We start from the raw sequence: 223291 nt of genomic DNA on the forward strand, positions 1-223291 counted from the left end.
GGCATGCCGGCCAGCGAACGGGCGCCGGAGCCGCGGGCCAGGCCGAGCAGCACCGTCTCCGCCTGGTCGTCGCGGGTGTGGCCGAGCAGCACGGCGAGCGCGTCGTGGCGTTCGGCGGCCGAGTCCAGCGCGGCGTAGCGGGCCTCCCGGGCGGCGTTCTCCGGGCCGCCCCCGCGGCCGACGTGCACCGCGACCGCCTCCACCGGGTCCAGGCCGAGCTCGCGCAGCCGGACGGCGACCTGTTCGGCGCGCTCGGCGGAGCCGTCCTGCAGGCCGTGGTCGACGGTGACGGCGCCGACCCGCAGACCGAGCTTGGGGGCCTCGAAGGCGGTGGCGGTGGCCAGGGCCATCGAGTCCGCGCCGCCGGAGACCGCGACCAGCACCAGCGGGGAGCCGGGGGCGGCCGGGGTGCGGGGCAGGCCGGAGGGGTGGCGGCGGGCGTTGCCGATCAGCGTGCCGGGCACCGTCGCGGTGGTGGCCAGCGCGGGCAACGGCGCGGCCTGGGCCGGCGGGGCGGTGCGGGCGCGCACCGGCTCACTCGGGGTGACGCCCGCCTCGGCGGCGAGCTCGGCGAGGGTACGGCGGACGGCGAGGCGTATCGCCGCGACAGCGGGGTGTGGACCCATGGTTGGCACTCCTTGGCGGAGGGAGGTACGTCGGCCGCCTGTCAGCTCTCGGTCACCAGGCGCTCACAGATGGTCGCAGAATCCGGCCACCGCCCACGCCCCCCGCGCCAACGGCGGATCCACGGTCCCACGTACGGGTGAATGGAGAAACGTTACGGCTGCCGCCAGGTGAACGACTCGCCCGGTTGACCGTCCACCGCGGGCCGCACCCGCCGCCCGCCCGGGCGGCGGGCTCAGCCGACCACCCGGGCCACCCAGGACGCGGGGTCGTGGATCTCGTCCTTGGTGGGCAGCGTGTTCGGCGAGGTCCACACCCGGTTGAAGCCGTCCATCCCGACCCGCTCCACCACGCCGCGCACGAACACCGCGCCGTCCTGGTACTGGCGCAGCTTGGCGTCCATGCCGAGCAGCCGGCGCAGCACCAGGTCGAGCCGGCCGCTGCCGCGGTCGCGGCGGCGCTGGAACTTCTCCCGGATCTCCGCCACCGAGGGCACCACCGCCGGGCCGACGCCGTCCATCACCACGTCGGCGTGGCCCTCCAGCAGCGACATCACGGCGGTCAGCCGGGCCAGGATCTCCCGCTGCGCGGGCGTCTGCACCAGGTCGGCGAGGCCGGCCGCGGTGGAGCCGTTGCCGCGGCCGCCGAAGCCCGGCAGGCCGCCGAGCGCCTCGCGCAGCCGGTCCAGCAGCGCCGAGGGGTCGACGTCGGTCTGCGCCAGGAACTCCTGCACCTCGGACTGGATGTGGTCGCGCAGCCAGGGCACCGCGGTGAACTGGGTGCGGTGGGTCTCCTCGTGCAGGCACACCCAGAGCCGGAAGTCGTGCGGGGCGACGTCGAGTTCGCGCTCCACCTGGACGATGTTCGGTGCCACCAGCAGCAGCCGCCCGGGCGGCGTCGCCAGGCCCCGGCGCGGCTGGTCGAACAGGCCCTCGGGGCTGTCCGGGGCGGTGGGCAGCTGGGCCGGGGCGAAGGTCTCGTACTGGCCGAGCACCTTCCCCGACAGGAACGCCAGCACCGCGCCGACCTCCACACCGGTGGCCTTGGCGCCCACCGAGCCGGCCGCCGCCACGCCCGTGCCGTCCGGGCGGCGGGCCGCCAGCCGGTCGGTCAGCGGGCGGACCACGGTGCGGAAGCCCGCCACGTTGGCCCGCACCCAGCCGGGCCGGTCGACCACCAGGACGGGGGTCCCGGGTGTGTCCTCACCCGTCCCCATCCGGGTGAACTCGCGGACGTGCCGCTCGGCCTCGACGGCGTGCCGGCGCAGTTCGGAGACCACCGTGCGGGCCTCCTCCCGGCCGACCCGGGGCCCGGGCCGGGCCAGGCGCACCGCGGTCGCCACCGCGAGATCCCAGTCGACCATCTCCGCACCGCTGTTCGCGCTCGTCATGCCCTCACCGTACGTGCTCGCCCCCGCCCGGGGGAGACAACGGCGGCGGCCGGTCCGCTGACCCGGGGTCGGCGGACCGACGGGGCGTCAGCAGCCGCAGGCGGCGATCTTCGCGACGATCCGGTCGATCGCGGCGCGGGTCGGGAACGGGTCGGGACTGGTGGTCCGGGTCATCAGGGCGAACACCAGCACCCGCCCGTCGCTGTCGACGACGGTGCCGGCCAGCGTGTTGACGTTCGACAGCGAGCCGGTCTTGGCGCGCACGATGCCGGCCGCGTCACCGGCCCCGGACTTCGCGCCGAACCGGCTGACCAGGGTTCCGGTGAAGCCGGCGATCGGCAGGCCGGTGATCACCGGGCGCAGCTCCGGGTGCTGCGGGGAGGCCGCCTGGCCGAGCAGCTTCACCAGGGTGAGCGGCGGGATCAGGTTGGCCGACGCCAGGCCGCTGCCGTCGGTGAGCACCACGCCGTTCATCGGCACGCCGACCTTGGTCAGCTCGGCGGTGACGGCGGCCGCCCCGCCCTCGAAGCTCGCGGGCTGCTTGACGGCGAGCGCGACCTGCCGGGCGACCGCCTCGGCGAGCTGGTTGTCGGAGGTGGTGAGCATCCGCTCCACCAGCCGCCCGATCTCCGGCGACTCCACCCGGGCCAGCTCCTTCGCCCCGGCGGGGGCGGTGGCCTGGGCGGCCTTGTTCTGGACGGTGATGCCCTCGGCCTTCAGGAAGGCGGCGAAGGACTCGGCGGCCTGCCCGGGCGGGTCGAACACCCGGGCCGGGGCCTCGTCGGGCGAGCGCGGGTCGATCCGGCCCTCGTCGACCATCAGCGGGGTGACCGCGCCGATGTTCGTCCCGTCGTGCTCCTTGTGCAGCAGCGGGCCGCTGTACAGCGAGGTGTCGTAGGACAGCTTGACGCCCGTGGTGCCGGCGGCCTTCAGCGCGGCGGCGGTGCGGCGGGCCAGGTCGGCCATCGAGGCGGGCGCGCTGTCCACGTCCACGGGGGCGCCGCCGATCCGGATCTGGTCGACGGGCAGCGCGGTCACCGTGGGGTCGCCGCCGCCGACCAGGGTGATCTCGCCGGGGGCGGCGCCCTGCACCACGGTGGTGGCGATCCGGTGGCCGGCCGGCAGCAGGGACAGCGCGGCGACCGCGGTGGCCAGCTTGGTGGTGGAGGCGGGCGTCGCCGGGGTGTTCTCGTTCGCGCCGACCAGGAACTCGCCGGTGGCGGCGTCGGCGACCGCGTAGTTCAGCGTCCCGAGCGACTTGTCCTGCAGGGTGGCGCCGAGCGCGCTGCGCAGCCCGGTGCCGGTCGGCGCGTGGCTGTCCTTGGCGTCCCCCGCGGACAGCACCGGCCCCTTGACCGGCACCGCCCGGTGCCGGTTGCCGCGCCGCTCCTGCTGGCCGTTGCCGTTCCCGCCGCCGCCCTGGTGGTGCCCGTCGTCGGCGCGCTTGCTGCTGTGCCCGTCCGGGCGGCCCGCGCCCGGCGAGGGCTGGGCCAGCGCCGGGTCGGCGACGGTCAGCACCCCCGCGGCCAGCGCCGCCCCCAGAACCCCGACGAGCGCCGTTCTGCGCCCGCGTCCCGCCCCTGCCCCTGATCTCACCGACCGGCCCCTTTCCCGAGCACTCCCTGCCGTAGGAGACACTTGGATTCTGTCAGTCCCAACCCTTGGAGGAACCGTTGGAGTTCGACGTCCTGATCGAGATCCCGAAGGGCTCGCGCAACAAGTACGAGGTCGACCATGAGACCGGTCGCCTCCGCCTGGACCGCATGCTCTTCACCTCGACCCGCTACCCGGCCGACTACGGCTACGTCGAGGGCACCCTCGCGGACGACGGCGACCCGCTGGACGCGCTGGTCATCCTGGACGAGCCGACCTTCCCCGGCTGCCTGATCAAGTGCCGTGCCATCGGCATGTTCCAGATGACCGACGAGGCCGGCGGCGACGACAAGCTGCTGTGCGTCCCGGCGACCGACCCGCGCTGGTCGCACCTGCAGGACATCCAGGACGTGTCGGAGTTCGACCGCCTGGAGATCCAGCACTTCTTCGAGGTCTACAAGGACCTGGAGCCCGGCAAGTCCGTCCAGGGCGCCGACTGGGTCGGCCGGGCCGAGGCCGAGGCCGAGGTCGAGGCCTCGATCAAGCGCCTGCAGGAGCAGGGCGGCCACTGAGCCGTCCCGCCCTCCGGGGCGGCAGCACCCGTGCGAGGGGCGGGAGTCCGAACCGGACTCCCGCCCCTCGCACGTTCCGCGACGGCCGGTCAGTCGCCGTCGTCGAGCCGGAACCCGACCTTCAGGCCGACCTGGAAGTGCTTCACCGTCCCGTTCTCGATGTGTCCGCGGACCTGGACCACCTCGAACCAGTCGAGGTGGCGCAGGGTCCGGTCGGCGCGGGCGATGCCGTTGCGGATGGCGGCGTCCACGCCCTCGTGCGAGGAGCCGACGATCTCGGTGACCCGGTAGGTGTGGTCGGACATGGCTAGTACTCCCTGGTGCGGCGGTGGCGGACGCTCCCCCGCCGTCCACCGTGCACCAGGGCGCCGGGCCGGGCATCCCGGCTTCGCCCGACGGGGCGTCAGAACGCCGCGCGGACCTCGCCGACCACCTGGCCGCCGCCGTGCAGTGGGGAGGACGCGATCCGCTCCAGCACCGGGTCCTGGACGCCCAGCCGGCGCAGCGCGGCGGCCAGCACCGGGCCGCGGGCGCGCTCCGCGCCGTCCTCGATCTTGAACGCCAGGGCCCGGCCGTCGGCCAGCGCCACCACCTGGACGGCCTCCGCGCCCATCTTGGACAGCGCGCCGGGCACCGCCCGCATCAGCCAGGTGTCGGCCCGGCGGGTGCCGGCCACGTACTCGGGGTGGGCGCGCATGGCGTCGGCGACCCGGCGCTGCTCGGTGCCCGGCTCGGCCAGCACCAGGGCCCGGTAGGCGCGGGCCAGGCCGGTCAGCGGGACGGCCAGCAGCGGGGCGCCGCAGCCGTCGGTGCCGGTGTGCGCGGCCGACTCGCCGACGGCCTCCTCCAGGGCGGTGCGGGCCAGCCGCTGGATCGGGTGCTCGGGGTCGAGGTAGCTCTCCAGGTCCCAGCCGTTGGCGGCGCAGGCGGCCAGCCAGCCGGCGTGCTTGCCGGAGCAGTCCATCAGGATCGGCGCCGGCTCCCCGCCGGAGCGCAGCAGCTCCTCGGCCTCGACCTGGTCCAGCGGCAGCTCGGCGGGGGTGCGCAGGGCGGCCTCGGTGAGGCCTGCGTCGGCCAGCATCCGGCGGACCGCGGCCCGGTGGAAGGGCTCCGCGGAGTGGCTGGAGGCGGCCAGCGCGAGCTGTTCGCCGCGCAGCGCCAGGCCGGCCCGCAGGGTGGCGAGCGCCTGGAACGGCTTGGCGGCGGAGCGCGGGTAGACCGGCTGCTCGGGGGTTCCCAGCGCGTACGCGACGGTGCCGTCGGCGTCGAGCAGGACCAGCGAACCGCGGTGGCGGCCCTCGACGAAGCCGGAGCGTATGACCTCGGCGAGGGCGGGCAGGGCTGACTGCGACACGGGCGGGTCTCCAGGAATGCGGTGAGGGTGGATGCGGCCCGCGTCCGCCCGCTCAGCTCCCGCCGAGCAGGTCCTCGACCCGGGCCTCCCCTTCACGGTACCTGCGGGTGATCTCCGCGCCGCAGTCGTCCGCGGTGCGCTGGAGCGTCTGGCGGCGCCCGGACACCTCGCGCTCGTGCTCGGCCAGCCGTTCGACGGCGGCCAGCAGGTCGGCGGTGGCGTGCGCGCCGAGGTCGGCCAGTTGCACGTCGCCCATCAGGGCGTCCGCCTCCAGCCGGTAGCGCTCGCCGCGCGGCGGGCCGAGGGTCAGGTGCCGGGCCGGGCGTCGGGTGGCGGACGGGGCGTCCGCCAGGATGGCGGGCAGCCGGTCGAGCAGCGCGCACTGCGCCTCGCTGGCGCCGGCCAGCGGGACCTCCCGGCGCTCCAGTTCGGCCCGCAGGATGTCCATCCGGCCGTGCAGCAGGCGGCGCAGGTACGACAGGTCGGCCTCCTGCTCCAGGGCGTCCCGGCGGAGCACCCGCAGGTCTTCCAGGGCCAGGCCGGCCAGTTCGTCGACCGCGCTCACGTCCATCAATCCGACCACCTGCCGTAGTACCTGGGCCCGCCGATGGCACGGCCGCCCGTCTCCCGGGGTTCCCCCCGGCGGGCGATGCCACTCGTGCGGGTGACGCGGTTCGCCGGGACGGCGGGCGCCCCCTCGGGGCCCGGATGGCCCCGGGCCGTCGGACAGCGTGCCACCCCGGGCCCCGGCCCCGCACGCCCGAGTACCCGAACGGCCCCCTGGCGAACACCCCTGGCTAGTACGAAGAATCCCCGCCACGGGTTCACCTGCACCGATCGGGGCGCATCATGTGCGACCCCCGCGCGCAACCCGGAGGTGTGCGCCCCCGGCGCGGACGTGCGGGCACAATGGGCGGCATGCGAGCAGTGGTGCAACGGGTCGCCGAGGCGGCCGTGACGGTGGACGGCGAGACGGTCGGCGCGATCGAGGGGCCCGGCCTGTGCGTCCTGGTCGGCGCCACCCACGAGGACACCCCGGCCCAGGCCGCCCAACTGGCCCGCAAGCTGTGGACGCTGCGGCTGTTCCCCGGCAGCCCCGAGCAGTCCTGCTCGGAGCTCGGCGCCCCGCTGCTGGTGATCAGCCAGTTCACCCTCTACGGCGACGCCCGCAAGGGCCGCCGCCCCACCTGGAACGCCGCCGCCCCCGGCCCGGTCGCCGAACCGCTGGTGGACGCCGTGGTGGCCGAACTCCGCGCGCTGGGCGCGAAGGTGGAGACCGGGCGGTTCGGCGCCGACATGAAGGTGTCGCTGGTGAACGACGGGCCGTTCACCGTCCTGCTGGAGGTCTGAGAGCCGCTCAGGCGGGGACGATCACGTCCTGGCTGCCGGGCACGCCGTCGGCCAGCAGCACCGCGTCGACCGGGGTGTTGCGCTTGACCAGGGCCAGCGCGACCGGGCCGAGCTCGTGGTGGCGGGCGGCGGAGGTGACGAAGCCGACCGGCCGCTCCTGGCCGTCGACCCGGACCTCGGCGCCGTGCGCGGGCAGCTTCTCCTCGGTGCCGTCCAGGTGCAGGAAGACCAGCCGACGCGGCGGGCGCCCGAGGTTGTGCACCCGGGCGACGGTCTCCTGGCCGCGGTAGCAGCCCTTGTTCAGGTGCACCGCGCTGCCCAGCCAGTCCACCTCGTGCGGAATGGTGCGGTGGTCGGTCTCGAAGCCGAGCCGCGGCCGGTGCCCCTCGATCCGCAGCGCCTCGTACGCCCAGACGCCCGCGGCCGGGCCGAACTCGGCGGCGGCCTCGGCGAGTTCGGCGCGCGGCAGAAACAGGTCACGGCCCCACGGGAGCTCCCGCACCGCGGCGGCCCGGTCGGCGGGGGTGGTGGAGCCGGCCGGCAGGAACACCACGGCCCAGTCGGCGGTGGCGTCGGCGACCTCGGCCCGGTTCCAGAACTTCATCGACTCCAGGTACTTCACCAGCGCGGGCGCCGTACCGGGCTCGACGTGGATCCAGGTGGTGGCGCCGTCGTCGACCAGGTAGAGCGCGTGCTCGACGTGCCCGTGCGGGGAAAGCACCAGCGCCTCGGTGGCCTGCTGCGGCGGCAGGTCGCTGACGTGCTGGGTGAGCAGCAGGTGCAGCCAGCTCAGCCGGTCCGGGCCGGTCACGGTGATCACGCCACGGTGCGACAGATCGGTGAAACCGCGACCGGCGGCGAGTTCGCGCTGCTCGCGGAACAGGTCGCCGTAGTGGGCGGCGACCCCCTCGTCGGGACCTTCGGCGGCGACGGCGCCGGGCAGCGCAAGCAGCGGGCTCTTCATACCGGCCAGCTTACGACCGGCGGCACCGGTCCAGGGGCCGCGGTCTACGACCGGCCGTCCGCCGCCTTGGCGGTGCAGTCCGCGCAGCGGCCGAAGATGGCGAAGTGCTTCAGGTCGGTGTCGAAGCCGTGCTCGGTGCGCAGGCTGTCGATCAGCGGCGCGGCGATCGCGGTGTCGGTCTCGGTGACCTGGTCGCAGTCCCGGCAGACCAGGTGCAGGTGGGTGTGCCGGCCCGCCAGGTGGTAGGTCGGCGCACCGTGCCCGAGGTGGGCGTGCGAGACCAGGCCGAGCTCCTCCAGGAGCTCCAGCGTCCGGTACACGGTGGAGATGTTGACGCCGCTGGCGGTGCGGCGGACCTGTACCAGGATCTCGTCGGGGGTGGCGTGGTCGAGCACGTCGACGGCCTCCAGCACCAGCTGGCGCTGCGGGGTCAACCGGTAGCCGCGCTCGCGCAGGTCGGCCTTCCAGTCGGTGGTGTCGGTGTTCGCCACGATGTCCCTGCCCGTCGAGAGGTCGTGCCGACCAGTGTAGGGACCGACCGCCCGGTCGGTCCCCCACTCGGCAACGCTCGTCCGCTCAGCGGAAGAACGCGATCCCGTCGTCCGGGAGGTCGTTGACGTCCTTGATCAGCTGCGCCGGGTTGAGCACCTTCTTCAGCTGCGCCGACATGTACGGCCGCAGCGGCACCTCGGGGGCGGCCTTCTCGCCGACCCACAGCAGCTCGTCCTTCACCAGGCCGAACAGGCGCTTGCCGCCGCTGTACGGGGCCGCGCCCTCGATCCGGGCGACCGCGTCGGTGGCCAGGTCGATCTGCGGCTTGCCGTCGTGCAGCTTGCCGTACCAGATCTCCACAGTGCCGTCGTCGCGCACCGAGGAGACCTCGATCTCGCGCTCGCCGCTGGTGCCGTGCTGGTTGCTGGTCACCCGCCAGAAGGCGTGCTCCATCTCCAGCGGGCGAACCTTCTCGCCCTGCTCGTCCAGCACCCAGGTACGGGAGCGGAACTCCAGGAAGGGTCGTCCGTCGTGGCGGAAGACGATCTCCTGGCCGAAGTTGCACTTCTCGCTGCCGGGGAAGTCGTGCACGCCCGCGCCCTCCCAGGTACCGAGGAGGAAGGCGAGCGGGACGACGTCCCGGTGGAGGTCGGAAGGAATCTCGATCATGGTCCTGGCTGCTGTCGTCGGACGGTTACCGGCTCAACCGTACGGCAGTGCTCAGCGCTGGCCCTGGTAGAGCTTCATCACGGAGAAGATGGCGAACCAGGTGATCAGCACGGCCACCAGAACCAGCAGGCTTTCGAAGAAGATCTCAAGACCGGACACGGTGTGCTCCCAGGGGCGGGTTCGACGGAGGAACGGGGCTTTCCACTACGGCCGGGAGTCTATCTGGCGGCCCTTGCGGCCGTAGTCTCTGGGGCATGTCGAAGAAGCTGGTCATCAAGGTCACCGCCGGTGCGGACGCGCCGGAGCGCTGCTCGCAGGCCTTCACGGTCGCCTCCGTCGCGGTCGCCAGCGGCGTCCCGGTCTCGCTCTGGCTCACCGGCGAGTCCTCGTGGTTCGCGCTGCCGGGGAAGGCCGCCGAGTTCGAACTGCCGCACGCCGCGCCGCTGCCGGACCTGCTGGAGGCGATCCTCGCCGCCGGCACCGTCACGCTGTGCACCCAGTGCGCGGCGCGCCGGGGCATCGCCCAGGCGGACGTGATCGAGGGCGTGCGGATCGCCGGCGCGCAGGTGTTCCTGTCCGAGGTGATGGCGGACGGCGCGCAGGCGCTCGTCTACTGACGCACTACCGCTCCTCGGGGGGCTCCCGGTCCGGCCGGTCGCGGTCGTGGCCGGGCTGCTCCCAGTGCGGGTCGTCCCAGCGCGGGTCGTCGAAGCCCGGATCGCCGAAGCGCCGACCGCCCCACGGGTCCGTGGGCGGCTCGTGGTCCGGCCGGTCCGGGTCGTGGCCGCGCTGCTCCCAGCGGGGGTCGTCCCACCGCGGGTCGTTCCACCAGTCGTCGTCCTTGTCGCGCCGGTTGGCGAGGACGGCGGCCAGCGGCGGGATCACCATGGCGACCACGCACATGCCGATGGCGGCGCCGACCGAGAAGAACCGCACCACGCCCCAGGCGAGGACGAACAGCCCCAGACAGACGCCCATCATCACGAAGTAGCGCACGTGCCGCCGGTGTGCCTGCACGCTTCCAGGGTAGGCCGAGGGCCCCGGCCGTCAGAAGACGGCCGGGGCCCTCGGTTCGATCCTGTCCGCGGTCGTCAGACCGCGATCGCGACCTCGGTGAACTCACCCTGGGTGGCGACCACCTGGCGGTCCACGGTGGCGCCGGGCACCAGGGCCCGCAGGGTCCACTTGCCCGGGCGGGCGAAGAACCGGAACTGCCCGGTCGCCGAGGTCGGGACCTCGGCGGTGAACTCGCCGTTCTCGTCCAGCAGCCGCACGTAGCCGTTGACCGGCTCCTCGTTGCGGGTCACCGAACCCTGGATGATCGTCTCGTTCGCCACGTCAACTCCTGCCAGGTCCGGGCCGCCGGCCTTCGCACCGCACATGTCTGTGTCTCCCTCTTCTTTGCTTCGCGCGAGCCGGGGCTCAGTTGCCGAGCTCGATCGGCACGCCGACCAGGCTGCCGTACTCGGTCCACGAGCCGTCGTAGTTCTTGACGTTCTGCTGGTCGAGCAGCTCGTGCAGGACGAACCAGGTGAGCGCGGAGCGCTCGCCGATGCGGCAGTAGGCGATGGTGTCGGTGGCCAGGTCGACGCCCTCGGCCTCGTAGAGCGCCTTCAGCTCGTCGTCGCTCTTGAAGGTGCCGTCGTCGTTGGCGTTCTTCGCCCACGGGATGTTCTTGGCGCTCGGCACGTGGCCGGGGCGCTGCGACTGCTCCTGCGGGAGGTGGGCCGGGGCGAGCAGCTTGCCGGAGAACTCGTCGGGCGAGCGGACGTCGACCAGGTTCAGGGTGCCGATCGCGTCGATCACGTCGTCGCGGAAGGCGCGGATCGAGGAGTCGGCCGGCTGCGCGGTGTACTGGGTGGCGGCCCGCTCGGGCTGCTCGACGACCAGCTCGCGGGAGTCCAGCTCCCACTTCTTGCGGCCGCCGTCCAGCAGGCGGACGTCGCCGTGGCCGTACAGCTTGAAGTACCAGTAGGCGTAGGAGGCGAACCAGTTGTTGTTGCCGCCGTACAGCACCACGGTGTCGTCGTTGGCGATGCCCTTGGCGGACAGCAGCGCCTCGAAGCCCGCCTGGTCGATGAAGTCGCGGCGGACCGGGTCCTGGAGGTCCTTCTTCCAGTCGATCCGGACCGCGTTGCGGATGTGGTTCTTGTCGTAGGCGGCGGTGTCTTCGTCGACCTCGACGATGACGACCTTCGGGTCGTCCAGGCGTGCCTGGACCCAGTCGGCGTCGACCAGGACGTCGCTGCGGCTCATTGCTGTTCTCCATCCGAGGGCGGTTGGCGGAAGGCTGCTGGAAAAACACCCGGGCCGCGTTGTCCGTACAACTGTCCGCATATTGGGACGACGTAAGGTGCGGCAGAGCCGGGCGGGTGGATCGTGAGAGGTGCTCGTCGTTCCCGACGCACCGGTGCGCAACTGCTACCGGCTGGCGGCGCCTGAACGGGGCCGGGCGTGCCGTGACTGGGGCCAGGACCGCCCGGTCAGCGCATTCGACAGAGGCAGCTCGACACGCGGCAGTGGTCTACCGCCCGCCGCTTCGTGAGGTCCGCCTGTCGCTTCATGACGACGATGCTAGGGACTCCGAAGGGGCCCTGTCATCATCGTGTCGAATGGTGAGACCCGATCGACCGAATCCTGAGATTTACCGGCTTTCCACCGCGCGCCACCAGGCCCGGACCCCGCGCGGGGGCCGGGCGGACCCGTGCTGCCGAAAGATTTTCCCGGCGGTGCTGGACAGCGTGTCTCGCCCACCGGACAGGTGCTAATGCCCCAGCGTGGTGCCGGGGGCGACCGTGAAGCGCAGCCGCACTCCGCCCTGCTCAGGGGCGGCCTCGGCCAGCGACAGGCCCTTGGGCAGACCGGTCAGGTGGAACCGCTGGGGCTTCAGCAGGTCGCCCGCCAGACCCTTCAACGCCGAGGCGGTGCCGGTCAGTTGGAGGTTGTCGACGACCACGTCGTTGCCCTCGCTGTGCAGCTTTCCGGTGATCCCGCCGGCGGGCATCGCGGCCTTCACTTCGCCGGGGCCGGCGTACTCCAGGTTGAGCAGGCCGCCGCCGCGCATGAACTTGGCGAGGTCCTTGTAGTCGACCACGCCCTGGCCGTCGCCGCGGCCGACCGTCACGCCCCGGTAGGAGTCGGTGAACTTCACCTGGGACAGGCTGGCCCGGAACGAGCGCACCGTCACCTTCTCCTTGCCGTCGGTGACGGTCATCCCGTCCGAGGAGAGGTCGACCTGGTCGAGCTCGCCGGCCACCGCGCTGGTCAGGAAGGGGACGTCGCCGATCTCGACGGTCGGCTTGCTGGTCAGCCAGCCGGAGGAGACCGCCGCGTCCGCGGCCTGGTCCTCCGCCACCCCGACGGCCACCCGGTCGGCGGCGACCAGCAGGCCGCCCACCACTCCGAGGCCGATCAGCAGTTTCACCGCGCCATGCATTGCTTCCCCCTGAAACGGTCCGGCCGGGCCGTTTCGTCGACGGACCGGTCCCGAAGACAGGACGATCGCACGGACGCCCGGGTTCCGGCGCGGCACTCGGGCAAACCCGCGCTCAGCCTCCGGCGAACGGCGGCAGCACCTCCACCGTGCCGCCCTCGGTCAGCGGCACCTCGGCGTGCTCCCGGCCGCCCACCGGGTCGCCGTCCACCAGGAACGAGCAGATGGTCAGCACCCGCAGCAGCTCCGGCCGCCCGGCGTGCGCGGCGCGCACCGCGGCCAGCGCCTCGGCCAGCGTGGCGGCCAGGTACGGCTCCTCGGCCCGGCCCGCCGCGGACTTGGCGGCGGCCCAGTAGCGGACCGTTCCGCTCACCCGCACAGGTGAATCCGGCGTGCGACGGGCTTCGGCGGCAGCGGTCACGGCAACCCCTCTCGATGGTCCTCGCCCGGTACGGCGGCCGGACCGGTGCGGGCACATCATCGCCCGCGGCCCCCGCCGCCGGGCAAACCTCCCAGGTCATCACGGGGGCGCAAGGTGTCGTACCTCACCCCTCCCGGGGCCGGTCGCGGACCCGTGCGCCGCTCGCGCCTCTCCCGACTGCGCGGGCGGTCGGCTATTCTCGATTCCGTAAGGGATCCGGGCAGAGTCGCCCCCGGATCCTTTTGTGCTTTCAGGACGCCAGTAGGACGTTCTTGCGAACGGTGCCCCACCCGCACCGGCCGCCGGACCGGCCCCGCCGCCGACCGCACGACGACGTGCCGGCCGTCGGCGGACAGAGCGGAGGGTACGCCGATGGACGAGGCACCAGTGGGACGCCGGGGGTTGCGGGACCCCCGGACGGCCGCCGCCCCGTCCGCCGCCGTCCCCTCCGGACTGTCGGCGCTCCCCCACCCTGTACCGCGTCCGTCGTCCCCCCGGCGGCCGCGACCGCGACGACCCGGAAAGGGGACTGGCCGGGTATGAGTTCACTGCTCCTGCTGACCAACGCCCTGCAACCCTCCGCCGAGGTGCTGCCCGCCCTCGGCCTGCTGCTGCACAGCGTCCGGGTGGCCCCCGCCGAGGGGTCCGCCCTGGTCGACACCCCGAACGCCGACGTGATCCTGGTCGACGGGCGCCGCGACCTGCCGCAGATCCGCAGCCTGTGCCAGCTGCTGCGGTCCACCGGCATCGGCAGCCCGCTGATCCTGGTGGTCACCGAGGGCGGCCTGGCCGCCGTCACCGCCGAGTGGGGCATCGACGACGTGCTGCTGGACACCGCCGGGCCGGCCGAGGTCGAGGCCCGACTGCGGCTCGCCCTCGGCCGGCTCCAGGTCGCCGTCGACGACTCCCCGATGGAGATCCGCAACGGCGACCTGTCGGTCGACGAGGCCACCTACTCCGCCAAGATCAAGGGCCGGTCCCTCGATCTCACCTTCAAGGAGTTCGAGCTGCTGAAGTACCTGGCCCAGCACCCCGGCCGGGTGTTCACCCGGGCCCAGCTGCTCCAGGAGGTGTGGGGCTACGACTACTTCGGCGGCACCCGCACCGTGGACGTCCACGTGCGCCGGCTGCGGGCCAAACTCGGGGTCGAGAACGAGCAGTTGATCGGCACCGTGCGCAACGTCGGCTACCGCTTCGTGGTCCCGGACCGGGCCGAGCGCAGCGGCGAACGGGCCGAGCCGAACAGAGCCGCGGCACACCGCGAACGCTGACCGGCCGTCGGACGGGCCGGGCGGCGCCACCCCTCGCCCGGCTTGCCCGGATCGGTCCGGTTCGGTCCCGAAAGCACCCCGTCCCACCAGGTGCGACCCGGGCTCGAAGCGCCGAGCCACCCGCGTAGACTCCCCCCGTGGCCAAGGTGACGCGCGACGATGTAGCCCGACTGGCTGGGACCTCGACCGCGGTCGTCAGCTATGTGATCAACAACGGTCCCCGGCCGGTCGCCCCGGCCACCCGGGAAAAGGTGCTGGCCGCGATCGAGCAGCTCGGCTACCGCCCGAACTCCGTCGCCCAGGCGATGGCCTCCCGGCGCACCAACCTGATCGGCATGGTCGTCCCCGACGCCCGGCAGCCCTTCTTCGCGGAGATGGCGCACGCCGTGGAACGCGCCGCCTCCGAGCGCGGCAAGCTCGTGCTGATCGGCAACTCCGACTACGTCGACGACCGCGAGGTGCACTACGTCCGGGCCTTCCTCGGCATGCGGGTCTCCGGCCTGATCCTGGTCAGCCAGGGCCCCTCGCAGCGCGCCGCCGAGGAGTTCGCTGCCATGGAGGGCGCCAAGGTGGTGCTGCTGCACCGCCGCCCCGAGGCGATCGACGACGTCGCCGTGGTCACCGACGACGTCGGCGGCTCCGAACTGGTCGTCCGTCACCTTCTCGAAGTGCACGGTCACCCGTACGTGGCGTGCTTCGGCGGACCGGTCGAGTCGCCCGCCCCCGGCGACCCGGTCATCGACCACGTGGCCGGCTGGGAGCTCGCCATGGCCGCGCACGGCCTGCCCACCGAGCCGCACCTGATCGACGCCCCGTTCCACCGCTACGGCGCCTACCAGGTCGCGCTGGACCTGCTCTCCTCCGACCGGCGGCCGCCGGCCATCTTCTGCTCCACCGACGACCAGGCCATCGGCGTGCTGCGGGCCGCCCGCGAACTCGGCCTGCGGGTCGGCGAGGACCTCGCGGTGGCCGGCTTCGACGACATCCCGGAGGCCGGGTTCGCCGACCCGCCGCTCACCACCGTCGCCTCCGACCGGGACGCGATGGCCCGGGCCGCCGTCGACCTGGTCCTCGACGACTCGCTGATGGTGCCCGGCAGCGACACCGAACGGGTCCGCAAGTTCCCGTCCCGGCTGGTCGTGCGGCGTTCCTGCGGCTGCTCCGGCGACTCGGACCGATCTCCGGCCTGACCAGGCTTTATGAGAAGCTGACGCGCTTCTCGGGGAACTCGTACCGCCCTCTCATCGAACGTTCATGAAGCGGGCGGAACGTCATTCCCATGAGCGAGCACCGCAGCACCCACGAGCCCCACCCCCAGGACGGCGGCGCGGGCTGGCTCCCGCCCACGCCGCCCGCCGCGCCGCAGCAGCCGTACCCCGAGCACCCCGGGTACCCGGCCCTGCCGCCCACCGCCTTCGCCGCCGGCCCCGAGCTGCCGCCGCCCGGCGGCCGCGGCGGCCACCGCGCCCGCCGCGGACTGCTGAAGAGCCGCCTCGCCCTGGCCACCGCCGTCGCCGCGATGGCGGCCCTGCTCGGCGGCGTCACCGGCGGCGTCCTGGTGAAGGACCGGGACGGCTCCACCACCGCGAGCAGCACCCTGGTCCGCCCGGTCGCGGCCAACGCCAACGGCAGCGCCAACGTCTCGGCGATCGCCGCCGCGCTCTCCCCCGCCGTCGTGCAGATCACCGTGCAGACCGGCAACGGCACCGCGACCGGCACCGGCGTGATCCTCACCGCCGACGGACAGATCCTCACCAACTACCACGTCGTCTCCGGCGCGGTGAACGGCGGCCGGGCCACCGTCACCTTCCACGACGGCCGGACCGCCCCCGCGACCGTCACCGGCACCGACAAGTCCCTGGACACCGCCGTCATCACCGCCTCCGGCGTCAGCGGCCTGACCACCGCCGTGCTCGGCGACTCCGACGCGACGGCCGTCGGCGACCCGGTGGTCGCCATCGGCAACCCCGAGGGCCTCACCGGCACCGTCACCTCCGGCATCATCTCCGCCAAGAACCGCTCCGTCTCCGTCCAGGTCGACGAGGGCACCACCAGCGGCAACGGCGGCTTCGGCTTCCCCAACCTGCCCGGCCTGCGCGGCTCCACCAGCGCCTCCGGCTCCGACACCGCCACCTACCGGGCGCTGCAGACCGACGCCGCGCTCAACCCCGGCAACTCCGGCGGCCCGCTGATCAACGCCTCCGGCCAGGTCATCGGCCTCAACTCGGCGATGTACTCCGCGAGCGGCTCCGGCTCCACCGGCGGCACCGAGGCGGGCAGCGTCGGCCTCGGCTTCGCCATCCCGATCAACAGCGTCAAGCAGGTGCTGCCGCAGATGCAGGCCGGCAAGAACCTGTGACACCCGCCGGTTCCGTCCCCCGGCGACGGACAATGGCCACGACCGCACCGGAATCAGAAAGGGCCCAGCGCCGATGACTCCCCCCGCCGACGACCGCACCCCTGCCGAGGCCCCGGGCGGCGGCGCCCGCGTCCTCGTGGTCGACGACGAACCCGCCCTGCGCGACGCGCTGGAATCCAGCCTCGCCTTCGAGGGCTACCAGGTCACCACCGCCACCGACGGCTACGAGGCCCTCGCCTCCGTCGAACGCGACCGCCCCGACCTGGTGCTGCTCGACATCATGATGCCGCGGATGGACGGCCTCACCGCCGTCCGCCGGATGCGCTCGCGCGGCGACACCGTGCCCGTCCTGATGCTCACCGCGCGGGACGCCGTCGGCGACCGCGTCACCGGACTCGACGTCGGCGCCGACGACTACCTCGCCAAGCCCTTCGAGCTCGACGAACTCCTCGCCCGGGTCCGCGCCCTGCTCCGCCGCAACGCGCTCGCCGCGGAGGCCGCCGCCCGCACCGCCGCCGACGAGGACGGCGGCGAGGTTCTCGCCTTCGCCGACCTGCGGATGAACACCGCGACCCGGGAAGTCACCCGGGCCGGCACCACCATCGAACTCACCCGCACCGAGTTCATGCTGCTGGAGATGTTCCTCTCCCACCCGCGCCAGGTGCTGACCCGCGAACAGATCCTCAAGGCCGTCTGGGGCTTCGACTTCGAGCCCTCCTCCAACTCCCTCGACGTCTACGTCATGTACCTGCGCCGCAAGACCGAGCAGCACGGCATGCCCCGCATCATCCAGACCGTCCGCGGCGTCGGCTACGCGCTGCGCACCGTCGCCAACGGCGCCGCGGCGTGAAGTTCGCCGGCCGGCTCACGGGGTGGTTCCGCGGCAGATCGCTGCGGAGCCGGTTGGCCATGCTCACGGCCGCCGCGGTGGCGGTGGCGATCGCGGTGGTGAGCATGGCCAGTTGGCTGCTGGTCCGCGAACGCCTTTACCAGGACCTGCACGACAACCTCTCGGCCGCTCCCCGGAGCCCGGTGGCCCCACCCGACCGGGGCCAACTGCACTGCGGCGCCACCCCTGCCGAGGCGCTGGCCAACGTCCCCGCCGGGGGCAGCGATCGGTTCGGCCCGCAGAAGTACGACTTCCAGTACGTGCTGCCCGACGGCACCGTCTGCCTGACCGGCGACGCCGTCCGGGCCATCCAGGTGGCACCGGGCGACAGCACGCCGCTGCCCAGGAACAACCAGGCGGTCTACCGCACCGGCAGCTACGTCGACAGCGACGACCACGCGCAGGTACGGCGTACCAACAGCGCCGTCGTGCTGCCGGGCAACATCCGGCAGCCCGCCGTCCTGCTGACCGCGCTGCCCACCGACGGCGTGGAGAAATCGCTCAACTCGCTCGCCCTGCTGATCACCTCCGTCGCCGGCCTCGGCGTCATCGGCGCGGGCGTCGCCGGCCGGGTCGTCGCCCGGTCCGCGCTCAAGCCCGTCGACCAGCTCACCGACGCCGTCGAACACATCGCGCGCACCGAGGAGGTCGGCGCCACCATCCCCGTCAACGGCAGCGACGAGATCGCCCGGCTGTCCACCTCGTTCAACTCGATGTCCACCGCGCTCGCCAACTCCCGGGAACGGCAGACCCGGCTGATCGCCGACGCCGGGCACGAGCTCCGCACGCCGCTCACCTCGCTGCGGACCAACGTGGACCTGCTGATCCGGTCCGACGCGCAGGGGCGGGCGCTGCCGCCGGAGACCCGGGCGCGGATGCTGGGCAACATGAAGGCGCAGATGCAGGAGCTGACCGTGCTGATCGGCGACCTGCTGCAGCTGTCCCGCCCGGACACCCCGAACCCGGAGGCGGTGCGCACCGTGGTGCCGTTCCACGAGACGGTGGCGCGGGCGCTGGAGCGCGGGCGGCTGCGCGGCCCGGCGCTGACCTTCGTCACCGAGGTGAACCCCTGGTACGTGCACGGCGATCCGGCCGCGCTGGAGCGGGCGGTGATCAACCTGCTGGACAACGCGGTGAAGTACTCACCGCCGTCCGGGACGGTCGAGGTGCGGCTGCGGGCCGGCCGGTTGACGGTCCGCGACCACGGTCCTGGCATCCCGACCGACGAACTCCCGTTCGTCTTCGACCGGTTCTGGCGCTCCCCGTCCTCCCGTCAACTGCCCGGCTCCGGGCTGGGGCTGTCGATCGTGGCGCAGAGCGTGCGGGACGCCGGCGGACAGGTCTCGCTGGGGCCCGCGACGGACGGCGGCCCGGGGACGCAGGCGGTCATGGTGCTGCCCGGGCAGCCGGACGACCCGCGCTGAGCACGCCGGAGGGCGGGACACCGAAGTGTCCCGCCCCCTGCCGGCAGTGCTTCGTCAGCCGATGGACTGGCCGACGCCGATGACCTTGATCCGGTTCTGGGCCGGCGGGACGATCGGGGCGGTCGCGGTGCTGTGGCCCGTCAGGTACGCGTTGAAGAGGTCCAGGTCGGAGGCCCCGACGAGCTTGTCGGTGCCGGCCGCGAAGGCCGGGAAGCCGTCGCCGCCGCCGGCCAGGAACTCGTTGGCGGCGACCCGGTACTTGGCGTTCGGGTCGACGGGGGCGCCGTTCAGGCGGACCGAGTCGACGATCACGCGGTCCGCGCCGGCCTTGTTCAGGTCCAGCGTGTAGGCGAGGTTGCCGGAGATCTGCAGGATCTTCGGGGCGGCCGCGTTGGAGCCGGAGACCTGCTGCTGCAGGACCTGGACCAGCTGGGCGCCGGTGAGGGTCTTGACCTGCATCATGTTGGTGAACGGCTGGACGGTGAACGCCTCGCCGTAGGTCACCACGCCGTCGCCCTCACTGCCGGACGCCTTGTAGACCAGGTCCGAGCGGATGCCGCCGGGGTTCATGAAGGCCACCTGCGCGCCGCCCTTGTCGGCGGGCGCGAGACCGGCCAGCTGCGCGTCGGCGATCAGGTCGCCGAGCGGCTTCTCCAGGTCGCTGGAGCCGCGGCCGTTGATGTCGGCGCTGATGTAGCCGACGGCGCGGTTGGCGATCGGGGCGGCCAGCTTGCTGTACTTGCCGATCAGCGCGGTCATGTCCGGCGCCTTGGGCAGGTCACGGCGCACGATGTGGTTGGCCGCGGTGACCGACGGGCGGACGATCGAGCCGGTCCGCTTGTCCAGCTTGAGGTCGATCTCGGTGTACAGGCGGCCGAACGAGGCGGCGCTGGTGACCGAGCGGGGCACGCCGTTCGGGTCCGGGATCATGCAGGCGTACGAGTTGTGGGTGTGACCGGTGACGATCGCACCGACCGCCGGGTCGAGGCGCTTGGCGATGTCCACGATCGGGCCGGAGATGCCGGAGCCGCCCGCGCCGCAGTCGTAGTTGTAGACGTTGCTGGCCGGCAGGCCGCCCTCGTGGATCAGCGCGACCACCGAGTTGACGCCCTGGCGCTTCAGCTCCGCGGTGTACTTGTTGATCGTCTCGACCTCGTTGCCGAACTTGAGGCCCTGCACGCCGGCGGCGGTGACGATGTTCGGGGTGCCCTCCAGGGTCACGCCGATGAAGCCGACCTTGACGCCGCGGACGTTCTTCACCCAGTACGGCTTGAGCAGCTGCTTGCCGGTCTTCTCGTTGGTGACGTTGGCCGCCAGGTACGGGAACTCGGCGCCCTCGAAGGTGCGACCCTCCTCGTAGCAGCCGTCGGTCGGGTGGCAGCCGCCGTTCTGCATCCGCTTCAGCTCGGCCGAGCCCTCGTCGAACTCGTGGTTGCCCACCGAGGTGACGTCGAGGCCGATCTGGTTCATCGCCTCGACGGTCGGCTCGTCGTGGAACAGGCCGGAGATCAGCGGGCTGGCGCCGATGATGTCGCCGGCCGCGACGGTCACGCTGTTCGGGTGGCCCGCGCGGGCGTTGCGCAGCGCGGTGGCCAGGTACTCGACACCGCCCGCGGGGGTGGCGACGGTCTTGCCGGTGGTCGCGTCGATCTCGTTGACGGTGCCGGACGAACCCGCCGGGGGCTCCAGGTTGCCGTGCAGGTCGTTGATGGCGAGGAGCTGCAGGTCCTCGTACTTGGGCTTGTCGTGGCCGTGCCCGTGGGCCTCGGCGGTGGCCGGCAGGGCCATCGAGCCGATGAGGGCGGCGGCTGCAGCGACCGCGAGCGCGGTCCTGCGGCGGCCGGTCGAACCGGAAATGGGCATGAAGGTCCCCTGCACCGTCGGGGCCGCGACGGACGGCGGCCTGGCGTTGTATCGGGGAGCAGCCTAGAGTCCACGCGCGTAGCTGTCAGGAACCCTGGGGTAACGAGCTGGTATCCGAGGACCGACGACTTCTCTGCTGACCCTCGGTCAGCCCGTCGTCCGGCCCACCGGCCGGCCCGCCGCGGCGGTCAGATCCTGGGCTGGGCGGCCAGCTGCTGCTCGGCGCGCTCGCGCTCGGCCACCGCGTCCTCGGTCATCGCCCGGTCGGTGTACACCAGCGGGCGCTCGGCCTCGGTGATGATGTGCTTGACCACTTGCACGTTGCCGTTGACGTCCCACACCGCGATGCCCGGCGACAGCGTCGGAATGATCTCCACGGCCCAGCGCGGCAGACCCAGCACCCGGCCGGTGGCCCTCGCCTCCTCCGCCTTCTGCATGTAGATGGTGCGGGTGGAGGCCATCTTCAGGATCGCCGACGCCTCCTTCGCCGCCGCCCCGTCCACCACGTCCGACAGGTGGTGCACCACGGCCACGAAGGACAGGCCCAGCCGGCGTCCGAACTTCAGCAGCCGCTGGAACAGCTGTGCCACGAACGGGCTGTTGATGATGTGCCAGGCCTCCTCGACCAGGAAGATCCGCTTCACCCGGTCCGGCCGCAGCCAGGTGTGCTCCAGCCACACCCCGACGATCGCCATCAGGATCGGCATCGCGATCGAGTTCCGGTCGATGTGCGACAGGTCGAAGACGATCAGCGGCGCGTCCAGGTCGATGCCCGCCGAGGTCGGGCCGTCGAACATGCCGCGCAGGTCGCCGTCGACCAGCCGGTCCAGCACCAGTGCCACGTCCAGGCCCCAGGACTGCACCTCGCCGACCTCCACGCCCAGCGACTCCACCGCCGACAGGTCGGGGTTGCGCAGCGTGTCGATGATGTCGTTCAGCACCGGCTGACGGTCCTTCACCGTGGCGTGCACGTACGCGTGCGCCGCCTTCAGCGCGAAGCCGGCCCGTTCCTCCAGCGGGCGGGCCATCGCCACCTCGATGATGGTGCGCAGCAGCGACAGCTGGCCGGTGGTGGTGATCGCCGGGTCCAGCGGGTTCAGCTTCACCCCGCCGTCCCGGGCCGCCAGCGGGTCCAGCCGGATGGACTTTATCCCCAGTGCGTTGGCGATCAGGTTCCACTCGCCGACGCCGTCCTCGCCCTGCGCGTCCAGCACCACCACCTGGCGGTCGCGGAACCTCAACTGCCGCAGCACGTACGTCTTCTCCAGCGCCGACTTGCCGTTGCCGGACTCCCCCAGCACCAGCCAGTGCGGGGCCGGCAGCTGCTGGCCGTACAGCTGGAACGGGTCGTAGACGTAGCCCTTGCCGCTGTACACCTCGCGGCCGATGATCACCCCGGAGTCGCCCAGGCCGGGCGCCGCCGTCGGCAGGTACACCGCCTGCGCCTGGCCGCTGGAGGTGCGCACCGGCAGCCGGGTGGTCTCCACCCGGCCGAACAGGGCGCTGGCGAAGCCGTCGGTGAGGTTTCCGAGCATCTGAGGGGCCTCCGATGGTTCAGCGGCGGATGCCGGTGGCGAACGGCAGGGTGTTGGCGAACGCCCGGTGGTGCTCGCGGTCGCACCACTCCAGCTTCAGGTAGCTCTTGCCCGCCGAGGCGCGGATGGTCCGCTTGTCCCGGGCCAGCGCCTCCGGGCTGCGCGAGGACACCGTCAGGTAGCCCACCAGGTTCACCCCGGCCGCGCCGGACGCCAGGTCGTCGCCGCGCTGGTCCACCCGGCCGGTGTGCGCCAGGTCGCGCGGGTCCACCGTGCGGTTCATCTTCGCCGCCCGGCTGGCCTCCGCCTCGTCGTTGGTCTTCTCGGTGAGCATCCGCTCGATCGCCACGTCGGTCGGCTCCAGGTCCATGGTGACCGCGACCGTCCGGATCACGTCCGGGGTGTGCACCAGCAGCGGCGCCAGGAAGTTCACCCCGACCGGGGTCAGCGGCCACTCCTTGATCCACGCGGTGGCGTGGCACCACGGCTCCCGGGTCGCCGACTCCCGGGTCTTCGCCATAAGGTACTGCGGGTGCGTGGCGTCCAGCTCGGCCGGCCAGGCGTTGCGCCGGCTCATCGCCTGGATGTGGTCGATCGGGTGGTCCGGGTCGTACATCGAGTGGATCAGCGACGCCAACCGGGCCTGCCCCAGCGGCTGCCGCACCCGGATGTCCGCCTCCGCCAACCGGGCGCAGATGTCCGTCAGTTCACGCGCCATCACGGTCGCCAGACCGTCGTCCCCGCGGTCCCGCTCGGCCTCGTCCCGGCCGTACGCGGTCCGCCCCATCGCATGCGCCTCGGACGCCAGCTCCCGGGTGTACTGCATGCACGCCACCAGGTACGCCCGGTGCTGCTCCGAGGAGGTCGACACCATCGACTGCAGCTGGTCGTAGCTCTCCTGCAGCCAGCGCGGCGCCGAGTGGTCGCCGCGCCGCTCCACGTCCTTGGCGTGCGCGTCCGGGTCGGCCGGCAGCGTCCGGGCCAGGATCTGCAGCCGCGTCACGAACCCGTCGCCGTTGGCCACGTGCTTCAGCAGCGTGCCGAACCGGTCGACCAGCGCCTCCTGGTCCTCCGAGTCGCGCAGGCCCACGCCCGGGCCCTCGATCTCGATCGCCGCAGTCACCGTGCGCCGCTCCAGGTGCATCAGCACCGCGACCTCGTCCGGCCCGAACGGCGCGGTCAGCCAGCGCAGCCGCCCCACCCCCGGCGGCGGACCGACCTCCACCTCGCGCCCGTCCAACCGCGTCCCGGCCTCGTGCACGTCCGGCTTCCACACCGCCCGGCCGCTGCGCACCGTCCGCCGGTACGTCCGGTTGATCTCCACCCACTTGTAGAACGTCCGCCGCCGGTACGGCACGTACACCGCCATGATCGCCAGCAGCGGGAAACCCACCAGGCCGGCCAGCCGCAGCGGCAGGATCGGCACCCCCAGACCCCACAGCATGCCCAGGCCCGCGCCGGCGATGATCAGCACGATCTCACCGGTCTCCCGGTTGCGCCCGATCGGCGCGTTCGGGCGCGCCTTGCCGATCAGGTAGCTGCGGCGCGGCTGGGCGTACGGCTGGGCGTACTGGGCGCCGTACTGGCCGAACTGGTCGCTGCTCATCTACCCGTCACCCTCCCTTCGGGTTGTTGACCGGGGCCTGGGACTGCGCGGGCGGACCCGCCTGCCGACCCGGGCCGGCGGGCCGGGACGCGTGCGCGGCGATGCCCGGGGCCACCCCGCCACCGCCACCGGCGCCCGGGGAGCCGCCCCCGGCCTGCGGGCCGCCACGCGAGCCGTGGGTCGAAATGCCCTGCTTCACAAAGTTCGCCGGGCCGTTGATCATCGCACTGCCCGCCTGCACCGCACTCGCCCGGGCCCGCCGCATCGACAGCATCTCGTCACCGAAGCCCGGCACGAACCGGTACACCGCGGCGCTCGCGAAAATCGACAGGAACAGGATCGCCAGCCCGCTCAGCACCCGCGCGAAGTCGTCGTCCGCGCCCGTGCCGGTCGCCACCGCACCCGCCAGCCCCAGAATGATCACGATGATCGGCTTCGCCAGATCGATCGCCAGCATCATCGCGGCCCACCGGCGCACGTGCTTCCACAGCTGCTTGTCCACCAGCCCCGCGTACACCGCCGTCCCCAGCAGCGCGCCCACGTACAGCATCGCCGCCCGGATCACCAGCTCGATCCACAGCACCGCCGCGGCCAGCACCGCCACCAACGACACGATGATCAGGATCAGCGGGCCACCGCCCATGCTGCCCTTGTCCAAGGTGTCCGCGAACCCGCCCAGGTACGTCCCCGTGTCGGACTTCGTCCCCGCCGCGATCGCATCCGTCATCCCGTCGGTGACGGTCACCACCGTGAACAGGATCAACGGCGTGAACGCCGAGGCGATCACCGTCAACCACAGGAACCCGACCGCCTCGCCGAACGCCTGCCCCAACGGAGCCCCGCGCACCGCCCGCTTCGTCACCGCCAGCAGCCACAGCACCAGCGTGACCACCGTCGACACCGCGAACACCACCGCGTACTGCTGCAGGAACGCCGCGTTGGTGAAATCGACCTTCGTCGTCCCGTCGATCGCCCCCGCCAACTGCCGCACCACCCAGGCCGCCGCCTGCGCACACCCCTTCGCCAACGAGCCCAGCGGGTCCGTCACCGAGGAAACCGAATCCCCACCGGGGATCACGGTCGTCCCGGGAGGAGCACAGAGCTTGTCGGCACCGAGGACGGTGGCGTCCTGTCCGGCGCACTTGGACACACTCGGACTCGCACCGGGCGACGGATCGGCAGCGACCCGCTGCGCGACCACCAGCGCCGTGAGTTGAAGACTGCTCAGGGCGGCGCCGAGCACCCCGGCCCGGCCCAGGAAACGCAGTCTGGACGCGTCAGCGGGCATAGCGGAACCCTCCGAACTGCTGGACGGCATCGGCGATCTCTTTCGCGGTGGCCGCCTGGTTGTCGCCCGGCAGGGGGGCGGGGCCCGCGGCGCGGGAGTAGTCGGTGAGCTTCCAGTCGCTGCCGGTCCAGCGCATGGTGATGGTCAGGGTGTACCAGTCCTGGCTGACCGGGAGGGTGGAGTCCTCGCCGGCCAGGCCGTAGAGGCCGGTGCACCAGACGTCGACCTTGGTGGCGGTGTCGGCGCTGTTGGTGGTGCGGGTGCCGACCGGGACGATCCGGCTGACGAAGAGCTGCCCCTTCGGGGCGCGGCCCTGCGCGTCCAGGCCGAACCGGGTCACCGTCTCCGGCGAGAACGCCTGGTCCAGTCGGGACTGGAGGGTGGGGAGGACGGTGGGGTCGGCGAGGGTGGCGAGGACGGTGTGGCGGGTGTCGGGGCGGAACATGTCGGTGGAGCCGAGCGCGACCGCGTAGTTGGCGGCGGCGGACTGCGCCCCCTGATCGGTGTGGGGGTAGCCGGTGGCGATGCCGTTGGCGGTGGTGGTGACGGGCTGTTGACCGGTGGCGGCGGTGCGGTCGGCGGCGGGGGCGGTCCCGTTGCGGGCGCGGTCGCCGGAGCTCGCGGCGGGGTTGCGGTCGGGGACGGCCTTGTCGCGGTTGGCGATGGCGACGGCGACGACCAGTAGGGTGACGACGCCGAGGACGGCCAGGAGGGTGCGCAGGGGACGGGCCTGACGGCCGGTCACGGGGGCGGTCTGTTCGGCGACCGGTAGCCGCGTACGGGTGTGCGGCTGGTCGTCGGACAACGGCACGGGGGCCCTCCTGGTGCGGCGCCTCCGCGTGGGGGGTGCGGCGGCGTGACGGGTGTTCTCGGTGTCGGCGCGCGGACCGTGGACCAGCGCGAATGGGACGGAAGTTGTCCGATCGTCAGATGGCCATGCCGTAGACAATGGTGAACAGCGTGCCGAGCGAACCGATGATGAACACGCCGGTCAGGCCGGCGATGATCAGCCCCTTGCCCTGTTCGGCGCTGAACGTGTCACGCATCGCGGTGGCGCCGATCCGCTGCTTGGCAGCGCCCCAGATGGCGATGCCCAGGCAGAGCAGGATGGCGACGGCCATGACGACCTGGACCATCACGCGGGCCGAGGAGCCGAGCGAGGCGAACGGGCCCCAGTCGGGGGCGATGCCGCCGATAATGGTGTCGATGTTGGCCTTCTTCGGCGGGTCCTCCGCCAGGTACCGGATCGCACTGCTGTCCACGTTCAGGTTCATCCCATCTCACCGCCCGATCAGGAAAATTCAAGGCCCCGGACCACGGTCGAGCGAAGGGGCAGGTCCTATTCTTGGCCAGATCTGACGTCGACTTGGCTGCTTCTCGCGGATTGCTCGTGGCGGCCGGACGCCTCCGCCAGGATGTCCGGTAGTTCGAGGATACTGCCCGCCCCTGGTATCTGTGATGATTGCACCGGGCAATAACGCAACAGGGCAGGGCAGCTGACGATCCGTCGGGATGGTGCGGGATGGCACTCGGGAAGGCTCGACTCGCTGGTGCCGCCGTCGCGGTGGTGGCCATCGGGTTCGTCGGAGTGGTGACGCTGGGGACGTACGCGGCCAGTGGGGCACCGGAGCGTTCCGGCCAACTGTCGCTGTCCAGTGGAACGGTGCCGGCGCAGTACCGACCGCAGATCCAGAAGTGGGGCGCGCTCTGCCCGGAGATCTCCGCGCCGCTGCTGGCCGCGCAGCTGTACCAGGAGAGCGGCTTCGACCCGAACGCGAAGAGCCCGGTCGGGGCGAACGGGCTGGCGCAGTTCATGCCGGGCACCTGGAGCACGTCCGGCGTCGACGGTGACGGCGACGGCAAGCGGGACATCTGGAACCCGAGCGACGCGATCGCCTCCGCCGCCAGCTACGACTGCGAGCTGGCCAAGGACGTCGCGAAGGTCCCGGGCGACCCGCAGGCCAACATGCTGGCCGCGTACAACGCCGGGCCGTACGCGGTGATCAAGTACCAGGGCATCCCGCCGTACAAGGAGACCCAGGGGTACGTGAAGAGCATCCAGTCGCTGGCCAAGTCGTTCACCGCGCCGCCCGACCCGGGCGTGCAGCTCGCGCTGTCCAAGGAGGCCGCGGGCGCGATCTACTTCGCGCAGAGCAAGCTCGGCATCGACTACATGTGGGGCGGCACCGGGCAGACCTGGGAGGACGGGCGGTTCGACTGCTCGGGCCTGACCCAGGTGGCGTTCAAGAGCGTGGGCATCGACCTGCCCCGGGTGGCCAACGACCAGTGGTACAGCGGGCCGCACCCGTCCCGGGACCAACTCCGGCCCGGCGACCTGGTGTTCTTCGCCAACGACCTGGAGGACCCGCGCACCATCCACCACGTCGGCATCTACGTCGGCGGCGGCTACATGATCGACGCCCCGCACACCGGCGCCAAGGTCCGCTACGACACCATCAACCAGCGGGACTACATCGGGGCGACCCGGGTCACCCCGGACGGCGCGGCCGCGCTGCCCACCCGGAACAAGAACGACGGCACCATCACGGCGAGTCAAGGACCGGCAAAGAGCTGACGAACCGTCCGCTAGGCATGTGCATGCGGGGTGGACGCTGAGTCAAGTTTGCATAACAGCACGTTTCGACGGAACCCCCGACCGCCCCGATCGCGTTGACTCAGGAGGCTGCCGGACGTCCGCACCCGGCCGCACGGACCGGTAACACTGCGGAGATGCGGACAGGGAGGTGCGGCGTGCCCACGCTGCTCGCCGATGCGGGAGCCGGTTCGGGCGACCCCGACCTCGGCCTGCTCAAGGCCGTCAACAGTCTGGCCGCCGACGCGCCCGGCTGGCTGGACTCACTGGTCGCCTGGACCGCCGAGTACGGCATCCTGATCGGCCTGGCCGCGATCGGCCTGACCGCCTGGCTGAGCGCCCGCCGTCGGCCCGACGCACCGGTCGCCGTCGCCGGCGTGCTGTGGGCGCCGATCGCAGTGGCCATCTCCGAGCTCGCCAACCTGCCGATCTCGGCCATCGTGAACCGGCCCCGCCCGTTCGTCGACCACCCCGAGATCGACGTGCTGGTCCCCGGCAAGGAGGACACCCTCTCCTTCGTCAGCGACCACTCCGCGATGTCGATGGGCATCGCCGTCGCCCTGTTCCTGGTCAACCGCAAGCTCGGCGCGGCCGCCGGCGCGCTCGCCCTGCTGCAGGGCTTCTGCCGGATGTACGTGGGCGTGCACTACCCGACCGACGTGATCGGCGGCTACGCGCTGGCCACCGCCGTGGTGCTGCTGCTCGCCCCGATCGCGATGGCCGTACTGGTGCCGCTCTGCCATGCGCTGTCCCGCACGGCGCTGCGCCCGCTGGTGGTGGCCAAGGCCCCGGCGGCGGCCGGCGGCCGACGCCGGTCGGCCGCCCCGACCGGCGGCCGTGCGGCCCGCCTGCGCCGACGCGGGGACCGCGACCGGGACTCCGACCTGGCCGCCTGACAGCCCGCCGGAACAGGCCCGCGGGAGCATCCCTCAGTCGCCCGGCTCCGGATCGGCCTGGTGCGCGGCCGCGTCCCGCCGGGCCTTGTCGCGGGAGCGCCGCCCGGGGGCGAACCAGCCGCAGTCGCACTGCGCGAAGCAGAAGGAGCCGCGCTCCACCACCTCGGTCCGATGGTCGTTCCGCGCTGCCACGCCGGTCGTCTCCGGCTGCCGGTCTGCCACAGCAGTCACGGTAGTCCTCCCGGGCCACACGGCGGAACGCGTCTCCCGGAGTTCGCCGTACGTAACCTTCCGCGCCCCAACTCGTTTGCCTGGCAGGCGCGCTGTCCATCCGGGGCGGCTGCTGGCCGGGCCGTCCGGGGCCAGGGGGTTGTCGAAGACGTGAAGAAGCTCAACCGGGCCGCCACCGCGGCCGTGCTCGCCGGCCTGCTGACCGCCTGCACCGGCGGCGGGCAGAACCAGGACAGCTCGGCCGACCAGCTGTCCGCCGACCCGCTGACCGCGGTGCGCTCCGCCGCCGACATCACCGGCCGCACCGGTTCGGCGCACGTCGCCACCGAGCTGACCACCGAGTCTGCGGAGAAGAAGGCGGTGTTCCACGGCACCGGCGGCTACGACTACGTGAAGCGGCTGGGCCGGCTGGAGATCGACGTCCCGCCGGGGGCCGCCACCAACGGGAGGATCACCGAGGTGGTGCTGCCCGGCACGGTCTACCTGCAGAACACCGGCGCCAAGATCCCCGAGGGCAAGTGGGTCAAGCTGGACGTCCGCCAGCTCCCGGACGGCAACCTGGTGAGCTCCGGCGCCACCGACCCGGCGACCGCGGCGGGCGCGCTGCGCGGCGCGCAGACCGCCGATCTGGTCGGCAGCGAGACGGTCGACGGCGTGGAGCTGAAGCACTTCAAGGGCACCCTGGACCTGGTGAAGGCCGCCGACGCGACCGGCGGCCGCGGCGCGGACGGCCTGCGGATGGCCGGGCAGACCTTCACCGTGAAGGAGGTCCCGTACGAGGTCTGGCTGGACGGCCAGGGGCGGCTGCACAAGGTGGTGGAGAACTTCACCTTCGCCGGGGTGGCCGGCTCCACCGCCGCGAAGGACCAGGTGAAGGTGGTCTCCACGCTGTCGCTGACCGACTTCGGCAGGCCGGTGGACGCCGCCGAGCCGTCCGCCGCGGACCTCTGGTCGATGAAGCCCTCGCCCTCCCCGAAGTGACCGCCCCACCCGTTTCGGACACCAGAGATGGCCCGTCCGTGCCATGTGGGCCGGCCTCCCGCTGCCTACGCTGGTACGGGGTCGGGTCGACACGGACGGGGCGTGGAAGGGGTGGAGGCCAATGGCAACCGGGGAGAGCGGCACCGGCGGCCACGACAGCACGGCGCTGGACGAGATCGACCTGGCCGGTGAGCTGATGATCGCCGCCTCGGCCAGCCGCGCGGAACGGCTGGCCGCCGAGCAGATCGACGAGGTGCTGCTGCGCAGGGACGACGAACGGCCGTCCGGCACGGACGGCTGATCGGGCGTCAGCGGGCGCTGCGGCTCAGGTGCGCAGCAGCCGCGCGATGGCCGCGCTGGCCTCGGCGACCTTGGCGTTCAGCTCCTCGCCGCCGTCCTGCGCGGCGGCTGCGGCCGCCACGCAGTGCGCCAGGTGCTCCTCCAGCAGGACCAGCGCGAAGGACTGGAGGGCCTTGGTGGAGGCGGAGACCTGGGTGAGGATGTCGATGCAGTAGACGTCCTCGTCGACCATCCGCTGCAGGCCGCGGATCTGACCTTCGATCCGGCGCAGTCGCTTGAGGTGTGCTTCCTTGTCGCCGCTGTAGCCGTGGGGCCCGGCGCCCTGCCCCGCTCCGTGGCACGCCGGTGGGGTGTCGGTGCTGGGGGTGTCGATGGTGGTCATCCCGGTCCGCCCTCTTGGTTTCGGTACTCGGCCCTCCCCCGGCCTTCGGCCGGGAGGTGCCCCCAGTCTCCAACATCCGGCACCGGCCTGGTGTTCCGCCGTCCGGGCGTCAGCTCAGAGATCCCCGTGCAGAGCGGGAGCAAACCGGCGTGTCCTGGGACACACTTAGGGCGCGCGTCGGCAGCCCCGTACCCGGACACGGCATTCGTGCGCCTAGCATCGTCAAGTACCGACCCCGCACATCGGAGATTTCCGTGCGTTTTAGCCTGACCCCGAAGGAGACGAGCTTCTACGACATGTTCGCCGCCGCGGCGGAGAACCTTGTCGTCGGATCGAAGCTCCTGCTGGAACTACTGGGCTCGGACGTGTCCGCCCGCGCGGAGATCGTCGAGCGCATGCGCGCCGCCGAGCACGCCGGGGACGACACCACCCATGCGATCTTCCACCAGCTGAACTCGTCCTTCATCACGCCGTTCGACCGGGAGGACATCTACACGCTGGCGTCCTCGCTGGACGACATCATGGACTTCATGGAGGAGGCCGTCGACCTGGTCGTGCTGTACGACATCGAGACCCTCCCGAAGGGCATCGAGCAGCAGATCGAGGTGCTGGCCCGGGCCGCCGAGCTGACCGCCGAGGCGATGCCCAACCTGCGGTCGATGTCGAACCTCACCGAGTACTGGATCGAGGTCAACCGGCTGGAGAACCAGGCGGACCAGATCCACCGCAAGCTGCTGGCCCACCTGTTCTCCGGCCAGTACGAGGCGATCGAGGTGCTGAAGCTCAAGCAGGTCGTGGACGTTCTCGAAGAGGCCGCCGACGCGTTCGAGCACGTGGCCAACACGGTGGAGACCATCGCCGTCAAGGAGTCCTGAGCTCCGTGGACATGGCAGCACTCATCGTCGTTGTCGGCGTGGCGTTCTTCTTCACGTACACCAACGGCTTCCACGACTCCGCGAACGCCATCGCCACCTCGGTCTCCACCCGGGCGCTGACCCCTCGGGCGGCGCTGGCGATGGCCGCGGTGATGAACCTGGCGGGCGCCTTCCTCGGCAGCGGGGTGGCGAAGACCGTCTCCGAGGGGATCATCGAGACCCCCACCGGTTCCAAGGGCATGGCGATCCTGTTCGCCGCCCTGGTCGGCGCCATCGCCTGGAACCTGGTGACCTGGTACTTCGGCCTGCCGTCCTCCTCCTCGCACGCGCTGTTCGGCGGCATGGTGGGCGCGGCGCTGGCCGGCGGTACCGAAGTGATCTGGCACGGGGTGGTCGATAAGATCATCCTTCCGATGATCATCTCGCCGATCGTCGGCCTGATCGGCGGCTTCCTGGTGATGCTGGCGATCCTGTGGATCTTCAAGAAGGCCAACCCGCACAAGGCCAAGCGCAACTTCCGGGTGGCGCAGACCGCCTCGGCGGCCGCGATGGCACTGGCACACGGCCTGCAGGACGCCCAGAAGACCATGGGCATCGTGGTGATGGCGCTGACCATCTCCGGCCATCACTCCGGCACCGGCATCCCGATCTGGGTGAAGATCTCCTGCGCCATGATGCTCTCGCTGGGCACCTACGCGGGCGGCTGGCGGATCATGCGCACCCTGGGCCGGAAGATCATCGAGCTGGACCCGCCGCAGGGCTTCGCCGCCGAGGCCACCGCCTCCGCGGTCATGTACACCACCTCGTTCGTCTACGCGGCGCCGATCTCCACCACCCACGTGATCACCTCGGCGATCATGGGCGTGGGCGCCACCAAGCGGGTCCGGGCGGTCCGCTGGGGTGTCGCGAAGAACATCGTGATGGGCTGGTTCATCACCATGCCGGCGGCAGCGATCGTGGCCGCAGCGATGTTCGGCATCACCAACCTGCTGGTCCTCTAGACCGGGCCCCGGCACGGCAGTACGGCGGAAGGGCCCGCCCCCACAGCACGGGGGCGGGCCCTTCGTCGGCTCCGCGGCGGCACCGCCATGCAGCACCGCGGAGCAGCTGGTGCGCTCCGCCGCCGGGAGGCGGCGGAGCCGGTCAGCCGAAGCGGCCGGAGATGTAGTCCTCGGTGGCCTGGACCGACGGGTTGGAGAAGATCCGCTGGGTGTCGTCCAGCTCGATCAGCTTGCCGGGCTGGCCGACGCCCGCCAGGTTGAAGAACGCGGTGCGGTCGGAGACGCGCGCCGCCTGCTGCATGTTGTGGGTCACGATCACGATGGTGAACTGCGACTTCAGCTCGCCGATCAGGTCCTCGATGGCGAGGGTGGAGATCGGGTCGAGGGCCGAGCAGGGCTCGTCCATCAGCAGCACCTCGGGCTCGACCGCGATCGCCCGGGCGATGCACAGGCGCTGCTGCTGGCCGCCGGACAGGCCCGCGCCGGGCTTGTTCAGGCGGTCCTTGACCTCGTTCCAGAGGTTGGCGCCCTGCAGGGACCGCTCCACCACGCCGTCCAGGACGGACTTCTTCTTCACGCCGGCCAGCCGCAGGCCGGCCACCACGTTGTCGTAGATCGACATGGTCGGGAACGGGTTGGGCCGCTGGAACACCATGCCGACCGAGCGGCGGACGGCGACCGGGTCGACGTTCGCGCCGTACAGGTTCTCGTCGTCGAGCATCACCTTGCCCTCGACCCGGGCGCCGGGGATCACCTCGTGCATCCGGTTGAGGGTGCGCAGGAAGGTGGACTTGCCGCAGCCGGAGGGGCCGATGAACGCGGTCACCGAGCGGGGCTCGATGGTCATCGAGATGTCCTCGATGGCGCGGGTGGAGCCGTAGTAGGCGGACAGTCCGCTGACGTCGATGCGCTTGGCCATGATCTTTCGTCTTCTCTCGTCTGTTCGTACGTCAGTCGGTGTCAGCGTCCGCCCTTGGGCGAGCGCCAGCGTGCGATGCCCCGGGCGATGAGGTTGAGCCCCATCACGAAGGCGATCAGCACCAGCGCCGCGCCCCAGGCGCGCGAGTAGCCGAACTCGTTGTTGACCTGCGAGTACTGCTGCCAGATGTAGAGCGGCAGCGACTGCTGAGGCCCGTTGAACGGGTCGCTGTTGATGAAGTCGGCGCCGAACACCAGCATCATCACGGGGGCGGTCTCACCGGTGATGCGGGCGACCGCCAGCATCACACCGGTGGTGATTCCGCCGATGGCCGTGGGGAGGACGATCCGCAGGATGGTCTTCCAGCGCGGCACGCCGAGCGCGTACGAGGCTTCCCGGAGCTCGTTCGGGACGAGCTTGAGCATCTCCTCGGTCGAGCGGACCACGACCGGCATCATCAGGATCGCCAGCGCGAGGCTGCCGGAGAAACCGGAGTACTCGAAGCCGAGGAGGATGTTCCAGAGCGAGAGGATGAACAGACCGGCGACGACCGACGGGATGCCCGTCATCACGTCGACGAAGAAGGTGACCGCCTTGGCGAGCCGGCCGCGGCCGTACTCCACCAGGTAGACGGCGGTGAGCAGACCGATCGGCGCGGCGATCAGGGTGGCCAGCAGGACCTGCTCGACGGTGCCGATGATGGCGTGGTAGATGCCGCCGTCCGGGCTGAGGGTGGCGACGACGCCCTTCATCGAGTGGCTGAGGAACTCGGGGGTGATCGCCCCGATGCCCTGCTGCACGGTGTAGAAGGTCAGCGAGACCAGCGGCACCACGGCGCAGATGAAGGCGACCCACACCAGCGAGGTGGCGAAACGGTCCTTGGCCTGCCGGCGGCCCTCGACCGAGGCCGAGACGGCGTAACTGGCGGCCAGGAAGAGCAGGGCGGAGATCAGGCCCCACTGCAGGTGGCTCTTGAGGTCGGCGACGGCGCCGATGGCGCAGCCGAGGACGATCGAGCCCCCGGCGATGCCGGCGGGCGCCCAGCGGGGCAGCCGGGCCGCGGTCAGCCGGTGGCTGAGCTGCGGAGGAGTGGCGTCGGTGACGGTGACGGTGGTGCTCATGCGCCCACCTCGCCGGCGCTCGGCGAGCGCTTCGCACACGCGCACCTCTTGATGATGAACTCACTTCGCTCGCTCATGCGGCGGCCCCCGAGTACTCCTTGCGGCGGGCGATGATGACGCGGGCGGCGCCGTTCACCAGCAGCGTGATCACGAACAGGACGAGGCCGGAGGCCATCAGCGCGTCCCGGCCGAGCGGCTGGGCCTCGTTGAACTTCAGCGCGATGTTCTCGGCGAAGGTGCCGCCGCCCGGGTCGAGCAGGTGCAGCGAGAGCTTGCTGTTGGTGGACAGCACGGTGGCGACCGCGATGGTCTCGCCGAGCGCGCGGCCCAGGCCTAGCATCGACGCGGAGATGATGCCGGGGCGGCCGAACGGCAGCACCGCGGTGCGGACCATCTCCCAGCGGGTCGCGCCGAGCGCGAGCGCCGCCTCTTCGTGCATCCGCGGGACCTGGCGGAACACCTCGCGGGTGACCGCGGTGATGATCGGCAGCACCATGATCGCCAGCAGGATGCCGACGGTGAACAGGTTGCGCGCCGGGACACCGGAGTTGGTCTGGCCGAAGATGTACGTCCAGCCGAGGTACTGGTCCATCCAGCTGGTCAGGCCGTCCATGTGCGGCACCAGGAACAGCACGCCCCACAGGCCGTAGACGATCGACGGGACGGCGGCCAGCAGGTCCACCAGGTAGGCGAACGGCTGGGCGATCCGGCGCGGCGCGTAGTGCGAGATGAACAGCGCGATGCCGACCGCGACCGGGACCGCGATGGCCATCGCGATGAGCGCGCTGACCAGGGTGCCGAAGGTGAGCACGGCGATGCCGAACACCGGCTTGGCGGCGTCCGGCGTCCACTCGAAGGTGGTGAGGAAGTTGCCCTCGTTCTTGCCCAGGGCGAGGGCCGAACGGTAGGTCAGGAAGCCTGCGATGGCGGCCATGACGACCAGCAGCAGGACACCCGCACCGCGGGAGAGGTTGAAGAACACGGCGTCACCGCGGCGGCTGTCGCCACGGCGGCGTGGGGTCCGTCCCCGCGCGTCGGCGGGGGAGGAAGAAGTCATGATCGTTTACTCCGGTCTGGCGGCGCTGCCCCGCGGAGGGCGGCACCTTGGCGGCGGTGCCCCGGACGTTCTGGTGGTGGGTGGTGCGGGTGGTGCGATCGGTGCGCTGCCCGGCCGGGCGGCCCCTCCCCCTCCTTCGGGGGCCGCCCGGCCGGTCGCCGCTCAGCCTCAGGCGAGGGCGTCGATCTGGGTCTTCACCTTGCCGGCGAGCTCCTTCGGCAGCGGCACGTAGCCGACCGCACCGATGGCCTGCTGGCCCGCGTCGCTGACGGTGTAGTTCAGGAAGGACTTCAGAGCCGGCAGGGTCTCGGCCTTGTTGCCCTTGTCGCAGACGATCTCGTAGGTGACCAGGGTCAGCGGGTAGGCGCCCTCGGCCTTGGTCGCGTAGTCGATGTCCAGCGCCAGGTCCGCGCCGGTGCCGACGACCTTGGCGTTGGCCAGCGAGGTGGCGGCGTTGGCGGCGGTGGCCTCGACCGGCTTGGCGGCACCGGTGGCGATGGCGGCGCTGTTCAGCTTGTTGGTCTGGGCGTAGGACAGCTCGACGTAGGAGATCGAGTTCTTGACCTGCTTGACCTGGGCCGCGACACCGGCGGAGCCGTTCGCGGACTGGCCGCCCTGGCCCGCCCACGCCTTGGCGGCCGGGTACTTCCAGTTGCCGCCGCCGGCCTTGGCCAGGTAGGCGGTCAGGTTCTGGGTGGTGCCGGAGTCCTCGGAGCGGTGGATCGCCTGGATGTCGGCGGCCGGCAGGTTGACGCCCGGGTTCAGGGCGGCGATCGCCGGGTCGTTCCACTTGGTGATCTGCGAGTCGAAGATCTTCGCCAGGGTCGGGCCGTCCACGACCAGCTTGTCGACACCCTCGACGTTGAAGACGATCGAGATCAGGCCGCCGACCATCGGCAGGTCGATGCCCTGGCCACCGGTGCAGACGGCCTTCGAGGCGTCGATCTCGGACTGCTTCAGGGCGCCGTCGGAGCCGGCGAAGGCGACCTTGCCCTGGTTGAACTGGGTGACGCCCGCGCCGGAGCCGCCGCCGCCGTAGGTGAGGGTGGTGGTGGAGCAGGCGGCGCCGTAGGCGGCCTTCCAGACGTCGATCGCCGGGGTCTGCGCGGTCGAGCCGGCCGCGAGCAGCGCACCGCCCTTGTCGGCGCAGGCGATCTTGGCGGCCGCGGGGGCCCCGGAGGACGAGCCACCCGTGGTGGTCTTGGTGTTGTCGTCCGTGCCGCACGCGGACAGCGACAGCGTGGAGACGAGCGCGACGGCACCGATGGCGAGGGCCTTGGAGCGGCCGTTCCGCAGGTTCACAGGGTGTCCCTTTCTGAGGCAATACCGGTCTCCGAACGACCGGATTTGCTGTGGTCCGGGGCCCTTCCGGCCCTCCGGTAAACCCGAAGTTAGGTAGAACAGGTGACGCGTCAGCCCGTCGCAAATGAACGGGGAGTGAACCTCGGACGGATGTCAGGAAACCTTGGCCGGTAGTAACGGTTGCGTCACAGGTCGGGCGCGGGCAGATCACCCGGCCGCGGGACCGCGCCTCACCCGTGCGCGACGGGGCCCGGCTCCCGGTCGAGCAGCAGCTCCAGCAGCGCGTCGATCAGCACCCGGTCGCGGGCGTGCGTCAGCCGCTCCTTGGCCCGCCGCGGCGGCAGCCACTCCAACAGGTCCACCTCACGGTTCGGCCGGAACGCCCCGCCGGTCGGCACCGCCGCCCAGTACCGGACCTCCTTCGGCCGGCCCTGCACGAGGTAGTGCTGGGTCGGCAGCTCCGGGCCCAGCACGCAGCGCATCCCGGTCTCCTCCCGCACCTCGCGCAGCGCCGCGGTCCGCCAGCCCTCGCCCGGGTCGAGCTTCCCCTTCGGCAGGCTCCAGTCGTCGTACTTGGGCCGGTGCACCAGCGCCACCCGCGGCTTCTTGCGGCTGCCGTCCTTGCGCAGCGGCCCCGGCACCCACAGCACCGCGCCCGCCGCCAGCACCGTCGACCGGGCGCCGGCCGCCGGACGGCGGTCGGTGCGGGCACCGCCCGCCCGGGCTCGGGCGGACGGGGCGGGGCGATCGGGCAACTGCGGCACGCGGTCCGTCCGGAGAGGGGATCGAGGGTTCAGTCCGACACCACCGCGGCCGGGCCGGCCAGCCCGGGGGCCACCGCCGGCCACTGGCGCCCGAAAGCGTACCGGGCGGCCTCCACGTCCAGCCGCTGATCGGCGTGCACCACGCCCAGCACGTACGCCGTCGCCGGGGTGATCCGCGGCGTGCGGGCGGCCGTGGCGACCGTGACCGCCGCGTCCGACGCCTCCTGATGGTGGCCCAGCACCCGGTCCAGCTCCAGCAGTTCGCCGTCCGGCGCGCTGCACACCTCCAGCGCGTACCGGGCCCGCTTCACCAGGATCCGGGCCCGCAGCCACGGCGCGTCGTCCGCCGCCAGCGCCACGTCGGCGTCCGCCGCGCCGCGCGGCGCCGGCACCAGGTCCGGTTCCGTCCCGGCCGCGCCCAGCCGGTGCAGCCCGGCCCCGGCGTACGCCTGCGCGGAGCGCTGCCACGGCAGCCGCTCGGCCGCCGCGACCAGCGCGCCCAGCGCCGCCGCGGTCCGCGGGAGCAGCGTCACCGCCGGCTCGGCGGCGGCCTCCGGCACCAGCGGCACCTCGCCGGCCAGCAGCGTCATCCGGTCGGCCAGCGCGTGCAGCCGGGCCGAGCGCAGCTCCTGCAGCAGCGCGGTGTGCGCGCGGGTGCGGGCCAGCGTCAGCTGGCGTTCGAGCAGCGCCCGGGCCTTCGGCGCGCCCGGGTGGCCGGCCAGCATGCCGGCCCCGTCGGGGGCGGTGTCGGCCAGCGAGTCGAGGGCGCCGAGCAGCCGGTCGGCCCGGCGCCGGTAGCCGGGTTCCTGCGCGAGCAGGTCGATCAGCCAGCGCAGTTCGGTGCGCGACTCCTGCGCCCACGCCGGGTCGAAGACCGGCGCGAAGGTGTGCAGGGCCCCGCCGATCCGGCGCACCGCGCGCAGCAGGTCGTCCGCGGCCTGTGCCGACGCCGGGAGCGCCCCCGGTCTCGACCCGGCCTCGCCGACCGCCTGCGGCAGGGCGCGCAGGAACACGCCCGCCTGGGCGGTCAGGTAGCCGGCAAGGACCTCCCCGGCGGTCGCGGCGCGCGCCACCGGGGCCGTCGTCGGCGCATCGGTCATGGCTGTGGCTCTCCCCGATTCCGTCCCCGGGCCTGCCCCGGGGCTGCATGCCGCCCGCGCCGGGAGGCTCCCGGCGCGGGCGGGGTGCCGCTCAGCGTGCGGCGGCGGAGCCGCGGTTGCGGCGGCGTGAGTCGATCAGCAGGTCCTGGACGTGCCGCAGCGGGCGGCCTTCGGCGTCCTGCGCGTGGCGGATCCAGGCGCCGTCCGGGCCGAGGTGCCAGGAGTCGGTCTCGTCGGAGACGCCGAGGTCCAGCAGCCCGTTCAGTTCGGCCCGGTGCGCCGGGTCGGTGACCCGGACCAGCGCCTCGATCCGGCGGTCCAGGTTGCGGTGCATCATGTCGGCGCTGCCGATCCACACCTCCGGGTCGCCGCCGTTGCCGAACACGAACACCCGGGAGTGCTCCAGGAACCGGCCGAGGATCGACCGCACCCGGACGTTCTCGCTCAGGCTCGGCACGCCCGGCCGGATCGCGCAGATGCCGCGCACCCACACGTCCACCGGCACTCCGGCCTGCGAGGCCCGGTACAGGGCGTCGATGACCACCTCGTCGACGATCGAGTTGACCTTGATCTTGACGAAGGCGGGCCGCCCGGCCCGGTGGTGCGCGATCTCCCCGTTGATCCGGGCGACCAGGCCGTCGCGCAGCCCGCGCGGCGCGGTCAGCAGCCGCCGGTACGACTCGCGGCGCGAGTAGCCGGACAGCCGGTTGAACAGGTCGGAGAGGTCCGCGCCGACCTGCGGGTCGGAGGTCAGCAGCCCCAGGTCCTCGTACAGCCGGGCGGTCTTCGGGTGGTAGTTGCCGGTGCCGACGTGCGAGTAGCGGCGCAGTGTGTCGCCCTCCTGGCGGACCACCAGCGACAGCTTGCAGTGCGTCTTCAGCCCGATCAGGCCGTACACCACGTGGCAGCCGGCCTCCTCCAGCTTGCGGGCCCACTTGATGTTGGCCTGCTCGTCGAAGCGCGCCTTGATCTCCACCAGCACCAGCACCTGCTTGCCGGACTCCGCGGCGTCTATCAGCGCGTCCACGATCGGCGAGTCGCCGGAGGTGCGGTACAGCGTCTGCTTGATCGCCAGCACGTGCGGGTCGGCGGCGGCCTGCTCCAGGAACGCCTGCACTGAGGTGGAGAACGAGTCGTACGGGTGGTGCAGCAGCACGTCGCGCTCGCGCATCGCGGCGAAGATGTCCGGCTGGGAGGCCGACTCCACGTCGATCAGGCCGCGCGCGGTGCCCGCCACGAACTTCGGGTACCGCAGCTCGGGCCGGTCCAGGTCGGCGATGCCGAACAGGCCGGTCAGGTCGAGCGGGCCGGGCAGCGGGAAGACCTCCGCCTCGGTGATGTTCAGCTCCCGCACCAGCAGGTCCAGGATGTACGGGTCGATGGACTCCTCGACCTCCAGGCGCACCGGCGGCCCGAAGCGGCGCCGCATCAGCTCCTTCTCCAACGCCTTCAGGATGTTCTCGGTGTCGTCCTCCTCCACCTCCAGGTCCTCGTTGCGGGTGACCCGGAACGCGTGGTGGGCGAGCACCTCCATCCCCGGGAACAGCTCCTCCAGGTGCGCGCCCATCACGTCCTCCAGCGGCACGTACCGCTGCGGCGAGGCCTCCAGGAAGCGCGACAGCAGCTGCGGCACCTTCACCCGGGCGAAGTGCTTGTGCCCCGAGACGGGGTTGCGCACCACCACCGCCAGGTTCAGCGACAGCCCCGATATGTACGGGAACGGGTGCGCCGGGTCGACGGCCAGCGGCGTCAGGACGGGGAAGATCTGCTGCCGGAACAGCGTGTGCAGGCGGGCCTGCTCGGTCTCCGCCAGGTCCGGCCAGCGCACCAGCTCGATGCCCTCGGCCGCCAGGTCCGGCAGCACCTCCTGCTGGAAGGTGGCCGCGTGGCGGGCCATCAGCTCGCGCGAGCGGCGCCAGATCAGGTCCAGCACCTCGCGCGGCTGCAGCCCCGACGCCGACCGCTGGGCGACCCCGGTGGCGATCCGGCGCTTCAGCCCCGCCACCCGCACCATGAAGAACTCGTCCAGGTTGGACGCGAAGATCGCCAGGAACTTGGCCCGTTCCAGCAGCGGGATGTTCGGGTCCTCGGCGAGCTCCAGCACCCGCTCGTTGAACGCCAGCCAGCTGCGCTCACGGTCCAGGAACCGGCCCTGCGGCAGCTCCGTCCCTTCCGCGCCGTGCCCGTCCGCGCCACCCGCCAGGAACGCCGACGCCACCGCGGCCGGCAGTGCGGAGGCCGCCCGCGCCTGCTCGGCCGGCGCAGCCGGCTCGGCCTTGGCACGCGCCGCGGACCGCGGCTTCGTCTCCTTCGCCGGATCCTTCGCCGGATCCTTGGCCGCGGCCCTGCCGCCGGCCCGGGACCCGGCCTTCCCACCGGACCGGACGGCCGGCTTCTGCTCGGTGCTGGACTCGGCGACGGCCGAATCGGGGACGGGGCGCGGGATGCTCATCAGTTCCAGCTCCTCCTGCAGGACGCGGTCCCGGCGGGACGAAGGACACGCCTCCGCATGCTGATCGTCCTCGTCGACCCACGACCACCCACCCGGCGCAGCCGGAACCGGCCCGGCCGGGCGGCGGGTGGAGCGGTGACGCGGACGGGGCAATACGGACGACATTCTGTGATCTTCGCGGCGCCAATTGAATCCACGGTAAACACCGCATGGCCGGGAGGAAAGCTGAGTCCGTCACCCCTGTGGCGGTTACCGGACGGCCCCGTCCGCCCGGCGACCGCCCGGCTCAGCGGCCTGCCGAGGGCTCCCAGCGGTACATCAGGTCCACCTCGTGGACGGCGAAGCCCAGGCGCTCGTACACCCGGACGGCCGCCGCGTTGTCCGCGTCCACGTACAGCATCACGGTGGGCAGCCCGCGCTCCAGGATCAGGTGCCGCAGGCCCGCTGCGGTCAGCGCCTTGCCCAGGCCGCCGCCCTGTTCCGCCGGATCCACGCCGACCACGTAGACCTCGCCCAGGCCGTCCGGCTGGATCTTCGTCCAGTGGTAGCCGACCAGCCTGCCGTCCCGTTCGGCCAGGAAGAAGCCCTTCGGGTCGAACCACGGCTCGGCCATCCGCTCCGCCAGGTCCTGCTCGGTCCACGAGCCCTGCTCCGGGTGGTGCGCGAACGCCAGCGCGTTGAGCGCCAGCCAGGCCTGCTCGTCCCGGCCCGGCTCGAAGGTCCGCAGCTCGACGCCGGCCGGCATCGCCACCGGCTCCGGCGCCTCGGCGGTGCGCCGCATCTGCCGCAACTCCCGCACCAGCACCGCACCGTGGACTTCGGCGAGGTGCCGGGCGGCCGGCAGGCCACCGTGCGCCCAGAAGTTCAGCTCGCCGTCCGCACCGTCCAGCACCGCGTGCACCAGGGACCCGCCCAGGCCCCGGCCGCGCTCGGGCGGGGCCACCGTCAGCTCGACCGTTCCCGGGTGCTCGCCCTCGACCTGGGCGTATCCCGTGACCCGGCCGTCCGCCAGCTGCACCAGGTGCCGCACGCCCGGACGGGGGCGGTCCGGGCGGATGCGCAGTCGGCCCGCCTCCGAGACCGCCTCCCGGCCGTCCGTCCGGGCCGCCTCCGCCAGCAACTCCCGCACCGCCTCGGCCTGCTCCGCCGTCAGCACCTCGACGCGTTCGACCCGGCTCCCACCTGACGTGTTCTCAGCAGTCTGCATACTGCCGAGCGTACGTCCTCCGACCTGCTTTCAGGAGGCCGTAGTGCCGGTGCCCGCCACGGGCCAGGCCGCCATCGCCAGTTCGGCCGTCGCCGTCAGCTCCGCCGTGTCCGCGCCGTCCCGGGAGCGCTGCGACATGCCTTGCAGGACGGCACCGAAGTAGCGCGCCAACGCGGTCGGATCCGCGTCGGCCGTCAGCTCCCCGAGCCGCTTCGCGGTGGACAGCCGCTCCTCGAAGCCGGCCAGGTTCGCCGCCCGCAGGTCCCGCAGGAACACCGCCACCTCGTCGTCCTGGGCGGCGACGTTGGCGGCCGCGCTGATCACCAGGCAGCCCGCCGGGTGCGCCGGATCCGAGTAGACCCGCGCCGCTTCCCGCAGGATCCGGACGAACGCCGCCCGGATGGTCGGCTCCTCCGCGAACGCCACCCCCACGAACTCGCCCGCCGGGGACTGCTGGTACGCCCGCACCACCTCGCGGAACAGCGACTCCTTGTCGCCGAACGCCGCGTAGAGGCTGCCCGGCTTGATCCCCATCGCCCCGGTCAGCTCGCCCACCGAGGTCGCCTGGTAGCCCCGCTCCCAGAACAGCCTGGTCGCCGCCGTCAGCACCGCCGCCCGGTCGAAGGCCGGCGGACGGCCCCGCCTCGCACCTGCAGTCGTCGTCATGGCACCCATTTTAGAGCGATCACTCAAGAAAGTGCGTCGACCCGTGCTACGTTCTTTCTTGAACGGTCACTCAATAACTGAGAGATGGGTCAACCACCATGTCTGCACGCGCACTTGACGGCAAGATCGCCCTGGTCACCGGCGCCTCCCGCGGCATCGGCCGCGGCATCGCCGAACGCCTCGCCCAGGACGGCGCCACCGTCGCCCTCGGCTACGCCCGCGACCACGACGCCGCCACCAGCGTGCTGAAGAAGATCCACGCCGACGGCGGCCGCGCCTTCCTGGTCCACGCCCCCCTCGGCAGCCACGGCGACGCCGCCCGTCTCTGGGACGCCTTCGACCGGGCCGGCCGCGAGTACACCCCCGACGGCAAGCTCGACATCCTGGTCAACAACGCCGGCATCGGCCGCAGCTCCGCCCTCGCCGAGCTCACCGAGGCCGAGTTCGACGAGGTCTTCGCGGTCAACGTCCGCGCCCCGTTCTTCCTCACCCAGCAGGCCCTGCCCCGGCTCCGCGACGGCGGGCGCATCATCAACATCTCCAGCGGCGTCGCCCGGATCGCCATGCCCGAGATCATCGCCTACAACGCCACCAAGGGCGCCCTCGACAACTTCACCCTCAACCTCGCCGCTCAGCTCGGCCCCCGCGGCATCACCGCCAACTCCGTCCGCCCCGGCATCGTCGACACCGACGTCAACGCCTCCTGGCTCCGCGACAACCCGGCCGCCCAGGCCCACGCCGCCGGCCTCTCCGCCCTCGGCCGAGTCGGCCGACCGGACGACATCGCCGACATCGTCGCCTTCCTCGCCACCCCCGACTCCCGCTGGATCACCGGCCAGACCATCGACGCCACCGGCGGCTCCCACCTCTGACCTCCGGGCACCCTGATCCGCTCCGGCCCGATTCCCCGAAAGCCCGGGAACGCGAAAAAGCCCCCCGCCGTAAAGGCGGGGGGCTTTCCCTGAATAATTGTTCGGCGGCGTCCTACTCTCCCACAGGGTCCCCCCTGCAGTACCATCGGCGCTGTGAGGCTTAGCTTCCGGGTTCGGAATGTAACCGGGCGTTTCCCTCACGCTATGACCACCGAAACACTATGAAACTGTCGAACCGGAACCCGCACACCCCACAAGAGCGGGGCGGGATTCTGTTCGTGGTTTCAGAACCAACACAGTGGACGCGAGCAACTGAGGACAAGCCCTCGGCCTATTAGTACCGGTCAACTCCACCCCTCACAGGGCTTCCATATCCGGCCTATCAACCCAGTCGTCTACTGGGAGCCTTACCCTCTCAAGGAGGTGGGAGTGCTCATCTCGAAGCAGGCTTCCCGCTTAGATGCTTTCAGCGGTTATCCCTCCCGAACGTAGCCAACCAGCCATGCCCTTGGCAGGACAACTGGCACACCAGAGGTTCGTCCGTCCCGGTCCTCTCGTACTAGGGACAGCCCTTCTCAACACTCCTACGCGCACAGCGGATAGGGACCGAACTGTCTCACGACGTTCTAAACCCAGCTCGCGTACCGCTTTAATGGGCGAACAGCCCAACCCTTGGGACCTACTCCAGCCCCAGGATGCGACGAGCCGACATCGAGGTGCCAAACCATCCCGTCGATATGGACTCTTGGGGAAGATCAGCCTGTTATCCCCGGGGTACCTTTTATCCGTTGAGCGACGGCGCTTCCACAAGCCACCGCCGGATCACTAGTCCCTACTTTCGTACCTGCTCGACCCGTCAGTCTCACAGTCAAGCTCCCTTGTGCACTTACACTCAACACCTGATTGCCAACCAGGCTGAGGGAACCTTTGGGCGCCTCCGTTACTCTTTAGGAGGCAACCGCCCCAGTTAAACTACCCACCAGACACTGTCCCTGATCCGGATCACGGACCCAGGTTAGACATCCAGCACGACCAGAGTGGTATTTCAACGGCGACTCCACCATGACTGGCGTCACGGCTTCAAAGTCTCCCACCTATCCTACACAAGCCGAACCGAACACCAATATCAAGCTATAGTAAAGGTCCCGGGGTCTTTCCGTCCTGCTGCGCGAAACGAGCATCTTTACTCGTAATGCAATTTCACCGGGCCTGTGGTTGAGACAGTCGAGAAGTCGTTACGCCATTCGTGCAGGTCGGAACTTACCCGACAAGGAATTTCGCTACCTTAGGATGGTTATAGTTACCACCGCCGTTTACTGGCGCTTAAGTTCTCAGCTTCGCCCGACCGAAATCGGACTAACCGGTCCCCTTAACGTTCCAGCACCGGGCAGGCGTCAGTCCGTATACATCGCCTTACGGCTTCGCACGGACCTGTGTTTTTAGTAAACAGTCGCTTCTCGCTGGTCTCTGCGGCCACCACCAGCTCAGGGAGCAAGTCCCATCACCAGCAATGGCCCCCCTTCTCCCGAAGTTACGGGGGCATTTTGCCGAGTTCCTTAACCACAGTTCACCCGAACGCCTCGGTATTCTCTACCTGACCACCTGAGTCGGTTTGGGGTACGGGCCGCCATGAAACTCGCTAGAGGCTTTTCTCGACAGCATAGGATCATCCACTTCACCACAATCGGCTCGGCATCAGGTCTCAGACTATGTGTTGCGCGGATTTGCCTACGCAACGTCCTACACCCTTACCCCGGGACTACCACCGCCCGGGCTGGACTACCTTCCTGCGTCACCCCATCGCTCACCTACTACCCCGTTGGGTCACCGGCTCCACCACGTCCCATTGTCCGAAGACTCCGGGCCGGCTTCACGGGCTTAGCATCAAGAGGTTCAGCGTTGGCGCTTCAAAGCGGGTACGGGAATATCAACCCGTTGTCCATCGACTACGCCTGTCGGCCTCGCCTTAGGTCCCGACTTACCCTGGGCAGATCAGCTTGACCCAGGAACCCTTGGTCAATCGGCGCAAGAGTTTCCCACTCTTGTATCGCTACTCATGCCTGCATTCTCACTCGTGAACCGTCCACAACTCGATTCCTCGGCTGCTTCACCCGGCACACGACGCTCCCCTACCCATCACAGCCTCCGTTGGGAGTATTGCTGCAATGACACGACTTCGGTGATGTGCTTGAGCCCCGCTACATTGTCGGCGCGGAATCACTTGACCAGTGAGCTATTACGCACTCTTTCAAGGGTGGCTGCTTCTAAGCCAACCTCCTGGTTGTCTCTGCGACTCCACATCCTTTCCCACTTAGCACACGCTTAGGGACCTTAGTCGGTGTTCTGGGCTGTTTCCCTCTCGACCATGGAGCTTATCCCCCACAGTCTCACTGCCGTGCTCTCACTTACCGGCATTCGGAGTTTGGCTAAGGTCAGTAACCCGGTGAGGCCCATCGCCTATCCAGTGCTCTACCTCCGGCAAGAAACACACGACGCTGCACCTAAATGCATTTCGGGGAGAACCAGCTATCACGGAGTTTGATTGGCCTTTCACCCCTAACCACAGGTCATCCCCCAGGTTTTCAACCCTGGTGGGTTCGGTCCTCCACACGGTCTTACCCGCGCTTCAACCTGCCCATGGCTAGATCACTCCGCTTCGGGTCTTGGGCATGCAACTCTGGCGCCCTGTTCGGACTCGCTTTCGCTACGGCTACCCCACACGGGTTAACCTCGCTACACACCGCAAACTCGCAGGCTCATTCTTCAAAAGGCACGCAGTCACAGCCCGAAGGCTGCCCCCACGGCTTGTAGGCACACGGTTTCAGGTACTATTTCACTCCGCTCCCGCGGTACTTTTCACCATTCCCTCACGGTACTATCCGCTATCGGTCACCAGGGAATATTTAGGCTTAGCGGGTGGTCCCGCCAGATTCACACGGGATTTCTCGGGCCCCGTGCTACTTGGGAGAAGCTCAAGCGAGCCGTACAGATTTCGTCTACGGGGGTCTTACCCTCTACGCCGGACCTTTCGCATGTCCTTCGACTACCCATACGGTTTCTGACTCGCCCAGCCGCCGGCAGACGACTGAAGAACTTTCCCACAACCCCAACATGGCAACCCCTGCCGGGTCTCACACCATGCCGGTTTGGCCTCATCCGGTTTCGCTCGCCACTACTCCCGGAATCACGGTTGTTTTCTCTTCCTGCGGGTACTGAGATGTTTCACTTCCCCGCGTTCCCTCCACACTGCCTATGTGTTCAGCAGCGGGTGACAGCCCATGACGACTGCCGGGTTTCCCCATTCGGACACCCCCGGATCAAAGCTCGGTTGACAGCTCCCCGGGGCCTATCGCGGCCTCCCACGTCCTTCATCGGTTCCTGGTGCCAAGGCATCCACCGTGCGCCCTTAAAAACTTGGCCACAGATGCTCGCGTCCACTGTGCAGTTCTCAAACAACGACCAGACACCCAAACTCGGCAACCCTTGCGGGCGCCTCGCATGAGGCCGGCATCCCAGAAGAAACGATCACTCGTTCCCTCAGGACCCAACAACGTGCCCGACACACCCGACTCCGAACCCGCGTTCCACACCCCGAGGGGCAGTACTTGCGGTCATCACCGTGTGTGCCGAATAGTCAACGTTCCACCCATGAGCAACCAATCCGAGACGTTCGCTCGGATCTGGCTATGTGCTCCTTAGAAAGGAGGTGATCCAGCCGCACCTTCCGGTACGGCTACCTTGTTACGACTTCGTCCCAATCGCTGGTCCCACCTTCGACGGCTCCTCCCCTTACGGGTTAGGCCACCGGCTTCGGGTGTTACCGACTTTCGTGACGTGACGGGCGGTGTGTACAAGGCCCGGGAACGTATTCACCGCAGCATGCTGATCTGCGATTACTAGCAACTCCAACTTCATGGGGTCGAGTTGCAGACCCCAATCCGAACTGAGACCGGCTTTTTGGGATTCGCTCCGCCTCACGGCATCGCAGCCCTTTGTACCGGCCATTGTAGCACGTGTGCAGCCCAAGACATAAGGGGCATGATGATTTGACGTCGTCCCCACCTTCCTCCGAGTTGACCCCGGCAGTCTCCTGTGAGTCCCCGACATTACTCGCTGGCAACACAGAACAAGGGTTGCGCTCGTTGCGGGACTTAACCCAACATCTCACGACACGAGCTGACGACAACCATGCACCACCTGTACACCGACCACAAGGGGGCTGATATCTCTACCAGTTTCCGGTGTATGTCAAGCCTTGGTAAGGTTCTTCGCGTTGCGTCGAATTAAGCCACATGCTCCGCTGCTTGTGCGGGCCCCCGTCAATTCCTTTGAGTTTTAGCCTTGCGGCCGTACTCCCCAGGCGGGGAACTTAATGCGTTAGCTGCGGCACCGACGACGTGGAATGTCGCCAACACCTAGTTCCCAACGTTTACGGCGTGGACTACCAGGGTATCTAATCCTGTTCGCTCCCCACGCTTTCGCTCCTCAGCGTCAGTAATGGCCCAGAGATCCGCCTTCGCCACCGGTGTTCCTCCTGATATCTGCGCATTTCACCGCTACACCAGGAATTCCGATCTCCCCTACCACACTCTAGCCTGCCCGTATCGAATGCAGACCCGGGGTTAAGCCCCGGGCTTTCACATCCGACGCGACAGGCCGCCTACGAGCTCTTTACGCCCAATAATTCCGGACAACGCTCGCACCCTACGTATTACCGCGGCTGCTGGCACGTAGTTAGCCGGTGCTTCTTCTGCAGGTACCGTCACTTGCGCTTCTTCCCTGCTGAAAGAGGTTTACAACCCGAAGGCCGTCATCCCTCACGCGGCGTCGCTGCATCAGGCTTTCGCCCATTGTGCAATATTCCCCACTGCTGCCTCCCGTAGGAGTCTGGGCCGTGTCTCAGTCCCAGTGTGGCCGGTCGCCCTCTCAGGCCGGCTACCCGTCGTCGCCTTGGTAGGCCATTACCCCACCAACAAGCTGATAGGCCGCGGGATCATCCTGCACCGCCGGAGCTTTCCACCCACTCCCATGCAGGAGCAGGTCATATCCGGTATTAGACCTCGTTTCCAAGGCTTGTCCCAGAGTGCAGGGCAGATTTCCCACGTGTTACTCACCCGTTCGCCACTGATCCACCCCGAAGGGCTTCACCGTTCGACTTGCATGTGTTAAGCACGCCGCCAGCGTTCGTCCTGAGCCAGGATCAAACTCTCCGTGAATGCTTCCACGAAAGAGCGGCACAGCAACCACCGGAATAAGGCGGCCCTGCGCACTGCGTCCTCGCTAGTGATACTTCATAAAGGAATCTCCAACCGATCCATAAGGATCGGCCGGGGATGTCAACATATCTGGCGTTGACTTTTGGCACGCTGTTGAGTTCTCAAGGAACGGACACTTCCTTCAGGCGGCCTTCCGACCGGCCCTCCGGGCGCTTCGTTCTTTCGTGTTTCCAGCTTATCAGATGTTTTCCGCTCCGTTTTCCGGAGTTTCGATCCGACTTGCTGTTCGTCTTCCCGACCTGACGGCCCGTCCGACGTTTCAAACTCTAGCCGATCCCCGCTCCGAAAAGCGAATCCGCCGCAATCTCCGAAAACGCGCACAGCAAATACGAACGGAGACGCGAAAAGGACGCGACCCGGCACGGATCAACTGGGTGGTTCTTGGGGATTGGCCGCCCCGGGACCGTCCACGCAGACACGTGCTCGGTGCTCCCTGTCAGGCAACTCGAAGAACTCTACACACTTGCGGGCTCGGGTTCAAGGGCCACCTGGAAGACCAGCACGGCGACGTCGTCGTCGTGTTCCGCGGTGACGCCGAGGGCGCGGAGCAGGCGGGCGCAGACGATGTCGGGGGCGGCGACGGGGCCGGTGAGGGTGCGGGCGAGGTGGTCGATGCCCTGGTCGATGTCCTGGTCGCGGCGTTCGACCAGGCCGTCGGTGTAGAGGACGCCGGTGGTGCCGGGGAGCAGGCGGAGGGTGTGGGAGAGGTGGCCGGCGCCGCCGGTGCCGAGGGGTGGGCCGTTCTGTTCCTCGCCGTGCAGGACGGTGCCGTCGGGGGCGCGGAGCAGGAGGGGGAGGTGGCCGGCGGAGGCGTAGACGAGGGTGGTGGTGGCGGGGTCCCAGACGGCGTAGGTGCAGGTGGCGATCTGGTTGGCGTCGATCTCCATGGCGAGGCCGTCGAGCAGGGTCATCACTTCGTGCGGCGGGAGATCGAGGCGGGCGTAGGCGCGGACGGCGGTGCGGAGCTGGCCCATGACGGCAGCGGCGCGAAGTCCGCGGCCCATGACGTCGCCGATGACGAGGGCGGTGCGTCCGCCGCCGAGGGCGATGACGTCGTACCAGTCGCCGCCCACGGCAGCGTCGGCTCCGCCGGGCAGGTAGGTGGCGGCGACGTGGAGGTCGGCGGGCTGTTCGAGTTTCTGCGGGAGCAGGCTGTGCTGGAGGGTGACGGCGGCTTCGCGTTGACGGCGTTCGGCGTCCCGGAGACGGCCGGCGGCCTGGACCTGGTCGGTGACTTCGGTGGCGAAGATCAGGACGCCGGTGGGGGTGGTGTGTTCGTCGGGGCCGAGCGGGACGCAGGCGATGTTGTAGTAGCGGTTGCCGCCGAGGCCGAGGATGCAGCGGGATTTGACGCTGCGAGGGCGGCCGCTGCGCAGGACCTGGTCGAGCAGGGGGAGTACGCCGAGCGCGGTGAGTTCGGGGAGGGCTTCGGCGGCGGGGCGGCCGGGGGTGCGGGTGCCGAACAGGTCGCGGTAGGCGCGGTTGGCGTAGCCGAGCAAGTGGTGGGGGCCGTGGGTGAGGGCGACGGGGGCGGGGAGGCGGCGCAGGACGTCGCGGAGGTCGTAGAGCTGTTCGGGGTCGCGGGCGTCGGGGCCGGAGGTGGCGGGGTCGCGCTGGCCGGGGACGGTGACGGGTTCGTCCGCGACGGCGGGGGCGGTCCGCCGAGCGGCTCCGGTGAGCCGGGCGCTCCAGCGCATGAGGTTCAACGTCGGCCGCTTCCTCGGGGAAGTGATGTGGGGGTGCTGCCTGCTTACGGGTCGATTCCGATGCGATCATCACATTGCGTACACATGACGGCACGTGGCGTGATGGGTCGATCCTGTCAGGCTCCGGGGTGATTCCGGAAGTCGGGCCCCCGGTACGGCGCGTTCCGACAGGTGTGCGCCGGGGGTGCGCTTCGGTACGGCCGGCGTGGGGTGCCGGAGCCGGTCGGCGGTCGGGGCCGGTCAGTTGCCGGAGCCGTTGGTGAACCCGGACTCGAACCCCGACTCGAACTCGGCGCGGGGGTGCTCGATGGTGCCGAGCGAGACCACCTCGCGCGGGAACAGTCCGCCGAACAGCCAGTCCATCAGGACCCGGACCCGGCGCTCCCGGCTGGGCAGGCGGCGCAGCTGGCGGGCCCGGTGCAGCCACCAGGCGCGCCGGCCGGTGAGGCGGGCGCCGCGCCTGGTGTGGGCGACGGCCCGGCGCAGGCCGAGCGAGGTGGAGCAGGCGGGGTCGCCCGGCCGGTAGGCGGTGAGGGGCTGGCCGGCCAGTTCGGCGGCCAGGTTCTCGGCGAGCAGCTTGGCCTGGGCGAGGGCGTGCTGGGCGTTGGGGGCGCAGGGTTGGCCGCCCTGGTCGGGGACGGCGGTGCAGTCGCCGGCGGCCCAGGCGTCGGCGAGGGGGGTGCCGTCGGGGTTGGCGATCCGGAGGGTGGGCAGGCAGGTGATCCGGCCGGCGTGGTCCAGCGGGAGGTCGGTGAGGGCGAGGACGGGGGCGGGGCGGATTCCGGCCGTCCAGACCAGGGTGCGTGCGGCGAACCGGCCGCCGTCGGAGAGCACCATGACCTGGTCCACGGCGGATTCCAGGGTGGTGGAGAGCCGGACGTCGATGTTGCGTTCGCGCAGTTCGGCGAGGGTGTGGGTGGCGAGTTCGGGGATCTCCTCGCTGAGGATGCGGTCGGTGGCCTCGACCAGGACCCAGCGCAGGTCGTCGGGGGTGAGGTTGTGGAAGCCCTTGGTGGCGGTGCGGGCCATGTCCTCGAGTTCGGCGAGGGCGCCGACGCCCGCGTAGCCGGCGCCGACGAAGACGAAGGTGAGGGCGGCCTGGCGGAGTGCGGGGTCGCGGGTGGAGGAGGCGAGGTCGAGCTGTTCCAGGACGTGGTTGCGCAGGGCGACGGCCTCGCCGACGGTGGCGAAGCCCATGCCGTGCTCGGCGAGGCCGGGAACGGGGGCGGTGCGGGAGATCGCGCCGGGGGCCATCACCAGGACGTCGTAGGGGACTTCGGTGGGCAGCCGGAGTTCGCCGCGCGGGGCGGCGTCCACCCAGGCGGTGCGGGCGGCGTGGTCGATCCTGGTGACGCGGGCGGTGAGCACCCGGCAGTCGGGGAGCGCGGTGCGCAGCGGGACGACCACGTGCCGGGGGTCGATGGAGCCGGCGGCGACCTCGGCCAGCAGTGGCTGGAAGGTGAGGTACGGCTGGGGTTCGACGATCGTGAGGTCGATCCGACGGTCCCTCAACCGGGGTCGCAGCAGCTGCTGGAGGCGCAGCGCGGCGCTCAGTCCGGCGCAGCCGCCGCCGATGATCAGGATCCGAATGGGGCACCTCCGGCCGACCCTCGGGCTGTGACCCGTTTCACGTTCCCCCTATGACGCACCGGGTGGAGGGGTCTTGTCCACAGTCCGGGCCGGATCGGTCCGAATCCGCTCGGCGGAAGGGCGGTTGACGGGTGGGCGGGCGGGTCCGGCGGTCCGGGTGGGTGTGGTTTTGTCCGGACTCGGGGCGGGATCGGCCCGTTCGGGTCGACGGGTGGTCCACTTCTGCGGCGAACTTCCTTGAACTATGGTCGGATTGTGGTTCGGACCGCCGATGGTGCCGGTCCATGTACCTGCGAGCCCGGTGGCATCGGTGCGACTGCCCGGGAGCCATCCGGGGAAGGTAGTGCGCGGACGTCGGACCGACCGGTGTCGACAGCGCACACCAGGGGGCGCAGTGACCGTTCGGGTGCCCGGGACGGGGTGCCTCGGGGGAGGTTGGCATGTCGGAGCAGGAGCAGTTGGCCGAGCGGTCGCCGGGTGCGGCGTTCGGAAGGTCCCCCGTGGACGTGGTGCCGGAGCAGCGCGGCCCGGGCGACCGGGAGCGTTTCGCGTTCCCGCAGGGTGAGCGCCCGGGCGAGGCCGGCCGGGGCGCGGGTTCGCGGCTGCGGGTGGACGCGCGCCGGAATCTGGAGAGCGTGCTGCGGGCCGCGCGCGAGGTGTTCGGCGAACTCGGTTACGGGGCGCCGATGGAGGAGGTCGCCCGGCGGGCCGGGGTGGGTGTCGGCACGGTGTACCGGCGCTTCCCCAGCAAGGAGGTGCTGGTCCAGCGGATCGCCGCCGAGGAGGTGTCCTGGCTGACGGCGCAGGCCCGGGATTCGCTGTACGGCGGGCTGAACGGGCCGTGGGACGCGTTGGCCGGGTTCCTGCAGCGGGCCGCCGCCTCGGGCGCGGGCCGGCTGCTGCCGCCGGAGGCGTTCCGGTACGCGGAGGAGATCGGCCGGGTGCCGGAGCAGCGTGGCGCCGAGCTGCGGGCGTTCGCCGGGGCGCCGGTGGCCGAGGGCGAGCAGAGCGCGGATCCGCGGCTGCTGCTGCAGCTGGTGGCGGCGCTGGTGGCCCGGGCGGGTGCGGCGGGCGAGTTGCGGCCGGGGGTGACGGTGTCCGACGTGGTGCTGGTGCTGACGGCGGCGGTGCCGGTGCACGCGTCGGCGGCGTTCGCGGCCGAGGACGGCGGTGAGGGCAGTGCCGGGAGCCGGCTGCTGCAGATCCTGTTGCAGGGGCTGCGCTCGGTCTGAACCGGTCGTGCGGGGAGGGCCGTTGGCGGACGGTCGGGCGGGGCGGCCCGGCCGGTGGCCGGTGGCGCACCGTTCGGGTGACGGGAGCCGCCGGGCGCGCAGTGTCGGGCGGACGGCGCACGGAACTGTCCGGGTACGCGCGGCACTTGCGCCGTCGTGTCCCCGAACACCTCGGCGAGCGGCGGCACGGAAGAGTGGGTCCCGGTCCGGGCGGCTACCGGTGGTCGCTGCGCTATGCCATTCTTTGCCCGTGGTTGGAGCCATTGTCCCGTTGCGTACCGTGATCGCCGTCGACTTCGAGGAGCGGCCCGTGTCGCGTGCCGTGCGACAGGGCGGTGCCAGGTGAGTCCGGAGGAGCAGGGCGAGGCCGGGGAGTTCGGTTCCGGGCTGGGTGCACAGGTCCCGGACCAGAGCGGAAGCCCCGCCCGGGAGTCGCTGACCGGCCGGGTGCCGGGCCAGGCGCCCGCCGGGCAGGGCGGGGTGCTGCCGGAGGCGTTCCTTCCCGAGGAGCTCGCGGTGCGCGCCACGGTGCCTCCGCCGGCCGATCCGGTGGACGGTGAACGCCCGGCCTCGGACGCCGAGTTGACCGCTCTGGTGCGGGCCGGCGACGACACCGCGTACGAGGAGATCTACCGTCGGCACGCGGACGCGGTGCGCCGCTACGCCCGGACGTGCTGCCAGGACAGCTTCACCGCCGAGGACCTCGCGGGCGAGGTGTTCGCCCGCACCCTGCAGGCGTTGAAGGCGGGCAAGGGGCCGGAGTTCGCGGTCCGCGCCTACCTTCTGACGGCGGTGCGCAATGTCGCGGCGACCTGGACGCGGTCGGACCGTCGCGAGCAGCTGGTGGACGACTTCTCCACCTTCGCCGAGGGGTCCGCCGCCACGATCGAGTTCGACCTGGCCGACCCGGGTGCGGACGCCTGGGCGCTGGCGCTGGCCGATCAGCGCATGGTGATGCGGGCGTACGCGGAACTCCCGGAGGACGACCGGGTGGTGCTCTGGCACACCGAGGTCGAGCGGGAGTCGCCGAAGACGGTGGCGGTGATGCTGGGCAAGACCGCCAACGCGACGGCCGTGCAGGCCCACCGGGCCCGGGACCGGCTGGCCGCGGCGTTCCTGCAGGCGCACGTGTCGGGCAGTCAGGAGTCGGGCTGCGCCGGGTACGCGAACCGGCTGGGTGCGTACGCCCGGGGGTCGCTGCGCAAGCGGGCCTCGGCGGAGGTCGGCAAGCACGTCCAGGACTGCACCCGGTGTACGGCCGCGTACCTGGAGCTGGCCGACATCAACCACAGTCTGCGGGCGGTGCTGCCCGGCGGTGCGCTGCTGTGGGTCGGCGCGGGCTGGTTCACGGCCGCGGCGGCCGCGGTCGGCACCGGGGTCGCCGTCACGGGTGCAGTGGCCGGTGGGACGGCCGTGGCGGGCGGCTCGTCCGGTGGCGGCGGGGCGGCCGCGGCTGCCGGGAAGGGCGTCGGCACGGCCGGGAAGGCCGGGATCGCCGCGGGCATCGCGGTGGCCGCGGCGGCCGTCGCCGCGTTCGCGCTCACCGGTTCGCCCGAGCCGAAGCCGCCGGTGGCCGCGCCGCCGGCGCCGATCAGCGCGGTGCCGGACGCCCCGACGCCGGTGCCGCCGCCGGCCGGCCCGGTGCCGGCGCCCTCGTCGGCCCCGTCGCAGGTGCCGTCGCCGTCGCGGACCCCGGGTCCGACGCCGAAGGCCGGCTCGTCGCCGTCGCAGTCGCAGTCGCCGAGCCCGGCCCCGCCCGCGGCGCCGGTCGCCACGACGCCCCGGGCGCCCGACCCGGAGCCGCCGGCCTCGACGCCGCCGCCGAGCCCGACGCCCTCGCCGAGCCCGACCGTCACCGCGGTCAGCCGGTTCTGGTTGGAGAAGCTGCCGACGGACCGCGGGCACGCTCCGGCGGACACGCCGACCATCCGCGGCGCCGGGTTCGCGCTGCAGCGGCCCGGCGCGTGGATGCGGGGCGACTACTACCGGCACGTACTGGCGGTGCAGGTGCCGTCGCGGGTGACCATCGACCTGAACCGCACCTGTCAGTCGTTCGACGCCGTCGCCGGACTGGACGACTTCGGGCCGACCTTCGGCCGGGCGGTCTTCTCGGTGCAGGGCGACAACGGTGAAGTGCTGTGGAGTTCCGGCGAGTTGTCCGCGGACGACAAGCCCGTCCCGGTGCACGCGTCGCTGGACGGCCAGCACTCGATCCGGCTGGTGGTCACGGCGGCCCACGGCTCCGGCCCGGTGCTCGACCTGGCGGACTGGGCCCAGGCCGGCCTCACCTGCTGACGGCCGGGCCGGCGCAGCAGGTGGGGCCGGCGCGGATCAGATCTGGCAGCTGCCGTCCGCGCAGGCGTCTCCGGCCGGGGCGATCGGGGTGAGCTGCCGGGCGGTCTCGGCCTCGACCTGGCGCAGGACCTGGAGGAAGGTGTCGGCCTCCTGGCCGCCCTGGACGGCCCACTGGCCCTCGAAGACGAAGGTGGGGACGGCGGTGACGCCGATCGCGCGGGCCTCGGCGAGCTGGTCGAGCGTCTCGGCCTCGCCCTCGTCGCCGGCCAGGTAGGCGGCGGCGCGCTCGCGGTCGATGCCGGTCTCGGCGGCGAGGTCGGCCAGCGCCTCGACGTCTCCGACGTTCACGCCCTCGGAGAAGTGGGCCTTCAGCAGGCGCTCCTTGAGGGCGGCCTGCACGGCGGGGCCGTACTCGGTCTCGGCGAGGTGCAGCAGGCGGTGGGCGCGGAGGGTGTTGACCTCCAGCGCGGCGTCGAAGTCGTAGTCGATGCCGAGGGTCTTGCCGACCTCGGTGATCCGGGCGTCCATGGCGAGGGACTGCGGCCCGTAGCGCTCGGCGAGCCACTCGCGGTGCGGGCGGGCCTGCTCGGGCGCGTCCGGCACCAGCTGGTAGGGGCGGAAGACCACCTCGACGCCGTCCTTGCCCTCGAAGCGCTCCAGGGCCTGCTCGAAGCGCCGCTTGCCGACGTAGCACCAGGGGCAGGCGATGTCCGAGTAGATTTCGACCTTCATGGCGGGCGGGCTCCTGTCGGGGTGGTTCACGGCGGCCGGGCGGCCCGGGTCGACAGGACGAACGCTCAATTGTTCGCCGTCATTCCTGCTCAGGCGTCCTCCACGGGGGCCGGGACCACCAGCACCGGGCACCCGGCGTGGTGGACGGCGGCGGTGCTGACCGAGCCGAGCAGCAGCCGGGCGAAGCCGCCGTTGCCGCGGGTGCCGAGCACCAGGGTGTGCCGCCCGTTCGCGGCCTGTAGCAGCACGTCCACCACGTTGCCGAGCACCACGTGCAGGGTGAGCTGCCCGGCGTACGGGCGGGGGCGGGCGGCCTGGACGGTGTCGACGGCCCGGCGCAGGCCGTCCGACATGCTGGCGGTGAGGCGCTGGACGCTCTCCTGGACCAGGTCGGCCATGCCCGGCGGGTAGCCGGTGGGCGAGGGGTTGACCACGGCGAGCACGTGCAGCGGGAGGCGGTGCGCCTCCGCCTCGGTCATCGCCCGGTCGAGCGCCCAGAGCGAGGCGTCGGAGCCGTCGCACGCGTTGAGGATCGCGGTGCCGGGCGGCGGGGCGTCGGTGCTGACGGGGAGGGTCATGGCGCGACGCTATCCGGCCCCCCGGCGCGGGCCGGGCAGGCACGCTCAGGTCTCCAGGGCGGTGCGGCGCGGGGCGGGCAGGCCGGTCCAGGCGGAGCCGGGGCGGCGGGCGGCCAGGCGGCGCAGCCAGAGTTCGACGGCGATCAGCTCGGCGAGCGCGGCGAGGGTGGCCGGCGGGGCGTCCTGCGCGGGGTCGGTGGCGGCGGCGAGGGTCTTGCGGACGGCGGGGACGTCGATCAGTCCGGCCTCACCGAGCAGCGGGCGGTCGAGCAGCTCGGCGAGTGCGGGGGCGGCGGCGCGCAGGCCGTCCCGGGCGGGGCCGTGCGGGTCGGATCCGGCGGCGCGGCCCCAGTCGGCGGGCAGGTCGGTGCGGCCGGCGCCGGCCAGGACGGCGGCCAGCAGGGCGGGCCGGGCACCGGGTTGCAGGCGGACGTCGTCGGGGAGCAGGCGGGCGGCGCGGACCACCTGGTTGTCGAGGAACGGCGCGTGCAGGCGCTGGCCGTGCTGCTCGGTGGCGTGCACCAGGGTGCGGTAGTGGGCGGCGTGCCGGTGCAGGGCGAGGCGGGCGCGGCGGGCGCCGGGCGGTTCGGTGGGGGTGCCGTCGCGGGCGGCGGTGCGCAGGTGCTGGGCGAGCGCGGCGAGGGGCTCGTCGGCGAGCAGGTGGGCGGCCGGGCCGGCCCGGTGCCAGGTGAGTTCGGCGGCGGTCGCCCGGCCCATGGTGCCGGGCCCGCCCGGCTCCTGCCGGAGCATCAGGCGCAGGGCGAGGTCGTCGAGCGCGTCGGTCTGGCGGGTGCGGGCCAGGCGACGGGCGGCACGCAGCACGGTGACGGGGGTGTGCAGGGCGCCGGTGAGGGTGCCGGAGGTGGAGCGGTCGGCGCCGGCCAGGGCGGCGATCGGGGCGAGCAGGTGGAGCGGGCGGCCGGAGCGGAGCAGGTCGGCGAGCCGGGCGGGGTGGCCGTCGAGCACCTGCCGGGCGCCGTGGCCGGTGAGGTGGTCGGCGCCGCCGGCCCGGTGCAGGGCGGTGTACCGGGCGGCGCACAGCAGCGCCGGGCCGGGTTCGTCGGTGAGCGGGCCGGCTTGGGGGTACCACCCGGCCCCCCGGGCCGGGGGAGGGTCGGCGAGTCCGGCGTACGGGAGGACGGGCGGGACGACGACGTGGCGCAGCCGCGGTGCGTGCACGGCGAGCGCCAGTCCGTCGGCCTCGCCGAGGGTGACGGCGGGCAGGGTCTCGGGCTCGGGGCGCCCGTCGGCGCCGCGGGCCCAGGAGCCGCGGACGGCGCCGGTGCGGGCGGCGGGCCGTTCGAGCGCGGCCCCGGGCTGGGCGCCGGCGGGCAGCGGGACGGCGGCGGCCAGCAGGGCGACGGTGGCGGACCCGGTGCCGTAGGAGAGGTCGACCCCGAGCCGGGAGCGGTCGCCGGGCGTGGTGGCGCGGACCCGGCAGCGGACGGCTTCCAGCAGGGCCCGGGTGAGTTCGCGGACGGCGGGGGCCTCGGCCGGGGCCTCGACGGGTTCGTCGGGGTGGGCGGTGTGGTGGGCGCGGCCGCCGCGGATGCCGAGCGCGTGGCCGGGCGGGACCCGGCGCACGCCCCGGAACGGGGTGCGGTCGCCGAGCGCCTCGGGTGTCTCGGGGGTGGCGAGGCGGGCCGCCAGGTGGCCGGCGTCCAGGGGTGCGCCGACCAGGTCGGCCAGCGGCAGGGCGGCGGTGGCGTAGGCGGTGCCGCCGGCGAACGGGGTGTGGAAGACCGGTTGGACCCCGGCCAGGTCGGTGAGCAGCACGGTGGAGCGGGTGCCGGTCCGCAGGACGACGGTGTAGCTGCCGGGCCAGTGGGTGAGGTGGCGCAGTGCGCCGCCGCGGGCGGCGGCCAGGCCGTCGGCGAGTTCGCGGTCGGTGGCGCCGCAGCGGCCGGCGACGGCGAGCCGCAGGGTGGCGGGGGTGTCCCGGTCGGTGCGGTCGGCTGGGTCGCGCGGGTCGAGTCCGCCGCGGACGGCGGCGGGGGCGCCGGGGCGGAGCACGGCGAGGCGCAGTTCGTCGGGGCGCCAGTCGCCGACCGCCCAGAGCGGGTCGGGGCCGCCCCAGAGCAGGGTCCCGGCGATCGGCCGGACCGCGGCGAGCGCCGGGTCGGCGGCCGGGCCGCTCCAGCCGGTGAGCCACCGCATCGCGCCTCCGTGGTGCTTCGGGTGCGCGGCGAACATCCGGTGATGTGAGGGAAATTGGCGCACCGTCAGGAGACATCGTGCCACCGGTGGGGCGGAAACGGGCCGGGCGTTCCCGGCGGGGCGCACGGACCGGGCCACCCCCTCCGGGGCCCGGGCCGTGCGGGTCCTCGAACTCCCGTCCGGGGTACGGCCGGTGGCCGGACAGAGCGGCGCGGGAATGGTCCGTGGACGCCGCGATGCGGCCGAGATTGGCCGAAAGCCGTCGCACGACCCGGGAGGGCATCCGCATGCCCTCCCGGACGCGCCGCTGCCCGCGGGGATTGAGGCAGCGTTTCCCCCGGCCCGCCGGGTCCTCGACGGCGGGCCGATCCACAGGCACCAGCGAATCGCCCACCTGCCGATGCGGCCAGGGAGCACGGATGGCGCACACGGGCACGGGACCGGAGCACGGGCGTCCGGCAGGTGCCCGCGGGACACTCGGCGGGCGCCCGGCCGCCCGCCGCGGACGCAGCGCGTTCCCGCCAACCGGAATGCGGCCTCTTAACCGTGGGAACGCGGGCGACTACGCTAGGTGCAAGCAGTCCGGTGGCGTGCTGCTGCCGTCGCGACTCGCCGCCATCCGCGCACGACGTCGCCAGGGGGTGCCACCGCCACCATGACCGTCAGCTCACGAGGGCCGAACGACCGGCTCGGCGCCCTCCTCGCGCTCGCCCAGATCAGCAACGCCGGGCTCGCCCGCCGGGTCAACGACCTCGGCGCGCAGCGCGGCCTGACCCTCCGCTACGACAAGACCTCGGTGGCCCGCTGGGTGACCAAGGGGATGGTCCCGCAGCGCCCGGTGCCGCACCTGATCGCCACCGCGCTCGGCAACAAGCTCGGCCGCCCGGTGCCGCTGGAGGAGATCGGCCTCGCCGACTCGCACCCCACCCCGGAACTCGGCCTGGAGTTCCCGCGCGAAGTCCCGGAGGCGGTCCGCTCCGCCACCGAACTCTGGCGGGTCGACCTGGACCTGCGGCGCGGCCCCGGCGGCGGCCGGTGGAGCGACAGCCTGGCCGGCACCTTCTCGGTCGCCGCGTACGCCACCCCCGTCTCCCGCTGGCTGATCACTCCCGCCGACGGGTCGGTGGCCCGGGAGACCCCCCCCGACCTGTCCGGCTACCGGGTCGGCCACGCGGACGCCGCCAAACTCCGCGAGGCCGCCCAGGAGGCCCGCCGCTGGGACTCCAAGTACGGCGGCGGCGACTGGCGTTCCTCGATGGTCCCGGAATGCCTGCGGGTGGAGGCCGCCCCGCTGCTGCTCGCCTCGTACAGCGACGCGGTCGGCCGGGCGCTGTTCGGCGCCACCGCCGAACTGACCAGGCTGGCCGGGTGGATGGCCTTCGACACCGGCCAGCACGAGGCCGCCCAGCGCTACTACATCCAGGCGCTGCGCCTGGCCCGGGCCGCCGGCGACGTCCCGCTCGGCGGGTACGTCCTGGCCTCGATGAGCCTGCAGGCCTCCTACCGCTCCTTCCCGGACGAGGCCGTCGACCTCGCCCAGGCCGCCCTGGAGCGCAACCGCGGCCTGGCGACGGCCCGGACCATGAGCTTCTTCCACCTGGTCGAGGCCCGCGCGCACGCCAAGGCCGGCAACGCCCCCGCCTGCGGCAGCGCACTGTCCGCCGCCGAAGCCGCGCTGGACCGGGCCCGCCCGGGCGACCCCGACCCGACCTGGATCGACTTCTACGCCTACGACCGCCTCGCCGCCGACGCCGCCGAATGCTTCCGCGACCTCGGAGTGCCGTCCAAGGTCCGGCAGTTCACCCGCGAGGCACTGGCCCGCCCCACCGAGGGCTTCGTCCGCTCGCACGGCCTGCGGCTGATCGTCTCCGCGATGGCCGAGGCCGAGGCCGGCGACCTGGACGCGGCCGTCGCCGCCGGCGAGCGCGCCGTCGAGGTCGCCGGGCGGATCTCCTCGCACCGCAGCCGCGAGTACGTGGTCGAGTTGCTGCGCCGCCTGGAGCCCTACCAGAACGAGCAGCGGGTCAAGGAGCTCACCGAACGAGCCCGCCTGGTCCTCACCACCGGCTGAGGGGTACGGGCTTGAAGCACGACGTCCAGGTCCTGGTGGTCGGCGGCGGCATCGTCGGACTGTCCACCGCGTACGCGCTCACCCAGGCCCACCCCGGCACCACCGTCACGGTGCTGGAGAAGGAGAGCGCCCTCGCCCTCCACCAGACCGGACGCAACAGCGGAGTCGTCCACAGTGGCGTCTACTACCGGCCCGGCTCCCTCAAGGCCCGCTACGCCACCGAGGGCGCCCGCGAAATGGTCGAGTTCTGCCGCGACCAGGGCATCGCCCACGAAGTCACCGGCAAACTCGTCGTCGCCACCGAGGAGGCCGAACTCCCCCGCCTCGCCGCGCTCGCCGAACGCGGCCGGGCCAACGGCATCCCCCTGCTCGAACTCGACCCCGCCGGCATCCGCGAGCACGAACCCGAGATCACCGGCCTCGCCGGCCTGCACCTCGCCACCACCGGCATCTGCGACTACACCGCGGTCGCCCACCGCTACGCCGCCCTCGCGGGCGAACGCGGCGCCGAACTCCGGCTCGCCACCCCGGTCCTGGACATCGCCCGACGTGCCGACGGGGTCACCGTCACCACGCCCACCGGCGAGATCCGCTGCGCGGCGCTGGTCAACTGTGCCGGGCTCCACAGCGACCGGATCGCCCGGCTGGCCGGCGACGACCCCGGCGTCCGGATCGTCCCCTTCCGCGGCGAGTACTACGAACTCGCGCCCGCCCGCCGCGCACTGGTCCGCGGCCTGGTCTACCCCGTCCCCGACCCGGCGTTCCCGTTCCTCGGCGTCCACCTCACCCGCGGCGTCCACGGCGACGTCCACGTCGGCCCGAACGCCGTTCCGGCCCTGGCCCGCGAGGGCTACGACTGGCGCACCCTCAACCTCCGCGACCTCGCCGAGACGGTCCGCTTCCCCGGCACCTGGACGATCGCCCGCCGGCACTGGCGCTACGAACTCGGCGAACTCCACCGCTCCCTCTCCAAGCGCGCCTTCACCACCGCCGTCCGCCGCCTCCTGCCCGCCGTCACCGAAACCGACCTCCTCCCCACCGCCGCCGGCGTCCGCGCCCAGGCCGTCACCCGCGACGGCGCCCTCCTCGACGACTTCGCCTTCGCCGGCACCGGCCGCATCGTCCACGTCCTCAACGCACCCTCACCGGCGGCGACAGCCTCCCTGGCCATCGGCCGGGAGGTGGCCCGCCGGGCCGTGGCTGCAGCAGGGTGAGGGGAGCACCACCAGGGGCGCGGGCAGGTGGCACTCGCACTGGCTTCGCACCCGCCCGTGCCGAATTTTCGCCTCCCGTAGACTGGTGCGATTGTGACCTCCTCCGCCCCCAGCCCCCAGTTGCCCGCCTCGGCCCGGCTGTCCGCCGCTCCGGCGGCGTACCCCGCGCCGATGTACCCGCACAAGGCCACCGAGGCCCAGCACCGTGAGCAGCGGATCCGCAGTTTCCAGCCGCGTCGTGGTCGGATGACCAAGGCGCAGGCGGGTGCGCTGGACCGCGGCTGGGAGCGTTTCGGCCATGCCATCGACGGCACCCCGCTGGATCTGCCGGCGATGTTCGGCGGCCGACCGGTGACGCTGGAGATCGGCTTCGGGATGGGCGACACCACGGCCGCGATGGCCGCCGCCGACCCCTCGGCGGGGATCCTCGCGGCGGACGTCCACACCCCGGGCCACGGCAACCTGCTGCAGTTCCTGGAGCGGGACGGTTCGGAGAACGTCCGGCTCGCGGCGGGCGACGCGGTGATCCTGCTGCGCGACATGCTGCCGGACGCGTCGCTGGCGGGTCTGCGGGTGTACTTCCCGGACCCGTGGCCGAAGCCGAAGCACCACAAGCGCCGGCTGATCCAGGAGTCGTTCCTGGAGCTGGTGCTGCCGCGACTGGCCCCCGGCGCGCTGGTGCACTGCGCGACCGACTGGGAGCCGTACGCGGAGCAGATGCTCGCCGTCCTGGAGGCGTCGCCGGAGCTGGAGAACCTGCACCCGGAGGGCGACGGTTCGCCGTGGCTGGAGCCGGAGGACCACCCGGCGGCCAGCGTGCCGGGCTACGCGCCGCGCCCCGAGTGGCGCCCGGTGACCAAGTTCGAGCGGGCCGGCCTGGCCAAGGGCCACGTGGTGCACGACATCCTGTTCCGCCGCCGCTGAGACGCGTCACGGCCTGCCGAATCGTCCCTGCGGCGAATGAGGCTTCGCCGGGTGGCGGGCACGTTCCCGGTGAGGGTGGGCAGGGTAGGAACAACGGGGAGGCGGCGTCCGCCGTTTCGCCTTGCTGACGGACCGTCACCCCGGTCGTACGGATTGTTCTCGCCACTCCCCTGCGAGCGGAGCATTCCCCTACGCTTCTGCGGGTGAGCAGTCCGCCCGGCGGCAAGGCCTCCCCCAGCCTGCCTGTAGGGGCCGCCGCCATGGCCGCCGATCCGCCGCCGTCCCCCACCGGTGCCCGATCGTTCCCGGATCCGGGGGCGCACCGGTCCGGTGGGCTGTCCCGGATGCGGTTGTCGGCGGTCGGGCGGATTCCGGGCCAGCGCGGCGCCCGCGCGGTGCGGGCCGTTCCGTCGTTGGCGCGCCGGTTGTGGCCGTTGCGGCGGCCGGCGGTGTCCTCGGCGGTGGTGGCGCTGGCGTTGGCCGGGTCGGGGGTGCTGATCCTGCACCTGGTGCAGCGTCAGACCGGGACGGCCGGGTTGCTGGTGGGTCTGGGGCTGGCGCTGCTGCCGTTGCCGTTCGTGCTGGGGTCGCTGGCGTGGCTGAACCAGACCGCACGGGTGCCGATCCGGCACACGCTGTTCTGTCTGGCGTGGGGGGCCTGTGCGGCGACCACGGTGGCGATCCTGGCGAACGGCTGGGCGAGCGATTTCCTGATCGCCCACCGGGGCGCGCGCGGGGAGACCTGGGGCTCGGAGTTCGCGACGCCGCTGATCGAGGAGGTGGCGAAGGGCTCGGCGCTGCTGATGCTGCTGCTGCCGTTGCGGCGGCAGCACGGCGAGCCCGCCCGGCCCCCCGGCCGCCTGCGGCGGTTGCGGCGGCGGCTGCGACGCCGACGGGGCGCCCCGGAGCGTCCGGCGGCACTGTTCCGGCCGGCGCCGGCCGGGCGGCAGCGGGCCCGTTCACGGCCGCGCACGCTGGCGGCGGGGGCGGTGCTGGGCGGGGTGACGGCGTCCGGGTTCGCGTTCACCGAGAACGCGCTCTACCTGGGTCGGGCGTTCACCGCGGACCGGCAGGCCCGGCTGGACGCGATCGGGCTGGGACGGATGCCGAGCCTGCGGGACTTCGACGGGACGGTGCACACCTTCGTGCTGCGGGCGCTGCTGTCGCCGTTCGCGCATCCGCTGTTCACCGCGCTGGCCGGCATCGGTCTCGCGGTGACGCTGACCACCGGCCGCCGTTGGGCGGCCCGGCTGGGCGCTCCGGCGGGTCTGCTGCTGGCGATGGGCCTGCACGGGGTGTGGAACGCGGCGGCCGGGCTGGGCACCGACGGTTTCCTGCTGGTGTACGGCCTGGTGATGGTGCCGTGCTTCGCGGCGCTGGTCTGTTTCGCGGTGTGGGCTCAGACGCGTCGCACCCGCCAACCCACCGGCCCCGGCTGACCCGCGCACCGACCCGCGCACCGGCCCCGGCTGACCTGCACGGGTCTCCAGGGAAACGGATTTCCCTTTCCGGTGGGACTCACGTAGAGTCGTGTTCACCGACGCGGGGTGGAGCAGCTCGGTAGCTCGCTGGGCTCATAACCCAGAGGTCGCAGGTTCAAATCCTGTCCCCGCTACTCAGTAGCAACGAAGGGCCCGGAGGCATCGCCTCCGGGCCCTTCGTCGTACCGGCGGAGATTCTTGGCGAATAAATCCGTTGCCCGCTTCGGCGGGGGTGCCTACGCTGGCGGCACACTGAAAGGAGGTGATCCTGAGTTGAGTTCTTTCAGGATGCGTGAGGTGGCTGCTCGCTAGAGCCGCCCCTGCCTGTGCAGTGGTGAGGCCGTTCGGCCTCCGGCTCAGGCTAATTCCCAGCAGTCACCCGGCCCGTGGGCTCACCGGTACATCCCCGGTGCCTCGATCGCCGTCCCCGTTCCAGCGGGGCCCGGCCCGAGGAAGCAGCCCACGGGCCGTCTGCGTTCTCCGGGGGCTTTTCAGGGGCGCTTCGGCGGGAAGCCGTGACGGCGGGCCAGGGCCGCGACGGCGAGGACGGGCAGCAGCAGGGCGAGCGCGAACCAGGGGAAGGCGCCGGGGCCGGCCAGGTCGAGCAGGAGTCCGCCGACGGCGCCGCCGAGGCCCATCGCGGTGTTCCAGGTGGCGACCAGCAGGGTCTGGGCGCGGTCGCCGCCCGCGTCGGCGGCGGCGGTCTGGAACAGCGGGGGAACGGCGCCCCAGCCGAGGCCCCAGAGTGCGGCGGCGAGCAGCACCAGGGGTGCGGCGGGTGCGGGCAGCAGCAGGAGCCCAAGGGCGGCGAGGACGGCGGCGGTGGCGGCGAGCGTGAGGTGGCGCAGCCGCCGGTCGACCAGGGCGCCGGTGACGGCGAGTCCGACGACCGAGGCGATGCCGAGGACCAGCAGCACCAGGTCGCGGCGGTCGGTCAGGCCGTAGTCGTCGAGCAGCGCGGCGATGTAGGTGTAGAGCACGTTGTGGGCGAGGACGAACGCGGCGACCACGAACAGCACGGGTCGGACGCCGGGCAGCCGCAGCACGCCGAGGAGGGGTTCGGCGCGGCCGGAGCGCCGGCCGGGGGCGCCGGGGACGGCGGCGGCGATCCACACCAGCAGGGCGGCGGCCAGGACGGCGACCAGTCCGAAGGTGGGCCGCCAGCCGATCAGCCGGCCGGACCAGGTGCCGAGCGGGATGCCGAGGGAGAGTGCGAGCGGGACGCCGATGCCGGTGACGGCGATCGCCCGGCCGTGCAGTTGCGGTGGCGTCAACCGGCGGGCGTAGCCGACGAGTTCGGCCCAGATCGCGGCGACGGCGACGCCGCCGGCGATCCGGGCGGCCATGGTGAGCGGGTAGGACGGGGAGAGTGCGGTGACGGCGTTGGCGACCAGCAGGACGGCGACGGCGGCGAGCACCAGGCGCTTGCGGTTCCAGCGGGCGGTGGCCCGGGCGAGCGGGATCGCGGAGAGCCCGGTGGCGAGGGCATAGCCGGTGAGCGACTGGCCCATCGCGGATTCGCCGACCCGCAGGTCGTGGGCCATCTCGGGGAGGACGCCGGCGGGCAGTGCCTCGGTGACGATGCCCAGGAAGGCGGCGGTGGCGAGGGCCAGCAGAGGGGACCAGCGCAGGCCATGACTGCTGGTCACGGGCGTGGCAGGGGAAGGAAGTCGGGTGCGGGTCGCGGTCATGCCGCTATCCTCGAACCCTCACATCGATGTGAAGGTCAAGTCCTTCCGACGGGCGGGAGAAGCGGATGCGGATCGGTGAACTGGCGGACCGGGCGGGAGCCTCGCCCCGGCTGCTGCGCTACTACGAGGAGCAGGGCCTGCTGAAGCCGGAGCGTTCGGCGAACGGCTACCGGGAGTACGACGACGCGCTGGTGGAGCGCGTCCGGCAGATCCGTTCGCTGCTGGACTCGGGCCTGTCCACCCGCACCATCCGGGAGGTGCTGCCCTGCCTGACGAGCGGCCAGTACCACGTCCGCGGCGCCACCCCGGAGACGCTGGCCGCGCTGGAGCACGAGCACCGGCAGCTGACCGACCGGGTGGAGTGCCTGTCCCGCAGCCGGGACGCGGTGGGCGCCTACCTGCGCGCGGTGCGCTCGTTGCGGGACGCTCCCGGGCCGGCCGAGGCCTGCTGACGGGCCCTCATCGGGGCGGGTGCAGCAGCAGGATGCGGTGGTCGGGGGTGGTGGTCAGCACCCGGTTGGCGATCCCGTGGTGGCGGAGCGCCGCGCGGAGTTCGGTGAGGTGCGGGCAGCGGCTGCCGGTGTGGTCGTGGAGCGGGAAGATCCGGACCTCGCCGTCGGGTGCGGTGACCCGGGCGAGTTCGCGCAGGGCCCGGAACTGGTCGGCGGGGGTGAACAGCGCCGGGTAGGCGAAGACCAGGTAGGAGCTGAGGGTGAGGGCGAAGCTGCCGTCGGCGAACGGGAGTCGGGGCAGCGCGGCGGCCGGGTAGTGCCCGGGGTGGGCGGCGGCGTCGGCCACGAACAGGCGGCGGGCGCGGTCCCAGCTGCGCAGGTACTTGTCGGGGCGGCGCCGGCCGTGCCGGCCGCGGGGAAGGTGGTGGGCGGGGTCGCGGCGGATGGCGCCGGCCATGGTGTCGCGGCCGGCGGCGGCGAGTTCGGCGAGGCGGCGCGGGCCGAGCGCGTAGCCGGGGTCGGCGGCGACCACCTCGCAGCCGAGCGCGCGGGCCTCGGCGGCGAACGCGGCGGCCCCGCCGGGGCAGTCCAGCAGCGGGCCGGGCAGGCGGCTCAGGTCGGCGCGGGTGAGGCCGAAGTAGCCGCAGTATTCGTCGAGCGGCCGGGAGCTGATCAGCACGGGCGGGGCGGCCGGCCCGCGCCGGTGTGCGGGGCGGGTGCTGCTGACCGGGCACATCGGCGGTCCTCCGGACGTCCGACGGGCCCGGGGTGCGGCCCGGGCCCGTGGTCATCCGACCACGGGCCCGGCGGTGTCGCATGTTCAGCGGCCGGCCAGCAGGGCGCGGGCGGCGAGGCGGTTGGCGCCGTTGAGGGCGTGGACCAGCTGCGGGGTGAGCAGGACGAGGAGCAGGCCGATCAGGCTGACGCCGGCGATCTGGAACGGCGAGGTGAGGTCGTAGACGTGGTGGACGCCGTGCGAGTCCGTCCAGTTGGCGACCCGGTAGCCGTCCCAGTCGGTGTAGCGGCCGAACACCCACTGGTAGGCGGGGAACAGCAGGAGCGCCCAGCCGACGGTGAAGAAGACGGTGGAGAGCGCGAAGCTGAGGATCGCCCAGGGGAACATGACGAACTGGTAGAGCGCGCCCTTCCAGCCGACCGGGTCGGCGAGCCGGGCGGTGATCGCGCCCCAGACGCCCTCCCGGCGGGCCGTCACCTCGCGCGGGTCGGGCAGGTCGAGGTCGAGCATGGTGCGGAGCCGGAAGCGTTCGGCGGCGCCGAAGCCGCGGCCGGCGATCGTCAGCAGGGCGAGCACGGGCAGGCCGAGCATGGTGACGGCGAGGCCGAGGCCGGTGCTGAACAGTGTGACGACGACGGAGAAGCCGAGTATGGCGACGGGCAGGCCGCTGAGCGCGAAGCCGAGCTCCCGGAAGCCTGCCCGGGAGATCGGGGCGCGCCAGAACCCGGGCCGGATGGAGTGGTCGCCGGTGGTGGCACGGTACGCAGCGGTGGACATCCGCGGTCCTTCGGTGGTCGGGGTCGGCACCGCCGGTCGGCGGCGCCGGGCACCCTTCAAAGGTGCCGCACCGGGCCCGGTCGCCGGTATGAGGCCTGCTGCCGAGTTCGGGGTGGGGTTATCCCCCGGCTCCGGGGGTGGCCAGGGCCCGCCATTCGGGGGCGAGCAGCGAGTACTGGAGGGCGTCGTGCCAGCTGCCGCCCCAGTGGGACTCGGCGCGGATCCGGCCCTCGTACCGGAAGCCCGCCCTGACCAGCACCCGGGCGGCGGCCGGGTTGGCCGGGTCGGTGCGGGCGAACAGCCGGTGCAGGCCGAGGGTGTCGAAGCCGAGCGCGCACAGCAGCGCGGTGACCTCCCCGGCGTGGCCGCGGCCCCAGGTGTCGGGGCGCAGCGCGCAGCCGAGTTGGGCGGCGTGCTCGCCCTCGCGGGTGAGGGCGGCCTGGCCGATCGACTCGCCGGCGGCGTCGTCGACGGCCAGCCGGTAGTGCTGCCGGGGTTCCGCTTCGGCCTCGTCGAGGTAGAGCTCGATCTGGTCGGCGCACTCCTCGAAGTCGGCGGCGTCGAACGGGAGATGGCGGACGGTCCGGGGGTCGCCGTGGACGGCGTGCAGCGCGGCGACCTCCTCGGGGGTGTGGCGGTACTCCCGCAGGGTGAGCCGGGGGCCGGTCAGCCGGACGGTTTCCATGGCGCCCGACCCTACCGGGCGGCCCCGCGCGGACCGGCTACCGTACCTGGGTGGACGACGAAGACCTGCACCTGCTCCCCCGTACCCGAGCCGCCGACCTGCTGGAGTGGGCCGCCGAGGAGGGTTTGGAGGCGGTACCCGAGCCCGCGGTGCGAACCGTCCTGACGCTGCTGGAGCTGGGCGGCGCCCGGATGCACGACGGTTTCCCGGAGCTGACCTCGCCGGTGCTGGAGCACCTGCTGTACGAGCAGCTGCACCTGTACGTCCAGCCGGACGGCGACGCCCGGGCGTACCCGGCGGCGGTGCAGCTGCTGATCGAGTGGCAGCGGGCGGCGCGGCGGCTGAACGCCAAGCGGCTGGAGAAGCTGCGCGAGGAGACCGACTGGCAGGGCGAGGTGCTGGTGGGCTCGCTGCTGCTCCGGTCCGACCTGCTGACCTGGCCCCGGCTGTACACCCTGCTGCTGCGCGCGGACGGCGTGCCGGTGGAGGACCTCGACCGGGTGCGGGGCTGGCTGGAGGAGTTCCGGGCGCTGGACGTCGAGGAGCGCTTCGCCGCGTACGAGCGGGTGCCGGGCGTGGAGCCGGACGGCGGCTGGGGCCCGGAGCGGGCGCTGCTGGTCGGGGTGTCCACGGACGGCGCGCGCCGGCTGCTGGAGCAGGGCCTGATGCGGCGCAGCTACCGCAACCTGGCGGAGCTGACCGCCCGGGGTCTGCCGATGCCGGACGAACTCGCCGGGGAGTTCGAGGAGTTCGAGGAGGCGGTGGCACAGGCCGCGATCGACCTGTGCGGCGAGTGGACGGTACCGGGGCTGGCCCGGCTGCTGCTGGAGGAGTTCCCGGAGCTGGCCCCCGAGGTGTACTGAGGGCTCCGGCCCGTCGGGTCCGCCGTTCGGAGGACCCGGGGATCGTCCTGATGATCCATCGGCCGTGGCCGTCCGGACGATCCGCGGGGCGGGGCCGCCGGGCCAGGGTGGAGCCATGGACATCGTGACTCCCGCCGGCGCCGCCGCGGCCGGCCTGTGCCCGTCGTTCCGGCGGGTCGCCGCCCTGGCCGCCGCGTTCTGGTCGGCGGGCTTCGCCCTGGTGCACCTGTACTGGCTGCTGGGCGGCCGGGCCGGGCGGCCTGTCGGTGCTGGACAACACGCCGCTGCTGGTGATCGACGTCGTCGCGACACCGCTGTGCGCGGCGGCCGCTGCCCTGGCGCTGGTGCGGCCGTGGGGCGGGCGGCTGCCGGCCCGCAGCTGCTGTGGGCCGCGCGGGGCACGGCGGTGGTGCTGATCGTGCACGCCGCGCCGTCCGTGCCGGACCGGGCGGCGCTGGCGGCCGGTCACCGCTCGGTGGCGGAGCCGGCCGCGACGGCCCGCTTCGCGACACTGCTGTACGAGCCGTTCTTCCTGGCCGGCGGGGTGCTGTTCGGGTGCGCGGTGTTCGGCCGCCGACTCCTGCCGGGAGACGACGGCCGTCGGTGAGCGCGGGAGTTACGGCTGCAGGCCGAGCTGCTGGAGCCAGGGCAGCGGGTCGACCGGGGCGCCGCCGCCGGGGCGGACCTCCAGGTGCAGGTGCGGGCCGGTGACGTTGCCGGTGGCGCCGACCGCGCCGAGCACGGCGCCGGGGGCGACCGGGCCGGAGGCGGTGACGATCCGGGAGAGGTGGCAGTACCAGAGTTCGGTGCCGTCGGGGAGGGTCTGGATGACCCGGTAGCCGTAGGGGCCGGACCAGCCCGCCGAGGTGACGGTGCCTCCGGCGACGGCGGCGACGGGGGTGCCGGTGCGGGCGGCGAAGTCCAGGCCGGTGTGCAGGTGCGCCCAGTGCGAGCCGGCCTGGGCGAAGTGCGCGGTCAGCTGGTAGCCGGCCACCGGCAGGGTGTGCGCGTCCCGTTCGGCCTCGGCCTGCTGGGCGGCGCGCTTGGCCTCGGCGTCCTGGGCGGCGGCGAGCCGGGCGGATTCGTCGGCGGAGGTGCGCTGGCCGTCGGCCTGCTGCTGGATGCGGGCGGCGAGGGCGAGGCCGGGGTCGGCGGCGAGCAGTCCGTCGGAGACCTCGTCGGCGGCGGTGACGGGCACCGGGGCGGCGGCCTGCGCGGGGGCGGCGGCGAGTCCGGTGGCGCTGAGCGCGGCGGTCATCGCGGTGACGCCCAGCAGGGGCGCGCCGGCGCGGGACTGACGGGGCAGCCGGTGCCGGGCGGCTTCCGGCTCGACCGGGTGGTCGAGCAGCTGGGTGCCGGTGCTCTCGGTGTAGGTCGACGCCACGGGGGCGTGCTCCTTCCTTCCCTGCCGCCGACCGGGTTAGCTGACGGGTTCGGAGGTGGAAGGTCTCCTACGGTCGGGCCCAGGGCCGTCCCGATTCACCCCGGTGGAACGTGGTTCCCCGGCTCCTGGGACGCCCCGAAGGGTGTGCCCAAGTGGATTAGGCGTGGCGCACGGTGCCGCATGGTTACGGCGTTGCCGACCGCGCTGCGTTATCAAACGTTAATCCTATGGACCCCATGATTCCAAGCTCCTCCCGGGAGACGGTGAAGATTTCCTGACGCCCTATGGGCGATTTATGACGATTCACCAGGCCGTACCTGACGGATGGTGACCGCACGGTTGAGTATCCGTACTCACGCCCCGCTCCCGGGCCGGCGCGACCCTGATGCCATGACCGCAACCGTGCCGCACCGGACCACCGCCGCCTACTTCCTGCAGGCCGCCGCCTCCTTCGCGCTGGCCGCCATCGCCCTCACCATCGGGATCGCCTACCTGCCGGTGAGCGCCTGGATGCGCGCCTTCCTCGCCGTCGGCGTGCTGTACGTGATCACTTCCGCGTTCACGCTGGCCAAGGTGGTCCGGGACCGCCAGGAGGAGGGCGCGATCACCAGCCGGGTGGACCAGGCCCGGCTGGAGAAGCTGCTCGCCGAGCACGACCCGTTCAAGATGGAGAACATCTGACGACCCGGCCGGCCGCCCCGCTTGACGGCTAAGGCTATTAGCCTTAGCTTTATGGCTATCGGCAGTCGGTCGGGCCTCCAGCGCCCGGCGCACCGCACCCGCCCGCCCAGGAGGCCCACCATGAGCAGCACCCTCGGCACCACCCGGTACCTCGACGTCACCGGCGGCCGGATCGCCTACGACGACACCCCCGGCGACGGCGTCCCGGTGGTCCTGCTGCCCGGCATGCTCGACAAGCGCGCCGCCTACCGGCACCTCGTCCCGCTGCTGACCGCCGCCGGACACCGGGTGATCACCATGGACCTGCGCGGCCTCGGCGAGTCCTCCACCGGCTTCACCGACCACTCCCCCGCCGCGATCGCCGAGGACCTGGTCGCCCTGCTCGACCACCTCGACCTGCGCGGCGCCGTCCTGGCCGGCAGCTCGTACACCGGCGCCACGGTGGTCCGCACGGCCGGACTCGCCCCCGGGCGCACCGCCGGGGTGGTGCTGATCGACGCCTTCATCGAGAACCTCCCGCTGAACGGCTTCCAGAAGGCGATGTTCGGGCTGGCCGCCCCGCTGGTGTCCGCCTTCCCGGGCCTGTGGAGCGCGCTGCAGAAGTTCTACTACCCGACCGAGCGACCCGCCGACTTCGACGCCTACCGGGCCGGCCTCGCCGAGATGCTGCGCGAGCCCGCCCGCAAGGCCGCGCTGCGCGGCTACCTCAAGGGCGACTCCGCGCCGGTCGGCTGGTGCGAGGCCGTCGAGGTCCCCGCGCTGGTGCTGATGGGCAGCAAGGACCCCGACTTCCCGGACCCCGGGCTGATCGCCGACCGGCAGGCCGCCGCGCTGCGCGGCCGTAGGGTGATGATCGAGAACGCCGGCCACTACCCGATGGCCAGCCACCCGCAGGCGGTCGCCGACGCCCTGCTCCCCTTCCTGAACGAGGTCGCCCGCTGATGGCCCGCGCCGGACTCTCCCCCACCGCGGTGGTGGACCACGCCCTCGACCTGATCGACGCCCAGGGCGCCGAGACGCTCACCCTGGCCGCCGTCGCCGCCAGGGCCGGGGTCGCCACCCCCTCGCTGTACAAGCACGTCGCCGGGGGCCTGCCCGAACTGCGCCGCCTGGTCGCCGTCCGCACCCTCGACGACCTCACCGACCACCTGGCCGCCGCCGTCCTCGGCCACTCCCGCGACGAGGCGGTCGCCGCCCTGCTCACCGCGTACGCCGGGTACGCCACCGGGTTCCCGCGGCGCTACGCCGCACTGCCGCAGGCCCCCGACCCCGATCCGGAGCTCACCGCGGCCGGCGAGCGGCTGGTGAACGTGCTGTTCGCCGTCCTGCGCGGGTACGGCCTGGAGGGGTCCGAGGCGGTGCACGCCGCGCGCACGCTGCGTGCCGTGGCCCACGGGTACGCCTCGTTGACCACGGCGGGGGCGTTCCAGCTCGCCGAGGGCCGGGACGTGACGCTGGAGCGGCTGATCGGGGTCGTGGTCGACGGCCTCGCCGACTGGCCGGGCGGGCGGACGGCGTGACCTGAGGGGGGTCGGGCGCGTTCTACCCGGTATGAAGAAGCGCAGCCTGCTCGCCTTTGCCTCGCTCGCCGTCGGCGTGGTCGCCTCGCTCACCGCGCCCAGCGCGGCGCACGCCACCCACGAGCACGCGGGCGGCACCACCCCGCACACCGACACCCTCTCCGCCCCGGACCGGCCGCTCGCCGAGAACGTCCAGGAGGACGGCACGCCCGCCTGACAGCAGCCCCACCTGCGCACACGCCCCCCGTGCGCGCCCCTCCACACCTTTTCGCAACCGGTCCACCACCGTTCTGTCACCACCGGTGCGTAACACTGTCCTTCGGTCGGGAAGTCATACCGCGTAGAGAACTTCCACGGTGTGACCGACAAGCACGGAGGACAGCGCAATGTCGCAGGCGACTCAGCACACCCGCACGGGACTGATCCCCGCTCCGCGGACCGCCCCGGACGGGTCGGCGCCCGTTGCGCGGGCCGTCGAGCCCCGGCCGGAGCGGTGGGGGGCGGTGCTGGCCCGCTGCTCCGCGGTGGCCCGGGGGCTGCGCTCGCTGCGGCCGGTGGCGGCGAAGGAGCAGCCGTCGTACGGCGAGGTCGACGGCCAGTAGTCATCGCCCGTCGAATGTGACGGAGGGTGAACTTCGGTCGGTCAATGGCATGTTGCCTTCCGGCCATCGGCCGGTCGATTTTCGGACATCCGGCCCTGCTGGTTCTGTCCGATATTGGCGCGCTCTGAACAGCAATGCTTCGATCAGTTCATACGGAAGTAGGAAGTCCACCCTAGAATTCGCGCGTGACGACCACTCAATGGTGCTTGGCAGCAGCCGCATTGCTCGCTCTTCTCGCTCTCGCGGCCACCGCTCGGTCCCGCGCCGTCACCCGAACCCTGCGCGGCCGGCTGGCCGACGCCGAGGACGAACTCGCCGCCGCCCGTGACCGGCTGGCCGCCGAGCTGGCGGACCGTCAGGCCGGTGCCGAATCGGTTCTGCGCGAGCAGGAGATGAACGCGGCCACCCACCGCGCCTTTCTCAGCGTGGCCCGCCGCATCCTGGTGATGGCGCACGACCAGCAGGCCGGTCTGGACGAGATGGAGCGCACCCACGACGACCCGGTGCTGCTCGAAGGCCTGCTGCGCGCCGACCACGCGGCCGCCCAGCAGGCCCGGCTCGCCCAGACCCTGGCGGTGCTCTGCGGCTCCCGCGCGGGCCGGCACTGGCCGGAGCCGGTCTCGCTGGAGGACGTGGTGCGCGGCGCCCAGTCGCGCATCCTGCCGTTCCAGCGGGTGGTCGTGCACAGCCGGGTCGACACCGCCGTCCTCGGTGCCGCCGCGGAGGCGCTGATCCACGCGGTGGCCGAACTGCTCGACAACGCCACCCGCTACTCGCCGCCCAGCTCGCAGGTCTACGTCACGCTGATGCCGGTCCACAACGGCGCGGTGATCGAGATCGACGACTGCGGCGTCGGCATGACCGAGGTGACGGTCGCCAAGGCGGGCGCGGCGCTGTCCGGCGGCGGTTCGCTGGAGGTGTCCCGGATCGGCGAGGTCCCGCAGCTGGGCCTGGCCGCGGTGGGCCGGCTCGCCGAGCAGTACGGCTTCCGGGTCACCATCAACTCCGCGCCCTCGCCGTACGGCGGTGTGCGGGTGGTCGTGCTGCTGCCGTCCGCCCTGCTCACCGATCCGCTGTCGGTGCCCGTGAGCCTCCCGCGCACCGAGCCGACGCCGGCCGCGGCCGCCGCGGCCGCCGCGGTCTCCCGTCCGGCCGTCGTCGCCGCGGACCCCGGCCGGCCGTCCGTTCCCACGCAGGGCGGCACCCTGCCGCGGCGGGTCAACCGCCGCAGCAGCGCCCCGCAGCAGACCGAGTCCCGGGCCGAGGAGCAGCCCGCGCCACCGCCGCGCTGTGCGCGCGAGGCGCAGACGTTCATGTCGCTGTTCCAGGCCGGGACCGCCAGCGGCCGTTCGGCCGCCCAGCAGGACCGGCGGTCCGACCAGGACCGCCACGACGAATTCCCCGCTTCCCCCCAACTTCCCCGGCGCGCAGGAGAATCCCATGACCGCAACCCCTGATCTCGGCTGGCTGCTGACCGACATCGTCGCCGTTCCAGAGGTCCAGCACGCCGTCGTGGTGTCCAACGACGGCCTGGAGATGGGCCGCAGCCCGAAGATCGGCCGGGACGACGCCGAGCGGCTGGCCGCCGCCTGCTCCGGACTGCAGTCGCTGTCCCGGGGCGTGGCGCAGGGCTTCGGCGACGGCCCGACCCGGCAGATCATCATCGAGTTCGGCGGCGGATACCTGTTCGTGGTCGCCGCCGGCGCCGGGACCCACCTGGCGGTGCTGGCCACCGAGGCCGTGGACGCGGGCCTGGTGGCCTACCAGATGCAGACGCTGGTCGAGCGGATCGGCAGCCACCTGACCGCGGCACCGCGGCAGGAGCACGCCACCGCCGGGGACGTGCGGTGAGGCGGGGGCCGGTTCGGCCTTACGTGATCACCGGCGGCCGCAGTCGGGCCAGCCGGAACGTGCTGGAGTTCGAGAGCCTGGTGCGGACCGTGCCGGGGGCCGCGGTCGACCGTACGGCCTTGAACCGCGAACAGCAGGCGATCCTCGGGCTCTGCCGGGAACTGCTGTCGATAGCCGAGGTGGCCGCCCACCTCGGCCTGCCGATCAGTGTGCTGAAGGTGCTGGTCGGCGATCTCTTGGACCTCGGGGCCGTGCAGGTCCTGCCGCCGGTGCGGCAGGCCGAGCAGGTCCCGCTCGCACTGCTCGAGGAGGTGCTGGTTGGCCTCCGTCAGCTCCGTTGAGCCGACCTATCTGCCGTCCACCGTCCAGGGGGCGGTCAAGATCCTGGTCACCGGCCCGTTCGGGGTCGGCAAGACCACGCTGGTCGGTGCGCTGAGCGAGATCGCTCCGCTGCGCACCGAGGAGACCATGACCGCGGCCGGCGCCGGGGTGGACGACCTGACGGGCCGTCCGCAGAAGACCACCACCACGGTGGCGCTGGACTTCGGGCGGATCACCCTCAACCAGCACCTGGCGCTGTACCTGTTCGGCACGCCCGGCCAGCAGCGGTTCTGGCCGCTGTGGGAGGACCTGTCGCGCGGCGCGCTGGGCGCGATCGCGCTGGTGGACTCCCGGCGGATCGAGGAGTCCTTCGACATCCTCGGCCTGCTGGAGGAGCACCGCATCCCGTTCGCGGTGGCGGTCAACGTCTTCCCCGACACCCCCGCCTACCCGGACGAGGAACTGCGGGCCGCCCTCGACCTGCTGCCCGACGTCCCGATCCTGGCCTGCGACGTCCGCGACCAGGACGCCGCGCACCAGCTGCTGGTCGACTTCGTCGACCACCTGCGGGCCGCCGCCGAGGAGCTCTCATGACCGTCCCCGACCACCGGGCGGCCACCGGCTGCCCGTACACCGGCTCCCAGGGCTCCGCGCTCTACGGGGCGGCGGTCGCCGAGAACCCGCACAGCCTGTACGCCCGGCTGCGCGCGCAGCACGGCCCGGTCGCGCCGATCGAGCTGGAGCCCGGCGTCGAGGCCTGGCTGGTCCTCGGCTACCAGGAGCTGCTCGAACTGACCCGCAACGAGCAGCTGTTCTCCAAGGACTCGCGGCGCTGGCGGGTGCAGCGCGAGGGCCGGCTGCGGGTCGACTCGCACCTGATCCCGATGACCATGTGGCGCCCCACCCTGCAGAGCATGGACGGCGCCGCCCACCACCGGCTGTCCACCGCGATCGCCGACACGCTGGCGAAGATCGACCACCAGCAGCTGCGCGAGACCACCGAGGAGGCCGCGCTCGCGCTGATCGAGAGCTGGGGCCCCGACGGCACCGCCGACCTGGTCACCCAGTTCACCCGGCGGCTCCCGCTGCTGGTGTTCACCCGGCTGCTCGGCCTGCCCCCGGAGGACGGTCCGCGCCTGGTCGGGCTGATCACCGCCCTGGTCGACAGCAGCAAGGACTCGCAGCGCGCCGCCGCCGAGTTCTTCGGCCTGCTGATGGACCTGGTGATCAGCCGTCGCACGCAGCCCGGCGCCGACCTGGTGTCCTGGCTGCTGGCCCACCCGGCCGGGCTCAGCGACGAGGAGATGGTGCACAACCTGATGGTGATGCTGGTGGCCGGCAACGAGTCGTCCATCAACTGGATCGGCAACGCCGTCCGGCTGCTGCTCACCGACCGCCGCTTCCGCACCACCCTGACCGGCGGCCGGGCGACCGTCGCGGACGCCCTCGACGAGGTGCTGTGGCGCGACCCGCCGGTGCAGAACTTCCCCGGCCGGTGGGCGGTCTCCGACACCATCCTGGGCGGCCAGTACATCAGCGCCGGCGACATGCTGGTGCTCGGCCTGGCCGGCGCCAACGACGACCCGTCCGCGCACGGGCCGGACGGCATCGCCGGCAACCGGGCGCACCTGGCCTGGGGCGCGGGGCGGCACGTCTGCCCCGCGCAGGACCCGGCCCGGCTGATCGTCGAGACCGCGATCGAGACCCTGCTGCACTGTCTGCCGGACCTCCAGCTCGCCATCCCCGCGCACGAGTTGACGTGGCGCCCGTCGCCCTGGTCGCGCGCCCTGGTCAGCCTGCCGGTGCTGTACAGCGCCTTCGTCCCGCCCCGCACCGCCACGCCCGAGAGGACCGCATGGACACCGCAGACCAGCTCCAGCCCGTCAGACTCGACCCCGTCGGGGCCGACCAGCACGCCGAGAACGAGCGGCTCCGCGCCAACGGACCGGCCACGCTGGTGGAGCTACCTGGTGGAGTGGTGGTCTGGGCGATAACCCACCACGACACCCTCCAGGAGCTGCTCGCGGACCCACGGGTCGGCAAGGACGCCAAGCACTGGAACCTGTACCGGGAAGGCCGGCTGCCCGAGGGCTGGCCGCTGATGACCTTCATCACCGTCCCCGGCATGACCACCTCCGACGGCGCCGACCACCGCCGCCTGCGCGGCCTGGTCTCGCAGGCGCTCACCCCGCGCCGGATCGCCGAACTGGCCCCCGCCATCGAGCAGCGGGTGGCCCGCCTGCTGGACGGCGTCGCCGACCTCGAAGGCGACTTCGACCTGCGCACCCACTTCGCCTACCCGCTGCCCATGCAGGTGATCGGCGAACTCCTCGGCCTGGCCGAGGAGCAGCAGGGCCTGCTGCACGAACTCTCCAACACCCTGGTCAGCTCCTCCGCCATCCCCGGCGCCGGCGCGGCCGCCGCCCGCAACCTGGCCGGACTGCTCGCCCAGGTCGCCGCCGCGAAGCGGGCCGAGCCCGCGAACGACCTGACCACCGCGCTGATCGCCGCCCGCGAGGAGCAGGACCGCCTCAGCGAGGCCGAACTCATCGGCATCCTCATGCAGTTGGTGGTGGCCGGCCACGAGACCACCCTCAACCTGATCTGCAACGCGGTGCGCGCCCTGCTCGCCAACCCCGACCAGCTGGCGCTCGTCCTCGACGGCACCGTCTCCTGGTCCGCGGTGGTCGAGGAGACGCTCCGCTACGACGGCCCGGTCGGCCAGTTCCCGATGCGCTACGCGCTGGAGGACATCCAGGTCGGCGACGTGCTGATCCGCCGCGGCGAGGCGATGCTCGCCTCGTACGCCGCCGCGGGCCGCGACGACCGCCACTACGAGGACCCGAACCGCTTCGACCTGACCCGGGAGAACAACCGGCACCTGGCGCTCGGGCACGGGCCGCACTTCTGCATCGGCTCCTCGCTGGCCCGGCTGGAGGCCGAGACGGCGCTGCGCGAGCTGTTCGCCCGTCACCCCGGCCTGCGGCTGGCCGACGGCGCGGACCCGCGGCCGATCGCCTCCTTCGTCAGCAACAGCGTCAGCACCCTGCTGGTGCGCACCTCCTGACGTTCCCCCGGGGCCGTCCTCGCCGGGTCACCGCACGTGACCGGGCGGGGGCGGCCCTCGTTCTACCAGCCATGAACAAGCTCACCGCGCTCGCCGCCCTCTCCCTCTCCGGCCTCGCCCTCGGCGCGACCCCGGCCTACGCCGACGCTCCGATCATTCAGGTCAGCGGCCTCGACGAGGTCCACGGCATGGACAACGGCTACCTCGACGGCATGCCCCCCGCCACCGAGCTCTGCCACCGCGACCTCGCGAACTACCCGATCGTGGGCGAGACGGTCGACCGCACGACGGGGGTGTGCGAGGCGCTCGGCAAGACACTGGACCGGCGGTAGGCGCAGGCGGGTGCGGGAGCAGGGGCCCCACGCGCCCCTGTTTTCGCGCCTGTCTGCGTTCCACGCCCGTTTTCACCCGATATGTTCGGCTCGTCCGAAACGTCTCGTGGCATGAGGTGATCCCGTGGGCAGCGTGGCCGACCAGATGGTGGAAGTGCTTCAGCAGGCGGGGGTCGAGCGGGTCTACGGGGTGGTGGGGGACAGCCTGAATCCGGTGGTGGACGCGATTCGGCGGGCCGAGGGGATTTCCTGGGTGCACGTCAGGAACGAGGAGGCGGGGGCGTTCGCGGCGGCGGCCGAGGCCGAGCTGACGGGGCGACTGGCGGTCTGTGCGGGGAGTTGCGGGCCGGGCAACACCCATCTGATCCAGGGCCTGTACGACGCGCACCGCAGTGGCGTTCCGGTGCTGGCGCTGGCGTCGCACATTCCGTCCGCGCAGATCGGGACGGGGTTCTTCCAGGAGACGCATCCGGAGCGGGTGTTCACCGACTGCAGCGGCTGGTGCGAGTTGCTGTCGAGCCCGGCGCAGTTGCCGCGGCTGTTGCGGGTGGGCATCCAGCACGCGCTGGGGGCGCGCGGTGTCGCGGTGCTGGCGTTCCCGGGCGATGTCGCGGCGCTGGCGGCTCCGGCGCCGACCGGGCGCAGCACGTTCCTGACCGAGCAGGCGGTGGCGGCGCCGCCGTGGTCGCAGGTGCAGGCGCTCGCCGAGGCGCTGAACGCGGCGCGGACGGTGGCGGTGTTCGCGGGCGCGGGGGTGCGGGGCGCGCACGAGGAGCTGATGAAGCTCGCCGGGACGCTGCAGGCGCCGATCGGGCACTCGTTGCGGGGCAAGGAGTGGGTGCAGTTCGACAACCCGTACGACGTCGGGATGAGCGGGCTGCTCGGCTACGGGGCGTGCCACGAGGCTTTGCACGAGGCCGAGTCGGTGCTGCTGCTGGGCACCGATTTCCCGTACGACTCGTTCCTGCCGCAGGCCCGCACCGTGCAGGTGGACCACGACGCGACCCGGCTGGGCCGGCGCACCGCGCTGGAGCTGGCGGTGCACGGGGACGTGGCGGCGACCTTGCGGGCGGTGCTGCCGCTGTTGGAGCAGAAGACCGACCGGTCGTTCCTGGACGGTCTGCTGACCCGGCACTGCCGGGCGCTGGAGACGGTGGTCGGGGCGTACACGTCGGGGATCGAGAAGCACCGGCCGATCCACCCGGAGTACGTGGCGTCGGTGCTGGACGAGGTGGCCGCCGACGACGCGGTGTTCACCGTGGACACCGGCATGTGCAACGTCTGGGCGGCCCGCTACCTGACCCCGAACGGGCGACGGCGGGTGATCGGTTCGTTCCTGCACGGCTCGATGGCGAACGCGCTGCCGCATGCGATCGGCGCCCAACTGGCGTTCCCCGGACGGCAGGTGGTGTCGATGTCGGGCGACGGCGGGCTGGGCATGCTGCTGGGTGAGCTTTTGACGGTGGCCAAGCACCGGCTGCCGGTGAAGACCGTGGTGTTCAACAACGGGGCGCTCGGCATGATCAAGCTGGAGATGCTGGTCTCCGGCTACCCGGAGTTCGAGATCGACAACGGCGACGTGGACTACGCGGCGATCGCCCGGGCCTGCGGCATCCCCGCGAAGCGGGTGACCGACCCGGCGAAGGTCCGCGAGGTGCTGGCGGACGCGCTGGAGCGCCCCGGTCCGGCCCTGGTGGACGTGGTCACCGATCCGAACGCGCTGTCCATTCCGCCGCGCATCACCGCCGCCCAGCTCAAGGGCTTCGCGCTGGCCGCCGGGCGGACGGTGCTGGCCGGCGGCGTCGGCCGGATGATCGACCTGGCCCGTTCCAATCTGCGCAACGTGCCCCGCCCCTGACCTGTCCTTGACGGTCGGATAAGGGCGAGGAGACTGGAAACCGAAGGGGGATCCACCCGGTTTGCCTGTGGGGCAAAGATGTTGCCTATGAGGCACGGAGGGTGTGGACTGGAGTCATGACAGACAGTCCACTCGGCGACGACCAGGAAGTCGCGGGCCTCGGCGCGCGGCTCCGGGAACAGCGGGTCTCCAGTCGGCTCACGCTGGAGACGGCGGCGGCCCGGGTCGGCCTGTCGCCAGCCTACTTGTCGCGCCTGGAGACCGGGCGGCGCCAGCCTTCGCTGCCGGTGCTGCTCGGCCTCGCCCGGGCGTACGGGACCAGCGTGTCCGGGCTGCTCGGCGAGCAGGTGGCCGAGCCCGATCCGGTGATCCGCGGCGGTGTGGTCGAACCCGGCCGGGCCGGCGGCTGGGGGTACCGGCGCGCCGGTGCTCCGGGCCGGGCCATGCAGGCCCTGCGGGTGCACGTCCCGCCGGGCACCCAGGACTCGGTGGTGCGGGTGCACCCCGGCGAGGAGTGGCTGTACGTCACCAAGGGCCGGATGAAGCTCACCCTGGGCGACCGGGTGCACCTGCTCGCCGAGGGCGACTCGGCGCACTTCGACTCGCTGACCCCGCACGTCATCGCGGCGGACTCCGAGGCCGGAGTCGACCTGATCTTCGTCCACACCCTGCTGCAGAGCCCCGCCGGCGACCTGTGCCTCGGCGACGCCCCGCGCCTGTAGCCCCCGAACCCGTCCGCCACCACCGTCAGGAGACCGCCATGGCCGACACCAAGCCCGCCGTTCCGCAGTACAAGGAGACCGTCGACGCGGGCTACCGCGCCTCCAACCGGGTGTGGATCCGGGTCTGGATCTACATCGTGTCGGGCCACGGCTTCGTGGGCTTCCTGTTCCTGCTGTTCTACGTCGGCCGCCACGGCAAGTGACCGGCCGTCAGGGGCCGAGCACGGCGCACAGCGCGTCCAGGGCGGCCTCGAAGGCTTGGTCGGGCGGCGTGCCGTAGCCGATCACCAGCGCCGGGGGCCGCTCCGGCGGCCGGTCCGCCGCGTCCACCCGGCTCCACCCCAGGGTGTGCACCCGCAGGCCCGCCCGCAGCGCCCGGGCCTGGAACTCCTCCTCGCCCGGCGATCCCTCGGGCAGTTCCAGGACGGCGTGCAGGCCCGCGCTGATCCCCGTCACCCGCACCCGCGGGGCACGCTCGGCGAGCACCTCGACCAGCCGGTCGCGGCGGCGCCGCAGCAGGTGGCGGCTACGGCGGATGTGCCGGTCGTAGCCGCCGGACTCGATCAGCTCCGCCAGCGTCAACTGCTCCAGGGCGCCGCTCTGCCCGTCCGCCAGCTGCTTGTGCCGCGCCACCGGCTCCACCAGCGCGGCCGGCAGCGCCAGCCAGGCCAGTCGCACGCCCGGCGCCAGCGACTTGGACGCGGTGCCCGCGTACACCACCCGCTCCGGGTCCAGCGCCTGCATCGCCCCGATCGCGTGCCGGTCGTAGCGGAACTCGCCGTCGTAGTCGTCCTCCAGCAGGTACCCGCCGACCTGCCGCGCCCAGTGCACCGCCTCCGTCCGCCGACGCGCCTGCAGCACCGCCCCGGTCGGGAACTGGTGCGCCGGCGTCAGCAGCGCCAACCCGGCGTCCGTGCCGCCCAGTCGACTCGTCACCGCGCCGCCCTCGTCCAACCGCAGCGGGCGCAGCGCCAGCCCCTGCGCGGCCAGCACCGCGTGCTGCGGGGGCAGCCCGTACGCCTCCACCGCGACCGCCCCGAGGCCCTGCTCGCGCAGCGCCGCGCACACCAGGCCGAGTCCCTGCTGCACGCCCGAGCAGATCAGCAGCCGCTCCGGGTCGGTGCGCACCCCCCGCGCCCGGGCCAGGTACCCGGCGAGCGCCCGGCGCAGCTCGATCCGGCCGCGCGGGTCGCCGTACCCGAACGCGTCGTGCGGGGCGGTCGCCAGGGCCCGGCGGGCCGCCGCGAGCCACGCGCCGCGCGGGAACCCGCTCAGGTCGGGCGAGCCCGGCTTCAGGTCGTACCGCACCGCGACGGGCTGCCGCAGGCCCGGCGGCGGAGCGGACGGCGTCGGCTGCGGGCCGCGCTCGGCGACCACCGTGCCCGACCCCTGACGGGACATCAGCCAGCCCTCGGCGACCAGCTGGGTGTACGCCTCGGCGACGGTGTTGCGGGCGATCCCGAGATCGGTCGCCAGCGCCCGGGAGGAGGGCAGCCGGGTGCCCGGCGCGAGCCGTCCGTCGCGCACGGCCGTCCGTAGCGCGTCCTCCAGCGCGGCGCGCAGGCCGAGACCGCGGGCGCGGCCGGCGGTCAGGTCGAGGTGCAGGTCACCACCGAAAGTGGCCCAGGAACTCATCCCTCAAATGAACCACACCGGTAGGACAACTCCCGCCTAGCGTGGGGGCCATGACCGACCACGAGACCGTTCCCGCACCTGCCCCGCGCCTCGCCTTCGCCCGCGTCGTCCCCGAGTTCTACCGCAACCTGATCGCCCTCGACCGCCTCGCCCGGACCGGCCTCGGCGACCCGGTCGTCGCCGAACTGGTCAACCTGCGCGCCTCCCAGCTCAACGGCTGCGCGTTCTGCCTCGACATCCACTCCCGCGACGCCATCGAGCAGGGCGAGGGCGAGCACCGCCTCCACACGCTGTCCGCGTGGCGGGAGACGCCGTTCTTCACCGCCCGCGAGCGCGCCGCGCTGGCCCTCACCGAGGCCGTCACCCTGGTCGCCTCCACGCACGTCCCGGACGAGGTCTTCGACGAGGCCGCGAAGCACTTCTCCGAGACGGAACTGGCGAACCTGCTCGGCCTGATCATCAGCATCAACGCCCTCAACCGCGTGGGCGTCTCGACCCGGATGTCGCCTGCGGCAAGGTGAACACCCCGTCGGTGCGCCCGCCTGCGTTTCGCACGCGAGTGCGTTTCGCGCGATGGTGGGTGGTGAGGTGAGTGCGATGGCCGAGATCGCCTTGCAGGTCGATGTCGCGGCGTCCCGGGAGCGGTTGCTGGCGGCGTTGGACACCCAGGTGGGGTTGACGTCGTGGTGGAGCACCGGGATCGACCGGGACGGGGAGGATCTGCTGGTCACGGTGCCGGGTGCGCCGGAGCCGCTCCGGCTCCGGCGTGAGCGGGCGGACCTGGACCGGGTGGGGTGGCGCAGTGTCGGGATGTATCCGCCGACCTGGCAGGGCACCACGGTGACGTGGGACCTGTTCGACCATCCGGACGGGTCGCGGCGCACGCTGTTGCTGCTGCGCCATCTCGGGTGGGGCCCGGACACGGTGGCGTCGGTTCCGGCGGCGGCGGGCGGCTGGGCGGAGGCGATCGTCCGGTTGAAGGACTACGCGCAGAGCGGGCGTCCGCAGCCGCTGTTCGTGCCGGACGGCCACTCGCACCCGGGGGTGCACGCGGCGGCGGACTGATCGCGACGCGCCGTTTCGGGCGATGACCGGCATGGAGCGGCGGCGGCGGGTGAGACTGGCTGCATGTTGGGACTTCCGGACCGCATCAACGCCTTCCTGTTCGACCTGGACGGGGTGCTGACCCAGACCGCGAAGGTGCACGCGACCGCGTGGAAGGACATGTTCGACGCTTTCCTGCGGTCGGAGGCGGAGCGCACCGGCGCTCCGTTCGTCGCGTTCGACCCGGTCGAGGACTACGACCGGTACGTGGACGGCCGGCCGCGGTTGGACGGCACCCGGCAGTTCCTGGCCTCGCGCGGCATCGAGCTGCCGGAGGGCGCCTCGCAGGACCCGCCGGGGTCGCGGACGGTGAACGGGCTGTCGGCGGCGAAGAACGACACCGTGCTGCGGATGATCCGCGAGCAGGGTGTGCAGCCGTACCGGGGATCGGTGGCGTACCTGCAGCGGCTGCGGGAGCTGGGGCTGCCGCGTGCGGTGGTCTCGTCCAGTGCGAACTGTCGGGACGTGCTGAGGGCCGCCGGGATCGACGGGATGTTCGATGTGGTGGTGGACGGGATCACCGCGGCCCGTGACCACCTGGCGGGCAAGCCCGCGCCGGACACCTTCCTGGCCGCGGCGGAGCAGCTGGGGGTCGCCCCGGAGCACGCGGCGGTGTTCGAGGACGCGCTGGCGGGCGTCGCGGCGGGCCGGGCCGGCGGGTTCGGCACGGTGGTCGGGGTGAACCGCACCGGGCAGGCCGCGGCGTTGCGGGAGCACGGCGCGGACGTGGTGGTCGACGACCTGTCGGAGCTGCTCGGGGAGCGCGGATGAGCCCGTCCGAGGCGTTCACGGTCGATCCGTGGGGGATCAGCGAGCACGCGCTGGACCTGCCCGGGCAGGCCCGCGCGGAGTCGGTGTTCGCGCTGTCCAACGGCCACATCGGGCTGCGCGGAAACCTGGACGAGGGCGAGCCGCACGGCCTGCCCGGCACCTACCTGAACGGCGTGTTCGAGCTGCGTCCGCTGCCGTACGCGGAGAGCGGCTACGGCTTCCCGGAGTCCGGGCAGAGCGTCATCAACGTCACCAACGGCAAGCTGATCCGGCTGCTGGTCGACGACGAGCCGTTCGACCTGCGGTACGGCGAGCTGCGCAGCCACCGGCGCAGCCTGGACTTCCGGGACGGCATCCTGCGCCGGGAGGCCGAGTGGACCTCGCCGGCCGGGCGGACGGTGCGGGTCAGCTCCCGGCGGATGGTGTCGCTGACCCAGCGGGCGGTGTGCGCGATCGACTACACCGTGGAGGCCGTGGACGGCCCGGTGCGGATCGTGCTGCAGTCGGAGCTGGTCGCCAACGAGCAGCTGCCGGGCGGCGGGGACGGCGATCCGCGGGCCGCGGCCGTGCTGGAGGCACCGCTGGCGTCGGAGCTGCGGCACGCGGAGGGCACGAAGGGCGTGCTGGTGCACCGCACCCGGTTCTCGGGGCTGCGGGTCGCCGCGGGGATCGACCACGTGATCGACGGTCCGGAGCGGATCGACACCGCCGCCGAGGCCTCGGACGACCAGGCCCGGCTCACCGTCACCACGGTGCTGAAGTCCGGCCAGAAGCTCCGCCTGGTGAAGTTCGTGGCGTACGGCTGGTCGGCGACCCGGTCGCTGCCCGCCGTCCGCGACCAGGTGGAGGCGGCGCTGACCGCCGCCCGCTACACCGGCTGGGACGGGCTGGTGGCCGAGCAGAAGGAGTTCCTCGGCAGGTTCTGGGGCGACAACGACGTCGAGATCGAGGGCGACGTCGAACTCCAGCAGGCCGTCCGGTTCGCGCTGTTCCACGTCCTGCAGGCGGGCGCCCGCAGTGAGGAACGGGCCATCCCTGCAAAGGGGTTGACCGGGCCGGGCTACGACGGGCACTCGTTCTGGGACACCGAGACCTTCGTGCTGCCGGTGCTGACCTACTGCCTGCCGGAGGCGGTCAAGCAGGCGCTGCGCTGGCGGCACACCACGCTGCCGATGGCCCGCGAGCGAGCGGCCCAACTCGGCCTGGCGGGCGCGGTGTTCCCGTGGCGGACGATCCGCGGCGAGGAGTGCTCCGGGTACTGGCCGGCCGGCACTGCCGCGTTCCACATCGGCGCGGACATCGCGGCCGCGGTGGTCCGCTACGTGCGGGCCACCGGCGACACCGAGTTCGAGCGCACGCACGGCCTGGAGCTGCTGGTGGAGACCGCCCGGATGTGGCGTTCGCTGGGCCACCACGACGCCAAGGGCAACTTCCGGATCGAGGGCGTCACCGGCCCCGACGAGTACAGCGCGGTCGCCGACAACAACGTCTTCACCAACGTGATGGCGCAGTCCAACCTGTGGAACGCCGCCGACACCGCGTTGAAGTACCTGAACGAGGCGTCGGTGCTCGGGGTGGACACCGAGGAGGCCGCCGCCTGGCGCGACGCCGCCGACAAGATGTTCGTCCCGTACGACGAGCAGCTCGGCGTGCACCCGCAGGCGGACGGCTTCACCGACCACCAGATGTGGGACTTCGACGCCACCCCGCCCGAGAAGTACCCGCTGCTGCTGCACTACCCGTACTTCGACCTGTACCGGAAGCAGGTCGTCAAGCAGGCCGACCTGGTGCTCGCCATGCAGGTCCGCGGCGACCTCTTCACCCCCGAGCAGAAGGCCCGCAACTTCGCCTACTACGAGCGCCTGACGGTCCGCGACTCCTCGCTGTCCGCCTGCACCCAGGCCGTGATCGCCGCCGAGGTCGGCCAGCTCGACCTGGCCTACGACTACACCGCCGAAGCCGCCCTGATGGACCTGCACGACCTCGGCGGCAACACCCGCGACGGCCTGCACATGGCCTCGCTGGCCGGCGCTTGCATCGCCCTGGTGACCGGCTTCGGCGGCCTGCGCGACGCGGGCGAACAGCTCGCGTTCCGGCCCCGGCTGCCCGCCGGACTGCAACGGCTGTGCTTCTCGATGTCCGTGCACGAGCACCTGCTGCGGGTCGACATCACCCACGCCGCCACCACCTACACGCTGCGCCGCGGCAGCGTGCTGACGATCCTGCACGACGGGGTGCCGCTGCGCGTCGAGGTCGGCAAGTCCGTCAGCCGGCCCACCGCGAAGATCAGCGCCCCCGCGGATCGGCCCGGCCAGCCGCCCGGCCGCGAACCGGCCCGCCGGCACAGCCAGGCCGGCGTCCAGGTCGGCGGCGTCGACCATCTACCGGCCGAGTGACCGGACGCATAAATCGCTGACTCCGCGTCAACACTCCCTGTACGAACCGTGACCGGTCGTGCAGGGAGCTCCACGCGCGCCACCGGTCCGCCGTCCCGACCGGAGGCCCGTCCGTGCGCACCTTCGCCCTCACCACCGCCGCAGCCCTGCTCACCACCCTCACCGCCGCCGCCCCCACGCACGCCGACACCCACCACCACGCCGCCCACTGGGTGCGCAGCTGCGCCCGCCCCACCACCGCCGACACCGCCGCCTGCAACGCCCTGCGGGTCGTCAGGCCGGCCTCCGCCCAGGGCGGCTACGGCCCCGCCGACCTGCTCGACGCGTACGGGCTGCCCGCCGACGGCGGCGCGGGCGCCACCATCGCCGTCGTCGACGCCTACGACGACCCGAACGCCGAGGCCGACCTCGGCGTCTACCGCAGCCACTACGGCCTGCCGTCCTGCACCACCGACAGCGGCTGCTTCCGCAAGACCGACCAGCGCGGCGGCAGCCGCCTCCCGCGCACGGACAGCGCGTGGGCCGGCGAGACGGCGCTCGACCTCGCCATGGTGTCCGCGATCGCCCCGCGCGCCCACCTGATCCTCGTCGAGGCCGACAGCGCCGGCATGTCCGACCTCGGCACCGCCGTCAACACCGCCGTCGGGCTGGGCGCCAAGTACGTCTCGATCAGCTGGGGCGGGCCCGAGAGCGTCAACTCCGCCACGTACGACAGCCGTTACTTCGACCACCCCGGGGTGGCCATCGCCGTCGCCTCCGGGGACGGCGGCTACGGCGTGGTCTTCCCGGCCTCCTCGCCGCGCGTCACGGCCGTCGGCGGGACCTCCCTCCGCACCGACGCCTCGCTGCGCGGGTGGACCGAGAACGTCTGGTCGACCACCTCCTCCGAAGGCGCCGGCAGCGGCTGCTCCGCCAGGCTCGCCAAGCCCACCTGGCAGAAGGACACCGGCTGCACCCGCCGCACCGTCGCCGACGTGGCCGCCGTCGCCGACCCCGAGACCGGCGTCGCCGTCTACCAGAGCTTCGGCGGCTCCGGCTGGTACACCTACGGCGGCACCTCCGCGGCCGCCCCCATCATCACCGCCACCTACGCCCTCGCGGGCGCCCCGCCCGCCGGCAGCAACCCCGCGAGCTTCCCGTACGCCCACCCGGCCGCGCTCAACGACGTGGTCACCGGATCCACCTCCACCTGCCGCCCGGCCTACCTCTGCACGGCGGGCCCGGGCTACGACGGGCCCACCGGGCTGGGCACCCCGAACGGGGTGGGGGCGTTCCAGCGCTAGCCGGGCGACCGGTGGCGAAGTCAGGGAGAGCACCCTCAGGGGCGCGTGGGGGCGCCCGGGTGTGCTCTCCCTGTTCTCGTGCCCCTCAGTCGGCTACCCGTCTTCGCGCCACTCCGTGCTGAGCACGCCCATCTGGACCTGGTCGTGCCAGCTGCCCGCGCGGAAGACGGCCTCGCGGCGGCGGCCCTCCTCGGTGAAGCCGGCGCGGCGGTAGGCGGCGAGGGCGCGGGTGTTGTAGCCGTTGACGGTGAGTTCGATGCGGTGGAGGCCGAGCTCCTCGAAGCCGTAGCGGATGGTGGTGCGCAGGACGTCGGTGCCGAGGCCGCGGTCCTGGTGGGGCGGGCCGATGATGATGGCGAGGGTGGCGCAGCGGTCCTTGGGGGTGGCGCCGTAGAGGGTGACGTGGCCGGCCAGGTCCTCGGAGTCGAGGGTTTCGACGGAGAGGCCGAGGTCGGTGCCGGTGTTCTGGCTCCAGGCGCGGAACATGTCGGCGAGGCGGCCGTCCGGCTGGGGGTGGACGGGGCCGGTTACCTGCTGGATGGCGAGGCCGGGCTCGCGCCACCAGGCGGTGAGTCGGGGGAGGTCGCTCTCGCGGAGTTCTCTGAGCCGGACGAGTCTGCCGGTGAGTGGATCGTGGGTGATGGCCATGGCGAACTCCAGTGCGGGGGACGAACGGTGGGGCTGTTCCATCCTTCCAGCGGGCGGGGCCCCGGGAGCTGTCCGCTACCGGACAGGAATCTTTTCGGGGGCTGGATGAAACATCCTGGCCGTGCCGGGTCGTCATAGGGCGGACTCGGCGGAGGGAGAGGAAACGTGGCCACAGCTCGACGGCGGGCGGCCCTGGAGGAGGAGTTCGTCGCGTTCGCGACGGCCCGGTCCGGGCAGCTCTACCGCTCGGCGTACTTCCTCACCGGCGGTGACTCGCACCTGTCCGAGGATCTGGTGCAGGAGACGCTCGGTCAGATGTACACCCAGTGGCACCGGCTGCACCGGCCGGGCTGGGCGGGGCGGATCGACAATCCGGCCGGGTACGCGCAGACCGTGCTGGTGCGGGCGTACCTGACGCACCAGCGGCGGCGCAGCAGCAGTGAGCGGCCGAGCGAGGTGCTGCCGGAGGTGGCCGCGCAGTCGCCGGACTCGGCCCTGCGGCTGGCGCTGGTCGACGCGCTGGGTCAACTGCCGCCGCGGGACCGGGCGGTGGTGGTGCTGCGGTACTGGGAGGACCGCAGCGTGGAGGAGACCGCGGCCATGGTGAAGGACAGTTCGGCGGCGGTGCGCACCCGGTCTTCGAGGGCGCTGGCCAAGCTGCGGACCTTGCTGGGCGGGGAACTGGCGGAGCTGGTGGCGCGGTGAGCGCGGAGTACGGGGAGTACGGGGAGTACGGGGAGTACGGCGAGCTCGGTCGAGGGAGTGGTGAAGTGAACGGCGGGGACGGGGAGTTCGAGGTGCAGTTGGAGGCGGCCTTCGGGCAGGCGGGGGGCGGTCCGGGGCCGGAGGTGACGGCGCGGCTGGTGGACGGCGGGTTGGCGATCGGTCGGCGGCGCAGGCGGGCCCGGCGGCGGGCGGTGCTGGCGGCGAGTGCGCTGACCGCCGCCGTGGTGGTCGGGGCGGGGATGCTGACGGTGCCGCACGGGGTGCCGGGGACGCGGTCGAACGCGATCGACCTGGCCGATTCGACATCGCCGCCGCACGCACAGCCGGCGGCGAAGGGCGTGACGATCCTGCTGATGGGGCTGGGACCCGGCATCGACTCGCTGGGCGGGCCGGTGCCCACCGATCCGTTGCTGCGCCACCAGGACATCCCCGACACGCTGATCCTGGTGCACATCCCGCCGGACGGCGGTGAGGTCCGGCAGCTGTCGATCCCCCGGGATCTGTGGGCGCCGGACGGGCGCAGCTGGGACGGCCCGGTCAACGGGGTGTACCCGAAGGCGGAGGCTGCCGAGCTGGACCGGCTGCGCGGGCAGAACCTGCCCGAGGACGAGCTGCGCCGGCGCGCCCGGGAGGCCGGGCGGGCCGCGCTGATCACGGCCGTGGAGCGGCTCGCGGAGCTGCCGGTGGACCACTTCGCCGAGATCTCGATGACCGGCTTCGTCCGGGCGGTGGAGGCCCTCGGCGGAGTGCCGGTCTGCCTGAACGAGGCGGTGAAGGACGCCTGGAGCGGGATCCGGCTGCCCGCCGGGAAGCAGGAGGTGGGCCCGGCGCAGGCGCTGGCGTTCGTCCGGCAGCGGCACGGCATCGGCGACGGCTCGGACGTGCAGCGGACCACCCGGGCCCAGGCGCTCCTGGCTGGGGTGCTGACGAAGCTGCGCACCGGCGGGGTGCTGACGGATCCGGCGAAGCTGTCGGCGCTCTACGGTGCGTTCTCCGACCAGTTGGTGACCGACAAGGGGTGGAGCCCGGTGGACTTCGTCCGCCAGGTGCCGGCGCTGGCGGCCGGCCGGGGCACCGCGTCGACGCTGCCGATCGCGTTCGAGGGGAATCGCGTGCGCACCGTGGACGGGGCGGCCAAGCAGATCCTGCTGGGCAACGGGCCGGTGGCGCCGGTCCCGTCGAGCACCTCCGCGGAGACCGGGGAGGTGTACTCCGGGAACGCCGGGCAGGCGCCGGTGAAGCTGGACGGGGTGCCCTGCGTGGACTGACGCCGCATCAGGCGATGGCCGTCCACCGCCAGGGCCGGGGCCCGTGTTCGCCGCGCAGACAGGCCACCCGGCAGTGGGCCTGGGCGGTGTGCCGGGCCGCGACCGGCCGGGTGCGGCGCGTCGGGGCGCCGGGTGGGCGCCCAGGTCAGCGTCCACCCTGACCACGTGGGGCGGGACTTCGGGGCCGCGCGGCCCGGCCGACCGGCCGTCCCTCGCCGATGGTCCAGACCACCCTTGCCTTTGGTCCAGACCTATTGACGGGCTCTGCCAGCGCTTTTACGATCCGGTCGGCACAGCCCCACATGTCCCCCACCTCACCCAGAGCCGGGCGTCACGCCCCCACGCAGCATGGCCACACCCATGCCCATGGCGCTCGGCGGGAAGGGAGCACCACATGTTCCGTCGGAGCCCGCGCACGTCACGCCCGCAACAGGCGGGCGTGGAACGCGCAGTGCAGGTGATGCGGCCCGAACCCGGCCCGAGCGTTCTCAAGCGCTCCCTCGCCGGGGTGTGCGCGGCCGCCGTGGTCGGCGCCGGCCTCGCCGTGGCCGGCTCGGTCACGGCCGCCGCCGACACCACCAACCTGGTGGCCAACTCCGGCTTCGAGAACGGCCTTTCCGGCTGGACCTGTTCCGGCGCCACGGTCGTCGGCAGCCCCGTCCACTCCGGCAGCTCCGCGCTCCAGGCCACCCCGAGCGGCCAGGACACCGCCCAGTGCAGCCAGACCATCAGCGTGCAGCCCAACTCCCAGTACACACTGAGCGCGTACGTCCAGGGCAGCTACGTCTACCTGGGCGCCACCGGCACCGGGCTGACCACCTCCCCGTCCACCTGGACGGCCGGCAACGCCTCGTACGGTCAGCTCAGCGTCGGCTTCACCACCGGCGCGAGCACCACCTCCGTCACCGTCTGGGTGCACGGCTGGTACGGGCAGCCCGCCTACTACGCGGACGACTTCACGCTCTCCGGCCCCGGCGGCAGCAGCCCGTCGCCGAGCACCAGCCCGTCCGGCAGCCCGTCGGGCAGCGCCTCGGCCAGCCCGTCGAGCAGCCCGTCCGGCAGCGCCTCGTCGAGCCCCTCGGGCAGCGCCTCGGCCAGCCCGTCGTCCAGCTCGACCTCGGGTGACGCGACCTGCCCGACCAAGCCCAAGCCGGCCGGCAAGGTGCTGCAGGGCTACTGGGAGAACTGGGACGGCGCGTCCAACGGCGTGCACCCGGGCATGGGGTGGACCCCGATCACGGACAGCCGGATGGCGCAGCACGGCTACAACGTCATCAACGCCGCGTTCCCGGTGATCCTGTCGGACGGCACCGTGCTGTGGCAGGACGGCATGGACAGCGGCGTCAAGGTCTCCACCCCGGCCGAGATGTGCCAGGCCAAGGCGGCCGGCGCGACCATCCTGATGTCGATCGGCGGCGCCGCCGCGGGCATCGACCTGAGCTCCAGCGCGGTGGCCGACCGGTTCGTGGCGACCGTCGTACCGATCCTGAAGAAGTACAACTTCGACGGCATCGACATCGACATCGAGACCGGCCTGTCCGGCAGCGGCAGCATCGGCACGCTGTCCCCCTCGCAGTCCAACCTGATCCGCATCATCGACGGCGTGCTGGCCCAGATGCCGGCCGGCTTCGGCCTGACGATGGCCCCGGAGACCGCGTACGTGACCGGCGGCAGCGTCACCTACGGCTCGATCTGGGGCTCCTACCTGCCGATCATCAAGAAGTACGTCGACAACGGCCGGCTGTGGTGGCTGAACATGCAGTACTACAACGGCTCGATGTACGGCTGCTCCGGCGACTCCTACTCGGCCGGCACCGTCCAGGGCTTCACCGCCCAGACCACCTGCCTGAACAACGGTCTGAACATCCAGGGCACCACCATCAAGGTCCCGTACGACAAGCAGGTCCCGGGCCTGCCGGCCCAGCCCGGCGCGGGCGGCGGCTACATGGCGCCCAGCCTGGTCAGCCAGTCCTGGAGCGCCTTCAACGGCCAGCTGAAGGGCCTGATGGACTGGTCGATCAACTGGGACGGCTCGAAGGGCTGGAGCTTCGGCGACAACGTCAAGGCGCTGCAGGGCCGCTGACGCACCACCGTGACGCCTGTCCACAGGGCTGTGGACAGTGAACCGGGCAGGGCCCCGGGGGCGCAGGTCGCTCCCGGGGCCCTGCCGTCGTTGTGCCCGAATTCGCCCGATGCCGGGCCTGGTCGGTTTATGACATGGCATGAATCGACCAGCACGGAATTGTTCGAGCACCTAGTGGCGGGGCCGAAGATAGGAGTATGTATCTGGTGCATGCGCGACTACGCTCGCCGGTCGGTCGAAGCTCTCCTCCCGACCTGGCGGAATTGATCCGTTCCCACGCGGAGGACCTGGACGCGCTGGAGCACGTGAGCGTCCACCCGGCCGGATCCGGCGAGGTCACGGTGGGGGTGTTCAGCCTGGCGGCCACCCTGCTGGAGGCGGAGGAGCGGGCGGCCCGACTGGTGCGGCGGGCCGTGGACAGGGAGCCCGCACTGGCCGGCTGGGGCGTGCTGGCGGTAGGCGCCGCACTGGTTCCCGGGCCCTGGTGGGGCTTCGAGTAGCCGCCGCGTGGACGGCTTAGGACAGTGCATGTTCCGTCCAGCCGCCCGCTGTTCCCACGGTGGCGCAGGTGGAGCACAGTAGTGGTGTCGGCAGCGGCGAGGACGCCGACCGAAACCCCGGGAAAGCGATCCCGGGGAAATTCCACCACTTTCGAGGAGAATTTCCGTGCTGGTCACCCGCGTCTCCAAGTTGGTCGCCCTCTCGGTCGCCGCAATTGCCGCACTGGCCTTTTCCGCAGCGTCGGTGGAATACTCCGGAAATGTCGCCGACGGCACCGGCGCCGGCCAGGTCGTGCCGGTCGCGACGGCCACTCCGAGCCCGGTCGTCTCCCCGAACGGCGACGTCACCTGGGGCGGCTGAGCCCCACGCACGACGACCGCACATCCGACCGATCGCACTCACGGGGGTGAAGACGATGGAATACCTGGTCCTGGGCGCGCTGGAGACGCGTCAGGGCGGCGTCCTGGTGGACGTCCGGGGCATGCGGCAGCAGAGACTCCTGGCGCTGCTGCTCCTGAACGCCGGCCGGGTGGTGCCGATGGACTTCCTGGTGGACGAGCTGTGGGAGGACCCGCCGCCGTCGGCCAGACCGCAGGTGCACAACGCGATCCGCGACCTGAGACGGGTGCTGGCCGCGGGCGAGCACCGACTGGTGACGGTGGACGTCGGGTACCGGCTCGCGGTGCCGGAGGACGCGGTGGACGCGCACCGGTTCACCCGCAAGGTCCGGGAGGCCCGGGCCGCCGAACGGGACGGGCGGTTCCCGGAGGCGATCCGGCTGCTGCAGGCCGCGGTGGACCTGTGGCGCGGCGACGCCTTCGCGGGCATCCACTGCCCGGCGGTGACCAGCGCGGCGGTGAAGCTGAACGAACAGCGGCTGACCGCGCTGGAGGACCTGATGGCGCTGCGCCTGAAGGTCGGTGAGACTTCCTCGCTGGTGGGCGAGTTGACCGCGCTGCTGGCCGAGTACCCGCTGCGCGACTCGCTGCGGCGGAGCCTGATGACGGCGCTGTGCCGCAGCGGCCGGCAGGCGCACGCGCTGGCGGTGTACGACGAGGGCCGCCGGTTCCTGGCGGACGAACTCGGCCTGGAGCCGAGCCCCCAACTGCGGGCCCTGCACTCGGAGATCCTCGCGGACGCGCCCGGCGTGCACGACGCACCGGAGCGGCCACCGGCCCGCCCGGCGGCCGCGGAGGACCCCGCGCCCGGGCAGCGGCCCAACTGCCTGCCGCACGACCTGACCGACTTCACCGGCCGCAGCGCCGAACTGGCGCTGCTCCAGGAGGCGGTGGCCCGCCGGGCGGCGGGAGCCCCGCTGATGCTGGCGATCGACGGCATGGGCGGCGTCGGCAAGACCACGCTCGCGGTGCGGGTGGCGCACCGGGTGACCGCCGACTTCCCGGACGGCCAGTTCTTCGCCGCCCTGGACGGCTTCGACGAGTCCCGGCCGCCGGTGCCGCCGAGCCAGGCGCTGGCCGCGCTGCTGCGCGCCGACGGCCTGGGCCCGGAGCGGATCCCGGCCTCGCTGGAGGAGCGCTCCGCGCTGTGGCGCTCCCGGCTGGCGGGCCGGCGCTGCCTGCTGGTGCTGGACGACGCGGCGACCAGCGCCCAGGTGCGCCCGCTGCTGCCCGGCGCCGGGGAGACCCTGGTGCTGGTGACCAGCCGGCGCAAGCTGAGCGCGCTGGACGGATCGGTGGCGCTGCCGCTGGACGTTCTGCCGCCGGGCGACGCGGTGGAGCTGCTCGCCCGGGTGGCCGGGGAGCGCCGGGTGGCGCGGGAGCCGGTCCGGGCGGCGGAGGCGGCGGCGCTGTGCGGCTATCTGCCGCTGGCGATCCGGATCGCCGCGACCCGGCTGCGGGACCGGCCGGCGTGGTCGGTGGCGGACCTGGTGGACCGGCTGGCCGACCCGGAGCGGCGGGCCCGCTGCCTGCGCACCGCGGACCGCGACCTGATGGCGCTGCTGCGGGCGTCCTACCAGTACCTGGACCGGGCGCAGCAGCGCTTCAGCCTGTTGATGAGCCGTCAGCCCGCCGGGTCGTTCGACGTGGACCGGGCGGCGGCGGTGACGGGGCTGAGCGCGGACGAGGTGGAGGGCTGCCTCGACGTGCTGTACGAGAACAACCTGATCCGGCAGGAGGCGGCGGCGCTGTTCTCGTTCCACAGCCTGGTGCGGGACTGCTCGCGGCTGCTGCCGGAGCCGTCGGACGGGAGCGGACCGCCAGCCGATCTGACTGTCGGTCAACTGGCGGTGACAGCCTGAGAGCGGGCCCGGTCGGGACGCTCCGCGGGTCGTGTCCGGACCGCCGTTGTCCTGACATGTTTGTGGAATCTTGGGGTCAAGGTGTGGTTGCCCTGTGTCAGTAAGCTCAGGAAAAGATGTAGACCTTACTGGCGCTGATCGAAACGGGGACCGATCCATGCTGGACGTTCTGGGGCTCGATGCGGAGGCCGAGTCCATCTACCGGAGGATGCTCGCCGACCCGCAGGCCGGGGTGGTGGCGCTGGGCAGAGCCTTGTGTCTCACCGAGGACAGAGTCCGCACCGGACTCGACAGACTCAGTGAACTGGCCCTGATCCAGCCGTCGGCCCGGGAGGGCATCGGCTTCCGGGCGGTCGGACCGGAGACCGCGATGGAGGTGCTGCTGGCCCGCCAGCAGGCCGAACTGGCCGCCCAGCAGTTGCGGGTGGAGGCGTCGCGGGCCGCGGCGGCCCAACTGATCGCGGAGTGCTCGGCGTTCCGGCCGACCGCCACCGACGCGGCGTCCGAGCAGCTGAACGGCCCGGAGATGATCCGCGAGCGGCTGGCCGAGCTGGCCGGGTCGGTGCGCCAGGAGGTGGCGACGTTCGCCCCCGGCGGCGCCCACACCGAGGAGGACCTGCGGGCCAGCCGGCAGCCGAACGCGGCGCTGCTGGAGCGCGGCGTGCAGATGCGCACCGTCTACCTGGACAGCGTCCGCAACCACCGGCCCACCCTGGACCACGTGACCTGGCTGAACCTGCAGGGCGGCCAGGTCCGCACGGTGCCCGAACTCCCCATCCGCATGATCATCTTCGACCGTCAGCAGGCGGTCCTGCCGATCGACACCGAGGACGCCCGGGCCGGTGCGGTGGTGCTGCGCGGCGCCGGCACGGTGGCCGCGCTGTGCGCGCTGTTCGAGGGCGTGTGGTCGGGCGCGATCCCGGTCGGGGACGCCCCCAAGTGCGACGAGAACGAGATGCCCCCGCACGAGCTCGCGGTGCTGAAGATGCTCGCCCAGGGCCACACCGACGAGGCGATCGCCAAGCGGATGGGCGTCTCCCCGCGCACCGCCCGGCGGTTCGCCGCCAACCTGATGGAACGCCTGGACGCCCGCAGCCGGTTCGAGGCCGGGGTGCACGCCGTCCAGGACGGCTGGCTCCCCGCCACGCGCTGACCGCGGGCGTCCTGCTCCGATGCTCCGTCAGGCCGCCTGCGCGGCCTGTTGGCGCTTCTCCCGGCGGTCCGCGAGGAGGAGCGCCAGCGCGGGCAGCAGCGTCACCCCGTACACCCCGAGCAGCCAGCCGAAGGAGTGCGCGAACGCGGCCGGCACCATGCCGTGGTGGCTGCGGGCGGAGTCGGTGAGCACCACCGTGACCACCGCGATGGCCAGCGCGCCGCCGATCCGCTGGGTCAGGTTGAGCTGCGAGGAGGCGTCCGGGATGGACTCCTGACGGATCGACTGGAACGCCCGGGTCATGGTCGGCACGATGGTCAGGCCGGTGCCCAGACCGCGGATCACCAGGCTGCCGCAGATCAGCCAGTACGGGGTGGCGCCGGTCAGGCCGGTCATCGGGACGGTCGCGATCATCGTCAGGCTGATGCCGATCAGCACCGTCGCACCGCCGCCGATCTTCCGCAGCAGCACCCGGGACAGCCAGGCGGCGGTCACCACGCCCAGGCCGCCGGTGGACATCAGCAGGCCGGTGGTCACCGCGGACTCGCCGCGGGCGTCCTCGAAGTACAGCGGGATCAGCATCATCGGCGAGTACAGGACGAAGCCCAGGCAGAAGATGTTCACCACCGCGGTCGCGTACACCGGGATGCGGAACAGCCGCAGGTCGAGCAGCGGGTGCTTCGCCTTCAGCTCGCGCACCACGAACACCGTCGTGCCGACCACCGCCAGGCCGAGCGGCACCAGCAGCGCCGCGCTCGCCTCGGCGCCGCGCTCGGCGTACGCGTGGATGGCCAGCACCAGGGAGACGGTGGCGGTCGCCGAGGAGACCAGGCCCAGCAGGTCCAGCGGCTTGGCGCTGCCGGCCGGCGGGGCGTCCTTGCGGACCCAGCGCACGGCGGCGAACAGCAGCACCGCGCAGAACGGGATGTTCACCACGTACACCGCCGACCAGCCGCCCCAGGCGACCAAGAGACCGCCGATGGTCGGGCCGAGCAGCGGGCTGATCAGCATCACCGAGCCGTTCAGGCCCTGCACCTTGGCCAGGTGCTCGCGCGGCACGCCGCGGGTCAGCAGGATCGTCGAGGCCGGGGTCAGGATGCCGGCCGCCGCGCCGGACAGGCCGCGGGCTGCGATCAGCTGGTCCAGCGACTGGGCGGCGGCGCAGCCCAGCGAGCCCAGCGCGAACAGCGCGGCCGCCGCGGCGAACACCCGCTTGGTGCCGAACCGGGTGGACAGCCAGCCGGTCGCGGGCATCGTCGCCGCCAGCGCCAGCAGGTAGGCCGTCACCACCCACTGCACCTGGTTGATGCCGCCGAACCGGGCGGTGGTCTCCTGCATGGAGACGTTGACGATGGTGGTGTCCAGCAGTGCGATGAACCCGCCGGCGATGGCGACGGCCATGGTGATCAACGCGGCCTTGGACGGACCGCCGTCCTGGGCCGGCGGCGCGTCGGCCGGCCTGTCGGCAGCGGACGTCGACGGGGGTTCGGGCTCCGCCACGGCGACCGCGACGGTCTCCTCGACCACCGCGGTCGGCTCGACGGTCTTCACGACGGCGGCGGGGGCGGCCTTGGCGGGCTTGGGGGCGGTGGGCTTCGCGGCGGCGGGCTTGGCGGCGGCTGCGGGCTTGGCGGCGGGCTTGCGTGCCGGGCCCGGCGTGCGGCGGGCCTTGCCCTTGGCCGCGTTCACCGTGGTGCGGGCGGGCTGCTTGGTGGGCATCTTCGCGGGTCCTTCATCAGCGGGAGGAGGGGTGGCCGGGTCAGTCGACGGCGAGCAGGGCGCGTTCGACCTCGTCCAGGACGGCCTCGGCGGCCGGGCGGGCGTCGGGCCGGTTGCGGCAGGACAGGGTGACTTCGGTACGGCCGCCCAGCTGGCAGGTGCTGAGGAACATCTCGGCGTACGGGACGAGCATCGGCAGCGTGCAGTAGTCGGTGGGACGGAAGTGCGCGGTGCGGAACAGCTCGGTGTCGATCCGGCCGTGGTCGGTGAGGATCGCGGTGCACGGGAAGCGGGTGCCGTCCAGCTCCTGGGCCTCCCGCAGCGAGTTCGCGAACGGGTTGTTGCGCAGGAAGTCCCGGTCCAGGGCGGCGACTTCGCGCTTGCGGAGCATGGCGGCGAGCAGCTGGCTGTGCAGCCGGTTCCAGCGGTCCTCGCGGTGCAGGTCGAGCACCAGCTGGGAAGTCAGGTTGGCGGTGGAGCGGACCTCGCGGTCGTGCCGGCGCAGGTCCACCGGGATGATCAGGCGGCCGGCGTCGGCGGTCAGCAGCCGGGACACCGCCGCGCCGATCCGGGCGGTGGCGGCGGACGGCGTGGCCGCGATCGAGCGGCGCAGCCAGAGCGCCGTTCCGTCGGCGGTCCCCTGTCCGAGGATCGCGGGGCCTCCCTCCACCCGGGCCGGGACGGGGGCGGCCGGGACGGGGGCGGCGGCGGTCCGGAAGTGGGTGTCGTCGACGGTGGAGTCCGCGCCGATCGTGGGCTCGTCGCGCAGTGCGCGGAACAGGTCCTCGATCCAGTACCGCAGGCCGCGGCCGTCGGTGACGATGTGGCTGGCCCGGACCACCAGTCGGGTGGTCACCGGCCCGTTGGCGAGGCCGACCTCGCAGACCGGCCCGGCCACCACGTCCAGGTCGCGGTGGAAGAACGGGTGGTCGAACCCGGCGTCGGCGGGCAGTTCGGTGATCGGCGGGAGCGCGTCCCCGGCCCGCCAGTTGGGGCCCTTGCGGCGGACCGCGAGGCCCGGGTTGGCGGTGGTGGCCTGCCGTACCGCGTCGGCGAGGCGCTCCGGGTCGATCCGGCCCTCGCCCTCGACGACCATCTGGATCAGCTGCGGGGTGCCGGTGGCGTTGGCGTTCAGGTAGCCGCGCTCGATCTGGGAGATCCGCCGGGTGTAGGCCCGGGCCGGCGTGGCAACGGCGGTGGCGGTCATACGACGAGCTCCAGGGTCGGGGCGGCGAAGTCCTCGGGCCGGGTGGCCACGTCCTCGGGCAGGGTGCCGAGTTCGAACTGCGAGGCGGGTCGGCGGACGGCGGCGGTAGTGGCTGCGGTGGCGGTCGCGGTGGTCGCGATGGCGGTCATGCGACGAGTTCCAGAGTCGGAGCGGCGGGTTCGGGCAGGCAGTCCCACCGGGAGCAGCTGCTCGCCACCACCTCGCGCCGCGCGCGGCCGGGTTCGGCCGACGGCGTCGGGGCGGCACCGGAGTCCGCCTGCGGGCCGACGGGTTCGGCCGAGCAGTCCCACCGCGAGCAGGCGCGGGCGGAGGCGCGCTGCGCGCAGCCCGGACCGGTCTGCGACGCCACGCCGAACTCCTCGACCGGAGAACCGAGTTCGGCGGAGCCGTCCAGCACCGGGTGGGCGGTGAGCAGTGCGGCCGCACCGGAGTTCTGCGGCCGGCGGGGTTCGGGCCCGACGGCGGGCCGCTGCTCCGTCCCGGCCTGCCCCGCGCAGCGGGCGGCGGTCATGCGGCGGCCTCCAGGCCGAGTGCCTCGGTGCGGACGGCGGGTGCGGACGGCTGCGGCTGCCACCACCAGCGGACGGCGGCGGGGGCGTCGGTGGCCAGGGCCAGGTGCAGGCCGTGGCCGAGGTCTGCGGAGCGGACCAGGTGGCCGACGTTGGTGGGGCGCCAGCCCGGCCGCCAGTCCGGCAGCCGGACGCCCGCGAAGGTCTCCTTGCGCAGGTGCGAGGCCTTGATCAGCGCCTCGCACTCGGCGAAGTCCCGCATGGTGGCGGGCTCGCCGTCCGGGCGGCCGAGCAGCGCGCCCAGCCACTGCATCGCGAACGGCCGGTCCCGGTGGTCCTGGAGGTCCACGCCGACGGTCTGGCCGGACACCAGCGCCACCGTCGAGTACGCGGCGCAGTGCGCCACCGAGGCGGTCAGGCCGAGCTCCGGCACGCTCCACCGCCGGTGCTCGTCGCGGGCCAGCTCACGGGGGCTCAGCCGGACCCCGTACAGGGTCGCCACCGCTTCGGTGATCAGCCACCGGCCGGCGTCGTTCAGCCGGTGGCCCATCCGGTCGCGCGGCAGGTGCGGGTGCCGGGTGACGAGGCAGTCGATGGCGGCCTCGTCCGCCGGGCCGCCCTGCGGCGCGTCCGCGGCGGGCGCCGGTCGGTTCGGCTGCGCGGGGGCGGACAGGGCCTCCGCCGTCGCCCGCCGGACCGTCGGCCCGGGTGCCGCCCGGTCGGGCCGGCCGTCCGCCGGGGCCTGGGTGGGTGCCGGGCCGCCGCCCGGCACCCGGCCGAAGTCCGGTGCCCCGCCGGGCACCGACTCCGGCGTCCGGAGCCGCTCGGCCGTCGCGGTCGCGGAGGCCGCGGCGAGCACCGGGCCCAACCGGCCGGCCCAGCCGAGCATCACCAGGTCCGTCCCGACCAGGTCGGTCTCCGGGCGCTGCTCCTCCAGCCAGTCCCCGGCGGCCCGCAGCACGCTTCGCACGGCGCCCATCACGGCCTCGCGTCGAACACCGCGGCAGCGTAGGAGCCGCCGTAGGCGAAGCTGGACAGCAGCAGGCGTCCGGCGGGGGCGTCGCCGGCCAGGGCGGCGACCAGGCCGAGGGCGCCGGCCGAGCCGTACGTCTCGCCGAGCAGCGCCTTGGGGGTGACCGTGGGGCGGTCGGAGAGGCCGGCCAGGGTCAGGGCGCGCGACTGGGCGACGTCGACCAGGCGGTAGCCGGAGGCGGCGGAGACCACCGTGTCGATCTGCTCGGGCGTGGAGTCGGCCTCGGCGAGGGCGCCGCGCAGGGCGCGGGCCCAGGCTTCGCCGTCGCGGCCGATCCGGCCGATGCCGGCCGCCTCGCCGGAGGCTCCGAAGCCCCGGACGTCCGCCAGGACGCTCGCGCCGCGGGCGGCGGCGGAGGCCTCGGACTCCAGCAGGATCGCGGCCGCGCCCTCGGAGAGCACGGTGCCGGTGCCGCCGCCGGGGACCACCCGCGTCGTCGTCGCGTATCCGGGCAGCCGGGCCTGGGTGGCCAGGGCCTGCTCGGGGAACTCGTCGGCGACCACGACCATGATCCGGTCGGCCATGCCGCGGGCGATCACCCGGGCGGCCAGTTGGAGCGCGAGCACCGAGGAGGTGCCGCCGTTGGCGATGGTGGCGGTGTAACCGCGGTAGCGGTGCAGCATTCCGACGTGTCCGGCGGCGGCGTTGACCACGGTGTTGGCGAACATCGCCGGGTTGGCGCCGGTGATGCCCTGCTCCAGCACGCCCTGGTGGAAGCTCAGGACGGAGGTGACCGGGCCGTAGCCGGTGGCGAACACGATGCCGGTGCCCTCGGCCTCGGCGCGGGACGGCTTGCCGTGCCGCTCGTACAGGTCGCCGACGGCGCCGGCGGCGAGCACGCCCAGCGGGTCCATCCGGCGGGCCTTGCTGGGGTTGAGGCGCTTGGCGACGGCCTTGACGTCGATCCGGCCGATCGGGCACTCGCCGACGCCGGCGACCTGCTCCAGGTTGTCGAAGCCGACCCGGCCCTCGGCGAGCGCGGCGGTCAGTTCGGCGGTGGAGCCGGCCGAACCGGCCAGGCCCGCGACGCCGGTGACCACGACGTGGTGCACGGGCTGCGTGCGCCGGGCCGAACGGGCGGGCCGGCCGGGCTTGTTGAGCACCACGGTGGCGTTGTTGCCGCCGAACGCGAAGGAGTTGGAGGCGACCACTTCGAGGGGTGCGGGCCGCCCGGTGTTGGGGACGATGTCCAGCCCGAACGGGGAGTCCACGCCGCGGGTGCTGACGGTCGGCGGGATGACGCCCCGGTCGATCGCCATGGTGGAGACGATCGCCTCCACCGCGCCGGCCGCGCCCAGGGTGTGGCCGAGCATCGACTTGGTGGAGCTGGCGGGCGGCACCTCGGCGCCGAACAGCAGCTTCACGGCCTTGGGCTCGGACACGTCGTTGGCGGGGGTGCCGGTGCCGTGCAGGTTGACGTAGTCGACGTCCTCGGGGGCCAGGCCCGCGGTCTGCAGGGCCTGGGCCATCGCGGCGGCCGCGCCCTTGCCGCTCGGGTCGGGGGCGGTCTGGTGGTAGCCGTCGCAGGAGAGGCCGTAGCCGCCGAGTTCGGCGAGCGGGGCGGCGCCGCGTTCGGCGGCCCGCTCGGCGGACTCCAGCACCATGAAGCCGGCGCCCTCGCCGAGGGTGAGCCCGGTGGAGGCGGTCATCGGCGCGCACGGCTCGGGATCGAGCGCGCCGAGGGCGGAGAAGCCGTACGCGGAGAGCTGGGCCAGCGGGTCGACGCCGCCGCAGATGACGTAGTCGACGTCGCCCTTCCAGAGCAGTTCGGCCGCGTAGCCGAGGGCCACGGCGCTGGCCGCGCAGGCGTTGGAGAGCACCACGCGGGGGCCGCGCAGGTCGAACTCGGCGGCGATGAAGTCGCCCACGCACGGGAGTTGGGAGGCGGCGGCCTGGACGGCGTCCAGCACGCCGTCCTTCACCAGGCCGCGGTGCACGCTCTCCAGGGTGGGCATCGCGCCGAGGCTGGAGCCGACCACCACGGCGACCCGGTCGCGGTCCACGGTGTCCAGGTCGAGGCCGGAGTTGCGCAGCGCCTCGCGGATCGCGGTGGCCGCCAGCGCGTAGCAGCGGTCCAGGTCGGCGGGCTGCTCGGCGGTGACCATGCCGGCCCAGTCGGTGAGCAGCTCGGCGGTGTCGAACAGGGTGTTGGTGCGGATGCCGGAGACGCCCTGGGAGATCGAGGCCCAGCTCTTCTCCACGTCATCGCCGGCGCCGGTGATCAGCCCGAGGCCCGTGAGGGCGATGCGTTCGGTGGTCTTGGTCATCAGTGGATCCGGGTGGTGAGCGAGCGGGCGATGACGCGGGGCTGGGTGACCGTGCGGACCGGGGTGTCGGCGCCGTCCCGGTCGGCCGCGGAGAGCTCCAGGCCGGGGACCCAGAACGGGGCGTCCAGCTTGGCGACGACCAGTTCCTCGTCGGCGTTCGCGGACGGGGCCTGCCAGATGACGGTGCCGATCTGCTGCCCGCCGGCGGTGACGGGGGTGCCGACGGCGAAGGCGGCGCCGGCCGGGGCGGCCAGGGCGGTGATCTTCGCGTTCTCGGCGGTGGGCTTGACCAGCTCCTCGGAGCCGAGGAACTCGCCGACCCGGTTCCAGTCGACCATCCAGGCCAGGTCGGCCTCGTGCACCGGCAGGCCGGCGAAGCCCGCGGCGTAGACCGCCATGCCGGCCTCGGCCTGGACCCGGGCCAGGCCCTCGGCGCCGACCTCGGCGCCGCCCTGGGCGAGCACCGCCTCGACGGCGGCGGCGTGGCCGGCCTCGGGGGCGTTGGACAGCAGCAGGTAGCCGTACTCGCCGGTGGTGCCGACCCGGGCCAGGTGGGCGAGCGCGGCCGGCTCGCCGGGGACGGCGGACTCGGTGACGCCGTGCAGGGTCAGGCCGGAGATGTCGAACTCGACGAACGCGGCGGCCGCGGCCCAGGCGTTCGGGCCCTCGAACGCGGTGGCGCCCCAGCCCTCGGGGGCGACCTCGACGGTGACGTCGGCGGGGGCGTCCAGCGCCTCCAGGTAGCCGGTCAGGGCGTCGACGGAGACGGGGGTGCGGGGCAGCAGCCAGGAGTCGTCGCCGATCTCGAAGTGCAGCAGGATCGCGAACGGCGAGCCGTCCTGGTTCAGCGCCAGCGCCTCGCGGACGGTGTCCGGCTCGACGTACTCGCTGGACTTGGCGAGGAACAGGTCGAGGAACTCGTAGCGGTCGCCGCCGGAGATCCGGACCAGCGGGGCGGTGATCGGGTAGACGCCGATGGCGGTGCGGACGGTGGTGTAGTCGTCCTGCGCGGTGCGCACGGCAACGGTGGTGGTCATGGCTCTGGTGGTCCTTTCGAGGATGTTTCGACGGGGTGTCAGATCGCGGGTGCGGGGTGGACGGACAGCTGCCAGGCGGCCTCGGCGCCGGCCGTCGCGCAGCCGATCAGCAGTCCGGAGGAGGTGGTGCGCAGGACGATTTCCGGTGCGCCGCTCCCGCTGTCGGCGGGGGCGAGGTGCAGCCAGTGGCCGCTGGTGAGGCGGATCGCCGCGGCGGACGCCCAGACCTGGCGGAAGGCGGTGGCGTCAAGCTCGTGGCGCTTTCCGGCGGAGTGCAGCACCACGGCGGTGTCGGCCGGGGTGTCCGGGGTGAGCCAGAGCACCGTCTCCTCGTCCGCGCCGGGGGCGTGGACGTCGATCCGGACCGGCTCGGCGGCCTGCTCGGGGGCGGTGACCTCCCAGCTGATCCGCTCCTGCGGGGCGGCCAGTCCGAGCGGGTGCTTCTGCTCCCACTCGCGGGTGGTCGGCACGCCCCAGCCGAGGCCGGTGGCGAGACTGTGCCGGTGGTGCTCCAGGGTGACCCAGGCGCCGGCGCTCCACCGCGGGTTGTTGCCGAAGGCGCGGGTGCGGGGGGCGGGGCTGCGCAGCACCTTCTTGCCGCCCTCGGTCCAGGAGGTGATCCCGCCGGCGTTCGCCTTGACGATCAGCTTCCGTTCGCCGGTGGCGAGTTGCGGTGCAGCGGTGGTGCGGGGGGTGTCCTGGTCGGCGCCGGTGCGGAGTTCGGTGCGCAGCCGGGCGGTGCCGTCGGCGTCGGGCTCCAGGTGGCGTTCGACCAGGGTGGTGTGGATCAGCCGGACCGGCCGGCCGGCCGGGAGGGTGATCCGGGTGGCGCCGTCGGTCCAGGCGAGGGTGGAGCCGGCCGGGGCGGTCTGCGCGGCGGCGACCACCTCGGAGGTGTCCCGGACGCCGATGCCGGTGCCGATCAGGTGCTGGACGGCGGTGGTGTCGGGGCCGGTCAGGGTGAAGTCGCCCTGGCGGAGTCCGACGGTCTGGAAGATCCGGCCGGGCCGGGTGGTGTACGTGAACTGCTGCTCCAGCACGCCCCGGTGGAGCGTGAGGGTGCCGGTGACCTGGTTGCCGCCGGTGGTCTCGCGGACCTGGACGCCGTGTTCGACGGGGTGGATCTCCAGCTCGCGGGCCTGGCCTTCGCGCCAGCCGGCCGAGCGGTCGGCCTCGGCGCTGGGCCAGGTGGAGACGAACACCGGCCCGTGGTGGCCCTCGGCGTGCACGGTGAGGGTGCCTTCGGCGGTGTCCAGCTCGGCGGTGAGGCCGCTGTCGCCGAAGCGGTGCGGCTCGGCCGGCGCCTGGATCCGGACCTCGTACGGCGGTTCGGCGATCTTCAGCGGCCGGGTGGCGCCGTCGGGGGTGGTGAGCGCCGCGTCCAGCATCAGGCCGCGGTCCACGTCGATGGTGGCGGTGAGCTTGAACTCGCCGAGGGCCAGAGCGTAGGCGACGGTGCGGATTTCGTCCACCACCCGTACGTCGGACCGGAGTTCGTCGTCCCGGCCGCCGGCGACGTTGCCGAAGCTGCTGAGCTGGCCGAGCGCCGCCAGCGCCTCGGGGTCGAGGTCGTGGAAGACGCTGCGCAGGATCAGCGGGATGTAGTTGTGCAGCTCGACGTTGCCGTCCTCGCCGGGGACGGTCTCGCCGACCGACACGCAGCCGACCCGCCGGTACAGCTTGAAGGCGACGGTGTTGGCCGGGTTGACGGTCAGTCGGAGCACCAGGCAGCCGCAGCGCATCATCCATTCGACGGCTTCGGTGAAGAGTCGTCCGGTGATGACGCCGTTGCGGTAGGCCGGGGCGACGAAGAACATGTCGGCGATGAGCTCGCCGGCCCGGGCGGAGCGGCGTCCGGTGCTGTGGAACAGCCCGAAGGTGCCCACCACCCGGTCGTCGTCGACGGCGATCAGGAATGTCGCGGTGTCGCGTTCGGCGAGTTCGCGCTCCAGTTCCTCGCCGGTGATTCCGCCCGCCACCGGGTTGGGGTTGTCGCGGTGACGGTTGTAGAGCTCGGCGATGTCATGCGCGTCGCCCTCCTGGTACGGGCGGATCGTGATGGACATTCCACACCTCCTTGTCTGCTCTGGTCCGAGGGGCGACGGGGGTCAGCCCTTGCGTCCGGTGGTGACGATCAGCGAGCCGGCGGCGGCGAGTTCGGTGCCGACGGAGGCCCGGACGGAGACGGAGCGCAGGCCGCCGAGCTTCTGGCCGAGCTTGGCCTCCAGGGTGAGCTGGTCGCCGGGGACGACCAGCCGGGAGAACTTCATCGAGCTGATCGAGCCGAGGTAGCCGACGCTCGACGACGGGTCGCCCTCGGCCGGAGCGGGAGCCTCCAGCAGCTCGGCGACGTAGACCACGGCGACCAGCTGGGCCATCGCCTCGACGATCATCACGCCGGGCATGATCGAGTGGTCGGGGTAGTGGCCGGCGAAGAACGGCTCGTTCACCGAGACGCTCTTGATGCCGCGTCCGGAGACGCCGGGGACCACGTCGTACGCGCGGTCGATCATCAGCATCGGCCAGCGGTGCGGGAGCATCCGCTTGATGTCGTCGGAGGAGTAGGCGAAGGTCTTCGGCTTCTCCTTGACGGCCACCTTGGTGGGTGCGACGGCAGTGGCCACGGTCAGACCTCGCGGGCTTCGATGAAGTCGACCAGGGCGTTGATGGAGCCGAAGGCCTCGAAGTCGTCGTCGCTGATCAGCACGTCGTACTCGTTGTTGATCATGACGACGATCTCCAGGGTGTCCAGCGAGTCCATCTCCAGGCCCCGGCCGAACAGCGGCTGGTTGTCGGAGACGACCTCGGCCTCGGCGTCCAGGCCCAGGCGGTCGATGATCATCGACTTGATCTTGAGGTTCTTCTCCAGGCGCTGCTCGGCCTGGGTCCGGACGTCCTCGAAGGTGGCGGTGGACATGATGTGCCTTTCCGTTGTCGGTGATTGATGGAACGTCAGTTCGATGTGAGGGGGGTCAGCTGTAGAGCATCCCGCCGTCGACGGTGAGCACCTTGGCGGTGATGTACGAGGCCGCCGGGCTGGCCAGGAAGACCGCCGCCTGCGCGACCTCCTCCGGGGTGCCCATCCGGCCCAGCGGGATCGCCGCCGCGGCCTCCTTCAGCTGGGCGCGGGGCACCTTCTTCACCATGTCGGTGTCGATGAAGCCCGGGGCCACCACGTTGACCCGGATGCCCTTGGCGGCCCCCTCGTAGGCCAGGGTCTTCGCCATCGCGATCACCCCGCCCTTGGAGGCGGCGTAGTTGGCCTGGCCGACCCGGCCGGCGATGCCCGAGGTGGAGGCGATGAAGACGATCGACCCGCCGCTCGCGTACATCTGCTTGGTGGCCTCACGGGCCGTCAGGAAGGCGCCCGTCAGGTTGGTGGAGATCACCTCCTGCCACTTGGCGGCGCTCATCGCCGCGAAGTGGCCGTCGGCGGTGATGCCGGAGTTGAGGACCGCGACGTCCACGCCGCCCCAGGCGGTGCGGATCTCCTTGTACATCGCGGCGACCTGCGCCTCGTCGGACACGTCGGCCTGCACCAGCAGCGCCTTGCGGCCGAGGCCCTCGATCTTCTCCGCCAGCTGCTCGGCCTTGCCGGCGCTGGAGCGGTAGTTGAGCGCGACGTCGCAGCCGTGCTCGGCCAGGTGCAGCGCGATCGCCGCGCCGATGCCCCGGGAGGCCCCGGTGACGACGGCCCTGGTGCCTTCGGTGAACAGCTGACTCATGCCGCGCTCCCGGCGAGGTTGGAGGTGACCTTGTGGCTGCCCGGGTCGAAGCCCTCGACCTCGGTGCCGAGCCCGTGCTTCTCGGCGTGGTTCAGCACCGCCTCGGCGACCGCCAGGTCCAGCACGCCCAGTCCGAACGGGGCGAACACCACGGTGCGGGCGGCGGGCAGCTCGGCGGTGCCGTCGAGCAGCGCGCCGATCTCGGCGGTGACGAAGCGGCGGTGGCCGGCCTGCTGCTCGGCCTTGTGCAGCGAGGTCTGCTCGCGGATCGCGTGGTCCGCGTCGTCGGTGACGTTGACCGCGCCCAGCACCGAGGCCACCGACAGGTCGCGCAGCGACAGGTGCAGGATCACCTGCCCGTGCGGGCGGTTCGGGTGGTCCGCCAGGTCCAGCCAGTACGAGGAGTCGGTGGTGGCGATCGAGACCGTGTCGGCGGACAGCGCCTGACCGAGCGTCGCCGCCTTGAACTCGACGCCCGGGTACTCGGCGGCCAGCTCCGCGGCGAACACCTTGGCCCGCTCCGGGAAGGCGTCCTGCAGCAGCACGGTCCGCAGGTCCTCGTGCACCTGGGTGAGGAAGTGCACCACCTGGCTGTTGATGGTGCCGCAACCGACCAGGCCGATCGTGCGGACCTCGCGTCCGGCGTTCAGCAGCCCCGAGGCGAGCGCCGCGCCGGCCGCGGTGCGGACCGCGGAGATCTGGCTGCCCTCCATCAGGGCGAGCGGGTAGCCGGACTCCAGGTCGTTCAGGATGCACAGCGAACTGGCGCGCTGCATGCCCCGGTTGACGTTCTCCGGGAAGGACGAGATCCACTTCAGGCCCATCACCGGGGCCGGTCCGCCGAGGTAGGCGGGCAGCGCGATGATCCGCGAGTCGGAGCGGTGCAGCGGGCGCAGGAAGGTCGAGAACGGGAGGTCGGACTTGCCCTGGCTGTGCAGCACGTAGGCGTTGCGGACCAGGTCGATCACGGTGGAGTCGAGGTCCGCGAGCGCGGTCCGGACATCCTCCCGGCCGAGGATCCTCATGGCTGGGTCCCTTCTTGGTCGGTCTGCGGCAGGTACTGCCGGAGGTAGGACTCCACCCACTGGTCGTCGTAGATGGTGTCGAGGTAGCGGTCGCCGCCGTCCGGGAGCACGGCGACGCAGGTGGCGCCCGGCTCGATCCAGTCGGCGGACTGCTGCAGGGCGGCGATCACCGCGCCGGACGAGCCGCCGGCCAGGACGGACTCCTCGGCCAGCAGGCGGCGGCAGCCCCGGATGCACTCCGAGTCGGTCACCTTGACCACCCGGTCGGCGAAGCCCGGCCGCAGCAGGGCGGGGACGACCGCGGCGCCGTGGCCGGGGATGGTCCGCCTGTGCGTGGACTCCCAGGGCTCCGGCGGGCCGAAGATCACACTGCCCACGGCGTCCACCGCGACCACCCGGGTGGGCAGCCCCTGGTCCTGGATGAACTCGGCGCAGCCGCGCAGGGTGCCGGTGGTGCCGGCCGCCAGGAACAGGTAGTCGGGGGCCTCGGGGAGGGCCTCCACGATCTCCCGCATGGTGGTGTGGTGAGCGCGCGAATTGTCCTCGTTGGCGTACTGGTTGGGCCACCAGGCGTCGGGGACGGTGGCCAGCAGGTGCTTGACCCGGCCGATCCGGGCCGGCAGGAACTCGCCGGTGGCGGGGTCGCGGTGCTCAACCACCTCCACCCGGGCGCCGTAGGCCCGCATGATGGCGAGGTTCTGCGGGGTGGTGCGCGGGTCGACCACGATGATCAGGCCGAGCCGGTAGAAGTTGCAGAGCTGGGCGAGCGCGATGCCCAGGTTGCCGGAGGAGGACTCCACCACGGTGGACACCCCGGGCACGATCCGGCCGGTGGCGATGGCCTGTTCGACCATCGACTTGGCGGCCCGGTCCTTGATGGAGCCGCCGGGGTTGAACCGCTCGCACTTGGCGTACACCTGGAAGCGGTTCGGCGGGAAGAGTCGGTCCAGCGCCACCAGCGGCGTGCCGCCGATCGTGGCGACGATGTCGGGGTCCGACGGACGGTGCGGGCGGACCCGCAGCCCGGCGCCGTCGGGGACGAGCACGGTCATTCCGGCACCTTTCGGCTGATCTGGAGCCGAAGCTCACTGACGTACTGCTCGCCGTCCGCGTCGGGCAGCCAGGACTCCTCGGGGGCCGGCAGCGGTTCGCTGACGGTCACCCTGGCGTCGGGGTCCGACTGCACCGCCCGGCGGACGAGGTTGGCGAAGGAGAGCACCAGCGTCGGGCTGGTGAAGTCGACCAGGGACGGCTTCGTCTCCTCGGGGAACTTGACGAAGGCCCGGTCGGGCAGCGCGTTGTCGGTGACCCAGCGGCGCACCGCCAGGTAGTCGCGGCTCCGGTCGGCCTTCGGCGCGAGGGCCACGCCGGTGGCGGGCAGCCGCCAGGTCTCCCGGAACAGCACCAGGTCGTCGAGGGTGACCCGGGGGGCGTGCGGCCGGTCCAGGCCGATCTTGAACGCGTCGCAGGCGATGATCGAGATCAGCACCGCGAGCAGTTCGGAGAGCGTCCGGGTACGGCCGTCGGAGGTGGTCGCGGTGATCGTGCCGTCGTGCTCGGCGAGGGTGATCGCGACGGCGGGTTCGATCCGCTCCCGCTGGTCGAACGGGGCACGGGTGAAGCCGATCAGCCGGTCGCCCGCACCGATCGGGGCGGGCACCATGCGGCCGCTGTTGCGCTTCCAGCCGACCGGCAGCAGCGGCACCAGCCGCTCGCCGCCGATCGCCCGGTTGACCTTGTCGCGCAGCGAGCCGGCGTCGGCCGTCCAGTCCAGGAACGGCAGGTCGAGGGTGGCCAGGCAGGCGTGCAACTCGCCGAGCACGACCAGGTGTTGGCCGTTGTTGACGGCGTCCGCCGAGCGGGCCACGATCTGCAGGTCGGGGCTGTGCACCGCGAGGTGCGGGGAGCGCACCGGGCCGGTGGCGAACACCTCCCGGGTCTTCGCGGCGATCTTCTCGACGCTCAGGTCGATCCGGGTGGCGCCCTCGGGCACCTCGCCGATGACCTCGCGCCACTTCAGCGCCAGCTCCCGGACGGCCTGCTGCACGGGGTGGTTGTGCTCGCCCCAGAACAGCGCCAGGGTCTGCGGCCAGACGTCGGCGAGGGTGACGGCGACGCCGGGGCGCTGCCGCTCGGCGGCCTTGCGGACCAGCGCGACCACCTCGGCCTCGACCAGTTCGGCGAGCCGGTTGCCGAACCAGTCGGCGGCGTCGGCGACCAGGGCGAGCGGGCGGGCGATGCCGTCCAGGAAGTCCCGGCCGAGCTCCATCCGGCAGTCCCGCAGGGTGTCCTGGTAGACCAGGGTGCGGCCGGCGTACGCCTTGCCCTCCTCGCGGGAGGCGGCCTGGCCGGTGGTCTCCACGAAGTACGCGTCCAGCGCGTCCAGCGCCTCGACCAGCTGCTCGGCGCTCCCGGCCCGGTCGATCCCGCCCTTGTGGCGGGCGAGTTCGGCGAGCACCGCGTCGTAGCGGACGAACAGTTCGGGGTCGCCGATCGCCGAGACGCGGCGGCGCAGCACCTCCTCGGCGCGCACGTCGACCGGGATGTTGGCGTCCCAGCCGAGCACCCGCTGCCGCAGCAGCCGGTTCAGCACCTTGTCGACGGTCGTGCGGGCGGTGGCGGCGTCCCAGCCGTGGTCGGCGACCAGCAGGTCGGTTATCTGCTCGGCGTTGCGGTCGCCGTCGGCGAGCCGCAGCACCTGGCCGTCCTCGGGGCGCAGCCGGACGGTCTTGCGGTTGGCCAGCACCAGCTGCTCGCCGTCCAGGTGGACGTCCGGGCGCAGCATCGGCGGGAACCACCAGCGGGCGCCGGGCTGTTCGGCCATCCAGTCGGCGATCGCGGCGACCGTCCAGCGTTCCAGCGAGGTGCGGGCGGCGGCGACCAGGGCGGGGCCGTGGTCGATGGCGATGGCCTGCTGGGTGCGACCGACGCCGATCCAGGCGCCGGGGCCGAAGAAGCCGATGGTCTCGGCCTTGGCGCAGTAGCGCAGCCAGTACATGGCGAGGGTGCGTTCGCGCTGGCGGCGCTTGGTCTCCTTGCCGCCGGGGGCGGCGAGCGAGTCGAGGATGCGGAAGACGGTGCGGTTCTGCCAGGCGATGGCCAGGCGGAGCTCGGGGTCGGTGGCGAGGGCGGCGAGCCGGGCGGCCTCGGTGTCGACGTCGGCCCGGTAGGCGGTGTCGAAGTCCTCGGCGGTGCCGTCGCCGGCGGCGAGCCGGGCGGCGGCGGCCGGGGCGAGGGTGCCGCCGATCAGGTCGAGGCCGGAGACCGGGAAGCCGGCGTTGCGGAGCAGTCCGACGCCCCAGACCTGCCAGTTGGAGCCGGCCAGCGGGTGGAGCGGGGCGAAGTCCGCCCAGTCCACGGCGCGGGCGGCTTCGACGGCGGGCGCGGTCATCCCGACACCTCCGCCAACTCGGGTGCCCCGATGGGGGTTTCGGTCAGCGCGGCGGAGAGCCGGGCGATGCCTTCGGTGATCTTCTTGCGCGGCACGTTGCTGAAGCACAGCCGGATGCCGTCGTTGTGCTCGCCGTCGACGGAGAAGTGGCCGCCGGGGACGAAGGAGACGCCGTGCGCGGCGGCGGCCTGCGCGTAGCGGGTGGCGTCGGCGCCGTCGCGGTGGCGCAGCCAGAGGTAGAAGCCGCCGTCGGGGCGCTGCCAGGTCCACGGGCTGTCGGCGCCGAGCTCGGCGTCCAGCGCGTCGGCCATCAGGGTGCAGCGTTCGCGGTAGCTGTCCCGGTAGCGGTCGATCAGCTCGGTCCAGCCGTTGCGGGAGTAGTAGGCGGCCAGCGTGCCCTGGGCGAGCGCGGACGGCGAGAGCGAGATGATCTCGGCGACCCGGGCGAGGTCGAAGCGCAGGTGCTCGGGGGCGGCGATCCAGCCGGAGCGCAGGCCGGGGGCGAAGATCTTGGAGAAGGTGCCGAGGTAGACCACCTGCTGCGGGTCGAGGGCCTGGAACAGCGTGGTGGTGGCGCCGTCGAAGCCGAGCAGGCCGTACGGGTTGTCCTCGATCAGCAGCAGGTCGAGTTCGCGGCAGGCGGTGAGGATCTCGGCACGGCGCGGGACGGAGAGGGTGGCGCCGGTCGGGTTCTGGAAGGTCGGGTTGACGTACAGCAGTCGGACGGTGCGGCCTGCTTCTCTCAACTCGCGGACAGCGGTGCGCAGTTGCTGCGGGTCGAGGCCCTGGGCGTCCTCGGGGGCCGCGTGCAGTTCGAGGCCGGCGGTGCGGAAGGCGGCGGTGGCGCCGGGGTAGGCGGGGGTCTGCACCAGGATGGTGTCGCCGGGGGTGCCGAGGGCGAGGGCGACGGCGGTGAGGCCCATCTGGGAGCCGCTGGTCGGGATCAGGTTGTCGGCGCTCGCGTGGCCGTCCTCACGGGCCATCAGGTCGGCGACGGCGGGCACGAGGGCCTTGGCGACGTGCGGGGTGGTGTACTGCAGGGCGAGCTTGCCGCCGAGGCGGACGAGTCGGGCGAGCTGCTGGGAGATGTCCCCCAGCGGGAGCACGTCCAGGTCGGGCAGTCCGCCCGCCAGGGATATGACGTCCCCGCCCCGCTCGAACAGCCGGGGCATTTCGGCCGCGGGTCTGGTGTCGGTCCACATGGCTGGCGGTCCCTCAGACTCGGGCCGGGGCGGCGTCGGCGGCCCAGGCCTGCACGTAGCGGAACAGTCCGGCCGGGGAGGCCAGCGCCGGGTCGGCGAGGGCGTCGGGGTCGACCTCGATGCCGAACTCCTCCTCGACGGCCATCACCAGGGCGATGGTGTGCAGCGAGTCCACGCCCAGGTCGACGAGCGGGGTCTCGGAGTCGGTGACCTGCACGGAGCAGATCCGCTCGACGAGCTGATCAAACTGCGACTGGTTCATGGCTGCCCCTCGGGGATGCGGTGACGGTCTGGTGGATTCGGTGGTGCTCGGCCGCGACGACGGCGGCTGCGGCGGCGGCCGCTTCCGCGGCTTCGGCCGCTGCGGCGGTGGCGGCGTCGACCAGGCGCTTGGCGGCGGCCCGGTCCGGCTTGCCGTTGGCGGTCAGCGGGACGGTGTCCAGCGGGACGACCCGGTCGGGCATCCGGCTGGGGTCGAGCCGGCCGACCAGCGCGGCACGGACCTGCTCCGGCGGGAGGGTGCCGTGCACGGCCAGCAGCAGCGGTCCGCCCTCCTCCTCGGGGCGCAGCGCGACGGCGGCGGTGACGCCGGGGAGGCGCTCGGCGGCGTCCTCGATCTCGGTGAGGGCGATCCGCATGCCGCGGCGCTTGATCACGTCGTCGTCGCGGCCGACGAAGTAGAGCCGTCCGTCCTCGTCGAGCCGGCCGCGGTCGCCGGTGTGCAGTTCCAGCGAGCCGTCCGGGCGGCGGATGAAACGGTTCTGCTCTTCCAGCGGGATCCGCCAGTAGCCGGCCATCACGGTCGGTCCCCACACCACGATCTCGCCGGTCTCGCCGGGGCCGAGCTCGGCGCCGTCGGCCGCGACGATCCGGACCCGGTCCCCGGGGATCGGCGGGCCGACCGAATCGGGGTGCCCGGCGTACTCGGCCGGGTCGAGGATGGAGATCCGCTTGCACTCGGTCATGCCGTACATCGAGGCGAACTCGGAGCCGGGGAAGACCTCCAGCAGCTCCGCCATCACGGCCCGGCCGGGGCGGGCGCCGGTGTTGGTGAACAGCCGCACCCGGGTGGGCCGGTGCAACTTGCTCTGCAGCAGGTGGAGCATCTGGGCCAGCGAGGGCACCAGCGGGACGACGGTGACGCCGGTGCGCTCGATCAGCCGGAGCAGTCCGACGTCCTCGCTGCGGCGGGCCAGCACCAGGGTGCCGCCGACCAGGGCGGACAGCAGGGCCTGGTAGAGGCCGTAGTCGAAGGAGAGCGGCAGCCGGCACAGCACCACGTCGTCCTGCCGGTAGCCCAGGCAGGCGTTGATCGCGTCCATGGCGGCGAGCATCTGGCGGTGCGGGCAGACCACGCCCTTGGGGCGGCCGGTGGTGCCGGAGGTGTAGATCAGCATCGCCACCGCGTCCTCGTCGACGTCGGCGCGGTGGCCGTCCTCGGCGGAGGCGAGCACCTGCTGCCAGGCCTGCTCGACGTCGACGGTGCGGGCGGCGCGGGCACCGGCCGCCGGGCGGCAGACGGCCAGCGCGGCCCCGGAGTCGGCCACGATGTGGTCGATCTGCTGGTCCGTCAGGTCGGGGTGGACCGGGACGAAGATCGCCCCGATCCGCAGGGTGGCCCAGAACAGGGCCAGGAAGGAGCGGTCGTTGCCGCCGGCGTACACCACCCGCTCGCCGGCGGTGAGGCCCTGGCCGCGCAGCCAGCCGACCGCGCGGTCCACGGCGGTGCCCAGCTCGCGGTAGTTCAGGGTGCCTTCGCCGTCGGTCACGGCGGGGTGGTCGGCCCGCTCCAGGAGCGGGTGGTCGAGCAGGTCAGACACCGGCATGGACGGCCACTCCCTCGCTGATCGCGGCGACGGCGAGCCGCTCCTGGGCCCGGGCGACGTCCCGGGCGGTGTTCACGGACAGCACGTCCAGCCCGGGGTGCCGGCGCTTGAGCAGGTTGGCGAGGGTCTTGGCGGGCGGCAGCGAGATCGTCGTCTCCGGCGCCAGTTCGCCCAGTCGGTCCAGGCAGAGGTCCCAGCGGACCGGGCTGACCACCTGCTGGACCAGTCGGCGGCGGATCTCCGCCGGGTCCTCGACGAGCGCGCCGTCCGCGTTGGACAGCAGCGGCTGCGTCGGCGGGGCGAACGGCACCGCCTCGGCGGCGGCCGCGAAGGTCTGCCGGGCCGACTCCATGAACGGGGTGTGGAAGGCGCCGGCCACGGTGAGCGGCTTGACGGTGGCCCCGGCGGGCGGGGCGGCGGCCAGCTGCTCCAGGGCCGTTCCGAGACCGGCCGCGACGATCTGGCCGGGGCCGTTGAAGGTCGCCGGGGTCAGGCCCAACTCGGCTATTCGTGCCAGGACTTCGCTCTGCTCGCCGCCGACCACGGCGGCCATCGAGGTGGGCGCCTCGGCGCAGGCCGCGGCCATCGCCCGGCCGCGGATCGCGGCGAGCCGCACCGCGTCCGCGGGCTCCAGCACCCCGGCGTACACCGCGGCGGTGAGTTCGCCGACCGAGTGGCCGGCCGCCACCGCCCCGCCCGGCCGGGCGGCGCCGGCCAGGGCGTGGTGGGCGAGCAGTCCGGCGGCGACCAGCAGCGGCTGGGTGTGCTCGGTGCGGGCGATCTCGGCGGCCGGGGCCTTGGTGCCGAGGTGGACCAGGTCCAGGTCGGCGGCCTCCGACCAGGCCCGCACCCGCTCGGCGGTGGCCGGGTCGCGCAGCCAGGCGGCCAGCATGCCCGGGGTCTGGGAGCCCTGACCCGGCGCAATGAATGCGAACATTTGTTCGAACCTCCTTTCGAGTGGGGCCTGCGCCCGGCGCAGGAGCGCGGGCTTCGGTGGGGGACCGCTACGGGCGGCCGGTGGACTTGCGGAAGCGGCGGATCGCCAGGAACGAGAAGCCGGCGAACCAGGCCAGCAGGTTGAACACCGCGCCGGCCACGCTGGAGTGCTCCCCGTGGAACGAGAAGCCGTCGTTCAGCGGGTACCGGGCCAGCGTCGCCACCCCGTACATCGGGGTGTAGCGGGAGATCTCCAGCATCACGCCGCTGAGCGGGATGAACAGGTTGCCCAGGAAGGCGAGGGCGGTCATGGTCAGGCCCGGCATGTGCATCACCACGTCGGGCTTCAGCGCCAGGCCCATGCCGATGCCGAGCGCGGCGAACACCGCGGCCCCGACCCAGGCCACCAGCAGCGACGTCACCCAGACGTTGGCGTCGGCGTGAGCGCCCGTCAGCGCACCCAGCGCTCCCACGATGGCGACCGGGACACCGGCCATCAGCACCGAGCAGAGCACCTTGACCAGCAAGTAGCCGGGCGGGGTGAGCGGACTCATGGCGATCGTCCGCATCCAGCCGACGGACTTCTCCACCGAGATGGTGGCGGCCGAGCTGACGGCCGCGGTGGCCGCGCCGTACACCGCCTGGCCGATCATCATCCAGGCGGCGAAGTTGCCGTGCGGCAGGTCGGCCCCGCCGGACGGGGCGGTGCGGAACAGGGCCAGGTACAGCACCGCGGGAAGCAGCACCGTGAAGATCGTGGTCTGCCGGTTGAACCGGCGGCGCAGCTCGTAGCGGACGAAGGTCGGGTTCACCCCGTTGAAGACCGAGGTGCGGGCGGCGGCGGGCGCCGTGGCGGCGGCCATCAGACGTTCTCCTTCTGGGCGTTGGCGGCGCTCTCGACGCGGCCGGCGTTCTCGGTGATGGCCATGAAGGCCTCCTCCAGGCTGCGCGGCGCCACCTCGATGTCCCGCGCCTGCGTCTCGCCGACCAGCACCCGCAGCAGCGCGTCCGAGTCGGTGCAGGTGAAGTAGGTGCGCTCGCCCCGGACGGCGCTGGAGCGCACGCCCGGCGTCCGGGAGACCAGACCGGCCTCGTACGGGCTGAGCACCGCCGAGACGGTGCGACCGCTGGTCGCGGCGCGGATCGAGGAGGCCGAACCGTCGGCCACCACCGCACCCTTGTTGATCATGACCACCCGGTCGGCGAACTGGTCCGCCTCCTCCATGTAGTGGGTGGCGAACATGACCGTCATGCCGCGCGCCGCGTCCTCCCGGACGGCCGCCCAGAAGTCCCGCCGCGCCACCACGTCCATGCCGGCCGTCGGCTCGTCCAGCACCAGGAAGTCCGGCCGGGACAGCAGCGCCAGCGCGAACCGCAGCCGCTGCTGCTCACCGCCCGAGCAGGCCGCCACCCGACGGGCCCGCAGCTCGGTGATGTTCGCCCGCGCCATGCACCGCTCCGGGTCCGCGCCCGGGTGCAGCGAGGCCAGCATGTGCACGGTCGCCTCGACCGTCAGATCCGGCAGCAGACCGCCGGACTGCAGCACCGCCGCCACCCGCCCGGCCCGCACCGCCTGCTCGGGGCTCACCCCGAACAGCCGCACCTCGCCCTCGTCCGGCCGGGTCAGCCCCAGCAGCATGTCGATCGAGGTGGTCTTGCCCGCGCCGTTCGGCCCGAGGAACGCCACCACCTCGCCCCGCCGAATCCGCAGATCCAGCCCGTTGACGGCGGTGAACACCTCGCCCTTGGCATTGGTGAACCGCTTGACGACACTGGACAGTTCAGCCGCCAGGGGGGACGCCGTCCCCCTCGACGCCGTACGGTTCTGGTAATCGATCATCATCCGAGTCCTCACGATTCGGCGGAGGTTCGCCTCTTGTGAGCACTACTCTCCCGGCCCCCCCTATCGCCCCGAACCGGCCCGGCTATCGGCCCCCTATCCCGCTCCCGCTCGCCGCCCTCCCCGCACGACGCCCGTGATGGGAACGCCTTCCGCCACCCCGGTGGCGCCCGCCCGTCCGCGCCGCCGGGTGCGGTCTCGACACCGCGTCAGGGCGCGGAGACCGGCACGTCCTTGCTGCGGGCGAACGCCTGCACCGGCGTCATGCTGCCGAAGCCGGGCAGGCTCACGGTCTTCTCGTGGCTGACCTGGGTGCAGTTGCCGTCGTTGTCGGCGGTGACGGCGTCGGCGCCCTTGAGCGCGGCGGCCGGGGCGGCCGGGGCGCCGTTCGCACCGGCGGGGTAGCTGGTGCCCTGCGTCCAGTCGGCGCCGATCACCAGCTCGATCGAACTGCCGGTGCCGGCCTCGACGGCGGTCTCGGGCACGCCGAGCGCGGCGGCCACCTGCTTGGCCTCGGCCGCCTTCCCGGCCGGGTAGCGGACCGCGGTGCGGTCGGCGGCGGTGTCCTTGCCCGTGGAGGTCTCGCGGGAGAAGCCGGCCGACTTGAGCGCGTCCGCCAGCGCGGTGGCGCGGTGCGCCGCGCCGCTTCCGTTGCGCACCAGGACGGCGATGTTCTTGCGCGGCGTCGCGTCCGCGGGCGGCGCGGCCGGCGCGCTGGAGGAGGGCGCGGCGGGCGGCGGCGAGGAGGGCGCGGTGGCCGCGCCGTTCGGGTCGGCGCTGAGCGACTGGTCGTTCTTGACCGTCGTGAACAGCTTCTTCGCGTCCGGGCCGGCCACCAGCCGGTTCTCGTCCTTCGGGTCGGCCTCGGTCTGCATGGTGGTGAAGGTGACCCGGGACGGCGGCACCTTGTTCAGGTCGTCGGCCAGGCCGACCAGCTTGGTGATCCCGTCCAGGCCGGGGTCGACGGTGAGCGCCTTGGTGGCGGCGTCGGCCAGCGACAGCACCTTGCCCGGATCGGTGAGCGTCCCGGCACTCTTCAGCTGGCGGATCATCGACCCGAGGAAGGCGTGCTGGGCGCTCGCCCGCCCGAGGTCGCCGCCGTCCCCGAAACCGTGCCGGGTACGGACGAACTGCAGCGCCGCCATGCCCTTCAGGGTGTGCGAGCCCTTGGCCAGCTTGAGGTGCGAGTACGGGTCGTACACGTCGTCGCTGACGCACACCGGGACGCCGCCCACCGCGTCCGACATCTTGATCACGCCGACGAAGTCGACCTTGATGAAGTGGTCGATCGGTATGTCGGTGAGCTGGTGCACGGCGGCCACCGTGCAGCCGGGGCCGTACTGCAGCGTGGAGTTGATCTGCCCGCGGCCCGCCTTGGACGAGGTCTTGTGCTCCTTGTCCACGCAGCCCGGAAGGTTGGTCATCAGGTCGCGGGGGATGCTCATCACGGTGGCGTTGGAGCGGTCCGCCGAGACGTGCAGCAGCAGTTGGACGTCGGCGTTGGCGCCGGCCCCGCACTCGCTGCCGCCGATCTCGCAGTCCTCCGGGTTGTCGCGGCCGTCGGAGCCGATCACCAGCACGTTGATCGGGGTGCGCCCGAACTCGTCCGGCACCTCGTGCCCGGCGTCCCCGCTCTCACCGGCGAACAGCGGCGCGGACTTGATGTTGCCGTTGTACCGCATGTACAGGTAGCCGCCCGTCCCGACGGTCACCACCACCAGCCCGGCCACGCTCCAGGCGACGATCTTCAGCCCGCGCCGCCGCCCCTTGCGCCCACGCTTCGCCGCCCGCCGGGCCCCGGCCCGCCCCTCGTCCCCCGAACGCTGCCGGGGCACCTTCCCCCCGCCCCCGTCCGCCACCGGCTCGACGGTCTCGGCCTGTCCGCCCATCACATCGCACCCCCGTCGCCCGGCCCCTCCGAGCTTGTCTCCTCCTATTAGATGCACGGCCACCTCCCGATGTTTCACCCGGGGTTGCGATCAGCCCTGCAGAGCCGCCCAGTTGGCCATCCGCCCTACCCTGCACCGACGCCGACCGCCACCCGGGGCAGGCCGCGGGACACCTGCCGCGCATGCCACTCCCGGTGCTGCCGCGCGGGAGGGTTGCCCGTCTGCGGCCCGAGGACCGGCCGGCCGACCAGGGCGAGCGCATGCTGTCAGTCGGCCTCGCTGCGGCCGACGAAGCGCTGGGAGACCAGGATGCGGTGATCTCCCCCAGGCCGAGAACGCCCTTGCCGAAGAGCTTGTGGTGCAGCGAGCACAGACACAGGCCGTTCGCGACCTCGTCCGGCCCGTCGTGCGACCACCAGCGCACGTGCGCAGCCTCCAGCCCGACCGAGATGGGGCCGAGCATCCCGTCGTAACCGCAGAACGCGCACTGGAACTCGCAGGCCGTGAGTATCGGTTCACGCATCCGCCGGGCCGCGGCATCGAGGCCGGTCACCGCGCCCGTCTCGGCGAGCTCCGGATCGAGCCCGACCGCCTCGCACAGCTCCAGGTGCAGCGACGGCGGGAAGCGGGTGTCCAGCAGCACCCGCCCCAACCGCCCGAGCAGCGACGGCTCCCGGCGGAGCGCGGCCCGGAGCCCCGACGCGAGCCGCCCGGCCGCCCCACTGGAGCGGAGCACCCCGACGCCACTGCCCGGACTCCCCGCCCCCGGTCGGTCCGCACCTCCCACACCTCGTCACCGACCAGGTGGTGGAAGGGGTGGTGAGGTACGGGATCTGGATTGCTCGGGCAAGGGCTGACAGGTCGTCCACCGTGGGTGGCGTGACGGCCCGCTCCCACAGGCCAACTGTCTGTCGGTCCCGGCCGATCGCCTCGGCCGGCCACTCCTGGCTGAGCCCACGCTGGTGCCGGAAGTGGCGGATCCGGACCGAAGCCGCTGCGCCGACGCCTCCCGTTCCCCACCCGCTCCGACGCCCCGGTCGGGTCCGCCCTGGACTTCACCCGCCGGGCCCTGTCCGGATGGCACCTGTCGGGGCTGCACCCGGTCGGCCCCACCTCGCCGACGACGCCCTCCTCGCGGTCGGCGAACTGCTGTCCAACGCCTGCGACCACGGTGGCCGGCCGCGCTGCCTCGCACTCAAACGCCTCCCCGACGCCGTCCGCGTCACGGTCGGCGACCGAAGTTCCGTCCTGCCCCGCCGCCGGCTCACCGAGCCCGGGGCGCCAGGGGGCCGCGGCACCGCCGTCCTCAACCGGCTCACCACGGGGTGGGGAGCGATGGCGAGGAGCGGCAGAAGGCCATGTGGGCGGGGTTGCGGTCGGGGCGGCGCAGCCGTCCCGCGCCGGGGGCGGGCCGGGCCGATGTCGGGCGTAATGGAGAGGACCGGTCCGTCGGGCCGGGCGCGAGGCCCGGGGTGGTTCGGGAGGCAGGTATGGCGGTGAGCGGCGACGGCGGGCGGCGGTCCGCGGCGGGCCCGGGCCGGACCGCGAGGTCCGGGGAGCACCTGCTGGATGTGCTGCTCGACCGGGCGCGGGAGTTCGCGCCGCCGCTGATCGCCCCGCTGGTCGCCGAGGCGGTGGCCGAGCTGGGCGGCCGGGAGCCGGCGCTGCTGTTGCAGGACTACGGCCAGTCGGTCCTGGTCCCGCTGCCGGGCGGCGGTCTGGCCGAGGGCCCGCCGCTGCCGATCGCGGATTCCGCCGCGGGCGAGGCGTTCCTGCGGGGTGCCACGGTGGAGGTGCCCCAGGAAGACGGGATGCGGGTGTACCTGCCCCTGCTGGACGGCGGGGACGAGGCGGGGGTGCTGGCCTTCACCCTGGACGCGGTCGGGGACGGCGACCGCTTGCCGCTGCGACGGCTGTCGGCCCTGGTCGCGGACCTGCTGATCACCAGGAGCGGCTACACCGACCTGGTCTTCCAGGCCCGGCGACTGGAGCCGATGAGCGTGGCCGCCGAGATCCAGTGGTCGCTGCTGCCGCCGCTGTCGATGTCCGTGCCCCGGGTCGCGGTGGCCGGCATCCTGGAGCCCGCTTACCAGGTGGCCGGCGACAGCTTCGACTACGCGCTCAACGGCGACGTGCTGCACGTCGCCACCCTCGACGCCATGGGCCACGGCCTGGACGCCGCCACCATGGCGACGGTGGCCGTCGGCGCGTACCGGCACGCCCGCCGCGCGGACGTCGGACTCGCCGAGATCTACGCCTTCATGGACCGGGCCATCGCCGAGCAGTTCGGCCCCGACCACTTCGTCACCGCGCAGATGATGCGGCTCGACACCGTCACCGGCCACCTCCAGTGGGTCAACGCCGGTCACCCGAAACCGCTGCTGATCCGCGACCACGCGGTCGTCGAGCGGCTGGAGAGCGCCACCACCCTGCCGGTCGGGTTCGGCGGCGAACAGCCGGTGATCAGCGAGCGGGAACTCCGGCACGGGGACCGCGTACTGTGCTTCACCGACGGCCTGGTCGAGGAACGGGGCGCGAGCGGCGAGCAGTTCGGCGAGGAGCAGCTGATCGACTCGGTCGACCGCATCGAGCGCTCCCGCTCCGGCGTGCGGGCCACCGTACGTGCCCTCTCGCACGCGCTGAAGGCCCGCCGGGGCGGGCACACCAGCGACGACGCCACGCTGTTCCTGATCGAGTGGCGCTGAGCGGCCCGGGAGCCGCCGGCGGCGGAACCGCCCGTCCGGCGTCGACCCGCTTCAGCCGGGCAGGAGTTCCGCCGCCGGCGTGTGGTTGCCGGTCGCGGAGGCCTCGGCCATCGCGGCCGCAGCGGTCGCGGGCGGGGTGTCCGGGGGCACCACCAGGAGCAGGAAGTGGTCCTGGAAACCCCGGGTGACGCTGATCGTGGCGTCACTGCCGTCGAACCAGCTGATCCTGACCATGAGGCCGTCGACCACGACGGACCTCGGCACGCCGTCCCAGGCCGGGGTGTCCAGGCCCACTCGGACGATCCGGCCCAGATGGGCGCCCAACGCGGTTACCAGATCCGGGAGTTCGGCGAGAACGTGGGTGGTGCGGGGCCACCAGGCGCCATCGAAGAGGCCTTCCCGGGACATGGTCGGCTCCATCGTCAGACGCGGGAGCGAAGGGTCCCCGGGCACCGACCACGGGCCGGGGGAGGAAGGAACAGGGAGGGGGATCGACATCATGGCCGGCCGCCCGTCCGGTCCGCTGCGGGACCACTCATCACCCAGGGCGACGTCGGCGCGGATGCCGGTGTGCGAGATGTCCTCGGCTGCACTCCCACGGTACTCCGCGCACACTCGGTCACGGCCGCACTCGATTCCTGCTCGGCAGACGGATGGAGCGGTCCATGCGGAGGCCTTCCTCGTGGCGGGCCCCGGAACAGTCAGGGGACGGGCGCTGACATGCCGAGGGGCCCGCACCGGGCGTGATGCACGCGGTGCGGGCCCCTCGCCGCCGGGGCGGGTGCCGCGGCGGTGGAAAGAACTACAGCGGGCGGATGTTCTCGGCCTGCGGGCCCTTCTGGCCCTGCGTGACGTCGAACTCGACCTTCTGGCCCTCGAGCAGCTCACGGAAGCCGCCGGCGTTGATGTTCGAGAAGTGGGCGAACACGTCCGGGCCGCCACCCTCCTGCTCGATGAAGCCGAAGCCCTTTTCCGAGTTGAACCACTTCACGGTGCCATTAGCCATGTAAAAAATCTCCTTCAGGGGCTTTCCGGCGACCCGCACGATGCGGATGCCGAGTCACCGTGATGGGAGCCCGCCCGGAGAAGATCCGGAAAACAAAAAATGCGCCTGCGATATATGAGCAGGCGCACACAAAGTTCATGGGAACCATTACTGCAACTACCTCGACTGTAGCAGTCCCGGACCCGTAACGGGCGGAAACTTTCACCCCGGTTTTTCGCCGGAGGCACCCTCGATGCCGCCGCCCCGAACCGCATACGCCCTCAACCCAGCCTCAGTGAAAGCACGTTGGCCACTCCTCGGAGCACCTTCCGGGGCGCTCTCGCCCTCGACTCCGATGCCCGAGCCACGGGAGGTGCCGTTCGACACACCCGGCATTTCGGACCGCCCGGAATTCGGCCGGCCCGGGAAGAGCCAACTCCGTTCCCCGCGGCGCATACTGGCCTGGATGAAAAAATCTGAAGCAGTCCGCCGGCACCTGCCCACCAGCCCCTTCAAAGCCAGGACCGCAACACCGCGCAAGCACTTCGCCGTCGGCGACCGTGTGACTCACGACGCCTACGGCCTCGGCCGGGTCATCGGTGCCGAGGGCGACACCGCGGTGCTGGTCGACTTCGGATCGCGACAGGAGCGCATCGCCGAGCCCTACACCGCCATGTACCACCTCTGACTCGCACCGCCACGACCGCCGAGTCGGTAACCGCGATCGAGGGCCCGGACCGCGGCTGCGGTCCGGGCCCTCGGGGTGCCGAGCCCTCGGGGTTCCGGGCGCTCTGCGCGACCGGGCGGGCCGTTGCGGCGGTGGCGGTGGCGGCGGAACGTCACGGCGAGGGTTCCTCCCAGGATCAGGGTGGTGACGGCCGCTGCGGCAAGCGCCGGTACGAGGCCGGCGTCGGTGGCCGGCAGGAGGTGGGGGTGAGTGCGGTGGCGGGCGCGAGGAGTTTCACGGTGATCCGGAAGACCGCCGCCTCTCCCACAGCCAGCCGGGAGAGCGGCCCGCAGCTGACGACCCGGCCGTTCGGGGTGCATCCGTCGGTGACGGTCGCGACGTTCACCGCGTCCGAGCCGTCGCCCAGGGGTCGCTTGACCTGCAGTACGAGGACGGCGCGGACGGCGTCACTTTCGAGTACGACCTGCACCCCAGCGGGGCGCTTCGTGTCCTGCGGGTCTTCGAGGACACCCCGCACCGGATCGAGGCGTGCTCCAGCCCCGGAGCGTGGCTCCGGGTCGTGGGTACCTGCCTGCGAAGCGGCTCCGAGTACTGACGGCGGTCCGCCGGGAGCAGAAGAGCGAAGGATCGGGCGGCGGCGTCACCGCTGGTCGGCGTCACCGCTGGTCGGCCGGGGGCCCGGGTCGGAGCGCCGGGGCGAGGACGACGGCCCGCCCCACCGGGCGGAGCCCCAGGCAGAGACCGAGGGGTCGCGTACCGGCCAGACGATCCCTCGCCGGTCGGGGACCTTCGCAGACGGCTCGTCGGCGAGCAGTTCGCTCGCGGTCCTGGTGTTCGCGGGATCAGCGGCCTCGGCCATCAACCGGGCGGCAGCGACGGCTCCCGTCCGAGGCGGGACGACCAGCAGGGTCAGCCGGCGGGGAAGGTGCGAACGGACCGAGATCGTGTGCCGACCCTGCACAGCGGTGAGCCAGCCCGTGTGGACGGTGTGGCCCGCGACCGGGATCCGTCGGGGGACGGTCAACCACTGGGCGGGATTCACGGTAATTCCGGCGACCCGGCCCCACTGCGCGTCCAGTTCGGCGGCCAGGGCGGGGAGTTCGAAAGAAAGGTCGTGCGACCGGGGCCACCAGGCCCCGTCCAGTCGTCCGGCTCGCGAGCCGTCCGGTGCCAGGCACAACCGCAGGGCGGGTTCGGGAGTGGCAAGCATCGCGCCATCGATCACAGTCATGATCAAGGACCTGTCTCCGAACCTGACCGGTGCCACGTCCGGAATTGCCGTTCGCCGGAGACGACGCCAGTGTCCGGTGCCGGCATGCGAGGTGCCTTCGGTGATGTCCAGGCTACTCCCGGCCCGGCCCGGCGTTCAGCTTCACGGACCGGCCTCCGCTGCCTCGAACATCGGCCGCCTCCCTCCGTCTCCTCCGCTCCTGGTTCCATCGTGGCCCCGGAGCCGCCGGCCGACGTCCCCGGTCGCCCCCCGGCCGACCGCCTCGTACGGTCGTGGTCGGGGCAGGAGCGTTGTCACAGGAGGCCACGATGCGGCGCTACCGGTGGATTCTGGAGACCCAGGACGACGACGGCCGCTGGTCCCGGCAGGACGACACGACGATGCCGAATCCGCTGGAGTACGACGGTCCGCCGCAGCGGGCGGCCAACCACCTCCGGGACGTGTTCGTTCGCACCCTCTCCCGACCGGCGCCGGGCCCCCGGGCAGTCAGGATCCGACTCTGGGAAGGGACCGGTGCCGACGGCGAACCCCAGGCCGAGACCGAGTGGTCACGCGAGTGACGCAGGCCCGGCCCCGGCCCGGGCGCCTCCCGTCCGCCGCCTACACGGCTGCCGGCCAGGAGGCGGCCCGGCTCCGGGCGAGATCGGATCGCCGCTCCGCCTCGCCGAGCCCGGTGGAGGGGGTGACGGCCGACGGCAGGAAGTCGGAACGGGCGTTCGTCCCGGTCGCACGGGCGCTCGGCTCCGCGGCGAGCAGCTCGCTCGCGGTCCTGGTGTTCGCGGGATCAGCGGCCTCGGCCATCAGCCGGGCGGCCTGGACGGCGTCCGCCTGGGGCGGGACCACCAGCAGGTTCAGCCGGCGGGGGGCGTAGGAACAGACCACGATCACGTGCTGGTCCTGTTCGGTGGTGAACCAGCCCGCGTGGACGGTGTGCCCGGTGACCGGTATCCGCCGGGGGATGACGGGCCACTGCTCGGGGTTCACGGTGATCCGGGTGATCCGGCCCCACCGCTCGTCGATCTCGGCGGCCAGGACGGGGAGTTCGAGAAGAAGATCGCGCGAGCGCGGCCACCAGGCTCCGTCCAGCCGGCCGGGCCGCACGCTACTGGGCGCGAGGGAGAGCCGTGGCGTGGAATCCATGGCGGCGGGCGTCGTCACACGATCGAGGGTCGTGGTCATGATCAAAGACCTGTCCCCGGGCCCGGCCGAGAGACCTGGTCCGGCATTGCCGTTCGCCGGAGACGCCGCCAATATCCGGTACCGGCATGCGAAATGCCTTCGGTGATATCCAGGTTACTCCTGGTTCGACCGAGCCCGGACGATGAGGTGCATCTCGCCAACGTACGCACATTGACGTGCGGTCAGCTCCAGCAGGACGTCCTGCAACGTCCTTGCACTGCCGCGCCCGGCTCGGCTGGTACAGCCTCCGCGAACGAGCGACTTCACTCCGTACTCGCCCAGCGGGGGCGTAGTGCCCGAGGCGCTCGCCGAAGCATGCGAAGTGGATCCGAAGACCGTAGGCCGCTGGCTCGGCGGGCGCGTACCCCCACCCGAGACACCGATTCCGCGCCGCCCAACTACTGCGCGTCGAGGAGACCTTCCTCTGGCCGACGCCTCAGCCCCGTACGGCTCGGCGGGCAGACGCGCTGGACACCGAACTCGTCGGCACCTTCCAGAACCGGGCCAGCGTGCCCCGCGACACCTGGCTGACCCTGTTGAGGGAGGCCCAGCAGCGGATCGACGTGCTCGTCTTCTCCGGGACGTTCTTCGCCCAGTCCAACCCACATGTCGCCAAGATGCTCACCGAGCGCGCGGCTCACGGGGTCCAAGTCCGGCTGTGTTTCGGCGACCCGAACGGGCACGCCGCCGCACTCAGAGGCCGGGAGGAAGGCATCGGCGACACCCTCGCAGCCAAGATCCGCGCCTCGCTCACCTACTACCGCTCTCTGCTCCCGAAGGCCGGCTGCGAGGTGAGACTCCACGACACGACGCTGTACAGCTCTCTCTTCCGCTACGACGACGACCTGCTGGTCAACCCGCATGTCTTCGGCCAACCCGCCAGCGCCAACCCCCTGTTCCACCTCAAGCGAGTGGACTCCACCGGCTGGTTCGACAACTACGCACAGAGCTTCGACACCGTCTGGGCCGACGCCCGGCCCTGGACACCCGACCATGAGGGGACCGCCGCCCGTGGGCAGGACTGAGTACTACAACGACCCCAACGCCCCCAAGGCCAACACCCTCATCCCCGCCAGCAACCTGCTCGTCGTCGACGACCAAGGCGCGATCCTCCTCCAGCGTCGCCGCGACACCGGCCAGTGGGCCCTGCCCGGCGGCGCCCAGGACATCGGCGAGACCGCCGCCCAGTGCGCGGTGCGCGAGTGCCTGGAGGAGACCGGCATCGTCGCCGAGATCACCGGCTTCCTCGGCGTCTACACCAACCCGCAGCACATCGTCGCCTACACCGACGGCGAGATCCGCCAGCAGTACGAGAACACCTACATCGGCCGCCCCGTCGATGGCGAGCCCACCGTCAACGACGAGGCCGGCGGCGTCCGCTTCGTCCAGCCCGCCGACCTTGACCGGTACGACATCCACCCCAGCATGCGCCAGCAGATCGGCGACTACCTCGCCGGCACCTACCCCTACCTCGGCTGAGCCACCAACGCCGCCTCCACCCGCGCCACCGCGCTCTCCGCCCCGTAACGGCCCAGGATTTCCGCCACACGCGCCTCCGCCGTGGTCGGGGTGCCGTCGGGCGTCGTCGTCATGTCGCACCAGACCAAGGCATCCACCAGGAACTGATCCTCCAGCAGCGGGAACTCGGCTTCCAGCATCTCCCGGAGGCCACGCTCCTCGGCTTCGAGCAGCGCGAACGAGTGGTTCGCCACCAAGCGCGCCAGCCGGCATCGGCCCCATGCACACCCCGGAGGAACCGCGCACCGTCGAGCGGGTGAAACCCCGTCGCCGCCAGTCTCGACGCGTAACCGACATCGTTCAGCAGCGCTGCGCTGACGAGAAGCCGCGCCTGCTCGCCGAGAACCCCTTCGAGACGGCCGCCACGATCAGCCACGCCTTGAGTGTGCGCCCAGCGACGGGGCAGCGGCTCGGCAAGCTCGCTGCTCGCCACCGTCCTGGCCCATGAAGTCAGTTCTTCGCCCATACGCAGATGGCTTCCCAGGTCAGCGATCACCACGCAGCCGACGTCCCCGTCTCACCCTCCGCGCCCCGTAACACTCCCAGGTCCCCCACCCGGAAACGAAGAGGGCCAGGTCGGACGATGTCCGACCTGGCCTCAACTCCGTTGGGCTGCCAGGGGTTCGAACCCTGAACCTACGGATTAAAAGATCAACGCCGTTCGTGGTCCGGCGGGTTGGGGTGCACTGGTCACTGCCATCTCTGCAGCGTGTCGGTGCGCGCGGTGACGGCCCATCCGGCACCGCACAAACACTGCCGTGCGGTCCGCTCACGCATCGCTCACGCAGGAGCACCCCGCCCGGCGCCGCGACGGTCGAGTCCCGGAACCTCAGCCGACGACGTTCCGGTTGCCGAGAGCCTGGGCGTAGATGTCGTTGACGATCTTCTGCGCCAGCTCCTTCTTCTCCGTTGAGGTCTCCACCCGAAGCCACACCAGCATCACGTGAAGTTCGCCGTCCTGCCGCCATGCGACCGTCCGATACAACAGCATCCCGTAACGTCCCAGCCCAGGTGAGGCCTCCTCGTCGCTCCACTCCGCGTAAAGTGCCCATGAGTTGACGCGCTTCCAGTCGAGCTTCTCCGGGCGTTTCGCGCGGTCGCGGTTCGCCAGAGTCTCCGCTGCGGTGTCGTCGCACGAACTGCCGCAGTAGAACGCCGCGAGTTCGATGTTGGCCTCCGGCCCGGCAACCCCCAGGGCTTGCGCCGCCTTCGCCGGCCCGCACGTGTACACCACCAGCTGCTGCAGTTTCCGCTCCTCCTCGCTGGCGGTGTCTTTGCAGTCGAGCTCTCTCGGCCCGCGGAAGGCGAACGGCAGGCGCCTCAGGTGCCACACACGGGAACGCTCCTCGTCGCCCCAGGACGCGCCGTACACCTTGTCGCGCCAGTCGCGGTGGTAGTAGGCAAAGCGGTTTCCCTTGTCTGGTACAGGGCTCCTCGGCATGCTGTCCAAGCTCGCCGGAGTGTCGCCACCCTGCCTCCAGCCGGACCCGGCATGTTCCGCGGCGTGGTCCGCCAGGACTCGGAGCACGTCCGCCATCCGTGCTTCGGAGGCGAACTCTTCGGCGTAGGAGACGAAGAGCACAGCGTTCTCACGGCGGATCACGGCCGAACCCCGCAGGGCCTGTGGCCCTTGGTCCGTCCAGTAGACGTGCGGCCCCCAGTCCGTCTCGGTCCTCATCGTGAGGAAGGCCTCGTTGCCCAGCCCGTCGAGATCCCGGACGGACAACTCGCGGTTCGCGGTCTTTCTCCGCAACTCTTCGACGTACTGGGACGCCTGACTCGTCGCATCGGCCAATCGGAACGGTCGGAACAGCAAAGTAGTGATCGTGATGCGCGTATCGGGGGCGAACGGTGACTGCTCGGCGGCCGTGCAGGTCCGGATAGCCGCACGACCTTCGTCCACGGGCGGGTGGGCGTACTGTATGCGGTCGACCGTCAGCCGGGCGAGATCCCGCTGCTCCAGCAGGGAGCACGGTTCGGGAAACGCCCTCACCGGCCATGGGCCCGGATGCGCGCTCAGAGCGCTGAAGAACACCGCGAGCTGAGCGGCGGTCACAGCCATCACCATGGCACCACGCGTCGCCCGGTACAGCATGCCGCCCGCCCGGGCAGCGGGGCCCTCACGCCCTTCCGGGACGTCCACGTCGGCCGCGAGCCGATCGCGCAGCTCGACATGGCGGAACTGGTACACACCACCGGACTGACGCAGTACACCACGCCGGTGCGCGTCCTCCAGGAAGTCCAGGAGCCGCAGTGGAAGCCGTCCGGACAGCGCGAGCCAGAGCCTGGCCACGGCGAACCGTCCCCACGCGGACACGGCGACGGCGTGCAGCTGCCAGCAGAGCAGGCTGCCGACGCCGACGACACCCCAGTCGACAGCAGAGACCCGGCCCCTGCCGAGCATCAGCTCCCAGGCCCCCACCATGAGCGGCGGCAGCGTCAGCAGCACCAAGTTCTCGTTGTCCAACGTCTTTCTGGTTCCCAGTGGCCCCAGCCAGCCGAATGCGAGGGCGGCGCGCCGGTCACGGGCGAGCAGGCGGGCCGGGGACGCGGCCAGCGCCGTGTCAGCGGGTCGCCACGCCTGGTGGACCAGCCATCTGATGCAGGCTGTCAGCGCGACGGCAGTGGCCAGGCTCGCGATCCGGAGTCCGTTGGTCGACCCCCAGGCCAGGGCTGTCGCCCAACCCGCAACCAACCCGAGGGCCATCGAGCCGGCCTTCCACCGAACCTCCCGGAGCGCCTCCCGCAGGATGTCCCCGTTCGGCATCTCGAAGCTCTGGGGCACACGCTGCCAGTCGGGTTTCTCCCGCACCACGGACATCACCGCAAAGCACAGGACGACCACCACAGCGATCGCGAAGCCGCCCGGGACCGACACCGGCACGGTCTCGCCCCACCACGGCTTCCCGAAATCAAACAGACTGACGATCAGCCAGGCGAGGAGGAGAGCGGGCAGCAGCCCCAGCACCCGGACCGGCGCGGGGACGTCACGGTCGAGAGTCCACCAGGGCAGGTCGGTACGGCCCGCCGCCTTCATCCGTACCGCGAGGAACCCGGCCCACCTGCGTGCCTCCTCCGGCGAGCGCCCGCCGCGCAGTGCCCGCTCGGAACGCGAGGAGCTGTAGACCGCGTTCAGGTACGCGGTGTGCAGGTGCCCCTGGATCTCCTGGACGGTGCGGAACCGGCCCGGCTGAACCAGTTCGTCCGGGTGGGTGTCGTCGTGCCCGTACGCGACCCGGGCGAGGCCTGCCATCAGAGGCACGTCCAGGGCCTGCCGCAACAGGACGACCTCTCGGGTCCGATCCATGGGGTCGACGAGCCGGTCCACCAGGTTGCGCCACCGCGTCCGGCGGCCACCCGCGCTCAGATACTGTCCGACGGCGGCCGAGGACAGCGGCAGCAGGACGACCTCGGCACGCAGGAAGTCGCTGTCGACGGGGACCTGTTGACGGTACTGGGCCGGGCGGCTGGTCAGCACGAACGGCCGGGTGCTGTGCAGGGCCGCCAGTTCTTCGAAGGCGGCCGCACGGTTCGCCGCGGGCAGTTCGTCGAAGCCGTCGAGGACCGGCAGCACCCGCCCGGCACCGATGAGGCGGCCTGCAACCACCTCCGGGGAGGCACCGGGCACCGGCGTACACACCTCGGGGTACTCGGCGGCGAGCCTGCCGGCCGCCCAGATGTCGAGACCTTGTCCCGGGTCCCAGGAGGCGAGGTGCAGTACCAGGGGCACCGGTTCGGATTCACCACGCGCATCCTTGGCGGCCGCCGGCCGTACTGTGAGGAGGTCGCGGGCGAGCCGCACGGCGAGGACCGATTTCCCGGCACCGGCCGGCCCGAGGAGAACGAGCCGCCGACCGGGCGTACTGCGGAAGTACGCGGCAAGGGAGCCGGGCGGTGCGACCGCACCGGCCTCGGCGGGGCGGCTGCCCCTGTCGTCGCTGACCTCCCGCCACAGCACGTCGATCGACTCGGGGTTGTCGGCCTGCCGCAGCCGTTCGTCGTCCCGGTACCGGTTCAGCAGCACCGCGGCGAGCTCGTCGGCCACCCGATCGAGGACGGCTGGCGAACTCCAGGAGGCTTCCCTGCGTCGCCGCCGCACCGCGTGCGCGCGCCCCACCAGCTCCCAGAACAGCGCGACCGCGAGCAGAACCCAACCCGCACGAACAGGGCTGACGACCAGCTGCGGCGGCAGCGGCAAGACAGGTTGCGCCCACAGCAGGGCTACTCCGAGGAGCGCCAGCAACCCACGAAACCCGATACCCACGTGCACGGTGAGCCGCTCAAGGTATCCGACCTGGACGACCGTCTCCTGCCGCCCGCCGCGCACCTCGTTGTACACCGTCAAGCGCCGCGGAACCCCTCGCCTGAACACCCCCGGTCTCCTACCCGGCGGCCCCCCGGCCACCGGGATCGCCGATGTGGATGGTGCCGATGTACTGGGCCTGAACCACGGTGCCCTGCTCCCCGCCAGAGATCGTGTTGGAGCCATCGACATGCACGCTGGCGGGCGCGGGCAGACAACCCACGAGGCGACGCGCGAACTCCGGGTCCCGCTCGGCCCGGACCGTCAACGCCTCCGCGAGCCGCTGCGCCCGGGCAGGATTCCCAGGATCCGCCTCGAACGCCTCCAGTTCAGGCAGGCCGGTCGCCTCCTGCCCGGCAGCATCCTCGGCAGGCCGGCGGCGGACCAGTGCGACAAGCGACTGCCAGGCACTCCGGCCCGCGGCCCCCGCGGCTCCGCCCGCCAGCATCATGAGAAGTTCAGCAGTGAGCTGCTCCATCGACCCCTCCCCCGAGTAGCCCCGTGGACATCGAGAGTAGGACAAGACACGGGCGGGCGGAATGTGGCGGCCGGTCCCCGCTCACACCCACTGATCGCGGTGATCGGCCCCGCCGACACCAACCGGCGACCATGCCACCCCGCCCAGCCCCTCTCGCGATGCTTCGCATCCGGGTCGCCATGTGGCGGTTGCCTACCGTGACTCGGTGAGAGCCTGACTCGACTCCTTCACCCTCAGATCATCCCGAGCTGCAAATACTTGTCCAGGTATGCCTGCGCCGGCTCGAACAGGCCGTACGGCACGAACTCGGCGATCTGCTCGTGCGTGATCCACGCCAGTTCGGCCAGCTCCTCGGTATCGACCACCGTCACCGTACCGCTCACCACTTTGCAGGCGGTGTACGACATCTGCCGACCGGTCTTCGGATGCACGCGCTCGCCGAGCAGTCGCGCGGCCTTCACCGTCAGGCCAACCTCTTCCGCGGTCTCGCGGACGGCGGCTTCCTCCGGTGTCTCGCCGGTCTCGATCTCCCCGGCGGGGAATTGTCAGGACAGCTTGCCTTCGGCGATGCGGCGTTGGACCATCAGGACGCGGCCGTCCTGGACCACGATGGCGGCTGCGATACCCGGCTTGGTGCTGGTCGGCTCAGTCAGCGAGCCAACCGTCAGTGACGAAGCCGACGGCATCCGCTTCGTCCAGCCCGCCGACCTCGGCCGGTGCGACATTCACGCCAGCATGCGCCAGCAGATCGGCGACTACCTCGCCGGCACCTACCCCTGCCTCGGCTGAACCATCAGCGCCACCCGCGCTCCTCAGCACCGCGAGATCCGCACCACAAAACAAAAAAGGCCAGGTCAGACGGTGTCTGACCTGGCGAACCCGACTCCTGCGATCGTCCCAGGAGTCGGGTTCGCCACAATCACGCCCACTGCGAGCAGCCACTCCCGTACCGCTGCGGCCCACTCACGGGCCTCAGCAGACGTGAGCGAGATCTCCACCAGCGGCACCTCGTGATCACTCATGCCGCCGGAGCGCACCCGCGACCTCCGACAAGCCCCTCACAGCGCTGAGCTTCGGTGTGGCTTTGGGGTGTGGATGCGCTGGCCCAGCCGCGGTCCTCGCAGCCCTGATGCACTCATTCGGGTGGGTTTCACGAACCCACCCCGTCGCGAAACCGTTGCCCACGACAGCATTGCGAATACTTCGATTGCTGCAGATACTTCGATTAGGGGGAAGAGGAGGTACCGCCATGGCACCTGCCATCGAAAGCCGGAAGATCGCCCCGGGCGACGTCGACGCCGAACAGGCCGAGCGAGCACTGCATCGCATCCGCAGCTACCTCACACAGACGGCCCACCAGGACGACGACGTCACCATCCTCGGAGAGACCGGCTCCGACGATCCACTCGTCCTGCCTCGGCCGACCGTGGAGATGTTCGCGGCGATCCTGGCCGCCCTCGCCAACGGGCAGGGCGTCCAGCTCCTGCCCGTCAACGCCGAGGTCTCGACTCAGACTGCCGCCGAGATGCTCAACGTGTCCCGGCCGTTCCTCATCGGGCTCCTCGAGCAGGGTGAGATCCCGTACCGGCTCGTCGGCCGTCATCGCCGCATCCTGTTCAACGACGTCATCGAGTACAAGCGCACGGACGACCGGCGCCGCAAGGACGCGGCAGACGCCCTCACCGAACTGGACGAGGAACTGGGGCTCCTCTGAACCATGGCCTTCATCGTCGTCTACGACTCATGTGCCCTTTACCCGAACACTCTGCGCGACCTTCTGGTACGCCTCGCGTTAACCGGCATCATCCAAGCCAAGTGGACCGAGCAAATCCTGGACGAAGTCGACCGAGCGTTGATCGAGCGGGGCATCTCACCGGAGAAGAACGCCGAACGGCGACGCCGCATGAACAATGCCGTCCGCGACTGCCTCGTCACCAACTACGAGCCGCTCATCGAGGGGCTCAAACTGCCCGACCCCGACGACCGGCACGTCCTCGCCGCCGCCATCAAGGCCGGCGCTCAGGTCGTCGTCACAAACAACCTCAAAGACTTCCCACCTCACTACCTCGCCGAATGGGACATCGAACGAAAGTCCCCCGACGACTTCGTCATGGACTTGATCGACATGGACGGGCGTGTCGTGTACTCGTGTGCCCGCGAGATTGCGGACAGCCGCCGCAACCCGCCCGTCACGTTCGACGAAGTCCTGCTGCAATTGGAGCGCTCAGGACTGATCGAGTCTTCGACCGCTCTTCGCGCCGACCCACTGCCGCACGCCTGATCAGGTGCTGCGCACCGCCCTCTCGGCGACGGATAAGCAGGGCACATTCTGACGGCATGTCAACCATCCCGCTCACGCACGCGCCCTTCCGAAGCGCAGCAGCACCCCGCCAAAAACACCAGCCGGGGTGCTGCGCTGCAGGTCAGAGGGGGTGTGGTCCCCTCGTCGTACGTGGGCCGCCAGGGGTTCGAACCCTGAACCTACGGATTAAAAGTCCGCAGCTCTGCCAATTGAGCTAGCGGCCCGTGGCAGGCGTGGGCCTGGTGGGACAGCGCCTGCCGGGGTGATCCTACCTGGTGCCCGGTGGGAGATGGCCAGCGGATGACCGGGCGGGTCGACGGGTCAGGTGGCGGGGAGGTGGGCGGCGCGGACTCGGCGGAGCCAGCTTTCGACGGGGCGTTCGTCGGGGGCGGGGGGCAGGACGCCGGGGCGGGCGAGGCGGGTCTCGGCGTCGGCGAGCAGGGCGGTGGCGTCCTCGGGGCGTTCGGCGAGCTGTTCGCCGAGGGCGCGGATCCGGTCCGGGTCGGGGAGGCGGATCTCCAGGCGGCCGGTCTCGTGCAGGGTGACGCCCTGGCGGACCAGGCGGACCAGGTGCCGGGCGTGCTTGGCCGCCCGGGCGGCGCCCGCCGGGTCGGTGCGGTCGCGGGAGGAGAGCTTGCGGAACTGCTGCCGGGCGTAGCCGAGGTACGCGCTGCGCACCGCCGGGCCGCTCAGGAAGGCCTCCCGCAGGCCGATCAGCTCCTCGCCGAGCGGCGTCCGCACCTCGTACAACTCCTCGGGCAGCCAGGCGAGTTCGGTGGCGGTGGGATTGCCGGAGAGGGCCAGTCGGCACCACTTGGCGGCCTCGTGCAGGGTGCGGTCCGGGGCGGTGGTGACGTGCGACTCGGCGGGCCGGTGCAGACCGTGGAAGGCGACGGTGGGCGCGGCGAACAGACCGAGCCGGTCCAGGTCGGAGCCGGCGTGTGCCAGGCCGTACGCGGTGGAGCCGACGATGCCGGAGAGCAGGACGTGCATGGAGTCACCTCGTCGGGAGCGGTTCCCCGCAGTCTCGCCCCGATCGGCCCGTACACGCGAGCGATTTCCTGCCTGGACGGCGGGGCCCGACACGGCCGCCGCCGATGCTCGGTGCGGCCGCGCCGCGCGCCGATACTGGGCCCATGGCGAACGGCGAGATCCCGGCGGCGAAGCTCCGGGCCTGGTGGGCGCACCGGCAGTGGCTGGACGGCGGCGTGCACCGGGGGGCGTCCCCGGCCGAGGTGCTGGCGGCGACCGGGTGGGCCCGTTCGGTGGGCGGCACGGCGCCGTACCTGGGGCTGTTCGCCAGGGCGGGACTGGGCCGGGCGGCGGTGGACGCGGCGCTCGCCGCGGTGGAGGTGCAGGAGCTGCCCGCGGCCCGCGGCTGCACGTACGTGCTGCCGGCGGAGGACTTCGCGCTGGGCCTGGCGGCGGGCGCGGGCGTCGCGGAGACGGAGATCGCGACGGCGGTGCGGCACCTCGGGGTGACTCGCGACGAGGTCGAGCAGCTCTGCCTGACGGTGTCCGAACTGCTGTCCGACACCGAGCCGTTGGGCCCGCAGCAGATCCGCGCGGCGGCCGGCCCGGCGGCCCGCCCGCTGGGCGAGGCGGGGCGCAGACGCGGGGTGTCGACCACGCTGCCGCTGGCGCTGGGGCTGCTGCAGGCACGCGGGCTGATCCGCCGGGTGCCGGTCGACGGGCGGCTGGACCAGCAGCGGTACGGCTACCTGCGCTGGGACCAAGCGGTGCACGGCGAGGCCGCCGACCTGGCCCGGCGGTACCTCGCCTGGGCGGCGCCCGCCTCGGTGCGGCACTTCCGCTGGTTCTCCGGCTTCAACGCGGCCACCGCGAAGGCCGCCCTGGCCCCGCTGGAGCTGACCCGCCTGCCCGGCGGCGAGCTGCTGATGCCGACCGAACTCCTCGACGAGTGGGCCGCGTTCACCGTGCCGGAGCAGCCCGCGTACGCCCTGGTGGCGGGCATCGACGGCCTGCACCTGCTGCACCGCGACCTGGCCCGGCTGGTCGACGAGCGGGACGCCGGGCGCCTCGCCCCGGCGTCCCGGACGGGGCGGAGCTTCGGCAGCGAGTCCGACCCGTCGACCCACCTGGTGGTGGACCGCGGCCGGATCGTCGGCTTCTGGGAGTACGACCCCGAACAGCGGGAGCTGGTGCACCAGTTGTTCGTGCCGATGGACGCCGCGCTGCGCGCCGGGATCGACGCCGTCGAGACCTTCGTCCGCGAGGAACTGGGCGACGCCCGGAGTTTCGGCCTGGACTCGCCGAAGAGCCGCGCCCCGAAGCTCGCCGCCCTGCGCACCGCCAACCGCTATGCCTCGCCCGGGAGTTCGAGCGGCAGGTAGTCGAAGCCGGTGGCGCCCGGCCGGGCCCGGCGCAGGCCGTCCAGCAGCACCGGGGGCGTCGCGGCGTACACCGTGGCGTAGTGGTGCCGGTCGAGCGCCGGCTCGCCGGTCCAGGCGGGCCGCTCGGCGGCGGGGGTGGCGGCGAACCGCCCGTCCGCGCCGTTCCGGTTGCCCCGGCCGTCCAGCCGCACCCACCACGAACTCCCGGGCAGCAGCACGCCGTTGAGGCCGTGCAGCACCTCCAGCCGTTGGTAGCAGAGGCCGGCCGGGATGCCGTTGGCGCGCAGCAGCGCGGCCAGCAGGTGGGCCTTGCCGTGGCAGATCGCGTCACCGGCGGCCAGCACGTCCGACGCCCGGTAGGCCGCCGACCAGCGGCCGACGTCCGCCGAGTGGTCGATCCGGTCGCGGACGAAGTCGAACACCGCCTCGGCGGTCGCCACCGGATCGGCCCGCCGCAGCGCGGCGGCGCGCTCCACCACGGCGGGGTGCCGGTGGTCGACCACCTCGTCGGCGGCCAGGTACGCCTCGAGATCGGGATGATCGGCCCGGAGCGGGCCGTACGGGGAGACGGAAGGGTCCATGCCAGTGATGCTGCGCCGCCGACTCGCCGTCGGGCAAAGGCATTTCACCCCATGGACTACCGTCGGTCGCATCGGTTCCGGGAACGAAGGGACAGGCGGCATGGCGCAGGACGAGGTACTGGTGGTCACCGGCGGCGGGCGCGGCATCGGGGCGGCCACCGCCCTGCTGGCGGGCCGACGCGGCTACCGGGTGTGCGTGAACTACCGGGCCGACGCGGCCTCGGCCGACGGCGTGGTGGAGCGGATCCGGGCCGCGGGCGGCACCGCCGTCGCGGTGCGGGCGGACGTCAGCAGCACCCCCGAGGTGGAGCGGCTGTTCGACACCGCGGAGCGTGAACTCGGGCCGCTGACCGCGCTGGTGAACAACGCGGGCACGCTGGAGAAGCAGTGCCGGCTGGACGAACTCGACGAGGACCGGCTGAACCGGATCTGGACGGCCAACATCACCGGCCCGTTCCTGTGCGCGGCCGCGGCGGTGCGCCGGATGTCCACCCGGTACGGCGGCCGGGGCGGGGCGATCGTCAACGTCGGCTCGGCGGCGTCCCGGCTCGGCTCGCCGGGCGAGTACGTGGACTACGCGGCGTCCAAAGGCGCACTGGACTCGATGACCCGGGGCCTGTCGCTGGAGGTGGCGGCCGAGGGCATCCGGGTGAACGCCGTCCGCCCGGGCCTCATCCACACCGGCATCCACGCGCTCGGCGGCGAGCCCGGCCGGGTCGACCGGGTCGGCCCCAACTTGCCGATGGGGCGCGGCGGGCAGCCCGAGGAGGTCGCCGAGGCGATCCTGTACCTGCTCTCCCCCGCCGCCTCGTACGTCACCGGTTCCTTCCTGGACGTGGCCGGCGGACGCTGACTCGCCGTCAGTCGCCGGGCCCTGCGGCGGACGCCCCGCCGCCCCCGTATGAACATCACGCGTTGCCGCGATACCGGTTCGGTCAACGCCCCGGCGCGTCGCCGCCCACCGCCCCTACGGTGGGCGGCATGACCGAGACCGAAATCGCCGCCGCGCCGTTCCTCGACATCCCCGACGTGCTCAACCTCCGCGACGCCGGAGCGGGGGTGTACCGCCCCGGGCTGCTCTACCGTTCGGCGAGCCTCAACCGGCTCACCGACGAAGGCGCCGCCCGCCTCGCGGAACTCGGCATCCGAACGGTCCTCGATCTGCGCAGCAGCCCCGAGCTCGACATCTGGCCGGACCGTCCGATCGGCGAGGACGTCCAGTACCTGCACGTGCCGATGCTGCCCGACCCGGCCACCACCGACCGCGTCTGGCCCGAGGACCAGGCCGCGCTCTACCCGTTCATGGCCGAGACCGGCGGCGTCGCCGTCGCCGCCGCCGTGCACGCGCTGGCCACCGGCGCGCCGATCCTCGTCCACTGCGCCGTCGGCAAGGACCGCACCGGCCTGACCATCGCCGTCCTGCAGACCCTGGCCGGCCTCCCCGCGGCCGCCGTCACCGCGGACTTCCTGCGCTCCAACGTCGGCCTCGGCCTCGACAACGGCCCCGTGCCCTACCTCGACACCGCCGGCGCGGAACGCCTCTCCCGCCCGATCGAGGCCACCCACCTCGCCTCCGCCCTCGCCCGCATCGAGGAGCTCCACGGCACCCTCGACAACTACCTCCTCGACCACGGGGCCACGGCCTCCGACCTCGCCACCCTCCGCGCCCTGCGCCCGGAGTGACCTGACCTCGGGCCCCGACCGCGAGGCGCTCCGCGACGGTGGCGGCGAGTCCGGTCCCGAGCAGGACGGCGGCCGGGCCCGGGCGAGAGGGTGTGGCGGACGGCGGTATCGGCGTCGCGGCCGCGCGGCCGTTCCGGCCCCCGGCGGCCCGGTACGTCAGCCGGGTTACCGTGGGCGGTGCGCCCGACGGCCACCGGCCGCCTCGCGCGTCAGGCACGTCCACCGGCTGTCCGAAGGAGTCCGTCCCATGGCCCGTTTCCCCGCCACCGCCGCTGTCGCCGCCGCCGGTCTGATCGGCGGTTACGCCACCGCCCGGTTCAGCGGTCGGCGCGAACTGGGCGGCGCCGTGCTGGCCGTCGCCGGGACGACGGCCGCCGTGCGCTGGCAGCGCCGCGCGGGGACGCCCGTCGCGGCCGGTCTGACCACCCTCTACCTGGCGGCGTTCGGCGGCTCGCACCCGCTGGCGAAGAAGATCGGCGCCTGGCCGGCCGTCCTCACCGTCACCGGTGTGGTCGCCGCCGCCTCGGCCCTGGCCACCGGCGAGTAACCGCAGGGCAGGACGGTCTCAGGCGGCGCCGAACCGCGCCTCGAAGGCCGCCCGGTTCGCGGAGGGGACGGTGCGGTCCCAGACCCCGAACACCACCCGGTCGAAGGCCGCGCCCCACTCGTCCAGGGCCTCGCCGAACGCGTCCGCGACCTCCGCCGGGTCGTTGCGGAAGACTCCGCACCCCCAGGCGCCGAGCACCAGTTCGCGCACGCCGTGCCGGGCGGCGACGGCCAGCACCCGGCGGGCCCGTTCGGCCAGCACCGGCCCGAGGTCGAGCGCCTTGCCGGGCGAACGCAGCGCCAGCTGGCCCGCGTTGGGCGCCGGCGAGGTGAGGAAGCCGACCCGGTGCGGGCTGGACAGCAGGTCCCCGCGTTCGTCCCGGATCACCGGGACGTCCGGCGACCAGATCACCCGGTGGCTGTAGTGCAGGTCGGTGGAGGCGCGGTGCGCCTCGTAGTAGTCGGGGGCCTCCAGCAGGCAGCGGTACAGCAGCGCGGTGCGGCAGACGTCCTCCTCCTGGGCCTTCGCCCCGCGCAGGTACCCGCCGCCGGGGTTGCGCGCGGACGCGAAGTTCAGCACCGCGACGCTCCGCCCGCCGTCCGCGACCAGGCGCTGGGCGGCCTTCATGCTGCCCTCGCCCGTCACCTCGGCGGGCCCGCGCAACGGCCCCGGGCCGGCGCCGAATTCGGCCCCCGGCGGGTAGGACACCGTCCCCGCGCGGGCTGCGGCCAGCTCCTCGGCGATCCGCACCGCCGTCCCGTCGGGGCTCCGGTACTCGCCCCGGTCGGCGATCTCCTCGTTCTGCGTGGCGAGTGCCCGCTGCCTACTGCTCATGTCGCGCACGCTAGCCGCCGACATCCGCCGCCACCACCGCATTTACCGCCGGCACGCGGACGGGCCCGCCCCACCGGAGTGGAGCGGGCCCGTCAGTGCGTCAGTGTCAGTTCTTCCAACGCGGCTTGCGGTCGTCGCGGTTGAAGCCGCCACGGTCGTCACGGTTGAAGCCACCGCGCTCACGGTCACCGAACGAACGGCCACCGCGGTCGTCACGGTTGAAGCCACCCTGCGGACGGCCGCCACGGTCACGGTCACCGAACGAACGGCCACCGCGGTCGTCACGGTTGAAGCCACCCTGCGGACGGTCGCCGAACGAACGGCCGCCAAGGTCGTCACGGTTGAAGCCACCCTGCGGACGGCCGCCACGGTCACGGTCACCGAACGAACGGCCACCGCGGTCGTCACGGTTGAAGCCACCCTGCGGACGGTCGCCGAACGAACGGCCGCCACGGTCATCGCGGTTGAAGCCACCGCGCTCACGGTCACCGAACGAACGGCCACCGCGGTCGTCGCGGTTGAAGCCGCCACGCTCACGGTCACCGAAGGAACGGCCACCACGGTCGTCACGGTTGAAGCCACCGCGCTCACGGCCGCCGCGGTCGTCGCGGTTGAAGCCACCGCGGTCACGGTCACCGAAGGAACGGCCACCACGGTCGTCACGGTTGAAACCGCCACGCTCACGGCCGCCGCGGTCGTCGCGGTCCCGGTTGTAGGCGGGGCGCTCGGTGCGGGCCTCGCGGTAGGAGGGGGTGCGCTCCTCGGCCACCGGCTGGGCCTCGACGGCCGGCTGCTCGGCGGTCTCGGCGCCGGCCTCGGCGGTCGCCTCGTCCGTCTCGACCTCGTCCTCGATGCCCAGCTCGGCGCGCTCGCGGGCGGCGCGGGACGCCAGGCGGTCGGCCTCCTCGCGCAGCTCGGTGGCGCGGCGCTGGGCGCGCTCCAGCTCACGGGTGAGCTCGGCGACCTCGCGCTCGGCGGCGCCGGCGATGCCGGACGCGCTCTCGGCCTGCACCTCGACCAGCGAGCGGGCGCCGGTGATCTTGGCGACCTCGGCGTCGAAGGCGTGGTCGAGGATGTGGCGCGAGGCGTCCACGCCCGCGTCCTCCATCAGGCGGAACACGCCGCGACGCTGGTGCGGCAGCACCAGGGTGACGACGGTGCCGGAGCGGCCGGCGCGCGCGGTGCGGCCGGAGCGGTGCAGGTAGTCCTTGTGGTCGCCCGCCGGGTCGACGTTCAGCACCAGGTCGATGCCGTCGACGTGGATGCCACGGGCGGCGACGTCGGTGGCGACGACCACGTTGAGGTAGCCGTCCTTGAAGTCGCCGAGGACGCGGGTACGGGCGCCCTGGGTCATGCCGCCGTGCAGCGCGTCGGCCTTCACCCCGGCCTCCAGCAGCTGCTGGGCGACCCGGTCCGCGCCCATCTGGGTGCGGACGAAGATGATGGTGCGACCCTTGCGGGCGGCGATCGCGTTGGTGATCGGCGCCTTGTCCTTGGGCTTCACGACCAGGATGTGGTGGGTCATGGTGGTCACCGCGCCGGCCGACGGGTCGACCTCGTGGGTGACCGGGCTCTTCAGGTAGCGCTTGACCAGGGTGTCGATCTCGTTCTCCAGGGTGGCGGAGAACAGCAGGCGCTGGCCGCCGGCCGGCACCAGGTCGAGGATCTCGGTGACCTCGGGCAGGAAGCCCATGTCGGCCATCTGGTCGGCCTCGTCGAGGACGGCGATCTCGACCTCGTCCATCTTCGCGGAGCCGCGGTTGATCAGGTCGCGCAGGCGGCCGGGGGTGGCGACCAGCACGTCCACGCCGCGCTCCAGCGCGTAGATCTGGTTCGACATCGAGGTGCCGCCGCAGACCACCTTCAGGCGCAGGCCGAGCACCGAGCCGAACGGCTCCAGGGCGTCGGCGACCTGCATGGCCAGCTCGCGGGTCGGGACCAGGATCAGGCCGCGCGGCTGCTTGGCCTTGGTGCGCTCGCCGCCCGCGAGGCGGGTCAGCAGCGGCAGGCCGAAGCTCAGGGTCTTGCCGGAGCCGGTGCGGCCGCGGCCGAGGACGTCCTTGCCGGCCAGCGCGTCCGGGATGGTCGCGGCCTGGATCGGGAACGGGGTGGTGACGCCGCGCTTGGCGAGCGCCCGGACGACGTCGTCGTGCAGACCGAGGTCACCGAAGGTGATGGTCGGCTCGGCGTCGGCGGTGTCGGCCGCGTCGGAGTCGGTGGCGCCGTCGGTGAGCTCGGCGAGCTCCGCGTCCAGCGTGTCGGTGTCGAGAGAATCGGTGTCGGCGGCGTCGGAGCCGTTCGCGGGCATGGCGAAGCGGGCGTCGTCAACGAGAGACATGCAAAACCTTCCGGAAGTGGCACGCGCCAAAGTCCGGGGGTCTGTTGGAAATACCGCCTCTATGCGGTCAGCCACGGATCGCCGGAACGCGCCAAGGGCGCTCAAAGGTGTGAGGAGCGCCAGCCAAATAGGATCAAACGAACGATCTACCACCATAGGGGAACCTGCGGATCAGAGGCAAATCCCCTGGCCAGCGCCCCCGAATCAAGGCCCGGCGTCGCTTCCGGGCCGCGCTCCGGGCTCAGTGCGCGGACGACCCCTCGCTGGGCTCCGCCGACGTCGCACTCGGCGTCGGCGAGGGCTTCGCCGAGCGGGAGGGCTCCGGACTGCTGGGCTGCGGGATCGGCGAGGACGCGCCGCCACCGGTCGGGGTCGGCACGGGAGTGCCCGGCGCAGCGGGCGTGCCGGTCGGCGCCGGAGTGCCGGCGTTCGTCCCGGGCACCGGCACCGGGGCGCCCTGCACCCCGACGACCGGCGGCGTCGGCCCGGGGGCGTGCCCACCGGGGGACGGAGCCGCGCCGGGTGACGCACCGTCACCACCCGGCGCGCCGCCGTGCTCCCCGCGCGCCCCGCCCTGGTGCCCGCCGGCGCCGACCCCGGCCTTGAGCGTGGTCGCCGTTCCCGCACCGGTCGGCTTCACCCCGCTGGGCCCGGCCGGCGGCTGCGCACCCACCGACATGCACCCGCTCAGTCCGAGCACGGCGATCGCCGCCGTCGCCGCCCCCGTCGCCACCCTTCGCCGCGCCGACCCAACCGCCATCACCGAGCCACCTCCCGCACGACCCGCCCGGGCCGCCAATCGTTCTCGGTGCCCAACGCGCGTCCGCCCCGCCGGGACACGGGCAACCGCCAACCATCAGCCGCGCGCCCCCAGCGGCGCACGCACCGGCGCGAACCATCTGGCGTCCCGTCAGCGGACCTCCGACAATGGGCGGGTGGAAATGACCAGGGACGAGTTCGAGGCGCTGGTGTCCGACGCGTTGGACCGCATCCCGCCGCAGCTGGCCGCGATGATGGACAACGTGGCGGTCTTCGTCGAGGACGAACCCGACCCCGCCACGCCCGACCTGCTCGGCCTGTACGAGGGCATCCCGCTCACCGAACGCGGCGAGTGGTACGCCGGAGTCCTGCCCGACCGGATCCTGATCTACCTGGGCCCGACCCTCCGGCACTGCGACTCCCGCGAGCAGGCCGTCGAGGAGGTCCGCATCACCGTCATCCACGAAGTCGCCCACCACTTCGGCTTCGACGACGACGAACTCCACGAGCTCGGCTGGTCCTGAAAGCCCCCGCCGCGCCCACCTCCGGAAACGGTTTTGGCGTTCCCGCCCGGCATCCCATATGCTTCTCGACGTCCCCGAACGCCGGATAACCGGCCGGAAGGGCCGCAAGCCCTCATCGTCTAGTGGCCCAGGACGCCGCCCTTTCAAGGCGGTAGCACGGGTTCGAATCCCGTTGGGGGTACGCAGTACCGTAGTAAGGTCCTGTGCGGAGCAATCCGCATGAGGTCCCGTGGAGCAGTTGGTTAGCTCGCCACCCTGTCAAGGTGGAGGTCGCGGGTTCAAGTCCCGTCGGGATCGCTCGTCTCGCAAGAGACGGTGCAGTATGGCCAGGTAGCTCAGTTGGTACGAGCGTCCGCCTGAAAAGCGGAAGGTCGCCGGTTCGACCCCGGCCCTGGCCACATAGTGTGACCAGCAGAAAGCCCCCGAGCGCATCGCGCTCGGGGGCTTTTTCATGTGCAGCGGGACGCCCCGGTCCGGCAGCAGCCACGCAGGTGTGGCGCAGATCATGGAACCGGAGCCTGAGCCCGAGCCGGTCCCCGAATCGAGCGCGCCGTCGCCCGCTCGGCGGCTTCCGCCGGCTCAGCCGCCGCTACGAGCGCAGGGCCGACCATTTCGCCGCCCTCGCCGACATCGCGGCAGCGCTCACCCACCCCGAAGGCTCTACGGGTGAGGGGACCCTCTCGTGTCTCAGGCGTCGGCCGCGGGGATCGGGAGCGAGCCGGCCAGGGCCTGGCGGGCGAACGCGACGACGTGGGTGCGGAGGTCGGGCTGGGTGGTGCCGAGGACGACCCGGGTCATCTGGGGGACGGCGGTGGGCCAGGCGGCGAGGCCGATCAGGCTCAGCAGGCAGGCCGCGACCTGGGGGGACGCCTCGGCGCCGAAGGTCTCGGCGAGCGCGGCGACCTTCTGTTCGTAGTGGGTGGCGCGCTGGGCCTCGTTGGGGAGGGCGGCGTCGCGGTAGTGCAGGCCCTCCCAGAGGAAGAGCCGGACCAGGACGGGGTTGGCCCGGTGGAAGTCGTAGACCCGTCCCACGTACTCGGCCGGGTCGTCGCCGGCCTGCAGGGGGACGGCTTCGGTGAGTTCGTCCAACGCTGCGGCGACGACCTGGTCGAAGAGCTTCTGCTTGCTGCCGAAGCAGCCGTAGATGCGCTCCTTGTTGACGCCGGCGAGCTCCGCGATCCGGTCCACGCGGCCGCCCGCGATGCCGTGTGCGGCGAACTCTTCCTTGGCGGCGACGAGCAGCCGTTGCTTGGTGGACGTCGGGTCCTGAGTCATGGGCTCAGCGTAGGGCGGGAGGGGGCACCCTGCCAACCAACTGGATGGTTGACTACCAACCAGTTGGTTGGCTACCGTCTCAGTTCGCCCCCGCACACCGAGGAGACCGTCATGGCCGACACCACCACCACTGCCGCCACCGCCCACCCCGCCCCGTCGGTGCACATCCGGGCCCTGATCACCTGGCTCGCCGTCTACCCGGCGATCACCGTCGTCCAGCTGCTGCTCGGCCCCTCGCTGGGCGGCCTGCCGGTGCCGCTGCGGGTGCTGGCCATCACCGTCCTGGTGGTTCCGACCGTGGTCTACCTGCTCGTCCCGGGGCTGCTGAAGGCCCGGGTGGCGCTGCTGCGGCGGCGCCGGGGCTGATTCAGCGGCGCAGCGCCCTGCGGGTATTGCGGACCCTCAGGTGGGCGCGTTGGACGGTGGCCAGGGTGTGCAGCCGGCCCGCCACGGTGAGGCGGTACTTGAGGCGCAGGAACGGCGGGAGCTCGGCCAGCAGGTCGGGTCCGATGGCGCTGAGCAGCCGGGTGACGTGCCGGTGGTAGGCGTGCCGGTAGTCGCGGTCGCCGTCGGGGACGGTCCAGAAGAACATCGGGACCTCCTCGACCAGGGTGTTGCGGTCGTAGGCCCGCAGGTGTTCCCGGAACACGGGTTCGGGGCGGTCCAGCAGCCAGCCGCGGACGAGTTCGATGGAGCGCACCCGGTCGGCCAGGCCGCGCGGGTCGGTGCGGCGCTGGGTGATGGAGCGGTCGCCGTCCTCGCGGACCCGCCAGTGGTAGACCGGTTCGGACAGCACGTCGACGCTCTTCGCCAGGAAGTGGTGCGGGATGCTCACGGGGGCGTCCTCGTACAGCATGCCCTCGGGGTACTCCAGGCCGGCCGAGGCGTGGAACGAGCGCCGGTAGACCTTGTTCCAGGCGGTGCGGTCGGTGACCAGCGCGGGCAGTTCGCCGATGTGGGTGCGCAGCCGGGTCTCGACGAACGGGCGGCGGTGCACGTGCGAGGGTTCGAGCCCGGTGCTGCGCAGCCGCAGTGCGTTGCCGGCGGCGAAGTCGGAGCCGGTCTCGTCCAGGGTGCTGATCATCAGCCGGTAGGCGTGCGCGGGCAGCGTGTCGTCGCTGTCGACGAACGCCACGTACTCGGTGCCGTCGGCGAGATGGCGCACGCCGGTGTTGCGGGCCGCGCCGAGGCCCCGGTTGGGTTGGCGAACCAGTCGGAAGCGCGGGTCGCGGGCGGTGTACTGCACGGCGACGGCGGCGCTGGAGTCGGTGGAGCCGTCGTCCACCAGGACGCATTCGAAGTCGGTGAAGCTCTGGGCGGAGATCGAGTCCAGGCATTCGGCGAGGTACCGCTCGACGTTGTACACCGGGACGACGACGGAGAGTCGTGGGGCCATCGGCTGCGCGGCCTTTCGGGCGGGGCGCGCCCGAGTGGTGCTGGCGGACGGGCGCCGGGCGAGGTCGCGGAGACCGTATCGGCGCGGAACAGCCGTGCTGGAAACGGGAAGTGACGCCCAGGAGGCGGAACGGGAACGTCCGGTTCGTGGGCCGTGCGCACGGAGGCGCACGGCAGCCCGCCGAACGGGCACCGCTGCCCACCCCCGTGGGGCAACGGCGCCCGAGCATCAGGGTGCCGATCCTGCCGACCGGGACCACGCTGTGTCAACTATCGTGGATTCCTGAGTGACGATCGAACGCCCGGAACCGCGTGTCCGCACGATTTGGGCACCGAACCCCCAACGATCGTGCAGAACAGGGCAGTCGAGGGGATACGCCCGGGGGTACGAACCCTCTATGATCCGGCACATGCCCACGGACTCCTCCCGCGCCGAAGCACCGGACTTCGCCAGTCGCTTCCGGCGCCTGATAGCGGTGATCTACCCCAAGGACCTCGGCCGGCCCTGGCGGGACTCCGAGATCGCCGAAGGCACCGGGCTGAGCGGCACGTACATCGGCAACCTGCGCAAGGGCACCCAGAAGCCGAGCCTGGAGAACGCCGTCCGGATCGCCAAGTTCTTCGGCGTCCCGCTGGACTACTTCTCCGACTCGGAGACCGCCGGTGCGGTCGAACGCGACCTGCGCAGGATCGAGGCGCTGCGCGATGCCCGGGTGGAGCGGATCGCCATGCGGGCGGCCGGCCTGCCGCCGGAGATGCAGGACGCCGCACTCACTATTGTGGAGCAGTTGCGGCGGGCCGTCGGCCTGCCCACCGGTCAGTCGGACGAGGCCGGACCGGTGACGTGACGGAGCGTCAGCAGGTGCCGCTGGGACACTGGCGGCTCCCGAAGGGGGTCGAAGTGCGAGGTGTGGGGAGCGGGCTCGGGCGGACCCGCCGCCGGATGCGGGCGGTCGCGCGCGACCTGCGCCTGCCGCCGCTGAGCACCGTCGAGGAGCTGTGCGGCGCGGTCTCCGCGCACCTGGACCGGCCGATCCGGATCGCCCCGCGCCGGATGCGGGTCGGCGAGCCGTCCGGCTTCGTGGAGCGGCTGCCCGCCGAGGACGTGATCCACGTCGAGCAGGAGACCTCCGGGCTGCACCGCTCGCACATCGTCTGCCACGAGCTGGCGCACCTGCTGTGCGGGCACCTGAGCGTGCCGCCGCTGCCGGACGAGGACCCGGACCTGGTCGAACTGACCACCATCGACCCGGAGATGCTCCGCCTGGTGCTCGGCCGCTCGCACTACGACGACGCCGCCGAGGAGGAGGCGGAGGTGCTGGGCGCCGAGCTGATGCGCCTGCTGGTGCTCGCCCCGGGCGCCGGCACCACCTCGCAGCTCGCCCCCGCGCTGGAGCACCGCAAGGGACAGCATGTCTGAACTGCCCTACAACCTGGTCTACTTGGGCATTGGCGGGATCGCCTGGACGGTGGCCGGGCTGAAGCTGCGGGCCTGGCGGCGCGAACCGTCCTTCGGCCTGCTGGTGGTGGCCCTGGCGGTCGCCTCGCCGTCCACCTCCTTCCTGCTGGCCTCCCCGCTGCTGTACCGGGCGATCGGGCGCCTCACCGGCGTCGGCAACCTGGCCACCCTCCTGGTCTACCTGGGCATCGTCGGCTTCTCCGCCGCCACCGTGGTCCTCGCGCTGGTCTGGGCGCCGCCGGAGGAACGGGCCGGCGACCAGGTGTGGGCGCCGCTCGACGACCGGCTGCGGCAGCGGGTGCGCCGCCGCACCGCCGTGTTCGCCGCGATGGTGCCGGTGCTGGTGGCGCTGTTCCTGATCGGCGGCCCGTACCGGCCCGAGACGCCGCTCACCTTCGACACCACCTTCGCCCCGCACACCGCCACCGCCCTGTTCCTGGCGCTCTACCAGGGCCTGTACGCCTATTCGCTGATCGACATCGGCCGGGTCTGCCTCGGCCACGCCGCCCGGCTGCCCGCGGGCTGGCTGCGCCGCGGCATCCGGTTCATCGCCGCCGGCGCGCTCACCGCCTGCGGCTACGTGGTGTGCAAGATCGCCGCGATCGCCCTCGCGTACGCCGGCATCGACGGGGCCGAGTGGCTGAGCACCGCGCTCGGCCCGCTCTTCGCCACCCTCGGCGCGATCGGCATCACCCTCGGCTTCGCCGGACCGGCCGGCGCCGCCTGGACCAGCCGCCGCCGCGACTTCCGCGCACTGCGCCCGCTGTGGGACCTGGTCTACCGGGCCGACCGCCGACTCGCCCTGGAGGGCCCGCCGTCGCCCGCCTGGCGCGAACGCGTCGCGCTCCGCGACCTGGAGTGGCGCACCACCCGGCGCGGCCTGGAGATCCGCGACGGCCAGCTGACGCTCCGCCCGTGGATCGACCCGGCGGCGGTCCGCGGCGCCGAGCGGTTCGCCGAACGGTCCGCGCTCGACCCCGACGAGCGGGACGCGCTGGTGGTCGCCGCCGCGCTGCGCTCCGCGGTCGGCGCACTGGCCGCCCGGGCGGTGCCGCGCCCGCGCGAGGAGCAGCCGGTGCTGCCCGGCCTGGACGCCGACCCGGCCGAGGAGCGCGCCCACCTGGTGCTGGTCTCCTCGTTCCTCCAGTCCCCGCTGCTGGAGCGGGCGTTGGCCGAGCAGTCGTGACGTCCGCACCGCCCCGGGACGCGTTCGCCGCCCTGGTGCTGCACCGGGCCCCGCAGCGCGCCCGGGTCGGGCTGACGCTCGGCTTCGTCCGCACCTTCGCCGTCCCGGAGATCGCCGAAGTGCTGGCCGGCACCGGCCGGTTGACCTCCGCGCCGAAGGCCCGGGCGAAGGCCACCGGCGCGATGATGTTCGCGCTGATCGGCCACGGGGTGGACAGCGAACCCGGCCGGGCGATCGTCGCCGAGCTGGCCGCTATGCACCGACTGCCGGGCGTGGAAGCCGAGTTGATGCGCTACGTGCTGGCCTGTTTCACCGTCTGCCCGGTCGGGTTCACCGCCCGCAACGGCGGCGTGACGCCCGCCGAGCGGGAGGCCGCGTACGCCTTCCAGGCCGAACTGGCGGCCGCCCTGGGACTGCCCGCCCTGCCCGGCCCCGACCTGGCCGGGATCGCCGCCTGGATGCGCGAGTTCGAGACCGCCCGCTTCGCCCCCAGCCCGGCCGGCCAGGCGCTCTGGCAGGCCGTCTCCGGCCTGTTCGCCGCCCGCCTCCCCGGCCCCCTGGCGCGCCACGCCCCGGCCTTCGCCACCGCCCTCCTGGACGCCCCTCTGCGGGCCGCCTTCGACGTCCCCCGCCCCGCCTGGCCCCTCCGGGCGGCGGCCGCCGCCGTCTTCCGGCTGTCCCGCTGACCGGGCCCTGCCCTCAGCCCCTGGTGCCGTGCACCCGGCGGTGGCTCCAGATCAGCAGGCCGAGCAGGATCAGGCCGGACAGGATCAGGCTCAGGCCGGTCGGCCAGCCCGCGAGCGGCAGGCTGGGCACCAGGATCGCGACGACGCCCGCGCCGATCAGTCCGAGGCCGGCCAGGACGGAGCCGGCGATCCGCCAGCGGGAGGCGACGCTCGCCTCGACGCCCTCCATGGCCTTGAGCCGGACCGGCTCGACGTAACGGGAGAACGCCGGGACGGCCCGGGCCAGCAGCACCAGCCCGGCCAGCAGGAGCAGCATGCCGGGCCCGGGCAGCACCAGCAGCACCACGCCGACGGTGACCAGGACGACTCCGGCGGCCCCGAGCGCCACCCTGGCCACCGGGTGGACGTTGCTCGGGTCCGCTTCGAATGCCGGCCGCTGCTGTGCGTTCATCACTCAACCGTAACCGGATGGCCGAGGAACCGGCCGGGCGGCGCTCAGGGCCTGGTCAGCGCCTCGATGCTGTGCCCGTCGGGGTCCTTCACGTACACGCCGCGGCCGCCGTTCCAGTGGTTGATCCGGCCCGGCTCCCGGGAGAGCGGGTCGGCCCAGTAGGTCAGCCCCCGGGCCTCGATCCGGCCGAAGATCGCGTCGAACTCGTCCTCGGAGACCAGGAAGGCGTAGTGCTGCGGGGTGATCGGGCCGTGCGCGGTCATCACGTCGAGCGTGACGCGGTTGCCCAACTGGACGGCGAGGAACGGCTCGTGGAGTTCGGCCTCGGGCAGGCCGAGCAGGTCGGTCAGGAAGTCGGCGGTGGCCCGGCGGTCCCGGGCGGCGACGATGGTGTGGTTGAGCTCGACGGGCATGGGGCACGGCCTCTCGTTCCGGAGCGGGGTGGTCTCACGCACCTCGACCGTAAAACCTCAACTGCGCTTCAAGTCAAGAGCCCCCGACCTGCGGCGCTCCCCGGCGCAGCGGGCCCGGGGAGCGCCGGGGGAGCTCACATCCCGTTCTTGCGGATCGCGGTGTAGCCGGACAGCTTCGACATCGCCACCTCGTGCGAGATGCAGCCGTTGCTGCCGGAGTCCTCCAGGATGATCGCCTTGGTGTGCGCGGCGTCCGCCCAGCCGCCGAACAGCACCACGTGCTGGTTCTTGTCCCCGCTCTCGTGGTGGATCACCAGCGCGTCGCCGGGCATCAGGTCGCTCTTGTCGATGTGGTGCGCGATGCCCGCGCTCTCGCTGATCAGCGGACCGGTCGAGGTGCCGCCGCCCGCGGTGGACAGGCCCCAGGCCGCCGAGACGAAGCCGGAGCAGTCGACCCGGTAGCCGTTGGTGACGGCGCCCTGGCTGTAGCCGAGCTTGCGCTCGACCCGCTCCATCGCCCGCTCGACCATCGCCTTGCGCTCGTCGGAGACCCCGTCCAGGTGCGGCTGGTCCACCACGCCGCCGCCCTGGCCGTTGCGCGGGTGCCACTTGTGGGTGGGCGACCAGTCGTCCCAGCCCTTGCCGTTGATCATCGTGGTCTTCCAGTCGCCGCTGGACCGGTCCTTGATCTTCGGGCCGTCGTGCAGGCCGCCCGGGCGGGTGGAGATCCCGGAGCCGTCGCTGCCGCTGGTGTCGCCGCCGCTGTTCGGCGACTTGGGCTGCGGCGCGTGGCCGCCGCCGCCCGTACCGCCGCCACCGCCGCCGCCGTGGCCACCGGTGCTGTCGCCGCCGGTGCTCGGCGACTTCGGCTGCTCGGGGTGGCTCCCACCGCCGCCGGTGCTGCCTCCGCCGCCGTTGCCGACGCCGGCGATGCCGGTGCTCGGCGACTTGGGCTGCGGCTTGCCCTCGCCGCCCGGCTTGCCGACGATGTCGGCGACGCCCTGCTCGACGGCGTGGTACCGCTCGATCATCTTCTTGATCTTCGCGGCGTCCTGGCCGAGCTCGTGGGTGAGCTTCTCCTTGGTCTTCAGCAGCGCGTCGGCCTTGTGGCTGATGTCGTCGACGTCCCGCTTCACCTCGGCGAGCACCGCGCCCGCCCCGACGATGCCCAGGATGGCGCCGGAGAACACGTCGGTGGCCGCCGCCTTGGCGACCGTCGCCTTGATGTGCCCGACCTGCTTGGTCATGGCCGCCATGCGCTGGTTCAACTGCTCGAAGTCCCGCATGATCTTCAGCAGTTCTTCCGGCCGGAATCCGAACTGAGTCCCCGTCATCGCACTCGTCCCCCCTCGTCGTGCCACGGCCCCCCTGGCCGGTCGTTCCAAGATTATTTCAAGCCGGTCACAGGAAAGGGGCCGGGCCCGGCCGGAGGCGGTCAACCCCCGGTCTGGCCCGGCCCCGTGAGCGTGCGTCAGTCGACGCCGTTGCGGCGGTACGGCTGGTACGCGGAACCGCCGTGGAAGTACGGGTAGGGGATCTCCCGGGAGACCATGCCCGCGTCGCCGCTGTCCTCGATGCCGATGTAGCGGGTGTGCGCGGCGTCCACCCAGCCTCCGAACAGCACCGTGTGGTCGTTGGAGATCATCGCGTCGCCGGGCTGCAGGTCGTTCTTGCCGATGTGGTGCGACACGCTGCTCTGCATCAGGCCGATGGTGTTCAGACCCGGGCCGGACAGGCCCCAGGCGCAGGACACCAGACCCGAACAGTCCACCCGGTAGCCGTTGGTGACGGCGCCCTGGCTGTAGCCGAGCTTGTGCTCGGCACGCTCCAGCGCGCGCTCCACCATGGCCCGGCGCTCCGGCGACAACCCCTCCAGGTTGGGCCTGGCCTTCACGCCGAGGCCTTCGCCGTTCTTCCGGTGCTTGCGGCCGGACCAGGAGTCCCAGCCGCTGCCGTTGATGATCTTGGTGCTCCAGTCACCGGTCGAGCGGTCCTTGAGCTTCGGCCCGTCGTGCTTCCCACCCGGCCCGCCGGACGGCGTGCCGGTCCCGCCGCCACCGCCGTCGTTGTGGGTGCCGGGCGACTTCGGCTGCGACGAGTGGCCGCCGCCCCCGCCTCCGCCGCCACCACCGCCACCGTGGCCGGTGCTGTCGGTGCCGGTGCTCGGCGACTTCGGCTGCTCGTGGCCTCCGCCGCCACCGCCGCCACTGCCCGAGCCGCCGCCGTTGCCCACACTGTCGATACCGGTGCTCGGCGACTTCGGCTGCGGCTTGTCCTCGCCCTTGGGCTTGTTCATCTCCCCGGCGATCTGCTTCTCGATCGCCGCGTACTTGGCGATGAGCTGCTTGATCTTCGCCGCGTCCTGGGCCAGCTCCTGGGTGAGCTTCTCCTTGGTCCTCATCAACGCATCGGCCTTGCTGCTGATGTCGTCGACGTCCCGCTTCACCTCCGCCAGCACCACGCCGGCGCCCACGATCCCCAGGATCCCGCCGGAGAACACATCAGTGGCCGCCGCCTTGGCGACCGTCTCCCTGATGTGCCCGACCTGCTTGGTCATGGCCGCCATGCGTTCCTTGAGCTGCTCGAAGTCGCGCTGGATCTTCAGCAGCTCCTCCGGCCGGAAGCCGAACATGCTCCCCGTCATCGAAGGACGCTCCCTCGTTCTCCGCCCGCGGCCCGGCCCGGGACGATCTCCACCGCCCGGCCCCGGTTCACAGCACGCTGGCGAGGCGCTTCACCGAGTCGCCGAGCTGGTTGAGCTCGTCCGCGACCCCGTTCAGCTCCCGCACCCGACCCTGGGCGTGCGTGGTGAACGCCTCCGCCGCCTTGCCGTGCCAGGACATGCCCGACAGCAGCGAGTTGACGTCCCCGCCGAGCTGCTCGACCTGCTTGGCCATCTCGGCCAGCTCCTGCGCGATCTTGTTGAGCTCCGCGTCGGCGTCGCCGAACATCTTCCCCAGCGCCCAGTGCGCTATCTCGGCGGGCGCCATGACGAGGTCCTTGCCGACCTTCGCCACGTCGCCGACGAAGTGCCCGACGTCGCTGATCGCGTCCCCGATGTCACCGAAAAGGCCCATCAGAACTCCCCCTGTTCCCCGTGAAAAGCGTTCCCCCCAGGCTAGTCAGTACCGCCAACGAGCGAAACGGGTGGGTCCCTGCCAAAGCCCGCGATCGGCCGCCGGGCGGGTGTTCGCGGTCCGCCGCCCGCGCCTGTGACACTGGAAGCGCTCGAAAAACCGAGGTGCGCCCCGGCCCCGACTTTTTGCAACCTAGAGGGATGCCCGTAGTGAGTTCTCCCGTAGCCCCGCAGCCCGCCCCCACGCTCGCGGAGCTGGCCGCCCGGCTGCCCGGTCTGATGCTGCGCGACGTGCAGCGCCTCGGCCGCCGCCTGGAGGGCACCCGCAAGGTCCGTTCGGCCGAGGCCCGGCAGAAGATCCTGGCCGAGCTGGCCGCCGACTTCGACCGCTCCGAACTGCGGGTGACCGACCGTCGGTCCGCGGTTCCCGAGATCCGCTACCCGCAGGAACTGCCGGTCGCGCAGAAGAAGGACGAGATCCTGGCCGCCGTCCGCGACCACCAGGTGGTGATCGTGGCGGGCGAGACCGGCTCCGGAAAGACCACCCAGATCCCGAAGATCTGCCTGGAGCTGGGCCGCGGCGTGCAGGGCCTGATCGGCCACACCCAGCCCCGCCGGATCGCCGCCCGCACGGTCGCCGAGCGCGTCGCCGAGGAGCTGGACACCCCGCTCGGCGAGGCCGTCGGCTGGAAGGTCCGGTTCACCGACCAGGCCGGCCAGAACACCCTGGTGAAGCTGATGACGGACGGCATCCTGCTGGCCGAGATCCAGACCGACCGGGACCTGCACCAGTACGACACCCTGATCATCGACGAGGCGCACGAGCGCAGCCTGAATATTGACTTCCTGCTCGGCTACCTCAAACAGCTGCTCCCCCGCCGCCCCGACCTCAAGGTGATCATCACCTCGGCCACCATCGACCCGGAGCGCTTCGCCGAGCACTTCGACGACGCCCCGATCATCGAGGTCTCCGGCCGCACCTATCCGGTCGAGGTCCGCTACCGACCGCTCGCCGAGGACCTGTCCGACGAAGCCGAGGAGGAGCCGGACCGCGACCGCGACCAGATCCAGGGCATCTGCGACGCCGTCGAGGAGCTCCAGGCCGAGGGCCCGGGCGACATCCTGGTGTTCCTCTCCGGCGAGCGCGAGATCCGCGACACCGCGGACGCGCTGACCAAGCTGAAGCTGAAGTCCACCGAGATCCTGCCGCTGTACGCCCGGCTCTCCTCCGCCGAGCAGCACCGGGTCTTCCAACGCTCCTCGCAGCGCCGCGTGGTGCTCGCCACCAACGTCGCCGAGACCTCGCTGACCGTCCCCGGCATCAAGTACGTGATCGACCCGGGCACCGCCCGGATCTCCCGCTACAGCCACCGCACCAAGGTCCAGCGCCTGCCGATCGAGGCGGTCAGCCAGGCCAGCGCCAACCAGCGCAAGGGCCGCTGCGGTCGTACCTCGGACGGCATCTGCATCCGCCTGTACTCGGAGGAGGACTTCCTCTCCCGCCCCGAGTTCACCGACGCGGAGATCCTGCGCACCAACCTCGCCTCCGTCATCCTCCAGATGACCGCGGCGGACCTCGGCGACATCGCCGCCTTCCCGTTCCTCGACCCGCCGGACTCCCGCAACATCAAGGACGGCATCAACCTGCTGCACGAGCTGGGCGCCCTCGACCCGGCCGAGAAGGACCACCGCAAGCGCCTGACCCCGCTGGGCCGCAAGCTCGCCCAGCTCCCGGTCGACCCGCGGATGGCCCGCATGGTGCTGGAGGCCGACCGCCTGGGCTGCGTCCGCGACGTGATGGTGATCGCCTCCGCGCTGTCCATCCAGGACCCGCGCGAACGCCCCGCCGAGAAGCGCCAGGCCGCCGACGAGCGGCACCGCCGCTTCCACTCGGAGACCTCCGACTTCCTGGCCTACCTGGCGATGTGGCGCTACGTCAGGGAGCAGCAGAAGGAGCTGTCCTCCTCCGCGTTCCGCCGGATGTGCAAGTCCGAGTTCCTCAACTACCTGCGGATACGGGAGTGGCAGGACGTCTACGTCCAGCTCCGCACCATCGCCAAGCAGCTCGGCGTGACCATTGACGAGCCCCATGACGACGCCGAGCCGGACGGTGACCGGATCCACCAGGCGCTGCTCTCCGGCCTGCTCTCCCACCTCGGCCTGTTCGACGTGGAGAAGCGCGAGTACGCGGGCGCCCGCGGTGCCCGGTTCGCGGTCTTCCCGGGGTCGGGGCTGTTCAAGAAGCCGCCGCGCTGGGTGATGTCCGCCGAGCTGGTGGAGACCTCCCGGCTGTGGGCCCGGATCAACGCGAAGATCGAGCCGGAGTGGGTGGAGCCGCTCGCCCCGCACCTGATCAAGCGCAGCTACAGCGAGCCGCACTGGGAGAAGAAGGCCGGCGCGGTGCTGGCCTACGAGAAGGTCACCCTGTACGGCATGCCGATCGTCGCCCAGCGCAAGGTCAACTACGGCCGCGTCGAGCCCGAGCTGTGCCGCGAACTGTTCATCCGCTCCGCCCTGGTGGAGGGCGACTGGGAGACCCACCACCGGTTCTTCGCGGACAACCGCAAGCTGCTCGACGAGGTCGAGGAGCTGGAGAACCGCGCCCGCCGCCGGGACATCCTGGTGGACGACCAGACCCTGTTCGACTTCTACGACGCCCGCCTGCCCGAGGACATCGTCTCCGCCCGGCACTTCGACGCCTGGTGGAAGAAGACCCGCCGCGACCAGCCCGACCTGCTCAACTTCGAGAAGTCGATGCTGATCAACGACTCCGCGGACGGCGTCACCGAGGCCGACTACCCGGACGTCTGGCACCAGGGCAAGCTGCGCTTCCCGCTGACCTACCAGTTCGAGCCCGGCAGCGACGCGGACGGCGTGACGGTGCACATCCCGCTCGCGGTGCTCAACCAGGTGGTCGCGGACGGCTTCGACTGGCAGATCCCCGGCCTGCGCGAGGAGCTCGTCACGGCGTGGATTCGCTCGCTGCCGAAGGCGATCCGCCGCAACTTCGTACCCGCCCCGGACTACGCCCGGGCCGCGATGCGCGAGCTGACGGACCGCCAGGAGCCGCTGCTGCCGACCCTGGAACGGGTGCTGCACCGGATGTCGGGCCTGCCGATCCCGCCGGAGGCCTGGGACGAGGAGCGGATCCCCGACCACCTGAAGGTGACCTTCCGGGTGGTGGACGGCAAGCGCAGGCTCGCCGAGTCCAAGGACCTGGAGGAGCTCCGCCAGGGCCTGCGGCCGAAGCTGTCCGCGACGCTGTCCAGCGCCGCGTCCGGCCGCGGCATCGAACGCACCGGCCTGACCGCCTGGCCCGCCGACCTGCCGGTCCTGCAGCGCACCTTCGAGCAGCGCACCCGCGGCCATTCGCTGCGCGCCTACCCGGCGCTGGTGGACGAGGGCGCGAGCGTCGGCATCAAGCTGTTCGACACCCCCGAGGCCCAGCAGCGCGCGATGTGGGCGGGCACCCGCCGACTGCTGATGCTGCAGATCAACTCGCCCGCCAAGTCGATCCAGGGCCGTCTGGGCAACCAGGCGAAGCTGGCGCTGTCGTACAACCCGCACGGCTCGATCCCGGCGCTGTTCGAGGACATCGTGGCGGCCGCCACCGACCGGCTGATGGCCCGGTCGGGCGGCGTCGTGTGGGACCTGGAGGCGTTCACGGCGCTCTACGACAAGGTCCGGGCGGACCTGTACGAGCTGTCGGCGGACACCACGCTGAAGACGGCGGCGGCGCTGATCGCCTTCCACCGGGCCTCGAACCGGCTGAAGACGGTCTCCAGCCCGGTACTGCTGTCCGCGGTGAACGACGTCCGGCTGCACCTGGCGTCGCTGGTGCACCCGGGCTTCGTCGCCGACACCGGCTGGCAGCGCCTGGGCGACCTGAAGCGCTATCTGATCGCGGTGGACCGCCGCCTGGAGGCGCTGCCCGATCATCCCCAGCGCGATCTGCAGAACCTGGTGAAGGTGCAGGCGGTGCAGCAGGCGTACGGCGAGCTGCTGGCGAAGGTGCCGGCCGGCCGGGAGCCGTCGGCGGAGATCAAGGCGGTCCGCTGGATGATCGAGGAGCTGCGGGTGAGCTTCTTCGCCCAGGGCCTGGGCACGCCGACGCCGGTGTCGGAGAAGCGCATCCTGAAGGCGATGGAGGCTGCGGCGACGACCCTCTGAGGCCGGCCGGGAGCCGGTTCGACCTGGGGGGTCGTGATGCAGTACGATCTGTCTTGTTCGCAAGCGAGAGCAAGCGGGCAAGGATCAGATCACTGGTCCCGTGGAGCAGTTGGTTAGCTCGCCACCCTGTCAAGGTGGAGGTCGCGGGTTCAAGTCCCGTCGGGATCGCAGGAGCGCAGGGCCCGGAACTTCGAGTTCCGGGCCCTATCGCATTTCCCGGGCGCAGACAAGGCGACGCTGCTGTGAGCACCGTCACTGACGCCCCTTCAGAAGACGACTTCCGGAGCATCTCCGCAAAGCCCCCTGATTTAATATGTAAAATTGTACTGTCATTCCCGGTAATTCCCCCCTCCCCCATTCACCCCACGGGAATCCCGCATTCCGGCCCCGGACATGCCGAAGGGCCGCACCCCCGACCCGGCGGAGTCGGAGAGGCGGCCCTTCGGACCTACGAGCGCATTCCCGACCCGGCGGAGTCGGACGATGGGCCCGGGGAAGAACTGGGGGATCAGACCTCGGTGCGCTGGGCCGGAATACCGGCCAGCAGGGCACGCACCTCCGCCTCGCGGTAGCGGCGGTGGCCGCCGAGAGTCCGAATCGACGTGAGCTTGCCGGCCTTGGCCCAGCGGGTCACCGTCTTCGGGTCCACGCGGAACATGGTGGCGACCTCTGCCGGCGTCAGCAGGGGCTCGGCGTCAGGGGTACGAGCGGTCATGAGCGGCCTCCTCGGGAGAACCGAACCAGGGCGGTTCTATCCTTCAAATTCTGCACCTTGACCCGCGATGCCCGAAATGGCACGGACGGGCCGAGTCGGTTATAGGACGAACGGCTTGTCCTGGTGTCTACAACTACACCATCCGTCCAGCCCTATCGGCCAAACCGCCAAAATTGACCCCTCACGGGTTCAAGGGCGACGGATGGCCATGGACCACCCCATAGCGGACAGTCACACAGCGGTGACGTCCGGTCACGGTGCGGCACGCCTGAGTGAGCTTGGGTTGGTTGTCCCATTTTGACACATAGGTCTGAGTTGGCGTCAACGGTGAGCAGTGTCACGTTTCTCGGCTATTGACCCGATCTGGGACCATGGTCCCAAAAACCCTCCCAATGGTATGGACCATCCTCTCCTGTCGTACCTGCATTCGACCAGGGGGCATTTTCTGACACCCTCTCAGCCCCCGTGAGCATCCCCCGCCCCAGGGCCGATCACGCTCAGGAGGAGTGCCGCAGCGCCAGCACCCGCCGCCAGCGCGCCGACAGGGCCTCGTAGCGGCGCAGCGCCCCGGTCGGGTCGCCGGACCGCAAGGCCGCCAGACCGTCCGCGAGTTCGCCCACCGAGCGCTCCTCGGCCACCCCGCGCGGGCCGAGCAGCTGCACCAGGCCGCCGTAGTCGAGCTCCACCAGCGAGCGCGGGTGGAACTCCTCCAGCCAGCGCCCGACCTCCTCCGCGCCGTCGGCGAGGGCCGCGCCCGCCGCCCGCTCGCGCAGCGCCCGGTAGGCCCGGGCCACCCGGCGGCGGGCCTGCACCATCGGCGTCAGGTAGAACAGCGCGGCGGGCTCCGGCCGTTCGCCGTCCCCGGCGGAGCCGTACTCGCCGGCCGGCAGGTGGTGGCGGTCCTCCTCGCCGAACGCCAGGAACCACTGCAGCGGCACCTCCCAGCGGCTGGAGCGGATCCACGGCCGGGCGTCGGGGTGGTCCTGCTGCCACTGCGTCCGGGCGGTCTCGGCGGCCGTGCGCAGGGCCGGCGGCAGCACGGTGTCCACCAGGTGGGCGGGCAGCGTCCGGCGCAGCTCCTGCAGGGCCAGCCAGCCGCGCAGCCGGGTCGTCCACGGGCAGATGTAGGTGACGCCGTCCGTGACCCGCACGTAGGCCTGCCCGTCCTCCTGGTCGGGCAGCGGACGGGGCGTCAGGGCGGCCAGCGCGGCCAGGGCGGCGCGCTGTTCGGCGAGGGCGGCGCCGGTCACCGGACGGCCCGGCCCGTCGGCGTCGGGGCCGTGTGCGGCGGCGTAGGCCTGCCAGCGGCCCCGGTCCGGTTCCGGGTAGGCGGCCAGCGGCTCGTAGACCCGCAGCTGCGCGGTGTACGGCGGGAGCACGGAGGTACGCGGGGCGGTCACGCTCCGCATGTTCGCATGCGCCTCAGGGACGCGTCAGGGTGTCGTGGAGAAGGCTTCGATCGTTATAGCTCGGGGCCCGCCCGGGGGCAGATTCGAAGGCAGCCCCGAGGCTAGGCTTCGACCAGACGCCCGCACCACCGTCGCGGGCCATCATTGCTGGAGTCACCACCGTGACCGACGTACACACCACGCACCCCGCACCAGGCGTGCTGGGCCGAGTCTTCGGCACCGGCCAGGAGGGCGACGGGCACGAGCAGGTCGTGCTCTGCCACGACCGTTCCACCGGCCTCAAGGCGATCATCGCCATCCACTCCACCGCCCTCGGCCCGGCCCTCGGCGGCACCCGGTTCTTCCCGTACGCGAGCGAGGAGGAGGCGCTGACCGACGCGCTGAACCTCTCCCGCGGAATGAGCTACAAGAACGCCCTCGCCGGGCTCGACCTCGGCGGCGGCAAGGCCGTGATCATCGGCGACCCTAACAAGGACAAGAACGAGGCGATGCTGCGCGCCTACGGGCGCTTCGTGCAGAGCCTGCGCGGCCGCTACATCACCGCCTGCGACGTGGGCACCTACGTCCAGGACATGGACGTGATCGCCCGGGAGACCGAGTTCGTCACCGGCCGCTCGCCCGAGCACGGCGGCGCCGGCGACTCCTCCGTCCTCACCTCCTTCGGCGTCTTCCAGGGCATGCGCGCCTCCGCCCAGGCCCGTTGGGGCCAGCCCACCCTGCGCGGCAAGCGGGTCGGCGTGGCGGGTGTCGGCAAGGTCGGCCACTACCTGGTCGGCCACCTGGTCGCGGACGGCGCCACCGTGGTCGTCACCGACGTCTCCGAGGCCGCCGTGAACCGGGTCCGGGCCGCCCACCCGGAGGTCGAGGTGGTGGCCGACACCGCCGCCCTGCTCGCCTCCGGCCTGGACGTGTACGCCCCGTGCGCGCTCGGCGGCGCGCTCACCGACGAGACCGTGGGGGCGCTCGGCGCGGCCGGCACCTCGATCGTCTGCGGCGCGGCCAACAACCAGCTCGCCCACGCGGGCGTGGAGAAGGACCTCGCCGACCGCGGCATCCTGTACGCGCCCGACTACCTGGTGAACTCCGGTGGCGTGATCCAGGTCGCCGACGAGATCGAGGGCTTCAACTTCGACCGGGCGAAGAACAAGGCCACCAGGATCTTCGACACCACGCTGGAGATCTTCACCCGGGCCGCCGCCGACGGCATCCCGCCGGCGGCCGCCGCCGACCGCCTCGCCGAGAAGCGGATGCGGGAGATCAGCGCGCTGCGCTCGGTCCTGCTGCCGGCCGCCCGCCGGAGCTGACCGCCACGGTTCGGACGCGCGGGGTCGGCACGGCCCGGCCCCGCGCATCACGATGTGGAACCGGATTCTCAGTCTGTCCCCCGAACGGGCGATACCGCGCCTCCTTCGGGGGATAATCTCTGCAGGAACGACGGGACCGGCATCGCGCCGGACAGCCTGCAAAAGCCCCGAAATTCCCCTCTGACCTGGGCGGACCTGGTTCGAGGGGGCTTGGGTGCGCGCCACGTCACACCGGCGACGTACCGTCCGGCGGCGGAAACAGGTACCGTTAATGCTCCAAGGGACGGTTTCCCACTTCGGGCAGGCCGGACCTGATCATCAACACGTGTCAGACTCGGGGCCGTGAGCCCCACCGTTGAGGGGGTCGACCCATGGGGCGCGGCCGGGCCAAGGCCAAGCAGACGAAGGTCGCCCGCGAGCTGAAGTACAACAGCGGCGGGTTCGACGCTAACCGTCTGTCTCACGAGCTGGGTGTATCTCCGTCCACCGCGATCGAGCCGGAGCCGATCGAGGACGACGACGAGGACGACCCCTACGCGGCGTACGCGGACATGTACAACGACGATGACGACGACGACGAGGACACCCCTCCGGCTCGTCGCCGCGCGTAACGTTCTTCGACCGGGCCGGCCCGGGCGCTCCCTGTGGGCGCCGGGCCGGTTTTCGGCGTACCTGTTCCGCGACCGTCGTTGCGCACGAGCCGTTGCGCACGAGAAAGGCCCCGCCGTGGCGGGGCCCTTCAGCGTGCCCGGGTCAGAACGACTCGTAGGCGTTGTACAGCGCCGCGCCGCCGTCGTGCTCCGCGTCGCGCTCGACCACGTCGCCGAGCAGCCACGCCTCGACGCCGCGGTCCTCCAGCACCGACAGCACCACGTCGACCGACTCCGGCGGGACGACGGCGACCATGCCGACGCCCATGTTGAGGGTCTTCTCGATCTCCAGGGTCTGCATGGCGCCGACCTTGGCGACGGTCTGGAACACCGGCAGCGGGGTCCAGGTGCCGCGGTCCAGGCGGGCGTGCAGGTGGTCCGGGATCACCCGGGCCAGGTTGGCGGCCAGGCCGCCGCCGGTGACGTGCGAGAAGGCGTGGATCTCGGTGGCCCGGGTGAGCGCCAGGCAGTCCAGGGAGTAGATCCGGGTCGGCTCCAGCAGCTCCTCGCCGAGGGTGCGGCCGAACTCCTCGACCTGGCGGTCGAGCTTCCAGCCGGCCTGGTTCAGCAGCACGTGCCGGACCAGCGAGTAGCCGTTGGAGTGCAGACCGGACGCGGCCATCGCGATCACCACGTCGCCGGCCCGGACCCGGTCCGCGCCGAGCAGCGCGTCGGCCTCGACCACGCCGGTGCCGGCGCCGGCCACGTCGTACTCGTCGGGGCCGAGCAGGCCCGGGTGCTCGGCGGTCTCGCCGCCGATGAGCGCGCAGCCGGCCAGCGTGCAGCCCTCGGCGATGCCCTTGACGATGGCGGCGACCCGCTCCGGGACGACCTTGCCGACGCAGATGTAGTCGGTCATGAACAGCGGCTCGGCGCCGCAGACCACCAGGTCGTCGACGACCATGCCGACCAGGTCGTGGCCGATGGTGTCGTGCTTGTCCATGGCCTGGGCGATGGCCACCTTGGTGCCCACGCCGTCGGTGGCGGAGGCCAGCAGCGGGCGCTCGTAGCGCTTGAAGGCGGAGGCGTCGAACAGTCCGGCAAAGCCGCCCAGGCCGCCCAGCACCTCGGGACGGTTGGTCTTCTTCACCCACTGCTTCATCAGCTCGACGGCACGGTCGCCGGCCTCGATGTCGACACCCGCGGCGGCGTAGGTCGCCCCGGTCTCGTTGCTGGTCACCTGGTGTGGCCCTTTCGAAGTGGTGGTGCTGCCTCCCCCGGCCGGGCCGGGATGGGCGCCCCCGGCCCGTGCCGGGGGCGGTGCGCGCACGTCAGGGGCGTCGCAGCGCGTCCGCCGCGCCCGCGCCGCCCAGCAGCGACTGCACGCCGTCCAGATCGCTGGTCTGCTTGCCGCCGCGGACCGGCTGCTGCTTGGCCGCCTGACCGCCGGCGATCTCCGCCTCCAGCAGCAGCTTGCCGAGCAGCGCCGGGTCGGGCAGCTCCATCGGGTACTCGCCGTCGAAGCAGGCCCGGCAGAGCTTGTCCTTGGGCTGCTTGGTGGCCTCGATCATCCCGTCGATGGAGATGTAGGCCAGCGAGTCGGCGCCCAGCGAGCGGCCGATCTCGTCGACCGACAGGCCGTTGGCGATCAGCTCGGCGCGGGTGGCGAAGTCGATGCCGAAGAAGCACGGCCACTTCACCGGCGGCGAGGAGATCCGGATGTGGACCTCGGCCGCACCGGCCTCGCGGAGCATCCGCACCAGGGCCCGCTGGGTGTTGCCGCGGACGATCGAGTCGTCCACGACCACCAGGCGCTTGCCCCGGATGACTTCCTTGAGCGGGTTGAGCTTCAGCCGGATGCCCAGCTGGCGGATGGTCTGGTTGGGCTGGATGAAGGTACGGCCCACGTAGGCGTTCTTCACCAGGCCGGAGCCGAACGGGATGCCGCTGGCCTCGGCGTACCCGATCGCGGCGGGCGTGCCGGACTCGGGAGTCGCTATCACCAGGTCGGCGTCGGCCGGGGCCTCGGCGGCCAGCTTGCGGCCCATCTCCACCCGGGAGAGGTGCACGTTGCGGCCGGCGATCGAGGTGTCCGGGCGGGCCAGGTACACGTACTCGAAGACGCAGCCCTTGGGCTTGGCCTCGGCGAAGCGCGAGGAGCGCATGCCGTTCTCGTCGATGGCGATCAGCTCGCCGGGCTCCACCTCGCGGATGAAGCTGGCGCCGACGATGTCGAGGGCGGAGGTCTCGGAGGCGACCACCCAGCCGCGCTCGATCCGGCCCAGCACCAGCGGGCGGATGCCCTGCGGGTCACGGGCCGCGTAGAGCGTGTGCTCGTCCATGAAGACCAGCGAGAAGGCGCCCTTGACCTCGGGCAGCACCTTCTGTGCCGCCTCTTCGATGGTCAGGTCGGGGTGGCCCGCCAGCAGAGCGGTCAGCAGGTCGGTGTCGTTGGTCGCCGCAGTGCGCCCGGAGCGGGAGACGTGCTCCTCGCCGGGCAGTTCGGCGACCTTCGCCGCGAGTTCGGCGGTGTTGACCAGGTTTCCGTTGTGGCCGAGGGCCAGCGAACCGTTGGCGGTCGCCCGGAAGGTCGGCTGGGCGTTCTCCCAGACCGAGGACCCGGTGGTCGAGTAGCGGGCATGTCCGACGGCGATATGCCCGTGCAACGACCCCAGGGAGGTCTCGTCGAAGACCTGGGAGACGAGTCCCATGTCCTTGAAGACGAGAATCTGGGAGCCGTTGCTCACTGCGATGCCCGCGGATTCCTGTCCGCGGTGCTGCAGGGCATAGAGGCCGAAGTACGTGAGCTTTGCGACCTCCTCGCCGGGAGCCCAGACACCGAAGACGCCGCAAGCGTCCTGGGGGCCTTTCTCACCGGGAAGAAGATCGTGGTTGAGTCGTCCGTCACCACGTGGCACATCTCCGAGTCTAGGGCAGATGGCGGGAACGCCCTGATGGCAGCCTCGCGGTACGCGCGTAGACCCCACCCCTTACCAGCTTTTCGGCCCTTCGGCGACCGGCTTCACGCCCTTGTCATCAGGCCTTCGCACGGTGGACGGACACCTCGGGCGGCCCGGTGTTGTGAGCCTGCTCACCCGGCGGGCACCAGCAGCCGCCAGGAGTCCGGGCGGACCGTCCAGGTGCGGTGGCGGACCGGGCCGACGGGGCAGCCGTCGGCCTCGTAGCCGAAGCCGCGCCCGGCCACGGTGAGCCGGCCGGCCCGCAGGCGGCGCGGGCTGCCGTCCAGATCGAGGGCGAGTTCCATGGCGTCGTCGACCATGGCGACCCGCAGGTGGCGCACCCGCTGGTGGACGTCGGCCAGCAGCCGGCCGTCGGCCTCGATGCGCAGTTCCTCGGATCCGGAGGGGCTCGCCTGCTCGGCCGCAGCCAATTTCGCCCATAGCGAACGCCAGCCACCCGTTCGGCCCTGCCGCGGGCCGGTGAAACGGACCTCGGAGAGCACCACTCCGCCGCCGTCGTCGAGCAGCAGCCCGAGCCGCCGGGCACTGCCCGCCAGCACCGTCCGGGCGGCCGCCACCGGCTCGGCCGGCACCCCCAGCAGCCGGGCCGTCGCGGTGGCCACCGGCCCCCCGACCGGGACCAGGCCGACCGGGTCGGCGTCCAGCTCCCGTTGCCGGTGCAGGGCCTGCAAAACCCGCTGCAGCGCCTGGTCCGAACCGATCACCACGGCACGCCGGCGACCCCGGTGCGCGAGCACGCGGTCCAGCTCGGACGGACTCTCCGGCAGGGTGACCTTCACGTCGGCCCCACCGCACAGCACATCCTTGGCGATCCGCACCGATTCGCCGTCCGCCTGCCTGGCCGACGGGTCCAGCACCACCAGGAGCGGCCCGGCCCCCTCGGCGTCCGGGGGGCGGGATACGGGCGTGGACAGCGACGACACGACCGGTCCTTCCTCAGGTAATCTCTCGGTGCAAGAGCCCCTTGCGCCATTGCGCCAGGGGCTTCGTCCATCTCGGGGCAGACTGCGGTCTTCGCAGGATGCCCCAACCGGAAGGGGTGTACGCCTGTGCCGGCACTCGTGCTCGTTGGTGCCCAGTGGGGAGACGAGGGCAAGGGAAAGGCCACCGACCTGCTCGGCGGCTCCGTCGACTACGTCGTCCGCTACCAGGGCGGCAACAACGCCGGTCACACGGTGGTCATCGGCGACCAGAAGTACGCCCTCCACCTGCTGCCTTCCGGCATCCTCAGCCCGAACGTCGTGCCGGTGATCGGCAACGGCGTGGTGATCGACCCGGGCGTGCTGCTCTCCGAGCTGCGGGGCCTGAACGACCGCGGCATCGACACCTCCAAGCTGCTGATCTCGGGCAACGCCCACCTGATCACCCCGTACCACCGGACGCTGGACAAGGTCACCGAGCGCTTCCTCGGCAAGCGCCGGATCGGCACCACCGGCCGCGGCATCGGCCCGGCCTACGCCGACAAGATCAACCGCGTGGGCATCCGGGTCCAGGACCTGTTCGACGAGTCGATCCTGCGCCAGAAGATCGAGGCGGCGCTGCACGACAAGAACCAGCTCCTGGTCAAGCTCTACAACCGCCGCGCGATCCCGGCCGACCTGGTGCTCGAGGAGTACCTGGGCTACGCCGACAAGATCAAGCCGTACCTGGCAGACACCACCCTCGTCCTGGACGAGGCGCTGAAGGCCGGCAAGGTCGTGCTGCTGGAGGGCGGCCAGGGCACCCTGCTGGACGTCGACCACGGCACGTACCCGTTCGTCACCTCGTCGAACCCGACCTCGGGCGGCGCCTGCACCGGCTCCGGCATCGGTCCCACCAAGATCGACCGGGTGATCGGCATCCTGAAGGCCTACACCACCCGCGTCGGCTCGGGCCCGTTCCCGACCGAGCTGCTGGACGCGGACGGCGAGGCGCTGCGGCGGATCGGCGGCGAGCGCGGTGTGACCACCGGCCGCGACCGGCGCTGCGGCTGGTTCGACGCGGTGATCGCCCGCTACGCGACCCGGGTCAACGGCCTGACCGACTTCTTCCTGACCAAGCTGGACGTGCTGACCGGCTGGGAGCAGATCCCGGTCTGCGTCGCGTACGAGATCGACGGGCAGCGGGTCGAGGAACTCCCGTACAACCAGTCGGACTTCCACCACGCGAAGCCGATCTACGAGAACCTGCCGGGCTGGAGCGAGGACATCTCGAAGGCGAAGACCTTCAGCGACCTGCCGAAGAACGCGCAGGCGTACGTGAAGGCGCTGGAGGAGATGTCGGGCGCGCCGATCTCGGCGATCGGCGTCGGCCCCGGCCGGACCGAGACCATCGAGATCAACTCCTTCCTGTAGGTCGGACCCGAAAGGCCCGGCACCCCTGTCGCGGGGGACGCTGTTGGTAAATCCGGGCTTGTGCGTGACGTCGGTCTTCAAGACTCAGTTGTGGTCTTGAAGGCCGACGTTGTCGTTTGGGGTGGGTGCGGGTGTCGATGCAGCCGAAGGGGTCTGGGGAGATCCCGGCGGAGACGGTGCGGGTGGCGCGGGCGGCGTTCCCGAAGGGGAGCCTGGCGATCCGGGTCAGGGACGAGCTGGGGCCGCTGTTCACCGATGAGGGGTTCGTGGGCCTGTTCGCGGTGCGGGGCAGGCCTGCCTGGTCGCCGGCGCGGCTGGCGCTGGTGGCGGTGCTGCAGTTCGTCGAGGGCCTGACCGACCGGCAGGCCGCCGAGTCGGTGCGGGCCCGGATCGACTGGAAGTACGCGCTGGGGCTGGAACTGACCGATCCGGGCTTCGACTTCTCCGTGCTGTCGGAGTTCCGGGACCGGCTGGTGGGCGCGGACGGCGGCCGGTCGGTGCTGGACGGCATCCTGGCCGCCGCCCGGGAGAAGGGGCTGGTCGGCAAGGGCGGCAGGGCCCGGACGGACTCCACCCACGTGCTGTCCGCCGCGCGGGAGCTGAACCGGCTGGAGCTGGTCGGGGAGAGTCTGCGGGCGGCGCTGAACGCGGTGGCCCGAGCCGAGCCCAACTGGCTCGCCGTCCACGCCCCGCCGGAGTGGTTCACGCACTACGCGACCCGGATCGAGGACTCCCGCTTCCCGAAGGCCCAGGCCAAGCGGGCCGAGGTGGGGCGCCGGATCGGTGCGGACGGGACGCGACTGCTGGAGATGACCCGGGCGGACGGAGCGCCCGCCCGGCTTCGGGCACTCGCGGAGGTGGAGTTCCTGCGCAGGCTGTGGGTCCAGGAGTTCCACCTGGTGGAGGGCGAGGTGGTGCCGCGGGACCCAAAAGACCGGCCGCCGGGCGCGAAGCGCCTGGTCACGCCCTATGACCCCGACGCGAGGGGCAGCGTCAAGCGCGACACCTTCTGGGACGGCTACAAGGTCCATCTCACCGAGACGTGCGAGCCGGGGCACGTGCACCTGGTCACGAACGTGGCCACCACCGTCGCCACCGTCCCCGACGACCGGATGGCCGCCGTGGTCCATGCCGGCCTCGCGGGGCGCGACCTGCTGCCGGACGAGCACTGGGTCGACACCGGCTACGCCAACAGCGGCGCGATGGTCGCCGCCCGCCGTGACCGCGGGGTCGCGCTGCACGGGCCACTGAAGGCCGTGACCGTCCCGCACGCCCGCGGCGAGGCCGCCTTCGGACAGGACGCGTTCACCATCGACTGGGACAACCGGCGCGTGACCTGCCCGAACGGCACCACCAGCACACAGTGGCACCAGCGCCGCTCGGAGGACGGCCTGCCGACCGTCCGGGTCCGCTTCTCCCCGGCCGACTGCCGCACCTGCCCCCAACTGCGGCAATGCGTCAACTCCCCGACGGCCCAACGCCGGGAGATCAACCTCAGGCCCCGCGACGAATACGAAGCACTCCAACAGGCACGAGCTCTCCAGCGGACCGACGAGTGGAAGGACCGCTACAAGATCCGCGCAGGGGTCGAGGGGACCGTCTCCCAAGCAGTACAGGCCTGCGGCCTGCGCCGATCCCGCTACCGAGGCCTGCCGAAGACCAGCCTCCAACATCAACTCACCGGCGCCGCCGTCAACCTGATCCGCATCGACGCCTGGCTCACCGGCAAACCCCACGCCCGCACCCGCACCAGCCCCCTGACAGCACACCGCCCCGCCGCATAAGCAACGGGGCGAAGTGCCATCAGGCCCGCATTAACCAACAGCGTCCCCTGTCGCGGGGGTGCCGGGCCTTTCGCACGGCCACCCGCTTTTGCACTAGTGCAGATAGCGCTTGCATCTAGTGCAAAGATCGCTCTACGGTGTGCCGCATGACCGCGAAGCTGCCCGCCCCCGTTGTCCTGACCGGCCGCCACATCCGGCTGGAACCGCTGACCCGCGCCCACGTGCCCGACCTGTTCGCCGCCGGCGGCGGGGACGAGGAACTGTGGCGCTGGGTGCCGGTGCCGATGCCCCGCACGCCGGAGGACATGGCGCAGGTGATCGACGCCCGGCTGGCCGACGTGCACTGCGAGCCGTACGCGGTGATCTCGCTCGCCGACGGGCGGGCGATCGGAGTGAGCTGCTACTTCGAGGCGGACGCCGCCGAGGAGCAGGTGGAGATCGGCGGCACCTGGTACGCGCGCTCCGCGTGGCGGACGGCGGTGAACACCGAGGCGAAGCTGCTGCTGCTGATGCACGCCTTCGAAGACCTGGGCATGGGCCGGGTCAGCTGGCGCACCGACATCAACAACGAGCGCTCGCAGAACGCGATCCGGCGGCTCGGCGCCTCCTACGAGGGCACGTTCCGGCGCAACAAGCAGCGCGTGGACGGCAGCTGGCGGGACACCGTGTACTTCTCGATGCTGGCCGACGAGTGGCCGGCCGCGAAGGCCCGGCTGGCCGGGCGGCTGGCCGCGGGCTGAGGAGACGTCAGTAGATGGCGGCGGAGACGATCGCCGCGACTGCCAGGTTGGTGGCGGCGGTCACCCACACCGCCGGGTGCGGCTCGGGGTCGACCAGCAGCTCGCCCAGCCTGCCGGGCGTGACCAGGTCGAGCACCCAGAACGAGACCGCCATCAGCAGCAGGCCGAACAGCCCGAACACGGCGGCCGCGGCCAGGCCCTTGCCGAACTCCTGGTAGGTGGAGATCACGGCGGTGAACACGATCGCGCCGACCGACAGCAGCGCGGAGCTCAGCACCACGGCGGCGTTGCGGTTGCGCTCGATCCAGATCTGCCGGCGCAGCTCACCGGGCGTCAGCACGTCCACCAGCACGACACCGAGCAGCAGCAGGACCAGGCCGACGCCGCCGTACGCCGCCGCGTAGCCCAGCTGGTGAAGGATGTCGCTCACTCCGGTCCGCCCCCTCGCGTCCGCCTGCCGCCCCGTGCCGAGGACCGGCACAACATAGCGCACGGGGCGGGCGGCGCAGCCGGGCGTCGTTCAGTCGTTGTGCTCGACCAGGCGGTCCAGGCAGACCGCGACGGCGATCATCAGCGGGACGTCGGCGCCGTCCTCGATCTCCACGCCGTACGCGTCACGGACGCTGAACCACTTGCGGGAGACCTCGCCGATCCGGTGCCCGTCGTTCTTGACGGTGTACTCCTTGTCGATCAGGTCGCCGTGGATCTCCCACTCGCCGCCGTTCTCCAGCTCCACGTGGTACTTGTCGTGGAACGGGGTGAACAGCTTCTTGCGGACGGTGGCGACCACGTCCCCGTCGGCGTTCTCGATCTTCATCGCGTCGCGGACGGTCAGCACCTTCTCCCGGATGGTGGCGACCGTGTTGCCGGCAGTGTCTTGCAGCTCGAAGGTGTCGCGCAGGCGCAGTACCTTGCCGTCCACCAGGAAGCACTTCTCGCCGTGCTCGTCCTCGACCCAGTAGTCGTCGCCGATCGCGAACAGGCGCTCCTTGACCACGAACTTCCGACCCATGATCCGACTCCTCGTCTGCTTGCCGGCCCGCCGTCGGGCGGCCCTCGCCATGGTGCCAGCCGGAACTCAGGTGAGGTCCCACAACAGGCGGTAGTACGCGAGGCGTTCCTCGTCCGGCTCGACGCCGTACGCCTCCAGCAGGGGACGTTCCCAGCCGGGGCCGTAGTTCCAGACCGTGCTCCAACTCGCCACCGCGAGGTCGGCCCAGCGGTCGGCCACTCCGAGGGTGTCCAGGTCGACGTGGCCGGTGGGGCGGCCGTCGTCGCCGACCAGGGTGTTGGGGGCGCACGAGTCGCCGTGGCAGACCACCTCGACGTCCGCCGGCGGCGGGTCGGCGAGGATCGCGAGCGCCCGCTCCACGGTGCCGTGGTGGCGCAGGTCCGGGTGCCAGTCGGCGGGGTCGCGGCGCAGCGCGACGGCACGGTCGATCCGGTCGCGCAGGGACCACGTGTAGGGGCAGTCGGCCACCGGCAGCGCCTCGTGGAAGGCGCGCAGGCCTTCGCCGATCGCGCGGACGGCGACCGCCGGGGTCTTCTTCAGCTCCGGGTCGACGGCGGAACGGCCGGGCAGGCCCGCCGTCAGCAGCCAGCGCCCCGTCCCGTCGCCGCCGAGCGCGAGCACCTCGGGCACGGTGGTGAACGCCCGCGCCCAGCGCAGGCGTTCGGCCTCCGCGTCGAGATCGGCCCCGCTGCCGGTGGGCGCCCACTTCACGAACCGGCGCTCCGGCCCGTCGCCCAGACGGAACGTCAGCCCGCCGAGCTCGTTGCGCCACACCGGCACCGGCGTGACGCCGCGGGCCAGCTCGGTGATCGCGGGCGGAACGGCGACGTCTTCCTCGGGTATGTATGCGGCCATCGGACCAGTGTCGCGCAACGCCCGGCGAACCCTCCTGCGGTTTTCCGCACCGGGCCAACCTCGCGGACGTGCAACGATCCGTCCATCCCCCTCCCCGTGGCGAGCCCGGGGCGCTAGCTTCTGCTCGCATGGAGATCGGCGAACTGATCGGGACCGGCCGCACCGCGGACGTCTGGGCACTGAACGACGGGCGGGTACTGCGCCGCTACCGGGACGGGCTGAGCGCCGACGGCGAGGCCGAGGTGATGACGCACCTGGCCGAGCACGGCTACCCGGTGCCCGCGGTGTGGGCCGCCGAACGGCCCGAGGACCTGATCATGGAGCGGCTCGGCGGCCCCACCATGCTGGAGTCGCTGGTCGCCGGGACGATCAGCCCGGGCGCGGCCGGCGAACTGCTCGCCGAACTGCTGCGCCGGCTGCACGAGATCCCGCCGCGCGCCGCCACCCGCCCCGGCGACCGGGTCCTGCACCTCGACCTGCACCCCGACAACGTGCTGCTCACCGCGCACGGCCCGGTGGTCATCGACTGGTTCACCGCCGCCGAGGGCGAGCCCGGCCTCGACGACGCGATGAGCGCCGTCATCCTCGCCCAGGCCCTCCACGACCGCCCCGACACGGCCTGCACCATCCTCACCCCACTACTGCGCGGCCTCCCACCGCTCACCGACCACCACTTGGCCGAGGCCCGCGCCCGCCGCGCCGCCAACCCGACCCTGACCACCGAGGAGATCGCCGCACTCGACGACGCCCTCACCCTGATCCGCTCCTGCGCCGCGGGCCAGGGCGCGGGCTAGACCGCGGGCTCCACGAGTGGGCCTGGTGCCGCGGGCTGGGCCGCGGGCTCCGCGAGCAGGCCGGTGAGGAACTCCATCCGGGCGGTCGCCGGGCCGCACTCGCGCGCCGCCGCCAGCGCGGCCCGGGCCTCCGCGGGCCGGCCGGCCCGGTGGAAGGCCAGGGCCAGCGTGGCGTGCGCCATGGTGCGGCGCAGCGGCGCGCTGCCGACGTTCGCGGCGGCGCGCGCCTCGTCGATCGCCAGACCGGGCCGGCCCTCGGCGAGTTCGGACAGGGCGGGCAGGTCGCTGCCCACCCGGTACTCGCGGGGAGCGCGGCGCACGGCGCGGCACAGGGTGCGGAAGGCCTCCCGGTCGGCGTCGGTGGCCTCGCCGGTCTCGTCCAGGTAGGCCAGTGCCCGGGCGTGCAGCTGCTGCTGCGCCGGGTCGGCCGCTTCGCCCGCCGATTCGGCTGCGGCGTCCACGAGTTCGCGGTACCGGCCCTCGGCGAGCAGCACCGACATGCGGAGCGTGCGGACGGCCGGACCGGGCGGGAGGGCGTCCAGCAGGCGGCGCGCCTCGGCGACGTCGTGCTGCATCACCGCCGTCACCTCCTGCACCGCCCCGTCCTGGTCGCCGGGCTCGGTGGCCGACCGGAGCATCACCGCCATCAGCACCGGGGCCCCGCCGGCCAGCAGGCATCCCAGCGCCGCGGACCGGCCGAACGCCCCGCCCGCCGACGCCAGCAGCAGCGCGCACAGCGCATCCGCGCCGACGAACGGCAGCAGGGCGAACATCAGCTGGCGCACCGTCAGCGACGCCGCGCCGCCGAGACCCAGCGGCCGCACCACCGGCACCGGGATCCGCCGCACCTGCCACACCCCGCGCGGATCGACCGAGGTGCGCAGCGGCGTCCCCATCCCGAACACCCAGCCCGCGGCCCGCAGCCCGAACCACCGCGCCGGACCCGCCAGGTACCCCGCCCACAGCCAACTCTCCGCGTACAGCCCCGCCGGCACCCCGACCGCGACCGGCAGGTGCCCGGGCCCGCCGACGAAGTACTGCCAGAACACCACCAGGAACACCATCGCCCCGTAGATCCGGGACACCGTCCTCCAGCGCCGCAGCGCGTCACCGTTCACGGCGAGGGATCGTGCCAGAACCTCCCGTGCCCCGGAAGGGGTTCGGCCCTTCCTCGGCTTGCCGGTTCGGAGCAGAATGCCGCGAGGAACCGACATGGTCACAGCCGGGGGAGACGTTCAGCAGATGCACCGCCTTCGGACGATGTCACCATCGCAGCTCCGCCGGGCCGGCCGGCTGCTCGCCGCCCTCACCCCGTTGACGCTGGCCGGACTGTCGGCGCTCGCCGTCGACCCGGACTTCACGACGCCCGCCGACGCGGCCGCCCTCCTGGTGCTGGCGGCCGCCCTGCTCACCCTCGCGATGCTGCGGGCCGGCCGGCGGTCGGTGGTCCTCGGCGCCCTCTGCGGCACGGTGCTGCTGGCCGTGCCGGGCGCAGCGTTCGCGGACGAGCTGCTGCGGCGCCGGGGCGTCGACACGGAGGTCGTCATCACGGCCGCGCACCGCACGACGAGCCTGTTCGGCGGCTCCGACTGGACCTGCGACCTCCGCCGCACCGACGGCCGCCCCCTCCCGCACGCCGCCCTCACCGGAAGCCTCTGCCCGGGCCCGGAACAGCTCGGCCGCACCGCGACCGTCACCGTGGACCCGACCGGCTGGACGCCCCCGACCTCCACCGACCCGGGCAGATGGGACCGCACCGACCTCGCCCCGGCCGTCGCCCTCCTCGTCGCCACCACCGCCCTCTGGTCCTGGCTCGCCGTCTCCCCCACCCGCAACCCCACCCGCACCCACCTCACCGGCCGGAGCGCCTTCGGGGCCCGGTGAGCACGTGCCGTCGGCTACCGATGCTCAGCTTGGCCTTCTCACTCGAATTCCGAGTTCGCCCGGAACACCCGCCCGGGCCATGGGGTTGGATGAGGGCATGGCTTCTCGTGCACGTGTCCGCGCCCCCGAGCTGGTGGGTGCCGGTGGATGGCTCAACACAGGCGGCAAGGATCTTTCGCTGGCGGATTTCCGCGGCAAGATCGTGATTGCCGACTTCTGGACGTTCTGCTGCGTCAACTGTCTCCATGTCCTGGACGAGCTCCGGGAGTTGGAGGAGAAGCACCGGGACACCGTGGTGATCGTCGGGGTGCACTCGCCGAAGTTCGTGCACGAGGCCGACCACACGGCGGTGGTGGATGCGGTGGCCCGGTACGAGGTGCACCATCCGGTGTTGGACGATCCGGAGCTGGTGACGTGGAAGCAGTACGCGGTGCGGGCCTGGCCGACGCTGGTGGTGATCGACCCGGAGGGGTACGTGGTCGCGCAGCACGCGGGTGAGGGGCATGCGCACGCGATCGCGAAGCTGGTCGAGGAGCTGGAGGCGGAGCACGCGGCGAAGGGCACGCTGCGGCGCGGCGACGGGCCGTACGTGGCGCCCGAGCCGCAGGCGGGGGACCTGCGGTTCCCGGGGAAGGCGGTGCGGCTGCCGAACGGGCACTACCTGGTCGCGGATTCGGGGCACCACGCGCTGGTGGAGCTCGCGGAGGACGGCGAGCGGGTGGTGCGGCGGATCGGCGACGGGGTGCGCGGGCTGGTGGACGGCGCGGAGCCGCGGTTCAGCGAGCCGCAGGGCCTGGCGCTGGTCCCGGAGGGTCTCGGCCTCGGCTACGACGTGGTGGTGGCGGACACCGTCAACCACGCGCTGCGCGGGGTGCGGCTCGCCGACGGCTCGGTGACCACGCTGGCCGGCACCGGCAGGCAGTGGTGGCAGGGTTCGCCGACGTCCGGGGCGGCCACCCGCGTCGACCTGTCCTCGCCGTGGGACGTCGCGTTCTTCGACGGCAAGGTCTGGATCGCGATGGCCGGCGTGCACCAGCTGTGGTCGTTCGACCCGGTGGCCGGGACGGTCGAGGTCGCGGCCGGCACCACCAACGAGGGCCTGGTCGACGGCCCGGCGCCGGAGGCGTGGTTCGCCCAGCCGTCCGGCCTGGCGGTCTCCGCGGACGGCGAGCGGCTGTGGGTCGCCGACTCGGAGACGTCCGCGCTGCGCTGGGTCGCCCGCGGCACGCACGAGGTGCGCACCGCCGTCGGCACCGGCCTGTTCGACTTCGGGCACCGCGACGGCGCGGCCGAACAGGCGCTGTTCCAGCACCCGTTGGGCGTCACCGTGCTCCCGGACGGCTCGGTCGCGGTCAGCGACACGTACAACCACGCGCTGCGCCGGTACGACCCGGCGAGCGGCGAGGTCTCCACGCTGGCCACCGATCTGCGGGAGCCGTCGGGCGCGGTGGTGGTGGACGGCGACATCGTGGTGGTGGAGTCGGCCCGGCACCGGCTGACCAGGCTGCGGCTGCCCGAGGAGGCCGTCCGGGTGGAGGCCGTCGCGCACCGCACCCGGCGCGCCGCGACCGAGGTCGCGCCGGGCACGCTCCGCCTCGACGTGGTGTTCTCCGCGCCCGTCGGCCAGAAGCTGGACGAGCGCTACGGCCCGTCGACCCGGCTGCTGGTCAGCTCCACCCCGCCCGGCCTGCTGGCGTCCGGCGCGGGCGCGGACAGCGCGCTCTCCCGCGAGCTGGTGCTCGCGGAGGGCGTGACGGAGGGCGTGCTGCACGTCTCCGCGATGGCCGCGTCCTGCGACGACGACCCGGCGATCGAGTACCCGGCCTGCCACGTCCACCAGCAGGACTGGGGTGTGCCGGTGAAGGTGGTGCCGGGCGGCGCGACGCGGCTGCCGCTGGTACTGGCGGGAATGGAGTGATCGACCGTCAGGGTGTGGGCGCGGCCCACACCCTGGCCGCCGCTCAGCCCTCCAGGAACGCCTTGATGGCGCCGGCCAGGTAGTACGGGTCCTCGGCGCCGCAGAGCTCGCGGGCGGAGTGCATGGACAGCGCCGCGATGCCGCAGTCGACGGTGGTGATGCCGAGGCGGGCGGCGGTGATCGGGCCGATGGTGGTGCCGCAGGGCATCGCGTTGTTGGAGACGAAGCTCTGCCACGGGACGCCGGCCTTCTCGCAGGCGGCGGCGAACACGGCCCGGCCGACGCCGTCGGTGGCGTACCGGTTGTTGACGTTGACCTTGAGGATCGGGCCGCCGTTGGGCAGCGGGTGGTGGCCGGGCTCGTGGCGCTCGCTGTAGTTGGGGTGGACGGCGTGCCCCATGTCGGAGGACAGGCAGACGGTGCCGGCCAGGGCGCGGGCGCGGTCCTCGGCGGTGCCGCCGCGGGCGTAGCAGGAGCGCTCCAGCACGTTGCCGAGCAGCGGGCTCTGCGCGCCGGTGTCGGACTCGCTGCCGGTCTCCTCGTGGTCGAACGCGGCGAGCACCGGGATGCAGGGCAGTTCGCCGCCGGCCTCGGCGACGGCGGCCAGCGCGGCGGTGGCGGCGTGCACGGAGAGCTGGTTGTCCAGGCGCGGGCCGGCCAGCAGTTCGCGGTCGCGGCCGAGGTAGGAGGGCGGCTGGACGTCGTGGGCCATCAGGTCCCAGCCGATGATGTCGGCGGCGTCGAGGCCGGCCTTGTCGGCGACGTACTCCAGCAGGGCGCCCTCGGTGGTGTCGCCGAGACCCCAGATCGGCGTCAGGTGGCGCTGGCGGTCGAGCTTGAGACCGTCGTTGACGCCGCGGTCGAGGTGGATGGCGAGCTGCGGGACGCGCAGCAGCGGCTCGTCCAGGTGGACCAGGCGGGTGGTGCCGTCGCGCAGGACGAGCCGGCCGGACAGCCCCAGGTCGCGGTCGAGCCAGGTGTTGAGGGGGACGCCGCCGTAGATCTCGACGGCGATCTGCCGCCAGCCGGCCGAGCCGGTGTCCGGGATGGGCTTGACCCGCAGGTTCGGCGAGTCGGTGTGGGTGCCGACCACCCGGTAGGGGGTGGCGGGGCCGGCGCCCTCGGGCACGTACCAGGCCATCAGGGCGCCGCCGCGCACCAGGTAGCGGCCGCCGCTGCCGCCGTCCCAGGCGTCCGCCTCGCGGACCTCGCGGAAGCCGACCCGCTCCAGCCGCTCGACCGCGCTCTGCACCGCGTGGTACGGGGAGGGGGAGGCGGCGAGGAAGGCGATCAGGTCGTCCGTGTGCTTCCGGTCGAAGTGGGCCGTGCGGGCGGCGGTCGACATGTTGCTCCTGGGTTGAGGGCGGCCGGGCCTGATGGGGGTGACGGGCCCGCCCCTTGAGCATATGCCCGTACACGGACAGGGCCGCGCGAAGTCCGCAATGGTGACACAACAGTGAGCGGGACGCGACACGACACCGCGGGGCCCGGTGATGAACCGGGCCCCGCGGTGTGAGGGTGGGTCAGGCGGTCGGGTGAACGGCCCGCCGCCGTTCGATCAGAACGCCTCTTCGGCGAGGTCCATCAGCTCGTTGTCGATGGCCTCGGCGATCTGGCGCTGCGTGGCGGTGGTCGGCAGCACGGTGCGGGCGAAGTGCTTCGCCGCGGCGACCTTGCCCTGGTAGAAGGCGACGTCCTTCTCGGACGCGCCGGCCTCCAGCTTGGCCAGCGCGACCGCGGCCTGCCGGAGCAGCAGCCAGCCGACCACCACGTCGCCGGAGACCATCAGCAGGCGGGTGGTGTTCTGGCCCACCTTGTACATGTTCTTGACGTCCTGCTCGACGGCCGTCAGGTCGGCGATCAGCTTGCCGACGATGGCCTCCAGGTCGCCGGCGGCCTTGGCGAGCAGGTCGCGCTCGGGGGCCAGGGCGGCGCCGCCGTCGCCGGCCGCGAGGAACTTCTGGATCTGCTCGTTGACCGCGGTCAGCGCCTGGCCGCCGTCCTTGACGATCTTGCGGAAGAAGAAGTCCTGGCCCTGGATGGCGGTGGTGCCCTCGTACAGGGTGTCGATCTTGGCGTCCCGGATGTACTGCTCGATCGGGTACTCCTGCAGGTAGCCGGAGCCGCCGAAGGTCTGCAGCGACTGGGCGAGCTGCTCGTAGGACTTCTCCGAGCCGTAGCCCTTGACGATCGGCAGCAGCAGGTCGTTCAGGCGCTCGGCGGCGGCGTCGTGCTCACCGCGCAGGCGGGCGGCCAGCATGTCGTCCTGCACCGAGGCGGTGTAGAGGACCAGGGCGCGCATGCCCTCGGCGTACGCCTTCTGGGTCAGCAGCGAGCGGCGCACGTCGGGGTGGTGGGTGATGGTGACGCGCGGCGCGGTCTTGTCCATGAACTGCGAGATGTCGGCGCCCTGCACGCGCTCCTTGGCGTACTCCAGCGCGTTCAGGTAGCCGGTGGACAGGGTGGCGATGGCCTTCGTGCCGACCATCATCCGGGCGAACTCGATGATCTTGAACATCTGGCGGATGCCGTCGACGGTCTCGCCGAGCAGCCAGCCCTTGGCCGGGTGCTTGGCGCCGAAGGTCATCTCGCAGGTGTTGGAGGCCTTGAGGCCCATCTTGTGCTCGACGTTGGTGGCGTAGGCGCCGTTGCGCTCGCCGAGCTCGCCGGTCTCCCAGTCGAAGTCGTACTTCGGCACGATGTACAGGCCGAGGCCCTTGGTGCCCGGCTTGCCGCCCTCGGGGCGGGCCAGCACCAGGTGGATGATGTTCTCGGACATGTCGTGCTCGCCCGAGGTGATGAAGCGCTTGACGCCCTCGATGTGCCAGGAGCCGTCCTCCTGCTTGATCGCCTTGGTGCGGCCGGCGCCCACGTCGGAGCCCGCGTCGGGCTCGGTCAGCACCATGGTGGCGCCCCACAGGCGCTCGACCATGCGCTGGGCGACCTTCTGCTGCTCCTCGGTGCCCTCGTCGTAGACGACGCCGGCGAAGGCCGGGCCGGAGGAGTACATCCAGATGGCGGGGTTCGAGCCGAGGACCTGCTCCGCGTACGCCCAGACCAGGGAGCTCGGGGTGACCTGGCCGCCGATCCCCTCCGGGATGCCCAGGCGCCACCACTCGGCGTCCATGAAGGCCTGGTAGCTCTTCTTGAAGGTCGCCGGGATCGGAGCGGTGTTGGTCTCCGGGTCGAACACCGGCGGGTTGCGGTCGGTGTCGGTGAAGGAGGCGGCCAGGTCGTTCTCCGCCAGCCGGGAGATCTCGCTGAGGATGTTCTTCGCGGTGTCGACGTCCATGTCGGCGAACGGACCGGCGCCGTACACCTGGTCGCGACCGAACACCTCGAAGAGGTTGAACTCCACGTCCCGCAGGTTGGACTTGTAGTGACCCATGACCGTATCTCCGGTTCGTCTTCCACGGGCGAGCCGCTTACGGCGCACCGCTTACCCACCAGTACGCCCCATGATGCTACCCAGCGGTAACTTGTTCAACCCCTCCGGCGTGAAGCACCTATGAACGTGGTCACGTCCCACAATGCGGCCCGCCGCCGGATTGTGCGGATCACCCGCCCCCAAGCGGGGCCCGGCCCGATAGCCTGTCCCCGTGTACGGCTACGAGCAGAGCGCCTACCAGGACCCCTATCAGCAGCAGATGCCGCAGGGGATGTCCGGCATGCCCGGCGCCGGGTACGGCGACCCGCAGGCCGCCCAGCAGTCGCTCTACCCCGAGCCCTCGCCGCCCTCGCTGGCGGACGCGGTGCGCGCCTTCACCACCGGGGCGATGCCGGTGGAGGACTTCCAGGCCATCTTCATCACCTCGAAGGTGTACTGCCCGCGCGGCGACCGCCCCGGTTTCCTGGCGCTGCACAACACCCCGACCCCGGTGATCCCGATGTTCAGCTCGCTCAAGGAGCTGAAGCGGTACGCCGGCAAGGACTCCAAGCACTTCTCGGTCACCGGCGCCGAGGTGCTCGACCTGCTGCCCACCGGCTACGGCTTCGCCCTGGACATGGAGGGCGAGCACCGGATGGTGTTCGACGCCCGCGCGGTCGAGCAGATGGTCGACTTCACCATGCGCCGGATGTACGGCTGACCCCTCCTCCCACCCCTCGTCGGGGCCGGAATACACCCAGATAGTTCAACGTTCAACCTTGCGAGTGGTTGAGAGTTGAACTACTGTGGTGGACGTAGGCCACAGACCCGCCGAAGGAGGCCGACATGCCCGCCGTGACCGTCGAGAACCCGCTGACCCTGCCGCGCGTGACCACGCCCGACCCGGTGCACAGCACCGCCCGGCCGGTCCTCACCGTGGCCACCGCCCCCGAGGGCTACGAGGGCGAGGGCTTCCCCGTCCGCCGCGCCTTCGCGAAGATCAACACCAAGTTCCTCGACCCGTTCATCATGATGGACCAGATGGGAGAGGTGGACTACGCGGCCGGCGAGCCGAAGGGAACCCCCTGGCACCCGCACCGCGGCTTCGAGACCGTCACCTACATCATCGACGGCACCTTCATCCACCGTGACTCGCACGGCGGCGGCGGCGTCATCACCGACGGCGACACCCAGTGGATGACCGCCGGCTCGGGCCTGCTGCACATCGAGACCCCGCCGGAGTCGCTGGTGAAGTCGGGCGGCCTCTTCCACGGCCTGCAGCTCTGGGTCAACCTGCCCGCCTCGGACAAGATGATCGCCCCGAAGTACCAGGACATCCGCGCCGGCAACGTCAAGCTCCTCAGCACCGCGGACGGCGGCGCACTGCTGCGCGTCATCGCCGGCGAGCTGGACGGCCACCAGGGCCCCGGCGCCACCCACACCCCGATCACCATGATCCACGCGTCGATCAACCCCGGCGCCCAGATCACCCTGCCCTGGCGCTCCGACTTCAACGCCCTCGCCTACGGCCTCGCCGGCAACGGCTCGGCCGGCGCCGAGCACCGCCCCTTCCACCGGGGCCAGGCGGTCGTCTTCGGCGACGGCGACTCGATCACCCTGCGCGCCGACGAGAAGCAGGACTCCCGCGACAACAACTTCGAGGTCGTCCTGCTCGGCGGCCTCCCGATCCGCGAGCCCGTCGCCCACTACGGCCCGTTCGTCATGAACAGCCACCGCGAACTCCAGCAGGCCATGGAGGACTTCCAGGCCGGCCGTCTCGGCACCATCCCCGCCGACGAGAACTGACCTTCCGTCACCTTCGCAAGCCCGTGCCCCCGTCCTCGGACGGGGGCACGGGCTTTTGCGCGCCGCGGGTGGAAATCCGGGCTCAACCTTTCGCCGGCCTCGCGCATTGAGGACGGGTGAGAGACGCGGGCCAGGAGGGGTGGATGCGCGCACGGGACGAGTGGGGATTCGAGGAGTGGGCGGCGGCGCGGGGGAGACGTCTGTACCGGACGGCGTACCTGCTGTGCGGGAACCCGCACCGGGCGGAGGACCTGGCGCAGGCGACGCTCGCGAAGCTGTTCGCGCACTGGCGGCGGGCGTCCCGGATGGAGAACCTCGACGCCTATGCCCGCACCGTGCTCACCCGCACCTTTCTGGCGGAGCAGCGCAGGTGGTCGGTGGCCCGCCGGCTCGGGGCGCTGGCGGGCTCGCCCGAGGTCGCCCCGCACGGGGACGCCGATCTGCGGGTGACGCTGCTGAACGCGCTGGCCGAACTGCCGGTGCGGGCCCGGGCGATGGTCGTCCTGCGGTACTGGGAGGACCTGAGCGTGGAGACGGTGGCCGACCTGCTCGGTTGCAGCACCGGCACCGTCAAGAGCCAGTGCTCGCGTGCGCTGGCCCGGCTCCGCGAACAGCTCGGCGAACCGAGCCCCTACACGCCCGCGTGAGCGCCTCTCCGTTGCGCCGGACCGAGACCACGAAGGAGTACGACGTGCAGGAGCAGGCGCCGGCGGCGCTTTTCGTCAGAGCGGCGATGGAGCAGGTCACCGACGACCTGGCCGAGCCGCCCGGGTTGACGGCCCGGGCGATGCGGGACGGACGCCGACGGCGACTGCGGTCGCGGCTGGCGGTCGGCGGGGCGGCGGCGGGCGCCGCGGCGCTGGCGGTGACCGGGCTACTGGCCGCGGTGCCCGGCGCGGTGGGCGGCCCCGGTCCGGTCGCGGTCCAGCCGGGGGGCGACGCTCCACCGCGGGTCTTTCCGACCGTCACCTTCTCCCCCACTGCCGATCCCCTCGCACCGTCGCCCCCGCCGGGCGAGGACGAGCGCCGGCGGATCGAGACGTACCGGCAGGCGACGGCCGGGGCGCTGCAGGACCTGCTGCCGCCGGAGATCGGGCAGATCCGGCTGGTGGCCGACCAGGTGGACACCTACCTGGCGTCGTCCTCGCACGGCATGTACGTCGTCCGGTTCTCGGTGGCTCCCGCCCCGGACGGCGCGAAGGAGCGGTCCTGTCCGCCGAACGACTCGGTCAAGACCGGGAAGTGCCAGCTGGTGCGGCTGCCGGACGGCGTGGACGCCACGGTGCGGGCGATGCCCGAGGGCGACGGCACGGTGACGATGGCCGTGGCGTCCTTCCACCTCGGCGGCAGCGACGTGACCGTCACCGTCAACGCGGATGAAAGCGCCCGCAGTTCGGCGCCGGTGACGAACGCGCAGCTGGCGGATTTCATCCGCGCCCCCCGGGTCCTGGAGCTGGTCCGAGGGGCCGATCGGAGCCCCGTGCAGGAACCCGGGATCTCCCACAACGAAGGAGCGAATCGATGAAGCGACGCACCGCCCTGGCCGCCCTGCTGCTGACCGGCACGCTGCTGGCGACCGCCGCGCCGGCCGGGGCGCAGGACACCGGCGCCGACCGCCCGGGGGCGCGGGCCTGGACCTCGAACGCCTTCCCGGCGGGCAACGCCAACCTCCAGGAGGCGGCCCGGACCGGCGGCCGCACGACGTGGGCGGTCGGCTCCCGGGAGTCCGGGGAGGGCCGGGACAGGTCGACCGCCCCGGTGGCCTTCGCCCGGGACGGTGCCGACGCGGCCTGGCACGAACTCGCCCTCCCCGACGGCCTGAACGCCCGCACCGTCGGTGACGACGGCGCCGGCGCCACCTGGGTGACCGGCCTCAAGACCACCCGCGAGGGCGGCATTCCCACCGGGCGCTACCGGGACGGGCGCTGGCAGGTGCAGAACGCCCCCGCCCCCGACCACACGTTCGCGGCCGGATTCGGCGGCGTCGCGGCGGCCGGCGGCCCGAACGACGTGTGGGCGGTCGGCTACTACCAGCCCGACGACTTCCTGACCTTCCTCGGCCTGATCGAGCACTGGAACGGCACAGCCTGGGAGCAGGTGCAGGCCCCCGCCCTCGACGCCGACTACTGGACGCTCTCAACGCGGTGACCGCCACCGGCCCCTCCGACGTCTGGGCCGCCGGCACCGTCGGCACTCCCGAGGGATGGCCGCGCCCACTGCTGCTGCACTACGACGGCCGCAGCTGGACCCGGGTCTCCTCCCCGGACCTGGACTCCCGCTACGGCGAGCTCACCCAACTGGTCGCGGTGGGTCCCCGAAGCGTCTGGGCATCCGGCACCGAGGAGGGCCCGGACCGCGACCCCCGGACCCTGGTCGCCCACTACGACGGCCGCGGCTGGACGCACCAGGAGACCGGCATCGGCGCGGGCCACCTGTACGGCCTCACCCGCACCCGCTCCGGAGTGGCCGTGGTGGGCGAGACCTCCGGCAACGGCGTGTACCGGCCGATCGGCGCCCAGCTGACGCCCGGCGGCTGGCAGCCGCTCGACCTCCCGCAGAGCGCCACCGCCCGCGGCCGGATGCCGCGCAGCATCGTCGAGGTCGGGGGCCGGCTGACCGTCGTCGGCATCGACGCCCTCGGCCGGGACGCGAACGGCGAGCCGCTGCCGCCGGTGCCGTTCTCGGTGACTCGCTGATCCGCTGCCCCTTCCGGATCCACGGCCGCGCCGTCCCGCCACTGGGCAACTGCCCTGGCGGGACGGCGCGTCGGATCGTCCGGGAGAGCGATGACGGCGGATCAGGCGAGGGCGAGGCTGATCTGGTCGTTGAAGACCACCCAGTGCTGGCCCTTGTCGTTGGCGTCGCAGGGCTTGGTGGAGACGTTCGGGGTGCCCCAGGCGTTGGCGAGGCAGTAGCCCGGGGCGAAGGTCAGGGAGATCCGCTCACCGGAGACGGTCCAGTACTGGCCCTCGTCGACGGGGTTGCACGGCTTGGTGGAGACGTCCGGGGTGTTCCACTTGTTGGCGAGACAGTAGCCGCGGGCGTTGGTGAGGGAGATCTGCTCACCCGACAGGGTCCAGTGCTGGCCCGGGTCGTTGGTGTTGCACGGCTTGCTGGAGACGGTCGGGGTCTCCCAGGTGTTGGCGAGGCAGTAGCGGCCGGGGGTGCGCGTGGTCGAGTGGCCGGCGTCGGCCGCGTCGGCGCCGGCGGTCGGCAGGAAGGAGGCGGCCAGCCCCAAGGCGGCGATGGCGAGCGTCTTGCGGAAAGCGATGGCCATGAAGCGGCTCCGTTCTCGCAGCAGGCCGCACGGTTCCCCTGCGGCCGTGAGGTGCTCTTCGGCTCGGATCCGAGCGCAGGAAATTTGTAGCAGCGCCGTCCGCGCACCAGCGGTGTTGTCCGTCGCATTCATCCGAACGGGAATCCTCGGCTGATCCGATGAACTCCGCCGACCAAGCGCCCTCCGGCAGCCCGTCCCGGTTCGTAGGCTGAGCGGTGCAGGAACACCGCGCGAGAAGGAGAACCCGCAATGGCGACGATCCATCGGACCACCATGAAGCCCGGCAAGTTGGAGCTGCTGGCCGACTGGCTGCCGCAGCAGAGCTGGTACCGGCCCGGCGGCGGCGAACTGGCGCGGGCCGGCGGCTTCCGGCTGGACGACCCGGAGGGCGAGGTCGGCATCGAGCTGATGGTGGTGACGGACGGCCGGGCCGCCTACCTGGTGCCGATGGCGTACCGGGGCGCGCCGCTGGAAGGGGCGCCCCAGGGGGCGCTGATCGGGACCGCCGAGCACGGGGTGCTGGGGACCCGCTGGTTCTACGACGGCGAGCAGGACCCGGTGGTCCGCGCGCAGTTGGCCGAGCTGCTGCGCGGGCGGGCGGTGCCGCAGAAGCAGAGCGAGAGCGACACGGTGGACGACACCGTGGCGGTGGCGACCGTCGACGGCGAGGTGGCGGTGGCGCTGCGCCGGGAGCTCGTGCCCGGCGAGGAGCCGGCGCCGGGCGAGGTGGTCGCCGGGTACACCGCGCCGGACGGGTCGGCGGCCCGCGCGGTGTTCCTGACGGCCGGGCGCTGACGGAGCGTCAGAGTCGGGCGTAGAGCGCCGCGGCGTCGTCGTGGGCCTTGCCGCGGGGCCAGCGCAGGCAGTCGGCGTCGGTGAGCTCCGCGGCCCGGACCTGGGCGATCAGCTCGGCCGGACCGGCCTCGGCGAGCAGGCGGACGGCGTCGGCCCAACTCCCCAGGCCCAGGCGGTCGGTGAAGCGGGCGGCGCCGTCCGACAGGGCGGCCACCCCGTGCAGGTCGGCGCGGGCGACCACGCCGGTCTCGGCGTGCTCGGCGGCCTGCGGGGCGGCGGCGGCGATCCACGGCCCGTGGCCGGTGTTGCGGGCGGCGCGGACGGCGATCGCGTACTGCAGGTAGAGCTCGGCGCGTTCGGCGGTGCCGGGAACGGTCGACCAGACCTGGCGGCGCAGCGCCTCGCCGCCGGGGAAGCGCTGGTTGTCGCCGATCACCCGGGGCGGGCCCTGCTTGGGGTGCAGCACCAGCAGCGAGTCGCCGAGCGCCAGGTACTCCAGCGCGTCGCCGCGCAGGCGGGCGGCGACCACCATCGCGGCGGGCGTGTTGGGGTTGGCCAGGTCGCAGCCGTCGCCGTGCAGGGCGGCGGTGTCGGCGATGGCGTCGGCCAGGCAGGCGGCGACGGCCCGGTCGGGGTGGTCGGTGAGCCGGGCGACCAGGTGCGCGCCGAGCCGGCGCACGTACCAGGGGATGCCGTGGCCGCAGCCGGAGTCCAGGGTGTCCGGGGCGCTGGAGCCGTCCAGCAGGACCAGAACCTCCGGGGTGGCCACCACGAAGTCCTCACAGGCCCGGTCCGGGCGGCGCGCGTCGACTGCCAGCTGTACCCGCATGCCCTTCAGTCTGCGTCGGACACCTGCCGTTCGAACAGGGGCTGTTCGGCCCGCCGTTCGACCCGGCCGCGCAGGGATTCGGACATAATGGTGCGAAGTATGGCAACTCGCCAAGGCTTCGTGACAGGAGAGTCCCATGGTCTGGCAGTTCTTCGTCCTGGTGATCGCCTCGTTCGGCTTCCCGACCCTCGCCCTGCTGTTCATGATGGGCGGCCTCCAGTACCGCGACCAGCGGCACCACCACCTGCACCGCGCGGCGCACCGGGGCTGACCGACCCCGGTGTCGGCCGACAGCGCCCCCGCCCGGCATGGGAGGGTGTGGTGCAGTAGACCGCACTCCCGTCCAGGAGGTCCCGAATGAGCAGCGACACCGCCCCGGCAGCCGATCCCGCGCCGGAAACCACCACCGACGCCACCGCCGACACCGCCGCCGAGGAGGCCGGGCAGGACGACCAGAAGGCCAAGTTCCTGGCCGCGCTGCAGCGCAAGGGCGGCAACAACCGGGGCGGCGCCGGCGGCCCCGGCGGCGACTCGAAGATCCACGGCACCGCCGGCGCGGCCGGCGGCAAGCGCACCTTCCGCCGCAAGAGCGGCGGCTGAGCACCCGCCGATCCGCAGTGCGAACGGCCGGTCCCGCCCGGGGCCGGCCGTTCGGCGTCTCCCGACGACCCGTCAGCCCCCGGCCGCCGAGGCCCTCGGGGCGGCGGGAAGCGGCTCGGCCAGGAAGGCGAGCACGTTGTCGACCACCGTCGGCTCCGTCAGCACCCGGCGGTGGCCCAGCCCGCGGGTGGTGATCAGCCGCAGCTGCGGCTCGCCGTACGCCCGGTGCAGCAGGCGGGCCTGGCGCAGCGGGACCACGTCGTCCTGCTCGTCGTGCACCACCAGGATCGGCGCGGTGACCAGCTCCGGCCGGTGGGTGGCGTCGAAGCGCTGCCGGATCGACTCGACGCCCGGGAACAGCAGCCGGTCGATCCGCCGGGCCAGGTCCTTTTCGAGGCGGTCGTTCAGGCCCAGGGCAGCGGCGAACCCCTCGACCAGGAAGCCGAATTCGGCGACTCCGGCGACGGCGACCAGCCGACCGGCCGGGACTCCCTCGGCCAGCGCGAGGAACGCGCAGCAGACCCCGAAGGAGTGCGCCAGCACGGCTTCGAACGGGCCGTGCCGCTCGGCGAGGCGGCCGATCAGTTCGCGGTACTCCAGGATCGTGGTGGTGCGGCCCGCCGAGTCGCCGTGGCCGGGTGCGTCGAAGCCGATTGGGCTCATCCCGAGGTCCAGCAGCCCGCGCACGTACGGGGCGAACCGGGATGCCCGGGACTGCCAGCCGTGCACCAGCAGCACCGGGCGCCGGCCGTCGCCCCAGCGGTAGACCCGGACCCGCTTGCCGTTCACCGTCAGCTCCTCGGTGGCGGCCAGCTCGTGCAGTTCGCGTTCCGAGCCGCGCACCCGGCTGCGGCGGATCGGGTGCCGGAACAGTTCGAACGCCACTCGGCCCGGCGGGGCGGTGGCGAGGTACGAGGTGGCGTTCAGCGCGATGCGCACAAGGGCGGCGGTGGGTGCCATGGGCGAGACATTAGCACGACCGTTCGTACAGTTTTAAGGCCCGAAAGCGGCCTCCCGTTGCCGGTCGGCACGGCGTCAGGCCGGGGCGATGCCCAGCAGGCGGCGAACGGTGCGCATCGTCCGGTCGTAGCGGGACGGGTCGTCGTACAGCACGGCGTGGCCGTTCGCGCTGTCCATCAGGCTGCCGAGCAGCAGCGCCAGCTCCTCCGGCTCCGCGCCGGCGGGCAGGTCGTCGGCGGCCCGCAGCACGGCGGTGAGCTGCTCCTCCCACTCCCGCGAGGCGGTGGCGAGGGCGTCCCGGACCGGACCGGGCTGGGCGTCGAACTCGGCCGTCACCGAGTAGAAGAAGCAGCCGCCGTCGAACACCCGGCCGCGCGAGTACGCCATCCAGTGCTCGCACAGCGCCAGCACCTGGGCAGCGCCGGGCGGCAGGTCGAGCACCGGGGCCACCACCCGGTCGTAGAAGATCCGCCGCGCCGCCCGGACGGTGGCCAGCTGCAGCTCCTCCTTGGAGCCGAAGCCGGCGAACACCCCGCTCTTGCTCAGCCCCAGGTCGGTGGCCAGCCGCCCGATCGAGAGGGCGCCCAGGCCCTCGACCGACGCGATCTGCACGGCCCGGCCGAGCACCGCGCGGCGGGTCTCGTTGCCACGCCGGACCCGGCCGTCCGTGGAGGACTCGACGACCACGGGACACCTCCGGGGACGGGAATGGGGCACCGGAAAGCGTACGCCGCGCACCCGGGCGCGCCGAAGGGCGCCGGAACGGATCCCGGCGCCCCTCGGCGGGACGGCTAGTCGGTGTGTTCGTCCGGAAAGTACGGCGCCTCGCGGAGGAACAGGGCGCCGCAGGTGTGGCAGTTGCGGTCGGGGTCGAGGGTCCAGCGGGTGGCGTCCTGGACGGGGGCGGCGGTGTCGAGCGTCTTGCCGCACAGGGCGGTGAGGTCCGCGTTACGGACGATGTGCCAGCTGACCACGGAGTCCGTGGCGCCGTCGGGGCCGGTCTCGGCGCGCATCTGATGCATCATGATCACCATCGTCCGCCGACCGGACGGACCCGGCAATTCGCCCGCCGGTCAGGGCTGCGCCTCGGGCTCCGGCAGCACCTCGCGGACCTCGATCGGCATGTTCATCGGCTTGCCGTCGTGCCCCGGCGCGGCGGACAGCAGGGCGGCGATCTCCAGCACCCGCGCCTCGCTCGCGCAGTTGACGGTCCACCAGCCGAACAGGAACTCCTTGTCGGCCGGGAACGGCCCGCCGGTGACGGTCGGCCCGTCGTCGCCGCCCCGGACGATCCGCGCGGTGTCCGGCATCGCCAGCCCCCGGGCCTCGACCAGTTCGCCGGTGGCGGTGAGCTCGGCGACCCAGCGGCGCATGAAGGCGATGTGCTCGGCGGTCGCCGCCGGGTCCCACGAGGGGATCGGCGGGACATCGAGGTCCGACTGACTGAAGTGCATCTGAAGCATGTGCGTCACGGCGGACGGCTCCTCTCGGTGCGGGCGGTCTCGTTCCCCCGTTCCGGGGGACGGAGCCGCGGCACGGTTCTCGACACCACGCCCCGGACGGCCGCTCAGACCGCGGGCCGCAGCGCCCGCCACGCGGCCACGGTGGCCAGCAGCAGGGCCGCGCCGGCGAGCGAGAAGCCGGTCCGGGCGCCGACGTGCTGGGCGACGAAGGTGACGGCGAGTCCGGTGAACGGGAGGGTACCCGTCATCGCGCTGCCCCACAGGGACATCACCCGGCCGCGCATCTCCGGCGCGGACCGCAGCTGGGCCAGGGTGTTGGCGGTCGCGATGAACCAGATCGAGGTGACGCCGACGGCGGCCATCCCGACCACCGCGAGGACGACGTTCGACGCCAGCGCGGTGGCCAGCACGGTGATCGAGGTGGCCAGGGCCAGCGTGCGGACCCGGCGCGGCGTCGGTTCGGGCGCGGAGGCGGCGAGCAGCGCGCCGGGCAGTCCGCCGAGCCCGAACGCGGCCATCAGCAGGCCGTACCCGCCGGGGCCGAGGTGCAGCGAGCGGTCGACCAGCGGCGGGACGGTCAGGTTCATCGCGAAGATCAGGCCGCTGGCGGCGGACATCGGCAGCAGGCCGCGGACGATCGGCGAGCGGCGGACGTAGGCGAGCCCGCCGCGGGCGTCGGACCGGGGCCGCGGCCGGTCGGCGGCGCGCTCGACGGGCGCGGCCGGACGCAGCCTGGTCAGGGCGATCAGCGGGGCGAGGTAGCCGAGGGCGTTGAAGGCGAAGGCCCAGGAGGGTCCGCCGAAGTCGAGCAGGGCGCCGGCCACGCCGGGGCCGATCACCCGGGAGGCGTTGAGCGCCACCTCCCACAGACCGACGGCGCTGGCGACGGCCCCGGTGCCGACCAGGTCGACCACGAAGACCTGGCGGGCCGGGGCGTCGACGGCGGCGACCAGCCCGGTGCAGGTGGCGAGGGCCAGCAGCAGCCACAGCTGCGGGTCGAACAGCGCGGTGGTGACGGCCAGCGCGAGGCCGATCAGCAGCATCAGGGACTGGGTGACCAGCAGCAGGCGGCGCCGGTCGGAGCGGTCCACCAGGGCGCCGGCCCACGGCCCGAGGAGCAGCGTGGGGCCCCAGGTGCAGGCGGTCAGCACGGTCAGCCAGACGGCGTCCCCGGTGAGCCGGTAGACGATCCAGGAGAGCACCACGCCCTGCGCGAGGGCGCCGGACGCGGATATCAGCTGTCCGGCGAACCAGATGCGGAAATCCCGTCCGCGCAGCGCCTGCCCCATCCGGGCCAGCGGGCGGGTGGGAGCGGAGGGCGACTCCGCGGTGGTGGTGGTCATGGTCCCCTCCGGTCACCCTCCGATCAATGGACTAGACCATAACCGGAGCCCCCGGACGCGTGACCAGCGGGTTTCGGACCACGGGCTCGACCGGCGGACCGCTGGCGCGGCGGGATCGAGCGCGGACCGCCGGCGCGGCGGGCGGCGTGATCGGCCGGCGGGCCGTCAGGACGCGGTGCGCAGCAGCGGCGCGGTGAGGATCTTGTCGAAGCTGACGGTGGCGCCGCGCTGCGGGTGGGTGCGCAGCTGCACGTGGTCGGCGAGGGCGTGGATGAGGAACAGGCCGCGGCCGGACTCGGCGGTCAGGTCGGGCAGCACGCCGGGGTCGGTGGCCGGGAGGGCGGGGCGCAGCGCGGGCAGCACGTGGGTGTCGTAGGGCGCGGGCCGGTCGGCGGCGGGGCTGCGGGTGGCCAGCACCCGGGCGGGGACGGAGGCGCGGCCGCGCCGGGTGCGGCCGTACGGCGCGGGCCGGTCGGCGGCGGGGCGGTCGGCCGCAGGGGCGGGACGGCGGCGCGGGCCCGGGCGGGGCGCGGCGGGCGGGCCCGGGGCCGCGCCGGTGTTGGCGACCTCGATCCGCAGCCGGTCGCCGCTGAGCGCGGCGGTGACCTGGAAGGTGTCCCCGTAGTGCCCGGGCCCGGCGTGCTCGACCGCGTTGGCGCAGGCCTCGGTGAGGGCGAGGCCGAGGTCGAAGGCGTCCTGCGGGTGGACTCCGGCGGAGTCCATGGCACCGAGCAGAATGCGGCGGGCGAGCGGCACGCTGGCCGGGTCGCGCTTGAGGTGCAGAGTCCACCAGATGTCCACGGGAGATCCCTCCTGGCTGCGGCTCCACATACAACTAGCTATCTCCTCGACGGTGCGCGGTGAACCGTCCGCACGCGCCGGTACCGCCCGTTCGGCGGATGGACTGCCCCTGTCCGGTGTGCCGATCGGCGCGTGGGCGGGTGAGTGCGCCGGTCGGGTTCTCGCCATTCGCGGCGGGTTCCGGGGCCTGTCCCGGCAGCGGCTGTAGGCGGTGAGATGATGGCTCGGCCATGACTGACCCCACCGCCGCCGCCCGCCGGGGCGCCGCCGTGCCCGCGCGGGCCTCGGCTGCCGCCTGGGATCTGCGGGTGCTGCGCGCGGTGCCGTTCGCGTTGGTGTGCACGCTGGTGGCGGCCTTCGGGCACGCCCGGGCGGGCGGCGCGGTGGCGCCGGACACGCTGGCGGCGGGTTTCGCCGCGGTGTGCGCGGCGGCGGCGCTGCTCGGCGGGCGGGAGCGCTCGCTGGGGGCGATCGCGGCGGCGCTGGGCGCCGGGCAGCTGGGCCTGCACCTGTTGTTCCACCGCTTCGGTGACGGCATGGGCGGCGGCATGGCGATGGCTTCCGCGCCGATGGCCGGAAACGGCGGGCCGGACGGCGTGATGTCCGTGGCGGGCCGGCTGCTGTGCAACGACACCCCCGGCGACGGCCTGACGGTCGTGCCGCTGGGCACCACGCCCGACCAGGTGGTGAGCGCCGCGGGCCTGGACCCGCAGGCGTACGCGGCGGCGATGCCGCACGCGACGGGCTGGCTGGGGCTGACGCCCGGCATGGCGCTGGCCCACCTGGCGGCGGCCGTGGTCGCGGGCTGGTGGCTGCGGCGCGGCGAGGCCGCGCTGTGGCAGCTGGTGCGGGCGGCGGCGCTGACCGCCCGGGAGTGGGCGGCGCCGCTGCGGACCGCGGTGGCGCTGCTGGCGGCGCTGCTGCTGGGTGAATCCCGCCGGGCGCCGGTGCGCCGGGGCGGGCGGCCGGAGGACTGGCGGCTGCCGGTGGCGGCCGTGCTGCGGCACAGCGTGCTGCGCAGGGGACCGCCCGCGGTGGCGTTCGCGCGCTGAACCGGGCCCGGAGGGGTCGGGGTTCGGGCGCGCACCGCTGTCTGCCGCCGGGTCCGCGTCGTACGCGGCTCGGCCGAGGCTCCCACTTCCCCCGTCATCCCCACGTGGCTCGCGCTGTCGCGCGGCCTCTCCCCTCAGGAGTCCCCTGATGCGTTCGCTTTCCGTCCGTCGTTCCGTCGGCACGCTCGTGGTGGCGGCCGGTGCCCTGCTGGCGTCCGCCGTCCCCGCCTTCGCGCACGTCTCCGTCCAGCCGGGCAGCGCCCAGCAGGGCGGCTACACCGCCGTGGCGTTCCGGGTTCCGAACGAGAGCGACACCGCCTCCACCGTGAAGCTGGAGGTCAGCCTGCCGCTGGACCACCCGATGGCGTCGGTGCGCACCCAGCCGCTGCCGGGGTGGACCGCCACCCTGGAGAAGTCGAAGCTCGACAAGCCGCTGGACTCGCACGGCCAGCAGATCACCGAGGCCGTCTCCAAGATCACCTGGACCGCGGACGCGGGCACCAAGATCGCCCCCGGGCAGTTCGAGGAGTTCAAGGTCTCGCTGGGCGCGCTGCCCACCGACACCGACAAGCTGACGTTCAAGGCGCTGCAGACCTACGACAACGGCGACGTGGTCCGCTGGATCGAGGAGAGCAAGGACGGGCAGCCGGAGCCGGCCAAGCCCGCCCCGGTGCTCAGCCTGATCAAGGCCGACGCCGCGGCCGGTGACCACCACTCGGCGGACACCTCCGCGAAGCAGGAGGCCGCGCCCGCCGCGAAGTCCTCCGACTCCACCGCCCGCACCCTGGGCGTGGTCGGCATCGTGGTCGGCGTGATCGGCGCGGCGCTCGGCGTGGCCGGGCTGCGCCGCCGCTCCGCGAACTGACCCCCGTCGGGCGGGGCCGCGCCCGCGGCCCCGCCCGGCATCCGCTGTCCCGCACCGCCCTCCCGCACCGCCCTCCCGCACTGTCCTCCCGCACCGCCCTCCTGTACGGAACGGAAAGTCCCTTGGCATCCCTCCACAGCACCCGCCCCCGGCTCCTGACGGCCGCCGCCCTCGTCCTCGGCGCGTCGCTCGCGCTGTCCGCCTGCTCCTCGTCGTCCTCGGGCGGCGGGGAGACCAGCGGGGCGGCGAAGGTCAGCAAGCAGGCCTCGACCAGCCAGTACCAGGGCACGGTGCTCAGCAAGCACTTCGACAAGCCGGACCTGGTGCTGAACGACACCGGCGGCCGGCCGTACGACCTGAAGGCCCGCACCGCCGGCCGGACCGTGCTGCTGTTCTTCGGCTACACCAGCTGCCCGGACGTCTGCCCGACCACCATGGGCGACATCGGCGTGGCGATGTCCAAGCTGACGCCGGAGGAGCGGCAGAAGCTCGACATCGTGTTCGTCTCCACCGACCCGGAGCGCGACACCCCGCAGGTGCTGCGGACCTGGCTGGACTCGATGGGCAAGGACTTCGTCGGGCTGACCGGCGACCTGGCGAAGGTGAAGGCCGCCGCCAAGCCGCTGGGCATCATGGTCGAGGACCCGGTGGTCGCCGCGAACGGCTCGGTGACCTCCACCCACGGCGCGCAGGTGCTGGCGTTCCTGCCGACCGACGACAAGGCGCACCTGCTGTACATGGCCGGCACCTCGGTGGAGACCTACCGGCACGACCTGGAGCTGCTCGCCAAGGGGGTGGCGGTGTGAGCCGCGGATTCCGGCGCAGCGCGCTGATCGGGGCCGGCCTGGCGACCGCGCTCGCGGCGGGCACCGTGGTGGTGGCCTGCCAGTCCTCGGGCAGCTCCTCCGCCGCGCCGAAGCTGTCGGTGGCCGATCCGTACATACCGCTGCCCGCCCCCCCCGGCGGCATGGGCGCGGGCTACCTGACGGTGCGCAACGACGGCGGCTCCGACCGGCTGCTGAAGGTGAGCAGCCCGAGTGCCGGGTCGGTGACCATGCACCGCTCCACCGAGAAGAGCATGGAGGAGGTCGGCGAGCTGGAGGTGCCCGCGCACGGCACGCTGGACCTGGCCCGCGGCGGCAACCACCTGATGATCATGGACTGGTCGAAGCAGCCGGCCCTCGGCGACGAACTGGAACTGGACCTGGAGTTCGCCAAGGCGGGCACCGTCGTGGTCAAGGTTCCGGTGAAGCCGTTGACGTACCGTCCGGGAAGCTAGGTCCCGGCGATGACAGCAGACGGCGCAGCGACGAGAAGAGGCGCACAGGTGATCACGGTGGTGAAGCGGCGGCGGCTGGGCGCCCTGCTGGCGGTGCTGGTGGCGGCACTCGCCCTGGTGCTCGGCGGGGCGACCGCGGCATCGGCGCACGCCACTCTGGAGAGCACCGACCCGGCGCAGGGCTCGGTGGTGCCGACGGCGCCCGCCGCGGTCACCCTGAGCTTCAGCGAGGGCGTGTCGCTGTCCGCGGACTCGGTGCGGGTGCTCGACCCGCGGGGCGCCGCCGTCGACGACGGCAAGCCCGAGCACGTGGACGGCAAGGCCGCCACCGCCCGGGTGTCGCTGCGCCAGGGCCTCGGCAACGGCACCTACACGGTGGCGTGGCGGGCCGTCTCGGAGGACTCCCACCCGATCGGCGGCGCGTTCACCTTCTCCATCGGCGAAGCCTCCGACACCAGCGTGAACGCCGCCGCCGTCCAGGGCGCCAAGGCCGACGGCGCGGTCTCGTTCGCCTACGGCACCGCCCGCACCGTCGCGTACGGCGCGTTCGCGCTGCTGGCCGGCGCCGCCGCGTTCGTCGTCGTGGTCTGGCCCGCCGGCGCGGCCGTGCGCGGCGTGCAGCGGCTGCTGATGACCGGCTGGGTCGCGCTGCTGCTGTCCACCGTCGCGGTGCTGCTGCTGCGCGGCCCGTACGAGCGCGGCACCGGCCTCGGCCAGGCCTTCGACCTGTCGCTGGTGCGCGCCACCCTGGACGAGCGGATCGGCACCGCGCTCGCCGCCCGGCTGCTGCTGCTCGCCGCCGCCGGTGTCTTCCTGTCGCTGCTGGTCGGCCAGTTGGGGCTGCAGCCGAAGCCGGCCGCGCCGACCCCCGACCCGGACGACGCGGGGATCGACCAGGAGGAGGCGGAGCTGCGCCGGCTGGAGCGGGCCGCCGCCGAGCGCCCGCAGCGCGACACCCGGCTCGGGCTGGGCCTGGCCGGGCTCGCGCTGGCCCTCGCGCTGTCGGCGACCTGGGTCGGGGCCGACCACTCCTCGGTCGGCATCCAGGTTCCGCTGGCGCTGCCGCTGGCCGCGCTGCACCTGCTCGCCATGGCCGGCTGGCTCGGCGGTCTCGCCGTGCTGGTCACCGGCCTGCGCCACGGCCTGCCCGTCGCCGCCGTCGAACGCTTCTCCAAGCTGGCGTTCTGGCTGGTCGCGGTGCTCGCCGGCACCGGCCTGTACCAGTCCTGGCGGGGCCTGGGCAGCTGGGGCGCGCTGGTCGACACCGAGTACGGACGGCTGCTGCTGATCAAGGTCGGCTGCGTGGCGGCGATGCTCGGCGTCGCCTGGATCTCCCGCGCCTGGACCGCCCGGCTGCGCACCGCCGACGCGACGGCCACCGCCCCGGCGGCCGTCCCCGCGCTCGCCGTCGCCGCGGGCGAGGAGGCCGGCGGGGACGCGGGCGCCGGCGACGACGCCGATCCCGAGCGCGCCGCGCAGTTGGCCCGCCAGCAGGCGGTGCGGGCCAAGGCGCACCAGCGGCGCACCGCCGAGGGCTCGCCCGTGCGGGCCGGGCTGCGGCGCAGCGTGCTGGTCGAGACGAGCGTCGCCGTGCTGGTCCTGGTGGTCACCACCATGCTCACCAACTCCCCGCCCGGGCGGGTCGCGCAGGCGATCGCCGCGCAGCCCGGCGCAGCGGGCGCGGCCCCGGCGGCGGGGGCGTCCGCGGTGCCCGGCCGGACGCAGGAGTTGAAGCTGCCGTACGACACCGGCGGCCGCACCCCGAACGCCAAGGGCACCGCCGTGGTCACCGTGAACCCGGTCGGCACCGGCCCGAACGCGGTCGGCCTGAAGCTCACCGACGCGGCCGGGCAGCCGGTCGAGGTCCCCGAGGTGCAGCTGGCGTTCACCCTGCCCGACCGCGACCTGGGCCCGCTGCCCGTCACCCTCCAGGCCGAGGGCGCAGGTGCCTGGAGCGGCACCGCGCAGCTGCCGCTGGCCGGCGTGTGGGTGGTCTCGGTGACCGTCCGCTCGTCCGACTTCGACCAGGTGACGGCCACCCAGCAGTTGAAGGTCGGCCAGTGACGGGGATACCGGCGGTCTCCCGGCGCGCGGTGCTCGGCGGCGCCGGGGCCGGGCTGGCCGTGGGCGCCGTCGGCGGGGCGTGGGGCGGGCGGGCCTCGGCACGGGAGACCAGGCCGTCGCCCGGGAGCGCCCGGGTGGCGTTCCACGGGCCCCGGCAGGGCGGCATCGTGGAGCCCGCGCAGGCCCGGGTGGAGTGGGCGGCGTTCGACCTGCTGCCCGGGACCGGGCGGGACCGCGCGGCGGGGCTGCTGCGGGACTGGTCGGCGGCCGCCGCCCGGATGGCCGCCGGTGAGCCGGGCGGGGACGGCGGCGGCGGGATCGCGCTGGACGCCGGCCCGAACTCGCTGACCGTCACCTTCGGCTTCGGCGCGGGCCTGTTCGACAAGCTGGGCCTGGCCGACCGCCGCCCGCCCGCCCTGGCCGCGCTGCCCACGTTCCCCGGGGACGCGCTCGACCCGGCCCGTTCGGACGGCGACCTGTGGGTGCAGATCGGCGCGGACGACGCGCTGGTCGCGGTGCACGCGCTGCGGGTGCTGCGCCGGCTGGCGGCGGGGACGGCCGCGCCGCGCTGGCAGATGGCGGGCTTCTCCCGGACGCCCGGCGCGACGGCGCGGCCGATGACCGGCCGCAACCTGATGGGCCAGGTCGACGGCACCAACAACCCGCGCCCGCAGGACCCCGACTTCGCCGCGAAGGTGTTCGCCACCGGCCCCGACTGGATGGCCGGCGGCAGCTACGCGGTGCTGCGCCGGATCCGGATGCTGCTGGACGACTGGGAGTCGCTGCCGACGGACCGTCAGGAACGGCTGGTGGGCCGCCGCAAGAGCGACGGCGCCCCGCTGTCGGGCGGCCCGGACGCGGTCGAGCGCACCCCCGTCGACCTGGCGGCGACCGCCCCGGACGGCACCCTGGCGATCGCCCCGGACGCGCACGTCCGGGTGGCCGCGCCCGCCTCCAACGGCGGGGCGGCGATGCTGCGCCGCGGGTTCTCCTTCCACGACGGCCTGCTGGCCGACGGCGCTCCCGACGCGGGCCTGCTGTTCGCCGCGTTCCAGGCCGACCCGGCGCGCGGGTTCGTCCCGGTGCAGCAGCGGCTGGCGCGCGGCGACGGCCTGTCGCGGTTCCTGCGGCACGAGGCGGGCGCGCTGTTCGCGGTGCCGCCGGGCGCGCCCGAGGGCGGGTACGTGGGGCAGCCGCTGCTGGAGGGCTGATGCCGCACGGCCGTTCGAGGCCGCTGCCCGCCGTCCGGACAGCGGCACGGCGAGGCTCCGGAAGTGGCTAAGGTGGCAGATCGAGCCCTGCGGGCCCCACGCGGTTCGCATCACGCTGTTCGTTCGGAGGCGGTCATGTCGGCGACCCGTTACACCTATCTCGGTCCCGCGGGCACCTTCACGGAGGCGGCGCTGCGCACCCTGCCGGAGGCGGGGACGCGGGAGCTGACGCCGGTGGCGTCGGTGGCGGCGGCGCTGGACGCGGTGCGGGCGGGCGAGGCCGCGGGCGCGATGGTGGCGATCGAGAACTCGGTGGACGGCGCGGTCACCACCACCAGCGACGAGCTGATCAACGGCAGCGCGCTGATGATCTACCGCGAGGTGCTGCTGCCGATCTCGTTCGCGCTGCTGGTCCGCCCGGACACCGCGCTGGGCGACGTGAAAACCGTCACCGGCCACCCGGTGGCGCAGCCGCAGGTGCGGCACTGGCTGGCCGCGAACCTGCCGGACGCGCAGTGGGAGTCGGCGGCGTCCAACGCCGAGGGCGCCCGGCTGGTCCAGGACGGCCGCTACGACGCGGCGGTGGCGGGCGCGTTCGCCGCCGAGCTGTACGGGCTGCGGGTGCTGTCGGACGAGATCCAGGACGCGGCGGCGCCGACCACCCGGTTCGTGCTGGTGGGCCGGCCGGGGCGGGTGTCCTCGGCGACCGGCTGGGACAAGACCTCGATGGTGGTGTGGCTGCCGGACGACCACCCGGGTGCGCTGCTGGAGCTGCTGCAGGAGTTCGCGGTGCGCGGGATCAACCTGATGCGGATCGAGTCCCGGCCGACCGGCGAGGGCATGGGCAGCTACTGCTTCCTGATCGACTGCGAGGGGCACCTGAGCGAGCGGCGGGTCAGCGAGGCGCTGATGGGCCTGAAGCGGATGTGCCCGCAGGTGCGTTTCCTCGGCTCGTACCCGCGGGCCGACCGGGGCACCGCTTTCCCGCTCCGGCAGGGCACCTCGGACCTGGATTTCACGGACGCCGCGGACTGGCTGTCGCGCTGCCTGGACGGCCGCGGCGAACTCTGACGCCGGCGCCGCCGCGCAAGAACGCGTTTCCGGCCGGAACGGGGTCCCACCGGGCCCCGTTCCGTTCATTTCCGACACGCCCGAACGTCACCTGCCCGGCCGACCGGCGTTCATCGGCGGCGCTCCGGGGCCTTCGGGAACCGACTGGTTCATCCACAGGGCGGCGGCCGGCATCCACAGGGGCGGTTGTCCCCAGGTTCGGCGAAGTTATCCACAGGGAGGGCCGGAGTCGACAAACCGGTAAAGACACCCGCAGCCCCGGTCAGATCATCAGCTAGGGGCATAGGGAGGACTAATCGGACCAGAGTCACCCCTGCGCCGACAAATCACCTGTGCGAGCGAGCGAATTCCCTCACTCGGGAAGCCGTATCGAGGTTTGAAACCTGAAATCATCGGTTCGACAGCCTACGGACCACGGGTTTTCCCCTGTCCACAGGCTTGGAAGCGCACCTGTGGATAACTGGGCCTCGACAGAGTTGTCCACCGGGGTTATCCACAGGAAGGCGGGAGTTATCCCCAACCCCGGAGCGCTTTCCCACACCCCCGCGCTGATGGCCGGGCACAGGATGCCAGATTTCCGGACAGAGCGCGACATACCAGCCCAAGCCGTGCACTGGCCGGAACCGGACCACCCTGCCACCGGTAGGCTTGATCCGTGATCGACCTTCGCCTGCTCCGTGACGACCCGGACCGCGTACGTACCTCGCAGCGCTCCCGTGGTGAGGACGTCGACCTGGTCGACGCCCTGCTCTCCGCCGACGAACGCCGCCGCGCGGCCGGCACCCGATTCGACGAACTGCGCAGCGAGCAGAAGCAGCTGGGCAAGCAGGTCGCCGCCGCCAAGGGCGAGGAGAAGGCCGCACTGCTGGCCCGCACCAAGGAGCTGGCCGCCGAGGTGAAGGCCGCCGACGCCGCGCAGAGCGAGGCGAAGGAGGAGGCCGAGCGCCTGCAGCGCTCGCTGGCGAACCTGATCGACCCGGCCGCCCCGGTCGGCGGCGAGGAGGACTTCGTCACCCTCGAGGAGATCGGCACCCCCCGCGACTTCGCCGCCGAGGGCTTCGAGCCCCGCGACCACGTCGAACTCGGCCAGCTGCTCGGCGCGATCGACACCGAGCGCGGCGCGAAGGTGGCCGGCGCCCGCTCCTACTACCTGACCGGCCCGGGCGCGCTGCTGGAGCTGGCCCTGGTCAACATGGCGATGGCGCAGGCCTCCGCGGCCGGCTTCACGCCGATGATCACTCCGGCGCTGGTCCGCCCCGCCGCGATGGACGGCACCGGCTTCCTCGGCCAGGCCGCCGAGAACGTGTACTACCTCCAGGACGACGACCGGTACCTGGTCGGCACCAGCGAAGTCCCGCTGGCCGCCTACCACATGGACGAGATCCTGGACGCCGACAAGCTGCCGCTGCGCTACGCCGGCTTCTCGTCCTGCTTCCGCCGCGAGGCGGGCACCTACGGCAAGGACACCCGCGGCATCATCCGCGTCCACCAGTTCGAGAAGGTGGAGATGTTCGTCTACACCACGCCCGAGGACGCCGAGGCCGAGCACCGCCGCCTGCTCCAGTGGGAGAAGGACTTCCTGAACGCGCTGGAGCTGCCCTACCGGGTGATCGACGTCGCCTCCGGCGACCTCGGCGCGTCCGCCGCCCGCAAGTTCGACATCGAGGCGTGGATCCCCACCCAGGGCAAGTACCGCGAGGTCACCTCGACCTCCAACACCACCGAGTACCAGGCCCGCCGGCTCTCCATCCGGATGCGCGACAAGGACGGCGTCCGTCCGCTCGCCACCCTCAACGGCACCCTGGTCGCCGTCCCCCGGGTGATCGTCGCGCTGCTGGAGAACCACCAGCAGGCCGACGGCTCGGTGGTCCTGCCCGAGGCCCTGCGCCCCTTCCTCGGCGGGAAGGCCGTGCTGGAGCCCGCGGCCAAGTAGAACCGACCGCCGGCACCGGCCGTACTCCTCGTACCGCCGCAATCCGTCGTTCCCGGAGCATCTGGAGCACTTCGCGCATGAGCACCGCCCTGCCCTACCGGCTGGTCGCCACCGATCTCGACGGGACGCTGCTCACCAGCGCCGAGAACGTCTCCGCCCGCACCCGGGAGGCCCTGGGCGCCGTCACGGCGCTCGGGGCACAGCACATCATCGTCACCGGCCGCTCGGCGGGCTGGACCAGGCCGGTGCTGGACGAGATCGGCTACACCGGCATCGCCGTCTGCGGGCAGGGCGCCCAGGTCTACGACGCGGGGGCGCACAAGCTGCTCACCTCGGTCACCCTGGACCGGCAGCTGGCCGCGCTGGCGCTCGCCAAGATCGAGGCCGAGGTGGGCCCGCTGGCGATCGCCGCCAACCAGGACGGCCTGGACGGCGAGGTGGTGGCCGGGCCGGGCTACCGGCTGCGGATCGCCACCGGGCTGCCGGTCCGCCAGGTCGCCGCGGAGCAGCTGCTGGCCGCGCCGGTCAGCAAGCTGTACATCCAGCACCCGGAGCTGACGGACGATCAACTCGCCGAGGCGGCATGGTCGGTGGCCGGTCAGCTGGTCGGCGTGGTGATGGCCGGCGACGGCATCGTCGAGCTGCTGCCGCTGGGCCTGACCAAGGCCACCGGCCTGTCGCTGGCCGCGCACCGGCTGGGCGTCCGCGCCGCCGAGACCATCGCGTTCGGCGACATGCCCAACGACATACCGATGTTCCGGTGGGCCGGCCACGGGGTGGCGATGGGCAACGCGCACGAGCAGCTGCGGGCGGTGGCCGACGAGGTGACGGTCTCCAACGACGAGGACGGCGTCGCCGTGGTGCTGGACCGGGTGTTCGGCCTCGGCGGCTGATCCGCGCGACAGACGCACGAAAGCGCCACCGGCCCGGGGCCGGTGGCGCTTTCGTGCGTGCTGGGGCCGGTCAGCTGCCGTAGCTGACGTTGGAGCAGACGTCGTCGTCCGCCGAGCGGGCGGAGTTGGCGACGCTGGAGGACACCGGGCCCGGGTCGGCGGCGCCGCCGCTGGTCGCGGTGCCGGCGCCGGCGCCCGCCGCGTAGTCCTTGCCGAGCACCAGCGCGATGCCGGCGGTGGAGCTCGCCTCGATGGTGGCGCCGGGGAACAGCGCGGCGACGGCCTGCGCGTTGGCCTTCTGGCCGCTGCCGTACTGGACCACGGTGGTGGCGTGGTTCTGGTTGCTGGCGTTGCTGGTGCTGGTGACGGTGAAGTTCGCGCCCTTCAGCGTCGTGGCGGCCTTGGTGCCGAGGCCGGCGGTGGTGGTGCCGTTGTAGACGCCGACCTTGATACCGGCGCCGTTGGCGGGCGGGGCCGGCGGGGCGCTGGAGGGCGGGGCGGCCGGCGCGCTCGCGGCGGGGCTCTGCTCGCCGCCGCTGGCGTCCTCGCCGTCGAGGGTGCGGTCGGCCTTGAGGGCGGCCCACAGCTGGTCGACCTGGGGGTGGTTCAGGCCGATCCGTTCCTTCTCGTAGTGCCAGGGGGTGGTGAGGAACTTGATGTCGTGCAGGTCGATGTCCTTGAGCGACGTCCCGAGGTTGAGCAGCTTGTCGACACCGGCCAGGTCGGGGTCGACGGTGAGCGCCTTGGTGGCCGCGTCGGCCAGCGGCAGCAGGTTGGTGGGGCTCATGCCCTTGCTCTTGACCGATTTGATCAGCGAGGACAGGAACGCCTGCTGGCGCTGCATCCGGCCGACGTCGGAGTTGTCGCCGATGCCGTGCCGCAGTCGGACGTAGTCGAGGGCGGCCTGGCCCTCGACGGTCTGCACGCCCTTCGGATATATCTCCTTGCCCTTCTTGGGCAGGTTCGGGTTGAGGTCCTTCTCGTATATCGCGTTCGGCAGGCAGACCTCGACGCCGCCGACGGCCTTGGTCATCGCGGCGAAGCCCTCGAAGTTGACCACGATGGTGTGGTCGACGCGCAGGCCGGTCAGCGCTTCGACGGTGTTCTGGGTGCAGGCCGGATTGCCCTGCTCGCTGTTGCCGACCGAGAAGGCGCTGTTGAACATCACGTTCGTCTGCGGCTTGGTCCAGTTCTTGTTCGGCAGCATGCACTTGGGGACGTTGACCATTGCGTCGCGGGGGAACGAGACGCCGACGGCGTGCTTGTGGTCGGCGTAGACGTGCAACAGGATCGTGGTGTCGGAGCGGGCGCCGCCCTCCTCGCCGCCGCCGAGGTCCTTGTTGTTGCCGGAGCGGGAGTCGGAGCCGATCAGCAGGATGTTCATCGGGCGGCGGCCCTGGGAGTCGGCCTCGGAAGCTGCGGGGCGGTCCTTGCTGATGCCTTCGCCGTCGAAGGCGGAGATGTTGGCGTTCAGTCTCCAGTAGACGTAGCCGCCGCTGCCGACCACGGCGACGGTGGCGCCGACCACCGACCAGATGATGATCTTCTTGGTGCGGCGGGGCTTGCGGCGGCCCTGCGCGGCCGCCCGGCGGGACCCGGCCCGGCCGCCGGAGCCGCCCGCCGACTCGGTCTCGGGCTCGGCGGCGGGAGCGGCGCGGCGCCCGGAGCGCGGCGGGGTGGCCGCGGCGCCGCGCGGCGGAGTGGCCGCCGAGCCGCGCGCCTGGGCGCGGCGGGACTCGGCGCGGCCGCCGGGTGCCGGTGCGTCGTCGTGGCTGCCCGCACGGCGGCGCGGGACGCCCTGGGACGGCGCGTCGTCGCGATAGGGAGCGTCCTGCCGGTAGGCGTCGCCCTGCGGCGGCTCGTTCTCCCACCAGCCGGCGCCCCCGTCCGACGCCCCCGCCCTCTGGCCTGCCATACACAACACCCTTCACCGGAGGCGGCCTTCGGGCGCCTCAGCAATCGCTCCGTCTGCTGGGCGGACGGATGAAGCTATGAGAGCGGAGCATATAAAGGGATCATTGCCGAGTCACGGCCCGGGGCACCGCTCCGAGCACTCGAACGACGTGTGCGGACCGCCGGTTCCCGTTCTCCCGTGTGAGACAGGCGACTTCAGCGCGCCGACCGGTTTCGCGCGATCCTCCCCGCACTGCGACCGTCCCCGGCTTTCTCCCGCGTTTCCGCACGCCAGGGCGGTTGTAGGATGACCGGGCAAGGAGTTGTAGGATGACCTACATCGGACCGTGGACGTGAAAGGAGCCCGGCGTGGAGGGACTGCAGGCGGCCGGGCGGCGTTCGCTGGTGGACGAGGCGATCGAGCAGCTGCGTGAGCAGCTGGCGGCCGGGGCGTGGCCGGTGGGGTCGCGGATCCCGACCGAGCACGAGCTCGCCGAGCGGCTGCGGGTGGGGCGCAACACCGTGCGGGAGGCGATCCGGGTGCTGGTGCACGCGGGGATGCTGGTCTCCCGGCAGGGCGAGGGTACGTTCGTCCGCTCGACCAGCGACCCGGCGTCGGTGCTGCGCGGGGTGCAGCGCTCGGGGGTGCGGGACGTGCTGGAGGTGCGTGCCGCGCTGGAGACCGAGGCGGCCCGGCTGGCCGCCGAGCGGCACACCCCGGACGACCTGGCCCGGATGCGGGCGGCGCTGGCCCGGGAGGCCGAAGTGATGGCCGCGCACCCCGAGCGGGCCGGCCGGGAGGCCACCGTCGAGCACGACCTGGAGTTCCACACGGCGATGGTGGAGGCGGCGCACAATCCGGCGCTGACCGAGGTGTACCGGTACTTCGGGGCCTCGGTGCGGGAGTCGATGCGCGCGGCGTTCGGCGACCACGAGATGCCGGAGGTGGCGATCGGCACCCACGCGGCGCTGGTCGACGCGATCGAGAGCGGTGACCCGGAGCGGGCCGAGGCGGCCTGTCGGGCGCTGCTGGCGGAGCCGACGGCGGCGGTGGAGCAACTGCTCGCCGAGATCGCCGCGCGCAAGTAACGCCCCGCCCGCCGCCCGGTCCTCCTTCTTCTTCCACCCGCACAGAGAGTCAGCCCTGCCATGTCGGTCACCCGTGCCGTGCAGCCCGTCCTCGATCCGAAGGTCGGTACCCGAACCGCCAGGTTCGCGCACCCCGCCCTGCTGTTGGTGGGGATCGTGCTGGTGGCCCTGAACATGCGGGCCTGCCTGGCGGCGGTCTCGCCGATGGTGGCGGAGATCCAGCACACCTTCGGCCTGTCCGCGGCGGCGAGCGGCCTGATCACCACGGTGCCGGTGCTGTTCCAGGGCGTGGGCGCGCCGCTGACGCCGCGGCTGACCCGCCGGTTCGGCACCGAGCGGGTGGTGCTGGGCGCGGTGCTGGCGCTGGGCGCGGGCGTGCTGCTGCGGGTGCTGCCGTCGGTGTGGACGCTGTACGCGGGCTGCATGGTGATCGGCGTGGCGATCGCGGTGCTGAACGTGTCGATGCCGGGCCTGGTGAAGCGGGAGTTCCCGCACCGGGCGGCCATGATGACCGGTGTCTACTCGACCACCATGCTGGTCGGCGCGACCATGGCGGCCGCGCTGTCGGTGCCGCTGGAGCACGCCCTGGGCGGCGGCTGGCAGGCCTCGCTGGGCGCCTGGTCGGTGCTGGCGCTGGTCGCCGCGGTGGCCTGGCTGCCGCAGGTGCTGAAGGCCCGTCAGGAGGCCACCGTGCCGCTGCGGGTGGCCCCGGCGGCGGCGCCGCAGAAGCCGGCCGTCAGCCCGTGGAAGTCCCCGCTGGCGTGGCAGATCAGCGCGTTCATGGGCATCTCCTCGCTGCTGGTGTACACCCTGGTGGCGTGGATGCCGACCGTGCTGGCCGACCACGGGATGCCGCGCGGCGAGGCCGGTCTGGTGTTCGCGTTCAGCAACCTGGTGCAGGTGGTCGGCGCGTTCCTGGTGCCGCTGGCGGCCGGCCGGATGACCCGGCAGCGCGGGCTGGCGCTGGCGATGGCCGGGCTGAACGCGGCCGGCATCGCCTGGCTGCTGCTGGCCCCGGTGTCGGGCGCCTGGTTCTCGGCGGCGGTGCTGGGTCTGGCGCAGGGCGGCTCGCTGGGCCTGGGCCTGGCGTTCATCGTGCTGCGCACCGACAGCGTGCTGGGTGCGGCGCGGCTCGGCGGGATGAGCCAGGCGGTGGGCTACCTGGTGGCGGCGGCCGGCCCGGTCGGCGGCGGCGCGCTGAAGCAGCTGACCGGCAGCTGGGACGCGACGCTGATCGTGATGCTGGTGCTGGCCGCGGTGGCGGCCGTGGCCGGCTGGGGCGCGGGCCGCGACCGGACGGTCTGACGGCACCGTCGGGAACGACGGAACGGCGGGGACGGCTGCATGCCGTCCCCGCCGTTCCGCGTCGTCCGGGCGGGCCTACTCCTCGCCGTTGAGGGTGAGGCCGGACAGCTTGACCGAGGCCAGCGCGGTGGCGCCGACGGCGACGACGATCAGCAGCCACACCGCGGTGGTCAGTCCGACCGGGGCGGTCACGGTGCCGTCGGCGGCGATCGCCTGGGTCACCGACAGGCCCCACTGCTGGACGGACAGGGTGCGGGCGCCCTCGACGTAGTTGCCGATCAGGCTCTCCCAGATCAGCGCGTACGCGAGACCGGCGATCACCGCGTGCCGGGTGACCACGCCGAGCAGCAGGAACAGCGCGCTGTAGGCGGTGCCGGCGACCACGGTGCCGAGCGCGTAGCCGAGCGCCAGGTTGTCCGCCGTCCCGTAGACGATCAGGCCGGCCACGTAGGTCGGCAGGGCGGCCAGCAGCCAGGTGGCGCCGATCGCGACGGCCAGTTTGGTGGTGACGATCTGCCAGCGCGGCAGCGGCTTGGCCAGCAGGTAGACGATCGAGCCGTCCTCGATCTCGGTGGCGATCACGCCGGTGCCGACGATCAGGCCGGTGATCGGGACCAGCGTGCCCAGGGCGAGGTTGCCGAGGATGCTGTGCGCGAGTTCCAGCTTGTCGAGGTCGCTGTTGCGGGCGATCACCGAGATGACCAGCAGCAGGACCGGGACGGCCAGCAGGATCAGGACGCGCCGGCGGCCGAACAGGCCGCGCGCGGTGAGCCTGGCGACGGTGGTGTTCATCGTGGGCCCTTCAGGACGAGACCAGGTACGAGAAGACGCTTTCCAGCGACTCGTCGGCCGGGGAGACGGTGTACAGCCGGATGCCGGCCTCGCGGGCGACCTTGGGCAGCAGGGTGGTGAAACGCTGGAAGTCGATCGCCTCGATGCGCAGCGCCCCCGCGGCGGAGCCGCCCTCGGGCAGGGCCTTGGCGTCGAGTTCGATGCCCGCCGTGGAGCCGTCCGCGATCAGCGCGGAGGCGAGCCGCCGGTCGTCGCTGGAGCGCACCAGGTAGCGGTGCGGGCGGTCGGTCATCAGGCGGCGGATCTCGCGGAAGTCGCCGGAGGCGGCGTGCCGTCCGGCCACCACCACCTCGATGTGGCGGGCGAGTTGCTCGACCTCTTCGAGGATGTGCGAGGAGAACAGCACGGTGCGCCCGTCGGCGCCGAACCGGCGCAGCAGTTCCATGAGTTGGAGGCGCTGGCGGGGGTCCATGCCGTTGAACGGCTCGTCCAGCAGCAGCACCGCCGGGTCGTGGACCAGGGCGGAGGCCATCTTGACGCGCTGCTTCATGCCCTTGGAGTAGGTGCCGGTCTGCCGCTCCTGGGCGTACTCCATCTCGACCAGCGCGAGGGCCCGCCGGGCGGCGGCGCCGGGGTCGGCGAGGCCGTGCAGTTCGGCGTTGGCGAGGACGAACTCCCAGCCCGTCAGGTAGTCGTACATCGACTCCTTCTCGGGGACCAGGCCGATCTGCCGGTAGACCTGCTGGTTGCGCCAGATCGGGACGCCGTCCAGGGTGACCGCGCCGGAGGAGGGGGCGAGGAAGCCGCTCATCATGTGGATGAGGGTGGACTTTCCGGCGCCGTTGGGGCCCAGGAGCCCGGTGATGCCCGGTCCGATGGTCATGGTGACGTCGTTGACGGCGACCACGTTGCCGAACCAGCGGGAGACCTTGTCGATGGTGATGACGGCCATGGCTGCCTCTCAGACGTTCCGGTAGCGGCGCAGCATCAACGCGTAGCTGCCGGCCGTGAGGAGGACGATCACCGCGCCGAACACCAGCACGCCGGCGGTGCCGGGGGCGGCCATCCGGTCGAAGCCTTCGCCGCCGGTGTCGAACAGCGTGTTGACCAGGCCCTCGACGGTGCGGGTGGGCGACATCAGCTCGGCCCAGTGCGCGGACTCCCTCGGGACCGGGTCGAAGCCGCCGGTCAGGGCGCGGACGATCTGCGAGACGCCGCTGGTGATCATCAGGCCGCCCATGATGGCGGCGACGCCGAAGCCGCGGCGCGGGGTGGCGGCGGCGATCAGCAAGCCGATCGCGGAGTACAGCAGCGCGTACAGGACGGCGGCGATCAGGCCGTACATCAGGTGGGCCAGGTTGTCGCCGACCGGGAAGCTGTTGAGCATCGCGCCGACGAACAGCACCAGCAGCGGCAGCGTCATGATGATCAGCAGGGCGCTGACCATGGCGGCGAACTTGGCGGCCACGTAGTCGCTGCGGCTGGCCGGCCGGGAGAAGTACAGCGGGACGACGTGGTGGCGCAGGTCGCGGGACATCAGCACGGGTGCCTGCGCGGCGAGGAAGATCTGCGCCAGCACCCCGAACCTCGACAGGTAGACGCTGTAGTCGATCGGCATCTGCTTCAGGTTCGCGAACGCGACGATGGCGATGATCGCCAGCGTCGGGGCGACCAGCGCGCCGAACAGCAGGAACGGCAGCACCTTGGACTTGCCGGAGCGGCCGAGGCCGAACGCGGCGCGCAGGCTCTGCACGTACAGCGAGCGGGTCGCGTAGCGGCGGCCCAACCGGGGCCCGGTGTACGGGCGGTAGCCGATGTCGTGGATGACACCGCGGTGGGTCTGGGCGGGGGTGGTCATGCCTGCTCGCCTCCTGCCGGCACGGCCGCGGCCTGCTCGTGGTGCGCCTCGTGCTGTTCTGCTGCCTCGGAGTCGGTGCTGAAGATCTCGGCGACCCGGTGGCGGCGCTGCTCCAGCCGGATCAGGCCGAGGCCGAGGTCGTCCACGGTGTCGCGGACGGTGTCGTAGGTCTCGTCACCGGTGAGTTCCACCAGCAGGATGCGACCGCCGTCGGCGCGCACCGTCAGCCCGGCGGCGGTCAGCCGCTCGCGCAGCACCGCCTCGGAGTCGAAGGCGCGGTCGGTGGGGTGGTCGGTGACCTCGACGGCGAGCAGTTGGGTGGCCTCGGTGAACGAGGCGGTGGAGGAGGACCGCAGCAGCTTGCCGCCGTCGATCACCACCAGGTGGTCGCAGGTGCGCTCCAGCTCGCCCAGCAGGTGGGTGGTGACCAGCACCGAGATGCCGAAGTCGGTGTGGACGCGGCGGATCAGGCTGAGCATCTCGTCCCGGCCGACCGGGTCGAGGCCGTTGGTCGGCTCGTCCAGCAGCACCAGCTGCGGGTCGTGGACGAGGGCCTGAGCGAGCTTCACACGCTGCTTCATGCCGGTCGAGTAGCCGCCCATCGGGCGGTAGCGCTCCTCGTACAGGCCGACGTGGCGCAGCGTGTCGGCGGTCCGCTCGCGGGCCGCGGCCGCCGGCAGGCCGGACATCCGGGCCATGTGCACCACGAACTCGGTGGCGGACACGTCCGGCGGCAGGCAGTCGTGCTCGGGCATGTAGCCGACCCGTTCGCGGATCTCCGCGCCCTGGGTGGCGATGTCCAGGCCGAGCACCCGGCCGGTGCCTTCGGTGGCGGGGGACAGACCGAGGAGGATCTTGATGAGGGTGGACTTGCCCGCGCCGTTCGCTCCGACCAGTCCGACCACGCCGGGCTGCACTTCCACGGTGAGCCGGTCGAGGGCGGTGACCCGGGGGAACCTCTTGGTGAGGCCGTCCGTCTTGATGACTGTGGACACGGTCATCAACGTAATGCCGGTCACCCGCGCTGCGGAATGCGCTGAGAAGCTGACCTTTCGTCCGTCCACGGGATGACGCTCCTGCCCCGCCCCCTAGGGGTACCGGGGGCGGGGCCGGTTCATCGGTACCCCGATGATGCGTCAACTCCGATGTACAGCAGCCAGGTTCAGGCCAGCATGGCGCTCTGCAGCAGCACCACCTGGCGGAACGCCTGGTCCGAGACGCCCTGCGGGTTCGTCAGCTGGACCAGCCCGACCACGTCGCCGTACTGCAGCCAGCCGATCCGGCCGGTGGGCCGATCGCCGGACTTCGCGTCCGAGTCCCGGACGTTCACCTGGCCGACCGCCACCGGGTAGCCGAAGGCGGCGATGTCCACGTGGGAGGCCTCGATGTCCTTGGTCGCGGTCATCAGGTTGACGCCCGAGTAGAAGTTGCTCGCCTCGTCCTGCGAGCCGAACCGGAACAGCCGCAGCTCGGCGCGGGTGCCGTCCTTGGCGGTCCAGCCCTGGGCGGCCGCGCCCCGGCAGGCGTCGCTGATCAGGAACTTCGCGTACTTGTCGTCCTTGGCCAGCATCGCGTCCCGGTCGCACGGCACCCAGCGGCCCACCACCGGCGGCAGAGTCGCGGAGGCGCTCGCGGAGGCGCTCGGGGACGCGCTCGTGCTCGGGGACGCGGCCCCGCTCGGGCTCGCGCTCGGGGCGGCGGACGGGCCGGTGCCGACGGCGCCCTTGGGCAGCGGCAGCAGCAGGCCGCGCAGGTCCGCGGTGTGCTTCTTGAGCTTGTAGTCGGCCGGGGCCGAGGCGCCCGCCGGCAGCGGAGGCAGCGTCAGCTCGGGGAAGACGTACCGGCCGTCGTTCGGCGTGGCCAGGCCGGGCAGGTCGGTGCGGTCCGGCAGGGTCACCGCGACGGCGGTGGCCGCGCCGAGCACCACCGTCGTCAGCACCGCCGCGCCGACCTGCCAGAACCGCTTGTGGTCGCGCTTCCGCGCCTCGACCGACGCCTCGTCACCGGCCTCGCCGGGGACAGCCCACGGGTCGTCCGCCGCCGCGCCGCCCGACGCGGCGTCGGCCCCCGCCGGCCGGTCGGGAGCGGTCCAGGCGTCGGTCTGCGTCGTGTCGGTCTGCGCCGTGTCTGCCTGCGTCGTGTCGGTCTGCGTCGTGTCGGTCTGCTTGGTGTCGGCCGTCGTCGAGGAGGTCGGCTCGCCCGGCTCGACCGGCCCGGGGTTCGGGGTGATGTCGGTGCTCATGCGGTGGCTCCCGGGGTGGCCAGTCGGTCGAGTTGCTGACGGAACAGGTCGACGACCCTGTTCTGGTCGAGGGGTGCGACCCCGGCGACGTCCATCTGCACCAGCAGGTCGCCCACGCCGGCGTAGCACTGCAGGTAGTCCAGTTGGTCACCGGCCTTCAGCGTCGGCAGGGCGCAGTGCGCCTCCGCGTGTCCGGCGACGCCCGGGCCCGCCCGGTACAGCTCGTTGTCGGTGTACCACTTGCCGTACGAGTTGTTCTCCGCGGCCACTGCCTGCTGGTTGAACTGGCTCAGCACCAGCGTCACCGTGGTGCGGTTGTCGATGTAGGTCAGGCTGCGCGCGCCGATGGCCTGGATGTGCAGCGAGGACAGCGCGCTCTCGGCGTCCTTGCGGTACTTCTCCGGGACGTCGGCGAGGGTCTCCTTGAGGACCTTGTCCAGGTCCGCGTCGCGGATCTCGTTGTCGTTGCCGATCGACTTGTAGTCCGGGCCCAGCTCGTAGGCGGACGGCACCGGCAGCAGCAGGTCGCGCAGGCTGCCGAAGTGGTTGCCGTTGGACTTCGCGCCCCACGCCTGGCTCGGGCTCGCCGAGGGCGCGGGCGCCGCGGCCACCGGAGCCGGGGAGTCCTTGTAGTGGACCTTGATGATCACCTCGCCGATGCCCACGCCGACCAGCGCTGCCGCGATCACCGCGGCGACGGCCTTTTGCACGGTGCGGCGCGGCTTCACGGCCGGGGCGGCATCCTGCGCGGCCTCGGCGGTGGTGAACTCCGGCGCGACGGTGCCCGGTTCGACGACCGCGGCGTCGCCCGTCGGGGCGTCGACCGTCGTGGCCTCGGCGGCCGGGGTGACGGCGGGCGGCTGCGCGGGCGCGGCCGGCTCGGGGGATTCGATGTCGGTCACGCGAGACGCTCCCACTGTCGCTTGGCGATGTCCTCCAGCTGGGACCGGTCCACCGGGTTCTTGGAGTGGACCGACACGAACATCAGCACGGTGCCCTTCCGGGCCAGGGCCTCGGCCCAGTAGTACTTCTCGGTGCTGCGGGCGTAGGTCGTGGCCTCCTGGGCGACCATGATCATGCTGTCGTCGTTGCCCGGGATCTTCGACAGATCCATGCCGGACGTGCGCGGGACCATGGCCGTGATCGCCCCGGCCGCGCTCTCCGGCTTGTACTGCATCAGGTTCACCCGGTACTGGGTGTCGTCGACCGACCAGCCGACCGCCGCCTGTCGACGGAAACCGCTGCTCAGCAGGTTGTTGAACGCCTCGGCGCTGTCGCCGAAGGTCTCCGCCTGGTCGTCGGCGGTCATCCAGCCGTCGCCGTCGCCCAGGAGCAGGTCCTTGGTGCCGTCCGGACGCTTGATCAGCAGCTCGCGCAGGTCGCCGTCGATGTTCAGCGGCTGCGGGCCGGCCGCGGCCAGCGCCTTGGGGTCGACCCGCTCGGCCGAGTAGGTGAGCTTCGGCGCGACCAGTTCGGGCAGCGGCGTCGCCGGACGGGCGGCCTGGATGCCGTAGCCGATGGCCCCACCGATCACCGGACCGGCCACCACGGCGATCAGCAGCATGGCGCCGACCCCGAGCTTCCGCTTCCTGCGTGCGGGCTCCTCGCCCGCGGCGAGCGTCTCGACCTGCTCGAAGCCTTCGCCCGGCTCGGACGCCTCGGTCTGCCCAATCGGCTCGGTCTGCTCGGTCGTCGCAGTCGCCTCGGCCTGCCCGGTCGCCTCTGCCGGCTCGGCCGTCGGCGTCTTGGACAGCGCGTCGGACGGTGCGTCAGCAGTCGCGGACGCGGGCGCCTCGGTGGGTGCCGGCGGGATGGCCGTCGGGGGTTCGGACGGCACGGCGGCGGCCGCCCCGGGCTCCGCGGCGCCCGTGGACTCGGTGCTCAACTGGTTCTCCTGGAAGAAGAGTTCGGGACGGCCGTCAGCCGTTGGTGAGGCGGTCGCGCTCGCGCTTCATGGCGTCGAAGAGCAGCGCCTTGTCGGGGTCGCCCTGAACCTCGACGGTGATCTCGTAGACCACGTCGCCGACCACGCCGATACCGATCAGCGCACCGGTGTACGCCTGCTGCTTGGGCTTGAAGATGTAGCCCTTGGCGTTGGACACCCCGTCGATGTCGAACGAGTCGCTGCTGTAGCTGGAGTGGTCGGCGAAGCCCTGCGCGCGGTCCGTGCGGCCGAAGCGCTTGAGTTCCGAGCGCACCTCGGTCTTGCCGTCCCGAAGGCGGTAGGTGCGGCCGGCGGCGTCCTTGAAGCCCCAGGAGTCCAGCACCTCCTTGATGTCGACGCTGTCGTTGTACTGCGCCTGGAGGTCGTCCGTGCTCAGCATCGCGCCGTCCGGCGAGCCGTACGGGTCCGCGTTGTCCGGCACCGGCAGCAGGAAGTAGCGCAGGTCGCCGCTGTGCTTGCCGCCGGAGACGCTGCCCTGCAGCGTGCTGGCCGGACGCGGCGGCGCGGGCGGCGTCGGGGTCGGGGTCGGGGTGGGCGACGGGCTGGGCGAGGCGCTCGCACTGGCCGAGGCGCTGGTGGCGGGCGCCGGGGCGGCGGCCACGTGCGCGGCCCGGTCGGGCTTGCCCACCGCGACGGTGACGGCGGCACTGGTCGCCGTCACCGCGAGCAGCACGGCCACCGACAGCGCCACGCCCGCCGCCCGGGGCAGCCCGCGGTCGGCGGCCTGCTGCTCGACGACGGTCTGCTCGGGGCCGGCCGGGGCCGGGGCGGACGGGGTGGGTTCGGTGGCCGCCGGCCGGTCGGCGGGCTCGGCGGCCGGCTCCTGACCAGGGGTCGGTTCGGAAACGGACAAGGGTCTCCCCCCAGAGTGCGCGTGGACGACCGCACGGCACGGCACGAGCCGTCCCCCCGGTCGGCTCTCGGGCACCGGTGTCACCATGCGGTGCACGAATTATGAGAGCCCTGTGCAGTCGTCAACAACACGATTGGGCCACCGATTTGCCGCAATTACCGGCCAATCGGACAGGCCGTGACCGAAACGCAACCCCGCCCGGATCAGCTCGTGCCCGAGCCATCCTTCGTGGACGGAGCAGGCGGCTCCGAAGGGGCATCGGCGGGCGCGGCGGACGGCTCCTCCGGCGTCGGCTGCGCGGGCTGCGCGACCGGTTCCGCCGGAGTGGGCGGCGCGGGAGGCGCGGGAGGCGCGGGCGGCGTCGGCTGCGTCGGAGGCGTGGGCTGCGCGGCGGGGTCGGACAGCCGGATGCCGGCGGCCTCGGCCAGGGCGATGTCGAGGCGCTCCTTGCGGATCCGGCGGTCGATGTACATCACGCCGTTGGCGATCGGCGAGAGCGGCGCCGTCACCACGGTGAACAGCAGCATCAGCAGCGCGCCGAGCACCATCACGACGGTCAGCCCGCCGGTGCTGATCACCTCGCTCGGCCGCTGCGCGTCGACGTCGTCGATCACCAGCGCCGGCATCAGGCTGGTGATGACGACCCAGAACGGGACCAGCACGATGTTGGCCGCGAGTCGGCCGGCCATCGACACCACGATGCTCAGCAGCAGGCTGCGCCACCAGTTGCCCTCGTTGAGCCGCCAGGCCCGGCGGACCGCGGCGACCGGCCTGGCCTCCTCCAGCACCAGCACCGGCACCTGCAGCGTCAGCCGGATGGTGACGAACACGATGGTGATGCCGACGGCCGGGACCAGCAGGAACCCGAACAGCATCGGCAGCGGGTTGCTGGTCCACACCGCCAGGCCGAACGGGACGGCGAGCGACAGGACGTACGCCAGGATCATCGGCCCGATCACCGCGGCCTCGGACTGCACGGCGGGCCACAGCCGGGGCGCCGCCTCCTTCCACGCCTGACCGGTCGTCATCGGGCGGCCGAGCGCCGCCGCCCGCAGCACCACGATCGACAGCGGGGCGGCGACCAGGTACACGGCGAGCAGCGCCAGTCCGCACACCAGGAACACCAGCAGCATCGGGCCCATCACGTCCCACAGCTGCTGCGCGGTGGCCGCCTCGTCCCCGTCCGGCAGCCGGTCGAGCGCGTCGCGCAGGCTGCCCACGCAGAGCACCATGACCAGCACCACCGGCACCACGCCGATGCCCGCCACCGCGAGCAGCGGCAGGTACAGCGCCTTGGGGTAGCGGCGGATGGTGTCGAACACGGCGTTGAACATCTCGCCGAACGACAGCGGGCGCAGCGGGATCACGCCGGGCTTCGGCGCGAGCGGCACGGCCCCCCAAGGCCCCTGCCCCCACCCGCCGGGCCCACCCGCACCGGGCTGCCCGTACCCCGGCCAGTAGCCCGGCCCGGGGGGCTGCCCGTGCCCCCACTGCCCGCCGGGCTGCTGCCCGTAGCCGCCGTTTTCCCCGCTCATCGGTACCCCCTTCAGAGACCCTCGCCCCGGCAGCCGCCGGGTTGCGACGAGCCTAGGACTCCCCTCCGACCACACCCGCTCCGACCCCTTGCCGGGCCCACCAGCTCACTCGACGATCCATCAATTCAACTGCGACAGGCCCTCCGTGGCGATCCGCTCGAAGACCGCGAGGTCGTTCGCGAAGATCGAGTCCGGCACGGGCCAGTGCACCACCAGTTCGGTGATACCCAGCTCCTGGTACGTCCCCGCCCAGTCCACGAAGGCGTCCACGGACTGCAGCGGCCGCTCGGCGGTCGACCCCTGCAGCAGCACCTTCTCCAACTCGCCGACGTCCCTGCCCCGTTGCTCGCAGGCCGCGGCCAGCTTCGCCAACTGCCCGGCGATCACCGCGGGCGCCTGCTCCACCGGCACCTCGGCGGGCCCCTTCGGGTCGCCGTACGTCACCCAGCCCTGGCCGTACTCGGCGGCCATCCTCATCCCGCGCGGCCCGGCCGCCGCGACGTAGAACGGCACCCGGGGCGTCTGCACGCAGCCGGGGATGTTCCGCGCCTCCACCGCCGAGTAGTACGCGCCGTCGCGCGTCGTCGCGTCCTCCCGCAGCAACTCGTCCAGCAACGGCAGGAATTCGCCGAACCGGTCGGCCCGCTCCTTCGGCGACCAGGCCTCCTGCCCGAGCGCCGTCGCGTCGAACCCCGTCCCGCCGGCCCCGATCCCGAGCGTCACCCGCCCACCGGACACGTCGTCCAGCGTGATCAGTTCCTTCGCCAGCGTCACCGGGTGCCGGAAGTTCGGCGAGGTCACCAGCGTCCCGAGCCGGATCCGCTCGGTCGCGCACGCCGCCGCCGTCAGAGTCGGAACCGACCCGAACCAGGGCGACTCCCGGAAGCTCCGCCAGCTCAGGTGGTCGTACGTGTAGGCCGCGTGAAAGCCGAGTTCCTCGGCCTGCCGCCAGATCTTCTGTCCCTCGGCCCACCGGTGGATGGGGAGGATCACCGTGCTCAGTCGCATGCTGCCGACGATACGCACGGATCAGGAGATACGCGGGCTCCGCCCAGCGGCGCTGCGCGGGGGAAGCGTCGCTCTCGCCCGACCGGGCGCACATACCGGCAGCATGCTTGCCTCATGGCGGCTACCACGCGCATCACGGTCACCCTGCCCACGGAGCAGGTGGCCGAGCTGAAGAAGCTCACGGACAATGTCTCCGGCTACGTCGCCGAGGCGGTGGCCCGGCAGATCAGGCACCAGTTGCTCGGTGAGGAACTCCGCCAGTACGAGGAAGAGCACGGCGCGTTCACGGACGAGGCGCTCGCTGCCGCGCACGCGAGGATCTTCGGTTCGTCCGAACCGGGCAGCGGAGCGGTCGCCGCGTGAGTGCGCGCATCGAGACCGTCGTACTGGACTCCCGGGGAATGTCCGCCTGGATCTCACAGGCCCGGGGCGTGCTCGCGATGATCAGGGCTTTCCACTCGATGGGGGCCGGCCTGGTGATCGGTGCCAACACCGTCGTGGAGGTCTCGCACGCCAAGGCGAACACCGCCCGACTGAACTGCGTGCTCTCGCAGGTCAGGATCGAGCCCGTGACCGAGCAAGCCGCCAGGGCCGCCACGGCGCTACTCCAACAGGCCGGCCTGCACGGTCACAAGTACGCCATCGATGCCACTGTCGCCGAGATGGCGCTCCGTCAGCCGGGGCCGGTGGCTATGCTCACCTCGGACGTCGACGACATGGCGAAGCTCTGCGGCGCCCACGTCCGACTCATCGCGCTCTGAGCTTGCGCGGAGCCAAGGCCACAAGAACATCACCGCAGGTCAGACCGTGGTGAGTGAACGAGGCTCGACCGAGGTCACCAGCGTCCCGAGCCGGATCCGCTCGGTCGCGTTCTTCTGTCCCTCGGCCCACCGCTGAGCACAGTGAGCGTCGGAACCTTCAAGAAGGGGAGGGCTCGCATGGCTGTCGTTGTGCGGAGCGAGGACGAGACACCGTTGCGGGGCCTGATCGAGCGCTGTGCCGAACTGAAGGGCGAACTGGTCGAGTTCGCCCAGAGCGCGCGGTTCGACCGGTGGCTGACCCCGCTCCTGCTGGAAGCCGCGGGCCCTCAGCGGCGGCTGGATGAGGCTGATGCGGTCCGGATCATCGATCACTTCATCCTCCGGTACCCCCTGCCGGACGGTACGACCGTGGTGGACCGGTTCGTCGCAGGGCAGCGGGACCTGACCGAGGCCGATCGAGCGATGCTGCTCGGCTGGCGTGACCCGGTCGAGGGCGTCTTCGAGGTCCGGCGCAAGGACGGGGACGCGGTCGTCCTGCTGAACCTGGTCGACGACCTGGAGTACCGCACCTACTCGAACGTCGGACGGGAGGCCTTCCGGAGAGTGTCCGCAGGAGGGTTCCTCCTCGCCTGCCTGGTGCCCGTCCACTCGGCCGACGGGGCGTGGCTGATCTCGGGTGCGATGTCGCCCTACCCGAGGTCCAGCGCCACCGAGATCGCCCGGGCCGCGCTCCAACTGGCCGCCAGCCAGCCCTCGTTGGTCTTCCGCAACCCCGAGAAGATCGAACAGGGATGGCGCTCGATGCGGGAGGATCGGGCCGCGTTCATCGAGTTCTGCGGCAGCGACGAACTGGTCCTTCCCCCTGCCGAGGCCGAGGAACTGCTCAACTCCTACTACCGGCACCGGCAGCACGTCGCCGTCGCCGAGCAGCCCGACCGAGTCCGGGGCAGGCGGCTCCCGGGCCTGGACTTCCCGGCCTTCGAACTACCGCAAGGACTCGCGGATTCGGACACCGTCGGTGTCATCTACGACGACATCGACGGGCTCAACTTCTACCCGGACTACGGGATGCTGCGGAACCTCTTCACCGACCCGGCCGTCGCGGGCCGCAAGCAGCACCAGGACCTGCTGCGCGTGTACCTGCGCGAGGAGTCGATCGCGCCACTGCCGATCCGCCGGCTGGCCGCCGCCCACCCGGACACCGTCGACGAGGTGTTCCGGAAGCTGCTGCGGAAGCCCGGATTCACCTGGACCGAACACGGTGACGAACTGCTTCGCCGGCGCAAGCCCCGGTACTACGAGAGCGAGCCCCACCCTGGCGTCTCCGTGATCGGCGAGCGCCTCAGCCAACTCGCCGCCGGCGGCGGACGACGGAAGTTCAGCAGAGCAGAGCGCGTACCGCGTCAGCCCGACAATCCGTAGGAGGGAAACCCGGGAAGGCGTCCTGACCGCGCCGACCGCAGACACCGAGCCGGATCGAACATCCTTCTCAACAGAAGTCGACACCGCCGACCCTGTGCAGGGCGGGAAATCCGGTCATGGTCCGTGGTGGGCTTCCACTACGCTACAGCGGCGCGCAGGGGGGACCTGGCGCCGCCGCGGTCGAGCCGTGGCCGTTCGACTTCGAGGAAGACAGAGATGCGCATATCCAGGAGTGCTCCACGTCGCATTCTGAGCGCCGGGATCGCGGTTGCCGCCCTCGGCGCCGGGACGCTCGTCCTCGGCGGGGTGGCCCAGGCGGACTCGCAGCCCGTGACGTTCCAGCTCAAGGACATCGTGATCCTGCCGGGCGAGTCCGACCGCGCGCTGTCTCCCGACGGGATCTACGGGCGCGCGGACGGCACCTGGGTCTACGCGGTGAGTTCGAAGCCGCTGACCGACGCCGGCGCCTCGCTCGGGCTTCCGGACGGGGTGAGCGTCAAGGTGGGTGTCCCCGGGCCGAGTTCGAGCTGTGCGGCGGCGACGGGGACGGCCGGCGTGTACACCTGCGACGTCGTTCCTTCGTCCAGCCCGTTCGCCTCGCCGGTGATCGGCGCGTCCGACGCGGCGCACGACGGGACCGTCGCCTACTACGGCGCGGTCTTCGTGCCGAGGGGCGGGAACGTCGCGGACGCCGTGACCAGGGTGAAGACGGTGGGCAGCAGCCCGGCCAACGGCCCGACGAGCGAGCAGGCCGCGAAGGTCACCGTGGAGACGTCCGACCACGTGGCCAGGAACACGGTTCGGCTGACCACCCCGGACCTGGCGGCCGGCAAGTCCGTCACCCAGCAGGTGACGGTCCACGCGGTCGACCCGGGCAAGCTCCAGCTCCACTTCAACAGCGCTGCAGGCCAGCCGAGTTGGCCCACCTTCCCGACGCCGGTCGGGGTGAAGGTCGCCGACTCGACGGCGACCCCGGCGGGTTCCTGCAACCACGTGACGAGTGACCTCAACTCACCGACCACGATCGTCTGGTGCGACCTTCCGGCCGGCGACAGCACCGTCTCCTACACCCTGGCCGCCCAGCCGGAGATGGCGAGCTGGAAGGTGGACGTCCGGGCCGAGTACCAGGTCCTCACCTGGGGCGCCGGCAACCCGGTCGCGAACAGCACCTTCGCCCTCCAGGGCACCGCCCCCGAACCGTCCGGCTCCCCGACCGTCTCCCCCACCGCTTCGCCGACGCAGACGCCCACCGACCCGGCGACCACCCCGGCCCCCGTCGTGACCACGTCGCAGCCCTCGACCCCGGCCTCGACCTCGACCGGCTCCCCGGCCGGTACGGCCGCCCCGGTCGCCCCCCGCCCCAGCAACACCGGCGACACCCTGGCCAGCACCGGCACGGACAACCTGGCCCCGGCAGTCGGCGGCGGCCTCGCCCTGATCGCCGGCGGCGCCCTCGCCCTGGTGGCCCTCC

Annotated in this window: 209 protein-coding genes, 6 tRNA genes, 3 rRNA genes, 8 pseudogenes and 1 riboswitch (2 of these 227 running past the window's edge); of the genes and pseudogenes, 107 read left to right on the top strand and 119 right to left on the bottom strand. The window is 72.4% G+C overall.

The features are described from left to right. The 3 genes from tilS to dacB all read right to left on the bottom strand — a co-directional run. On the bottom strand, positions 1-626 hold the 5' portion of the coding sequence (gene tilS, locus ACI1MP_RS17620; RefSeq protein WP_380339744.1) for a tRNA lysidine(34) synthetase TilS. Its footprint begins 517 nt before the window's first position; only the first 626 of its 1143 coding nucleotides appear in the window; the start codon lies at positions 624-626; its stop codon lies beyond the left edge, outside the window. A 233-nt stretch (positions 627-859) separates the two neighbouring features. Beyond that, a complete protein-coding gene (locus ACI1MP_RS17625; RefSeq protein WP_198520559.1) occupies positions 860-1987 on the bottom strand; it encodes a zinc-dependent metalloprotease in 1128 nt (375 codons plus the stop codon). A gap of 114 nt (positions 1988-2101) precedes the next feature. Next, positions 2102-3610 carry a D-alanyl-D-alanine carboxypeptidase/D-alanyl-D-alanine-endopeptidase gene (dacB, locus tag ACI1MP_RS17630; protein ID WP_404869005.1) on the bottom strand — a complete coding sequence of 503 codons (1509 nt, stop codon included), beginning with the start codon at positions 3608-3610 and terminating at the stop codon, positions 2102-2104. A gap of 77 nt (positions 3611-3687) precedes the next feature. Here dacB and ACI1MP_RS17635 point away from each other — a divergent pair, with 77 nt between their 5' ends. Beyond that, on the top strand, positions 3688-4179 hold the full coding sequence (locus tag ACI1MP_RS17635) for an inorganic diphosphatase (RefSeq protein WP_100587648.1): 492 nt from the start codon (positions 3688-3690) through the stop codon (positions 4177-4179). 89 nt (positions 4180-4268) lie between these two features. On the opposite strand, the gene ACI1MP_RS17640 is transcribed toward ACI1MP_RS17635, so the two are convergent. From ACI1MP_RS17640 to ACI1MP_RS17650, 3 genes are all read right to left on the bottom strand, one after another. Beyond that, positions 4269-4484, bottom strand: a complete 216-nt coding sequence (locus tag ACI1MP_RS17640; RefSeq protein WP_043915581.1) for a dodecin — start codon at positions 4482-4484, stop codon at positions 4269-4271. A 98-nt stretch (positions 4485-4582) separates the two neighbouring features. Next, positions 4583-5533, bottom strand: a complete 951-nt coding sequence (locus tag ACI1MP_RS17645) for an asparaginase (RefSeq protein ID WP_380339738.1) — start codon at positions 5531-5533, stop codon at positions 4583-4585. Positions 5534-5585: 52 nt separating this feature from the next. After that, complete coding sequence (locus ACI1MP_RS17650) at positions 5586-6104, bottom strand: ABC transporter substrate-binding protein (RefSeq protein ID WP_100587590.1); 519 nt, start codon at positions 6102-6104, stop codon at positions 5586-5588. A 347-nt stretch (positions 6105-6451) separates the two neighbouring features. Here ACI1MP_RS17650 and dtd point away from each other — a divergent pair, with 347 nt between their 5' ends. Continuing rightward, a complete protein-coding gene (gene dtd, locus ACI1MP_RS17655) occupies positions 6452-6883 on the top strand; it encodes a D-aminoacyl-tRNA deacylase (RefSeq protein ID WP_035872970.1) in 432 nt (143 codons plus the stop codon). Between the two features lie 7 nt (positions 6884-6890). On the opposite strand, the gene ACI1MP_RS17660 is transcribed toward dtd, so the two are convergent. The 3 genes from ACI1MP_RS17660 to ACI1MP_RS17670 all read right to left on the bottom strand — a co-directional run bounded on the left by ACI1MP_RS17660 (position 6891) and on the right by ACI1MP_RS17670 (position 9008). Beyond that, positions 6891-7847, bottom strand: a complete 957-nt coding sequence (locus tag ACI1MP_RS17660; protein ID WP_100587591.1) for a folate-binding protein YgfZ — start codon at positions 7845-7847, stop codon at positions 6891-6893. Positions 7848-7891: 44 nt separating this feature from the next. Beyond that, positions 7892-8338, bottom strand: coding sequence for a Fur family transcriptional regulator (locus tag ACI1MP_RS17665; protein WP_043915578.1), 447 nt, complete (start codon positions 8336-8338; stop codon positions 7892-7894). Positions 8339-8423: 85 nt separating this feature from the next. Beyond that, positions 8424-9008 (bottom strand): FABP family protein, encoded by a 585-nt coding sequence (locus tag ACI1MP_RS17670; RefSeq protein WP_043915577.1) that lies wholly within the window; start codon positions 9006-9008, stop codon positions 8424-8426. Between the two features lie 254 nt (positions 9009-9262). Between ACI1MP_RS17670 and ACI1MP_RS17675 the strand changes: the two genes are divergently transcribed. Next, positions 9263-9625: a DsrE family protein gene (locus ACI1MP_RS17675; protein ID WP_189277987.1), complete on the top strand. Its 363-nt coding sequence runs from the start codon at positions 9263-9265 to the stop codon at positions 9623-9625. Positions 9626-9797: 172 nt separating this feature from the next. Here the strand turns inward: ACI1MP_RS17675 and ACI1MP_RS17680 are convergent. From ACI1MP_RS17680 to ACI1MP_RS17700, 5 genes and pseudogenes are all read right to left on the bottom strand, one after another. Next, a pseudogene (locus ACI1MP_RS17680) lies at positions 9798-10025 on the bottom strand (DUF3099 domain-containing protein); the annotation flags it as partial. A gap of 74 nt (positions 10026-10099) precedes the next feature. Next, positions 10100-10390, bottom strand: a complete 291-nt coding sequence (locus ACI1MP_RS17685; RefSeq protein WP_035864892.1) for a DUF1416 domain-containing protein — start codon at positions 10388-10390, stop codon at positions 10100-10102. Positions 10391-10430: 40 nt separating this feature from the next. Beyond that, on the bottom strand, positions 10431-11264 hold the full coding sequence (locus ACI1MP_RS17690; protein ID WP_380339724.1) for a sulfurtransferase: 834 nt from the start codon (positions 11262-11264) through the stop codon (positions 10431-10433). Between the two features lie 508 nt (positions 11265-11772). Then, a complete protein-coding gene (locus ACI1MP_RS17695; protein WP_083462612.1) occupies positions 11773-12444 on the bottom strand; it encodes a DUF2993 domain-containing protein in 672 nt (223 codons plus the stop codon). Between the two features lie 112 nt (positions 12445-12556). Further along, positions 12557-12814: a MoaD/ThiS family protein gene (locus ACI1MP_RS17700; RefSeq protein ID WP_380339721.1), complete on the bottom strand. Its 258-nt coding sequence runs from the start codon at positions 12812-12814 to the stop codon at positions 12557-12559. A gap of 587 nt (positions 12815-13401) precedes the next feature. Between ACI1MP_RS17700 and ACI1MP_RS17705 the strand changes: the two genes are divergently transcribed. The 5 genes from ACI1MP_RS17705 (at position 13402) to ACI1MP_RS17725 (ending at position 18805) form a co-directional block, all read left to right on the top strand. After that, positions 13402-14133 (top strand): winged-helix domain-containing protein, encoded by a 732-nt coding sequence (locus ACI1MP_RS17705; RefSeq protein ID WP_380339718.1) that lies wholly within the window; start codon positions 13402-13404, stop codon positions 14131-14133. A gap of 137 nt (positions 14134-14270) precedes the next feature. Next, a complete protein-coding gene (locus ACI1MP_RS17710) occupies positions 14271-15323 on the top strand; it encodes a LacI family DNA-binding transcriptional regulator (RefSeq protein WP_043915573.1) in 1053 nt (350 codons plus the stop codon). A gap of 89 nt (positions 15324-15412) precedes the next feature. Next, entirely contained in the window at positions 15413-16492 is a 1080-nt protein-coding gene (locus tag ACI1MP_RS17715; protein ID WP_404869006.1) for a S1C family serine protease, read from the top strand. Between the two features lie 73 nt (positions 16493-16565). Beyond that, on the top strand, positions 16566-17342 hold the full coding sequence (locus ACI1MP_RS17720; RefSeq protein ID WP_404869007.1) for a response regulator transcription factor: 777 nt from the start codon (positions 16566-16568) through the stop codon (positions 17340-17342). A gap of 59 nt (positions 17343-17401) precedes the next feature. Next, positions 17402-18805 carry a sensor histidine kinase gene (locus tag ACI1MP_RS17725; RefSeq protein WP_380339706.1) on the top strand — a complete coding sequence of 468 codons (1404 nt, stop codon included), beginning with the start codon at positions 17402-17404 and terminating at the stop codon, positions 18803-18805. 54 nt (positions 18806-18859) lie between these two features. Here ACI1MP_RS17725 and ACI1MP_RS17730 read toward each other — a convergent pair whose 3' ends face one another. The 6 genes from ACI1MP_RS17730 to ACI1MP_RS17755 all read right to left on the bottom strand — a co-directional run bounded on the left by ACI1MP_RS17730 (position 18860) and on the right by ACI1MP_RS17755 (position 26371). Next, the gene (locus ACI1MP_RS17730; protein ID WP_404869008.1) at positions 18860-20668 is read right to left on the bottom strand and encodes a bifunctional metallophosphatase/5'-nucleotidase; all 1809 of its coding nucleotides are present in this window, start codon (positions 20666-20668) and stop codon (positions 18860-18862) included. 188 nt (positions 20669-20856) lie between these two features. After that, positions 20857-22203, bottom strand: coding sequence for an ATP-binding protein (locus tag ACI1MP_RS17735; protein ID WP_380339700.1), 1347 nt, complete (start codon positions 22201-22203; stop codon positions 20857-20859). Between the two features lie 19 nt (positions 22204-22222). Beyond that, a complete protein-coding gene (locus tag ACI1MP_RS17740; RefSeq protein WP_100587603.1) occupies positions 22223-23809 on the bottom strand; it encodes an SCO6880 family protein in 1587 nt (528 codons plus the stop codon). 7 nt (positions 23810-23816) lie between these two features. After that, positions 23817-25097, bottom strand: a complete 1281-nt coding sequence (locus tag ACI1MP_RS17745; protein ID WP_189277970.1) for a hypothetical protein — start codon at positions 25095-25097, stop codon at positions 23817-23819. Beyond that, positions 25087-25908, bottom strand: a complete 822-nt coding sequence (locus tag ACI1MP_RS17750) for a hypothetical protein (RefSeq protein WP_404869009.1) — start codon at positions 25906-25908, stop codon at positions 25087-25089. Before ACI1MP_RS17750 ends, ACI1MP_RS17745 begins: the two co-directional genes overlap by 11 nt. A gap of 115 nt (positions 25909-26023) precedes the next feature. Further along, positions 26024-26371, bottom strand: a complete 348-nt coding sequence (locus tag ACI1MP_RS17755; RefSeq protein WP_043915564.1) for a hypothetical protein — start codon at positions 26369-26371, stop codon at positions 26024-26026. A gap of 248 nt (positions 26372-26619) precedes the next feature. On the opposite strand from ACI1MP_RS17755, the gene ACI1MP_RS17760 reads away from it, so the two are divergent. Further along, the gene (locus tag ACI1MP_RS17760) at positions 26620-27672 is read left to right on the top strand and encodes an NlpC/P60 family protein (RefSeq protein ID WP_380339690.1); all 1053 of its coding nucleotides are present in this window, start codon (positions 26620-26622) and stop codon (positions 27670-27672) included. A gap of 176 nt (positions 27673-27848) precedes the next feature. After that, positions 27849-28586 (top strand): phosphatase PAP2 family protein, encoded by a 738-nt coding sequence (locus ACI1MP_RS17765; protein WP_189277965.1) that lies wholly within the window; start codon positions 27849-27851, stop codon positions 28584-28586. Between the two features lie 33 nt (positions 28587-28619). Here ACI1MP_RS17765 and ACI1MP_RS17770 read toward each other — a convergent pair whose 3' ends face one another. After that, complete coding sequence (locus ACI1MP_RS17770; protein ID WP_363476399.1) at positions 28620-28817, bottom strand: hypothetical protein; 198 nt, start codon at positions 28815-28817, stop codon at positions 28620-28622. Between the two features lie 150 nt (positions 28818-28967). Here ACI1MP_RS17770 and ACI1MP_RS17775 point away from each other — a divergent pair, with 150 nt between their 5' ends. Together ACI1MP_RS17775 and ACI1MP_RS17780 are read left to right on the top strand one after the other, a co-directional pair. Further along, on the top strand, positions 28968-29798 hold the full coding sequence (locus tag ACI1MP_RS17775) for a hypothetical protein (protein ID WP_380339685.1): 831 nt from the start codon (positions 28968-28970) through the stop codon (positions 29796-29798). A 121-nt stretch (positions 29799-29919) separates the two neighbouring features. Continuing rightward, positions 29920-30099 (top strand): hypothetical protein, encoded by a 180-nt coding sequence (locus tag ACI1MP_RS17780; protein ID WP_100587608.1) that lies wholly within the window; start codon positions 29920-29922, stop codon positions 30097-30099. Between the two features lie 24 nt (positions 30100-30123). Here ACI1MP_RS17780 and ACI1MP_RS17785 read toward each other — a convergent pair whose 3' ends face one another. Continuing rightward, positions 30124-30480 carry a metal-sensitive transcriptional regulator gene (locus ACI1MP_RS17785; RefSeq protein WP_380339682.1) on the bottom strand — a complete coding sequence of 119 codons (357 nt, stop codon included), beginning with the start codon at positions 30478-30480 and terminating at the stop codon, positions 30124-30126. Positions 30481-30734: 254 nt separating this feature from the next. Here ACI1MP_RS17785 and ACI1MP_RS17790 point away from each other — a divergent pair, with 254 nt between their 5' ends. After that, positions 30735-31355 carry a DUF47 domain-containing protein gene (locus tag ACI1MP_RS17790; protein WP_035864866.1) on the top strand — a complete coding sequence of 207 codons (621 nt, stop codon included), beginning with the start codon at positions 30735-30737 and terminating at the stop codon, positions 31353-31355. Positions 31356-31360: 5 nt separating this feature from the next. Next, positions 31361-32356, top strand: a complete 996-nt coding sequence (locus ACI1MP_RS17795) for an anion permease (RefSeq protein WP_380339679.1) — start codon at positions 31361-31363, stop codon at positions 32354-32356. 142 nt (positions 32357-32498) lie between these two features. Here ACI1MP_RS17795 and pstB read toward each other — a convergent pair whose 3' ends face one another. The 9 genes from pstB to ACI1MP_RS17840 form a co-directional block, all read right to left on the bottom strand. Then, a complete protein-coding gene (gene pstB, locus ACI1MP_RS17800) occupies positions 32499-33275 on the bottom strand; it encodes a phosphate ABC transporter ATP-binding protein PstB (protein WP_043915557.1) in 777 nt (258 codons plus the stop codon). Positions 33276-33316: 41 nt separating this feature from the next. Further along, positions 33317-34396 (bottom strand): phosphate ABC transporter permease PstA, encoded by a 1080-nt coding sequence (gene pstA / locus ACI1MP_RS17805; RefSeq protein ID WP_380339674.1) that lies wholly within the window; start codon positions 34394-34396, stop codon positions 33317-33319. Positions 34397-34469: 73 nt separating this feature from the next. Beyond that, on the bottom strand, positions 34470-35453 hold the full coding sequence (gene pstC, locus ACI1MP_RS17810; protein ID WP_380339671.1) for a phosphate ABC transporter permease subunit PstC: 984 nt from the start codon (positions 35451-35453) through the stop codon (positions 34470-34472). A gap of 168 nt (positions 35454-35621) precedes the next feature. Beyond that, positions 35622-36755: a phosphate ABC transporter substrate-binding protein PstS gene (gene pstS / locus ACI1MP_RS17815; protein WP_380339668.1), complete on the bottom strand. Its 1134-nt coding sequence runs from the start codon at positions 36753-36755 to the stop codon at positions 35622-35624. Between the two features lie 230 nt (positions 36756-36985). Further along, positions 36986-37510, bottom strand: coding sequence for an NUDIX hydrolase (locus tag ACI1MP_RS17820; RefSeq protein ID WP_380339665.1), 525 nt, complete (start codon positions 37508-37510; stop codon positions 36986-36988). A 38-nt stretch (positions 37511-37548) separates the two neighbouring features. Beyond that, on the bottom strand, positions 37549-38619 hold the full coding sequence (locus tag ACI1MP_RS17825; RefSeq protein ID WP_380339662.1) for a CHAD domain-containing protein: 1071 nt from the start codon (positions 38617-38619) through the stop codon (positions 37549-37551). A gap of 91 nt (positions 38620-38710) precedes the next feature. Continuing rightward, on the bottom strand, positions 38711-41071 hold the full coding sequence (locus ACI1MP_RS17830) for an RNA degradosome polyphosphate kinase (protein ID WP_404869010.1): 2361 nt from the start codon (positions 41069-41071) through the stop codon (positions 38711-38713). 286 nt (positions 41072-41357) lie between these two features. After that, complete coding sequence (mshD, locus tag ACI1MP_RS17835) at positions 41358-42278, bottom strand: mycothiol synthase (protein WP_380339656.1); 921 nt, start codon at positions 42276-42278, stop codon at positions 41358-41360. Positions 42279-42308: 30 nt separating this feature from the next. Beyond that, the gene (locus ACI1MP_RS17840; protein WP_380339653.1) at positions 42309-42944 is read right to left on the bottom strand and encodes a TetR/AcrR family transcriptional regulator; all 636 of its coding nucleotides are present in this window, start codon (positions 42942-42944) and stop codon (positions 42309-42311) included. Between the two features lie 98 nt (positions 42945-43042). On the opposite strand from ACI1MP_RS17840, the gene ACI1MP_RS17845 reads away from it, so the two are divergent. Continuing rightward, entirely contained in the window at positions 43043-43816 is a 774-nt protein-coding gene (locus ACI1MP_RS17845; RefSeq protein WP_380339650.1) for an SDR family oxidoreductase, read from the top strand. 99 nt (positions 43817-43915) lie between these two features. Here ACI1MP_RS17845 and rrf read toward each other — a convergent pair. The 5 genes and pseudogenes from rrf to ACI1MP_RS17870 all read right to left on the bottom strand — a co-directional run bounded on the left by rrf (position 43916) and on the right by ACI1MP_RS17870 (position 52325). Next, positions 43916-44032: ribosomal RNA gene (gene rrf, locus ACI1MP_RS17850) — 5S ribosomal RNA — on the bottom strand. A 98-nt stretch (positions 44033-44130) separates the two neighbouring features. Continuing rightward, positions 44131-47236 (bottom strand): 23S ribosomal RNA (locus ACI1MP_RS17855). Between the two features lie 279 nt (positions 47237-47515). Next, positions 47516-49032 (bottom strand): 16S ribosomal RNA (locus tag ACI1MP_RS17860). The 16S, 23S and 5S rRNA genes sit together here, the layout of an rRNA operon. Positions 49033-49580: 548 nt before the next feature. Continuing rightward, a pseudogene (locus ACI1MP_RS17865) lies at positions 49581-50798 on the bottom strand (PP2C family protein-serine/threonine phosphatase); the annotation flags it as partial. 240 nt (positions 50799-51038) lie between these two features. Beyond that, positions 51039-52325, bottom strand: coding sequence for an NAD(P)/FAD-dependent oxidoreductase (locus ACI1MP_RS17870; RefSeq protein ID WP_404870806.1), 1287 nt, complete (start codon positions 52323-52325; stop codon positions 51039-51041). A gap of 503 nt (positions 52326-52828) precedes the next feature. Here ACI1MP_RS17870 and ACI1MP_RS17875 point away from each other — a divergent pair. Beyond that, positions 52829-53620: a TetR/AcrR family transcriptional regulator gene (locus ACI1MP_RS17875; RefSeq protein ID WP_380344470.1), complete on the top strand. Its 792-nt coding sequence runs from the start codon at positions 52829-52831 to the stop codon at positions 53618-53620. 342 nt (positions 53621-53962) lie between these two features. Next, entirely contained in the window at positions 53963-55915 is a 1953-nt protein-coding gene (locus tag ACI1MP_RS17880; protein WP_404869011.1) for a sigma-70 family RNA polymerase sigma factor, read from the top strand. A 36-nt stretch (positions 55916-55951) separates the two neighbouring features. On the opposite strand, the gene ACI1MP_RS17885 is transcribed toward ACI1MP_RS17880, so the two are convergent. From ACI1MP_RS17885 to ACI1MP_RS17895, 3 genes are all read right to left on the bottom strand, one after another. Next, entirely contained in the window at positions 55952-56647 is a 696-nt protein-coding gene (locus ACI1MP_RS17885; RefSeq protein ID WP_043915550.1) for a DsbA family oxidoreductase, read from the bottom strand. 89 nt (positions 56648-56736) lie between these two features. Beyond that, positions 56737-57225, bottom strand: coding sequence for a universal stress protein (locus tag ACI1MP_RS17890; protein WP_189275168.1), 489 nt, complete (start codon positions 57223-57225; stop codon positions 56737-56739). A gap of 45 nt (positions 57226-57270) precedes the next feature. After that, the gene (locus tag ACI1MP_RS17895) at positions 57271-59382 is read right to left on the bottom strand and encodes an asparagine synthase-related protein (RefSeq protein ID WP_380344479.1); all 2112 of its coding nucleotides are present in this window, start codon (positions 59380-59382) and stop codon (positions 57271-57273) included. Between the two features lie 655 nt (positions 59383-60037). Between ACI1MP_RS17895 and ACI1MP_RS17900 the strand changes: the two genes are divergently transcribed. From ACI1MP_RS17900 to ACI1MP_RS17920, 5 genes are all read left to right on the top strand, one after another. Continuing rightward, positions 60038-61453, top strand: coding sequence for an MFS transporter (locus ACI1MP_RS17900; protein ID WP_100588922.1), 1416 nt, complete (start codon positions 60038-60040; stop codon positions 61451-61453). An 11-nt stretch (positions 61454-61464) separates the two neighbouring features. Then, positions 61465-62667 (top strand): L-2-hydroxyglutarate oxidase, encoded by a 1203-nt coding sequence (gene lhgO, locus ACI1MP_RS17905; protein WP_404869012.1) that lies wholly within the window; start codon positions 61465-61467, stop codon positions 62665-62667. Between the two features lie 93 nt (positions 62668-62760). Then, positions 62761-63591, top strand: a complete 831-nt coding sequence (gene trmB, locus ACI1MP_RS17910) for a tRNA (guanosine(46)-N7)-methyltransferase TrmB (RefSeq protein WP_404869013.1) — start codon at positions 62761-62763, stop codon at positions 63589-63591. A gap of 203 nt (positions 63592-63794) precedes the next feature. Beyond that, positions 63795-65030, top strand: a complete 1236-nt coding sequence (locus tag ACI1MP_RS17915; RefSeq protein ID WP_404869014.1) for a PrsW family intramembrane metalloprotease — start codon at positions 63795-63797, stop codon at positions 65028-65030. Between the two features lie 102 nt (positions 65031-65132). Continuing rightward, positions 65133-65206: transfer RNA gene (locus ACI1MP_RS17920), tRNA-Met, on the top strand. Positions 65207-65563: 357 nt separating this feature from the next. On the opposite strand, the gene ACI1MP_RS17925 is transcribed toward ACI1MP_RS17920, so the two are convergent. Further along, the gene (locus ACI1MP_RS17925) at positions 65564-66763 is read right to left on the bottom strand and encodes an MFS transporter (RefSeq protein WP_404869015.1); all 1200 of its coding nucleotides are present in this window, start codon (positions 66761-66763) and stop codon (positions 65564-65566) included. Between the two features lie 65 nt (positions 66764-66828). Here ACI1MP_RS17925 and ACI1MP_RS17930 point away from each other — a divergent pair, with 65 nt between their 5' ends. Next, positions 66829-67215 (top strand): MerR family transcriptional regulator, encoded by a 387-nt coding sequence (locus ACI1MP_RS17930; RefSeq protein WP_404869016.1) that lies wholly within the window; start codon positions 66829-66831, stop codon positions 67213-67215. Positions 67216-67222: 7 nt separating this feature from the next. Here the strand turns inward: ACI1MP_RS17930 and ACI1MP_RS17935 are convergent, their stop codons facing one another. From ACI1MP_RS17935 to ACI1MP_RS17945, 3 genes are all read right to left on the bottom strand, one after another. Then, positions 67223-67951, bottom strand: coding sequence for a hypothetical protein (locus ACI1MP_RS17935; protein ID WP_380344496.1), 729 nt, complete (start codon positions 67949-67951; stop codon positions 67223-67225). Positions 67952-68035: 84 nt separating this feature from the next. Beyond that, on the bottom strand, positions 68036-68728 hold the full coding sequence (locus ACI1MP_RS17940; protein ID WP_404869017.1) for a sensor domain-containing protein: 693 nt from the start codon (positions 68726-68728) through the stop codon (positions 68036-68038). A 118-nt stretch (positions 68729-68846) separates the two neighbouring features. Next, positions 68847-69413: a GNAT family N-acetyltransferase gene (locus ACI1MP_RS17945; RefSeq protein WP_404869018.1), complete on the bottom strand. Its 567-nt coding sequence runs from the start codon at positions 69411-69413 to the stop codon at positions 68847-68849. A gap of 50 nt (positions 69414-69463) precedes the next feature. Between ACI1MP_RS17945 and ACI1MP_RS17950 the strand changes: the two genes are divergently transcribed. Together ACI1MP_RS17950 and ACI1MP_RS17955 are read left to right on the top strand one after the other, a co-directional pair. After that, on the top strand, positions 69464-70276 hold the full coding sequence (locus ACI1MP_RS17950; protein ID WP_380333897.1) for a hypothetical protein: 813 nt from the start codon (positions 69464-69466) through the stop codon (positions 70274-70276). 115 nt (positions 70277-70391) lie between these two features. Further along, complete coding sequence (locus ACI1MP_RS17955) at positions 70392-70883, top strand: DUF3995 domain-containing protein (RefSeq protein WP_404869019.1); 492 nt, start codon at positions 70392-70394, stop codon at positions 70881-70883. A 9-nt stretch (positions 70884-70892) separates the two neighbouring features. On the opposite strand, the gene ACI1MP_RS17960 is transcribed toward ACI1MP_RS17955, so the two are convergent. Continuing rightward, entirely contained in the window at positions 70893-71660 is a 768-nt protein-coding gene (locus tag ACI1MP_RS17960) for a M23 family metallopeptidase (RefSeq protein ID WP_404869020.1), read from the bottom strand. A 10-nt stretch (positions 71661-71670) separates the two neighbouring features. Next, a riboswitch (cyclic di-AMP (ydaO/yuaA leader) is annotated at positions 71671-71834 on the bottom strand. Positions 71835-72050: 216 nt separating this feature from the next. Here ACI1MP_RS17960 and ACI1MP_RS17965 point away from each other — a divergent pair. The 15 genes from ACI1MP_RS17965 (at position 72051) to ACI1MP_RS18035 (ending at position 82817) form a co-directional block, all read left to right on the top strand. Further along, positions 72051-72341: a YiaA/YiaB family inner membrane protein gene (locus ACI1MP_RS17965; RefSeq protein ID WP_404869021.1), complete on the top strand. Its 291-nt coding sequence runs from the start codon at positions 72051-72053 to the stop codon at positions 72339-72341. A gap of 120 nt (positions 72342-72461) precedes the next feature. Continuing rightward, positions 72462-73283: an alpha/beta fold hydrolase gene (locus tag ACI1MP_RS17970; RefSeq protein WP_404869022.1), complete on the top strand. Its 822-nt coding sequence runs from the start codon at positions 72462-72464 to the stop codon at positions 73281-73283. Continuing rightward, positions 73283-73861: a TetR-like C-terminal domain-containing protein gene (locus tag ACI1MP_RS17975; RefSeq protein WP_043915534.1), complete on the top strand. Its 579-nt coding sequence runs from the start codon at positions 73283-73285 to the stop codon at positions 73859-73861. Before ACI1MP_RS17970 ends, ACI1MP_RS17975 begins: the two co-directional genes overlap by 1 nt. Before the next feature lie 31 nt (positions 73862-73892). Further along, positions 73893-74078, top strand: a complete 186-nt coding sequence (locus ACI1MP_RS17980; protein WP_100588936.1) for a hypothetical protein — start codon at positions 73893-73895, stop codon at positions 74076-74078. 169 nt (positions 74079-74247) lie between these two features. Further along, a complete protein-coding gene (locus ACI1MP_RS17985) occupies positions 74248-74463 on the top strand; it encodes a hypothetical protein (protein ID WP_043915532.1) in 216 nt (71 codons plus the stop codon). Positions 74464-74648: 185 nt separating this feature from the next. Beyond that, a complete protein-coding gene (locus ACI1MP_RS17990) occupies positions 74649-75920 on the top strand; it encodes a sensor histidine kinase (protein WP_404869023.1) in 1272 nt (423 codons plus the stop codon). Beyond that, positions 75904-76314, top strand: a complete 411-nt coding sequence (locus ACI1MP_RS17995) for a roadblock/LC7 domain-containing protein (protein ID WP_043915531.1) — start codon at positions 75904-75906, stop codon at positions 76312-76314. The genes ACI1MP_RS17990 and ACI1MP_RS17995 overlap by 17 nt, the downstream gene beginning before the upstream one ends. Positions 76315-76337: 23 nt before the next feature. After that, positions 76338-76655, top strand: coding sequence for a DUF742 domain-containing protein (locus ACI1MP_RS18000; protein WP_229847988.1), 318 nt, complete (start codon positions 76338-76340; stop codon positions 76653-76655). Further along, positions 76633-77229 carry an ATP/GTP-binding protein gene (locus ACI1MP_RS18005; protein ID WP_043915529.1) on the top strand — a complete coding sequence of 199 codons (597 nt, stop codon included), beginning with the start codon at positions 76633-76635 and terminating at the stop codon, positions 77227-77229. The genes ACI1MP_RS18000 and ACI1MP_RS18005 overlap by 23 nt, the downstream gene beginning before the upstream one ends. After that, complete coding sequence (locus ACI1MP_RS18010) at positions 77226-78629, top strand: cytochrome P450 (protein WP_404869024.1); 1404 nt, start codon at positions 77226-77228, stop codon at positions 78627-78629. The genes ACI1MP_RS18005 and ACI1MP_RS18010 overlap by 4 nt, the downstream gene beginning before the upstream one ends. After that, positions 78614-79702, top strand: coding sequence for a cytochrome P450 (locus ACI1MP_RS18015; protein ID WP_404869025.1), 1089 nt, complete (start codon positions 78614-78616; stop codon positions 79700-79702). Before ACI1MP_RS18010 ends, ACI1MP_RS18015 begins: the two co-directional genes overlap by 16 nt. Before the next feature lie 71 nt (positions 79703-79773). Next, entirely contained in the window at positions 79774-80034 is a 261-nt protein-coding gene (locus ACI1MP_RS18020; protein WP_100588941.1) for a hypothetical protein, read from the top strand. A gap of 124 nt (positions 80035-80158) precedes the next feature. Then, the gene (locus tag ACI1MP_RS18025; RefSeq protein WP_380333890.1) at positions 80159-81892 is read left to right on the top strand and encodes a pyruvate dehydrogenase; all 1734 of its coding nucleotides are present in this window, start codon (positions 80159-80161) and stop codon (positions 81890-81892) included. Positions 81893-82008: 116 nt separating this feature from the next. Then, positions 82009-82614, top strand: a complete 606-nt coding sequence (locus ACI1MP_RS18030; RefSeq protein WP_100588942.1) for a helix-turn-helix domain-containing protein — start codon at positions 82009-82011, stop codon at positions 82612-82614. Between the two features lie 38 nt (positions 82615-82652). Beyond that, positions 82653-82817 carry a DUF6126 family protein gene (locus ACI1MP_RS18035; protein ID WP_157815763.1) on the top strand — a complete coding sequence of 55 codons (165 nt, stop codon included), beginning with the start codon at positions 82653-82655 and terminating at the stop codon, positions 82815-82817. 7 nt (positions 82818-82824) lie between these two features. On the opposite strand, the gene ACI1MP_RS18040 is transcribed toward ACI1MP_RS18035, so the two are convergent. Continuing rightward, positions 82825-84249 (bottom strand): PLP-dependent aminotransferase family protein, encoded by a 1425-nt coding sequence (locus ACI1MP_RS18040; RefSeq protein ID WP_404869026.1) that lies wholly within the window; start codon positions 84247-84249, stop codon positions 82825-82827. 50 nt (positions 84250-84299) lie between these two features. Between ACI1MP_RS18040 and ACI1MP_RS18045 the strand changes: the two genes are divergently transcribed. From ACI1MP_RS18045 to ACI1MP_RS18065, 5 genes are all read left to right on the top strand, one after another. Further along, positions 84300-84770 (top strand): carboxymuconolactone decarboxylase family protein, encoded by a 471-nt coding sequence (locus ACI1MP_RS18045; RefSeq protein ID WP_404869027.1) that lies wholly within the window; start codon positions 84300-84302, stop codon positions 84768-84770. Positions 84771-84846: 76 nt separating this feature from the next. Then, positions 84847-85314 (top strand): SRPBCC domain-containing protein, encoded by a 468-nt coding sequence (locus ACI1MP_RS18050; RefSeq protein WP_380333887.1) that lies wholly within the window; start codon positions 84847-84849, stop codon positions 85312-85314. Between the two features lie 63 nt (positions 85315-85377). Beyond that, complete coding sequence (locus ACI1MP_RS18055; protein ID WP_380333886.1) at positions 85378-86124, top strand: HAD family hydrolase; 747 nt, start codon at positions 85378-85380, stop codon at positions 86122-86124. Then, positions 86121-88520, top strand: coding sequence for a glycoside hydrolase family 65 protein (locus tag ACI1MP_RS18060; RefSeq protein ID WP_380333885.1), 2400 nt, complete (start codon positions 86121-86123; stop codon positions 88518-88520). Before ACI1MP_RS18055 ends, ACI1MP_RS18060 begins: the two co-directional genes overlap by 4 nt. A gap of 113 nt (positions 88521-88633) precedes the next feature. Then, positions 88634-89803, top strand: coding sequence for a S8 family serine peptidase (locus ACI1MP_RS18065; protein WP_380333884.1), 1170 nt, complete (start codon positions 88634-88636; stop codon positions 89801-89803). Between the two features lie 93 nt (positions 89804-89896). Here the strand turns inward: ACI1MP_RS18065 and ACI1MP_RS18070 are convergent, their stop codons facing one another. After that, positions 89897-90493, bottom strand: coding sequence for a GNAT family protein (locus ACI1MP_RS18070; protein WP_363478514.1), 597 nt, complete (start codon positions 90491-90493; stop codon positions 89897-89899). A gap of 123 nt (positions 90494-90616) precedes the next feature. On the opposite strand from ACI1MP_RS18070, the gene ACI1MP_RS18075 reads away from it, so the two are divergent. From ACI1MP_RS18075 to ACI1MP_RS18105, 7 genes are all read left to right on the top strand, one after another. Continuing rightward, positions 90617-91156 carry a SigE family RNA polymerase sigma factor gene (locus ACI1MP_RS18075; protein WP_043915519.1) on the top strand — a complete coding sequence of 180 codons (540 nt, stop codon included), beginning with the start codon at positions 90617-90619 and terminating at the stop codon, positions 91154-91156. After that, positions 91153-92445 (top strand): LCP family protein, encoded by a 1293-nt coding sequence (locus ACI1MP_RS18080; protein ID WP_380333883.1) that lies wholly within the window; start codon positions 91153-91155, stop codon positions 92443-92445. The genes ACI1MP_RS18075 and ACI1MP_RS18080 overlap by 4 nt, the downstream gene beginning before the upstream one ends. Before the next feature lie 394 nt (positions 92446-92839). Then, positions 92840-94528, top strand: a complete 1689-nt coding sequence (locus ACI1MP_RS18085; RefSeq protein WP_404869028.1) for a carbohydrate binding domain-containing protein — start codon at positions 92840-92842, stop codon at positions 94526-94528. Between the two features lie 263 nt (positions 94529-94791). Beyond that, positions 94792-95028: a hypothetical protein gene (locus tag ACI1MP_RS18090; protein ID WP_380333881.1), complete on the top strand. Its 237-nt coding sequence runs from the start codon at positions 94792-94794 to the stop codon at positions 95026-95028. Between the two features lie 166 nt (positions 95029-95194). Next, positions 95195-95389 carry a hypothetical protein gene (locus ACI1MP_RS18095; protein ID WP_100588951.1) on the top strand — a complete coding sequence of 65 codons (195 nt, stop codon included), beginning with the start codon at positions 95195-95197 and terminating at the stop codon, positions 95387-95389. A gap of 55 nt (positions 95390-95444) precedes the next feature. Further along, on the top strand, positions 95445-97289 hold the full coding sequence (locus tag ACI1MP_RS18100; protein WP_380333907.1) for a BTAD domain-containing putative transcriptional regulator: 1845 nt from the start codon (positions 95445-95447) through the stop codon (positions 97287-97289). Positions 97290-97446: 157 nt separating this feature from the next. Continuing rightward, complete coding sequence (locus ACI1MP_RS18105) at positions 97447-98442, top strand: helix-turn-helix transcriptional regulator (RefSeq protein WP_100588953.1); 996 nt, start codon at positions 97447-97449, stop codon at positions 98440-98442. A gap of 27 nt (positions 98443-98469) precedes the next feature. On the opposite strand, the gene ACI1MP_RS18110 is transcribed toward ACI1MP_RS18105, so the two are convergent. From ACI1MP_RS18110 to ACI1MP_RS18220, 23 genes and pseudogenes are all read right to left on the bottom strand, one after another. Beyond that, on the bottom strand, positions 98470-100161 hold the full coding sequence (locus ACI1MP_RS18110) for a DHA2 family efflux MFS transporter permease subunit (protein ID WP_404869029.1): 1692 nt from the start codon (positions 100159-100161) through the stop codon (positions 98470-98472). Positions 100162-100201: 40 nt separating this feature from the next. Beyond that, on the bottom strand, positions 100202-101368 hold the full coding sequence (locus ACI1MP_RS18115; protein ID WP_404869030.1) for a hypothetical protein: 1167 nt from the start codon (positions 101366-101368) through the stop codon (positions 100202-100204). Further along, entirely contained in the window at positions 101365-101517 is a 153-nt protein-coding gene (locus tag ACI1MP_RS18120) for a hypothetical protein (protein WP_404869031.1), read from the bottom strand. Before ACI1MP_RS18120 ends, ACI1MP_RS18115 begins: the two co-directional genes overlap by 4 nt. Next, a complete protein-coding gene (locus ACI1MP_RS18125) occupies positions 101514-101900 on the bottom strand; it encodes a hypothetical protein (protein ID WP_380333877.1) in 387 nt (128 codons plus the stop codon). Before ACI1MP_RS18125 ends, ACI1MP_RS18120 begins: the two co-directional genes overlap by 4 nt. After that, a complete protein-coding gene (locus ACI1MP_RS18130; protein ID WP_404869032.1) occupies positions 101897-102877 on the bottom strand; it encodes a hypothetical protein in 981 nt (326 codons plus the stop codon). The genes ACI1MP_RS18125 and ACI1MP_RS18130 overlap by 4 nt, the downstream gene beginning before the upstream one ends. Next, positions 102877-105198, bottom strand: a complete 2322-nt coding sequence (locus ACI1MP_RS18135; RefSeq protein ID WP_404869033.1) for a beta-ketoacyl synthase N-terminal-like domain-containing protein — start codon at positions 105196-105198, stop codon at positions 102877-102879. The genes ACI1MP_RS18130 and ACI1MP_RS18135 overlap by 1 nt, the downstream gene beginning before the upstream one ends. Then, the gene (locus ACI1MP_RS18140) at positions 105198-106235 is read right to left on the bottom strand and encodes an aminomethyl transferase family protein (protein ID WP_380333874.1); all 1038 of its coding nucleotides are present in this window, start codon (positions 106233-106235) and stop codon (positions 105198-105200) included. Before ACI1MP_RS18140 ends, ACI1MP_RS18135 begins: the two co-directional genes overlap by 1 nt. Before the next feature lie 38 nt (positions 106236-106273). After that, entirely contained in the window at positions 106274-108301 is a 2028-nt protein-coding gene (locus ACI1MP_RS18145; RefSeq protein ID WP_404869034.1) for a GNAT family N-acetyltransferase, read from the bottom strand. A gap of 42 nt (positions 108302-108343) precedes the next feature. Then, the gene (gene fabZ, locus ACI1MP_RS18150; protein WP_404869035.1) at positions 108344-108859 is read right to left on the bottom strand and encodes a 3-hydroxyacyl-ACP dehydratase FabZ; all 516 of its coding nucleotides are present in this window, start codon (positions 108857-108859) and stop codon (positions 108344-108346) included. Positions 108860-108861: 2 nt separating this feature from the next. Then, a complete protein-coding gene (locus ACI1MP_RS18155) occupies positions 108862-109152 on the bottom strand; it encodes an acyl carrier protein (RefSeq protein ID WP_035864774.1) in 291 nt (96 codons plus the stop codon). Positions 109153-109207: 55 nt separating this feature from the next. After that, positions 109208-109960 (bottom strand): 3-oxoacyl-ACP reductase FabG, encoded by a 753-nt coding sequence (gene fabG, locus ACI1MP_RS18160; RefSeq protein WP_380333872.1) that lies wholly within the window; start codon positions 109958-109960, stop codon positions 109208-109210. Next, a complete protein-coding gene (sbnB, locus tag ACI1MP_RS18165; protein ID WP_380333871.1) occupies positions 109957-110985 on the bottom strand; it encodes a 2,3-diaminopropionate biosynthesis protein SbnB in 1029 nt (342 codons plus the stop codon). The genes fabG and sbnB overlap by 4 nt, the downstream gene beginning before the upstream one ends. Next, positions 110982-112037 carry a 2,3-diaminopropionate biosynthesis protein SbnA gene (gene sbnA / locus ACI1MP_RS18170; RefSeq protein ID WP_100588962.1) on the bottom strand — a complete coding sequence of 352 codons (1056 nt, stop codon included), beginning with the start codon at positions 112035-112037 and terminating at the stop codon, positions 110982-110984. The genes sbnB and sbnA overlap by 4 nt, the downstream gene beginning before the upstream one ends. Then, positions 112034-114376 (bottom strand): lantibiotic dehydratase, encoded by a 2343-nt coding sequence (locus ACI1MP_RS18175; protein WP_404869036.1) that lies wholly within the window; start codon positions 114374-114376, stop codon positions 112034-112036. Before ACI1MP_RS18175 ends, sbnA begins: the two co-directional genes overlap by 4 nt. Then, the gene (locus ACI1MP_RS18180) at positions 114373-115578 is read right to left on the bottom strand and encodes a PLP-dependent aminotransferase family protein (protein WP_404869037.1); all 1206 of its coding nucleotides are present in this window, start codon (positions 115576-115578) and stop codon (positions 114373-114375) included. The genes ACI1MP_RS18175 and ACI1MP_RS18180 overlap by 4 nt, the downstream gene beginning before the upstream one ends. 13 nt (positions 115579-115591) lie before the next feature. After that, positions 115592-115840 (bottom strand): acyl carrier protein, encoded by a 249-nt coding sequence (locus ACI1MP_RS18185; RefSeq protein ID WP_035864761.1) that lies wholly within the window; start codon positions 115838-115840, stop codon positions 115592-115594. Next, positions 115821-117404 carry a class I adenylate-forming enzyme family protein gene (locus ACI1MP_RS18190; protein WP_404869038.1) on the bottom strand — a complete coding sequence of 528 codons (1584 nt, stop codon included), beginning with the start codon at positions 117402-117404 and terminating at the stop codon, positions 115821-115823. Before ACI1MP_RS18190 ends, ACI1MP_RS18185 begins: the two co-directional genes overlap by 20 nt. Continuing rightward, entirely contained in the window at positions 117391-118341 is a 951-nt protein-coding gene (locus ACI1MP_RS18195; protein WP_189275085.1) for an ACP S-malonyltransferase, read from the bottom strand. The genes ACI1MP_RS18190 and ACI1MP_RS18195 overlap by 14 nt, the downstream gene beginning before the upstream one ends. 67 nt (positions 118342-118408) lie before the next feature. Further along, the gene (locus tag ACI1MP_RS18200) at positions 118409-119203 is read right to left on the bottom strand and encodes an ABC transporter permease (RefSeq protein WP_100588967.1); all 795 of its coding nucleotides are present in this window, start codon (positions 119201-119203) and stop codon (positions 118409-118411) included. Beyond that, positions 119203-120180, bottom strand: a complete 978-nt coding sequence (locus ACI1MP_RS18205; protein WP_363478576.1) for an ABC transporter ATP-binding protein — start codon at positions 120178-120180, stop codon at positions 119203-119205. The genes ACI1MP_RS18200 and ACI1MP_RS18205 overlap by 1 nt, the downstream gene beginning before the upstream one ends. 209 nt (positions 120181-120389) lie before the next feature. Then, the gene (locus ACI1MP_RS18210) at positions 120390-122069 is read right to left on the bottom strand and encodes an LCP family protein (protein ID WP_404869039.1); all 1680 of its coding nucleotides are present in this window, start codon (positions 122067-122069) and stop codon (positions 120390-120392) included. A gap of 125 nt (positions 122070-122194) precedes the next feature. Beyond that, positions 122195-122894 (bottom strand): annotated as a pseudogene (locus ACI1MP_RS18215) (phosphorothioated DNA-binding restriction endonuclease); the annotation flags it as partial. A gap of 62 nt (positions 122895-122956) precedes the next feature. Next, positions 122957-123049 (bottom strand): annotated as a pseudogene (locus ACI1MP_RS18220) (hypothetical protein); the annotation flags it as partial. Positions 123050-123559: 510 nt separating this feature from the next. Between ACI1MP_RS18220 and ACI1MP_RS18225 the strand changes: the two are divergent. After that, on the top strand, positions 123560-124774 hold the full coding sequence (locus ACI1MP_RS18225) for a PP2C family protein-serine/threonine phosphatase (protein ID WP_380333863.1): 1215 nt from the start codon (positions 123560-123562) through the stop codon (positions 124772-124774). A gap of 51 nt (positions 124775-124825) precedes the next feature. On the opposite strand, the gene ACI1MP_RS18230 is transcribed toward ACI1MP_RS18225, so the two are convergent. Next, the gene (locus ACI1MP_RS18230; protein WP_404869040.1) at positions 124826-125275 is read right to left on the bottom strand and encodes a DUF5994 family protein; all 450 of its coding nucleotides are present in this window, start codon (positions 125273-125275) and stop codon (positions 124826-124828) included. A gap of 301 nt (positions 125276-125576) precedes the next feature. Next, the gene (locus ACI1MP_RS18235) at positions 125577-125780 is read right to left on the bottom strand and encodes a cold-shock protein (RefSeq protein WP_100588974.1); all 204 of its coding nucleotides are present in this window, start codon (positions 125778-125780) and stop codon (positions 125577-125579) included. Between the two features lie 445 nt (positions 125781-126225). On the opposite strand from ACI1MP_RS18235, the gene ACI1MP_RS18240 reads away from it, so the two are divergent. Further along, positions 126226-126447, top strand: a complete 222-nt coding sequence (locus tag ACI1MP_RS18240) for a hypothetical protein (protein ID WP_380333861.1) — start codon at positions 126226-126228, stop codon at positions 126445-126447. Between the two features lie 640 nt (positions 126448-127087). On the opposite strand, the gene ACI1MP_RS18245 is transcribed toward ACI1MP_RS18240, so the two are convergent. Next, positions 127088-127678: a DUF5994 family protein gene (locus ACI1MP_RS18245; protein ID WP_380333860.1), complete on the bottom strand. Its 591-nt coding sequence runs from the start codon at positions 127676-127678 to the stop codon at positions 127088-127090. Positions 127679-127986: 308 nt separating this feature from the next. On the opposite strand from ACI1MP_RS18245, the gene ACI1MP_RS18250 reads away from it, so the two are divergent. Continuing rightward, positions 127987-128238, top strand: coding sequence for a hypothetical protein (locus ACI1MP_RS18250; RefSeq protein ID WP_380333859.1), 252 nt, complete (start codon positions 127987-127989; stop codon positions 128236-128238). Positions 128239-128278: 40 nt separating this feature from the next. Here ACI1MP_RS18250 and ACI1MP_RS18255 read toward each other — a convergent pair whose 3' ends face one another. Then, positions 128279-128857: a DUF5994 family protein gene (locus ACI1MP_RS18255; RefSeq protein ID WP_380333858.1), complete on the bottom strand. Its 579-nt coding sequence runs from the start codon at positions 128855-128857 to the stop codon at positions 128279-128281. A gap of 201 nt (positions 128858-129058) precedes the next feature. Between ACI1MP_RS18255 and ACI1MP_RS18260 the strand changes: the two are divergent. Together ACI1MP_RS18260 and ACI1MP_RS18265 are read left to right on the top strand one after the other, a co-directional pair. Continuing rightward, positions 129059-129882, top strand: a pseudogene (locus ACI1MP_RS18260) (XRE family transcriptional regulator). Then, positions 129869-130336 (top strand): NUDIX hydrolase, encoded by a 468-nt coding sequence (locus tag ACI1MP_RS18265; RefSeq protein WP_404869041.1) that lies wholly within the window; start codon positions 129869-129871, stop codon positions 130334-130336. Before ACI1MP_RS18260 ends, ACI1MP_RS18265 begins: the two are co-directional and overlap by 14 nt. Here the strand turns inward: ACI1MP_RS18265 and ACI1MP_RS18270 are convergent. From ACI1MP_RS18270 to ACI1MP_RS18285, 4 genes and pseudogenes are all read right to left on the bottom strand, one after another. Further along, positions 130324-130841: pseudogene (locus ACI1MP_RS18270) on the bottom strand (phosphohydrolase). The gene ACI1MP_RS18265 and the pseudogene ACI1MP_RS18270 sit on opposite strands and share 13 nt — an antisense overlap. A gap of 363 nt (positions 130842-131204) precedes the next feature. After that, the gene (locus ACI1MP_RS18275; RefSeq protein WP_404870807.1) at positions 131205-134714 is read right to left on the bottom strand and encodes an NACHT domain-containing protein; all 3510 of its coding nucleotides are present in this window, start codon (positions 134712-134714) and stop codon (positions 131205-131207) included. Between the two features lie 43 nt (positions 134715-134757). After that, positions 134758-135156 carry a hypothetical protein gene (locus tag ACI1MP_RS18280; protein ID WP_380333856.1) on the bottom strand — a complete coding sequence of 133 codons (399 nt, stop codon included), beginning with the start codon at positions 135154-135156 and terminating at the stop codon, positions 134758-134760. A 233-nt stretch (positions 135157-135389) separates the two neighbouring features. After that, positions 135390-135740 (bottom strand): annotated as a pseudogene (locus tag ACI1MP_RS18285) (NUDIX hydrolase). A gap of 55 nt (positions 135741-135795) precedes the next feature. Here ACI1MP_RS18285 and ACI1MP_RS18290 point away from each other — a divergent pair. The 3 genes and pseudogenes from ACI1MP_RS18290 to ACI1MP_RS18300 form a co-directional block, all read left to right on the top strand. After that, positions 135796-135945: pseudogene (locus ACI1MP_RS18290) on the top strand (NUDIX hydrolase); the annotation flags it as partial. Between the two features lie 460 nt (positions 135946-136405). Next, entirely contained in the window at positions 136406-136870 is a 465-nt protein-coding gene (locus ACI1MP_RS18295) for an excisionase family DNA-binding protein (RefSeq protein WP_404869042.1), read from the top strand. 3 nt (positions 136871-136873) lie between these two features. Continuing rightward, positions 136874-137437: a PIN domain-containing protein gene (locus ACI1MP_RS18300; RefSeq protein WP_404869043.1), complete on the top strand. Its 564-nt coding sequence runs from the start codon at positions 136874-136876 to the stop codon at positions 137435-137437. 172 nt (positions 137438-137609) lie between these two features. On the opposite strand, the gene ACI1MP_RS18305 is transcribed toward ACI1MP_RS18300, so the two are convergent. Next, a tRNA-Lys gene (locus tag ACI1MP_RS18305) sits at positions 137610-137682 on the bottom strand. A 97-nt stretch (positions 137683-137779) separates the two neighbouring features. Next, positions 137780-138451 (bottom strand): DNA polymerase beta superfamily protein, encoded by a 672-nt coding sequence (locus tag ACI1MP_RS18310; RefSeq protein WP_380333852.1) that lies wholly within the window; start codon positions 138449-138451, stop codon positions 137780-137782. A 143-nt stretch (positions 138452-138594) separates the two neighbouring features. Between ACI1MP_RS18310 and ACI1MP_RS18315 the strand changes: the two genes are divergently transcribed. Then, positions 138595-139812, top strand: a complete 1218-nt coding sequence (locus ACI1MP_RS18315; protein WP_404869044.1) for a DNA glycosylase AlkZ-like family protein — start codon at positions 138595-138597, stop codon at positions 139810-139812. On the opposite strand, the gene ACI1MP_RS18320 is transcribed toward ACI1MP_RS18315, so the two are convergent. After that, positions 139779-140393 (bottom strand): transglutaminase domain-containing protein, encoded by a 615-nt coding sequence (locus tag ACI1MP_RS18320; protein ID WP_380333850.1) that lies wholly within the window; start codon positions 140391-140393, stop codon positions 139779-139781. The two genes, ACI1MP_RS18315 and ACI1MP_RS18320, sit on opposite strands and share 34 nt — an antisense overlap. A gap of 100 nt (positions 140394-140493) precedes the next feature. Here ACI1MP_RS18320 and ACI1MP_RS18325 point away from each other — a divergent pair, with 100 nt between their 5' ends. The 3 genes from ACI1MP_RS18325 (at position 140494) to ACI1MP_RS18335 (ending at position 142623) form a co-directional block, all read left to right on the top strand. Beyond that, positions 140494-141246, top strand: coding sequence for an SDR family oxidoreductase (locus ACI1MP_RS18325; protein WP_363478624.1), 753 nt, complete (start codon positions 140494-140496; stop codon positions 141244-141246). A 128-nt stretch (positions 141247-141374) separates the two neighbouring features. Continuing rightward, complete coding sequence (locus tag ACI1MP_RS18330) at positions 141375-142076, top strand: tyrosine-protein phosphatase (protein ID WP_380333849.1); 702 nt, start codon at positions 141375-141377, stop codon at positions 142074-142076. A 247-nt stretch (positions 142077-142323) separates the two neighbouring features. After that, a complete protein-coding gene (locus tag ACI1MP_RS18335; RefSeq protein ID WP_100589032.1) occupies positions 142324-142623 on the top strand; it encodes a hypothetical protein in 300 nt (99 codons plus the stop codon). 18 nt (positions 142624-142641) lie between these two features. Here ACI1MP_RS18335 and ACI1MP_RS18340 read toward each other — a convergent pair whose 3' ends face one another. Then, on the bottom strand, positions 142642-143457 hold the full coding sequence (locus tag ACI1MP_RS18340; RefSeq protein ID WP_380333848.1) for a TIGR02452 family protein: 816 nt from the start codon (positions 143455-143457) through the stop codon (positions 142642-142644). A gap of 106 nt (positions 143458-143563) precedes the next feature. Then, entirely contained in the window at positions 143564-145795 is a 2232-nt protein-coding gene (locus ACI1MP_RS18345; RefSeq protein WP_404869045.1) for a DEAD/DEAH box helicase, read from the bottom strand. A gap of 941 nt (positions 145796-146736) precedes the next feature. Here ACI1MP_RS18345 and ACI1MP_RS18350 point away from each other — a divergent pair. The 4 genes from ACI1MP_RS18350 to ACI1MP_RS18365 all read left to right on the top strand — a co-directional run bounded on the left by ACI1MP_RS18350 (position 146737) and on the right by ACI1MP_RS18365 (position 147476). Continuing rightward, positions 146737-147078, top strand: a complete 342-nt coding sequence (locus tag ACI1MP_RS18350; RefSeq protein WP_043915484.1) for a metallopeptidase family protein — start codon at positions 146737-146739, stop codon at positions 147076-147078. A 108-nt stretch (positions 147079-147186) separates the two neighbouring features. After that, positions 147187-147259 (top strand) — tRNA-Glu (locus ACI1MP_RS18355). Between the two features lie 42 nt (positions 147260-147301). After that, positions 147302-147375: transfer RNA gene (locus ACI1MP_RS18360), tRNA-Asp, on the top strand. A gap of 27 nt (positions 147376-147402) precedes the next feature. Beyond that, positions 147403-147476: transfer RNA gene (locus ACI1MP_RS18365), tRNA-Phe, on the top strand. A 289-nt stretch (positions 147477-147765) separates the two neighbouring features. Here ACI1MP_RS18365 and ACI1MP_RS18370 read toward each other — a convergent pair. After that, entirely contained in the window at positions 147766-148353 is a 588-nt protein-coding gene (locus ACI1MP_RS18370) for a TetR family transcriptional regulator (RefSeq protein ID WP_404869046.1), read from the bottom strand. 111 nt (positions 148354-148464) lie between these two features. On the opposite strand from ACI1MP_RS18370, the gene ACI1MP_RS18375 reads away from it, so the two are divergent. Then, positions 148465-148719, top strand: coding sequence for a hypothetical protein (locus ACI1MP_RS18375; protein ID WP_380333845.1), 255 nt, complete (start codon positions 148465-148467; stop codon positions 148717-148719). Position 148720: 1 nt separating this feature from the next. Here ACI1MP_RS18375 and ACI1MP_RS18380 read toward each other — a convergent pair whose 3' ends face one another. Continuing rightward, positions 148721-149749, bottom strand: a complete 1029-nt coding sequence (locus tag ACI1MP_RS18380; protein ID WP_404869047.1) for a glycosyltransferase family 2 protein — start codon at positions 149747-149749, stop codon at positions 148721-148723. A 409-nt stretch (positions 149750-150158) separates the two neighbouring features. Between ACI1MP_RS18380 and ACI1MP_RS18385 the strand changes: the two genes are divergently transcribed. From ACI1MP_RS18385 to ACI1MP_RS18400, 4 genes are all read left to right on the top strand, one after another. After that, entirely contained in the window at positions 150159-150596 is a 438-nt protein-coding gene (locus ACI1MP_RS18385) for a helix-turn-helix domain-containing protein (protein ID WP_157815775.1), read from the top strand. Positions 150597-150691: 95 nt separating this feature from the next. Next, positions 150692-151168: a hypothetical protein gene (locus tag ACI1MP_RS18390; RefSeq protein WP_052509725.1), complete on the top strand. Its 477-nt coding sequence runs from the start codon at positions 150692-150694 to the stop codon at positions 151166-151168. Then, positions 151161-152393, top strand: a complete 1233-nt coding sequence (locus ACI1MP_RS18395) for an MAB_1171c family putative transporter (RefSeq protein ID WP_404869048.1) — start codon at positions 151161-151163, stop codon at positions 152391-152393. Before ACI1MP_RS18390 ends, ACI1MP_RS18395 begins: the two co-directional genes overlap by 8 nt. Continuing rightward, positions 152390-153079, top strand: coding sequence for an oxygenase MpaB family protein (locus ACI1MP_RS18400; protein ID WP_404869049.1), 690 nt, complete (start codon positions 152390-152392; stop codon positions 153077-153079). Before ACI1MP_RS18395 ends, ACI1MP_RS18400 begins: the two co-directional genes overlap by 4 nt. Positions 153080-153092: 13 nt before the next feature. Here ACI1MP_RS18400 and ACI1MP_RS18405 read toward each other — a convergent pair whose 3' ends face one another. The 5 genes from ACI1MP_RS18405 to ACI1MP_RS18425 all read right to left on the bottom strand — a co-directional run bounded on the left by ACI1MP_RS18405 (position 153093) and on the right by ACI1MP_RS18425 (position 157020). Next, entirely contained in the window at positions 153093-153530 is a 438-nt protein-coding gene (locus ACI1MP_RS18405; protein ID WP_380333841.1) for a PGPGW domain-containing protein, read from the bottom strand. A gap of 44 nt (positions 153531-153574) precedes the next feature. Further along, positions 153575-153943, bottom strand: a complete 369-nt coding sequence (locus tag ACI1MP_RS18410) for a VOC family protein (RefSeq protein WP_380333840.1) — start codon at positions 153941-153943, stop codon at positions 153575-153577. A gap of 134 nt (positions 153944-154077) precedes the next feature. Then, the gene (locus ACI1MP_RS18415) at positions 154078-155277 is read right to left on the bottom strand and encodes a hypothetical protein (protein ID WP_404869050.1); all 1200 of its coding nucleotides are present in this window, start codon (positions 155275-155277) and stop codon (positions 154078-154080) included. Between the two features lie 137 nt (positions 155278-155414). After that, the gene (locus ACI1MP_RS18420; protein ID WP_404869051.1) at positions 155415-156587 is read right to left on the bottom strand and encodes a hypothetical protein; all 1173 of its coding nucleotides are present in this window, start codon (positions 156585-156587) and stop codon (positions 155415-155417) included. 67 nt (positions 156588-156654) lie between these two features. Next, positions 156655-157020 carry a WXG100 family type VII secretion target gene (locus tag ACI1MP_RS18425; RefSeq protein WP_100589042.1) on the bottom strand — a complete coding sequence of 122 codons (366 nt, stop codon included), beginning with the start codon at positions 157018-157020 and terminating at the stop codon, positions 156655-156657. Between the two features lie 200 nt (positions 157021-157220). Here ACI1MP_RS18425 and hrpA point away from each other — a divergent pair, with 200 nt between their 5' ends. Both hrpA and ACI1MP_RS18435 read left to right on the top strand, forming a co-directional pair. Continuing rightward, on the top strand, positions 157221-161189 hold the full coding sequence (gene hrpA, locus ACI1MP_RS18430) for an ATP-dependent RNA helicase HrpA (protein ID WP_380333837.1): 3969 nt from the start codon (positions 157221-157223) through the stop codon (positions 161187-161189). A gap of 94 nt (positions 161190-161283) precedes the next feature. Then, positions 161284-161357, top strand: a tRNA-Asp gene (locus ACI1MP_RS18435). Between the two features lie 340 nt (positions 161358-161697). Here ACI1MP_RS18435 and bldC read toward each other — a convergent pair. Beyond that, a complete protein-coding gene (gene bldC / locus ACI1MP_RS18440) occupies positions 161698-161904 on the bottom strand; it encodes a developmental transcriptional regulator BldC (RefSeq protein WP_030459248.1) in 207 nt (68 codons plus the stop codon). Between the two features lie 497 nt (positions 161905-162401). Next, positions 162402-163304 carry a hypothetical protein gene (locus tag ACI1MP_RS18445; RefSeq protein ID WP_380333836.1) on the bottom strand — a complete coding sequence of 301 codons (903 nt, stop codon included), beginning with the start codon at positions 163302-163304 and terminating at the stop codon, positions 162402-162404. A gap of 170 nt (positions 163305-163474) precedes the next feature. On the opposite strand from ACI1MP_RS18445, the gene ACI1MP_RS18450 reads away from it, so the two are divergent. Together ACI1MP_RS18450 and ACI1MP_RS18455 are read left to right on the top strand one after the other, a co-directional pair. After that, the gene (locus ACI1MP_RS18450) at positions 163475-164617 is read left to right on the top strand and encodes a Glu/Leu/Phe/Val dehydrogenase dimerization domain-containing protein (RefSeq protein ID WP_380333835.1); all 1143 of its coding nucleotides are present in this window, start codon (positions 163475-163477) and stop codon (positions 164615-164617) included. A gap of 371 nt (positions 164618-164988) precedes the next feature. Continuing rightward, positions 164989-165228, top strand: a complete 240-nt coding sequence (locus ACI1MP_RS18455; protein WP_035864640.1) for a DUF3073 domain-containing protein — start codon at positions 164989-164991, stop codon at positions 165226-165228. Positions 165229-165370: 142 nt separating this feature from the next. On the opposite strand, the gene purM is transcribed toward ACI1MP_RS18455, so the two are convergent. The 3 genes from purM to ACI1MP_RS18470 form a co-directional block, all read right to left on the bottom strand. Then, positions 165371-166447, bottom strand: a complete 1077-nt coding sequence (purM, locus tag ACI1MP_RS18460) for a phosphoribosylformylglycinamidine cyclo-ligase (RefSeq protein WP_404869052.1) — start codon at positions 166445-166447, stop codon at positions 165371-165373. Positions 166448-166538: 91 nt separating this feature from the next. Further along, positions 166539-168125: an amidophosphoribosyltransferase gene (gene purF / locus ACI1MP_RS18465; RefSeq protein WP_043915472.1), complete on the bottom strand. Its 1587-nt coding sequence runs from the start codon at positions 168123-168125 to the stop codon at positions 166539-166541. 173 nt (positions 168126-168298) lie between these two features. After that, positions 168299-169111: a diacylglycerol kinase gene (locus ACI1MP_RS18470; protein WP_304528226.1), complete on the bottom strand. Its 813-nt coding sequence runs from the start codon at positions 169109-169111 to the stop codon at positions 168299-168301. A gap of 126 nt (positions 169112-169237) precedes the next feature. Here ACI1MP_RS18470 and ACI1MP_RS18475 point away from each other — a divergent pair, with 126 nt between their 5' ends. From ACI1MP_RS18475 to ACI1MP_RS18485, 3 genes are all read left to right on the top strand, one after another. Beyond that, positions 169238-170521 (top strand): adenylosuccinate synthase, encoded by a 1284-nt coding sequence (locus ACI1MP_RS18475; protein WP_100589047.1) that lies wholly within the window; start codon positions 169238-169240, stop codon positions 170519-170521. Positions 170522-170652: 131 nt separating this feature from the next. Beyond that, positions 170653-172305: an IS1182 family transposase gene (locus tag ACI1MP_RS18480; RefSeq protein WP_404867862.1), complete on the top strand. Its 1653-nt coding sequence runs from the start codon at positions 170653-170655 to the stop codon at positions 172303-172305. Positions 172306-172451: 146 nt separating this feature from the next. Continuing rightward, entirely contained in the window at positions 172452-173045 is a 594-nt protein-coding gene (locus tag ACI1MP_RS18485; RefSeq protein ID WP_404869053.1) for a GNAT family N-acetyltransferase, read from the top strand. Positions 173046-173052: 7 nt separating this feature from the next. Here ACI1MP_RS18485 and ACI1MP_RS18490 read toward each other — a convergent pair whose 3' ends face one another. From ACI1MP_RS18490 to ACI1MP_RS18500, 3 genes are all read right to left on the bottom strand, one after another. Beyond that, on the bottom strand, positions 173053-173475 hold the full coding sequence (locus tag ACI1MP_RS18490) for a DUF350 domain-containing protein (protein WP_043915469.1): 423 nt from the start codon (positions 173473-173475) through the stop codon (positions 173053-173055). Positions 173476-173565: 90 nt separating this feature from the next. Next, positions 173566-174057, bottom strand: coding sequence for an LURP-one-related/scramblase family protein (locus ACI1MP_RS18495; protein WP_400306935.1), 492 nt, complete (start codon positions 174055-174057; stop codon positions 173566-173568). Between the two features lie 66 nt (positions 174058-174123). Next, the gene (locus ACI1MP_RS18500) at positions 174124-174912 is read right to left on the bottom strand and encodes an aminoglycoside 3'-phosphotransferase (RefSeq protein ID WP_380333830.1); all 789 of its coding nucleotides are present in this window, start codon (positions 174910-174912) and stop codon (positions 174124-174126) included. A 128-nt stretch (positions 174913-175040) separates the two neighbouring features. On the opposite strand from ACI1MP_RS18500, the gene ACI1MP_RS18505 reads away from it, so the two are divergent. Then, positions 175041-175706, top strand: coding sequence for a phosphotransferase (locus ACI1MP_RS18505; RefSeq protein ID WP_380333829.1), 666 nt, complete (start codon positions 175041-175043; stop codon positions 175704-175706). Here the strand turns inward: ACI1MP_RS18505 and ACI1MP_RS18510 are convergent. Then, positions 175703-176824: a hypothetical protein gene (locus ACI1MP_RS18510; RefSeq protein ID WP_404869054.1), complete on the bottom strand. Its 1122-nt coding sequence runs from the start codon at positions 176822-176824 to the stop codon at positions 175703-175705. The genes ACI1MP_RS18505 and ACI1MP_RS18510 overlap by 4 nt on opposite strands. A gap of 142 nt (positions 176825-176966) precedes the next feature. Here ACI1MP_RS18510 and ACI1MP_RS18515 point away from each other — a divergent pair, with 142 nt between their 5' ends. Together ACI1MP_RS18515 and ACI1MP_RS18520 are read left to right on the top strand one after the other, a co-directional pair. Then, positions 176967-177590, top strand: coding sequence for a hypothetical protein (locus ACI1MP_RS18515; RefSeq protein ID WP_404869055.1), 624 nt, complete (start codon positions 176967-176969; stop codon positions 177588-177590). A gap of 97 nt (positions 177591-177687) precedes the next feature. Then, positions 177688-179508 carry an NHL domain-containing thioredoxin family protein gene (locus ACI1MP_RS18520; protein ID WP_404869056.1) on the top strand — a complete coding sequence of 607 codons (1821 nt, stop codon included), beginning with the start codon at positions 177688-177690 and terminating at the stop codon, positions 179506-179508. A 43-nt stretch (positions 179509-179551) separates the two neighbouring features. Here ACI1MP_RS18520 and ACI1MP_RS18525 read toward each other — a convergent pair whose 3' ends face one another. Beyond that, entirely contained in the window at positions 179552-180853 is a 1302-nt protein-coding gene (locus ACI1MP_RS18525) for a M18 family aminopeptidase (RefSeq protein WP_100589062.1), read from the bottom strand. 213 nt (positions 180854-181066) lie between these two features. Continuing rightward, positions 181067-182896 carry an acyl-CoA dehydrogenase gene (locus ACI1MP_RS18530; RefSeq protein ID WP_404869057.1) on the bottom strand — a complete coding sequence of 610 codons (1830 nt, stop codon included), beginning with the start codon at positions 182894-182896 and terminating at the stop codon, positions 181067-181069. Between the two features lie 211 nt (positions 182897-183107). Here ACI1MP_RS18530 and ACI1MP_RS18535 point away from each other — a divergent pair, with 211 nt between their 5' ends. The 6 genes from ACI1MP_RS18535 (at position 183108) to ACI1MP_RS18560 (ending at position 187377) form a co-directional block, all read left to right on the top strand. Continuing rightward, the gene (locus ACI1MP_RS18535) at positions 183108-183596 is read left to right on the top strand and encodes an SseB family protein (RefSeq protein WP_404869058.1); all 489 of its coding nucleotides are present in this window, start codon (positions 183108-183110) and stop codon (positions 183594-183596) included. Positions 183597-183721: 125 nt separating this feature from the next. Continuing rightward, on the top strand, positions 183722-184681 hold the full coding sequence (locus tag ACI1MP_RS18540) for a pirin family protein (protein ID WP_043915453.1): 960 nt from the start codon (positions 183722-183724) through the stop codon (positions 184679-184681). A 143-nt stretch (positions 184682-184824) separates the two neighbouring features. After that, positions 184825-185328: a SigE family RNA polymerase sigma factor gene (locus ACI1MP_RS18545; protein WP_404869059.1), complete on the top strand. Its 504-nt coding sequence runs from the start codon at positions 184825-184827 to the stop codon at positions 185326-185328. A gap of 44 nt (positions 185329-185372) precedes the next feature. Then, positions 185373-186206: a hypothetical protein gene (locus tag ACI1MP_RS18550; RefSeq protein WP_404869060.1), complete on the top strand. Its 834-nt coding sequence runs from the start codon at positions 185373-185375 to the stop codon at positions 186204-186206. Beyond that, positions 186203-186829 carry a hypothetical protein gene (locus ACI1MP_RS18555; protein ID WP_404869061.1) on the top strand — a complete coding sequence of 209 codons (627 nt, stop codon included), beginning with the start codon at positions 186203-186205 and terminating at the stop codon, positions 186827-186829. The genes ACI1MP_RS18550 and ACI1MP_RS18555 overlap by 4 nt, the downstream gene beginning before the upstream one ends. Further along, positions 186826-187377 carry a hypothetical protein gene (locus ACI1MP_RS18560; protein ID WP_404869062.1) on the top strand — a complete coding sequence of 184 codons (552 nt, stop codon included), beginning with the start codon at positions 186826-186828 and terminating at the stop codon, positions 187375-187377. The genes ACI1MP_RS18555 and ACI1MP_RS18560 overlap by 4 nt, the downstream gene beginning before the upstream one ends. 101 nt (positions 187378-187478) lie before the next feature. Here the strand turns inward: ACI1MP_RS18560 and ACI1MP_RS18565 are convergent, their stop codons facing one another. Beyond that, the gene (locus ACI1MP_RS18565; protein WP_380333821.1) at positions 187479-187958 is read right to left on the bottom strand and encodes a ricin-type beta-trefoil lectin domain protein; all 480 of its coding nucleotides are present in this window, start codon (positions 187956-187958) and stop codon (positions 187479-187481) included. Between the two features lie 249 nt (positions 187959-188207). Here ACI1MP_RS18565 and ACI1MP_RS18570 point away from each other — a divergent pair, with 249 nt between their 5' ends. After that, complete coding sequence (locus ACI1MP_RS18570) at positions 188208-188753, top strand: maltokinase N-terminal cap-like domain-containing protein (protein ID WP_404869063.1); 546 nt, start codon at positions 188208-188210, stop codon at positions 188751-188753. Positions 188754-188760: 7 nt separating this feature from the next. On the opposite strand, the gene ACI1MP_RS18575 is transcribed toward ACI1MP_RS18570, so the two are convergent. Continuing rightward, positions 188761-189582 carry an integrase gene (locus ACI1MP_RS18575; protein WP_363478749.1) on the bottom strand — a complete coding sequence of 274 codons (822 nt, stop codon included), beginning with the start codon at positions 189580-189582 and terminating at the stop codon, positions 188761-188763. 136 nt (positions 189583-189718) lie between these two features. On the opposite strand from ACI1MP_RS18575, the gene ACI1MP_RS18580 reads away from it, so the two are divergent. Together ACI1MP_RS18580 and ACI1MP_RS18585 are read left to right on the top strand one after the other, a co-directional pair. Continuing rightward, positions 189719-189853: a hypothetical protein gene (locus ACI1MP_RS18580; protein WP_255419039.1), complete on the top strand. Its 135-nt coding sequence runs from the start codon at positions 189719-189721 to the stop codon at positions 189851-189853. Between the two features lie 86 nt (positions 189854-189939). Continuing rightward, positions 189940-190182 (top strand): DUF5302 domain-containing protein, encoded by a 243-nt coding sequence (locus ACI1MP_RS18585; protein ID WP_380333819.1) that lies wholly within the window; start codon positions 189940-189942, stop codon positions 190180-190182. A gap of 72 nt (positions 190183-190254) precedes the next feature. On the opposite strand, the gene ACI1MP_RS18590 is transcribed toward ACI1MP_RS18585, so the two are convergent. The 6 genes from ACI1MP_RS18590 to ACI1MP_RS18615 all read right to left on the bottom strand — a co-directional run bounded on the left by ACI1MP_RS18590 (position 190255) and on the right by ACI1MP_RS18615 (position 194749). Further along, positions 190255-191142, bottom strand: a complete 888-nt coding sequence (locus ACI1MP_RS18590) for an alpha/beta fold hydrolase (protein ID WP_380333818.1) — start codon at positions 191140-191142, stop codon at positions 190255-190257. Positions 191143-191217: 75 nt separating this feature from the next. Continuing rightward, on the bottom strand, positions 191218-191829 hold the full coding sequence (locus ACI1MP_RS18595; RefSeq protein ID WP_380333817.1) for a TetR/AcrR family transcriptional regulator: 612 nt from the start codon (positions 191827-191829) through the stop codon (positions 191218-191220). 104 nt (positions 191830-191933) lie between these two features. Further along, positions 191934-192167 (bottom strand): hypothetical protein, encoded by a 234-nt coding sequence (locus ACI1MP_RS18600; protein ID WP_380333816.1) that lies wholly within the window; start codon positions 192165-192167, stop codon positions 191934-191936. A gap of 48 nt (positions 192168-192215) precedes the next feature. Next, positions 192216-192605: a YciI family protein gene (locus ACI1MP_RS18605; protein WP_229847549.1), complete on the bottom strand. Its 390-nt coding sequence runs from the start codon at positions 192603-192605 to the stop codon at positions 192216-192218. Between the two features lie 104 nt (positions 192606-192709). Continuing rightward, positions 192710-193948 carry an MFS transporter gene (locus tag ACI1MP_RS18610; RefSeq protein WP_380333815.1) on the bottom strand — a complete coding sequence of 413 codons (1239 nt, stop codon included), beginning with the start codon at positions 193946-193948 and terminating at the stop codon, positions 192710-192712. Positions 193949-194113: 165 nt separating this feature from the next. Continuing rightward, on the bottom strand, positions 194114-194749 hold the full coding sequence (locus tag ACI1MP_RS18615; protein ID WP_380333814.1) for an ATP-binding protein: 636 nt from the start codon (positions 194747-194749) through the stop codon (positions 194114-194116). A 230-nt stretch (positions 194750-194979) separates the two neighbouring features. Between ACI1MP_RS18615 and ACI1MP_RS18620 the strand changes: the two genes are divergently transcribed. The 9 genes from ACI1MP_RS18620 to ACI1MP_RS18660 all read left to right on the top strand — a co-directional run bounded on the left by ACI1MP_RS18620 (position 194980) and on the right by ACI1MP_RS18660 (position 205117). Further along, complete coding sequence (locus tag ACI1MP_RS18620; protein WP_380333813.1) at positions 194980-195801, top strand: hypothetical protein; 822 nt, start codon at positions 194980-194982, stop codon at positions 195799-195801. 148 nt (positions 195802-195949) lie between these two features. Beyond that, positions 195950-196666 carry a YcnI family protein gene (locus ACI1MP_RS18625; protein WP_100589076.1) on the top strand — a complete coding sequence of 239 codons (717 nt, stop codon included), beginning with the start codon at positions 195950-195952 and terminating at the stop codon, positions 196664-196666. 122 nt (positions 196667-196788) lie between these two features. Continuing rightward, a complete protein-coding gene (locus ACI1MP_RS18630; protein WP_404869064.1) occupies positions 196789-197472 on the top strand; it encodes an SCO family protein in 684 nt (227 codons plus the stop codon). Next, entirely contained in the window at positions 197469-197945 is a 477-nt protein-coding gene (locus ACI1MP_RS18635; protein ID WP_380333811.1) for a copper chaperone PCu(A)C, read from the top strand. Before ACI1MP_RS18630 ends, ACI1MP_RS18635 begins: the two co-directional genes overlap by 4 nt. A 9-nt stretch (positions 197946-197954) precedes the next feature. Further along, entirely contained in the window at positions 197955-200009 is a 2055-nt protein-coding gene (locus ACI1MP_RS18640; RefSeq protein ID WP_380333810.1) for a FixH family protein, read from the top strand. Then, the gene (gene efeB / locus ACI1MP_RS18645; protein WP_404869065.1) at positions 200006-201220 is read left to right on the top strand and encodes an iron uptake transporter deferrochelatase/peroxidase subunit; all 1215 of its coding nucleotides are present in this window, start codon (positions 200006-200008) and stop codon (positions 201218-201220) included. Before ACI1MP_RS18640 ends, efeB begins: the two co-directional genes overlap by 4 nt. Before the next feature lie 135 nt (positions 201221-201355). Then, positions 201356-202291 carry a prephenate dehydratase gene (gene pheA, locus ACI1MP_RS18650; protein WP_100589081.1) on the top strand — a complete coding sequence of 312 codons (936 nt, stop codon included), beginning with the start codon at positions 201356-201358 and terminating at the stop codon, positions 202289-202291. A 655-nt stretch (positions 202292-202946) separates the two neighbouring features. Further along, the gene (gene serS / locus ACI1MP_RS18655; protein WP_363475419.1) at positions 202947-204224 is read left to right on the top strand and encodes a serine--tRNA ligase; all 1278 of its coding nucleotides are present in this window, start codon (positions 202947-202949) and stop codon (positions 204222-204224) included. A gap of 77 nt (positions 204225-204301) precedes the next feature. Further along, positions 204302-205117 (top strand): HAD family hydrolase, encoded by an 816-nt coding sequence (locus tag ACI1MP_RS18660; protein ID WP_404869066.1) that lies wholly within the window; start codon positions 204302-204304, stop codon positions 205115-205117. 70 nt (positions 205118-205187) lie between these two features. On the opposite strand, the gene ACI1MP_RS18665 is transcribed toward ACI1MP_RS18660, so the two are convergent. After that, positions 205188-207032 (bottom strand): LCP family protein, encoded by a 1845-nt coding sequence (locus ACI1MP_RS18665; protein ID WP_404869067.1) that lies wholly within the window; start codon positions 207030-207032, stop codon positions 205188-205190. 347 nt (positions 207033-207379) lie between these two features. Here ACI1MP_RS18665 and ACI1MP_RS18670 point away from each other — a divergent pair, with 347 nt between their 5' ends. Further along, positions 207380-208099, top strand: coding sequence for a FadR/GntR family transcriptional regulator (locus ACI1MP_RS18670; protein ID WP_100589526.1), 720 nt, complete (start codon positions 207380-207382; stop codon positions 208097-208099). 60 nt (positions 208100-208159) lie between these two features. After that, the gene (locus ACI1MP_RS18675; RefSeq protein WP_380333805.1) at positions 208160-209404 is read left to right on the top strand and encodes a CynX/NimT family MFS transporter; all 1245 of its coding nucleotides are present in this window, start codon (positions 208160-208162) and stop codon (positions 209402-209404) included. Between the two features lie 75 nt (positions 209405-209479). Here ACI1MP_RS18675 and ACI1MP_RS18680 read toward each other — a convergent pair whose 3' ends face one another. The 10 genes from ACI1MP_RS18680 to ACI1MP_RS18725 form a co-directional block, all read right to left on the bottom strand. Continuing rightward, a complete protein-coding gene (locus tag ACI1MP_RS18680; RefSeq protein WP_380333804.1) occupies positions 209480-210196 on the bottom strand; it encodes an ABC transporter permease in 717 nt (238 codons plus the stop codon). A gap of 10 nt (positions 210197-210206) precedes the next feature. After that, complete coding sequence (locus tag ACI1MP_RS18685) at positions 210207-211148, bottom strand: ABC transporter ATP-binding protein (protein ID WP_043915433.1); 942 nt, start codon at positions 211146-211148, stop codon at positions 210207-210209. A 9-nt stretch (positions 211149-211157) separates the two neighbouring features. Further along, positions 211158-212054, bottom strand: coding sequence for an ABC transporter permease (locus tag ACI1MP_RS18690; protein WP_100589529.1), 897 nt, complete (start codon positions 212052-212054; stop codon positions 211158-211160). Next, positions 212051-213055, bottom strand: coding sequence for an ABC transporter ATP-binding protein (locus ACI1MP_RS18695; protein ID WP_387995768.1), 1005 nt, complete (start codon positions 213053-213055; stop codon positions 212051-212053). Before ACI1MP_RS18695 ends, ACI1MP_RS18690 begins: the two co-directional genes overlap by 4 nt. Positions 213056-213216: 161 nt before the next feature. Beyond that, a complete protein-coding gene (locus ACI1MP_RS18700; RefSeq protein WP_404869068.1) occupies positions 213217-214296 on the bottom strand; it encodes a hypothetical protein in 1080 nt (359 codons plus the stop codon). After that, a complete protein-coding gene (locus ACI1MP_RS18705) occupies positions 214293-215198 on the bottom strand; it encodes a hypothetical protein (protein WP_380333801.1) in 906 nt (301 codons plus the stop codon). The genes ACI1MP_RS18700 and ACI1MP_RS18705 overlap by 4 nt, the downstream gene beginning before the upstream one ends. Next, positions 215195-216181, bottom strand: a complete 987-nt coding sequence (locus tag ACI1MP_RS18710) for a hypothetical protein (protein ID WP_380333800.1) — start codon at positions 216179-216181, stop codon at positions 215195-215197. Before ACI1MP_RS18710 ends, ACI1MP_RS18705 begins: the two co-directional genes overlap by 4 nt. A 34-nt stretch (positions 216182-216215) precedes the next feature. Then, positions 216216-217094 carry a hypothetical protein gene (locus ACI1MP_RS18715; protein WP_380333799.1) on the bottom strand — a complete coding sequence of 293 codons (879 nt, stop codon included), beginning with the start codon at positions 217092-217094 and terminating at the stop codon, positions 216216-216218. Positions 217095-217297: 203 nt separating this feature from the next. Then, positions 217298-218629: a hypothetical protein gene (locus tag ACI1MP_RS18720; RefSeq protein WP_404869069.1), complete on the bottom strand. Its 1332-nt coding sequence runs from the start codon at positions 218627-218629 to the stop codon at positions 217298-217300. A gap of 120 nt (positions 218630-218749) precedes the next feature. Further along, positions 218750-219637 carry an LLM class flavin-dependent oxidoreductase gene (locus ACI1MP_RS18725; protein WP_404869070.1) on the bottom strand — a complete coding sequence of 296 codons (888 nt, stop codon included), beginning with the start codon at positions 219635-219637 and terminating at the stop codon, positions 218750-218752. Positions 219638-219751: 114 nt separating this feature from the next. On the opposite strand from ACI1MP_RS18725, the gene ACI1MP_RS18730 reads away from it, so the two are divergent. The 4 genes from ACI1MP_RS18730 to ACI1MP_RS18745 form a co-directional block, all read left to right on the top strand. Then, positions 219752-220000 (top strand): hypothetical protein, encoded by a 249-nt coding sequence (locus ACI1MP_RS18730; RefSeq protein ID WP_404869071.1) that lies wholly within the window; start codon positions 219752-219754, stop codon positions 219998-220000. Further along, a complete protein-coding gene (locus tag ACI1MP_RS18735; protein ID WP_404869072.1) occupies positions 219997-220398 on the top strand; it encodes a DNA-binding protein in 402 nt (133 codons plus the stop codon). The genes ACI1MP_RS18730 and ACI1MP_RS18735 overlap by 4 nt, the downstream gene beginning before the upstream one ends. Positions 220399-220575: 177 nt before the next feature. Then, the gene (locus ACI1MP_RS18740; protein WP_404869073.1) at positions 220576-221820 is read left to right on the top strand and encodes a hypothetical protein; all 1245 of its coding nucleotides are present in this window, start codon (positions 220576-220578) and stop codon (positions 221818-221820) included. Between the two features lie 216 nt (positions 221821-222036). Then, positions 222037-223291 carry the 5' portion of a hypothetical protein gene (locus ACI1MP_RS18745; RefSeq protein ID WP_380333793.1) on the top strand. Its footprint extends 26 nt past the window's final position, so only the first 1255 of its 1281 coding nucleotides appear in the window; its start codon is at positions 222037-222039; its stop codon lies off the right edge, out of view.

It is taken from the genome of Kitasatospora griseola (assembly GCF_044999035.1).
Taxonomy (GTDB): domain Bacteria; phylum Actinomycetota; class Actinomycetes; order Streptomycetales; family Streptomycetaceae; genus Kitasatospora; species Kitasatospora griseola.

Bases quoted from the DNA above. Each gene is read 5' to 3' on its own strand.
- ACI1MP_RS18410 (WP_380333840.1), bottom strand. From the start codon at position 153,943: ATGCCCGTCGAGCTCAACCACACCATCGTCGCCGCCCGGGACCGCCGG.
- ACI1MP_RS18385 (WP_157815775.1), top strand. From the start codon at position 150,159: ATGCCCACGGACTCCTCCCGCGCCGAAGCACCGGACTTCGCCAGTCGC.
- ACI1MP_RS17995 (WP_043915531.1), top strand. From the start codon at position 75,904: ATGACCGCAACCCCTGATCTCGGCTGGCTGCTGACCGACATCGTCGCC.
- pstC (WP_380339671.1), bottom strand. From the start codon at position 35,453: ATGACTTCTTCCTCCCCCGCCGACGCGCGGGGACGGACCCCACGCCGC.
- sbnA (WP_100588962.1), bottom strand. From the start codon at position 112,037: ATGACCGTGCTCGTCCCCGACGGCGCCGGGCTGCGGGTCCGCCCGCAC.
- ACI1MP_RS18245 (WP_380333860.1), bottom strand. From the start codon at position 127,678: ATGACTGTGATCGATGGCGCGATGCTTGCCACTCCCGAACCCGCCCTG.
- ACI1MP_RS17690 (WP_380339724.1), bottom strand. From the start codon at position 11,264: ATGAGCCGCAGCGACGTCCTGGTCGACGCCGACTGGGTCCAGGCACGC.
- ACI1MP_RS17625 (WP_198520559.1), bottom strand. From the start codon at position 1,987: ATGGTCGACTGGGATCTCGCGGTGGCGACCGCGGTGCGCCTGGCCCGG.
- ACI1MP_RS17830 (WP_404869010.1), bottom strand. From the start codon at position 41,071: ATGAGCATCCCGCGCCCCGTCCCCGATTCGGCCGTCGCCGAGTCCAGC.
- ACI1MP_RS18300 (WP_404869043.1), top strand. From the start codon at position 136,874: ATGGCCTTCATCGTCGTCTACGACTCATGTGCCCTTTACCCGAACACT.
- ACI1MP_RS18725 (WP_404869070.1), bottom strand. From the start codon at position 219,637: ATGCGACTGAGCACGGTGATCCTCCCCATCCACCGGTGGGCCGAGGGA.
- pstB (WP_043915557.1), bottom strand. From the start codon at position 33,275: ATGGCCAAGCGCATCGACGTCAGCGGACTGTCCGCCTACTACGGCTCC.
- ACI1MP_RS18690 (WP_100589529.1), bottom strand. From the start codon at position 212,054: ATGACCACCCCCGCCCAGACCCACCGCGGTGTCATCCACGACATCGGC.
- ACI1MP_RS18155 (WP_035864774.1), bottom strand. From the start codon at position 109,152: ATGTCCACCGCCACCTTCGAGGACGTCCGGACCCAGGCCGAGCAGCGC.
- ACI1MP_RS18530 (WP_404869057.1), bottom strand. From the start codon at position 182,896: ATGGGTCACTACAAGTCCAACCTGCGGGACGTGGAGTTCAACCTCTTC.
- ACI1MP_RS18200 (WP_100588967.1), bottom strand. From the start codon at position 119,203: ATGGCCGCCGCCACGGCGCCCGCCGCCGCCCGCACCTCGGTCTTCAAC.
- ACI1MP_RS18035 (WP_157815763.1), top strand. From the start codon at position 82,653: ATGGCCGACACCAAGCCCGCCGTTCCGCAGTACAAGGAGACCGTCGAC.
- ACI1MP_RS18675 (WP_380333805.1), top strand. From the start codon at position 208,160: ATGTCGGTCACCCGTGCCGTGCAGCCCGTCCTCGATCCGAAGGTCGGT.
- ACI1MP_RS17955 (WP_404869019.1), top strand. From the start codon at position 70,392: ATGGACATCGTGACTCCCGCCGGCGCCGCCGCGGCCGGCCTGTGCCCG.
- ACI1MP_RS18030 (WP_100588942.1), top strand. From the start codon at position 82,009: ATGACAGACAGTCCACTCGGCGACGACCAGGAAGTCGCGGGCCTCGGC.
- ACI1MP_RS18320 (WP_380333850.1), bottom strand. From the start codon at position 140,393: ATGGACCCTTCCGTCTCCCCGTACGGCCCGCTCCGGGCCGATCATCCC.
- ACI1MP_RS17725 (WP_380339706.1), top strand. From the start codon at position 17,402: ATGCTCACGGCCGCCGCGGTGGCGGTGGCGATCGCGGTGGTGAGCATG.
- ACI1MP_RS17935 (WP_380344496.1), bottom strand. From the start codon at position 67,951: ATGTGCCCGGTCAGCAGCACCCGCCCCGCACACCGGCGCGGGCCGGCC.
- ACI1MP_RS17930 (WP_404869016.1), top strand. From the start codon at position 66,829: ATGCGGATCGGTGAACTGGCGGACCGGGCGGGAGCCTCGCCCCGGCTG.
- ACI1MP_RS18190 (WP_404869038.1), bottom strand. From the start codon at position 117,404: ATGCCGGTGTCTGACCTGCTCGACCACCCGCTCCTGGAGCGGGCCGAC.
- ACI1MP_RS18700 (WP_404869068.1), bottom strand. From the start codon at position 214,296: ATGAGCACCGACATCACCCCGAACCCCGGGCCGGTCGAGCCGGGCGAG.
- ACI1MP_RS18230 (WP_404869040.1), bottom strand. From the start codon at position 125,275: ATGATGTCGATCCCCCTCCCTGTTCCTTCCTCCCCCGGCCCGTGGTCG.
- ACI1MP_RS17715 (WP_404869006.1), top strand. From the start codon at position 15,413: ATGAGCGAGCACCGCAGCACCCACGAGCCCCACCCCCAGGACGGCGGC.
- ACI1MP_RS18685 (WP_043915433.1), bottom strand. From the start codon at position 211,148: ATGGCCGTCATCACCATCGACAAGGTCTCCCGCTGGTTCGGCAACGTG.
- ACI1MP_RS18040 (WP_404869026.1), bottom strand. From the start codon at position 84,249: ATGAGTTCCTGGGCCACTTTCGGTGGTGACCTGCACCTCGACCTGACC.
- ACI1MP_RS17945 (WP_404869018.1), bottom strand. From the start codon at position 69,413: ATGGAAACCGTCCGGCTGACCGGCCCCCGGCTCACCCTGCGGGAGTAC.
- ACI1MP_RS17840 (WP_380339653.1), bottom strand. From the start codon at position 42,944: ATGACGACGACTGCAGGTGCGAGGCGGGGCCGTCCGCCGGCCTTCGAC.
- ACI1MP_RS18590 (WP_380333818.1), bottom strand. From the start codon at position 191,142: ATGGCACCCACCGCCGCCCTTGTGCGCATCGCGCTGAACGCCACCTCG.
- ACI1MP_RS18130 (WP_404869032.1), bottom strand. From the start codon at position 102,877: ATGGGCGCCGTGCGAAGCGTGCTGCGGGCCGCCGGGGACTGGCTGGAG.
- ACI1MP_RS18045 (WP_404869027.1), top strand. From the start codon at position 84,300: ATGACCGACCACGAGACCGTTCCCGCACCTGCCCCGCGCCTCGCCTTC.
- ACI1MP_RS18330 (WP_380333849.1), top strand. From the start codon at position 141,375: ATGACCGAGACCGAAATCGCCGCCGCGCCGTTCCTCGACATCCCCGAC.
- ACI1MP_RS18350 (WP_043915484.1), top strand. From the start codon at position 146,737: ATGACCAGGGACGAGTTCGAGGCGCTGGTGTCCGACGCGTTGGACCGC.
- ACI1MP_RS18455 (WP_035864640.1), top strand. From the start codon at position 164,989: ATGGGGCGCGGCCGGGCCAAGGCCAAGCAGACGAAGGTCGCCCGCGAG.
- sbnB (WP_380333871.1), bottom strand. From the start codon at position 110,985: ATGAGGATCCTCGGCCGGGAGGATGTCCGGACCGCGCTCGCGGACCTC.
- ACI1MP_RS18255 (WP_380333858.1), bottom strand. From the start codon at position 128,857: ATGACCACGACCCTCGATCGTGTGACGACGCCCGCCGCCATGGATTCC.
- ACI1MP_RS17695 (WP_083462612.1), bottom strand. From the start codon at position 12,444: ATGCATGGCGCGGTGAAACTGCTGATCGGCCTCGGAGTGGTGGGCGGC.
- ACI1MP_RS18145 (WP_404869034.1), bottom strand. From the start codon at position 108,301: ATGTCCATCACGATCCGCCCGTACCAGGAGGGCGACGCGCATGACATC.
- ACI1MP_RS17740 (WP_100587603.1), bottom strand. From the start codon at position 23,809: ATGAGCAGCGACCAGTTCGGCCAGTACGGCGCCCAGTACGCCCAGCCG.
- ACI1MP_RS17640 (WP_043915581.1), bottom strand. From the start codon at position 4,484: ATGTCCGACCACACCTACCGGGTCACCGAGATCGTCGGCTCCTCGCAC.
- ACI1MP_RS18570 (WP_404869063.1), top strand. From the start codon at position 188,208: ATGGCGACGATCCATCGGACCACCATGAAGCCCGGCAAGTTGGAGCTG.
- ACI1MP_RS18370 (WP_404869046.1), bottom strand. From the start codon at position 148,353: ATGACTCAGGACCCGACGTCCACCAAGCAACGGCTGCTCGTCGCCGCC.
- ACI1MP_RS17975 (WP_043915534.1), top strand. From the start codon at position 73,283: ATGGCCCGCGCCGGACTCTCCCCCACCGCGGTGGTGGACCACGCCCTC.
- ACI1MP_RS18315 (WP_404869044.1), top strand. From the start codon at position 138,595: ATGGCGAACGGCGAGATCCCGGCGGCGAAGCTCCGGGCCTGGTGGGCG.
- ACI1MP_RS17650 (WP_100587590.1), bottom strand. From the start codon at position 6,104: ATGGACGTGAGCGCGGTCGACGAACTGGCCGGCCTGGCCCTGGAAGAC.
- ACI1MP_RS18390 (WP_052509725.1), top strand. From the start codon at position 150,692: ATGCGGGCGGTCGCGCGCGACCTGCGCCTGCCGCCGCTGAGCACCGTC.
- ACI1MP_RS17895 (WP_380344479.1), bottom strand. From the start codon at position 59,382: ATGCGGTGGCTCACCGGCTGGAGCGGCCCGGCCGCCGACCCGGCGCTC.
- ACI1MP_RS18180 (WP_404869037.1), bottom strand. From the start codon at position 115,578: ATGTGGACCGACACCAGACCCGCGGCCGAAATGCCCCGGCTGTTCGAG.
- ACI1MP_RS17985 (WP_043915532.1), top strand. From the start codon at position 74,248: ATGTCGCAGGCGACTCAGCACACCCGCACGGGACTGATCCCCGCTCCG.
- ACI1MP_RS18100 (WP_380333907.1), top strand. From the start codon at position 95,445: ATGGAATACCTGGTCCTGGGCGCGCTGGAGACGCGTCAGGGCGGCGTC.
- ACI1MP_RS17965 (WP_404869021.1), top strand. From the start codon at position 72,051: ATGACCGCAACCGTGCCGCACCGGACCACCGCCGCCTACTTCCTGCAG.
- ACI1MP_RS18325 (WP_363478624.1), top strand. From the start codon at position 140,494: ATGGCGCAGGACGAGGTACTGGTGGTCACCGGCGGCGGGCGCGGCATC.
- ACI1MP_RS18415 (WP_404869050.1), bottom strand. From the start codon at position 155,277: ATGACGGGGACTCAGTTCGGATTCCGGCCGGAAGAACTGCTGAAGATC.
- ACI1MP_RS18050 (WP_380333887.1), top strand. From the start codon at position 84,847: ATGGCCGAGATCGCCTTGCAGGTCGATGTCGCGGCGTCCCGGGAGCGG.
- ACI1MP_RS18505 (WP_380333829.1), top strand. From the start codon at position 175,041: ATGGAGATCGGCGAACTGATCGGGACCGGCCGCACCGCGGACGTCTGG.
- ACI1MP_RS18345 (WP_404869045.1), bottom strand. From the start codon at position 145,795: ATGTCTCTCGTTGACGACGCCCGCTTCGCCATGCCCGCGAACGGCTCC.
- ACI1MP_RS17730 (WP_404869008.1), bottom strand. From the start codon at position 20,668: ATGCCCATTTCCGGTTCGACCGGCCGCCGCAGGACCGCGCTCGCGGTC.
- ACI1MP_RS18730 (WP_404869071.1), top strand. From the start codon at position 219,752: ATGGCGGCTACCACGCGCATCACGGTCACCCTGCCCACGGAGCAGGTG.
- ACI1MP_RS17885 (WP_043915550.1), bottom strand. From the start codon at position 56,647: ATGAAGGTCGAAATCTACTCGGACATCGCCTGCCCCTGGTGCTACGTC.
- ACI1MP_RS18250 (WP_380333859.1), top strand. From the start codon at position 127,987: ATGCGGCGCTACCGGTGGATTCTGGAGACCCAGGACGACGACGGCCGC.
- ACI1MP_RS18175 (WP_404869036.1), bottom strand. From the start codon at position 114,376: ATGACCGCGCCCGCCGTCGAAGCCGCCCGCGCCGTGGACTGGGCGGAC.
- dtd (WP_035872970.1), top strand. From the start codon at position 6,452: ATGCGAGCAGTGGTGCAACGGGTCGCCGAGGCGGCCGTGACGGTGGAC.
- ACI1MP_RS17875 (WP_380344470.1), top strand. From the start codon at position 52,829: ATGTCGGAGCAGGAGCAGTTGGCCGAGCGGTCGCCGGGTGCGGCGTTC.
- ACI1MP_RS18515 (WP_404869055.1), top strand. From the start codon at position 176,967: ATGTCACCATCGCAGCTCCGCCGGGCCGGCCGGCTGCTCGCCGCCCTC.
- ACI1MP_RS18660 (WP_404869066.1), top strand. From the start codon at position 204,302: ATGAGCACCGCCCTGCCCTACCGGCTGGTCGCCACCGATCTCGACGGG.
- ACI1MP_RS18205 (WP_363478576.1), bottom strand. From the start codon at position 120,180: ATGATCGATTACCAGAACCGTACGGCGTCGAGGGGGACGGCGTCCCCC.
- ACI1MP_RS17925 (WP_404869015.1), bottom strand. From the start codon at position 66,763: ATGACCGCGACCCGCACCCGACTTCCTTCCCCTGCCACGCCCGTGACC.
- ACI1MP_RS18135 (WP_404869033.1), bottom strand. From the start codon at position 105,198: ATGACCAAGACCACCGAACGCATCGCCCTCACGGGCCTCGGGCTGATC.
- ACI1MP_RS18010 (WP_404869024.1), top strand. From the start codon at position 77,226: ATGACCGTCCCCGACCACCGGGCGGCCACCGGCTGCCCGTACACCGGC.
- pheA (WP_100589081.1), top strand. From the start codon at position 201,356: ATGTCGGCGACCCGTTACACCTATCTCGGTCCCGCGGGCACCTTCACG.
- ACI1MP_RS17735 (WP_380339700.1), bottom strand. From the start codon at position 22,203: ATGCTCGGAAACCTCACCGACGGCTTCGCCAGCGCCCTGTTCGGCCGG.
- ACI1MP_RS18375 (WP_380333845.1), top strand. From the start codon at position 148,465: ATGGCCGACACCACCACCACTGCCGCCACCGCCCACCCCGCCCCGTCG.
- ACI1MP_RS18185 (WP_035864761.1), bottom strand. From the start codon at position 115,840: ATGAACCAGTCGCAGTTTGATCAGCTCGTCGAGCGGATCTGCTCCGTG.
- ACI1MP_RS18420 (WP_404869051.1), bottom strand. From the start codon at position 156,587: ATGACGGGGAGCATGTTCGGCTTCCGGCCGGAGGAGCTGCTGAAGATC.
- pstA (WP_380339674.1), bottom strand. From the start codon at position 34,396: ATGAGCACCACCGTCACCGTCACCGACGCCACTCCTCCGCAGCTCAGC.
- ACI1MP_RS17940 (WP_404869017.1), bottom strand. From the start codon at position 68,728: ATGTCCACCGCTGCGTACCGTGCCACCACCGGCGACCACTCCATCCGG.
- ACI1MP_RS18625 (WP_100589076.1), top strand. From the start codon at position 195,950: ATGCGTTCGCTTTCCGTCCGTCGTTCCGTCGGCACGCTCGTGGTGGCG.
- bldC (WP_030459248.1), bottom strand. From the start codon at position 161,904: ATGACCGCTCGTACCCCTGACGCCGAGCCCCTGCTGACGCCGGCAGAG.
- ACI1MP_RS18740 (WP_404869073.1), top strand. From the start codon at position 220,576: ATGGCTGTCGTTGTGCGGAGCGAGGACGAGACACCGTTGCGGGGCCTG.
- ACI1MP_RS17780 (WP_100587608.1), top strand. From the start codon at position 29,920: ATGGCAACCGGGGAGAGCGGCACCGGCGGCCACGACAGCACGGCGCTG.
- hrpA (WP_380333837.1), top strand. From the start codon at position 157,221: ATGCCCGTAGTGAGTTCTCCCGTAGCCCCGCAGCCCGCCCCCACGCTC.
- ACI1MP_RS18665 (WP_404869067.1), bottom strand. From the start codon at position 207,032: ATGGCAGGCCAGAGGGCGGGGGCGTCGGACGGGGGCGCCGGCTGGTGG.
- ACI1MP_RS18640 (WP_380333810.1), top strand. From the start codon at position 197,955: ATGACAGCAGACGGCGCAGCGACGAGAAGAGGCGCACAGGTGATCACG.
- ACI1MP_RS18545 (WP_404869059.1), top strand. From the start codon at position 184,825: ATGCGCGCACGGGACGAGTGGGGATTCGAGGAGTGGGCGGCGGCGCGG.
- ACI1MP_RS18340 (WP_380333848.1), bottom strand. From the start codon at position 143,457: ATGAGCAGTAGGCAGCGGGCACTCGCCACGCAGAACGAGGAGATCGCC.
- ACI1MP_RS18425 (WP_100589042.1), bottom strand. From the start codon at position 157,020: ATGGGCCTTTTCGGTGACATCGGGGACGCGATCAGCGACGTCGGGCAC.
- mshD (WP_380339656.1), bottom strand. From the start codon at position 42,278: ATGCAGACTGCTGAGAACACGTCAGGTGGGAGCCGGGTCGAACGCGTC.
- ACI1MP_RS17980 (WP_100588936.1), top strand. From the start codon at position 73,893: ATGAAGAAGCGCAGCCTGCTCGCCTTTGCCTCGCTCGCCGTCGGCGTG.
- ACI1MP_RS18600 (WP_380333816.1), bottom strand. From the start codon at position 192,167: ATGATGCATCAGATGCGCGCCGAGACCGGCCCCGACGGCGCCACGGAC.
- ACI1MP_RS18605 (WP_229847549.1), bottom strand. From the start codon at position 192,605: ATGCTTCAGATGCACTTCAGTCAGTCGGACCTCGATGTCCCGCCGATC.
- ACI1MP_RS17720 (WP_404869007.1), top strand. From the start codon at position 16,566: ATGACTCCCCCCGCCGACGACCGCACCCCTGCCGAGGCCCCGGGCGGC.
- ACI1MP_RS17970 (WP_404869022.1), top strand. From the start codon at position 72,462: ATGAGCAGCACCCTCGGCACCACCCGGTACCTCGACGTCACCGGCGGC.
- ACI1MP_RS18565 (WP_380333821.1), bottom strand. From the start codon at position 187,958: ATGGCCATCGCTTTCCGCAAGACGCTCGCCATCGCCGCCTTGGGGCTG.
- ACI1MP_RS18520 (WP_404869056.1), top strand. From the start codon at position 177,688: ATGGCTTCTCGTGCACGTGTCCGCGCCCCCGAGCTGGTGGGTGCCGGT.
- ACI1MP_RS18225 (WP_380333863.1), top strand. From the start codon at position 123,560: ATGGCGGTGAGCGGCGACGGCGGGCGGCGGTCCGCGGCGGGCCCGGGC.
- ACI1MP_RS17845 (WP_380339650.1), top strand. From the start codon at position 43,043: ATGTCTGCACGCGCACTTGACGGCAAGATCGCCCTGGTCACCGGCGCC.
- ACI1MP_RS17825 (WP_380339662.1), bottom strand. From the start codon at position 38,619: ATGACCGATGCGCCGACGACGGCCCCGGTGGCGCGCGCCGCGACCGCC.
- ACI1MP_RS18235 (WP_100588974.1), bottom strand. From the start codon at position 125,780: ATGGCTAATGGCACCGTGAAGTGGTTCAACTCGGAAAAGGGCTTCGGC.
- fabG (WP_380333872.1), bottom strand. From the start codon at position 109,960: ATGAGTCAGCTGTTCACCGAAGGCACCAGGGCCGTCGTCACCGGGGCC.
- ACI1MP_RS18125 (WP_380333877.1), bottom strand. From the start codon at position 101,900: ATGACCGCCGCCCGCTGCGCGGGGCAGGCCGGGACGGAGCAGCGGCCC.
- ACI1MP_RS17660 (WP_100587591.1), bottom strand. From the start codon at position 7,847: ATGAAGAGCCCGCTGCTTGCGCTGCCCGGCGCCGTCGCCGCCGAAGGT.
- ACI1MP_RS18585 (WP_380333819.1), top strand. From the start codon at position 189,940: ATGAGCAGCGACACCGCCCCGGCAGCCGATCCCGCGCCGGAAACCACC.
- ACI1MP_RS18110 (WP_404869029.1), bottom strand. From the start codon at position 100,161: ATGCCCACCAAGCAGCCCGCCCGCACCACGGTGAACGCGGCCAAGGGC.
- ACI1MP_RS18525 (WP_100589062.1), bottom strand. From the start codon at position 180,853: ATGTCGACCGCCGCCCGCACGGCCCACTTCGACCGGAAGCACACGGAC.
- ACI1MP_RS18575 (WP_363478749.1), bottom strand. From the start codon at position 189,582: ATGCGGGTACAGCTGGCAGTCGACGCGCGCCGCCCGGACCGGGCCTGT.
- ACI1MP_RS18240 (WP_380333861.1), top strand. From the start codon at position 126,226: ATGAAAAAATCTGAAGCAGTCCGCCGGCACCTGCCCACCAGCCCCTTC.
- ACI1MP_RS18695 (WP_387995768.1), bottom strand. From the start codon at position 213,055: ATGACCGTGTCCACAGTCATCAAGACGGACGGCCTCACCAAGAGGTTC.
- ACI1MP_RS18120 (WP_404869031.1), bottom strand. From the start codon at position 101,517: ATGACCGCCATCGCGACCACCGCGACCGCCACCGCAGCCACTACCGCC.
- ACI1MP_RS18335 (WP_100589032.1), top strand. From the start codon at position 142,324: ATGGCCCGTTTCCCCGCCACCGCCGCTGTCGCCGCCGCCGGTCTGATC.
- ACI1MP_RS18395 (WP_404869048.1), top strand. From the start codon at position 151,161: ATGTCTGAACTGCCCTACAACCTGGTCTACTTGGGCATTGGCGGGATC.
- ACI1MP_RS17705 (WP_380339718.1), top strand. From the start codon at position 13,402: ATGAGTTCACTGCTCCTGCTGACCAACGCCCTGCAACCCTCCGCCGAG.
- ACI1MP_RS18485 (WP_404869053.1), top strand. From the start codon at position 172,452: ATGACCGCGAAGCTGCCCGCCCCCGTTGTCCTGACCGGCCGCCACATC.
- ACI1MP_RS18105 (WP_100588953.1), top strand. From the start codon at position 97,447: ATGCTGGACGTTCTGGGGCTCGATGCGGAGGCCGAGTCCATCTACCGG.
- ACI1MP_RS18580 (WP_255419039.1), top strand. From the start codon at position 189,719: ATGGTCTGGCAGTTCTTCGTCCTGGTGATCGCCTCGTTCGGCTTCCCG.
- ACI1MP_RS18195 (WP_189275085.1), bottom strand. From the start codon at position 118,341: ATGTTCGCATTCATTGCGCCGGGTCAGGGCTCCCAGACCCCGGGCATG.
- ACI1MP_RS18720 (WP_404869069.1), bottom strand. From the start codon at position 218,629: ATGAGCGGGGAAAACGGCGGCTACGGGCAGCAGCCCGGCGGGCAGTGG.
- ACI1MP_RS18140 (WP_380333874.1), bottom strand. From the start codon at position 106,235: ATGACCACCACCGTTGCCGTGCGCACCGCGCAGGACGACTACACCACC.
- ACI1MP_RS18620 (WP_380333813.1), top strand. From the start codon at position 194,980: ATGACTGACCCCACCGCCGCCGCCCGCCGGGGCGCCGCCGTGCCCGCG.
- ACI1MP_RS18380 (WP_404869047.1), bottom strand. From the start codon at position 149,749: ATGGCCCCACGACTCTCCGTCGTCGTCCCGGTGTACAACGTCGAGCGG.
- ACI1MP_RS18310 (WP_380333852.1), bottom strand. From the start codon at position 138,451: ATGCACGTCCTGCTCTCCGGCATCGTCGGCTCCACCGCGTACGGCCTG.
- ACI1MP_RS17760 (WP_380339690.1), top strand. From the start codon at position 26,620: ATGGCACTCGGGAAGGCTCGACTCGCTGGTGCCGCCGTCGCGGTGGTG.
- ACI1MP_RS17900 (WP_100588922.1), top strand. From the start codon at position 60,038: ATGACCGTCAGCTCACGAGGGCCGAACGACCGGCTCGGCGCCCTCCTC.
- ACI1MP_RS17685 (WP_035864892.1), bottom strand. From the start codon at position 10,390: ATGTGCGGTGCGAAGGCCGGCGGCCCGGACCTGGCAGGAGTTGACGTG.
- ACI1MP_RS18610 (WP_380333815.1), bottom strand. From the start codon at position 193,948: ATGACCACCACCACCGCGGAGTCGCCCTCCGCTCCCACCCGCCCGCTG.
- ACI1MP_RS18115 (WP_404869030.1), bottom strand. From the start codon at position 101,368: ATGACCGCCACCGCCGTTGCCACGCCGGCCCGGGCCTACACCCGGCGG.
- ACI1MP_RS17745 (WP_189277970.1), bottom strand. From the start codon at position 25,097: ATGCCCGCTGACGCGTCCAGACTGCGTTTCCTGGGCCGGGCCGGGGTG.
- ACI1MP_RS18280 (WP_380333856.1), bottom strand. From the start codon at position 135,156: ATGGAGCAGCTCACTGCTGAACTTCTCATGATGCTGGCGGGCGGAGCC.
- ACI1MP_RS18500 (WP_380333830.1), bottom strand. From the start codon at position 174,912: ATGGCCGCATACATACCCGAGGAAGACGTCGCCGTTCCGCCCGCGATC.
- ACI1MP_RS17785 (WP_380339682.1), bottom strand. From the start codon at position 30,480: ATGACCACCATCGACACCCCCAGCACCGACACCCCACCGGCGTGCCAC.
- ACI1MP_RS18060 (WP_380333885.1), top strand. From the start codon at position 86,121: ATGAGCCCGTCCGAGGCGTTCACGGTCGATCCGTGGGGGATCAGCGAG.
- ACI1MP_RS17890 (WP_189275168.1), bottom strand. From the start codon at position 57,225: ATGACCCTCCCCGTCAGCACCGACGCCCCGCCGCCCGGCACCGCGATC.
- ACI1MP_RS18680 (WP_380333804.1), bottom strand. From the start codon at position 210,196: ATGAACACCACCGTCGCCAGGCTCACCGCGCGCGGCCTGTTCGGCCGC.
- ACI1MP_RS18085 (WP_404869028.1), top strand. From the start codon at position 92,840: ATGTTCCGTCGGAGCCCGCGCACGTCACGCCCGCAACAGGCGGGCGTG.
- ACI1MP_RS18540 (WP_043915453.1), top strand. From the start codon at position 183,722: ATGCCCGCCGTGACCGTCGAGAACCCGCTGACCCTGCCGCGCGTGACC.
- ACI1MP_RS18495 (WP_400306935.1), bottom strand. From the start codon at position 174,057: ATGGGTCGGAAGTTCGTGGTCAAGGAGCGCCTGTTCGCGATCGGCGAC.
- ACI1MP_RS18020 (WP_100588941.1), top strand. From the start codon at position 79,774: ATGAACAAGCTCACCGCGCTCGCCGCCCTCTCCCTCTCCGGCCTCGCC.
- ACI1MP_RS17755 (WP_043915564.1), bottom strand. From the start codon at position 26,371: ATGAACCTGAACGTGGACAGCAGTGCGATCCGGTACCTGGCGGAGGAC.
- ACI1MP_RS17670 (WP_043915577.1), bottom strand. From the start codon at position 9,008: ATGATCGAGATTCCTTCCGACCTCCACCGGGACGTCGTCCCGCTCGCC.
- ACI1MP_RS18555 (WP_404869061.1), top strand. From the start codon at position 186,203: ATGAAGCGACGCACCGCCCTGGCCGCCCTGCTGCTGACCGGCACGCTG.
- ACI1MP_RS17675 (WP_189277987.1), top strand. From the start codon at position 9,263: ATGTCGAAGAAGCTGGTCATCAAGGTCACCGCCGGTGCGGACGCGCCG.
- ACI1MP_RS18070 (WP_363478514.1), bottom strand. From the start codon at position 90,493: ATGGAACAGCCCCACCGTTCGTCCCCCGCACTGGAGTTCGCCATGGCC.
- ACI1MP_RS18295 (WP_404869042.1), top strand. From the start codon at position 136,406: ATGGCACCTGCCATCGAAAGCCGGAAGATCGCCCCGGGCGACGTCGAC.
- ACI1MP_RS18210 (WP_404869039.1), bottom strand. From the start codon at position 122,069: ATGGGCGGACAGGCCGAGACCGTCGAGCCGGTGGCGGACGGGGGCGGG.
- ACI1MP_RS18055 (WP_380333886.1), top strand. From the start codon at position 85,378: ATGTTGGGACTTCCGGACCGCATCAACGCCTTCCTGTTCGACCTGGAC.
- ACI1MP_RS18405 (WP_380333841.1), bottom strand. From the start codon at position 153,530: ATGAACGCACAGCAGCGGCCGGCATTCGAAGCGGACCCGAGCAACGTC.